The following is a 219,129-nucleotide window of genomic DNA, read 5'->3' on the forward strand; positions in this document are numbered from 1 at the left end:
CCGGGATCACCGGCGGGCCCGCCTCGAACACGTCGGAGATGATCTGCCGGGTCGGCCCCTGCCGCTCCTTCTCGTCACTGCTCGCGCGGGACTCCGCCAGGAGGTCCGCCACACCGTCGAGGCTGAAGCCGCCCGCGTTGTAACCGCCGCCCGGCAGGTAGAAGTCGGCGACGAACTGGCTCGGGTCCGGCCTGCCGACCTGCAGCAGCGAGACGGCCGCGCTGAAGTTGCCGGTCCTGCGGTCCTGGATCATCTGGCTGAACTCCAGCGTCCGCACCTTCGCGTCGATGCCGACCTCCTTGAGCTGCGCCTGGAGGATCTGGCTCAGGTCCTGGTAGGTCGTGTTGGGCCCGTTGACGAGTTCGAAGGAGAACCCGTCCGGCAGCCCGGCGTCGGCGAGGAACTGCCTGGCCTTGGCGACGTCGTGGAACCTGCCCGCGTCGTCGAGGTCGGGCACGTTCGGCCAGAACCCCTTGCTGAACGGCTGGACCGTCGGCGTGCAGCCACCGTCGAAGAGGCTCTCGCTGATCGCCTCGCGGTCGATCGCGTACATCAGCGCCTTGCGCACGAGCGGGTCGCCGAACTCCGACGCCTTGGTGTTCAACAGGATCCCGTTGATCGTGCTGTTCGGGCCCCGCACGAGCGACAGGCCGTTGGCCTCCGCCTCCTCGATCTGCCCCGCCGAGATGGTCGAACCGTCCATCTCGCCGGACACGACCGAGCGCAGGCGGGTCGGCTCGTCCGCGAAGACCGTCATCTCGATGCCGCCGATGGTGGTCTTGTCGGCGTTCCAGTACTTGTCGAACTTGGTGAACGTGATCTTGCCCTGCCGCAGCCCGCTGAGCTCGAAGGCGCCGGTGCCGACCGGTTTGGTCCCGAGGTCGGGATCCGCGAGCGCCTTCGGTTCGACGACGATGCCCGCCTCGCCGGCGAGGATGTTGAGCATGTAGCCCGAGGGCTGGGAGAAGTCGATCCGCACGGCGTACTTGTCGATCGCCTCGACCGTGGTCACCGTCTTGAGCGACGCGGCCTGCGCGCCCTTCGCGCGGAAGGCGTCCAGGGACGCGACGACGGCGGCGGAGTCGAACGGCGCACCGTTGTGGAAGGTGACGCCTTCGCGGAGCGTGAGGGTGAGGGATTTGTGGTCCTCGGTGAACTCCCACTCGGTCGCGAGCCCCGGTCGCAGTTCACCGGCCGGGGTGCGGCCGACCAGGCTCTCGTACACCACGTCCAGGAAGACCGGGTCCAGCGGCGCGGACAGGCGTGGGTCGAACGAGGTGGGCATGCCGGGGACCGCGTACCGGAAGACCGCGTTCGGGTCGAACGAGCCGTCGCCGGACGAGCCCGTCCCACCACCGCAACCGGCGAGCGCCAGCGCCGCGGTGGCCGCCAGCGCGAAGGTCCGGAGGATGCGTTGTCTCATGGGTGACCTCCATTGGTCAGCTGTGACGGCGGGCTCACGCGGGGGGCGCGCCGCCGAGAAGGGGGGAGCGAGAAGGGTCAGGAGGATCTGGTCATCGCGTCCCGGTCCGGTGCGCCGACCGAGGACGGCGAAGCGGACGCCGCCGGTTCGTGGCGCAGGCAGGCGACCCGGCGGGTCGGGCTGATCTGGATCAGGGGTGGGTCGTCGGTGGCGCAGGCGTCCATCGCCACCGGGCAGCGGCTCCGGAACCGGCAGCCGGACGGTGGTGACGCCGGGTCGGGCAGCTCGCCGTGCAGCACGGTGCGCTGCCGGGACCGTTGCAGGTCGGGGTTGGGCACGGGCACCGCCGACAGCAGTGCCTTGGTGTAGGGGTGGGCGGGCGACTCGGCGATGTCGGTCGCCGTGCCCTCCTCGACGATGCGGCCGAAGTACATGACCGCGATCCGGTGCGCGAGGTGCCGGACGGTGGCGAAGTCGTGCGAGACCAGCACCACCGCCTGGCCGCTCTCGTGCTGGATGTCCATCAGCAGGTTGAGGATCTCCGACCGGGTCGACAGGTCCAGCGCCGATGTCGGTTCGTCGGCGATCAGCACGCTCGGGGACAGCGCCAGTGCCCTGGCGATGCACACCCGCTGCCGTTGTCCGCCCGACAGTTCGTCCGGACGCCGGAACGCGAACTCGGGGTCGAGCGCCACCCGTTCCAGCAGCGGCCCGGCGTGTGCCGCCATGTCGCGGCGGGAGATCCGGCCGTGCACCAGCAGCGGCTCGGCGACCGCGTGGCCGACGGTCTTCGTCGGGTCCAGCGCGCCGTACGGGTCCTGGAAGATGTACTGCAGCTGTTCGCGGACACCCTTGAGCGCCTTTCCGCGTACCCGGCTGACGTCCGTGCCGCGCACCTCGACGGTGCCCTCGTCCGGTTCGGTCAGCCGCGCGATCAGCTGGGCGACCGTCGTCTTGCCGGAGCCCGATTCGCCGACGAGCCCCAGCGTGGTGCCCGCGTGGACGGTCAGGTCCACGCCGTCGACCGCCCGCACCGTCCGCAGTGGACGGCCGAACACGGTGCGGGTCAGGGGAAAGCTCTTCACCAGGCCGGTCGCCTCGACGACCACCTCCCGCTCAGCCACGGGGCACCCCCTGGAGCGTCACGGCGCCGCTCGCCACGCGGCCGCACCGGGTCCGGTGACCGCCGGGAAGTTCGGCCTCGGGCTGGGGTGACGAGCACACGTCCGGCACTGCGTGCCCGCAGCGTGGCTGGAACCGGCAGCCGACGGGGAAGCGGCCCGCGGGCGGCACGCGGCCGGGGATGACGGTCAGCCGGGTCCTGGGCTGCCCGGCTTGCGGCACCGCGGCCAGCAACGCGCTCGAGTACGGGTGCCGCGGTTCGTAGAACAGGCCGCGGACCGAGGTCCGCTCGACCACGTGCCCGGCGTACATCACGACCACGTCGTCGCAGAAGTCCGCCACCACCCCGAGGTCGTGGGTCACCAGCAGCACCGCGAGGTCGAGGTCGCGCCGCAGGTCCCGGAGCAGTTCGAGGATCTCGGCCTGGATCGTCACGTCCAGTGCGGTGGTCGGCTCGTCGGCGATGACGAGCTTCGGGTCGCAGGCGATGGCCGCCGCGATCATGACCCGCTGCTGCATCCCGCCGGACAGCTCGTGCGGGTAGGACCTGGTCCGCTGCCGGGCGTTGGGGATGCCCACCCGGTCGAGCAGGGACTCCGCCGCACGCAGCGCGGTCGCCTTGCGCTCGCCGAGGTGGATCCGCCGTGCCTCGGCGATCTGGTCGCCGACGGTCATCGTCGGGTTGAGGCTGCTCATGGGCTCCTGGAAGACGATGCCCACCGGGCCGCCCCGGACCCGGCGGAGGTCGCGCTCGGTGCAGTTCAGCAGGTCCACCCCGTCGAAGAGCACCGAACCGGCGCGCACAGGGAGATTGGGAGGTAAGAGGCCCAGGACGGCCATCGAGGTGAGGCTCTTCCCGCACCCGGACTCGCCGATCAACGCCAGCGACCGGCCGCGGTGCAGCTCGAACGTGACGTCCTCGACGAGACCGCGCTGGCCGGGCCCACCGGGCAGGTCGATGGTCAGGCCCTCGACCGACAGCAGGGGAGTCCCGACCGCGGCGGCGCTGTCGACGGTGCTCGCACTCGCGGTCACGCGCGCCTCCTGATGCCGACCGCGTCGCGGATCGCGTCGCCGATCGTGTTGAACGCCAGCACCGTCAGGACCATCGCCGCCCCCGGCGGCACGACGGCGAACGGGGCCTTGAACTGGTTCGCGTACGCCGCCTCGAGCATCGACCCCCAGCTCGCGTCGGGTGGCTGGACGCCGAGGCCGAGGAAGCTCAGGCTCGCCTCCACCAGCAGTGCCACGCCCATCAGGATGGTCACCTGGACCATCAGGGGCGCGGCGATGTTCGGCAGGACGTGCACCACGAGGATCCTGCGGCGTGACGACCCGATCGCCGTCGCCGAGCTCACGAACGTCTCCTCGGCCACCGCGACCGACGCGCCGCGCACCACTCGGAACATGGTCGGCGTGAAGATGATGCCGACGGCGATCATGGTGGTGACGAGACCGGGGCCGAGGATGGCGACGATCGCGAGCGCACCGACGAGCGCGGGCAGCGCGAGCACCGTGTCGGCCAGCCGCCCGGCGACGGTGTCGACCCACCCGCCGCGGATCGCCGCCAGCATGCCGACCGGCAGTCCGATGAGGACCGCGATGCCGACGGAGATCAGCGGGGCGATGATCGTGATCCGGGAGGCCTCGATCATCCGGCTCAGCACGTCCCGGCCGAAGTCGTCGGTGCCGAACCAGTGCGACCAGCTCGGGCCCGCGAACCGGATGGCGAGGTTCTGCGCGTCCGGGTCGTGCGGGGTGACCAGCGGACCGAGGACCGCCAGCAGCGCGAGCAGCGCCACGAACCCCACGGAGGCGGCACCCGCCGGTTTGCGCAGCACCGCGCGGACGACCTGGCCGCGGCGTGGCCGGGCGTGCGGAGGCGGTTGCGGGGGAGCGGTCACCGGTATCGACGACGTTGTGGTCATGACGCGCGCACCTTCGGGTTGATCCAGCCGTAGGCCAGGTCGACGACGAGATTGATGACCACCACGACGACCGCGCAGAACAGCACGTAGCCCTGGATGACGGGGTAGTCGCGTTGCAGGACCGAGTTGACGGCCAGCGAGCCGAGCCCGCTGATCCCGACGACCGCCTCGATGACGATCGTCCCGCCGAGCAGGCGGCTGGTCTGCAGCCCGAGCACGGTGACCACCGGGATCGCGGCGTTGCGCAGGACGTGCCTGCGTACCAGCCGCGTGGTGGACGAGCCGCGCGAGCGGGCGGTTCTGATGTAGGGCCGGGTGAGCACGTCGGCCACGCAGCCGCGGGTGTGCCGGGCCAGTTCGGCCGCGGTGGCGAGGCCGAGCGCCAGCGCCGGGATGAGGATGTGGGAGAGCCACGGCCCGAAGCCGTTCTCCAGGGGCACGTAGGTGGTGGCCGGCAGCCACTTCAGCGACAGCGAGAACACCGACACCAGCAGCATCGCGACCCAGAAGCTCGGCATCGCGATGCCGAGCGTCGCGACCGTCGAGATCAGCCGGTCGAGCCAGGTGCCCTGCCGCAGCCCGGCGAGCACGCCCGCACCGACCCCGATGACCACCGCCAGGACGATCGCGGTGAGCGCGAGCGCCAGGGTCGGCGGTGCGGCGTCGACGATGCTCGTGGTGACGGGACGGCCGGTGAACACCGACTCCCCGAGGTCGCCGCGGAGCACGCCCCCCAGCCACGACACGTACTGTTCGACCACGGGCCGGTTCAGCCCCAGTTGTTCGCGGATCCGGTCGACGTCGGCGACCGTGGCGTTCTCGCCCGCGATGACCTCGGCCGGATCGCCGGGGATCAGCTGCACCATGAGGAAGGTGAGGAGCGAGACCAGCCAGAGGACGAGCAGCCCACCACCTACCCGGCGGATGACCATCCGTGCGTTCATTGTCTTCTCCGTCCGGCGCTGGGCGGTAGAGACACAGCCGCGATGAGCTGCGTGTTCGAAGAAGTGTCCGATAATAGGACTGAATGTTCAAATTGTGAAAGCATTGTGCATGGCCGAAACCGCGAGGTCAAGAAGGCGGTCCACCGACGTGCACCGGCGCGCGGGCAGGGGCGACCGCCGCGGGGCACGTGCCCCGCGGCGGTGCCCGGGTGGTCAGATGTCGCCGTCGGCGATCTGTTTGGCGGCCTCGGTCAGTCGCTGGGCCACGTGCTCGACGTCGACGTCGGCCATCGAGACGATGCCGATGGCGGCGTCGAGCGACTGCCCGTCCCCGTCGAACAGCGGCACGGCGACGCCGACCGCGCCGGCCGTCAGCCTGCCCCGGGAGACGGCGTACCCGGCGCGGCGCGCCTCCTGGACGGCCTCCGGGTCGGCCGGGTTCGGCTTGCGTGCCATCAGGATCGCCAGGCCGCTGGCGCCCTGGTCGAGCGGGTGCCGGGCGCCGCTGTGCTGGGAGAGGTGGTACACCGACTCCGGCGGTTCGACCACGGCGAGGGCGACCGCGTCCCCGCCGTCGGCCACGACGCACTGCGCGGTCGCACCGAACTCGTGGGCGAGCCTGCGCAGGTGCGGGGCCGTCGCCCGGCGCAGTTCGTGGCTGACCTGCCGGGTCAGCTGGATGACGCCGAGCCCGAGCCGGTAGCGGCCGGAGCCGCCCTCGGCGACGAACCGGTGTGAGCGCAGCGTGGCCAGGAGCCGGTACACCGCCTGGCGGTGCACGCCGAGGGACGTCGCCAGCTCCGCGACCGTCATGTCGCGGTCCTCGACTGCGAGGAGTTCGAGCAGCCGCAGCCCCCGGTCGAGGGTGAGCGAACCGCTCTGGGCGGGACCGTCGCCGTCACTGGTCATGTCTGGCACCTTTCCGACCCTATCCACGCGCTGGGACACCGGCGCGCACCCCCGTCCGGTTCGCCGCGGCCAAAGCTCCCGCGACACGCCCGAAAGCCATGCACTCCGCGAGGCTCGCGCCCCCGGCTGGGTACAGCAGGCCGTGGATCGAGCCGAGTTCCCCCGCCGAGTACAGGTTCGGGATCGCGTCGCCGTTGACCCCGATGACCCTGGCGTGCTCGTCGCGCCGCGGTCCGCCGACGGTGTGCGACCCGCCGGGCCACAGGGGCACGGCGTAGAAGCGGTCACCGGTGAGCGGGGTGAGCGTGGCCGGGTCGCGACCGAAGTCGTCGTCCCGGCCACGGGCACACAGCTCGTTGTACCGCGCCACGGTCGAGGACAGCTCGCCGGGATCGAGGTCGCAGTCCTTCGCGAGGTCCGGTATCGAGGTGGCTAAGCGGATCCACCCCCGTTCGAGTTCGGCCATGTTGTCGGTGCTCCAGTCGTGGTCGCGGACCGGGCCGGCCGGGCCGGAGTAGGTGGGCACGAGCGGCGCCCTGGCGAAGCGGGCGTCGTCGAAGATCCACCACGTGGGGATGCGCGGGCGGGTGAGCCGCGCCGCGTCCATGGCGGTCAGTTCCAGGTTGGCGGCGTGCTGGCGGCCGGGTTCGGCGAGGAACCGGCGGCCCGCGCCGTCCACGAAGACCGCGCCGGGGTTGCCGTCGGCGGCCGGGCCGAAGCGGCCGGAGCCCCACAGGTCGATGCCGGTGCCACCGTCGTAGCCGGTGCCGTCGAAGCGGGCGACGAAGTGGCCCGGCCAGGTGTTCATGTGCCACAGGTCGGCACCGATCTCCTGGGCCATCCGGACGCCGTCGCCGGTGTTGTCCTGGCTGCCGTAGAAGTGGGCCGGGGTGACCGGGAGGTACTGGCGTTTCAGCGACTCGTCGCCCTCGAAGCCACCGGTCGCGAGGACGACACCGCGCCGCACGCCGATGTCGCGTTGCCCGGCCCGGACGCCGGTCACTCCGCCGTCCGGTCCGGTCAGCAGGGTGGTGGCCGCGGTGTCGTAGCGGACCTCGATGCCACGCTTGCCGACCAGCGACCGCAGGAAGCCGTGCAGTGGGCAGCCCGGGTACGGGGCGGTCGGCTGGGCCTTGTACACGGTGACCGCGTCGTGGCCGGGCAGGGTGTCGTGCTCGCCGTGCAGGTCCATGACCGTGTACTCGCCGCCGTGTTCGGACAGCCATCCCGGGTTGGCGGCGGTCTGTTCGGCCCACGTGCGGATCAGTGCCGGGCTGACCTCCTCGCCGTTCACCGCGTACAGGGCCGCGAGGTACCGGCATGCGCCGTCGACGTCGGTGGGTACCAGGAAGAACCCGGCGGCGTACCGGCTGTTGGGCCGGTGGTTGTCGGCGGGCTGCTTCTCCAGCACCACGACCCGCGCGCCCGCGTCGTGCGCGGTCACCGCCGCGACGGCGCCCGCGTTGCCGAAGCCCAGTACCGCCACGTCGACGGTCTCGTCGAACTCGCCAGTGAAGTACATGTCATGCTCCGGTAAGGCCGAACAGCCGGGCCGCGTTGCCCTTGAGGATCTTCGGGCGGACCTCGTCGCGGAAGTCCGCCTTCGCGAAGTCCTCGAGCCACCGCTCCGGGGTGATCATCGGGAAGTCCGAGCCGAAGAGGACCTTGTCCTTCAGCAGCGTGTTGGCGTACTGCACGAGCTGCGGCGGGAAGTACCTGGGCGACCAGCCCGACAGGTCGATGTGGACGCCCGGTTTGTGCATGGCCACGGAGAGCGCCTCGTCCTGCCAGGGGAACGACGGGTGGGCGAGGATGATCCTCAGGTCCGGGAAGTCGGCGGCGACGTCGTCGACGGCCATGGGGTTGGAGTACTTCAGCCGCAGCCCGCCGCCGCCCGGCCTGCCCGCGCCCGCACCGGTCTGTCCGGTGTGGAACAGGGCGACCATGCCGTGTTCCTGCAGGACCTCGTACAGCGGGTAGGCCATCCGGTCGTCGGGGAAGAAGCCCTGGGAGGTCGGGTGGAACTTGAACCCGCGCACCCCATACTCGGTGATCAGGCGGCGGGCGAGCCGCACGCCCTCGGCACCGCGGTGCGGGTCGACGCTGGCGAAGGGGATGAGCACGTCGCCGTGCTCGGCGGCCTGCTCGGCGATCTCCTCGTTGGCCGGATGGGGGTCCCTGCCGGTCAGGTGCACCGAGTCGACGGTGAACACGACCGCGGCCATCCGCCGCCGCCGGTAGTAGTCGGCGAGCATCGGGACCGTGAACCGGGTGACCTTGCCCGCCTTGAAGTACTTCGCCATCGCCGCGAAGCCCTCGCCCTCGGTCTCCTCCTGGTCTTTCACGGAGAGCTGCACGTGGGTGTGGACGTCGATGGCCACCAGCTGGTCCACGTCGATGCCGGTCAGCGACGATGGTTCGCTCGCAAGCTCGCTCACGACAACACCACCGTGGCCGTGCCACTCAGCACGGTCTTGTCCGTGCCGGTGGTGGCCCGGACGGAGATCTCGGCGCGCTGCTCGCCGTCGACGTTCGCGATCGCCTCGACGCGGGCGGTCACCGAGATCGTGTCGCCCGGCCAGGTCGGCGCCTGGAAACGGGCCCGGTAGCGGCGCACGTTCGCGACGCCGAACCAGCTCGCCAGCACCTCGCCCGCCATGCCCATCACGAGCATGCCGTGCGACATCACCGTCGGGTTGCCCGCGATCGTCGTCGCGAACGGCTCGTCGGTGTGCAGCGGGTTGAAGTCCCCGGAGGCACCGGCGTACATGGCGATCTGGGTCCGCTTCAGGTCGGTGACCACGACCTGCGACCGCTCGTCGCCCACCGCGGTCACCGTCATCGCTTCACCACCGTCACGGTCGTGGCGCGGGCGACCAGCTCGCCGTTGGCGTCGTGGAAGTCCGTGTGCCGCTCGGCGAAGTCCAGCGCACCGGAACGGCCCTCCCTGGTCCACGTCCGGCCCTGTCGCTTGTGGACGGTCAGGGTCTCGCCGGCCTTCAGCGGCCGGAGGTACTCGAACTCCTGCTCCGCGTGCAGGCCCCCGCCGCCCTTCTTCACGCCGGGCTCGGCGCCGGAGCCGTGCCAGGGCTGACCCGGCCGCATCACCAGCGGCCAGTCCGGGTCGAAGTGGGCGTAGGCGATGGGGAACGTGAGCGGCACACCGCCGTCCGGCGGCGGCTGTGCGCCGAGGGCTCGGGAGAACGCGAGCACGTGTCCGTGCTCGATCGGGAAGTCGGTCATGTGGTGGCCTCCTCGGACGCCATCTCGCGCGCGAGCGCACGGTTGAGCTTGCCCGCGGGGGTACGCGGGATCGTGTCGGTGCGCAGCAGACGCCGAGGGTGCTTGTAGCGGGCGAGCCGCTCGTCGAGGTGGGTGGTCAGCTCCTCGTCGGAGAACCCGGCCAGGGCCTCCGCCGGGGCGACCATCGCGGTCACCAGCGCGCCCCACCGCTCGTCCGGCGTCCCGAACACGACCGCGTCGGTGATCGCCGGGTGCGCCAGCAGCGCCTGCTCGACCTCCTCGGGGAACACCTTCTCGCCGCCGGTGTTGATCACGCCGTCGCCGCGGCCGAGCAGCACCAGCCTGCCGTCGGCGTCCAGCGACGCGAGGTCACCGGGCACCGCGTACCGCACCCCGTCGATGACCCGCCACGTGCGCGCGGTGCGCTCCGGGTCGTGCAGGTAGCCGACCGGCTGCGGGCCCGCGCTGGCCAGCACGCCGACCTGCCCGCTGCCCGGCACGACGTCCCGGTCCTGCTCGTCGAGCACCCGCGCGACCTGGGCCAGCGCGAAGCGGCCGTCCGCGAGGTCGGCCTCCGAACTGGCCTCCGCGACGCCGAACGGACCACCTTCCGACGCGGAGATGTTGTCCACCAACGTCATCGACCCCGCCGCCAGCAGCCTGCGTTTCACGTCGACGCTCCAGATGACCCCGGAGCTGGTGATCTTCTTCAGGCTGCTGATGTCGTATGACGCCTCGGCCAGCGCGGCGAGCAGCGGCCTGCCGAACGCGTCCCCGACGATCACCATCTCCGTAATCCGGTGCTGCTGCACCGCCCGCCACACCTCGTGCCCGTCCAGCGACCGCGACGTGCAGAAGACGACGGTCCCGCCGCCGAGCAGCGTGCGCATCGCGTGGAAGAACCCGGTGCCGTGCATCAGCGGCGACATCGGCAGCACCACGGGTGTCCCGTCCCGGTCCGCCAGCGCGCCGACCGCGGTCCGCACCTCGTCCGGTGTGGTGGGGACGGGCAGGCCGTGCTGCCGGAACACCGAGGACAGGATGCCCAGCAGTCCGTCCCGGTCCCAGATCACGCCCTTCGGCCGCCCGGTGGTGCCGCCGGTGAGCAGGATGATCCCGTGCGTGCTGGCCGGGTCCGGGGTGGACAGTGCGGGGCCGTTCGTGGCCACGTCGTCGTAGGAGTCGCCGACCTCAAGCACCGCGGTGAGCCGGGGGAGCGCGCCGGAGATGTTCGCGACCCGCTCGGCAAGGCTCACGTCGTGGACGAGGGCCACCGCCTCCGTGTACTCCAGGACGTACCGCAGCTCCGGCTCCCGGTACCGGTAGTTGATGTTGACCGGGACCGCGCCGAGCAGGAACGCGGCCAGCACGGTCTCCAGGTACTCCGGGCTGTTGTAGAGCGCGACGGCCACCACGTCCCCGGGCCGCACCCCGCGGTCGTGCAGTGCCGCGGCGACCCGGCTCGCCCGGTCGTGCAGCTCCGTGTGCGTGAGCACCCGCTCGCCGTGCACGACCGCGGGCCGTGCGGCGGCGGCCGCACCGGCCGCGCGCAACGCCGCCGCGACACTCATCGAACTAGGCAAGATGTCCTCCGATCCGCGTGTGCCCGCGCAGCAGGTCACGGGAGAGGATCATGCGCTGCACCTCGTCGGTGCCCTCGAAGATCCGCGTGACCCGCACGGCGCGGTACCACCATTCGAGCGGGAGTTCCCTGGTGTAGCCCATCCCCCCGTGGATCTGCAGTGCACGGTCGACCACCCGGCCGACCATTCCGGTGCAGTACAGCTTGGCCATCGCGCCAGCGTGCCGCGCGTCGGCGCCGCGGTCGGTGTCCCACGCCGCCCGCAACGCGAGCCAGCGCCCGGCCTCCAGCTCGGTCTCCGAGTCCGCGATCATCCACTGGATCGCCTGGTTGCTGCCGAGCACCTTGCCGAACGTCCTGCGGATGCCCGCGTAGTCGACGGCCATCCGCAGGCACCGCTCCGCGATGCCCACGCACTGCGCGGCGATCGCGTGCCTGCCCGAACCGACCCACCGCATCGCCAGCTCGAACCCGCGGTGCACCTCGCCGAGCACCGCGGTCGCCGGCACGCGGACGTCGTCGAAGAACAACGTCGCCGGTTCGTGCCAGCTGCCCATGGTGGGGATCGGCGTGGACGTCCATCCCGCCGAACGGTCCACCAGGAACGCGGTGATCCCGCGCTGTGCGGCATCGGTGACGGCGAAGACGATCGCGTAGTCCGCGTCGTGCCCGTGTGTGATGAACGTCTTCTGGCCGTTGATCACCCAGTCGTCGCCGTCGCGGCGGGCCGAGGTGGTGATGGCGCCCGCGTCGGACCCGGCGCCGGGTTCGGTGAGCGCGAAGCAGCCGAGCCGCTCGCCCTCGATGGTCGGCACCAGGTACCCGGCCCGTTGCGCCTCGTCGCCGTGGAACAGGATGTTGGCCGCGTCCCCGCCGAACCGGAACGGGACGCAGGTGGTCGCCAGCTCGGTCTGGATGAGCGACCTGGTCACGGCGGGCAGGGCCATGCCGCCGTACTCCTGCGGAGTGGACAGTCCCCAGAAGCCGAACGCGCGGGCCTTGAGCTGCAGCTCGCGCAGCTCGTCGCGTGGCAGGCCGGGCTCGCCGCGACGCAGGAACTCCGGTTCCCTCGGCAGCAGCTCGGTGGCCACGAACTTCCGGACGGTGTCCCGGATGTCGCGTTGCTCGTCGCCCAGCGCGAAGTCCATGCCCCGGTCACCCCCGTCCGCGCGGCGGGAGGTCGTACGCGCGGGCGTTGGAGATCATGGCCGCGTCCAGCATCCACGCCTTCGCGCGCTCGGGATCGGCCGCGGTCGCCGAGATCTGCCGCTGGAACCGGCGCCGTTCCTGCTCGTCCTGCTCGGCGAGCGCGGTCGTGGTGCGGTGGGTGATCCGCTGGACCGTCTCCACCGCCGCCTTACGACGCCGGGTCGCCCACAGGTCGAGTGCGGTCTCGTCGACGGTGCCCGCGAGGAACCCGGTCAGCTGCACGGAGAGGTCGAACGCGTCGTGGAGCCCGCTGTTCAACCCCATCCCGCCCATCGGGCTGTTGATGTGCGCGGCGTCGCCGAGCAGCAGCACCCGGCCGTGCCGGAAGCTGTCGACGACCCGCTGGTGCACCGCGTAGGTCTTGCGTTCCCGCAGCACCAGGCCGGGCTGGTCGCCGAACAGGGCGTGCAGCCGGGCGTCCACGTACTCGTCCGCCACCGCGTCCTCGGCGTCGACGTGGGGCGGCACCGAGACCACCACCCGCCACACGTCGGGGACCTTCAGCACGAGCAGGTGCTCGGCCGGGTCGGCGATGTAGTTGACGTGGCAGATGCCGGGCAGCACCTCGTCGATCGGGTAGTCGATCGAGAGCACGAGGTACCGGTGCTCGTAGGTCAGCCCCTCGAACGGGCACCCCAGTGACTTGCGGACGGTGCTGCTCGCGCCGTCGGCCGCGAGCACCCAGTTCGCGGTCGCGGTCGCGTCCCCCGCGGTCAGTTCGACGTGGTCGCCCGCGTCCCGCAGTCCCGTGACGGGCGCGCCCATCCGGATCGTGACGTCCGGGTGGTCGGCTTCGAGGACACCCCGGATGATCTGGGTGTACTTGTACTGCTCGAGCTGCAGCCGGTACGGGTACTCGGTCTCGTCGGCCAGCGCACCGAAGTCGAACTCGGCGATCAGCCCGTCGCGGCGGTCGCGCACCTGGTAGCGGGGCGCGACGAGCCCGGCGTCGATCATGGCGTCGGCGACCCCGAGGTGCCTGGCGATCTCGACGGACGGCGGATGGAACGTCGAGGCCCGCCACTCGGTGGACAGCTCCGGGTCCTGTTCGAACACCGTGACCGGCACGCCCTGCCTGGCGAGCGCGAGCGCCACGGTCAGCCCGACCGGCCCCGCGCCGACGACGGCCACGCTCTCGTCCGCCATCACCGGCTCCACTCGACGATCCGGTCGCACATGGCGGTCGCCAGCTCCGGGGTGCCCTGGAAGTAGTGGTCGGCGCCGGAGATCTCGACCAGCTCGCGCCGGTCGTGCGACACCGCGTCGTACATGCCGGTGGCGTGGCTGGGGAAGGCCGCGCTGTCGGCCGAGCCGTACACGACCATGACCGGGACGCTGACGTTCGTGAGGCAGCGGTAGGCGTTCGCGCGGCTGCGCGTGTAGCTCCACTGGCTCAGCCACGACCGCAGGCTGGTGAGGTGGCCGAGCGACGCGGGCTGGAAGTTCGCGGTCCACGGGTCGCCCCACAGCGTGCCGGGCCGCCGGTCGGACGGGTCGACGGCCAGGTCGAGGAAGCGTGGGTCGGCGGCCGTGCCGTGGACGACGAACGGGAGGTCGTCCGGTCCGGTCTTCTCACCGTGCCGGTCCTCCCGCCGGTGGGTGTCCAGTTCGGACAGCTGTGCGAGCACCCAGTCGGTGATCCGCTCGTTGCGGGCGATCTGGGCCGCCCGGTAGCGCGTGAGGAACTCGGCGCCGTACGCCGGTCCGTTCGCCGGGGCGAACATGTCGAGGGCCGGGTCGCGGTCGAACGGGCGCGTCTCGTCGGTGATCGCGGGGTCGAGACCTTCGGTGTACACGGTCGCGCGCCCCGGATGTGCCATCGCCATGACGAGTCGGTCGGCCGGGAGCAGGCCGGTCAGATCGACGGGATCGCCCGCCGGGGTATCGGTGATCGTGGGGTGCTCGGCCTGCTCCTGGTAGAGCGCGGCGAGCCCGCCGCCACCGGAGTTGCCGACGAGCACGACCTCGGCGTAGCCGAGTGAGCGCAGGTGCGCGATGGCGGCGCCGATGTCGAGCACGCAGTTCTCCATGATGAGCGCGGAGTCGTTGCCGACGTAGCGGGTGCACAGCCCGACCGCGGCGACCCCGCGGCGCGCGAGGTCCCGCAGTGCGTAGTGACCGAGGAAGTTCGACGCGGGGTGCACGATCAGGACGGCCGTCGTCGGCGCCTGGCGGTCGTCGCGCCACAGCGTGGCCCAGATCTTCCCGGACAGCCTGGCGACGCCGGAGTTGATGTCCAGTCGTTGCCCGGCCGGCATGGGGATGGCGAGTAGTTCTCTGGTCAGCACCGGGGTCAGGCCTTGCGCTCGTTCCAGGCACGCAGCGCGGCGGCGCCCTCGGCCGCGTCGGCGTCGGTGAGGTCGCGGGTCTGCAGCGTCAGCTCGATCCGCACTCCGTTGGGGTCGAAGACGTACAGCGACTCCCAGACGCCGTCGTGGTCGACGATGCCGTTCACCTCGACGCCGCACGCCTCGAAGTGCGCCTTCCACGCGTGCAGCTCCTCCATCGAGTCGACGTTCAGCGCGATGTGCCGGATCCAGGACGGGATCCCGTCCGGCTTCGCGCCGGGCAGGCCGTCGACCTCGAAGAACGCGATGGCGCCGCCGTCGCTCAATCCGAAGAACGTGTGCAGGTACGGCGTGCGCTCACCGCTGGACGGCACCACGTCGAGCTGGATCGCGGCGAGGAACGGGCACTTCAGCACCTGTGTGTAGAAGTCGTGCGTCCGCTGCGAGTCCCACGTCGGGTAGGCGATGTGGTTGAGCGAGCGAGGAGCGCGGAGGACAGGGGTCTCTGAGCGAGCGACAGTGCCAGTCATCGAAGTCCTTCTCGATTATTGGACAGACAGTCCGTTATGAGTAACGATAGTGGGACTTCGTCGGGTGGGTTGTCAACCAACTAGGGCACGACGACGCTGCGCAGCACCTGTCCGGAAAGGAGTTGCTCGTACCCGCGTGCCGCGTCGGCGAGGGCGAACGTGCCGGTGAGGTACTCGTCCAGCGGCAGGCTGCCGTCGAGGTAGCGGGCCGCGAGCATCGGCAGGTCGCGTGCGGCGACGCAGTCGCCCCAGATGGACACCCGGATGGAGCCGCCGGTGAGGAACAGGCCGCGCAGCGGCAGCGCGAACTCGTCGCCGACCCTGGGTGCGCCGACCACGACGAGCCGGGATCCGGTGGCGCGCATGCCGTTCGCGACGCCGAACGTGGCGGGTCCGCCCACGGCGTCGAGCACGACGTCGACGCCCCGGCCGCCGGTCAGCCCACGTACGGCCTCGGCCGGGTCCTGCGCGGCCGCGTCGACGGTGTCGGTGGCACCGAACTTCCGTGCCATGTCGAGCTTCCCGGCGTTGACGTCGACCGCGATGATCCGGGCCGCGCCCGCCGCGGCCGCACCGGCGATCGCCGCCACCCCGACCGCACCGCAGCCGATGACGGCGACGTCGTCGGCCGCGCCGACCTCGGCGGTGTTGACGGCCGCGCCGTACCCGCTCGGCACCCCGCACCCGAGCAGCGCGGCGATCTCCGGCGGCACCCGGGGGTCGATGGCGACCACGTTCCTGGCCGGGACGAGCACCCGTTCGGCGAGCCCGCCGACGCCGAGCACGGGCGTGCCGGGCGTGCCGTCGGCCAGGGGGATCGCGGGCCGGCGCAGCAGTCGGGCCGCGCACGCGGCAGGCCGCCCGCCCGTGCACTGCCTGCACTGTCCACACGGGACCATGGGGGCGACCACGACGGTGTCGCCGACCTGCGTGCCGGTCGCGTCCGGGCCGACGGCGGTGACCGTGCCGGTGACCTCGTGGCCCACCACGTACGGGAAGTCGGTGCCGGACGTGCCGTGCATGAAGTGCACGTCGGAATGGCACAGCCCGCAGGCGGTCACCGCGACGGCGACCTCGTCGCCGACCGGGTCACGCAGCGGGATCGCCTCGATGTCGACGGGTCCGTGCGCGGAACGGACGACAGCGGCGCGGTAGGTGGTCATTGCGGCTCCTCGTACCAGTGAGGCGTCAGGTGGGGTGCGGTGTCGACGACGACGGTCTTCAGTTCGGTGTAGGCCTCGTGGCCGATGCGGCCGAGTTCGCGGCCGATTCCGGACAGCCCGACGCCGCCGATGGGTGCGTCGAGCGCGAGCGCGCCGTAGGAGTTGATCCAGAAGTAGCCGGTGCGGACGGCGCGGGCGGTGTCCAGCGCACGGTTGAGGTCACGGGTCCAGCAGCCGCCGACCAGACCGAACGGCGAGTCGTTGGCCAGTTCGACCGCGTGGTCCGCCGACGTGAACCGCTGCACGGTGAGCACCGGGCCGAACACCTCGTCCCGGACGATGTCCGGGGTGCCCTCGACGGCGAGCACCGTCGGGCGGTAGTAGGCGCCCTCGTCGGGTACGTCGTCGGGTCGCCGTCCGCCGGTCAGCAGCGTGGCGCCCTGGTCGACCGCGGTGGTGACCATGTCGTGTACCCGTCGCTCCTGCCGCGTGGAGATCACGCAACCCAGCCGGCTCTTCCGGTCGAACGGGTCGCCGACCCGGATGCCCTCGGCGATCGCGACGACCCGCGCGATCACCTCGTCGGCGACGGACTCCTCGACCAGCAGGCGGGAACCGGAGAAGCAGCGCTGCCCGGCGTTGCGGAAGATCCCGCCGACCGACGCGTGCACGGCGGCGTCGAGGTCGGCGTCCGCGTAGACGATGTTCGCCGACTTGCCGCCGAGTTCGAGCAGGACGCGTTTCATGCCGTCGGCGGCGTCGCGCATCACCTGACGGCCCACGTCGGTGCTGCCGGTGAACGACACCATCGTGACGGCCGGGTGCGTGACGAGCGCGTGCCCGACCGCGCCTCCGCCCTGGACCACCTGCAGCAGCCCGTCGGGCAGTCCCGCCTTCGTGAGGATCTCACCCAGCAGCGGGGGAGCGAGCGGGCTCTGCTCGGGCGCCTTGAGGACGATCGCGTTACCGGCGGCGAGCGCGGGCCCGGCCTTCTGGGCGGCGAACATCAACGGGGCGTTGAAGGGGATGATGGCGCCGACGACCCCGACCGGCTCCCGGAACGTCATCCGCAGGGTGGTGCCGTCGGCGGGGAGTGTGGCGCCCTCGAGGCTCGGCGCCCACGCGGCCGCGCTCCGCAGATGCGCCGCGGCCACGAACACGTCGCCACGCGCCTCGGCGAGGGTCTTGCCGTTGTCCAGCGCGACCAGGTGGACCAACCGTTCGGCGTCGGCCTCCACCAGATCCGCGGCGGCGCGCAGGAGCCGGGCGCGTTCGTGCGGTGACGTCCGCGCCCAGGCGGGCTGCGCGGCGGCAGCCCCCGAGACGGCGTCCTGGACCGTTCCGGGCGCGGTCTCCTCGACGGTCGCGATCACGGACCCGTCGCCGGGATGTGCGTCGGGCACCGGTGGTCCGCCACCGGCGACCAGCTGTCCATTGAGGAAGGTGTGGTGCCGCGGGATGTTCGCGACGGTCAGGACCTGGTTCATGGGCATCTCCTCGCGCTACGATGCCCAGCATTACATATCGGACAGCGAGTCCGATAATCGTTCGTCGGAGGAGCTCGGCGTGGAGTACACCCATCTGGGACGCAGCGGTCTCGAGGTCAGCAGGCTCGTGCTGGGCACCGACAACTTCGGCACCCAGACCGACGAGGCCGACGCCTTCGCGATCATGGACCGTGCTCACGAGCTGGGCGTCAACATGATCGACACCGGCGACGTGTACGGGTGGCGCTTCGGCGAGGGGTACACCGAGCAGCTCATCGGGAAGTGGCTCGCGCGCGGCGGCGGGCGCCGGGAGAAGACGGTGCTCGCGACCAAGCTGTACGGGAAGATGGCGGACTGGCCCAACAACGCCGGGCTGTCCGCGCTGCACATCCGGCGCGCGTGCGAGGCGTCGCTGCGCCGCCTGGGCACGGACTACCTGGACGTGTATCAGCCACACCACATCGACCGGGCGGTCGCGTGGGACGAGATCTGGGAGGCGATGGACCTCCTGCGTACGCAGGGAAAGATCGTCTACGTGGGCTCGTCCAACCACCCCGGCTGGCACATCGCGGCGGGTCAGGAGGCGGCGTCCCGTCGCAACCGACAGGGCCTGATCAGCGAGCAGACCATCTACAACCTCCTCGAACGCACGGCCGAGCTGGAGGTCCTGCCCGCGTGCCGCCACTACGGCGTCGGCATGATGGCGTGGTCGCCGCTCGACGCGGGCCTGCTCGGCGGCATCCTCCGCAAGGAACGCGAGAAGACCATGGGCGAGCCGCTCCCCGGCGCCCGCGTGGCGACGCACCGCGGGAAGCGACTGGCCAAACTGGACCGCCACCGCGACGCCGTACAGGCATACGAGGACTTCTGCGACGAACTGGGTGCCGCCCCGGCCGACGTCGCGGTGGCGTGGCTGCTCAGCCGCCCTGGCGTCTCGGCGACGATCATCGGCCCCCGCACGGTGGACCAGCTCGACAGCGCCACCGGTGCGTTCAAGGTGGAGCTGGACGAGCGGGCCCTCGCCCGGCTGGAGGAGATCTTCCCCGGCCGAGGCCCCGCTCCCGAGGCGTACTCCTGGTAGCCCGTCAGCGAAACGTCTGCCGCAGGCCGAGCAGGCGGGTGACGCCGATCCGCTCGAGGTACCCGGCGTGGTCGGCCACCGAGTGCACGTGGTCCTTGAGGTACTTGTCCGTCTCACCCGCCGCGGCCAGGTCCCGGTACTCCACCAGTTGGTCCCGGTCGTACCCGTAATGCCCGGGCGACGACAACGGATGCGCCCCGTAGGGAGCGTGCGCGACCCGCTCCACGATCGCCCCCGGAATCGACACGATCCGGGGGTCGGGAGCGGGTGCGTACTCGTCCAGGATCTCGTCCGAGCTGATGATCACGTGGTCGCAGGCCTTCGCCATGACGTCCTCGAAGCGGCGTTGGCCGAAGATCTGCGTGTTGCCCTTGCGGTCGGCCACCTGCGCGTGAAAGAGCCCGTAGTCCGCCCGCAGCGCCGGGATCGTGGTGACCGTACGACCGGTGTACGGGTCGGTGGTCGTCCTGATCATCGGGTTGACCTTGGGCAGGTCGGTGCCCTCGTACAGCGGCGGCAGCGGCAGGAACGGCAGCCGGCTGGCGCCCGCCCGGAAGCCGTACACCACCCAGGCCTCGTCCGCCTCCACGATCTCGATGGCACGCTCCTGCGCCGCGCGCCGGAAGTTGGGCGCCAGCCCCAGGAACTCCAGGCCCACATAGGACACGTGCAGCTTCCGCACGCACCCAGCGGCGATCAGCATGTCGACCGGCGCGCCCGCGCTCGGCGTGGGGATCAGCTCCAGGTCCCTGATCCCGCGCCGGATCAGCGCGTTCACCAGCGCCATCGGGCTGTTGTGCGAATGCACGCCGCCGAGGGCGACCGTCGCACCGTCCGGGATGTCGGCCACGGCCTCTTCCGGCGTGGTCACCTTGCTCATGACGACTCCTTCGTGCCGAGCAGGGCCATGCCCGTGCCCCGGGTCAGCTCAGCTCTCCTGATCTTTCCGCCCTCGTCCACCGGGAGCGTGTCGACGAACTCGACCTCGCGCGGGCGCTTGTACTTGGCCAGCTGGGCGGCGCAGTGGTCGAGCACGTCGGCAGCCGTCACCGCGCTGCCGGGGACGCGCTGCACCAACGCCTTCACCGCCTCGCCGTACCGCTCGTCCGGCACCCCGATCACCGCCGCGCGGTGCACGCCCGGACAGCTCTGCAGCACCGCCTCGACCTCGCCCGCGTAGACGTTCTGCGCGCCGGACCGGATCACGCCCTGCGCGCGGTCGGCGAGGTAGAGGTAGCCGTCCTCGTCGCGCCACGCCATGTCGCCCAGCCGCAGCCAGCCGTCCTTCAGCACCTTCTGGGTGGCCTCCGGTTGGCACCAGTACCCGGAGAACACACTGGCGGCGCGGATCCGCATCTCGCCGGTCTCGCGGACCGCCACCTCACGGTCCCGCTCGTCGAAGATCTTCACCTCGGCGAAGGCGGCGGGTCTGCCGACCGGCACGATCGACGACACGTCGGTGCGCAGGAACCGCTGGTGGTCCTCGGGTGTGAGCAGCGCGGTGAAGCCACCGGCCTCGGTGGCCCCGAACGCGTGGTAGAGCCGCAGGTCCAGGTGCTCGGTCAGCGAGCGGATCAGCGTCCACGACACCGGGGCGCCGCCATACCCCACGAGGTCGAGGGTGCGCGCGCGGGCGGGGTCCAGGCCCGGCAGCGCCGCCACGAGGTCCACCAGCATCGTCGGCACCAGGAAGGCGTGCACCACCCCGTACCGTTCGACGTCGTCGACGAAGCTCTCCGCGGTGAAGCGACGGCGCAGCAGCAGCGGCACCCCGAGGTAGGCGGTCGTGGTGACGAACGAGGCGCCGACCCCGAGGCTCAACGGCATCGAGATCCACGTCGGTCCGCCGCGCGGCACCTCGACCTCGCACAGGTAGTTCGCGGTGCTCGCGAGCTGCTGCTCGTGCGTGGCCATGCAGCCCTTCGCCGCGCCCGTGGTGCCGCTGGTGTACCGCAGCGAGCGCAGGTCCGTGCCCGAGCCGGCCTCCGGCACCGGATCGGGAGAACCGGAGGCGACCAACTCGTCGAAGGGCTCGCCGCCGGCGAGGTCGCCGACCGTGATGATCCGCCGGACCGACGGGGCGCCCTCGGCCGCCTCGACCGCGACGGGCGAGTCGCAGATGACCGCCGACGCGCCGGAGTGGACGAGGATGCGGCGCATCTCGGGCACCGTCAGCTTGGCGTTGATCCCGACGGTCACCAGGTTCGCCTTCCACAGCCCGTGGTAGGCGATCACCACCTGGACGTCGTTGGCGAGCACGAGCGCGACGCGTTCCTGCGGCACGTGCCCGCGGTCGATCAGGGCGTGTGCGAGCCGGTTGGTCTCCCGGTCCAGCTCGGCCCACGTCAGCGTCGCGGAGTCGGCGATGACGGCGAACTGGTCACCGCGTCGTACGGCGTTCTGCCGCAGGAGGTTCTCGATGCGCATGGCGGCTCCGTGTCGAAGGGTCAACCGCGTGCCGCGGTGCTGATCAGGGCGGCGACCCGGGCGGGGTCGTCGAGGTGCGGGTTGTGGCCCGCGCCCGCGATGACCTCGACCTCGCGGCCGAGGACGGCGGCCATGTCGCGGGGTTCGATGCCGGGGTCGGCGTCGCCGCACACGAGCCGGACGGGCACGGTCACCCGGCCCATCACCGCGGCCAGTTCTTCCCGCGTGGCAGGGGGATCGGCGGTGAGGCGGGGATCGGCGGCCAGGCGATACCCCTCGGGCGTCTGGCGGATTCCACTCGCCAGGCCGGGGGCGTTCTCAGGGAGTCCGCTGACCTTCGCGAAGAGCCGCAGCGCGTCGTCGCGGTCCGTGAACGTCCGTGGTGGACGGTTGGCCTGGGCCGCGCGCCGGGCCAGCTGCTCGGGTGTCCACACGACCTTCATGGCCATCGCGACGACCGCCCCGACCCGGAAGCCGTCCGCGAGGGTGAGCGCGACGAGCGCGCCGAGCGAGTGCCCGACGACGAGGTCGATCTCCGTGCCGATCTCCGTGCCGATGGCGGCGGCGTAGTCGCGGTGGTGGTAGGACGGCAGCCACCCGGAGCGTCCGTGTCCGGGCAGGTCGACGGTGATCCAGCGGAAGCCGTCGAGTTCGCCGAGGACCGGCGCCCACACGGCTGCGGTCGCGCCGGAACCGTGCAGCAGCAACACAGTCGGCCCGGTGTCACCACCACGCTCGATGTGTACCGTCACAACTCCTCCAGGAACTCGAGAACGGCGGCGCCGAACGCCTCGGGCCGTTCGATCTGCGGGTAGTGCCCGCTCCCGACGATGGTGGTGGTTCGCGCGCCGGGGATCTGGTCGGCGAGCGCCTGCCAGGTGTCGGGCGGGACGAGCGCGTCGTGCTCGCCGCGAACGAGCTGGACCGGCACGGTGATCGACCCGTAGTCACGATCGGCGGGCGGGCCGCCGCGGGTTTTGCGCACCGGCGACCGCAGCGCGGCCGCGGCACCGGTCTCCCACGCGCCCGGCATGGACGCGAACTCGTACCGGCGGCGCAGGACGTCCTCGCTGTCCCGCCACACCGGGTCGTGGAACAGCACGTCCATCGACGGCCGGAGCCCGTCGAGTGTGCCGTCGAAGTCCTCGAGGACCTTCCGGCCCTCCGCGAGCGGAGGCGCGAGCCCGATCCCCGCCGCGACCACCGCCTCGACGGGCCATGGCCGATCGGCGCGGTTGACCATGTCCAGCAGCATCCGCCCGCTGAGGGAGGTGCCGACGAAGTACGCCCGCTCGACATCCAGCGTCCGCAGGACAGCGGCCACCTGGCTGACCATCAGGCCGCGCTGCCCGCCCCCGAAGTCCCGGATCTTGCTGCTCCGCCCGAACCCGACCAGGTCCAGCGCCAGCACCCGGAAACGCGTCGCCCACAACGGGACGCAGCCCGCCCAGGTCAGCTCGGCGGCGGCGCCGTACTCCCCGCCGTGCAGCAGCACGAGCGCCGGGCCGTCCCCGGCGTCCAGGTAGTGGGTCCTGATCCCGTCGGCGACGACGTACCGGCTCCTCATGCGACCGTCGCGTAGCGGCGGAGCACGCCGTCGGAGTCCACCTCGGTGCGCAGCAGGTGCAGTTCCTCGGGCGTCGGCGGGGTGACGGTCGCGAGGTCGTCCGCGACCGGCAGGTCGAACCCCGTGGCCGACCGGATCTCCTCGACGGTCGTCCACGGGTGGATCTTGAGCAGCCGCATGTGTTTCGACTCCGGCTCGAAGTCGAACACCCCCAGCGGCGTGAACACGCGCCGCGGCCCGGACGACTCCGGCCGGAGCACCTCGGCACGCGAGTCGCCGCCGGACAGCCAGCCCGCGCCGCTGACGAAGTCCACCTTGTCCACGAACACCCTCGGCGTGTGGTGCTCGGTGTAGATGAAGCTCGACTTGAACCCACCGGTGAAGATCAGCCCGACCGTGCCCGGTCCGCGCACCTTCGGCTTGTCCCAGTCGCCGATCATCGCCATGTTCAGGTTGCCGAACCTGTCGATCTGCAACCCGCCGAGGAACGCGAAGTCGAACCGGATCGCGGTCTCGAAGTCGACCACGTCGTCCAGGCTGTACTGGTACTCGGCCGTCACCAGGTTGCGGTAGTCCGCGGAGGACTCGGTGAGCCGGCGGATCTTCGGGTTGCTCGCGCCGCTCCCGCCGCAGAAGAACGTGAGGTTCGGCGCGTGGGTCAGCTGCGCGAGCCGCAGCCCGGCCGCCGGGATGTGGGACGCCGCGCCGATCGACCCGAACTCGCCGTCGGACATCTCGTGCGCGATCGAGACGGCCATCATCTCGGCCCAGGTGTACGTCTGCTCCACCGCAGCGCCTCCAGATCCTCGTTGCGTGCCAGCGAGTTCGCGATTAACGTACACCAAGTCCGGATTTCGTTACAACGATCGTGACCGCCGGGTTGGAGTCGCCGATGCCTGCCACCACCGCCGTCGAGCGCGTACTGCACGGTCTGGTCGACCTGCACTGCCACTCCGGCCCCAACCCGCTGCCGAGGCGTTTCGACCACGTCGAGGCCGCGCGGGACGGCGCCCGGCTGGGCATGCGGGCCCTGCTGGCGAAGTCGCACCACCACAACACGGTGATGGACCTCCTCGCGATGCGCGAGCAGCTGGGCGGACTGTCCACAGAGGTGTACGGCGGCATCGCGCTCAACCAGTGGGTCGGCGGGATCAACCCGTACGCCGTGGAACTCTGCCTGCGCATGGGCGGCAGGTGCGTCTGGTTCCCGACCGTGTCCTCGTCCGCCCATATCGACCACCACAACGCGGGCGGCGGCTTCCCGTCCCCGACGATCCCGTTGACCAGCAGGCAGACCGACCTCCGCGGCCCCGACGGCGAACTGGTGCCCGAGGTGTTCGCGGTGCTCGACCTCATCGTGGAGGCCGACGCGCTGCTGTCCGCGGGTCACCTGCCCGCCGACGACGTCACGGCCCTGTTCACCGTCGCCGCCGAACGCGGGGTGCGGCGGATGGTGGTGAGCCACCCGAACTTCCTCATCGGCTCGGACGCGGCGCGCTGCCGCGAGTTCACCGCGCTCGGCGCGTACGTCGAGCACGAGACCAGCATGTACGACCCGGAGGTCGCGCAGGCGCGCGGCGGCCCCGAGGACCTCCTGCGGTGGATCGAGGAGGTCGGCCCCGAGCACACCGTCCTGGCCTCCGACCTGGGGCAGAAGGGCAGGCCGATGCCGGTGGACTCGTTCGTCCGGGTCGGCGGCGCGCTGCTCGACCTCGGCCTGCCCGAGAAGGACCTGCGGCGGATCGTGTGCGACAACCCCGCGTTCCTCCTCGGCCTCGACCAGTAACCGGAAGGACGACCGTGTACAGCTCCAACGACCCCCGGGCGAGCCTGCCCACCAGCACCGCGGTCCGCTCCGACGAGCCGATCGCCGCCCTGGAGACCTACGAACTGCTGACCCTGCCGCCTGCCGAGGTGTCCGAGCGGGGGAGCCGCACCTGGTTCGTCCGCGGCCAGAACTTCGTCCTCGCGTTCACCCGCGCGGTCGCGGGCGACCCGCTGCGCCGCTCGCAACAGCACGAGTACGTGATCGTGGCGCCGCAGGACGGTCAGACCGTGGCGGTCGAGCACGCCTCAGGCGGCGGCACACTGCGGGACAGCGGTGTCGCGATCGTCCCGGGTGGCGACAGCACCGTCACCCTCGACGTCGACGCGGACGTCGTCCGGTTGTTCGACGTGCGGTCCGCGGACCTGCTCCCGTTGTGCCACAACGCGGACAGCTACGCCGAACCGCACCCGAGGGTCGCGCCGATCGAGCCGTGGCCGGACCCGGTCGACGGCCCACGCGTCCGCGTCTACCGCAACGCCGACCACCCGGTCGAGCAGGGCCGGTTCGGCCGGATCTTCCGCTCCAGCGCGTTCATGGTCAACTTCGGCGACCCGAAGGACGGACCGCGCAACACCGACCGGATGTCCCCGCACCACCACGACGACTTCGAGCAGTGCTCGCTGACCGTGGCGGGCGACTACGTCCACCACGTGCGCACGCCGTGGACGTCGAAGCTGTCGCAGTGGCGGGACGACGAGCACGCCGAGGTCGCCAGCCCGGCCGTCGCGATCATCCCGCCGCCCGCCGTCCACACGAGCCAGGCGACCGGCGAGGGCCGCCACCAGCTGATCGACATCTTCAGCCCGCCCAGGGCGGACTTCTCGGCGAAGCCGGGCTGGGTGCTCAACGCCGACGAGTACCCGGCGCCCGCTCATGTCTGACCGGTTCTCGGCAGGCGGGAGGACGCCCGCGCTCGGGACGTGGATCAAGCTGGACACCACGGCGAGCGTCGAGATCATGGCCGGCGCCGGGTTCGACTTCGTCGTCATCGACCTCGAACACGCGCCGCTCGGCCTCGACACCGCCGCCCGGATGATCTCGCTGGCACTGGCCGCGCGGCTCGTCCCGCTCGTCCGCGTGCCGGGCCATGACACGGCGACGATCGGCCGGGTCCTCGACGCTGGCGCGGGCGGGATCCTCGTGCCGCACGTCGACACGCCGGAACAGGCGCGGCGGGTGGTCGCCGCGACGCGGTTCCCGCCGTTGGGGGAGCGGGGTGCGGGCGGCACCAGCAGGGCGGGGCGCTGGGGGCTGCTGCCCCGCACCGAGTACGTCCGCGTCGGCAACGAGGACGTGCTGTGCATCCCGCAGCTGGAGAGCGCGGCCGCCTTCGAGGCGGCACCGGACATCCTCGCGGTGCCCGGTGTCGACGCCGTCTTCCTCGGCGCGGGCGACCTGTCGCTGTCACTGGGGGCCGGCCCGGACGACGACCACGTGCGGGAGCTGCTGGCCGCGGGCCGGGCGGCCGCCGCAGCGGCGGGCAAGCCGTGTGGTGCGGCCGCGGCCACCGCCGACGCGGCGGTGCGGGCGGCGGGGCTCGGGCACGAGTTCGTCGTCGTCGGCAACGACGCCACCATGCTCGCCAGGACCGCGCACGGTCTGGTCGGGTCCGTACGCGACGGGCTGAACCCGTGAACCCGCTCGTGGGCGCGTGGGAACTCGTCGGCTACGAGGTACCCGAGGCGAGCGGGGAAGCCCGGTACCCGCTCGGCGCCCGGCCGCTCGGGCAACTGCTGTACTCACCGGACGGGTACATGTCCGTGCACTACATGGCAGGGGACCGGCCGCTGCTCGCGTCGGACAACTGGCGCCACACCACCGACGAGGAGAAGCTGTCGGCGGTCCGCACCTACGGCGGCTACTCCGGCCGGTACACCTGGCTCGGTGACCGGGTCGAGCACCACGTCGACGCGAGCATCCACCCCAACTCGGTCGGGCGGACCTTCGTCCGGCTCGTCGAACTCACCGGAACGGAGCTGGTGATGCGCACCGGAACGCCGGACCCAGCCCTGCCGCCGACACCGGTGCTGCGGTGGCGCGGGAGGACCGGATGGTGATCGACGCACATGCCCACCTCGTCACCGACGATCCCGCCTACCCCCACGCGACGCCCAAGGCTCCGGACAACCTGATGCGCGCGGAGGACCTCCTCGAGTCGTTGCGCGACAACGGGTTGCACGGCGCCGTCGCCGTGCAGCGGGCACATGTGTACGGCTACGACAACAGCTACGTCCTGGATTCCGCGCGGAGCCATCCCGACCGCCTGCGCGCGATGTGCGTGATCGACGGACAGGCCCCGGACGCGGAGAAGACCGTGCACGACCTTGCCGATCGTGGGGCGTCCGCCGTTCGTCTGACCGCACCGGGCGGTGACCGGCACTCCGGGCCGGCGGGTGCGGACTGGTTCGCGGGGCCCGAGGCCCGGCGGGTGTGGGCGGCGGCCGCCGACACCGGGCTGTCGATGTGCCTGCACGTCTACCGCTGGAACCGCGTCGACGTGCTGGGGGTACTGCCCGCCGTCGTCCGCGCGTTCCCGGGCGTGCCGGTGGTACTCGACCACGTGGCCTCCGTGGACGTGGCGGACCCGGACGCCGGCCTGTTGCTCGCGCTGGTCGACCTGGCGTCGGTGTACGTCAAGGTGACCACGCTGAACTTCGCCCGGCACGACCCGGAACCACTCGTCGGGTGGCTGGCCGCGCACTTCGGTGCGAGCAGGCTGCTGTGGGGGTCCGACGTCACCCAGACCCGGGGGACCTACGCCGACATGGTCGCCACCGCGCGCCGCGCGGTCTCCGGTCTGTCCGAACCGGACGCGGCACAGATCCTCGGCGGCACCGCCGCGACGCTCTACCGCCTCGGCGGGTGACCCGGTGCTGGTCGACACGCACGTGCACCTGTTCACCCGCGCGCTGCCGCTGGCGTCGACCGCGTGGACGGCGCCGGACGTGGAGCTGGCGGTCGAGGCGTTCGAGGAGCTCATGACCCGGCACGGCGTGACCCACGGCGTGGTCTCGGCGATGAGCCTGCTCGACGACCGGAACGCCTACACGATCGCCGCCCTGCGCGGGAATCCCCGGCTGCGGGGCACGGTCGACGTCGGCCCCGGCACCGACCGGCGCGAACTGGCCGCGCTGCGCGACGACGGCGTGGTCGGCGTCCGCTTCCAGTGGCGCAGGCGAACAGCGCTGCCCGACCTCACCGACGACGACCACGCCCGCCTGCTCCGCGACGTGGCGGACCTCGGCTGGCACGTCGAACTCAACGTCGAACGCGACCGCATGCCACCCGTGCTCGCGCAGCTCGCCCGGTCCGGTGTGGACGTCGTGGTCGACCACTACGGCGATCCCTGCCCCCGCGACGGTTACGCGACCCCCGGCGGGGAGGCGCTGCTGCGGGCCCTCGACACCGGGCGCTTCCGGGTGAAGCTCTCAGCCGGGTACCGCTTCCCGGTCACCCCGGAGGAGCTGGCGGGTTTCGCCGTGACACTGCTCGCGCACGCGGGCCCGCGACGGGTGTTCTGGGGCAGCGACGCCCCGTTCGTCGGCGCGAAACGCCCGGCCGACTACGCGGGGGAGCTGGCGGTGCTGGACCGGGTCGTGCCCGATCCGGTGCTACGTCACGGGATCTCGGCCGCGGCGCACGCCTTCTACTTCGGTCGCTGATCTCGCCTCACCGAGCAGCCACGCCCGGAACGCGGTGAACGCGCGCGTACGCGGACGGTCCGTCGGGCGGGCGAGGCAGAACCGCATCAGCGGGCCCACGCCCTGCGCGAACGGCATGACGAGGTGCGCCGCGGCGAGGTCGGCCGCCACGAACGTGAGCGGTGCGAGCGCGACGCCCTGGCCCGCGGCGGCCGCCCGGCAGGTCAGGCTCGAGTCGCCGAAGCTCGGGCCGTGCCGCGCGTCGACGCCGTGCAGGCCCGCGGCCGCGAACCACCGGTCCCACAGTTCGGGCGACGCCACCGACCGCAGGAACCCGTGCGCGGGCAGGTGGGCGACGTCGGCGGGGACCTCGAGCCCGTACCGCTGCCGGTAGGCGGGACTGCACACGAGCACGACCTCGTCGGAGACCAGCACGTCCGTCTCGAACCCCGGCGACGTCTGCCTGCCCGCGGGCAGGATCTCCGCGTCGACGTCACCCTGGCCGAAGTCGTCGGGACGGCTGGAGGTCATCAGCTCCAGCTCCACCCACGGCTGGCTCTGGTGGAAACCGGACAGCCGGGGGATGAGCCAGTTGGTGGCGAACAGGGTGTAGGCGCGGATGTGGAGCGCATGCTCGCTCGCGGACCGGCCGGTGAGCTCGTCCGTGGCCGCGCCGAGCGCCGCCAGGTGCCGCGTCACGGCGTCCAGGTACCGCGCGCCGTCGGGGGTGAGCCGCAGGCCGCGGCCCTCGTGCGCGAACAACGGCACGCCGAGCCACGACTCGAGCACACGGACCTGCCTGCTGACCGCACCCGGGGTGACGACCAGTTCCTCGGCCGCCGCCCGGATGCTGCCGAGCCGCCCGGCCACCTCGAAGGTGCGCAACGCGTTGAGCGGTGGGAGCCGGGGCACGTGGCGAGTGTCCGTGACCGTTGAGCTGAGGTCAACAGTTGCGTGCTTTTCCGTCGCCCCAGCGGCTCCCGCGGCGACCTACGCTCGACTCACGGCCGATCAGCGGCCACTGTGGACAGAGGAGGCACCGTGGCCGGACCGCTCCAAGGCATCCGGGTCGTCGACTTCGGTCACCACGTGGCGGGGCCGCTGCTGGCGGTCATGCTCGCCGACCAGGGCGCCGACGTGGTCCACGTCGACGCGCCGGGCAACCGGGACGCCGACCGGACGGCCGACGCCTTCTTCAACCGCGGCAAGCGGCGCATCTCCCTCGATCTCACCGACCCCGGCGACCGCGAGGTCGCGCACCGTCTCGCGGCGCGAGCCGACGTGCTCGTCGAGAACTTCCGGCCCGGGGTGATGACGCGCCTCGGCCTGGGCTGGGAACAGCTGCGGAAGGCCGTGCCCGGGCTGGTCTACGTGTCGCTGCCCGGGTTCGCCCCGGACGACCCGCGCGCGGGCGTGCGTGCCTGGGAGGGCGTCGTGGACGCGGCGACGGGCAACTGCCGCCTGCGCGCGGGTGAGGCTCCCGACGGGTGGGACGGCTCCGTGCCGACCTACAGCGCGGTCCCGGTCGCCTCCAACTTCGCCGCGTTCCTCGGCGCCGTGGGTGTCGTGGCCGCGCTGGTCGAACGGCACCGGTCCGGGTCGGGCCAGCACGTCTCGGTGCCGCTGTTCGACGCGATGTTCGAGGCGATCGGCGACGCGGGCGCCTACGTCACCGCGTGGGGTATGGCGCCGCCGCGCCCCATCAGGAGCAACGGCAGCGGCACCTACCTGTGCGCGGACGGCGGCCACGTGCAGTTCAACCCGATCGGCGCGACCCGCCGCTTCGTGGCCTGGTTCCTGCGGGCCGCGGACCGGCCGGAGTGGATCGACGAGACCGACGACGACCTGCTCCGCAAGCGCCTCACCGCGCTGTTCGCCACCCGCACTGCCCAGGAGTGGGAGGACCTCGGTCACGCGGCGGGCGTGCCGCTGGCCAGGGTCCGCACGCCGGAGGAGTGGCTGGAGTCGGCGCACGCCCGCGCGTCGGGCGCCGTCACGCGGCTCGACGACCCGCGGCTGGGGCCGACGCTCATGCCGGGTGCGGTGCTGCACGTCGGCGACGGTCAGGACCCGGTCGGTCCGCGTCATCTGCCGGACGAGGACCGCGACGGCATCCTGCGTGAGCTGGCGGCACCAGCCCCCGACCGTCCGGCACCGACCGGCGAACCGCGCCGCCGCCCGCTGGAAGGGCTGCGCGTGGTGGACCTGACGCAGATCCTGGCGGGCCCGACGGCCGGGCGGATCCTCGCCGAACTGGGCGCGGACGTCGTCAAGGTCAACGCTCCGGGCCGCACGATCTTCGCGCACGGTGTCGTCAACCGGGGCAAGCGGACGGTCCTGCTCGACGTGCGCGACCAGCCGGGCCAGGACGTGTTCTGGTCCCTCGTCGACGACGCGGACGTCGTGCTGCAGAACTTCCCGCCCGGCACGGCTGAGCGCTACGGTATCGGCCACGAGCGGGTCAACGCGCGCAAACCGGACGTCGTCCACGTCGCCGTCAGCTGCTACGGCGGCATCGGGCCGTGGGCGCCGGGCCGCGGGTACGAGACGCAGGGCCAGGCGGTCACCGGCCTGATGGCCCGCGCGGGTGGCCCCGGCAGGCAACCGGCGGTGCTCGGCCCCTACAACCTGCTCGACTACGGCACCGGCGTGCTCGCCGCGTTCGGGGCCGTGGTCGGGATCTACCACCGCCTGGTCACCGGCGAGGGACTGCGGCTGCGCACGTCACTGGCGCAGGCGAGCACCTACCACCAGGCGGCGTTCCTGCTCAAGCACGCCCGCGGCGCGCCAGGCCGCGAACCGGCCGGGCCGGGGGCGCGCGGACACACGCCGCTGCAACGGTTCTACCGGGCGAGCGACCGCTGGTTCTTCCTCGGCGCGACCCTCGCGGACCTGTACCGCCTCACGGAGGTGGCGGGGTTCACGGTGCCGCGGGGGCGTTCGCTGGACGTACTCCAGCCGAGGTTCGACGCCGCCTTCGCGACCCGCACGGCGCGTGAGTGGGTGGACGTGTTGCGCGCCATGGGGATCGGCGCGCACGAGGTGGTCGACCTCGCCGAGCTGATGACGGATCCGCTGGTGCGGGAACGAGGACTGAGCGTCACACAGGTTTCGGCGGAAGTGGGTGAGGTGACCATGCCAGGCATCGCGTTGTCCATGTCCGCGACGGGTCCGCGGATCGGCGCGCCCGTCGCGCCGGCGGGCACGGACGCCGTCGAGGTGCTCGACCGGATCGGGCTCGGCGCCGCCGTCCCCGACCTCGAAGCGCGGGGCGCGCTCCAGACGGCGGGCCTGCCCCACGGGTGGCGGCGATGACGACTCCCGAGACGGGCTTCGACCTCCTCATCCGCGGACACGTCCTCGACCCCGGGTCCGGTCTGGACGGACGGATGGACATCGGGATCACGGGCGGGCGGATCGCCGCCATCGCGCCGGAACTCGACGCCACCGGCACGGTCCTCGACGTGCGCGGCACGGGCCGCTACGTGGTCCCCGGCCTGATCGACATCCACACCCACGTGGCGCACGGCGCGACGACCGCCGGGGTGGGCATGGGCTGCTGCGACCCCGACGTGGTGGGGATCGGCTCGGGCGTGACCACGCTCGTCGACGCCGGGTCGGTCGGCGTGGCGAACGTCGGGGTCTTCCCGGCGCACGTCCTGCCGAAGGCACGCACCAGGGTCGTCGTCTTCGTGAACGCCGGACGGTACGCGCACACCATGCCGGGCCCGGCCGACTTCGCCTCCCTCGACGACCTCGACGCGCCGGCCGTCGCGAAGTGCGTCGAGCACAACCCGGGCCTCGTCGGCGGTGTGAAGCTGCGGCTGGTCGGCGAACTCGTCAACGAACGCGGCGAGGACCTCGTCCGCCGGTCGAAGGCGATCGCCCGCGAGCACGGCGTGCCGCTCATGGTCCACATCGGCGACATGAAGGCGGCGCAGCGCCCCCGGGTGGACCGGATGGGCGAGGTGACCCGTTACCTGCTCGACGCGCTGGAGCCCGGGGACGTCCTCACACACCTGTGCACCCCGAACCCCGGCGGCGTGATGGACGACCTCGACGCCTCCCTCAAGCTGCTCGCCGAGGCCAGGGCCCGCGGAGTCGTGCTCGACCCCGCGATCGGCATGGGCAACTTCGGCTACGCCGTGGCCCGCGAGCAGGCCGAGCGCGGCCTGGTGCCGGACACGATCAGCAGCGACGTCACCGCGATGGGCCAGTCGTTCCACAGCCTCGTGGAGTGCATGGCCAAGTTCATGGCGGTCGGCTACCCGTTCGCCGACGTCGTGGCCATGACGACCGGACACGCCGCCGCGGCCGTCGGCAGGCAGGACGACCTCGGCGCCATCGCGGTCGGGCGGGAAGCCGACCTGACCGTGCTCGACCTGGTGCGCGGCGACTTCACGTTCACCGACACCACCAAGGCCACCTTCCGCGGCGAGCACGGCATCGTCCCCGTGCACACGGTGCGTGCGGGGGAACTCGTGCCGCCGGTCTGGGGCACCCACCCGTGGGGCTGGCTGCCGGCGGTGGCCCGATGAACTACGAGGCGCTGCCGGACTGGGAGCGGCTGCCGCCGGAACACCACCACAGCGACGTGGCGGGCGTTGACGTCGACGCCGACGACCGCGTGTACCTGTTGACGCGCAACGAGAACCGCGTGTTCGTCTACGACCGCGACGGCACGTTCCTGACGACGTGGGGGGACGGCGTCTTCACCACGCCGCACGGCCTGACCGTCGCCCCCGACGGCACTGTCTACTGCGTCGACTGCGGCGACCACACCGTGCGCCGGTTCAGCCAGGACGGCACGCTGCTGCAGACCATCGGCACCCCCGGCGTGCCGACCGACACCGGCTACCGCAGGGGTGGGAAACCCGTGGTGCACAACGTCGAAACGGTCGCGCGACCCGCTGGTCCGTTCAACGGGTGCACGAACCTCACCGTGGCCCCGACCGGTGACCTCTACGTCGCCGACGGGTACGGGAACTGCCGCGTGCACCGCTTCACCGCGGACGGCGAGCTGATCACGTCGTGGGGCGGGATCGGGGTCGGTCCCGGCGAGTTCCACCTGCCGCACGGCATCCGCGCGACACCGGGCGGCCGGATCCTCGTCTGCGACCGCGAGAACGACCGCATCCAGGTCTTCGACCTCGACGGCACCTATATGACGTCCTGGACGGACGTCCAGCGGCCGACGGACCTCGCCGTCGACGGGGACGGCCTGGTGTACGTGTCGGAGCTGTGGCGACCCCTCGGCACCGCGTCGTTCACCCGCGGCACCACCGCGGTCGACCTGCCCGGCCGCGTCACCGTCTTCGACCCGGCCGGGAACGTGGTCGCCAGGTGGGGCGCGCCGGGGGACTTCATCGCCCCGCACGCCATCGCGGTCGACTCGGCGGGCGACGTCTACGTGGGCGAGGTCACCGGCACCTTCGGCGTCGCGGCGGGCCGGGTCCCGGCGAGCCTCGGCGACCACCAACTGCAGAAGTTCGTACGAGCGAAGGCGGAATGATGCGACGGAACGTTGGACACATCAGGACCTCCCACGGCGGAAACCTGCCACTGCCCGCCGACCTCGACGCGCTGCTGGCCACCACCGACCGGGACCAGACCGCCGTCGAGACCCGTCTCGTCTCGGCGGTGCGGGACGTCGTCGGCACCCAGGTCGACTGCGGCATCGACGTCGTCAACGACGGCGAGTACGTGAAGGCGGGCGCCGCGGGCGCCTACACCGGGTACGTCAACGCCCGCGTCACCGGCTGGGAGGTCCGCGACGGCGACGCCGCGCCGCCGCCCAAGCGTGGCGGCCCCGGCGAACGCGACCGCGCCCTCTTCCCCGGCACCTACGAGTCCGGCCTCTGGCTTTCGGGTTCCGGCGGAGCCATCCGCCCCGGCTTCGCCACCCCAGGCCGCACACCGCGCCGCCGCGGCACCCGCGTGTGCGTCGAACCGGTGCGCTACACCGGATACGACGCGGTCACGGCGGACGTCACCGCACTCCAGAAGGCACTGCCGGGCGGGGACACGGAGGGCTTCATCGCCGCGCTCGGCCCGCTCAGCCTCGGCGCGGGCGCGGTCAACGAGTACTACGCCAGCGAAGAGGAGTACCTGTTCGCGGTCGCCGAGGTGATGCGTGAGGAGTACCGCGCCATCACCGACGCCGGACTGATCGTGCAGCTCGACGAACCCGAGTTCCTCACCACGTGGACGTTCTACCCCGACTGGGACGTGCCCCGGTACCGCAAGTACCTGGAGATGGCCGTCGAGGTGATCAACCACTCCCTCGACGGCGTCCCGCTCGAACAGGTCCGGTTCCACAGCTGTTTCGGCAGCGGGCACCGGCCGCACGTCACCGACATCGAGCTGCGGCACGTCGTCGACCTGATCCCGCGCATCAACGCGCAGACCTACGCGATCGAGTCCGGCAACGTCCGCCACGCGCACGAGTGGCGGGTGTGGGAGGACGTCACGCTTCCCGAGGGACGCAACGTCATGCCGGGTGTGGTCAGCCACGCCACCGACCTCGTCGAGCACCCGGAGCTGGTCGCGGAGCGGCTGGTCAACTTCGCGAGCGTGCTCGGCAGGGAGAACGTGCAGGCGGGCACCGACTGCGGGATCGGTTCCCGCGTCGGGCACGAGGAGATCGCCTGGGCGAAGCTGCGCGCGCTCGGTGCGGGCGCGGCGATCGCGAGCAAGACGTTGTGGCCGTGAGCACCTGGCCGACGCCGTTCCGGCCGCGGATCCCGGCGCGGTGGTCCTACCGGCTGCACGCCGTGCTGGCCACGAACCGCGCCTACCGGTGGCTTGCCGCGCGGCTGGAGCGCAGCCCGCGTGCCTACCGCGTGTTCACCGCCACCGAGCGCGTGTCCAAGGAGAAGCTGTTCGGCTGCCGGATGTGCGGCCAGTGCGCGTTGCCGACCACCGGTTACGCGTGCCCGATGACCTGCCCCAAGCAGCTGCGCAACGGGCCGTGCGGGGGCGTGTCGCCCGAGGGCCGGTGCGAGGTGCACCCGGCGGTCCGCTGCGTGTGGGTGCTCGCCCATGACCGCGCGGTGGCCGCCGGTCACGGCACCGACCTCGACCTGCTGCAGCGACCGGTGGACCACCGCGAGCAGGGCCGCAGCTCGTGGGTCAACTACTGGCAGGGCCGCGACGACACGATGGTCATCGAGGTGCGGCCGTGACCGCGGGACTGCGGGACGCGCTCGACGCGGGCCGGTTCGCGGTCACCGCGGAGCTGGGCCCGCCGCGTGGCGCCGACCCGGACGCCCTGGCCCGCAAGACGGAACTGCTGCGCGGCTGGGTCGACGCGGTCAACGTGACGGACAACCAGGGCGCCCGGGTGCGGATGTCGAGCCTCGGCGCGGCGGTCCTCGTGCAGCGGTCCGGTCTCGCGCCGGTGATGCAGCTGACCTGCCGTGACCGCAACCGGATGGCGCTGCAGTCCGACCTGCTGGCCGCGGGTGCGCTGGGCATCCCGCACGTGCTGCTGCTGACCGGCGACCACCCGAAGCTCGGCGACCACCCGGAGGCGAAACCCGTGTTCGACCTCGACGGCGTGCAGCTGACGTGGCTGGCCCGCACGCTGCGGGACGGCACGCTGATGTCCGGTGACCCGCTCACGGTCGCACCGCGGTGGCTGATCGGGACGGTCGAGAACCCGTTCGCGCCGCCGCTGGCGCACCGTGCCGACCGGCTCGCGAAGAAGGTGGCGGCGGGCGCGGAGTTCGTGCAGACGCAGTACGTGTTCGACGTGCCGGTGTTCGCACGATGGCTGGCCCGGTTGCGCGATCTCGGCGTCACGGAACGCTGCGCGGTCCTGCCGGGCGTCGGGCCGATCCGGTCCTCGCGGATGCTCGAGTTCCTGCGCACCGCCGTCCCCGGCGTGCACGTCCCGTCCGAAGTGGACGCACGGTTTCGGGGTGTGCCCGCCGACCGGGTGGGGGAGACGGGCCTGCGGCTGTGCGCGGAGACGATCCGGGAACTCGCCGAACTTCCCGGCGTCGCGGGGGTCCACGTGATGGCGTTCGGGTTCGAGCACGGCGTGCCCGAGATCCTCGACCGTGCCGGGATCGCGCCGCACGTCACGACTCTGGAGGGCAGTGCCGATGCTCGTTGAGTTCCGTCCGCACGCGCGGCTGCGCGGGAAGCAGCCCGCCGACCTGGGCGCGTCCGTGCTCCCGGTGGTCGCGGCGGTCAGCGCCAGCGACACCGACCTCGGGAAGGTGCGGGTCGTGTGCGACTGGGTGCAGTACCGCAACAACTTCCGCGATGTCGTGCAGCTGCGGCCCATCCTGAACGGTGACCTGGAGATCGCGGTGGACGTGCGCCGGGCCGCCGACGCGCCCGTCGGCGAGCTGACCTCCGCACTGCTCCGCCAGTCGCCGGACCGGGTCTACCTCGAGGACTGGCGGCCCGGCCGCGACAGCTGCGTCTGGCGGTTCAACGCCCTCTACTGGTCCGCGCTGGACCTGTGGGAGAAGGCCACCGGCCGCGGCTACGAACAGGCGCTGCCCGGCGGGGAGAGCGACGCCCGCAACCGGGCCGCCGCCGCGGAACTGATCGGTGAGCTGTTCGCCGTCTGGGACCGCCTCGCCGCGAGCGCCGCGCTGCCCGACGAGCTGTACGTCATCGAACTCGGTGTCGGCAACGGCGGCCAGGCCAAGGTGTTCCTCGACGAGTTCCGCGACCTCGACCGGCATCGCGGCACCGCCTACTACAGCCGCCTGCGCTACCTCATGTGCGACTACTCGGCGCACGTGCTCGACCTGGCCAGGGAGACGGTCGCTGAGCACACCGAGCGCGTCAGCTCGTTCGTGCTCGACGCCACCCGGCCCCGCACCTCGCTGGGTTTCCTGCGGTACAAGGCGTTCCTGGTCTACATCTCCAACGTCTACGACAACCTGCCGACCGACGAGGTGGCGCAGCTGGGCGGGCGCACCTACTGCGTGCACAACCGCGCCTGTCTGCCGGGGGAGGAGGCGGCCGAACTGGCCGAGTCGGTCTCGGCGACCGTCGACGAGCTGCCCGCTCTGGTGCACAAGCTGCTGCGACTGGGCCCCGTGCTGCTCGCCGAGGCGTGCCCCGACCACTTCGCGGACACCGACGCCGCGGTGCGCTTCTGGCAGGACACCTGGGCGGCCCTGCGCCTGGCGGAACGCTACGTGCCGCTCGCCGGACTCGACACCTACCCGCTCACCGACACCCTCACCGGGGAGGCGCTGCGCCCGCTGCTCGAGTCCGGCGCGGACGTGCGCATGCACGTGAGCAACGGGGCCGTCGCGAGCTTCGTCGACACCCTGGGCCTGCTGCACCCGTTCGGGAAGCTGGTGTGCCACGACATCTTCGTCGACGACATCCAGGGCTACCGCACGACGTTCCGCGGGCCCGGCAAGTACGACGGGTCGGTCGTCAACTGGGTCAACGGCCCCCTGCTCGCCCATGTCGGGCGCAAGCGCGGGTTCGACGTGGACTACGCGCCGTTCCGCCACCGCGCGGGCGGGCACGTGGTGACCATGACGGCACAGGTGCGGGACTGATGAGCCTGCCTCTGCTGCCGACGACCGTGGTGGGTTCGTTCCCCGTGCCGGAGTGGATGGAACGGCTCAAGACCGACTACTCCCGTGGCCGGGTGAGCGGCGCGCAACTGGCCGACGTGCACGACATGGCGATCAAGGCCGCGCTGCGGGACCAGGAACTGGCGGGCATCGACATCGTGTCCGACGGCGAACTGCGCAGGGACAACGACGTCGACTACTTCCTCGCGCGCCTGCCCGGCATCGAGGTCCGGCGCGCCACGAAGGACTTCTACTTCGACTACCACGACCTCGCGGTGACCGCGCCCCTGCCGCCCGCCACCGGCGACGAGCTGGCCTGGCTCGCGGACGACTTCGCGTTCACCGCCGCGCAGACGACCGCGCCGATCAAGTTCTCGTTCACCGGTCCGTACTCGCTGGCGCGCAGGCTGCGCAACCAGGCGTACGCCGACCAGCGCGCGCTGGTGCTCGACCTCGCCCACCGCCTCAACGGCGCCGCACACGCCCTCGCGGCCCGCGGCGCGACGCTGCTGCAGATCGACGAGCCGTTCCTCGCCGGCTACCCCGGCGACGTGACGGTGGCGGTCGAGGGCGTCAACGCCGTCACCGCGGGTGTGGACGTCAGCTGGGCGCTGCACGTCTGCTACGGCAACCGCTACGCGCGGCCGTCGTGGGAGGGCCACTACGACTTCCTGTTCCCGGCCGTGCTCGACGCGCGGGTCGACCAGCTCGTGCTGGAGTTCGCCCGCAAGGGCTACGAGGACCTGCCGGTGATCGAGAAGTTCGGGTGGGACCGCACGGTCGGGCTCGGCGTCCTCGACGTGAAGAGCCAGGAGGTCGAGACGGCCGAGACGGTCGCGAAGCGCATTCGCGCGGCGCTCGACCTCGTGCCCGCCGAACAGCTGGTGATCAACCCGGACTGCGGGCTGCGGAACCTGTCCGGTGCCGTGGCCCGCGCCAAGCTCGCCGCGATGGTCGAGGGCACGGCGCAGGTCCGCCGCACCCTTCGCCCGTTGCCAGAACCGATCGTCCAAGGAGCGTGACCGTGCACGATTTCCTCTTCACGTCCGAGTCGGTGACCGAGGGACACCCGGACAAGGTCGCCGACGCGATCTCCGACGCGATCTCCGACGCCGTGCTCGACGCGGCACTGGCCGACGACCCGTACGCGCGAGTTGCCTGCGAAACCCTGGTCACCACCGGCATGGTGGTGCTGGCGGGGGAGATCACCACCCCGCGACAGCTGGACTACACCGGCATCGTCCGGGACACGATCACCCGGATCGGGTACGACAGCGACTGCGGTTTCGACGGTCGCCACTGCGCCGTCCTCACGGCGCTGGACAAGCAGTCACCCGACATCGCGCAGGGCGTCGACCAGGCCTTCGAGCGGCGGGACGGCTCCGGTGACGAGCTCGACCGGGCCGGCGCCGGGGACCAGGGCATGATGTTCGGCTACGCCACGAACGAGACACCCGAGCTGATGCCGACGCCGATCGCGCTGGCGCACCGGCTGTCCCGCCGACTCGCGACCGTGCGCAAGGACGGCACGTTGCCCTACCTACGGCCCGACGGCAAGACCCAGGTGTCGGTCCGGTACGCGGGTGGCCTTCCCGTCGCGGTCGAGCAGGTGCTGGTCTCGACCCAGCACGCCGAGGACGTGGGCGTCGAGCAGATCCGCGACGACCTGTGGCGCCACGTCGTCACCGCCGAGCTGCCGCCCGACCTGTACGACCCGGCCCTGCTGCGGTCACGGCTGCTGGTCAACCCGACCGGCCGGTTCGTGATCGGCGGCCCGGTCGGCGACGCCGGCCTGACCGGACGCAAGATCATCGTGGACACCTACGGCGGGTTCGCGCGGCACGGCGGCGGCGCGTTCTCCGGCAAGGATCCGTCCAAAGTGGACCGGTCGGCGGCGTACGCGGCCCGGTACGTGGCGAAGAACCTGGTCGCCGCCGGGCTCGCGGACCGTGCCGAGGTGCAGGTGGCGTACGCGATCGGCGTGGCGCGGCCGGTGTCCGTGCTGGTCGACACGTTCGGCACCGAGCGGGTCGGCCGCGGGCTGCTCGACGAACTCGTCGCCGAGCACTTCGACCTGCGCCCCGCCGCCTTCCGGTCCTACCTGGACCTGCACCGCCCCATCTACTCGCCGACCTCCGCCTACGGCCACTTCGGCCGGACCGACGTCGACCTGCCGTGGGAACGCACCGACCGCGCCGACGCGCTGCGTGCCGCCGCGAACCTGACCGTGAAGGAGCCCGCATGATCCACGACACGCGCAACGGCATCGAGTTCGCCGTCGCGGACCTCGGGCTCGCCGAGTTCGGGCGCACCGAGATCCGGCTCGCCGAGCACGAGATGCCCGGGTTGACGGCGCTGCGCCGCGAGTACGCCGACGCCCGCCCGCTGGCCGGTGCGCGGATCGCGGGGTCGCTGCACATGACCGTGCAGACCGCCGTGCTGATCGAGACGCTGACCGCGCTCGGCGCCGACGTGCGGTGGGTGTCGTGCAACATCTTCTCCACCCAGGACCACGCCGCGGCGGCCGTCGTCGTCGGTCCACACGGGACGCCGGAGGAGCCCCGAGGCGTGCCGGTCTTCGCGTGGAAGGGCGAAACGCTCGACGAGTACTGGTGGTGCACCGAGCGGCTGTTCGACTTCGACGGCCGCGGCCCGAACATGATCCTCGACGACGGCGGCGACGCCACCCTGCTCGTCCACAAGGGAACCGAGTTCGAAGCGGCGGGCGCCGTGCCCGCCGCGACCGAGGACGACCCGGAGGAGCACCGGATCATCCTCGACACGCTGCGCCGCACACTGGGCAGGTGGACGGCCGTCGCGGCCGGGATCCGCGGTGTCACCGAGGAAACCACGACCGGTGTGCACCGCCTCTACCAGCTCGCCGCACAGGGTCGCCTGCTGTTCCCGGCGATCAACGTCAACGACTCGGTCACCAAGAGCAAGTTCGACAACCGCTACGGCATCCGCCACTCGCTCGTCGACGGACTCAACCGGGGGACCGACGTGCTGATCGGCGGCAAGGTGGCCGTCGTGTGCGGTTACGGCGACGTCGGCAAGGGCGCCGCGGACGCGCTCGCCGGGCAGGGCGCGCGGGTGATCGTCACCGAGGTCGACCCGATCTGCGCACTGCAGGCGCTCCTCGAAGGCCACCAGGTCGCGCGGCTCGACGACGTGGTGGAACGGGCCGACATCGTCATCACCACCACCGGCGACAAGGACATCGTCACCGTCGACCACATGCGGCGGATGAAGCACCAGGCGATCGTCGGCAACGTCGGCCACTTCGACAACGAGATCGACATGGCGGGGCTCGCCCGTGAGCCGGGGATCCGCCGGACCACGATCAAACCCCAGGTCGACGAGTGGGTGTTCGGCGACGGGCACGCCGTTCTCGTGCTGTCCGAGGGCAGGCTGATGAACCTCGGCAACGCCACCGGCCACCCGTCGTTCGTCATGTCGAACTCCTTCGCCAACCAGGTCATCGCGCAGGTCGAGCTGTTCACCAGGCACGACACCTACGCCCGCGAGGTCCACCGGCTGCCGAAGGTGCTCGACGAGAAGGTCGCGCGGATCCACGTGGCGGCCCTGGGCGGTGAGCTGACCCGGCTCACCAAGGAGCAGGCCGAGTACATCGGCGTCGACGTGGCCGGTCCGTTCAAGCCAGAGCACTACCGGTACTAGCGATGACGACCACCGGCAGACTTGTCGTGTCCTGTAGGGATGCCCCGGGCATCGTGTCGCGCATCAGCACGTTCCTGCACCGCCGCGGCGCCAACATCGTCTCGTCCGACCAGTACTCGACCGGGCTCGCGGACGGCCGGTTCTTCCTGCGGGTGGAGTTCCACCTGCCCGGCGGCGGCCCCGGACTGTCCGAACTGGAGAGTGACTTCGCGGCCGAGGTCGCGCCCGTCCTCGGTGGGGTGTCCCGGTTCCGGGACGCCGCCGCCACCACCAGGGTGGCCGTGTTCGTCTCCCGCTACGACCACTGCCTGCTCGACCTGCTGTGGCGGGCCCGGCGCGGGGAGCTGCCCGTGGAGATCGTGCAGGTCGTGTCGAACCACCCCGACCTCGCCGAGGACGTGGCCGGGTTCGGGGTGCCGTTCGAGCACGTCCCCGTCACCCGCGCGACCAAGCCCGAATCGGAACGCAGGCAGCTGGACCTGTTGTGCGGCAAGGTGGACCTGGTCGTGCTGGCCCGGTACATGCAGATCCTCTCGGCGGACTTCCTCGACCGGATCGGTGTGCCGGTGATCAACATCCACCACTCGTTCCTGCCCGCGTTCGCCGGCGCCGGGCCGTACGAGCGGGCGAAGGCACGAGGGGTGAAGCTGGTCGGTGCCACCGCGCACTACGCCACCGAGGACCTGGACGAGGGACCGATCATCGAGCAGGACGTCGTCCGCGTCTCGCACCGCGCGAGCGTCGCCGAGCTGACCCGCAGGGGCGCGGACATCGAGCGCACCGTGCTGGCCAGGGCCGTGCGGTGGCACTGCCAGAACCGGGTCCTGGTCGACGGCCGCACCACCATCGTGTTCTGAGAGGACGTCATGCCCACCGTCGTCACCGGCTCGATCGCCACCGACCACCTGATGCGGTTCCCGGGCCGTTTCGCCGAGCAGCTGGTCGACACCCACCTCGACCGCCTGTCGCTGAGCTTCCTCGTCGACGACCTGGTCATCCGCCGCGGCGGCGTCGCGGCCAACATCGCGTTCGCGCTGGGCGTGCTCGGCCAGGCGCCCGTCCTCGTCGGCGCGGTGGGGCCGGACTTCGACGACTACCGGGCCTGGCTGGCCCGCCACGGCGTCGACTGCACGCACCTGCACGTGTCGCCGACCGCGCACACCGCCCGCTTCACCTGCACCACCGACGACGACCAGTGCCAGCTGGCGTCGTTCTACGCCGGCGCGATGGCCGAGGCCAGGAACATCACGCTGGCGCCGGTCCTGGCGGCGCGGGCGGTCGACCTGGTGCTGGTGGGCGCGAACGACCCGGCCGCCATGCTCGCCCACACCGAGGAGGCCCGCGAGCTCGGTGTCCCGTTCGCGGCCGACCCGTCCCAGCAGCTGCCGAGGCTGGACCGCACCGCCTGCCGGTCCCTTGTGGACGGTGCGAGGTTCCTGTTCACCAACGAGTACGAGTGGGAACTGCTCACCCGCAGGACGGGCTGGGACGCCGACGAGATCACACGCCGGGTCGAACTCCGCGTCACCACGCTCGCCGACAAGGGCTGCCTGCTCGTCACCGCGGACGGCCGCGAAACCCACGTCGACGCGGTACCCGCCCGTGCGATCGTCGACCCGACGGGGGTGGGCGACGCCTTCCGCGGCGGGTTCATCGCAGGCATCGGCGGCGGGCTGCGGGCCGAACGGGCCGCCCAGCTCGGGTCGCTCGTCGCCACCCTCGTGCTGGAGACGGCAGGCACCCAGGAATGGCACCTCGACGTGGACACCGGTCTGCGCCGCCTGGCCGACGCGTACGGACCCGTCGCTCGCGACGAGATCGAACCGCTCCTCCGGGACGCCCCGGGCCGTCAGGTCCGGTAGATGGCGGTCTCGGTGATGCTGGTCCAGTCGTTCTCGGTGTTGCCGTCGCCCACGATCCGCACGTACCTGGCCCGGGTGTCGTCGACGTCGTACTTCTGGCTCCGCAGCGTGGTTCCGCTGGTCGTGCCCTCGAACACGGTGGTCCAGTCCTCCCCGTCGACCGAGGTCTCGATCTCGAAGTCCTGTTCCCGGGAGTCACCCTTGTGCCAGGCGAGGGCCACCGAGCCGACCGTCGTGGCCGAACCGAGGTCGTAGCGGATCCACACCCCGTCACCCTCGTCCGACCAGCGCGTGGACAGGTCGTGGTCGAGCGTGTTGGCCGCGACGTTGCCGTCGTCACCGCTCGACGTCACCCGCGACACCGCCAGCGCGCCACCCGGCGGCGGGGCGGGGTCGTCGGACGACGGTGGCGGCGGGGCAGGGCTGGGGTCGTCGGAGGACGGCGGCGGGGTGGGGCTGGGGTCGTCGGACGACGGCGGCGGGGCCGGGCTGGGGGTCTCCGACGACGGCGGTGGTGGCGGGGTGCCGCCACCACCGCCGAGGGCCACCCGGTGGATGACGACCTCGCCGTAGTTGCTCTCGTCGCACGGGCTGGAGTTCTCGCAGTTGGCCTGTGTGTAGGCGCCTGCCTTGAAGTAGCCCGTGGTGAAGTCGGCGTCCAGGGTGGCCGCCGGTTCACCGTTGTAGTACGCGTTGATCGTCCCGTTCGCCACCACGAACCGCACCTGGAACCGGGTGTTCAGCCGGAAGTCGTCGGTCACCAGCTGGAAGTGGGGGTCGTCGCCATTGGTGACGTACAGGCTGGTGCCCTCGACCCGGAACACCGACACGTCGTCGCTGCCGCCGTGGATCTGGCCGACCACCATGTGCTGCTTGTCGTTGGGCAGGTGCGTGACCATCTGGTCGATGGTCATCACGTGCGTGCCCTGGTCGGCCGCCCACGACGCTTCGTCTCCGCCGCCTGCGCCCATCTCCCGCAGCTCGGACCTCGGGTAGTTGGACCCGCCGGTCGTGACCCCGTTGACCGCGGACCGGAACACCACGCCGTCGCACCGGGCGGTCGGCGTGAACCACGGATCCACCTGGTACGTGGCGAGTTCCGGCTGCTGCACCTCGTCCGGGCGCTCCGCCTCGCCGATCGGCAGCTGGACCTTCCAGTTGCTCAGGTCCAGCACCTGTGCGGGGTGGTCACAGGCCCGGATGGCCGCACCGGTTTCCACTTCGGTGTCGGGCGCGGCGAGAACCGGCACCCCGACCGCCACGCCGACCAGCAGGGTGCCGGAAGCCACGAACGTCACCACATGTGAGCGTTTCATGCGGCCATCGTGATCCACCGGCGGCGGCGGTCGAGGCGCGTTGTCCTTTTCTTGCCACCGGCCGGGTCACGGCAGCAGTGCCTCCCACGTGAGCTGACCGACCAGACCGTCGTCCTCGAGGCCCCTGCTCGCCTGGAACGCCTTCACCGCGGCCTCGGTCTTCGGGCCGAAGTCGCCGTCCACGTCGCCCGGCGTGAAACCGCGGTAGATCAGCAGTTCCTGGAGGTAGCGGATCTCGCTCGCGTCCTCGTCGTCGCGGCGCAGCACCCGCCGTCCGGTCGCGGGCCCGCCTTCGACGTACTCCCGCACCTGCCGCTTCACGCTGCCGCCCGTCGCGCCCGCGTCGGCCTCCCGGGGCGGGTCGACGCCCGCCGGGACGGGCGAGACGCCGAAGTTCTGTTCGTACCAGGCGATCGCCGCCGTGGTCGTCGTGTTCGACTCCAGGATCGGGTAGTCGACGGCCAGGTTCGCGATGTCGAGGTTCAGTTCCGTGTGGGCGTGGATGGCCGGACCGTCCATGTCGTACAGCCCGGCGAGCAGGCGCGCGATCGTCCACCACTGCTCGCTGTGGCGCGACTCGTGGTAGATCGTGTCCATGTTCTCGGCGGCCTCGCCGTTCGCCTGCGCGTTGACGTACAGGTCGCGGTTGACGGTGACGGCCCACGGTCGCCAGTCGAAGATGGCCCAGTTCGTCCCGGCGTCGCCGAACGCGATCGGCACGTAGGGCACCCCGGCCGCGGTGAGCTGCTCGTTGGCGGCCGCGGCCAGCGCGTCGAGCTGCTCCTGGGGATCCATCGAGCTGTGCGCGGTGCCGTAGGTGTCGTTGACGTAGTCGGCGATGCTCTCCTCGGACCGCAGTCCGTCGAGGTCGCCGAACTGCGCCTCCAGCGCGGCCCACGTGTTCACCCCGCACACGCCCTCGGGATCACCGATCATGTGGTCCTTCTGGTACGTGACGAGCGCGGCCTCGGTGACGGGCCCGAAGTCGCCGTCGATGTCACCGACGGGATAGTTCATGTCGCGCAACATCTGCTGCAGCAGCCGGACGTCGTTGTTGTCGAAGTCGCCCTGCTGGACGGTCGGTCGGGTCATGGCACGCCCCTCGTTCGTCGGGTGCGTCCACGATGACGGCCCGACCAGGTCGGTTTCCCTCCCCAAGGGGCAGCTTTCCGGACGGCGCCGGTCTCACATCCGGGACTTCAGCACATCGACCTCGCAGCCCGGCGCGAACGGGTCGAAGCCGTGTTCCACCAGCCAGCGCACACCGAGCAGGCTGCGCAGCGACCACCACGCGCGGAGCACGTCGAGGTCGACGTCGCCGCCGTAGCCCGCGACGATGTCGTCGAGGTGCTCCTCGTGCCCGAGCGACAGGGTGGCGAGGTCGAACAGGGCGTCACCCTGGGCCGCCTCGGACCAGTCGAGCACGCCGGTGACCTCGTCACCGTCGACGAACACGTGGGCCACCTGGAGGTCGCCGTGGATGAACACCGGTGTCCACGGGCGGAGCGCGGCCTCGGCGACCTCGCGGTTGCGGGTCACCAGGTTGTCGGGGAGGACGTCGTTCACGACGAGCCACTCGCACTCCGCCGCGAGCTGCGCCGCGAACACGTCCCGGCTCCGGCCGGGCCAGGGCGGCAGCGGCGCGTCGTGCAGTGCCCGGACGGCGGCGCCCGCCGCGGCCCACGCGGCCGGGGAGGCGGTCGACGGCTCGCCGAGGCGGCCGAGCGGGGAACCGCGGAGTGCGGCGAGCGCGAGCACGGACGGCTTGCGCCACAGGACGTCCGGCGTCGGGACCGGCGCCATGGCCATCGCCTCGACCTCGACGTCGGTGCGTGCCCGGTCGGCGTCGATCTTCAGGTACACGTCGCCGACGCGCAGGGTCGCGCGCTCGCGATGGGCGACAACGACCTCAACGACCTCAACCTCGTCCGCGTCGGCCATGGGTGGCGTCAGCCGCGTCGTTTCGGGCGCGGCTTGGACTGGAAGCGCTCCCTGCGCACGGTCGTGCGGCGCCCCTTGATGCTGCTGCCCCGCAGCGCGGCGATCACCTCGTCCGCGGCCGACTCGGGGACCTCGACGAGCGAGAACCGGTCGGCGATCTCGATCGCGCCGATGTCACGCCCGGTGAGCCGTGACTCGCCCGCGATGGCGCCCACCAGGTCCTGCGGCCGGATGCCCGCGGCGCGTCCCGAGCCCACGTACAGCCGGGTCATGCCCTCACGGGCGGGCCTGGCGGGCCGGCGGTCACGGCCGGGGCGGTCGCTCAGCGCCGCCGGGGCGACCTCGGGGATGTCCTCCTCCTCGTCGTCCGCGGCGCCGTTCGCCTCGTGCGCCAGCTTGACGGCGGCGAGCGCGACGTCCACCAGGTCGAACTCCTCGGCGAGGGGTTCCACCACGGCGCGGAACCGCTCCAGCCCGTCCTCCAGGAGGGTCTCGCGCAGTGCCGCGCGGGTCAGCTCCAGCCGCCGGGAGCGCAGGTCGGCGACGGTCGGCAGGGTCTCGGCCGGGATCCGGCGGCCGGTGACCCGCTCGATCGTCTTGATCATCCGGAGTTCCCTCGGCTCGGCGAGCGTGACGGCGACCCCCTCCCGCCCCGCTCGCCCGACACGGCCGACGCGGTGCACGTAGGACTCGGGCGCGCTCGGCACGTCGTAGTTGACGACGTGGGTGAGCTGCTCGATGTCCAGCCCCCGCGCCGCGAGGTCGGTGGCCACCACGAGGTCGAGCGTGCCCGCCCGCAGTCGCCCGACCACCCGGTCACGCTGCGGCTGGTCGAGCCCGCCGTGCAGGCCCTCGGCCCGGTAGCCGCGCCCGTTCAGCGTCTCGGTGAGCTGGTCGACCGTCTCCCTGGTGCGGCAGAACACGACCGCCGCCGTGGGTGCCTCGACGTCCAGCACCCGCCCCAGCGCGGCCGGTTTGTGGCCGCGCGGGACGACGTAGACGGTCTGCCGCACCAGCGCGACGTCGTCGTCCGTGGACTCCTCCCGGCCCAGCTCGATCCGCGCCGGGTCCCGCAGGTGGCGGCGGACCATGCCGTTGATCCTGGCCGGCATGGTCGCGGAGAACAGCAGGGTCTGCCGGTCCTCCGGGGTGTCGGCGAGAATGGCCTCGATGTCCTCGGCGAACCCCATGTCGAGCATCTCGTCGGCCTCGTCGAGCACCACCGTCCGCAGGTCCGCGAGCCGCAGCGTGCCGCGCGCGATGTGGTCGAGCGCGCGCCCGGGGGTCGCGACCACCACGTCGACGCCCCGGCGCAGCGACCCGAGCTGCCTGCCGATCGGCTGGCCGCCGTAGACGGGGACGACACGCGCGCCCAGGTCGTGTCCGTAGCGGTGCATCGCCTCGGACACCTGGACGGCCAGCTCCCTGGTCGGCACCAGCACCAGCCCGACCGGGTCGGTCTCGTCGCGGGGCCACGTGATCCGCTGCAGCAGCGGAAGCGCGAACGCGGCGGTCTTGCCGGTGCCGGTCGCGGCCTGCCCCACGAGGTCGCGGCCCGCCAGCACCGGGGGGATGGCCAGACGCTGGATGGGCGTCGGTTCCTCGTAGCCCAGCCGAGCGAGTGCCCGTACCAGTTCCGGCCGAAGTTCCAGGTCGACGAAGCCGGTCACGTCCTGGCTCATGTTCGGTCTCCTTCTCGGGGGCGCGGCCGCCTTCACATCGACATCGGGGATCGACACTGGGGATCGTCACAGACCGTCGTGGGGCCCTGAGCCTTGCCAGCAAACCGGAGCGACCGTCCACAGGGTATCCCGTGCGCGTTCCTGCGGCGGACACCACTGTCCGGCTCGCCCGGTCGGCGGTCGCTGACCACCGCTTTCCACCGGACACAGATGGCCGCTCGCAGGTCCTGGTCCGGTGCCGGGGCACCTGCCACGGTCGGTGACGTCCGAAACCGTCGACCACCTGGAGCGGGACATGGGCGGATTCACCGTCGACCTGGAAGCTCTCGAACAGTGTCGTACCGAGGTGTCCGGCCAGGTCGGACCCATGACGGCCGCCGCGGACGACCTGCCATCGGGTGTCAGCGCGGCCTCGTTCGGCGACCTCGATGCAGCCGGGGAGCTCGCCGACGCGGTGAACGCCTTCTCCGACGCCGTCGCCACCGAGATCGGCGCGGCGGGTGAGCGGCTCGCCCAGGTCGGCGTCGCGGTCGAGGCCGTCATCGACGGCGTCCGCGACACCGAGCAGAACAACGCCCGGTGCCTGGTCCCGGCGCGGAGGATGCCATGACGCACAAGGACGCCGTCGCCGCGTTGCCGGGCAGCGCACCGGGACTGGCTACCCTCGCGGACCCGCTCTACGCCACCGTCGACGCCGGGGTGTTCGACGAGCTCGGCACCAGGTTCACCGAGGCGAGCGGCAGGACCGCGGTGGCCGCGAACAAGGTCAGGGCGGTGGTGGTCGACGTCGACGGCGCGTGGGACGGCGCGGCCGCCGACAGTTTCGTCGGCTACATGAGCGGGTTCACCACGGCCGGGATGTCGGTCGCCGACGCGTTGACGAACGCGGCCTCCGCGCTGTACACCGCGGGCGGCACCGGTGCAGGGCGCCCGGGACGCGCTGGAAGGGCTGTTCGCCACTCTTGTCACCGAGGTGCAGGCGATGGGCTGCCCGGCGCCGGAGGGCGAACTCGGCACGCAGGTCGACGACGCGGTCGAGCGGTACCGGCCGCAGGTCGAGGCGCAGATCGAGCTCGCCGGTGCGGCGCTGACGGAGGCCGCGGCCACGGTCTCCGGGATCCTGGACGGGATCGGTTCCCGGTTCTCCACGATGCCCGGCCCGGACACCGGCGGGTTCACGCCACACGGCGGCGCGCCGCTGGAGTGGATCCCGACCGTGCCGGAACAGCCGGGGCCCGTCGACGGGGAGCCGGGCGGCGGTGGGACCCCTGGCGGAACTCCTGGCGAGGAGGTACCTCCCGCGGAGCCACCGGCAGGGGAGGCACCGGCGGGCGCGACGGAGGGCAGGATCCTCGACGTCGCCAGGGGCGAGCTGGGCTACGAGGAAGGCCCCGGCGACGAGAACAAGTACGGCCCGGCCGCGGCGTGGTGTTCGTCGTTCGCCACGTGGGTGTGGCGTGAGTCCGGTGTGGACATCCCGTCCCTGCCGTTCACCGGCGACGTCTACACCTGGGGCCAGGAACGCGGCCTGGCCTACGACGCGAGCGACCTCGGCCAGGCACGTCCGGGTGACGTGCTGCCGTTCGGCAGCGGCCCGGAGTCCACGAGCACCAGCACCCACGTCGGGGTCGTGGAGTCGGTCGACGGTGACCGGGTCACGCTGATCGAGGGCAACTCGGGCGACCGGGTCCAGCGGGTCACCCACAGCCTCTCCGGCGTGGAGTTCTACGGCGGCGTGCACCCGCGGTGAGCAGGGCGGCGACGTCGGCGTTCCGGTTTGGGGCCGTACCGGTGAGGAATCCACTGTGTACAGCGCCCAGGCGAGCGGAGGCGACGTCGATGACCGGACCCAGCGCACGGGGCAGACCGTCGCCCACGACGCGGCGGAGAGCCGAACCGACCCCGCGACGTGCCGAGCCCGTCCCGCCCGCCGGCCGGTTCCTGCTCGCGGGCATCGACGCCGTGCTCCCGCGGCTGACGGCACCCGCACCAGCGTCGACACCACCACCCCGGCTCGTCGACGACCTGCGCGCGGCCCTGGCCCGTACCGCCGCGTGCGGCGAGACCTGCCAGGTGACGCAGGCGGCCGACGGCGTGCGGCTGGCCACGAGCCTGCTTCTCGCGGGCGCCACCGACGAGGCGCGCCAGGCGCTGCGGGACGCGCGCTCCGTCCTGGTCGACCCGCGCGGCCGTTGAGCCACCTGCGGGAGCGCGGCGTGTTTCGACCTCCGGGACCCGGGTAGCCCGAGCACGGAGTCCGTGTGCGGAGGAGCCGGGATGGGTGTCGCGGAGTGGATCCGGTCGTGGCCGGTCTACCGGCAGCTGACCGGCGCCGACCGGCTCGGGCGCGGGTCCGCCGCGATGTCCGCGGCGACCTCGGCACGCACCGCCCGGACCGCCGGTGCCGACCGCGTGACCGGGTCGGTCTGCCCGTACTGCGCCGTCGGGTGCGCGCAGAAGGTGTACGTCCGGGACGAGCGGGTCGTGCAGATCGAGGGCAACCCGGACTCGCCGGTGTCCCGTGGGCGGCTGTGCCCGAAGGGCTCGGCGAGCAAGCAGCTCGTCACCGGGCCGCAGCGGGAGGAACACGTCCTCTACCGCGCGCCGTACGCGACGGACTGGCAGCGGATCGACCTGGGCACCGCCATGGAGATGGTGGCCGACCGGGTGCTCGACGCCCGCCGCAGGGGTTGGCAGGACCACGACGAGCACGGCAACGCGCTGCGCCGCACCATGGGCATCGCCGGGCTGGGCGGCGCCACGCTGGACAACGAAGAGAACTACCTGATCAAGAAGCTCTTCACGGCGATGGGCGCGGTGCAGATCGAGAACCAGGCCCGCATTTGACACTCCGCCACGGTTCCCGGTCTGGGAGCCTCCTTCGGTCGCGGTGGCGCGACGGACTACCAGCAGGACCTCGCGAACTCCGACTGTGTCGTGATCATGGGGTCGAACATGGCCGAGGCGCACCCGGTCGGGTTCCAGTGGGTGATGGAGGCCAAGGCCCGCGGCGCCGAGGTCATCCACGTCGACCCGCGGTTCACCCGCACGAGCGCGCTCGCCGACCTGCACGTCCCCCTGCGCGCGGGCACGGACATCGCGTTCCTGGGCGGGGTGATCAAGTACATCCTGGACGGCGACCGGTACTTCCGGGAGTACGTCACCGCGTACACGAACGCGTCGTTCCTGGTGGACGAGCGGTTCGCCGACACCGAGGACCTCGACGGCCTGTTCAGCGGGTACGACCCGGAGAGCGGGTCGTACGACACCGCGAGCTGGCACTACGAGAGCGTGGCGCCCGCGCGGTCCGACGGTTCCCGCGCGAAGGAACAGTCCGCGCCCTACCAGCACGGCTCCGGCGGCCCGGTGCTGGAGACCGGCGCCGCCGAGATCGCGAACGACCCGACGCTGACGCACCCGCGCTGCGTCTTCCAGATCCTGAAGCGGCACTTCGCCCGGTACACACCGGAGGTCGTCGCGGAGGTCTGCGGTGTGCCGGAAGAGCGGTTCCTGCGGGTGTGCGAGGCGTGGACGTCGAACTCGGGCCGTGAGCGGACCACGGCGCTGATCTACAGCGTCGGCTGGACCCAGCACACCACCGGCCCGCAGAACATCCGGGCGGGCGCGATCATCCAGCTGCTGCTCGGCAACATCGGCCGCCCCGGCGGGGGGCTGTACGCGTTGCGCGGGCACGCGAACATCCAGGGCTCGACGGACATCCCGACGCTGTTCAACCTGCTGCCCGGCTACCTGCCGATGCCCGACACCTCGCACGAGTCGCTGGCCCACTACCTGGAGAGCATCCAGGGCACCTGCCAGAAAGGCTTCTGGTACGACGCCGACGCCTACTTCGTGTCGTTGATGAAGGAGTACTTCGGCGGCAACGCCACCCGGGACAACGACTTCTGCTTCGACCACCTGCCGAGGATCAGCGGCGACCACGGCACCTACCGGACGGCCATGGACATGGTCGACGGCACGGTCTTCGGCTACTTCCTCCTCGGCCAGAACCCCGCCGTCGGGTCGGCGCACGGGCGGCTGCAGCGCCGCGGCATGGCCAACCTGGACTGGCTGGTGGTGCGGGACCTCGCCATGATCGAGAGCGCCACGTTCTGGAAGGACTCGCCCGAGGCCGAGACCGGCGAGATCACGCCGGAGACCTGCCGCACCGAGGTGTTCTTCTTCCCGGCGGCCGCGCACGTGGAGAAGGCGGGCACGTTCACCCAGACCCAGCGGATGCTGCAGTGGCGCGACAAGGCCGTCGAACCACGCGGCGACCAGCGCTCGGAGCTGTGGTTCTTCTACCACCTCGGCCGGCTGCTCAAGGAGCGGCTGGCCGGGTCGGCCGACGAGCGGGACCGGCCGCTGCTCGACCTCGCGTGGGACTACGTGATGGACGGCGACGAGCCCTCGGCGCAGGACGTGCTGCGCCGCATCAACGGCCTGGACCTGACGACCGGCCGGACGCTGGGTGCCTACACCGAGCTGAAGGCGGACGGCAGCACCGCCGGTGGCTGCTGGATCTACACCGGGGTGTACGCCGACGAGGTGAACCAGGCCGCCCGCCGCAAGCCCCACCACGAACAGGGGCCCTACGAGCCGGAGTGGGGCTGGACGTGGCCCGCGAACCGGCGCGTGCTCTACAACCGCGCGTCCGCCGACCCCGAGGGGCGACCGTGGAGCGAGCGGAAGAAGCTCGTGTGGTGGGACGCCGAGCGCGGCGAGTGGACCGGCTACGACGTACCGGACTTCGAGAAGACGAAGCCGCCGGACTACCGCCCGCCCGAGGGCGCGGTCGGCCCGGCCGCGTTGCACGGCGACGACCCGTTCGTCATGCAGGCCGACGGCAAGGCATGGCTGTTCGCGTCGAGCGGCCTCGTGGACGGCCCGCTGCCGACCCACTACGAGCCGCACGAGTCACCGGTGCGCAACCGCCTGTACGGCCAGCAGGGCAACCCGGTGCGGAAGGTGTACGGCAGGCCGGACAACCCGGCGAACCCGTCCCCGCCGGAAGCGCACACGGACGTGTTCCCGTACGTGTTCACGGCGGCCAGGCTGACCGAGCACCACACGGCGGGCGGGATGAGCAGGCAGCTGCCGTACCTGGCCGAGCTGCAGCCGGAGCTGTTCGTCGAGGTCTCCCCGGCGCTGGCCGAGGAACGGCGACTCGAACACCTGGGCTGGGCGCACGTGGTCACCAGCAGGGCCGCGGTGGACGCGCGTGTGGTCGTCACCGACCGGATGGTGCCGCTGCGGCTCGCCGGCCGCGTCGTGCACCAGGTGTGGATGCCCTACCACTTCGGGCCCGCCGGGCTCGTCCGCGGTGACGTGGTCAACGACCTGATCGGCGTGTTCACCGACCCGAACGTCCTCATCCAGGAGAGCAAGGTGCTGACCTGCGACGTGCGGCCGGGGCGCAGACCGACCGGCCCCGCGCTGCTCGCCTACCTCGACGACTACCGGCGGCGGGCGGGCGTCACGCGGGAGACCGGCACGCGCGTCGCGACGGCGTCGAGCGTCGAGCACACGGTCCACCACAGGGAGGAGCGGACATGACGCGCGGGAACAGCTGGTCCGGGCCGCTCGCCGACCCGGCGGCCGACGCGGGCCACACCGACCACCCCGAGCGCGTCGGCTTCTTCACCGACACGTCCGTGTGCATCGGCTGCAAGGCCTGCGAGGTGGCCTGCAAGGAGTGGAACGGGGTGCCCGCGGGGGATCCCGACGGGTTCGACCTGCTCGGCATGTCGTTCGACAACACCGGAGCGCTGGGCGCGAACTCGTGGCGGCACGTCGCGTTCGTCGAGCAGCCGGGACGGCCGGGCACGGAGTCCGTCGACCTCGGGTTCCCGTCGTTCGACCTGCCCGGCGCGGGCACGGAGGAGGAGGGCCGCACCGACTTCCGCTGGTTGATGAGCTCGGACGTGTGCAAGCACTGCACCCACGCCGGGTGTCTGGACGTGTGCCCGACCGGTGCGCTGTTCCGCACCGAGTTCGGGTCGGTCGTGGTCCAGGAGGACATCTGCAACGGCTGCGGCTACTGCGTCTCCGCCTGCCCGTACGGCGTGATCGACCGGCGCGAGGACGACGGCAGGGCCTGGAAGTGCACGCTCTGCTACGACCGGCTCGGGGACGGGCTCGAACCCGCGTGCGCCAAGGCCTGCCCCACCGACTCCATCCAGTTCGGCCCGCTCGACGAGCTGCGCGAACGGGCGCGGGCGCGGGTCGAGCAGCTCACCGCGGACGGCGTGGGTGAGGCCCGCCTGTACGGCGCGGACCCGGACGACGGGGTCGGCGGCGACGGCGCGTTCTTCCTGCTGCTCGACGATCCCGAGGTGTACGGGCTGCCGCCGGACCCGGTGGTGCCGACCCGCGACGCCGGGTCGATGTGGCGGCACGCGGCCGTGGCGGCCGCCGCGTTCCTCGCCGCGGGGGTGTCGGCGTTCCTCGGAAGGGGCAGGGGATGAGGCGGGGGATCGGGCACCGCGAGGCGCCCAGCGACACCGGTGCGGCCGACAAGCGGGCGCGGGTGTTCTCCCGCCGCGGCGCGGACGGCGCCCGCGAGCAGCCCGTGGTGCCGGCGGCGGAGTTCCGCACCTACTACGACCGGCCGGTGCTCAAACCGCCCGTGTGGGAGTGGATGATCCCGGCCTACCTGTTCACCGGCGGGCTCTCCGCGGGTGCCGCGGTGCTCGGCGCGGGCGCCGACCTGACCGGACGGCCGTCGCTGCGCCGCGCGGGCCGCGTCGGCGCGCTGGGTGCTCTGGGCGCGAGCACGTACCTCCTCGTCGCCGACCTGGGTCGCCCGGAACGGTTCCTGAACATGCTGCGGGTCGCGAAACCGACCTCACCGATGAGCGTGGGCACGTGGCTCCTCGTCGCCTACGGCCCCGGCGCCGGGCTCGCCGGGGTGGCCGAGCTGCTGCCCGCACGGCTGCGCCGGACGTGGCCGGGCCGGGTGCTGCGCAGGGCCGCCCGTCCGGCGGGGCTGTCGGCGGCGGCCATCGCTCCCGGGGTGGCCTCGTACACGGCGGTCCTGCTGTCCCACACCGCGGTGCCCGCGTGGCACGAGGCGCACCGGCGGCTGCCGTTCGTGTTCGCCGGGTCGGCTGCCGCGAGCGGCGCCGGACTGGGCATGGTGTGCGCGCCGGTCGCGGAGGCGGGGCCAGCCCGTGCGCTCGGTGTGCTGGGCGCGGCCGCGGAGGTGGTGGCGGCCAAGCAGGTCGACCGGACGCTGGGGTTCGTCGGCGAGGCGTACACGACCGGCCGCGCCCACCGGCTGCGTACGTGGGCGGAGCGGCTGACGGTGGCGGGGGCCGTCGGCGCGGTGACCGTCGCGCGGCGCAGCAGGCTCGGTGCGGTCGCGTCGGGCCTCGCGCTGCTCGCGGGAAGCGCGTTGCAGCGGTTCGGGGTGTTCGAGGCCGGGGTGGCGTCCACGAAGGACCCGAAGTACGTGGTCGTCCCGCAGCGGCATCGGCTCGCCGAGGAGTGAACGTCAGCGCAGGGTGCGGGTGCCGTCGTCGTGGCGGCGGGTGACGCCGTCGGCGTCCAGCTTTTCCAGCAGTGGCACGGCAACCCGGCGGGTGGTGCCGAGCGCGCGGCGGGCGTCGCTCACCGTGAACGGCGTCGGCAGCGTCGCGAGCACCTTCGCGGCGCGGGCCGGTGCGTCCGTGGTGACGACGACGGAGCCGGTGAGCCGCACGAGCCTGCCCGCCCGTTCGGCGGCCGCCAGCTCGCGAGGACCGAGACCGAGCGCGGCGAGGTCGGCGGACTCCGGTGCGGTGAACGGCGCGTCGGCGAGCCGGCGTTCCAGCTCGGCGACGGCCCGGGACACCTTGTCCGGCAACGAACTCCGGTCGCCCCGCCCGATCAGTCCGTTGTGGACGGACAGGTTCGTGGTGGCGAGCGCGGCCAGCAGCACCGGCTCCGGCACGTCGAGTTCGTTGCGCAGCGCCTCGATCGGCATGCCCGCCGCCACCGGGTGCGCCGCCGCCCACGCGGTGTGGCGCGCCACGAGCCGGCGCGGCAGGTCCTCGTGCAGGTCCGCGTCGACCAGCCACTCGCCGCACGGGACACCGGTCGGCGACCAGCCGAGCACGCGGAGGTCGGCCGCGCGGACCGCGCCGTGCGCGCGGAGGTGGGCGGCGGCCGGGTCGGCCAGGCCGGCCGCCCGTAGCCGGGCCGCGCCGCGCCGGTGGAGCCGGGGTGGGAGCGGGTCCAGGATCTCGACGCCCGCCGGGATCCGGTGCGCGCCCGGGTCCCGCAACACGCCGACGTCCCCGGCGCGCAACGGAAGCGCGGCTCGCAGGGATAGCCGCGCCGTGTTCGTTCCAAGTGGACGGACCCGGCACGGCGCCGCCGCGGCGCCGACGTGCAGCACCAGCTCGCGGTGCAGCTCCGCGGCGTCGTCGCCACGCAGCCGCACGTCGACCTCGGCGGTCGTGCGCCAGGCGGCCGGGGTCAGCAGCGCGTCCCCGCGCCGGACCTCGTCCCGGTCCACGCCACGCAGGTTGACCGCGACCCGTGCCACGGCGGCCACTTCGTCGTGCGGCTGCCCGAGCGCCTGCAGGCCGCGCACGGTCACCCGGCGTCCGCCCAGCGCCAACTCGTCGCCCACGCGCAGCGTGCCGGCGGCGAGCGTGCCGGTCACGACGGTGCCCGCGCCGCGGATCGTGAACGCCCGGTCCACCCACAGCCGCACGTCGGCGTCGGTGTCCGGATCGGGCAGCCCGGCGGTCAGGTCGAGCAACGCGCGGCGCAGTTCCGGGAGCCCCGCGCCGGTCCGCGCGCTGACCGCGACCGACGGGACGTCGGCGAGGCCGGTGCCCGCGAGGTGGTGGCGGGCCTGGGCGGTCGCGGTCGCCGAGTCGGCCCGGTCGGACTTGGTGACCACCAGCAGCCCGTGCCGCACGCCGAACGCGTCGAGCGCCGCCAGGTGTTCGGTCGACTGCGCCTGCCAGCCTTCGTCCGCCGCCACCACGAACAGCACCGCCGCGGTCGGCCCGGTCCCGGCGAGCATGGTGGGCACGAACCGTTCGTGCCCCGGCACGTCGACGAACGCGAGCACCGCACCGTCCACGGCCGTCCACACGAACCCGAGGTCGACGGTCAGCCCACGACGCTGTTCCTCGGCGAGCCGGTCCGGCTCCATCCCGGTCAGCGCGCGCACGAGCGTGGACTTGCCGTGGTCGACGTGGCCCGCGGTGGCGATCACGTGCACCGCGCCACCACCGCCCGCAACAGGTCGTCGTCCTCCGGCGGCACCGTGCGCAGGTCCAGCAGACAGCGACCGCGCTCGACCCGGCCCACGACCGGCGGGTCGGCGGCCCGCAGCCGTGCGGCGACGCTCGCGGGCAGGCTCAGCGCCGCGCTCGGCAACTCGACGCCCGGCGCGCCACCGCCCCCGACGACCGCCACCGACGCCACGACCGCGACCTCCACACCCCGTCCGAGGAGGTCCGCCGCGAGCCGTTCGGCCCTGGCCCGCACCGCCGCGAGGTCGGCCTCCAGCGCCTGCCGCACCGGCGGCGCCGGGCCGCGCAGAGTGGCCTCCAGCGCGGCGAGCGTCAGCTTGTCCACCCGCAGCGCCCGCGCCGCCGGGTGCCTGCGCAGTCGCTCGACCAGCTCCGCCGTACCGAGCAGCAACCCGGCCTGCGGGCCGCCGAGCAGCTTGTCGCCGCTCGCGGTCACCGCGGTGGCCCCGTCGCGCAGGGCGGTCGTCGCGTCGGGTTCGTCCGGCAGCAGCGGATGCGGCCGCAGCAGCCCGGACCCGATGTCGGCGATCACCGGTACCCCCAGCCCGGCGAGGTCGGCGATCGCGGCGCCCGCCGTGAAGCCGGTGACCAGGAAGTTCGACGGGTGGATCTTCAGCACGAACCCGGTCTCGGGGCCGATCGCGGCGGCGTAGTCGGCGACCGTGGTGCGGTTGGTGGTGCCGACCTCCCGCAGCCGCGCCCCGGTCGACGTGAGCAGTTCGGGGATGCGGAACCCGTCACCGATCTCCACCAGCTCACCTCGGCTGAGCACGATCTCCTTGCCCTGGGCCAACGTCAGCGCGCACAGCAGCAGCGCGGCGGCGTTGTTGTTGACCACGTGCACGGCCTCGGCGTCCGGCACGGTGTCCGCCAGCGCGGCGAGCGCGCCACGGCCGCGGCGCGCCCGTTGCCCGGTGGCGAGGTCGAACTCCACGTCGGTGGTGGCGCCCGCGGCACGTACCGCGTCGAGCGCGGCCGGCGACAGCGGCGCGCGCCCGAGGTTGGTGTGCACGACGACACCGGTCGCGTTGACCACGTGCCGCAACGACGACGCGGTGGCGGGCAGCTCGGCGAGCACGTGGTCGACGACCGCGGCCGGGTCGAGGTCGCCTGCCCGGACCCGCTGCTGCGCGGCGGTGACGGCGTGCTTCACGAGCACGGGGCCCAGCGCGCGTGCCGCCCGCGCGATCCGCGGTTCGGCGAGCAGCACGTCGGTGCGGGGGACGAGCCTGCGGGGATCAGACATCGCACGTCCCGCGGCGGAGGCGAACGGGAATCGAACCCGCCAGCGACAGCGCCTGCCACTCAGCGGTTTTGAAGACCGCGCCGGTCACCAGGCCGGAAGCGCCTCCCCGGGACATGTGTCCATCCTCGCAGAGCGGGTGGTGGCACGCACCGCGAGGATGGTGCCCATGGCCTACCGACTCACCCAGTACGCACACGGCGGCGGCTGTGCCTGCAAGATCCCGCCCGGCGAGCTGGAAGCGGTGGTGCGCGGCCTGCGTCCGGCACAACCGCCCGACGACCTGTTGGTGGGTCTGGACGACGGCGACGACGCGGCCGCCGTGCGCATCGACAGCGAGCGCGCCATCATCGCCACCACGGACTTCTTCACCCCGGTCGTGGACGACCCCTACGACTGGGGCCGGATCGCCGCCGTCAACGCGTTGTCCGACGTGTACGCCATGGGCGGCACCCCGGTGGTCGCGCTGAACCTGCTGGCGTGGCCGAGGGAGGCGTTGCCGTTCGAGTTGGCGGCCGAGGTGTTGCGCGGCGGCATGGACAGCTGCGTGCGTGCGGGCTGCCACCTCGCGGGCGGGCACAGCGTGGACGACCCGGAACCGAAGTACGGCCTCGCCGTCACCGGGATGGCGCACCCGGACCGCCTGCTGCGCAACGACGCCGGCCGTGCGGGGCTGCCGCTGTCGATCACCAAGCCGCTCGGTCTCGGCGTGCTCAACTCCCGCCACAAGGCGACGGGGGAGCGGTTCGAGGAGGCGATCGACGTGATGACCACGCTCAACGCGACCGCGTCCGCCGCGGCCCTGGCCGCGGGCATCACGTGCGCCACCGACGTCACCGGCTTCGGCCTGCTCGGCCACCTCCACAAGCTGGCGCGGGCGAGCGGCGTGACCGCGGTGCTCGACGCGGCGGCCGTGCCGTACCTCGACGGCGCGCACGAGGCGCTGCGCGACGGCTACGTCCCCGGCGGGTCGCACCGCAACCTGGACTGGGTCCGCCCGCACCTCGACGCCGACGCGGTGGACGAGGACACGGCGCTGCTCCTCGCCGACGCCCAGACCTCGGGCGGCCTCCTGCTGGCCGGTGAGATCTCGGGCGCCCCGGTCATCGGCGAACTCGTCCCGCGCACCGGCGCCACGACGATCGTCGTGCGTTGACCCCGGTTCCGGCGACCAACTTCTGTTAGCGGCTTGTTAGAGCTGGTTCCTACCGTCACTGACGTCTCGTTCAGTGGTGAAGGGATCACTCCGTGATGGTGACGAAGGCAGCCGAAGCGCTGCTGGCGAAGTTCCTGCCGAAGGTGGACGCGGCCGCGGCGGAGGCGGGGAACTGCTACTGCGCGGTCCGGACGACGAAGTGCGAAGGCGGGTACATCTACGAGTACCTGTACTGGAAGACCACCGACTACTACGGCAACTGCACCATCTGGGGCGCCTACTGCTCCAAGCGGCGCACGTCGCAGCGGTGCTGACGGACATGGTCGACCACTCGCCGGCCGCGGACCAGTCGCGACATCTGGTGCGGACCGGGTGGGGCGCACTGGTCCTCGGCTGGCGAGCCGATCCGTGGTGCGCGCTCGCCCGGCTGGGACTCACCGTGCTGGGCGCCGTCTGCGCGCCGCTCGTCGCCTGGTTCGGCAAGCTGCTGATCGACGAACTGACCCGCGGCGGCACCGCGGCGGCCGTGACGCTCTACGCCGTCGCCGGTGCCGCGACCGGTGCCCTCGGCATCGTGTGCCACCACCTCACCGGCTACGTCAGAGCGCGCCACGACGCGGCCGTCACGCTGCGCGCCGAGAGCGACCTGTTCGCGCGGACCTGCGCGTACGGAGGGCTCCGGTACTTCGAGGACCCGGAGTTCCAGGACCGGCTGCTGCTCGCGGAGAACTCGGCGGCCGACGGGCCGAACTCGGCGGTCGACTTCGTCGAGGGCGTCGTGCGCGCGATCGTGTCCATGCTGGGCTTCCTCGCGTTCATCGCCGCGGTCTGGCCACTCATGGCCGGATTGCTGTGCCTCGCGGCGCTGCCCGGCCTGGTCGCGGAGTTGAAGCTCGCCAACCGGCACGTCGACGCGAGCATGGCGTCGTCGGCCTACCAGCGCCGCCGCTTCTTCTACCGATCACTGCTCACCGACGACCGGGCCGCCAAGGAGGTCAGGCTCTTCGGTCTGGGCGGTCACTTCCGGCGCGGGCTGCTCGACGCGCTGCACGGCTCCCAGCACGTGCTGGTGCGGCTCGCCCGGCGCACGGCGCTCACCCAGACCGGGTTGAGCCTGCTGGGGGCGGCGGTGTCCGGGGTCGCGATCGTCGTGGTCGCGCACCGGGTGCTGCGTGGTGAGCTGACACCGGGTGACGTGCTGTTGTTCGTGTCGGCCGTCGCGGGCGTGCAGGGTGCGCTGTCCGACATGGTGGGCCAGGTCGGCGCCGCCACGCGCGCGCTGAAGCTCTTCCGCTGCTACCTCGACGTCATGCGCGAGCCGCTCGACATGACCGACGGCGACCGGCGGACGCCGCCGCTGCGCGACGCGCTGCGTTTCGAGAACGTCTGGTTCCGCTACCACGACGACGCGCCGTGGGTGTTGCGCGGCGTCAGCTTCGAGCTGCGGGCGGGGACCGCGCTCGGGCTGGTCGGCGTGAACGGTGCGGGCAAGTCGACCCTCGTGAAGCTCGCGTGCCGGTTCTACGACCCACAGCGCGGGCGCGTCACCTGGGACGGGATCGACCTGCGCGACCTCGGCCACGAGTCACTGCGGGCCCGGCTCGCCGCGACGTTCCAGGACTTCATGACCTACGACCTGACCGTCGGCGAGAACATCGGGGTCGGTGACCTGAGCAGGAGCGGCTCTCCCGAACACATCCAGCGCTGTGCGGAGCGCGCCGACATCCACGACGCGGTCACCCGGCTGCCCCGCGGCTACGACACGTTGCTCAGCCGCACGTTCCTGCTCGAGGAGGAACGGGAACCCGGTGTCACGTTCTCCGGCGGGCAGTGGCAGCGGGTCGCGCTCGCGCGGTCGCTCATGCGCGCCGACGCCGACCTCCTCATCCTCGACGAGCCAAGCGCGAGCCTCGACGCGGACGCCGAACACGAGATCCACCGCACGTTGCGGGACTTCCGCCGCGGCCGCACGTCCCTGCTGATCTCGCACCGCCTCGGTTCTGTCCGCGAGGCCGACCACATCGTGGTGCTCGACGACGGCGTGATCACCGAGGAAGGCGACCACGACACGCTCATGCTCGCCGGCGGCACCTACGCGCGCCTGTTCTCGACACAGGCACGTGGTTATCAGGAAACAACGGAAGGGAGTTACGGATGAAGGCACTGCTGACGAAGGCGGGGGACCGGCTGCTGCGGAAGGTGCTGCCCGCCGTGCACGCCGGCGCGTGTGTCGACGTGGCGTGGAAGTGCTGTTCGGCCCGCGGCTACCGGTTCGACTGCAACGGGATCTGCCAGCGGTACTCGGGCTGCTGACGACGCGGCGGGTGGGAGGCGTGCGATGACGGTGATGACTGCGATGACGACTGCGATGACCACGGCACCGATCGGCACGGGCTGTGTGGCCCTGGTCGCGGTCGTGTTCGGTTTCGCGGCGTTCGGCAAGCTGCGCGACCGTGCCGCGTGGACGGAGTTCGTCACCACCACCGGAGCCATGTTGCCCACCCGCCGTCTCCCCGTGCGCCCGGTCGCGGTCGTCGTGGCGGGCGCCGAGTGCGTCACCGCCCTTCTCGCGGTGGTGGCACTGGGAACCCGCTCCGCCGCCGCGGAGGTGGCGACACTGAGCCTCGCGGCCGTGCTGTTCGCCACGTTCCTCGTCGGCATCGCCGGAGTGGTGCGCGCCGGTCGCCGGGTCCGCTGCCGCTGCTTCGGTGCACGGGGCGCGGTGTTCGGCCGCGGCCACCTGGTGCGCAACGGAGTCCTGTTGCTGACCGTCGCCTGTGGACTCGCGGCGGGCGGACACCCTCGGCTCGACGGCGCCGCGCTCGTCGCGGTGGTCACGGGTGCCGTCTGCGGGCTCGTCGCCGTCCACTGGGACGAGCTCGCCTACCTGTTCTCCGAACCGGCGAATGCCGTACCCAGAAGGGAAAACCCATGATCGTGCTGACCGTGGCGCTGGTCCTGCTCGCCGTGGTGACCGCGGGCCACCTGCTGCTGACGTTCGCGCTCATCCGCCGCGTCCGCGACCTGCAGAACCGGACCGGCGTCCCGCACGACGACGGTCTACCGGCGCCCGGCACCCCCGTCGGACCGTTCTCCCTCGAACGTCTCGACGGCAGCACGCTGGACACCGGGGACCTCGCGACGGGCGACGTGCTGGTCGGCTTCTTCGCCGCGGGGTGCTCGCCGTGCACCGCGGTCGTCACGGACCTGCTCGACGACCCGCCCGCGGAACGGTTCGTCGCACTCGTCGACAGCGGCGAGACCGAGCCGACCACGGACCTGGCCACCCGGCTCTCCGCGATCGCCGAGGTCGCCGTGGTGCCGTGGGAGTCCACCGTGTCCGCCGCCTTCGGCCAGGAAGGCTTTCCGACGCTGCTGCGCGTCCGCGACGGCGTGATCGTCGAAGCGGCCCGCGCCCGCGCCGGACTCGGCCGGCTCGCCGTCCGATGAGGACACTGGTGGCGGCGGCGCTCGTGGCCGCCGTCGCACGCGGGCTCCTCGTCGTGGTCACGGTACGCGGCAACAGCATGCGGCCGACCTACACCGACGGCGACGTGCTGCTCGCGGCCAGGGTCCCGCTGCTGCGCCGCGGTCACGCGATCGTCTTCGCGCCGCCGACCAACCCGCCGGGCGCACCGCCCTACCGGGTGAAGCGGCTGGTCGCGCTGCCCGGCGACCCGACGCCGGACTGGGTCAGAGACCGGACGCCGTTCGTGCCCGCCGGTCACGTGGTGGTACGCGGGGACAACCTCCGCAGCGAGGACTCCAGCACCTACGGCTACGTCCAGCGTGCGGGCGTTCTCGCGGTCGTCGTACGCAAGCTCCGAGCCGCACGCTGACGACTTTTTCGCCCGGTCGAGAGTGGTTTTTCACATTACAGGACCGGGACCACGAGTGACGTGATCACGCTGTGGTGCCAGGAGACGTGAAAGGGTGAACGCGCACAACTTTGGTATTCCCCGCAATTCTTTTTCGGGCATTCGGCAGTAACGTGCGAAGACGTCCTAGATCGTTCATCGATCACTTCGTAAGGAGACAGCAATGCCCGAATTGGCTGGCCGTCGTGCGTTTTACGCGGCCCTTGCCGTGCCGATCGCCATGGTGATCGCACCGCTGACCGCGTCCGCGGGGGAGGCGGACGAGGCAGTGGTGACCGAGCAGGCGCAGCCGGGTGCGGTCGCGACGGAGAACGAGACCGCGGACACCGCGATCATGGCCGACGTCGACGGGGTGTCGCACGGACCCGACTGGCACGTGTCGGAACACGCGGACGTCGTGCACAGTGAGTCCGAGGACACCCAGGTGACCCACGTGGTCAACGGCATCCACAACAACACCGACATCGGCAACACGTCCGAGGACACGACGGTCGTCAAGGACGACGGGTTCTCGCCTGGCCCGGACTGGTACCACCATTCGGATGACGTCGACGTCGTGCACAGCGAGTCCGAGGACACGCAGGTGACCTACGTGGTCAACGGGATCTACAACGACAGCACGGTCGGCAACTCGTCCGAGGACACGACGGTCGTCAAGGACGACGGGTTCTCGCCAGGGCCGGACTGGTACCACCATTCGGATGACGTCGACGTCGTGCACAGCGAGTCCGAGGACACGCAGGTGACCTACGTGGTCAACGGCATCCACAACGACACCACCATCGGCAACTCGTCCGAGCAGAACACGTACGTCAGCGACGGCGCCCACGATCACCACGGCGTCCACGAGCACGACGACGCGCACCACGAGGACGGTCACGACGGCGACGTCGACTCCGACCACGGGTTCGACCACGACATCACCGCGGCCTACTTCGAGGAACTGAGCGCGGGCGCCGGCACCGGCGGTGCGTGGTCCAACTCCGTCGAGAGCGGCTCGTTCGACATGGACTGATCTCCGCACGCACGCTGCCGGCTCCCGCATCCCAGGGGGAGCCGGCAGTTGTCGTCCGCGGGGGCTACCCCCGCCGTGCCTGCAGCCACTGACGCACGGTTCGCGCTTCGGGCACGAGAGCCTTCGTCACGGTGGTGTCCACATCGGTCGGATTGGTGCGCAGCCACCGCCACATGGTCGTGAGATCCGAGCCGACGAACTTCTCGAACAGCCACACCGGCATGGGGACGCGGCGCGGCCCACGGCCGAAGACCTCGCGCCACAGCGCCCCGCACTCGTCGATCGTGCGCACATCGGACGCCAGGGCCAGGTCGGCGCCCACGAACCGGTCGGGTTCGGCCAGCACTCGCGCCACGGCCGCGCCGAAGTCGTCGAGGCAGAGCCACTGCACGGGCCGGTCACCACCCATCAACTTCGGCATCACGTGCCACACGGCCACCGCGGGGTAGAAACTCCTGTCACTCATCAGTTCCATGTAGGCCATGGGCCGCAGGACGGTCAACGGCAGTCCCAGGGACTCGAGGTGAGCCCGCACGGCGACCTTCGAGTCCCACGAGCCGACTCCCGTTCCCGGCCTGCCGACGCCGGCCGAGCCGTACACGACATGCCGCGCCCCGGCCTCCGCGGCGGCGGTGCCCACGTTCGTGCCCTGGGTGACCTCGCCGGTCAGCCCGCTGGTCATCGGGTTCTGCACGCTGAACACGCCGTGTGCGCCGGCGAGCGCGGAGCGCAGACCGACGAGGTCGGCCATGTCCGCCCGTACCACCTCGGCACCTGCCGCGGCGAGCGCCTGCGCGGCGGCGGAACCGGGCGTCCTGGTCACCGCGCGCACGCGCCGGCCGCCCGCGAGCAGGTGCCGTGCCACCGCACCGCCTTGCCGTCCCGTGGCGCCCAGGACGACGACCAGACGATCGTCCATCGCGACCTCCCGTGGCTGGTTCGGATCACCGAACTATGCGCCTGCGGACCTCCGCTTGCCAACCAACCGGACACCGTTCTGCCCGGGCCGGGCATCCTCGGTGACGGCACTCAGAACAGGGTCGCCGGCTCGACCGGTTCCGGGTCGGGCAGCGCGTCGAGGCCGGGCACCAGCGCCCGCACGTCGTCGTGGAACCGGCGGGCGAGTGCGGGCGCCTCGTCGTTGTCGGGGGTGTGCACGAAGACCGTCGGCGACCGGCCCTCACGCAGCCAGCCCGCGACGACGCCGGTCCACGGCCGCCACCCCGCGATCGTGTCCTCGGCCGAGTCGTGGCCCAGGTAGCGGACGATCGGCCGGTCGGTCAGCGCCCGCGTCCGACGCGGCAGCCGCGGTTTCCTGGCCCACGCCTCGTGCGCGGCGTCGCTCGCCGGGGCGCCCTGGAAGAAGACGGTGGTGTCGAACGGCACCCATTCGGTGGCCGTGTCGGCGAGCGTCCACTCCAGAAGCGACGTCGAGCGGGCGTCGGTGAAGAACCCGGGGTGGCGCACCTCCACGGCTCGTCGGCGGTCGGCGGGGAGCCTGCGCAGGAAACGGCCGAGGGCGTCGACGTCCGACGGGCCGAACGAACCGGGCAGCTGGGTCCACAGGACCGCCCGCTCGCCGAGGGGTTCGACGGCGTCCAGGAACGTCCGCATCTCGGTCTCGACGCCGACGAGCCTGCGCTCGTGCGTGACGACCTTGGGCAGCTTGACCAGGAACCGGAAGCCGGGGTCGGTCTGCCGGGCCCAGGCCGCGACGGTCTCTCTGGCGGGGGTCGCGTAGAAGGTGGTGTTGCCCTCGACCGCGTTGCACCAGCCCGCGTACGCCCGCAGGCGTTCGTTCACCGGCAGCGACCGCGGCACGAACCGCCCTGGCCACGCCTTGTGTGTCCACATCGCGCAGCCGACATGAAGACGCGCCATCCGTCTAGTTGATGCCCACGGTGAAGAGCACGTCCTCGAAGTCGTCCGAGTAGTAGGTGACCATGCCCGCGCCGTTGTGGTGCCCGACGGTCTCGAGCCCGCCCACGGGCATCGGACGCCACCAGTACACCCGTGAACTGAGCTGGTGGGCGCTGTTCGCGTGGCACTCCGCGGTGAGCTGCCCGATCTCGTCCAGTGCGGCCAGCACGCCCGCGGTGTCGCGGTCCCGGATGGGGTGGAAGAGGAACTGGTCGCGAGCGGGCATCGCGACCAGTGCGCCGTGCGGCGCGTCGGCCACCCCGGTCACGGCCTCGATCACCCACGGGATGACCAGCACCAGCGAGCCGACGTAGTCCGAGCCCTGCAGGTAGTAGACGCCCTCGGACTCGAGGTACCGGTCCGGCAGTTCCCCCGCGAGGTTCTCCAGGCCCGCGTCGAAGAGCTGGTCGAAGCCGTGCCGCCGCACGTCCTCGTCCCGCATGACCACGATGGATTCGGGCCGGTCGAAGGCGAGCACCCGGAGCAGGCCGGGGGTGATCTCGTCGGCGTAGGACGCCACGTCGGCCACCCCGGTGTCCGCGGGGGCCAGGCGCAGGTACGTGTGCTGGAGCACCACCTCCGTCGGCCCCTCGATGTCGGAGCTGTCCTGCGTCCCGAGGGCGATGGTCCGCTGGAAGTGCTCGTCGACGACCTCGGGCCACTGCCCGGCCGGAGTGTTGGCCAGCGTCGCCGACAGGGTCTCGAACCCCAGCTCGAGCGATTCCGGGTGGGTGACCTCGACGTGGTCGTCGTGGACGATGACGCGCATGCCGATGAACGCCGGGCTGCGGCGTGCCAGGTGGCGCAACCGATCCTGTTGCGCCGCGGTGAGTAGATGCACCGCCGGTACGTTACAAGGCCGACGGCGACACGTCAGGATCTTGGCGAAACCTCTCGCGAGCCGCGCCCGGAGGTCGGCGTCGTCGTGTCCTGAGGGTCACGCGCTCCAGACCTGATGGGCCGCGGTGAGCGCGGCGGCCTGGTACGGCGGCAGCAGCGACCCCTCGGTGACCACCTCGACGGGCCACGTCAGCTGCGCCTCCACGTTCAACGTCGAGCTGATGCCGGAGTACGCGCGGAGCACGTTCCCGGTGGGTGACACCTGCACGACGTAGAGCCAGGTGCCGTGGTCCGGGTCGGTCAACGGCACGCGCCACGTGCGGCGCACGCGCCTGCCCTGGTGGTTGGGCGCCTCAGCGGCGACCACCTCGTCGGCGCGGTAGGGGTCCGGCGCCGTCACCGGACCGGGCGGCGGGTTGGTCGAGAAGCGGTACGCGAGCGGTGGCACCTCGGCGATGCTCGGCACGTCGTCGAGATCCGGGTTGTCCGGGTCGTCGAGCACCGAGCGGATCTGCTCCCGCTCCTCAGGGGTGATGCCGACGTTCTCCATGGCCAGCCCGAGCAGCATCGCCGACTCGGCCATCACGTCCTCGCCGGCGTAGTAGTTCACGCGCACGGCGTCGAGGACGGTGTCCGACAGCCTGCCCGCGAGCCAACCACACACGTCGGTCAGCGTCGCGTATGTCCTGACATCCATTCCGCCGCTCACTTCTTCGAATATGGACCGAGTACGGTCCGCTCGACCGTACCGTCCGGATGCTGGATCACGCGGATGATCTCATTCCCCTTCGGCCCCTGCCACACCCAGCTGCCGTCGCCACCCGCCTCGGGGTTGTTGTACCTGGGCGGCTCGGACATCGGCACGCCCTTGGGCGCCGGGTTGGGCGCGGGCGGGTTCTCGATCACCGGGTTGCCGCTGCCGTCCTTCTCGCCGCCGTTGGGCGGGAACGCCGTGCGGATCTCGCCGTTGTCGGCGAAGACGGTGGTCCGCACCGTGATCCCGTCGACCTTGCCCTCGTAGTTGTAGGCCATCCGGACGTTGCCGTCGGCGTCCTTGGTCGGGAACGGCCCCTTGACCGGGTTGCCGCTCTGGGTGACCTGGTAGGCCGCGTCCTGGATCTTGTCGGCGTCCCAGCCCTTCGGGAACTCGGTCTTCTTCGAGAAGCCGGTGCCGGGGTAGTGCCCGCCCTGCCGCCCGCCGTCGCCGTCGAGGATGTGTTCCTTGGCGCCGGGCGGAAGGTGGATGTCGCTGGCGTTCGGGGGCGTGGTCGGTGTCGTCGTGGACGGTGTCGTCGGTGTGTTCGGTGTGGTCGGGATGTGCGACGGCGTGGTCGCACCCGTTGCCTGGCCGGGGGTGCCGCCGTCGATGAGCCGCTGCACGGCGGTCTGTGCGCTCGAGACGCTCTTGCCCGCGTCTACGTCACCGACCTTCTTCGGGGGTGTGCCGCCGTCGCCGGAGCCGTCACCCTTCGACGTGCCGGGGCCGTCACCGGAGCCGCCGCTGGGGGTCGTGTGGGTCTTTGGAGGCATCGTCGCGTCACCCGTTGAGGAGCTTGGTCAGGTTGGTCAGGCTCGTGATCAGCGCGCCCGTGTAGGTGACGATGCGCCCGACCCACTTGACGACCGCGGCCGCGATCTGCGAGGCGATCACCGGGATGGTCACCACGAAGATGGCCTCCGCCACCCACACGATCACCCGGGCCACCAGGTCCGCGATGAGGTCGCGCACGATGTCGCGGGTGAACTGGACCAGCCCGCCCGCGCCCGTGGTGGCCTCCGCCATCGCCGCGGACGTCGCGCCGAGACCGCCGATCGCCTGGACGTTGTTCGCCATCAGGGTCTGGTAGGAGTCGGACGCCTTGCCGCTCCAGGTCGGCAGGTCGTTCTGGACGGACGCCTTCAGGTCGTCCGACATGCTGATGAGCTCGGTGGCCATGTTGTTCCACGTCGCGGCGTGCGAGGCCACCACGTCCGGGATGCCGGTCAGCTCGTCGAGCATCTGCCGCAACGGCTCGAAGTACTCCATCGCCCAGCCGATGCCGTTGGCCAGCAACGCGCTGATGGGGTCCATCACGGTCGACACGGCGTCGACGGCGAGCCCGGCGCCGGCCAGGATGCCGTCGACCCAGCTCTTGTTCTGGATGGACTCGACCACGCCCTGGATGCCGTCGGCGAGGCTCGAGCCGGTCCACGGTTGCCTGGTCGACTCGACCGGTGCGATCAGCGGGTTGCTCATCGCGGCCGCACCGAACCCAGGTCGTCCCCGATCGAGCCCATCACGCCGACGACACCCTGCTCGTGTGTCTCGTAGTCGTCGGCCGTGTCCCGCAACGACTTCGCGACCAGCGTCAGGTTCTCCTCGACCTTGGCGATCAGCTCGTCCTGCTTCTGGTGGCGGGCTTCGAGAATGCCCGAGATCCAGCCGCACAGCAGCCCGTACGCCTGGTCGTCCTGCGTGATGTGCGCGCTCGCGCCCTTCACGTTGCCGAACCGTTCCTTCAGGGCGTCGACGTTCGCGGCGTGCGTCCGCAGCTCCTCCGGGTTGGTGGTGAAACCGTCAGGCATCGCGGTCACCGCCAGATGGTGGTGTCGTCATCCTCTTCGTCCTCCCCAGCACGGGGAGTAGGACGGCTGTCCGACCGGAGTGGTTCCGAGATGTCGCGCTGTTCCTCGTCCTCGTGGCGGTCGTAGTACTCGCCGTCCGGTTCGACCTCGCCGGCGTTCGCCAGCAGGTGCTCGCTGACGCGGGCGGCGATCGCCTGTCCCGCGGAGGACTCCGCGCCGACCGTGTCCTCGATGATCTCCTGCGTCATCCCGGCGAGCTCGACCTTCGCCGCCCGGATCGTGCTCATGATCGTGGCGGCGACGACCTCCGGCGAGGAGCGTTCGATCTCCCGTGTCAGCCGCAACGCGATCAGCGAACCGGTGGAGTCGACCGTCACCTCGGCCATGCGGTTCGGGTCCGACCTCGTCACCTGGAGCGCCTGAAACCGGTCGCTCATGTCCTTGGTGTCGGCGGCCAGCTTCTCGATCTTCCCCTGCCACGCCTCGAGACGTTCCCTGGCGTCGTCCGGGCTCAAGACACGGTCGTCCATGATCTCCCCTGCGCTCTCGTTCGCCGCCCCATCCCGACCGAATATATCCGGGAGGTGGCGCGTCGATGGTCAGCGTCGGGGGACGGGGACGAGGCGTGGGTCCGTGGCGCCGTCCAGCCAGGCACGCAGGACGCCGTTGAACAGGGTCGTGTCCTCGACGTTCCAGATGTGGTGCATTCCCGGCGCGAGACGGAGCTGTGCCCGCGGTGCGGCCTTGCCGAGCCGGGTCAGGGAGCGGCGTACCGCCACGTTGTCCTTCTCGCCCGCGATCACGAGGAGGGGACCGGAGTAGTCGCCCACACCGGCGGGGATGCCGCCCCGGTACACGTCCGCGGTCATGGCGGACGCCGTCTCGCGGCGGATCGACATGCCGTGCGCGACGTACCGTGCGCGCGAGTCCGCGGGCAGACCGAACGCCGCGGCCTGGGCGCGCCAGAACCACCGCGCCCGCCAGAACGTCATCTGCAGCCGGGTGACCAGGCGTACCCCGGGGCCTGGTCGTTCGAGCGGCGCTCCGGTCAGGAACGCCGAGTGCACCCGGCCGGGGTGCCGCGCGAGCACACGCAACCCTGTCACGGCACCCAGGGAGAGCCCGACGAGATCGAACGGACCGTCGACACCGTGGCCGGTCGCTCGTGCCACGACGTCGTCGGCCACGGCGTCCAGACCCGGCCAGACCTCCCGGACCCGCTCACCGAAGCCCGGCAGGTTCAGCGTGAGCACCGTCCTGTCGCGCAGCGCGGCCAGCTGTGGTTCCCACATCCAGTTCGCGACGTTGCCCCCGTGCAGCATCACCACGGGCCGGTGCGCGGTGGCCGTCGCGGGACGGTGCACCTCGGGGAAGGCGGTCACGCGACCTCCTTGCCGACCACGTCGAGCCAGGCGAGTTCGGCCCGGAGTTCCGCGATGCCGTGGTCCAGTGTCGCGAGGCGCAGCCGGGCGGCGCGATCGGGCGCCGATGTCCCGGCGCGCAGCCGCTCGAACTGCGCCAGTCGCTCCCGGACCGCCGCACGACGTCGCGTGAAGAGCGTCCGGAGCGCGTCGTCGTCGAGTTCGGCGCCGAAGAACACCCGCGCGAGGAACGGGTCCCGCTCGACGTGCCGCTCCGGCTCGCTCGCGAGCCACTCGGCGAGCACCGTCCGCCCGGCGGCGGTAATGCGGTGCTCCTGGCGGTCTGGTGCCCCGGACCCGGCCACGGTCTCCACCTCCGCGTGGCCGTCGGCGACGAGGCGGGCGAGGGTGCGGTAGATCTGCGCCTTGTCCGCCGACCAGAAGTGCCCGACGGTCGACTCGAAGTGCCGTTTGAGGTCGTAACCGGTCATGGGCGCGATCGCGAGCAACCCCAGGATGATGCGCGAGAGAATCACTCTGCTAGTAGACAAGTCCTCTATTAGACTTGTCAACTAGTGCGTTTGGTCGAGCGCCGCCGGGTCACACGATCGTCAGGGTGCACCGGTCGGTCGTCGCGGAGCTGGTGCCGGTGTGGACGTCGATCTCGCCCGGTTCCACCACGAACCGGCCGTTCGGGTCGCCGGTCCAGAACCCGAGGTCGTCGGCGCCCAGGGCGAAGCGCACGACCGTCTCCGCGCCCGCGGCGAGGTGGACGCGCCGGAAGCCGCGCAGCCTGCGCACCGGTTGCACGACACTGGCCGCGCGGTCGTGCACGTAGAGCTGCACGACCTCGTCCCCGGCGCGGTCCCCGGTGTTGCGCAGCGGCACGGTGACCTCGACCGCGGCACCGTCGCACAGCGCGGCGGCCTCGATCCGGGTCCGGGACAGCTCCGGCGCGGACACGGCGAAGGTGGTGTAGGCGATGCCGTGCCCGAACGGGAACCGCGGACCGTCGGCCAGGTCGAGGTAGCCGGAGACGAACGGGTTCTCCGGCCGTGCCGGGTCGTGGGGACGTCCGGTGTTCTCCCGGTTGTAGTAGATGGGCACCTGCCCGACCGCGCGGGGGAAGGTCACCGGCAGCTTGCCGCCGGGGTTGACCGCTCCGGTCAGCACGTCCGCGATCGCGTTGCCCGCCTCGATGCCGGGGTGCCAGGCCATGAGCACCGCGGGCGCGGTGTCCAGCCAGTCGCCGGTCAGCGGCCTGCCGCCCACCAGCACCACGGCGTAGGGCCTGCCCGTCGCGGCGACGGCGGCGATCAGGTCCTCCTGCCCGTCGGGCAGACCCAGGTCGGACCGGGTGGCCGCCTCACCGCTGAGCGCCGTGGGTTCGCCGACGACCACGACCGTCACGTCGGCGGCCAGTGCCGCGTCGACCGCCTCCTGGACGCCGTCCGCGTGGCTGATCAGCGTGTCCGGCAGCGCCGCGGCGAGAGCCTCGCGGACGGTGCCCGCGGGGAAGCGCCGCTGCGTCTCGCCGAGCACCCACGTGCCGAGCAGGTCGGCCGAGTCGGCGAACGGGCCCACCACGGCGACCGACGAGACCGACGGATCGAGGGGGAGGATCGCAGGCGCGTTCTTCAGCAGCACCATGCACCGCGCCGCCACGTCCCGTGCCGCGGCCCGCGTGCTCGGCGTCGGTTCCGGGATCACCGCGTCGAGGTCCACGTAGGGCCGGTCGAACAGGCCCAGCCGGAACTTCAGCCGCAGCACCCGCGTCACCGCGTCGTCGAGCCGGTCGGCGCTGATCAGGCCACGTGCCAGCAGGTCCGGTCCGTGCTCGACGAGGCTGGTGCTCGCCATCTCGACGTCCACCCCGGCGCCGAGGGCCAGCCGGGCCGCGTCCGCTCGGTCGGCGGCGAAGCCGTGGACGACCAGCTCGTCGACGCCCGCCCAGTCGCTGACCACGACCCCGTCGAAACCCCGCTGTGTCTTGAGGATGTCGGTCAGCGTGTGCGCGTTGCCGTGCGCGGGCACGCCGCTGACGGTGTTGAACGCGGCCATCACGGTCGCCGCACCTGCGTCGACGGCGGCCAGGAACGGTGGCAGGTACAGGTTGCGCAGGCGCTGCTCCGACACGTCGACCGTGTTGTAGTCGCGGCCGCCCTCCGCGCCGCCGTAGGCGACGAAGTGCTTGGCGCAGGCGGCGACGCGGTCATCCGCGCTCATGTCGTCGCCCTGGTAGCCGCGCACCTTCGCGGCCGCGTACCGGGCGGTCAGGTACGGGTCCTCGCCGTGGCTCTCGGCGATCCGGCCCCAGCGCGGCTCGTGGGTGACGTCCATCATCGGCGAGAACACCCAGTGGATGCCGTCGGACCGGGCCTCTCGCGCCGACACGGCGCCGTCGGTCTCGGTGACGGCCGGGTCGAACGCGGCGGCCTGGGCCAGCGGGATGGGGAAGGTCGTCCAGTAGCCGTGGATGACGTCCAGCCCGTAGAGCAGCGGGATGCCCAGGCGGGACTCCTCGACGGCGATGCGCTGCAGCGCGTTCGCGTTCGCGGCACCCATCAGGTTGAGCACCGAGCCGACCCGGCCCGCGCGGGCCGCGGTCTCGACGTCCTCGGTGCCCGGCCCGCCCGGTCCGGTGTTGAAGCCCCAGGCCAGCTGTTGGAGCTGGCCGAACTTCTCCACCGGCGTCATGCGGCCGAGCAGCTCCTTGATCTCGGCGTCGTGGTCGCTGCTCATGCGGGGGTTCCTCTCGATGCGGGGGCCGGTGGCACGCGTCGTGCGTGCCACCGGCGGCAGTCAGCCGAGGGCGGCGTCCTGGTACACCCTCACATAGTCGATCTTGAACTGTTGCGGGAACGGCACGGACGCGTCGGGATGACCGATCCACGACGCGCCGACCGCGGTGTTCATGATGATGTGCATCGGCGTGTTGAAGTAGTTGCCGGTCAACGTGAACTGGCAGGTCTGCTGCCCGTCGACGAAGTAGGTCAGCTTCGGTCCTGGCTCCCAGATGAGGCTGTACGTGTGGTAGCCCGCCGACAGGTTCACCGGGCTCGTGTGCTCGCAGCCCTGGTTGGCGCCGAGGTCGGTGCCGTGCGGCTCGTCGGCGTAGTGCAGCGCGTGGTGCACCTTCGTCGGGTCGTTCCACAGTTCGGCGAAGTCGACCTCGTTGCCGCCCGGGCCCGGCCAGTTGCCGGTGATGTCACCCTGCAGCCACAGCGCGGGCCAGATGCCCGTGCCCATGGCGGGCATCTGCGCCCGCACCTCGATCTTGCCGTAGGTGAAGGAGAACCGGCCCTTCGTCCACACCATGCCGGACGTGTACGGCTTGCTGCCGTACTGCCGCTTCTCGGTGGTCAGCACCAGGTTGCTGTTCGCGGCGGTGACGGCGAAGGACGTGTACGCCTGGTCGGAACCGGGGGAGAGGAGTCCTTCGATGACACCCCACTTCTGGTGGTCGAGCGTGTCGAAGGTGTCGCCCCACACGAACCGCCAGTCGTAGGCGGCCTGGTCCGCGGCGGCCGGGCCCGCGGTGGCCGGCAGCACCGCGGCGGTCAGCACGGCGGCGGCGGCGAACAGTCGCCGTAGTCGTTTGTGCATCAACTCTCTCCTTCGTCAGAGCGTCATTGCTGTGCGTAGGCCTTCTCGAACTCGCCGCGGACCTGGTCGCCACCGCTGGAGCGCCACTGGCGCACGACGTCCGCCCAGCCCGACACCGGCTGGTTGCCGCGGACGATCTCGCTGCGGGCGTTGTTGAGCGTCTTGGACAGCACCGACCCCCTGCTCGCGTTCACCGGCGAGTACAGGCCGACGGTCGGGTCCGGCACCAGCAGCGGCGCGACCTCCTTGTGGTACGCGTACTGCTTGTCCACCACGGCACGGTCGCCGGGGCCGAGGATCGCCGGCTGGTCCACGAGGTACTGCATGGGGATCTTCACGTTCGTCTCGCCCGCGCTCGTCAGTGCGGGGACACCGTCGCGCATCACGTGGTCGACGCCGTCGACCCCGAACTTGCGGAACAGGTGCTCGGTGGTGCCGAACGGCGCCGCCATCCAGTTGGCGATCGCGAGCATCTGCCGGACCCGCTTCTCGTCCCCCTTCTTGATACCGGTGACGGCGAAGCTGCCCTTGCCGGTGAAGTGCCTGCCCGCACCGTTCCCGTCGTGTGCCGGGGCGAGCACGCCGCCGACGTCGATGCCCGGGTAGGTGCCGAGCAGGATGTCCCACGCCGCGTATCCGTCGACCTTCATGGCGATCTTGCCGGTGCCGAACCAGTCGCGGCCCTGCTGGAAGGTCGCGCTGAACGTGTCCGGGTGGAACAGTCCTTTCCCGACCATGTCGACCAGTGCGGCGAGCGCCTCGGTGTACTCCTCGGTCTCGACGGCGTTCGTGAACCTGCCGTTGTTCTCCGACCAGCCGTTGGGCACACCGAACGACTCGAGCAGGAACAGCAGCGCGCCACCGCCACCGAGTCCGGTGTCGCCGAGCGCCCAGCGCCCTGCCTTCGCGTCGGTCAGGCCTTCGCACAACTCGACGAACTCGGCGTGGCTCGTGGGTTTCGGGTTGAGTGACCGCTCGGCGACGAGGTCGTCGCGGACGAACATGATCTCGCCGATGCTCGCGCGTGGGGTGGGCAGGCCGTGGATGCCGCCGTTGGCGACCATCGGGAGCCACGAGAACCGCGGGATGTTCGCCAGGAACGGGTACTCCTTGACCGCGTCGCCCGACAGGTACGGCGTGAGGTCGGCGAACTTGGCGCGCAGCACGCGAGGCAGGTCCGGTGTCCACGACGGCAGCATCACGATGTCGGGGAGGTCGCCCCCCGCGATCGTCGTGGTGACCTTGGTGCTGTAGTCGCTGTCCGGGACGATGTTGAAGGCCAACTCCGCGCCGACCCGGTCGTTGAGCGCCTGCCAGTACGCGTTGCCGGACAGCGGTGGCGGGACCGGGGTGAACGTGTCGACGAGGATGGCGACCCTCCCCGCGCCGGCGCCGGGCTTGTCCCTGATCGCGGTGACGAGGTTCTCCGGGTACCGGTAGAAGCCGGGCAGCAGGTTCTCGCCCGCGGGGAGGTCGGGCGTCACGCCGGTGTAGGGGACGTGGGTCGGCAGCTTCACGCTGGCGTTGGCCTCGGCGGTGTCGGCGGCGCCGGTGCCACCACCGCAGGCCGAGAGCAACGACGTCGATGCGGCGGCGAGGGTCATCGCGCCCATGCCGCGCAGCAGGGCGCGGCGATTCACAGCTCTGTGCTGGGTCACGGCGAGGACTTCCGTTCTCGGAAAGACTGACGAGTGAGATGTGATGATGCGCATCATCACGGTGGTGATGGACTCTAGGTCCGTCGAAAACGACTGTCAACTCTCGATTAGCTGCACGTTGCAGGATGATTGTTGACCGATGGTCGCCTGCCTGGCTACGCTCCTGGCGACAACAGATAATGCGCTACATCAATTGAGGTATCCACGTGAAGGCGTCCGAACGCCCAAAGAAGCGGCCGACCCAGGCCGACGTCGCGCGGCTGGCGAGCGTGTCACCGGCGGTCGTCTCCGCGGTGGTGAACGGCCGCGACGGCTCGAACGGGGTCCGGGTCGGCGACGCGACGGCCGCGCGCGTCGAGGAGGCGATCCGCCAGCTCGGGTACGTGCCGAACGTGGCCGCGCGGAGCCTCGCCCGCGGCCGCAACGGGATCATCGGCGTCTTCACGTACGAGGCGCTGTTCCCCATGCAGGCGATGAGCTACTACCACCCGTTCCTCGTGGGTGTCGAGGAGGCGGTCGAGGCGCTCGACTGCCATCTGCTGCTGTTCACCGGCTCGCACACCGACGACCGCCGCCGGTCCATCTACAAGAACGGCACCAACTCGCTCCAGGTCGCCGACGGTTCTGTCCTCATCGGACAGTCGGAGGACCGCGACGAGCTGGCCGCCCTGGTGCGGGACGGCTATCCCGCCGTGTTCATCGGCCGTCGTGACCTGCCCGGCGCCGAGGTGTCCTACGCGGCCGCCGACTACGCCACGGCCACCAGGCTCCTCGTCGAGCGTGTCGCCGGGCTGGGGCACCGCCGGATCGCGCGGCTGCGCGGCGGGTCGAACCACGAGTCGATCCTCGACCGCGACGCCGGTTTCGCGGCCGCGCGCGAACTGCTCGGCGACGGCGTCGACACCACCGAGGTGTTCGTCCCGCCGCGAGCCGAGTCCATCGCGGCGGTCGTGCCGGGGTTGGTCGAGCAGGGCTACACGTGCGTCGTCACCGACGACCGGGAACGCGCGGGCGACGTCTGCGCCGCCGCCACGGCACTGGGCCTCTCGGTGCCGAGGGACCTCTCCGTGGCGGCGCTCAGTGAGTACGAGTACGTGGACAACACCGTCGAGCGCTGGGACATCACCACCATCACGACGCCGGGCCGGGAGATGGGCGCCGCGGCCGTGCGGCTCCTCGCCGACCTGCTGGACAACCCCGCCGACCGCACGCCGCGCCGGGTCGTCATCGGCTGCGGCTTCCACCCCGGCGCCACCCTCACCGCACCTCAAGGAGCCTGATGCACGAGCAGACCTGCGACATCCTCGTCGTCGGCGGCGGCCTCGGCGGTGTCGCCGCCGCGCTGGCCGCGCTGCGGCTGGGCCGCGACGTCGTCCTCACCGAGGAGACGGACTGGCTCGGCGGCCAGCTGACGGCGCAGGCGGTGCCACCGGACGAGCACCCCTGGATCGAGCAGTTCGGCTGCACCGCGACCTACCGGCGGCTGCGCGACACCATCCGCGCGTACTACCGCCGCGGGTACCCGCTGACCGAGGAAGCGGCGGCGACCGTGAACCTCAACCCCGGCAAGGGGCACGTCAGCAGGCTCTGCCACGAACCGAGGGTCGCCGTCGCCGCGATCGAGGAGATGCTCGCCCCCTACCGGTCCAGCAGGCAGCTGCGGGTCCTGCTGCGGCACCGGCCCGTGGGTGCTCACGTCGACGGTGACCGGGTCACGGCGGTGCGGCTGCTCGACACCGGCAGCGGTGACGAGCTGACCGTGTCCGCGCGGTACGTGCTGGACGCGACCGAGCTGGGCGACCTGCTGGAGCTGGCGGGCGTCGAGCACGTCATCGGGTCGGAGAGCCGCGACGACTTCGGTGAGCCGCACGCGGTCGAGGGACCCGCCCAGCCGCTCGACCAGCAGTCGTTCACGTTCTGCTTCGCACTCGACCACCGGCCGGGCGAGGACCACACCATCGACCGGCCCGCGACGTACGACTTCTGGCGCGCCTACGCGCCCGACTTCTGGCCTGCGCCGCTGCTCAGCTGGGTGCAGGTCGCGCCGGAAACGTTGCAGCCGTACACGAAGCGGGTCTTCGAACCGGACCAGGACTTCGACCTGTGGCGGTTCCGCCGGATCCTGCACCGGCCGCACCTCACGGACTCCTACGCGGGCGACGACATCACGCTGGTCAACTGGCAGCAGATCGACTACTGGCTCGGCCCGCTGCTCGGCGTCGACGACGCGGAGCGCGACCGGCACCTCGAGGGCGCCAGGCAGCTCAGCCTGTCGTTCCTGTACTGGATGCAGACCGAGGCGCCCAACCACCTCGGCGGCACCGGCCACCCGGGACTGCGGCTGCGCCCCGACGTCACCGACACCGCCGACGGCCTCGCCAAGTACCCCTACATCCGGGAGTCCCGTCGCATCCGCGCCGAGTTCACCGTCACCGAGCTGCACGTGGGTGTCGAGGCACGCGGTTCGCTGCTCGGCGCGGAGGAGTTCCGGGACTCCGTCGGCATCGGCAGCTACCGCATCGACCTGCACCCCTCCACCGGTGGCCCCGCCGGGCCGCGCCAGTACGTGGACGTGGCGAGCTGGCCGTTCCAGATCCCGCTCGGCGCCCTGCTGCCGGTCCGGGTCGAAAACCTGTTGCCCGCCAACAAGAACATCGGCACCACGCACATCTCCAACGGCTGCTACCGGCTGCACCCGGTCGAGTGGAACATCGGCGAGGCCGCGGGTGCGCTCGCCGCGCACTGCCTCGACACGGGCGCGGTGCCGCGCCAGGTACGCGCCGACGCCGCCCGTCTGGAGTCCTACCAGGACACGCTGACCGGTCTCGGTGTCGAGCTCGCCTGGCCGGTCGAGGTCCGCACGCAGAAGAAGTACAACTGAGATGGCCGTGCTGAGCAGACCGCGTGCGGTCGGCAAACCACCGCCGCCGCGCCCGGTGCGCCGGGTGGGGCGGGGCAGGCGGCTGCGCCGGGACTGGCTGCTGCTGGCGTGCGCGGTGCCGGGACTGGTGTGGCTGCTGGTGTTCCACTACGCGCCGCTGCTCGGCAACGTCATCGCGTTCAAGGACTACCAGCCCTACGTCGGCATCGCCGACGCGCCGTGGGTGGGGCTGGACAACTTCGCCATCATCGCGGGCGGCGACCCCGCCTTCCTCAACGCGCTGATCAACACGCTGGTCATCTCCCTGTTGCAGCTGCTGTTCGTGTTCCCGATCCCGATCGCGCTGGCGCTGCTGCTCAACTCGCTCGTCTCGGAACGGGTCAAGCGGACGGTCCAGTCGATCCTGTACCTGCCGCACTTCCTGTCCTGGGTCATCATCGTCGCGATCTTCCAGCACATGCTGGGCAACACCGGCCTGCTCAACAGCTTCCTGACCGAGCACGACCTCGGCAGCGTCAACGTCATCGGGAACCCGGAGCTGTTCAAGGAGCTGGTCGTCGCGCAGGTGATCTGGAAGGACACCAGCTGGGGCACCATCCTCTTCCTCGCCGCGATGTCCCGGATCGACCCGGAACTGTACGAGGCCGCCGCCGTCGACGGCGCGTCCCGGACACGTCAGCTGTGGCACGTCACGTTGCCGGGCATCAAGTCCGTCGTCGCGCTGCTGCTGATCCTGCGCCTCGGCGACGTGCTGAGCGTCGGCTTCGAACAGATCCTCCTGCAACAGAACGCGGTCGGCCCCAACGCGTCGGAGGTGCTCGACACCTACGTGTTCAACAACGCGGTCGGCGCCGGCTCGTGGGGCGCGTCCGCAGCCGCCGGACTGGTCAAGGGCATCGTGGGAGTCGCACTCGTGCTTGGCGCCAACAAGGTCGCCCACCTCTTCGGCGAGCGGGGGGTGTACCAGCGATGACCATCCTGACACCGGCCCGTCCCACGACCAGGGTGGCCAAGGGGCTCGTCCTGACGGTGTGCTGCCTGGTCGTGGTTCTCCCGTTCCTGGCGGTGATCTCGACCAGCCTCGCCGACGAACGCCAGGTCGCCGGGGCGGGCGGGTACGTGCTCTGGCCGGACCGCCCGAGCTTCTACGCCTACGAGGCGATCTTCGAGGGCGGGGTGGTCACCCGGGCGCTGCTCGTGTCGGTCGGCGTGACCGTCGTCGGCGCGGCCCTGTCGTTGCTGTGCACGGCGTTGCTGGCGTACGGCCTGTCCCGGCCGGGCAGCTTCGGCAGCAGGCCCATCCTCATGGTCGTGCTGTTCAGCGTGCTGTTCTCGCCGGGCATCATCCCGATGTACCTGACGGTCAAACAGCTCGGCCTGCTGGACAGCTACTGGGCGCTGATCCTCTCGGCCCTGGTCAACGGCTTCAACGTGATCGTGATGCGCGCGTTCTTCCTGGAACTGCCCCAGGAACTGCTGGACGCGGCCAAGATCGACGGCGCGAGCGAACTGACCGTGCTCTTCCGGATCGTGCTGCCGCTGTCGAAGGCCGTGGTCGCGGTGATCGGCCTGTTCTACGCCGTGGCGTACTGGAACAACTTCTTCTCGGCGCTGCTCTACATCACCGACAACGCCAAGTACCCGCTGTCCCTCGTCCTGCGCACGTACGTGGTCGACAACGCGACGATCGGCACCGGCGACGCGAGCCAGGTGCCGCCGCAACAGTCCCTCCAGATGGCGATGCTCGTGGTCAGCATCGTGCCGATCCTGCTGGTGTATCCGTTCCTGCAGAAGCATTTCGCGAAGGGCATCATGATCGGCGCGGTGAAGGGCTGACGTCCCGCCCCGGTGTCGCCGGACCGCGACACGATCGGGTTGTCCTGTCGCCTCAACGCGAGTTGATCTTGAAACCGCGGGTCGGAAGCTGCTGAAGTGTGCGTCCTCCAACCAGGAAGGGCAAGAACACATGAATCGCACTCGCATGGCCTCCGCCGTGGCGGGACTGGCTTTTCTCGGGGTGCTCGCCACCCCCGCGCTCGCCAGCGCGGAGACGCCCGCGGACCGTGCCGTCAGCGACATCGGTGACAGTGTTCCGCTCGTCGGCGACCTGCTCGGCGGTAGCGGTGCCAGTGGCCTGACCGAGGGCCTCCCGCTCGTCGGCGACCTGCTCGGCGGCGGCGGTGCCGGTGGCCTGACCCAGGGCCTCCCACTCCTCGGCGGCCTCGGCGGCTAGCCCACCGCCGTGGGGGGGGGGGGGGGCCCCCCCCCGCCCCCCCCCCCCCGGGGGGGGGGGGGGGGGGGGGCCCCCCCGCCCCCCCCCCCCGCCCGGGGGGGGGGGGGGGCCCCCCCCCCGCGGGGGGGGCCCCCCCCCCCCCGGGGGGCCCCCCGCCACGGCGTGTCCGGCGACGCGTTTCGCCCGCCTGTCAACGAGTCCCGAAGTTCTGGGTCCAGTACGGCACCCCTCGTTCGTTCACGACGTGTCCCACCCCGATCTCGGCCAGCCCGCAGTCGAGGATGTTGGCCCGGTGACCGGAGCTGCCCATCCAGGCGTCGACCACCTCCTCGGGCGTCGCCTGGCCGTAGGCGATGTTCTCCGCCCACTTCCTGGCCGGATACCCGGCCTGCCGCACACGGTCGCCCGCGTCGGAGCCGTTCGCGCCGTGGTGGGTCATCTCGTCGCGTACGGCCATCTCCTCGGAGTGACCGCGGGCCGCTCTGGTCAGGGCAGCGTGCTGGGTCAGGGCGCCACAGCCATGAATCGCGCGCTCCTGGTTCGTCAGCGTGATGACCTGCCGCTCGTAGCTGGGGTCCGCGGCAACCTGGCCCGTCGCGGCACCCAGTCCCAGTACTGCCGACACGGCGATGGCGGTGAGAGCGTTCATTGTTCGCTTCCTTGCTCGGATTCCTGCCGCCGGCAGGCGTACCCGGCGCGAGGTGAACCTCTCGTCCCCACCACACCATGACGCTATCGAGCGACGAGTGCGACGCTCCCGGTCACGCCACGACGGGTTCCGCGGCGTCCTGTCGACGGCTGTAATCAGTCCTTTCGGGTGGTTGAGGGCGTCGACTGATCACGGACCGCTCGCGTCCCCCGCGGGTTGGTACGGAGTTTCCGTCAGGCGTTGGTATGCGGCCTCGATCGCGTTGTCGGCGTCGACGGCCGCCTCCAGCAGGGACATGCCCCGGTCGGTGCGGCTCGTCACGGCCTGGTGCCAGCGGTCCAGGTTCTCCCTGCTGAGATCGAGGAACCTGCGTGCGGGCACCGACAACGGGGTGGTGGGGGTGATGGCGTAGATCGGCCGCAGGGTCAGGGGCTCCAGCAGACGCAGGCCGGCTCCCCGGCGCCGGGCGTCGAGGGCCTGACGCATGGGAAGGAGCGCGGCGCCCGCGCCGGCGATGATCAACGGCACGAGGCCGGCCGGTTCGCTGGTGTCGACGACCACGACGGGCTCGATCGCGCTCGTGTCCCGCAGGGAGTCGAGGTAGCTGCGGCCGAACCCGCGGTCGACGATCATCGGCAGGCCGTCCAGCAGTGCCACGGGCACGGGGTCGGGGAAGTCGCCGCGCCAACCCGGCGGCAGCGCCAGCACTACCTCACCGTCGCCGATGTGGACGCACTCGATGCCCTGGCGGGACATGGGGTTGACCGTGTACGCGAGCTCGGCCTCGCCGGAGCGGATGAGGGTCGCGATCTCGTCGGAGTCGCCGGTGTGCTGGGTCAGCCGGACCGTGAGACCGGGATGCTTGCGCCGGAAGTGGCCCACCCACGCCGCCAGGAAGTTCGACGTGAGGGTGGGGGAGATCGCCACGTCGACCCGGCCGCGCTCCAGCCCCCGGTAGCCCTCGGCGACCTGGCGGGCGTGCTGGAGGTCGCGGAGGATCTGCCGCGCCGGGCCGACGAGTGCCTCACCCGCCGGGGCCAGCACCAGCCCGCGCCCGACCCGGCGGAACAGCTCGACGCCGAGATCGGTCTCCAGGCGACGGATGATCTGCGACAGGGACGGTTGCGCCAGGTAGAGCGCGGACGCGGCCCGGGTGATGCTGCCCTGGTCGACGACGGCGAGGAAGCACTCGATCTCGCGGACGTTCATGTGCCGATCCAAGGCACGGCGTTCTGGCCCGGTCAAGGCCACACGGGCGTGTCGTCACCTGGGCGGGGGACGGCCCGGTCCGCCGCGGGCGCCACGCCGTCGAGGGTGAACGGCAGGGACGGCACGGTGTAGCGGTCACCGTCCGGGCCGATGCCGGTGGTCAGTGCGCCGCCGGCCCGCACGTCCGCCGCCTCGGCCACGTCGCGGAAGGTCCGCACCGCGGCCGCGACGATGCCGTGTTCGGCCAGCAGCGCCAGGCACTCCGCCGTGTCCAGCACCGCGAACGTCGGCGAGATCTCCGCCAGCAGCGCGTCGCGGTGGGCCACGCGGGCCGGGTTCCCGGCGAACCGCGGGTCGTCGAGCATCCACTCCTTGTCGATGAGCCGGCACAGCCGGGCGAAGTGCTCGGGGGTGTAGGCGGACAGGACGATGGCGCCGTCCGCGGTGTGCACGACGTCGGCCGCGGGAGCGACGGTCGCCTGGCCGTTGCCCTTGCGCCGGGGCTCCTGACCCGAGGCGTGCCACTCGCCCCACATCGCCGACTGCAGGTGGATCGCGGCACCCAGCAGCGAGACCTCGGCGACCCCGCCCTCTCCGGTGCGTTCGCGGCGCAGGAGCGCGGCGAGCACGGCCTGGACGACCGCGTAGCTGGCGGCGACGTCGGCGATCGGGAACCCGACACGCAGCGGGTCACCGTCGTGCTCGCCGTTGATCGACATCAGCCCGCTCTCGGCCTGCCCCGCGATGTCGAGGCCCGCGCGACGGGCCGACGGTCCCGCCGAGGGGAAGCCGCTCACCGAGACGTACACGAGCGAGGGGTTGGCCGCCCGCAGTTCGTCGGGGCCGAGGCCGAGACCGGCCAGCGCACCCGCCCGCAGGTTCTGCACGACGACGTCCGCCTCCGCGACCAGCTTGACCGCCGTGTCGCGGTCGGCTTCGGACTTGAGGTCGAGCACCACCGAGCGCTTGCCGCGGTTGTAGGCGAGGACGATGCCCTCGCCGTACGCGCCGATGCCGCGGGCCTGGTCGCCCGAGGGCGGTTCGACCTTGATCACGTCGGCGCCGAGATCGGCCAGCAGCTGCGTCGCCGCCGGCGCGGCGATGTAGTGGCCGAACTCGACGACGCGGACACCCGCCAGTGGGCTGGTCATGGGGCTCCTACTCTCCCGTGAACACCGGCCGTCGCTTCTCCAGGAACGCCTGCGCCGCCCGCCGGGCGTCCCCGCTGCGGGCGGAGTCGACCATGCGCGGCACCTCGCGCCCAAGGTAGTCGGGCAGCGTGACCAGTGCGGCGTCGTCCAGGTTCTCCTTCGCGTACCGCATCGCTCGCGGCGCCTGCGCCGCGAGCTTGCCCGCCAGCTCGCCGACCCGGGCGGGCAGGTCGGCCGCGGTCTCGGTGACGAGCCCGAGCCGTGCCGCCTCCGCCGCGGTGATCCGGCCGGGGTCCAGGAGCAGTGCCCGCGCGCGGGCACCGCCGACGGCGCGGGTCAGCAGCCACGCGCTGCCGAGGTCGCCGGACACCCCGGCGCTGACGAACGCCGTGTTGAACACCGCGTGCTCGGCCGCGATCCGGAAGTCGGCGGCGAGCGCCAGCGACAGCCCGGCTCCCGCGCACGCCCCGTTGACCGCGGCGATCGTCGGCGCGGGGAACGACACGAGCGTCTGCACGATGGTCGACGCGTGGGCCAGCCGCTCGCGGTCGTCGGCCGCGGACCGGCCACGCAGCGTGCGCGTCTCCTGGTCGCCGACGCTGTCCGACCCGACCCGCGCCAGGTCCGCGCCGACGCAGAACGAACTGCCCGCGCCGGTGACGACGAGGACACGCAGGTCACGCGCCGACGCGGCCTGCCCGAGCGCGGCGAGCAGGTCCTCCACGAGCTGCCACGAGATCGCGTTGCGGCGCCGCGGCCGGTTGAGGGTCACCGTGCCGACACCGCCGTCGAGGGAGAACAGCACCGTCCCGCCCGGTGCCGTCGAATCGCTCGCGAGCTCGCTCATCGGGGCAGCTCCAGCAGCTCACGCGCGATGATCGTGCGCTGGATCTGTGCCGTGCCGCCCGCGATCCGCTGGCCGCGCACGTGGAGGTGGCGCCAGCGCAGGTGGCCGGCACCGGCGTCGGCGCCCAGCTGTCCGTCGACGCCGAGGACGTCCGCGCCCAGGTCCGCGATCGCCAGCCTGGTTCGCGACCACAGCAGCTTGGTCACCGAGGCGTGGGCGCCGAGGTCCTCGCCCCGGCCGACGCGCGTCATCGCGTCGTAGCCGCGCACGCGGAGCAGCTCCAGGTCGGCCCGGCAACGGGCGATCCGCTGCCGGACGGCGGGCTGCTCGATGGCCGAGCGCCCGTCCTTGTGGGTGCGGCGCGCCACGGCGATCACGTCGTCGAGCTCGTGGCGGAACTCGAAGTACTGGCTGATCGGCGAGGCGTTCCGCTCCACCCCGAGCAGGTACTTCGCCACCGCCCAGCCGTCCCCGGGCGCGCCGACCACGTTGCCCGCGACGGGCACGCGGACCTCGTCGAGGAACTCCTGCCCGAACTCGTGCGAACCGGACATCTGGCGGATCGGCCGGACGGTGACGCCCGGCAGCGCCAGATCGATCAGCAGGAAGGTGAGGCCGCGCTGTCGTTCCGCCTCGGGGTCGGTGCGGACCAGGGCGAACATCGCGTCGGCGAACCGTGCCATCGAGGTCCACGTCTTCTCGCCCGAGACGACGAGGACGTCGCCGTCGCGGTGGGCGGTGGCCCGCAGGCTCGCGAGGTCGCTCCCGCTCTCCGGCTCGGAGAAGCCCTGGCACCAGATGGTCTCCCCGGACAGGATCGCCGGCAGGAGCCTGCGCTTCTGGTCCTCGGTGCCGTAGCGCAGCAGCGTCGGGCCCAGCAGGGTGGTGCCGAGGTAGGTCAGGCCGAGGAACGGGCCGATCGGTGCCCGTGCCCGCGCCATCTCCTCGTCGTGCACGGCGCGGATCTCGTGGTCGCCGCCGCGGCCGCCGTACTCCTCGGGCCAGTCGACGCCGGCGAAGCCGTTGTCGGCGCGGTCCTTCTCCCACCCGCGCCGCAGATCGAGGGACTGGCCGGTGCCGTCCAGGTCGAGCCAGAAGCACGGCCTGCGCCACGCCTCCGGCACCGAGCCGGCCAGCCACCGGCGGATCTCCCGCCGGAACTTCTCGGCCGCCGACGAGTATCGGAGATCCATGCGGCCATCGTGGGTGCGGCCGTCGTAGTGCGTCAAAGAGCAAAACGAACAGTGACCCATTGCCGGAGCCAATGAGTGACTCATTGCGTTTCGCAATGGGTCGGGTTGGGTTCACGTCTTTGACGTACTCCGTCGCGTTCGGTGGACTGTTGAGCACTTCACGACGAAGTGGATCGGTGCACTATGGACTTCGGGCTCACTGACGAGCAGGTGGCGATGGGTGTGGCGGTGCGCGGATGGCTGGCCGCCCACCTCGGTACGGCGCGTGTCCACGCCTATGTGGACGAGACGTCGGCGGCGGTCGACACCGAACTGCACCACGCGGCGGCGGACCTCGGCTGGCTCGGGGTGACCGCGCCCGTGACGGACGGCGGGCTCGGACTCGGCCTGCTCGACCTCGCCGTGGTCGTCGAGGCGCTGGGCGCCGCGCTCGCGCCGGCCGGGGTGTGGGCGGCCATCGCCGCGTGCGACGTGCTCGCCACGTCGGCCGACGCGGAGCAGCGGCGCCGCTGGCTCGCGCCGATGATCGCGGGCGACCTCGTCGGCGCGACGGCCCTGCGAGCGCCCGGCGGGTCGTGGGACAGCGCGGGCGTCGCCGTCACGGCCACCGCTGACGACCTGCTGACCGGTGACGCCGGCGTCGTCGAGCACGCCACCCGCGCCGATGTGCTGCTGGTCGCGGCTCTGTCGGCGACCGGTGTCCGGATCTTCGTCGTGGACGCCCGGCACCCCGGGGTGTCGATGCGTGCCGTCGAACCGGTGGACCGGACGACACACGCCGCCAGGGTGACCCTGACCGGCGTGACCGGCGACGCCGTGCGCTGGCCCCAGGACGGGGTCTTCGAACGCGTCGTCGGGCGGCTGACGCTGCTGGTGGCCGCCGACCTCATCGGCGCCGCGGACTCCGCCATGCGGATCACGCTCGCCCACCTGCGGCAGCGCAGACAGTTCGGCCGGGCGATCGGCGGTTTCCAGGCGATCCAGCACGAACTGGCCGAGCTGTACGTCGAGCTGACGACGATCACCGACGCGGTCCGGTACACGGCCCACAGCCACGACACCGGCAACGCCGACGCCGCACTGATGACCTCGGTCGTCAAGAGCCGCGCCGCCGACCTCGCGTTCCGGATGGCGGCGGCGACGGTGCAGTTCCACGGCGCCCTCGGCTTCACGTGGGAGCACAGCGCGCACCTGTTCTTCAAGCGGCTCCACCGGGACGCCTACGCGTTCGGCGACGCCGGCTGGCACGACCCCGTCATCGCGGCGGCCGCGGTCGGGGCGGAAACCACGTACACAGGAGGTACGCGATGAGTGCTCGTTCGGTCCGGAGGGGCGTCGCGCTGGTCGCGATCATCGCGCTGCTCGCGACCGCGTGCGGCAGGCCCGGCCAGGGCGGCGGCTACCCGGCGCGCGACGTCCAGGTCGTCGTGCCCTACCCGGCGGGCAGCGCCATCGACGCCACGGCCCGCGCACTGGTCGACGTGATCAACAAGCAGGGTGAGCTGGGCAAACGCCTCCAGGTGGTGAACAAGGAGGGCGGCGCCGGGTCGGTCGGCACCACGGCGGTCCTCACCGCGAAGCCGGACGGTCACACGATCGGCATCCTCCCCGACGGCCCGCTGACGTTGATCCCGCACACCGAGGAGGTCTCCTACGACCCCGGGAAGGTCACGGTGCTCAGCGAGGTCACCACGTCGCCGGTGCTGTTCGCGGTGCCGGGCGACTCGCCGTACCAGGACGTCGCGGACCTGGTCGCCGCCGCCAAGGCGGACCCGGGGACGATCACGATGGGTGACGGGCCGCTCAACTACGCCATCCCGGCGCAGAAGTTCGAGCAGCTGACGGACACGAGGTTCAAGCACATCAAGTTCGACGGCGACCAGGCCACCACGACGGCACTGCTCGGCGGCAACGTCGACGTCGGGGTCATGCAGCTGGCCGGGGCGACCGCGCAGCTGAAGTCCGGGAAGCTCCGGGTGCTGGGCATCGCGTCCACCGACCCCGTCGACCTGGCGCCCGACGTCCCGACGTTCGGCGCGCAGGACGTCGACCTGGACTGGGCGGCCTACAACGTGGTCGTGGCCCCCGCCGGGCTGCCGTCCGACGTCGAGAAGAAGCTGGCGGACGTGTTCGACGCGGCCGTCCACAGCGTGGAGTTCACCGACGCGGCCCGCGAGCTGGGGCTCGTGGTCAGCGGGCTCGACGGTGCGTCCGCCAGGAACCGCCTGACCGACAAGTCCGGGGAAGCCGAGAAGCTCCTCGCACCACCGAAGTGACGGCCGTGCGGGTGACACGGGACGTGCTCGCGGCCGGGACGCTGCTCGTACTCGGGCTGGTGTACGGCGTGCTGTCGGTCGGGGAGGGCCTCGGCTCGGTGGGGGACACCGGCGCCGGTTTCTTCCCGTTCGTCGTCGCGCTCGTGCTCGTCGCCGCCAGCGCCGTCGTTCTCGTGCGGAGCGTCCGGGGGACGGTCGCCAGCGAGGAGTCCGCCGAGGCCGACGACGACAAGGCCGACCACGGCGACGTCCACTGGTGGCGGATCGCGGGCGTACTGGGCGCGGCCATGCTGGTGCCCGCGGTGGGCGAGACGGTCGGCATGATCGTGACGCTGTCGGTCGCGCTGGTCCTGATCGCCAGGGTCATGGGCGTGTCGCGGTGGCTGAACGCCCTCATCCTCGGTGTCGCCTTCGGCGCGGCCACCTGGTTGATCTTCGTGTACTGGCTGTACGTACCCCTGCCCGCCGGCACCCTCGGCCTGGTCTGAACGGGAGGAGCGACGTGCTCGACGACCTCGGGGCGGGTTTCGCGGCGTTCGCGGACCCCACCTACCTCACCCTCGCGCTGGTCGGCGTCGTGCTCGGCACGGTGGTCGGGGTGCTGCCCGGTATCGGACCGATCGGCGCGATGTCCGTCCTGCTCGGGATGACCACGCAGCTGGGCGCGACCGCTTCGCTGATCCTGTTCGCGGGCATCTACTTCGGCTCCACCTACGGCGGGTCGACGACTTCGATCCTGCTCAACGTGCCCGGTGAGGCGTCGTCGGTGGTCACCGCGCTCGACGGGCACGAGATGACGAAACGCGGGCGGGCGGGGCCCGCGCTGACCGTCGCGGCCGTGTCGTCGTTCGTGGCGGGCACCGTCGCGATCTTCGGTCTCATGGTGTTCGCGCCGTGGCTGTCCGGGGTGGCGGTCGAACTCGGGCCGCCCGAGTACATGGCGCTGTGCGTCGCGGGGCTGTTGCTGCTGGCGGCCCTGTCCACGGGGTCCACCGCGAAGGCGATCGTCATGATCTGCGCGGGCCTCGCGGTCGGCACGGTCGGCATCGACCCGGCGGGCGGTGACCTGCGGTTCACCATGGGCTCGACCGACCTGGCCCAGGGCTTCAGCTTCATCGCCCTGGTCATGGGCGTCTTCGGCATCGCGGAGGCGTTGACGATGGCGGGTCGGCGGTGGCGCCCGGAACCGGTGCGGGCGCCGAAGCTGCGGGAGCTGTTGCCCAGCAGGCAGGAGGCGCGGGAGGCGGCGCCCGCCGCGGTCCGCGGGTCGGCGATCGGGTTCCTGCTCGGCCTCGTGCCCGGTCCGGCGGCGGTGTTGTCCACGTTCGCCTCCTACGTGGCCGAACGGAAGATCGCGAAGCGTCCCGAGGATTTCGGCAGAGGTGCCGTGGCGGGCGTCGCCGGTCCGGAAGCGGCGAACAACGCGGCGGCGGGCGCCGCGTTCGTCCCGTTGCTGGCGCTGGGCATCCCGTTCGCGCCGACGATGGCGCTGGTGCTCGCCGCGCTGCTGCTCAACGGCATCGTGCCCGGACCGACGTTGGTCGACGACCAGCCGGAGCTGTTCTGGACGGTCATCGCGGCGATGTACATCGCCAACCTGATGCTGCTGGTGCTCAACCTGCCGCTCGTCGGGTTGTTCACGCGCCTGCTGTCGATCCCGCCGCGGGCGTTGATGCCGCTGGTGATCGGCCTGTGCGTGGTCGGTGTGTACGCCGAGGGCAACTCGATGTTCGACGTCGTGGTCATGCTCGTCGCGGGCCTGCTCGGGTTCGTGCTGCGCCGCATCGGGTTCAGCATGGCGCCGTTCGTGCTCGCCGTCGTCCTGCAGCCGACGCTCGAGACCTCGCTGCGCCAGACTCTCGCCTACTCCGACGGCAACCCGGGCTACGTGCTCGGCCGGCCCGTCACGATGGTGGTACTCGGCCTCGTCGTCCTGGCGGCGGCCGTGTCGGCCCGGCAGCGGTGGCGACGTCGACGCGCCGCCGCCGTTCCCGGGAACGCGTCGGTCGACGTGCCGCGCGACACGTAGGTGCGGCCCGGAGGTCGCACACGGCGCTTCCCGGTTGCGACATGCTTGCGACAGGACGGGGACGGGCGGCCGACGCGGAGGCCGCACAGTCGGTGCCATGACGAATGTTCACCGGGCGGCGACTCGCCCGGTCGCCGGGCGCGGCGAGCACGTGCCCGCGCTGGACGGGTTGCGCGGGGTCGCGATCCTGGGGGTCCTGCTGTTCCACACCGGTCACCTGCCCGGTGGGTTCCTCGGGGTGGACCTGTTCTTCGCGTTGTCCGGTTACCTCATCACCGACCTGCTGCTGCGTGAGGTCGAGGCGGACGGCACGGTCTCACTCGCCGCGTTCTGGGGACGACGGGTTCGCCGGTTGCTGCCCGCGCTGGCGACGATGCTCGTCGTGGTCACCGTGCTGGTCTGGCTGGTGGCGTCGCGGGACGTCGTGCGGACCACGCTCACGGATGGCCCGTGGGTGCAGCTGAACCTCCTCAACTGGCACCTGCTGGCGGAGTCGGCCGGTTACTGGGAGCGCTTCGGGTCGGCGCGGGTGTTCGAGCACCTGTGGAGCATCGCGGTCGAGGAGCAGTTCTACCTGATGTGGCCGGTGCTGGTGCTGATCATCGCCCGCTGTGGGTGGCGGGCGGACCGCTGGGTGGCGACGACCGCGCTCGTGGCCTCGGCCGGTTCTCTCCTGCTGATGATCACGCTGGTCAGCTCAACCGATCCGAGCCGGGTCTACACCGGCACCGACACGCGGGCGTTCTCACTGTTGCTGGGCGCGGTGGCCGCCACGCGGCAGGCGCGTGCCCTCCTCGCCCGGATGACCGGTCGAGTGGCGGGTGCGGTCCTGGCGTTCCTGGCAGCCGGGATCGGGGTGCTGTGGTGGCTTGCCGACGGGGTGCGCTCGCCGTGGCTGTTCACCGGTGGGCTCTTCGCGCACTCGCTGGCCGCCGCGCTGCTGGTCGGGTTGTGCGCGCGGGCGCCGCACACGGTGGTCGCCACAGTTCTGTCCCGGCAACCACTGCGTTGGCTGGGACTGATCTCCTACAGCCTCTACCTGTGGCACTGGCCCGTGTCCGTGCTGCTGTCCGAGCAGTGGCCCGCACTCGGCGCGTGGCCCCGGACCGCCCTGGTGTGCGCCGTGTCGATCGGCCTGGCCGCGTTGTCGAAGTACCTCGTCGAAGATCCGGTCCGGTTCCGCGCGACGTGGGCCAGGGGACGGCGCGGGGTGCTCGCGTTGGCCGTGGTCATGGCCGGGATGGCCGTGCTGTGGCTGGCACTGCCCGTCCCGGCACCGCCCGCCATCGACATCACCGGGCTGGACTGATCACCTCGCACCGTCGACGGTGATCAGGGGGCAGCTCCGCTCCCGATCCGATTCGGGGGTGGGCTGGACGAACCGGACCCGCACCTTCACGGTCCGCGATCCGCCGCTCTGCACGTGGACGCCGAGCGCCGTGCACACGAGTTGGTGGATGCCCAGGCGGGTGACGTCGTGCACGGTGAACGGCACCATCAGCTGGATCACGTCGGGTTCGGTGGTCACCCCGACCCGGGTGACCGTGCCCGCCGCGATCTCTGTGCGCAGACCCGAGTCGCCGGGCCCGGTCAGCAGCAGCGACATCGCCTCGGAGATCGTGCCCAGGCGGTCGGTCTGCCGCAGCCGCGGCTGGAGCTGATGCCGCGCGTCGACGAAGTACAGCGTCACTCCGCGCGCGACGCCGGTCGGGGCCTCGCCCCCGGCGGCCGGGCCGGACGGCTCGACCCCGCAGCCCGCGAGCAGGAGCGCCGCCACCACCAGCCAGATCCGAGTCACCGGTCCTCCAGGTCCCGTGGCAACGTCAGCACGAAGCGCGCACCGCCGCCGCGCGCGTTGTCCGCGGTGAGGTCGCCGCCGTGCAGGCGGGCGTTCTCCAGCGAGATCGCCAGCCCGAGCCCGCTGCCCGGGGTGCGGGTGCGGGCCGTGTCGGCCTTGTAGAAGCGGTCGAACACGTGCGGCAGCACGGTTTCCGGCAGGCCCGGCCCGTGGTCGGTGACCTCGATCCGCACCTGCCCGGGGGAAGCCGAGACGTGCACGCGCACCGGTGGCGCGCCGTGCCGCAACGCGTTGCCCGCCAGGTTGGCCACGATGACGTCCAGCCGGCGCCGGTCCGCGCGCACCTGAAGCTCCTCCGGTGCCTCCAGCTCGACCCGGTCCAGCCATCCCCGGGCACGCAGGCAGTCCCGCACGGCGCCGACCAGGTCGGCCTCCTCCCACCGCACCTGGGCGGTGCCCGCGTCGAAGCGGGACACCTCCATCAGGTCCTCGACGAGCCGCACCAGCCGGTGGGTTTCGGTGATCGCCAGCCGCGCGGACTCCCGGGCGTCCGCGTCCATCCGGTCCGCGGTGGCCGCCAGCACCTCCACCACCGCGGTCAGCGTGCTCAGGGGGGTGCGCAGTTCGTGGGAGACGTCCGCGGCGAACCTCCTGGCGTCGGCCTGCATGCGCTGCATCGCCACCATCGACGTCTGCACCGACTCCGCCATGTCGTTGATGCTGATCGTCAGCTGGGCCAGCTCGTCGGTGCCCTGCGCGGACGTGCGCGCGTCGAGGTCGCCGGCGGCCAGCCGGCGCGCGGTGTCCCGCAGTTTCCGCACCGGGCGCAGCACGCTGCGCGAGGCCAGCACCGCGAGCAGCACCGCCAGCGGCAGTGACACCGCGGCCGTTGCCCCCGCGGACCGGGCGAGGCCCTCGATCTGCTGCTCGACGCCGGTGAGGTCGTGCGCCGAGTACACCTCGATGCCCGACGGGGCGCGGGCACCGTCCACTGTGGTCACCATGACCGGTGTGCCGACGAGCAGCCACGGCCTGCCGTCCACCACGACCCGCTCGGTGACGAGCCGGTTCTGGGTGCGTACGGCGGTGCGCAACGCACCGGTGACCAGACCGGTGCCGGCGGCGCTGTCCACGGAACGCAGCTCCCGGTAGGTCACCAGCGTGTCGGCGCCGACCGCCGCACGCAGCCGGTCGAGCGACCGCTGGTTCGGCGGATAGGTCAGCTGGGGGGCGATCGCGGCGATGCGGCGGGTGATGGATTCGGTGAGCCGTTGCTGCGTGGCGGTGATCAGCGCGGCGCTCGCCGTCCCGGCGCTCGACCAGGCCGCCGCCCCGGCCGCGATCACCGCCACCAGCACGAACGCGACCAGCAACCGGGCGCGAAGCCCGCGTGGCCACAGCGCTCCCAGCCTCATACCGGTCCGAACCGGTAACCGAACCCGCGCACGGTCTGGATGTACAGCGGGCTCGCCGAGTCGGCCTCCACCTTCGCCCGCAGCCGCTGCACGCAGTTGTCGACCAGCCGGGAGTCACCGAGGTAGTCCTGCTCCCACACGTCCGCCAGCAGTTGGTCGCGGCTGAACACCCGGCCGGGAGCCCGGGACAGCGTCAGCAGCAGCCGCAGCTCGGTCGGCGTCAGCGCCACCGGCGTGCCGCGCACCGACACGGTCAGCGCGGTGGTGTCGATCCGCAGGTCGCGGTGCACGCGCACGCCGTCGGCGGGGCCGGGCCCGCGCCGCAGCACCGCGCGGATGCGGGCGTCGAGCACCGTCGGCCGCGCCGGTTTGACCACGTAGTCGTCCGCGCCCGCCGCCAGGCCGCCGACGACGTCGAAGTCGTCCCCACGCGCGGTGAGCATGATCACCGGCACCTCGCTGGTCGCCCGGATCCGGCGGCACACCTCGAACCCGTCGATGCCGGGGAGCATCAGGTCGAGCACGATCACGTCGGGTGCGGAGGTGCGGAACTCGGCGAGCCCGTCTTCGCCGCTGTCCGCGGTGCGCACGTCGTGGCCGTGACGGGACAGCGCGAGCTGGAGCCCGCGCCGGACCAGGGGATCGTCCTCGATGAGCAGTATCGCCACCATGTGGCCAGTATGGACAGCGCCTGGTCGCGACGCCGGGCCGTTGGTTTTCTGCGACACAACCGCGACACACCGGCGCGACGGCCGGGACACGGCGGCGGCACGGTCGAGGCCATGACCACGACACGACGTCTCGTCCTCGGCCTGACCGGGCTGCTCCTGGCGACCGCGGCCTGTTCGGGCCGGTCCACCGCCACCGACGCCACCGAGGGGGAAGCGGCCGCGGACCAGCCCACGGTGCTCCTCGTCGGCGACTCCATCGCGGTCGGTCAGGCGCTGCCGCTGGCCGCCGCGTTCGACGCCGGTGGCGTCGGCTTCGAGTCCCTCGCCGCCGAGGGCGGTGGGAACGTCGTCGGACCGGCCTCCGACGAGCGCTGGAAGGAGCTGCCGGGGCAGATCACCGCCGCGGCACCGGCCGTGGTCGTCTACCAGATCACCACCTACGACTGGGGCAGCCGGCCGGATCAGCGGGCCGCCTACGAGAAGCTGCTGACCACGGTGAGCGACGCGGGCGCGACGCTGGTCTTCGTCACGATGCCACCGATCGAGCCGGACGACTTCTACCGGCCACACATGGCCGAGCTGGCGCGCACCCCGGACGTCGCCCGCGCGGTCGCGGAGGGGTCATCGGGCCACGCCGTCGTGCTCGACGCGAGCGAGGTGTGGGGCGGCACCTACCAGCGGACCAGGGACGGCAAACCCGACCGCAGCGCCGACGGCATCCACACCTGCCCGCAGGGCGCCGCTCGCTTCACCAGCTGGCTGCTCGTCGAGCTGGCGAAGGTGCTGCCCGGCTTCACACCCCCGGCCGCCGAAACCTGGGCCAACACGGGCTGGTCCGCCGACGAGCACTTCAAGGGCTGCTGACCGGACAGCACGGGGGTCCCGGGCAACCACGTCGCGCGGGTCAGGGCTCGAAGTGGTCGACGTAACGGGGGAACGGGACGAGCTGGCGGATGTTGCCGATGCCCAGCGCCTTGGCGAGCAGGCGTTCGATGCCCAGGCCCAGGCCGGTCAGCGGTGGCACACCGCCCGCGAGGACATCGAGGTAGTAGCCGAAATGCGCCGGGTCCAGGTCCTGCTCGGCCAGGCGTTCGCGCAGCCGCTCCGGGCTGGTGACGCGCTCGCCGCCGTCGACGATGTCGATCTCCCGCCAGTACAGCCGGAAGTCGTTCGCGACGTCCGTGCCGGTGGCGGGGTCGTGGCGGGTCGAGGAGAAGAACGCCTTGTGCTTCGCGGGCATGTCGACCACCCAGAACAGAGTCCTGTCGAGGTGGGTGGCGACGGCCTCGGCGTGGTACCGCTTGATCCGGGTGCCCGGCGCCACCGGCGCGCAGTCCGCACGCGAGACGATCTTGCGCAGTTCCTCGTAGGTGACGACCGGGATGTCGTCGAGGTGGCCGGCGGGCAGGCCGCCGCCACCGCAGTCCTCGCACACGGCCCGCACCACGTCCTCGGACAGCCGCATCATGTCCTCGCGGCTCCGGTAGGCGGCGGTCGCCTCCAGGATCAGGAACTCGCTGAGGTGCTGGGAACTGTGGTTGACGTCGGCCCGGAACAACGGGGAGACCTCGAACACCGAGGTGAAGTCGCCCGCGACGAAGGCGGTGTGGAACAGCAGGTTGCTCAGGCTCAGGTAGGCGTCGCGGCCGAAGTAGTCGAGCTTGAACTTCATCGTCGGCCCGTCGGTCATCCGGCCCACGATGCGCGGTGACTGGACTTCGACGAATCGCTGCTCGGTGAGCACGTCCCGGATCCGCCGCACGGCCGACCACTTGGCGAGCAGCCGGGCGCGGACCTCCGGCAGCCGCATGTACACGTGTTGGTCGGGCAGCACGGCCTTGCTGTAGGGCTGCCCGGCCAGCCGCGTCGAGGCGATCGTGCGGTTCTCCGCGACGACCTCGTAGGATTCGACGGCGATTTCGTCGTCGAATGCCCGTGAGCCCGTGCTCGGTCGGGTTTCCCCGGTGACCCGGACGATACTTTCGGCGCGGACCTTCAGCCGCTCGGAGAACACACACAGGTATTCCCGGTCGGGGCAGCGCAACGTCGCGAACGTCAGGTGCTTGCCCATCGCGCGGATCGAGTAAAGCCGGCCGGTAATGCTCGTCTGAGACATTCTTTCTCGGTCCCCCTCACATAACCCGGGAGACGTCATGGTGGCCGATCGTGCCGGAATTCGGAACGGGTGGGGCCCGTTGTCGGCCGGGGCTTGACCGAGTCACGAGCACTCGGGTTGCAGGATCGAGGGACACGAGAGCAAGGAGTCTGTGTGCCACCACCGAACGGGCTCGTCCGCCCGCCCGCGCTCCGGCAGGGCGACACCGTCGCTGTCGTGTCGCCCTCCTGCCCCGGCGCGAGCTTCCTCACCGAGGAGCTGAACCGCGGCTGTGCCGCGCTGCGGCGAATGGGGTTCGAGGTCCGGTTGATGCCGAACGCGCGCGGCGCCCGCCGCTGGACCTCGGGCACCGTCGCCGACCGGCTCGCCGACCTGCACGCGGCGTTCGCCGCTCCCGACGTGGCCGCCGTGCTGTACAGCATGGGCGGCCAGCACTCCGCGCAACTGCTCGGCGGGCTGGACTACGACCTCGTGACGGCGAACCCGAAGGTCTTCTGCGGCTACTCGGACGCGACCTCGTTGCTCACCGCCGTGCACGTGCGCACGGGCCTGGTCACATTCTACGGCCCCGCGCTCATCCCGCAGTTCGGCGAGCTGCCCGAGCCGTACCGGGAAACAGCGGACCACTTCCTCGCCACCACCGCGGTCGCGGCGCCCGCCGGTCCGCTGCCCCGGATCGGCTACCAGGTCGTCGACCTCGACTACGGCCGTCGGGAACGCGAGCAGCGGCCCAGGGACCGCGAGCCTGCGCCGCCGCGCACCGTGCTGCGCGGCGGCGCCGCGACCGGGCAGGCGCTGGCCCTGTGCCTGCCCTCGGTGCGTGACCTGCTCGGCACGCCGTGGCAGCCCGACACGGCGGGGCGGGTGTTGTTCGTGGAGGCGCCGGAACCGCCCTACACCGCGGCGGCGGCGGACGCCGACCTGTGGCACCTGGGCAACGCGGGGCTGCTGGACCGCGTCGCGGCGGTCGTGCTCGGCCGTCCGATCGGCTGGACGGACGACGAGGTGGCGGGATTTCTCGAGGCGGTGCTCGAGTGCGTCCCGGCGTCGGGCGTGCCGGTCGTCGGCAATGTGGAATTCGGGCACACGAATCCCATACTGACCATCCCCAACGGCGTTGAGGTCGCCGTCTCCGGGGCCGACGTGACAATTCTCGAGGCGGCTGTCAGATGACCGGGGTGGATTGACCTTTGAGTCGTCTTCGAAGTTGGTTCCTACCCTGGCCAAAAGCGCAAAATGGCGCGCCGGCGAACTGGGGGCCGGAACTGGTCCGGACATCGAGCCGTCGGCGGTCGAGAAAGGGAAATGCTCATGGGAAACGGCTTCTTCCATGGCGGCTGGCGACCCGCGCCGGATCGGTATCTGGAGATTCTCGACGACCCGTTCTTCGCGACGGTGGTCACGCTGCAGGACGTCATGACGACGAGCACCGCCGCGTTCTGGTCGGAACGGGACGTCCGGTCGGTCCACCTGCCGATCACCACCGGCAGCGTCTCCAGCCCGATGGGGCTCGGCAGCGACTCGCTCCCGGTGCGGGTGGACCTGTTCGGCGAACCGACCTACCTGGCCGACTCGATGCAGTTCATGCTCGAGTACGGCTGCCGCCTCAGCGCGGCCGGCGCCTGGTACCTGATGCCGAGCTTCCGCGGCGAGGACAGCGACGAGACGCACCTGAACCAGTTCTTCCACAGTGAGGTCGAGATCCCCGGTGGGCTGGACGAGATCATCGCGGCGGCCGAGGGCTACGCGAAGCGTCTCGCCGAGGACGTGCTGGCGCGCTGTGCCGACGACGTCGTCGCCACCGCCGGGACGACCACGCACCTGGAGCACATGGCCGGGCTGGCGGAGTTCCCCCGGATCACCTTCGACGAGGCGGTCGAGCACCTCGGCGACAACCCCACCCTCGTCGCCGACCACGGTGCCTGGCGGACGCTGACCCGTCAGGGCGAGCAGCGGCTGCTCGAGGAGATCGCCCCGGTCCTCTGGGTCACCCACTACGACCACCTGTCCGTGCCCTTCTACCAGGCCTACGGCGATCCGGGGCGGCGCACCGCGCTCAACGGCGACCTGCTGTTCGGTCCCGGCGAGATCGTCGGCTGCGGCGAGCGGCACGTCGACGGCGACGAGGCGCGCGCCGCGCTGGCCCACCACGAGGTGCCGGAACAGGACTACGACTGGTACGTGCGCATGAAGGACGTCAAGCCCATGCGCACCGCGGGTTTCGGTCTCGGGGTGGAGCGCTGGCTGATGTGGGTCCTCGGCCACAAGGACATCCGCGACCTCCAGATCGCGCCGCGTCTCAACGGTTTCACGATCGCACCGTGACTCCGGCGGCACCATAGAGAGGGGAGTGGCGTCATGGACGACCTGGGCCCGGGGACGGTCCGCGTCGCGGAGCGTGAGGTGGTGGTGGCCGGCTCGGCCGAGGAGTACGCCGAGCTGGCCCGGGCGGTGGACCCCGGATCCTCGCCCCTCCCCGTGCCCGCCGAGGTCTGGTCGCGCTGCGTTGCCTCCCTCGCGACGCTCCCGGCGGCCGCCGGCACGGCAGCGCACTGGCGGGGCACGGTGCTGGTGGCCGACGACCGGTTCGCCGCGGTGGGCGACGTGCTCGCCCGCGGCTCCGGTCGGCCGGTGCGCCACGGCGACCTGGCCGACGCGGTCGCGCTGAGCGGGACCGGCCCGGTGACCGTCGTCGCGGGCATCGAGTCGGTCACCCCGGAGCGGCTGGCCGCGATCCCGGCCGACGCCCCACTCGGGTTCCTGGTCGGCCGGACCGTGGGGGACGCGGCCGCTCTCGCGGTGCGCACCCTGCTGCACGGTCCGGCCGTCGCGGACGCGCTCGGCGACCTGTCGTTCGACACCCTCGCCGAGGAGGACACCGTCCCCGGACGGTTGATCGGCGAGGACGTCACCCCGGCCGGGCTACGCGCGGCGATCGGGGACGGCGTCGCGGTGCTGGCGGGCAGTGGACACGGCCGGGACTGCATCATGCACCTCGACGGCGGCGGCATCTGCGGCCGCGTGGACGACCAGCCGGTGCTGGAGCTGCTGCCGCCGACCAGCGACGGCTGGACCGACCACCCCACGTCCTGCCAGCAGGGCGAGGGGTGCTGGCGCGGCGACTTCGACATGGCCGGTCACGTGCGCGCCGCCGAGCTGCGCGTGGCGGTGGCCGTGCTCGACAGCTGCCGCACCGCGGTGGCCGGCGGCGGTGCCATCAGGCCGGACGTTTCGGTACCGCTGACCACCTTGCGCGGGAGCGCGATCGCGGTGCTCTCGGCGGCGGGCACCCGATCCGGTGCCGACTACGCGGGGCGGCTGTGCCAGGCGCTGATCCGGTCGGGGTTGCCGCTCGGCGCGGTGGCGCAGGAGGTGAACAAGGCGATCGCCGCCGACCCGGAGGGCCTCGGCCGGCTCGTCCTGTTCGGCGACGCCGGGTTGGTCGCCGCGCCCGCCGGCCCGCTCCCCGTCCGGCGGCCGGACGCGGACGGCGGAGTGACGGTCGCCGAGGGCGCGGGCGCGGTGCTGGTGTCCGGCCCGCCGCTGTTGCCGGTGGACCGGGACGGCCCGCTCGCCGTGGACCGCGGTGACGGCGGGTCGTGGGTGCTCACCACCGCGGTCGACCGGCGCGGTGGCCGGCTGGTGCCCGCCCCCGCCGCGTTCGACGACGCCTGGGACGAGCGGGTCCGGCCCTGGCTTACGCGGCTGCGCGCACTGCCCGGCATGGGGATCACCCCCGACGAGGACCGGCTCGACGCCGTGCACCGCAAGGCCGTGGCGGCACTGCGGGCCAGGGCGGCGGCGACGCACGCGACGGCCGCCCAGGCCGCCGCGGACGCCTTCGCGGCGCAGGTCGACGAGCTCGCCGACCTGCAGCGCGGCCTCGTCGAGCACGAGGTGGCCTGGGTGGCGAAGTCGTTCTACGCGTTCATCGACAGCTGGCCGGAGCCGTGGCGGGTGACCTCCGACCCGCTGCCGGAAACCTGCCCGCAGTGCGGCATCGCGGGTGCGGTGCGGCACCGGGTGCGTTCGGCGGGCGGGGCCGGCCCCGACCTGTGCTACGTGGTGTGCCTGCGCTGCGGGGAGATGCTCGCCGGCGCCGCCGAACCGGGGGCGGAGGTGGCGGTGCGCGCACCGGCCGAGGCCCGTCGCGGCGAACCGTTCACGGTGGCGGTCACGGTCACCGCGCCCGCCGACCGCGCCGTGGACGTCGCGGTCGGCGCCGCCGTGGTGAACGAGTCGATGTTCGGCATCACGCTCGCCGACACCACCGCCCTGCGGCTCACCGCCGGTGAGCGGCGCGTCGTCGAGTTGAACGCCGAGACCGGGACCCGCACGTTCCCGGACCTGCAGCCGGTCAAGATCCTCGTCGTCGTGGACGGTGCGGTGCGGTGCCTGACCAGGTCGGTGTGGCTGCGAGTCCAGGAGAGCTGATGCTGTTCACAGACATCCGGGGCCTGCCGTCGGCAGCGCGCAAGCTGCTCGTGCTGAGCATGGCCAACAACCTCGGCGCCGGACTGATCATGCCGTTCCTGGTGGTCTACGTGCACGAGGTCAACGGGCTCCCCGTGACGGTCGCGACGACGGCGCTCGCGGTCGTGTCGGCAGGGGTGCTGGTCGGTGCGCCGCTCGCGGGCTGGCTGGCCGACCGCCACGGCGCGGAGGTCACCGCCGCGACGCACCTCGTCGTGCAGGCGGTGGGACTCGTCGGCTACGCGACCGCGAGCACGCCTGCGCACTTCCTGGTGTCGGCCGCGGTGATCGGCGTCGGGGTCGGCGGCACGGCGGCCTGGAACACGATGCTCGCCAGGGCGGCGCCGAAGGACATGCACTCGGTGTTGTTCGGCCTCAACTTCGCCGCGTCGAACCTGTCCATCGGGCTCGGCGGGCTGGTCGGCGCGGCCGTCGTCGCCGTGGCGAGCCCCGCGACGTTCCGCGCGCTCTACGTCGCCGACGCGGTGAGCTGCGCGCTGGTCGCCCTGGTCGTCATGGTGGGCCTGCGGCGGAACCGGTCGAGTCGGCCAGAGGCGGCACGCGAACCGTCGGCGGACAAGGAGAAGCTCTCCTACGCGATCCTGTTGCGACACCCGGCGTTCCTGGGCGTGCTCGCGATGAGCGGGGTGCTGTTCTGCGTCACCTACGCGCAGTTCGAGTCCGGCTTCCCGGTGTACGTCACCACGAACACCGCGCTCGACTCGGCGGGGCTGGGGGTGCTGTTCGCGGTCAACACCGGCTGCGTGCTGGCCTCCCAGATGCTGCTGCACAGCACACTGAAACGACTGCGGCACACGCGTTCGGTGGCCGTCGCGGCAGGACTGTGGGCGGTCAGCTGGGCGCTGGTCCTGGCCACCGCGCTCGCGGGCGGTGCGGCCGGGCAGTTCGTGCTGCTGCTCGGTGCGGTCGCGGTGTTCGCCGTCGCGGAGACCTTCTACGCCGCCGGGATGCCGACGCTGGTGAACGCGCTCGCGCCGGAGGACGCCCGGGGCCGGTTCAACGCCGCCTACAGCATGTCGATGTCGTTCGGCTTCGTGGTCGGGCCGCTCGCGGCGGGCGCGTTCCTCGGCGGGGCGGCCGACGGCTGGTTCCTCGCCGCGATCTGCCTGGTGTGCGTGTGCGTGGCCGCCGCGTTCGCCGTCACGAGCCGGTGGCTGCGCCCGGCCACCCCCACCTCGGTGCCCGAACCCGACGAGCCGGCGCCCGTCGGCGCCCCCACCCGACAACCGGAGGAAGCATGACCAGCCAGCCCGAGACGCTCGTCGACCTGTTCCTGCGGTCGGCCGCCGAGCACGCCGACCGCACCGCGGTCAGCGACGGGAACGGATCGCTGTGCTACGCCGAGCTCGACGAGCGCTCGGCCGCGGTGGCCGCCATGCTGCGTGGCCGGGGCGTGCAGCCCCAGGACCGGGTGGGGCTCTACGTCGAGCGCTCGGTCGACGTGGTGGTGGCGATCCTCGGCATCCTGCGGGCGGGTGGCGCGTACGTCGCCGTGGACAGCCGCTATCCCGACGCCCGGCGTGACCTGATGCTCGGGGCGAGCGGTGCGAAGGTCGTCATCACCCAGCCGGACTGGCGTGAGCGGCTCGCGGGCGTCGACGCGGAGACGGTGACGTTGGCGGACCTCGGGTCCACCGGCCCGGTGCCCGAGGGCGTCGAGGGCATCGTCGGCCCGGCGGGCGCCGCGACCGTGCTGTTCACGTCCGGCTCGTCCGGGGTGCCGAAGGCCATCGTGCTGGAGCACCGCAACGTCGTGTCGTTCGCGACCAACCCCAGCCTGCCCCGGCCCCGTCCCGGCGAGCGAACCGGGCAGATCTCCAGCATCTCGTTCGACGCGTTCCACTTCGAGCTGTGGACGACGCTGTCCGCGGGCGGGGAGATCGTGGTGCTGCCGCCGGTCGCCGACCTGCTCGCGGCGGACTTCGGGCGCGAGCTGAAGCGGCGGCGGATCGCGGCCATGCTGGTGCCGACGATGGTGGTCAACCACGTGGTGCGCGAGGACCGCGACGCGTTCGCGGCGCTGCGGATCCTCCAGGCCGGTGGCGATGTGCTGCTGCCGTCGGCCTGCCGGGACGTGCTGGCCGGCCGGTTCACCGGCGAACTGTGGAACCTGTACGGCCCGGCCGAGATCACCACGGCGTGCACGGCGCACCGCGTGACGGAGGCCGACGCGAACGGGGACACCATCCCGATCGGGCGCGCGCTCGACGGCGTCACCACCCACGTGCTCGGGGAGGATCTCGCCCCGGTGGCCGCCGGGGACGTCGGCGAGCTGTACGTCGGGGGTGCCGGGGTCGGCCGCGGTTACCTGGACAACCCGGACCTGACCGAGGAGCGGTTCGTGGTGGTGGCCGGGCTGGGCCGCGTCTACCGCACCGGTGACCTGGTCCGCGACCGCGGCGACGGCGTGCTGGAGTTCGTCGGCAGGGCGGACAACCAGGTGAAGATCCGCGGCTACCGGGTGGAGCTCGGTGAGGTGGAACGGGCGCTGCGCTGCCATGCGGACGTGCACGACGCCGTCGTGCTGCCCAGCGGCGAGGGTGCGGACCGCAACCTGGTGGCGTTCGTGGTGCTCGACGGCACGACGGGCATCGCGGACCTGCGCGCGCTCGCCGAGGCCGAACTGCCGGACTTCATGGTGCCGAGCCACTTCGTCACGCTGCCCGAGATCCCGGCGAGCGACCACGGGAAGCGGGACCTGGACGCGCTGCGCGTCGAGTTGGCCAAGTACGAGCAGCGCCGGGACGGCCACGCGGCGCCGCGGACCGACACCGAACGCTACCTGGCGGGCGCGTGGGAGAGCCTGCTCGCCGCGGACAACGTGGGCCGCTCGGACGACTTCTTCGTCCTCGGTGGACACTCCCTGCTGGCCTTCCGCCTGCGTTCCCGGATCAAGCGGGACCTCGGGATATCGTTGGAGCACAAGGTGTTGCTCCGCAACTCGGTGCTCAGCGAAATGGCCGAGGCGATCGACCGGGCCGGCGCGGGGGAGCTGTTGTGACCACCACGGGACGCGTCGACCTGACCGACGTCGAGCTGTTCGTCCGCGGCGACCACCACGCGGCGTTCGAGCACCTGCGCGCCACCGAGCCCATCTACTGGAACGAGGGCGCGGACGGCGCCGGGTTCTGGGCGCTGACCACGTACGCGGACGTGGTGTGGGCCTACCGCGACCACGCCGTGTTCGGTTCGGAGCGGGGCGCGATCCTCGGCGGGTCCTACCGCAGCGAGTCCGACACCGCGGGCGGACGGATGCTGGTGGCGACCGACCTGCCCCGGCACCGGCTGCTCAAACAGCACATCCAACCGGCGATGTCGCCCTCGGTCGCCGCACGCACCGCGGAGGTGGTGCACGGGCTGGTGGCGAAGGCGGTGGCCCGCGCGGTCGCCGACGGGGGCTGCGACTTCGCCACCGACATCGCCACCGAGCTGCCTGCCGGCGCGCTGATGGTGATCATGGGGATCGGGCACCAGGACGCGCACCGGCTGATCGAGCTGACCCGCAGCATGGTCGGCTTCCGCGACGACGTGTTCGTCGACACCACCGACGACCCCCAGCTGCGGCTGGCCATGCTGCAGGCGGAGATCTTCGAGTTCTTCGCCGAGCTGGTCGACGAACGCGCGGCCGACCCCAGCGGCGACGACCTGGTCAGCAGGCTGCTCCGGGCACGGGTCAACGGCCGCCGGTTGTCGGAGGACGAGATCTACTACAACTGCATGAACGTGGCCGTCGGTGGCAACGAGACCTCCTCCTACACCGCGTGCACCGGACTGCTCGCGCTGATCGAGCACCCCGACCAGTACACCGCGCTGCTCGCCGACCCGGGGCTCACCGCGACCGCGATCGACGAGATGCTGCGCTGGAGCTCCACCAACGCCTACGTGCAGCGGGTGGCGAAGTCGACGGTGCGCCGCGGGGACGTGGAGATCCGCGGCGGGGACTCGGTGACGTTGTGGAACGTGTCGGCCAACCGTGACGAGGCGCAGTTCCCGGCCGCCGACCGGTTCGACATCACCCGCACGCCCAACCGGCACCTGTCCTACGGTTCCGGCATCCACCGCTGCGTCGGCAGCCCGGTCGCCGAGTCCGAACTGTCCGTCCTGTTCGGACACCTCGGCGCGGAGGGGATACGGTTCGAACCGGCCGGTGAGCCGCGACGGCTGCGGTCCAACTTCATCCTGGGGCTGACCCGGCTGCCCGTGCGGGTGGCCGGCCGGTGACCGGCCCGTACGCGTTCGGCGACCGGATCGACCAGCTCGTGGGGCGTCATGCCGCCGCCACGCCCGCCGCGATCGCGGTCGAGCAGGGCCGGGAGACGCTCGACTACGGAACCTTGTGGCGGCGATCCGGCTCGGTCGCGGTGGGCCTCGCCGACAGGGCGGTCGGCGGTGGCGACGTGGTGGCGGTGCACCTGCCCCGGTCGCCCGACCGGGTCGTCGCGCTGCTCGGGGTGCTGCGCTCGGGCGCGGCGTACGTCGCGCTCGACCCGGCGTGGCCCGAGGAGCGGCGGGCCGACGTGATCGCGCGCAGCCGTGCCGCGCTCGTCATCGGCGAGGCGGAGCTGGCGGAGCTGGCGGCCACGGAGCCCCGCCCGCTGCCGGAACCGGCCGACGGGACCGCCCCGGCCAGCGTCTTCTACACCTCGGGCTCGACCGGCCGGCCCAAGGGCGTGGTGGTGACCCACCGCGGGTGCGTGCGGATCCTCGTGGGCTGCCCGACCCTGCCGATGGCCGCGGACACCGTGTTCCTGCAGGCCGCGCCCGTGCCGTGGGACATGCACTCGTTCGAGCTGTGGGGTGCGCTGGTGAACGGCGGCCGCGCCGTGCTGCTCGACCGGGACGCGCCCGCACTGGATCTCGATGCCCTGCGCACCGCCATCGACAGCGGCGTGAACACCCTGTGGCTGACCAGCTCGCTGTTCAACGTGTTCGCCGACGAGGCGCCGGAGGTGTTCCGCGGCGTCCGGCTGCTCGCCGTCGGCGGGGAGAAGGTCTCGCCCGCGCACATGCGCCGCGCGCTGGCGGCCGCGCCGGACGTGCTGGCGGTCAACGGGTACGGACCCGCCGAGTGCAGCATGCTCGCCACCAGTCACGTGATCCGGCGCGCCGACGTCGAGGCCGACGACGTGCCGATCGGAAAACCGTTGCCGCACACCGGTTTCCTCCTGCTCGACGGGGCAGGCAGGCGGGTGGCCGACGGGCCGGGGGAGATCGCGCTGACCGGGGACGGGCTGGCCGTCGGCTACCTCGGCGACCCCGAGGAGACGGCGCGACGGTTCGTCGAGGTCGACGGCCGTCGCTGCTACCGCACCGGTGACGTCGGCGTCGTGGACGACGAGGGCCTGCTGCGGTACCGGGGACGCGCGGACCGCCAGGTGAAGGTCCACGGCGTGCGGGTCGAGCCCGGCGAAGTGGAGACCGCGCTGGTCGCCCACCCCGACGTCACGGCCGCGCGCGTGGCCGCGGTGCCCGGCCATGGTGCACTGGGCTGCGTTTACACCACAGTGGACGGTGCGCCGTTGCCGGTGCCCGCGTTGCGCGAGTTCCTCGGCAGGACGTTGGTCTCGGCGATGATCCCGACCGTGCTCGCGCACGTGGCGAGGATGCCACTCGGCGCGACCGGCAAGGTCGACCCCGGCGCGGTGGCCCGGCTGCTGGCCGAGACCGCCGGTCCCGCGTCCGAGGTGGACCCGGAGACGGATGTCATCGCGGCGGGGATGAGCTCACTCGACGCCGTGCGGCTCGCGGCCCGGCTGAGCGTGAGTACCGGTGGCCGGATCACCGTCGCCGACGTGTACCGGCTGCGCACCCGGGCGGCGATCGAGGCGCACGGCCGGGCCAACGCGGAACGGACCGACCGGATCACGCCGACCACAGCGGCCGCGCAGGCCCCTCTTTCCCGTGCCCAGGAACGGTTCTGGCTCGCCGAGCAGACCGCGCCGGGGGCGTGCGACAACCTGATCGTGCTCGCCTGGCTGCTGCGCGGCCCACTGGACGTCGACCGGCTCGCCGCGGCGCTGCGCACCGTCGTCGACCGGCACCCGGTGCTGAGGACGGTCTACCCGTGGGACGGTGACCTGCCGGTGCAGCGGGTCCTCGACACCGGCGGCGACTGGTGCCCCCTGGAGCGGGTCGACGCGCCCCCCGGCCTGCCGGTCGGCGACGTCGCCGCGCACGTAACCGCGGACTGGTGGGACACACCGTTCGACCTCGAGGCGGAGATCCCGGTCGGGGCGCGGCTCGTCGACCTGACCGGCGACACCCACCTGCTGTGCCTGCGGTTCCACCACGTCGCGTTCGACGGGTGGTCGGAACGGGTGCTGCTGGCCGACCTGCGCGCTGCCTACGCCGGAGAGCCGCCGCCGGCCGGTGCCGTCACCTACGCCGACTACGGTGCGTGGGAACGGGACCGCCTCGACCGGTGGGCACGGGCCGACCTGCCGCACTGGCGTCGCGTGCTCGCCGACCCACCGAAGCCGTTCCTCCCGGCACCCGCCGCGGCCGACGAGGAGGTCACCCGGCACGAGCTGGTGCTGCGGATCCCGGCCGGTACCGTGCGTGCCGCCACGGAGGCGGCCAACGGCCTGGCGGTCGCCGCGCTGGTGGCCGCCGCGGGCCGGGCGCTGTCCGGGACCTTCGGGGTCGCCGACGTCTGTGTCGGCACCGCGACGGCGGGCCGGTTCGTCCCGGAGGCCGAGGAGCTGGTGGGCTACTTCGTCAACCCCGTGCCCGTCGTGCTCACCGCGGTCGCCGACCGGTCGCTCGACGGCGTCGTCGACGAGGTCCTCACGGCCCTGGACCACACCCGCACCCCCTTCGACGAACTCGTGCGGGTCCTCCGCCCCGACCGTGACCGCCACCCCTGGTTCCAGGTGTGGGCGGTGATGCAGAGCCCGCGCCCGCACGGCGAGCTGGCTCCCGGCCTGACCGTCGAGCCCGTCCGGGTGCGCCCGCCGCGCACCGCGCTGGAGCTGATGTTCGACACCACCCCGCAACCGGACGGTTCGTGGGAGGTGGTCCTGCTCTGGCGCGCCGACGGGATCAGCGCCGATACCGCCGGGGAGCTCCTGTCCCGCCTGCACAAGGCGGTGGCGGAGCTGCCCATCACCGGATGACCACGGGCACACCCGTGGTCATCCGGGGCCGTCAGCGGGGCTTGGTCGCGACCACGAACAGGTTGTTGCCGCGCTCGGCCAGGCCCGGCTCACCGAGCAGCCGCAGCTCGAGCGACTTGATCCGGTCGTAGGTCTCGCCGTCGGTGAACACCTGCCTGACCAGGCCGCTCGAACCGTCCAGCTGCGTCTCCTGGAAACCGGGGTAGACCGCCACCGGGAAGCCGGTGCTCGTGGTGACGGGCAGGCCGATCTCGTTGAGCGTGCCGGTCAGCTGCGACGGCGTGAACATGTTCATCACCGGCATGCCCGGCGCGAACCGCGCCCGGTGGTCCAGCGCCGCGCTCTCGGCCTCGTCCAGGGCGCCGGTGAGCACGTTGAAGAACACCGCGTGGTACCGGTTCGGCACCACGAGCACCGCCTGGCCGCCCGGCTTGAGCGCCGCCGCGATCTGGCGGAGCACATCCGGCACGTCGGCGACGAAGCCGAGCACGTTGTGGAAGCTGATGGCCAGGTCGAACTGGCCGTCGGTGACGCTGTCGCTCAGGTTGGCGAGGTCGCCCTGACGCACGGTGAGCCGGTCGGCGTAGCCGTGCTCGACCGCCTTGGCCCGCGCGTGCCGGGTCATGTCCGTGGAGAGGTCGTAGAGCAGGCCCGTCATGTCCGGCCGGTGCCGCAGCAGCCGGTCGGTCCACCGGCCGGTGCCGCCGCCCGCGTCCAGGAGCGTGGCGCCGGCGGGGACCGTCGGCAGCACGTACCGCTGCAACGCCTCCCACAGCAGCTCATCCGACAGGCGCCAGTAGACCTGCTCGTCGACGCGGTCGTATCCGTCCGCCTTGACCCGGAAGTACTCGGTGACCTCGTCGGTGTAGCTCAGCGTCATGACAAACCTTCCGGTAAAAGCGAGAAGAAAGAGCGTGGATCGAATATCCGTGTTCTTTTTTCGCCGGTGAGAAATTCCTGTTGATGGCAATACTAGATACGGGGCTCAAGACCCACTCAAATCGCGGTCGAAACATCGCTCGTCCTGCGCTGAGCAGCGCCGCGATCCAGTAACCTCTGCCTGCGGATCCAACGAGGGGACTTTGTGATGCCAAGGACGCTGGTGGCCGATCTCGACGCGCACATCGGTCAGCAGGTGACCGTGTGCGGGTGGGTGAACTCGTTGCGGCTGCAGCGCAAGCTCCAGTTCGTGATCGTGCGCGACCACACCGGTATGGTGCAGGTCACGCACCGGCGCCCGGACGGCGGCAGCGAGCTGGAGGAGCTGATCGAGCACGGCATGCCGCCCGAGTCCGCGGTCGTGGTCACCGGCACGGTTGTGGCCAACGAGGTCGTGAAACTCGGCGGCGTGGAGGTCGTGCCGACCCGTATCGAGGTCGTGAGTCAGGCGGACACGCCGCTTCCCGTCGACCGGAATTCGGGCATCGACCACCGGCTGGACTGGCGTTTTCTCGACCTGCGCAGGCCAGAGCAGCGGCTGGTGTTCGAGGTGTCGAACACGGTCGAGCAGGCGATGCGGGAGTTCGCGCAGCAGGCGGGCTGCACCGAGATCCACACGCCGAAGCTGATGGGCACCGCGTCCGAGTCCGGGGCCGAGGTGTTCGCCGTCAAGTACTTCGACCGCACCGCCTACCTCGCGCAGTCGCCCCAGTTCTACAAGCAGATGGCGATCGCCGCTGGCATCGACCGGGTCTTCGAGATCGGTCCGGTGTTCCGCGCGGAGCCGTCCTACACCGCGCGGCACGCCACGGAGTTCACCGGCGTCGACGTCGAGCTGGCCTGGATCGACGGCGCCGACGACGTGATGCGGTTCGAGGAGCGGATGCTCGCGCACGCGCTCGCCGCGGTGCGGGACCGGCACGGCGAGCGCATCGTCGAGTCGCTGGGGCGGGAGGTGGTGGTGCCCGAGATCCCGTTCCCGCGCTACACGATGGCCGAGGCGCTCAAGCTGCTGCGTGAGCGGGGCTGGGACCCGTCGGGGGAGAAGGTCGACCTGGACCCGGAGGGCGAGCGGAGCCTCTCTGCGCTGGTGCGGGAGCGGCACGGGCACGAGTTCGTCTTCGTCACGGAGTTCCCGGTGTCGGTCCGGCCGTTCTACCACCTGCGCCCGGCGGGGAACCCCGAGGTGACCGAGAGCTTCGACCTGCTGTGGAACGGCATCGAGATCACCACCGGCGCACAGCGCGAGCACCGCTACGACGTGCTGGTGCGCCAGGCCGAGGAGAAGGGCCTCGGCATCGAGCCCCTTCGCTCGTATGTGGACTGTTTCCGGTTCGGCGCCCCACCGCACGGCGGGCTGGGCGCGGGGCTCAACCGGATCGTGATGGTCCTGCTCGGCCTCGACAGCATCCGGGAGTCGACGTTCCTTTTCCGGGGGCCCAACCGGCTGGCCCCCTGACCGACGGGCCGGCGGTACCGGACGTGTCCACTGTGGAACGTCCGGTCCCACCCGGATGGTACTTGCGCTCGGCGCCGCGTGCCGGTATTACCTCGTGGGTACGAGATCCGGGTTCGGAAAGAGGTCGGCATGCGAAAGCGTCGTTTCGGATCGACACTCTCGGTGGGGCTGCTGCTCGCCGCGACACTGACCGCCGGTGTCGTCCCGGCGAGCGCCGAGACATCGGCTGAGCAGCCGTTGGCGGTCGGCCGGGGCGGCGCGGTCGTGTCCGACACGCTCGAGTCGACCGAGGCCGGGATCGAGGTGCTGCGCCGGGGTGGCACGGCGGCGGACGCCGCGGTGGCCGTCGCGGCGACCCTCGGTGTCACCGACCCGTTCGTCGCGGGTCTCGGCGGCGGTGGTTTCTTCGTCCACTACGACGCGCGCACGCGCCAGGTCTCGACGATCGACGGCCGGGAGACCACCCCGATGGCCGGCGGCGAGACGATGTTCATCGACCCGGCGACTGGCGAGCCGTATCCGTTCGCCACCGCCGTCACCAGCGGCCTGTCGGTCGGGGTGCCCGGCATGCTGGCGACGTGGGAGCGCGCGCTGCAGCGGTGGGGCACCCGCGACCTCGACGAGATGCTCCAGCCCGCGATCCGCGTCGCCGAGGCCGGCTTCCCGCTCGACGACGCCGTTCGCCGCCAGATCGTCTCGAACGCCGACCGGCTCGCCCAGTTCACCTCCAGCGCCGAGCTGTTCCTGCCCGGCGGCGAGGTGCCCGAGGTCGGCACGCTGATGCGCAACCCGGATCTCGCCGACACCTACCGCGAGATCGCCGAACAGGGCACCGACGCGTTCTACACCGGCGACATCGGCGCTGACATGGTCACGGCGGTGCGCACACCGCCGCTCGCGCCGGACGCCACCATCGACCCACCGGCCGGGCTGATGACCGAGGCCGACGTGGCGGCCTACCGCGCGATCGACCGCGCCCCGACGCACCTGCGCTACCGCGGCTACGACGTCTACGGCATGGCGCCCCCGTCCAGCGGCGGCATCACCGTGGGGGAGGCGCTCAACATCCTCGAGCGCTTCGACCTGTCCGGAATGGACCGGGCGCAGGCCCTGCACCACTACCTGGAGGCCAGCCGCCTCGCGTTCGCCGACCGCAACCGCTACATCGGTGACGCGGACTACGTGGACGTGCCGCAGCGGCAGCTGCTGTCCGACCGGTTCGCCAAGCAGCGTGCGTGCGAGATCGACCCGGCCGCGGCGGGCGTGAGCCCGGTCGCGCCCGGCGACCCGTTCGGTGGCGGCGCGTGCGGGCAGGCCGGCACGGTCACCCCGAGCAGGCAGGAAGGTACGCACACCAACCACTTCGTCGTCAGTGACCGGTGGGGGAACGTCGTCTCCTACACGAACACGATCGAGCAGCTCGGCGGCAGCGGCATCGTCGTCCCCGGCCGCGGGTTCCTGCTCAACAACGAGCTGACCGACTTCAACTTCGCGCCGACGCAGGGCGACGCACCCGACCCGAACCTCGCCGAGCCCGGCAAGCGGCCGCGGTCGAGCATGTCGCCGACGATCGTCCTCCACCACGGCAAGCCGTTCCTCGCGGTCGGCTCGCCCGGCGGGTCGACGATCATCACGACCGTCCTGCAGATCCTGGTCAACCGGATCGACCTCGGGATGAGCCTCCCCGAGGCGATCGCCGCACCCCGCGCCACCCAACGAAACACCCCGACGACCACCGCCGAGGCCGGGTTCATCAACGCACCGACGGGCGCCGAACTGGCGGCACTGGGCCACCGGTTCACCACCAGCTCGTCGATCGGGATCGCGGCGGGCCTGGAGTTCGGTCCACGAGGGCAGGTCACCGCGGTCGGCGAACCGACCCGCCACGGCGGCACGTCCGCGGCCGTCGTGTGGCCCGCCCGCCGCTGACCTGACCGCACACGCCGCGCACGGTGCCCGGCTCGGGTTTCCGAGCCGGGCACCGATCGGCGCTACTTCAGCCCGAACGCCCGTTCGACCGTCTGGTCGATGCGGTTGCCGGAGGCGTCGACCGCTTCGGTCCGCAGGGTGACGTACCCCGACGACGTCTCGGCGCGTGGCAGGCGCACCGTGGCGGTGAACTCGCCTGCCGCGTCCGTGGGCCGCAGGCGTAGCCGGGTCCACGTGGTGCCGTCGTCGTAGGAGATCCAGGTGCGGACCGCCGTGACCGCCGGGTCGTCGGCGCGTTGCGGTGTCGCGCGGACCGTGAGCGTCTGCTCCTCACCGCCTCCGACCCGGTTCCGCAGGTCGACGGGGACGTCGTAGGCCAGCCTCGGCGCGGGGATGGTGCGGTTGACCTGGGACTCGGTGACCCCGAACGTCCACTCGGTCCGGGTCGACCGCGAGAACTCCCACCCCGGCGTGGTGCGGTCGACCGTCATGACCGCCCGGTACGTGCCGGGCCGCACGTCGGTGTAGAACGTGCGGTAGTAGTAGTCGTTCCTTCCGATCTCGGTGTCGCCGCGGTAGAGGACCAGCGACATGTCGTCGTCATCTTCGCGTGGTGCCGGGAAACTCCCGCCGGTTTCGTGCACCGCCCCGATCGCACGCTGTCGACCGACGTCACCCGCGAGGAGCGGCTGAGGCACTGGAACGACCTGTACGACAACGGCCACGGGGCCGCTCTCTACATGGGCAACTACCGCGACACGATGATGGAGGCCGGTCCCAACCGGGAGCTGTCCGAGTTCGTCGCCGACCGGATCCGGCAGCGCGTCCACGATCCCGAGGTCGCCGAGCTGCTCATCCCGAAGGACCACGGCTTTGGCAACAAGCGGGTCGCGGGCGAGTCCGGCTTCTACGAGGTCTTCAACCGGGACAACGTCGAGCTGGTCGACCTGATGGCCCATCCCATCCGGGAGGTCACCGAAACCGGCATCCGCCTGGACGTCGGCGACGACGTACGCGACCTCGACCTCGACGTCATCGTCTACGCGACCGGTTTCGACGCCGTCACCGGTCCCTTCGACCGCATCGACTTCCGCGGCGTCGGCGGCGTGCGGCTGACGGAACAGTGGAAGGACGGACCCGAGACCTGCGTTGGCGTCCAGGTCACGAACTTCCCCAACCTCTTCATGCTGGTGGGCCCCCAGTCAGGCTCCGCGACGGCCAACTTCCCGCGTGGGATCGAGGACGTCGTCAACTGGATGACCGAGACCGTGCGCCACATCAGGGCCAACGACATCGTCCGGTTCGAGGGCACGCGCGAGGCGGAGATCGCCTGGGTGGACCACGTGCGCGAGATCAACAGCAAGCTCCTGCTGGCCCACTCGAAGTCGTGGTTCAACGGCCACAACATGAACCTCGACCGCGACGACAACCCGCGCGTGATGGTCTACCTGGGTGGCGCTCCCCGCTACCGGCGGCGACTCCAGGAGGAGATCGACGCCGGTTACCCGAGCTTCGACCTCCGCACGGCACGAGAACAGGGCGAGGGAGATCCGGACATCGCGGTGTGACGGGGACGCGGCGCCCTCAGGCCCGTCGCGCGCTCGCGGGGACCTGGCTCACTCCTTGCGGGCGTTGCGGCAGGCCGACAGGTAGGCCACACTCGCCACGATGTACGGCACGACGTAGTTGACGACGATCCGTACCCAGGTCATCCCGGTCATGTCCCCGGCGACGATCACCCCGGCCTGGTTGACGACCGAGATCACCGTCCCGACGACGGCGGCGACCGGAACCGCGACGCGTGCGGTGCGTCCGCGCAACACGAGGACCACCGCGTCGGTCGGCCGTGACCACACTGGACGCGCCACTGGTTCACCCGGACCAGCCACGACATCACCCCTTCCGCAACCAGTCGACCACTCGCCGATCCAGTCCGCCTTACCGGTCCGTAAACCGCGGATGGAGTGATGCGGGCAAGCGCGGCCGGGACCCGGTCGGCCGCGCAGGTCGCGGCGCTGAGGTCGTCAGTGCCGGACAGACAACGACGTCGCGGCCGAGGCCGTCCAGCTCGCGAGCAGTGCCAGGCGTTCCTCGTTCGGGCTGCCCGGCTCGGCGGTGTAGAAGGACAGGTCGTGCAGGGCACGTTTCCCGGCCGGGAGGTCGAGGGACTGGTAGGTCAGCTCGATCTCACCGACAGCGGGGTGGTGGAGGCGCTTGGTGCCCTCGTGGCGGATGCGGATGTCGTGGGCGCTCCAGAACGCGCCGAACTCCTCGCTCGCGGTGGACAGTTCGCCGATGAGCTCATGCCCGGCATCCTCGACGGCACGATCGAGCCCCGGCAAGGTCTTCGACGCCACGACCGACCTCGACGGCGTCCCCGCCGGATACCGCGACATGGATGAGCGCAGGAGCCTCAAGGTCCTCATCCGCCCCTGACACCCATCTGGTGCGGAACGGTCGCGGACCTCGACCAGACAGCCGCGCTGCTCCTCGATCGCTAGCCGAGCCGTTCGTGGGTCTGGTCGGCGGCGCGGATGCCCATCTCGATGGCGCCGTCCATCCACGCGCTGTTGTAGCTGCCGGAGATGTCGGCACCCGCGAAGTGCACACGTCCTTCCGGGGCGCGAAGGTCGTCGCCGTACGACGTGTGCCAGCCGGGCGGGGTGGCCATCCACGTACCCCGGGAGTAGGGGTCGGCCTTCCAGTCGTGGGTGAGGACGCCGATGACGCGTGCGTCGGGTGCGTAGTCGCGCAGCGCCTTCTGGACGGTGCCGGTGGGGTAGGGGTGCGGCAGAACGCTGGGGTCGGCCCCGGCGACGAGGAGACTCTGCCCGTTGTCGGCGAGCTGTTCGGTCCTGACCCAGGCGAAACCGTCCTCGCGGCCCTCGCCGACGAAGCTGGGGTGGGGCAGTGCGTCGGCCAGCACCCACAGTTTCGCGAGGTTGCCCGGGTGCCCGTGGGCGGCCGCGGCGGCCTTGGCCGGGTGCAGCGGCGGGTCGAAGGTGATCGTGTGCCAGCAGTTGACGGGCAGCGCCACGACGGCCGCCGCGGCGCGGTGGGTGTCGCCGGTGTCGGTGATCACGCGGACGTGGTCGTGGTGGTTCTCGACCCGGACGACGCGGGTGCCGCGGCGGATCTCGCAGTCGGCGTCGGCGGCGATCGCGTCGGTCAACGCGGCCGTGCCGTCCGCGAGGCGGTGCACACACGCCGCGATGTCGGTGAACGGGTTGAAATGGGTGACCATCTCACCGAGCAGGTGCAGCGCCGACAGCTGGTGCGCGGGGGCGCCGTAGTGCAGCGCCGCCTGCCACGCCAGGCGGTCCCGCACCGCAGGCGCGACGTCCAGCTTGTCGAGGTAGACGTCGACGGACACGTCCAGTTCGGACGGTCGCGTGTGGACCAGCGTGTCCGCGTGGCGCTCGGCCTCCGCGGTGAGCAGCGCGACGGCCTCGCCCAGCGCCTCGTCGGTCACGTCCGTCTCCGCGAAGGAGAACGCCTGCGGTTCCGGTGCCGCCGCGAGGGCGAGGCCGTAGCGGCGGACCTCGCCGTGCGTGTGGGTGTTGCCTTCGCCGCCGAGCCACATGCCGCCGACGTCGACGGCGGTGCCCGCGGCGTCGAACCGGCGGTACCAGGTGCGTCCCCCCAGGCGTTCCCGTGCTTCGAGGACGAGCGCCGTCCGTCCGTGCTCGCGCAGCCCGCGGGCGGCGACGAGTCCGGACAGGCCGCCGCCGATGATCACCACGTCGTGGCTGGTGCTGTGGTCGGGCATGGCGTTCCTCCGTGGGTTCGGGTGTGGCTCAGGCCTGCGCCAGACCGACTTCGAACAGGGTGACCGAGCCGTACGGCTGGACGGCCTGCCGCAGAGTCAGGCCCGCCTCGCCGAACAACTCCGCGAACTCCCGGTGGCTGCGGGTGCGGGCGTGTCCCATGACGAGCTGGAACAGGTCGACGCTGCGCCCCAGCTGGAACTCGTTCCCCTGCGCCTCCGGATCCCGGTCGGTGACGCAGTCGACGATCAGCAGCGTGCCGTCCTGCGGCATCGCGCGGGCGACGGCACGCAGCGCCTGACGGGCTTCGTCGTCGGGCCAGTCCATCAGCACGAAGGACATCAGGTAGGTGTCGTGTCCCGGTGGGACGGCGTCGAACATGTCGCCGCCCACGGCGTCGGCCCGGTCCGCCAGGCCGTGTTCGGCGAGGTTCTGTTTGGCGGCGTCGACCGTCTCGGGGGTGTCCATCACCGTGCCGCGCAGATGCGGATGGGCCCGCAGCACCGCGATCAGGTTGTGCCCGAGCCCGCCCGCGACGTCGAAGACGTGCTTCGCGTCGCGGTAGTCGTGCCGCAGGGCGGCGGGGATCTGCAACGCGGTGGCCACCGACGACATCCCGCGGTGGAACTCGTCCCGCTCGGCGGGGTTGTTCTCCAGGTAGTCCCAGTAGTGGGGGTTGCCGAGAGCGATCTGGATGCCGGGCTGCCCGGTCCGCACCGTCCGGGGCAGTTGGGCGAACGAGTTCAGGATCCACGGCGCGGACATGGCCGTCGCCAGCTCGTGCAGCGACGAGGGGTGGCCGGGGCTGAGCATGCCGCCCATCTCGGTGAGCGTGAAACGGCCGGGCTCCGGTTCGTCGACGACACCGGCGCCGGTGAGCGCCTGGAGGAGCCTGCGCAGGGCACCGGCGTCACAGCCGAGGCGCCCGGCGAGGTCGGCCGGGTCCTCCGGCCCGCCGCCGGAGAACGCGTCGGCGACGCCGAGCTCGGCGAAACAGCTGAGGGCCTGCGCGAGCCAGCCGGTCTGGGACAGTTCGATCAGGCGCAGGGCGCGGGGGTCGGTCGCGTTGGTTCCGGTCATGGTGGTCCACCGCCGTTCGTCGGTCGTTCTCGGTGCGGTCACGGCCAGGTCATCGGGACCGGATGGGCTTCCAGCGAGAGGAAGACGGTCAGCCGGTGCTGCCCGGTGACACCCACGTAGTTGAGCATGTGGCTGTGTTCGGGATCGGTGATGAGCGCGGCGAGGGCGCGTTCACACGGGGCGGGATCGAGCCCGGTGAGCCGGAACGCCTCCGTGACCGCCCGGCACCCCTCGGCGTCGTTGTCCATGTTGGGGGAGATCGGCAGGTTCACCGTGCACCGCTGGGGCCGCGCGGCGCTGCTGACGAGGGTGAAGGTGGTGATCGGCGGTTTCGGCGCGAGTTTCGCGGAGAGCTTCCTGCACACGTCGGCGACCTCGCCCGCGACGTGCTCCTCGGCGGCACCCGCGAGGTGCTCGAGCTGCTCCGGGACGGCCCCGGCATGGCGCAGGTAGAGCTTCACCCGTGCGTCGTCGGTGTCGCGCAGGTCCAGCGCGACGTACACCAGCTCACTGTCCAGTTCGGACAGTTCGGGTTCGGCGAGGCGCTGGCGCACGAGCTCCCACTGCTCGGTGAACCCGAGACGGTGCAGGGCTTCCCGGACCACCTCGTCGGCCCGGTCGCGTCCGTGCGCCTGGGGGTTGAGGTAGATCTTGAACCACGGTGCCCGCTCGTCCTGCCAGACCATGGAGTGGATCGCGGTGAAGGTGGTCAGCGGCGTCGGCGGGATAAACAGGTCCGCTATCCGGTGGTAGCGCGTCAGGCTCACCTCCGGGCGCCGCCCCAGTGCCTCGGTGACCTCCGTCGCCGCCCGCAGCCGTTCGGCGGGCGAGCCGTCCGCCCCCATCGGCTCGAACGTCGCCCGCACCTCCGTGCGGTCGCGTTGCCAGCCCATCGAGAGCTCGATCGGCGCGCCGTCGTTGGATGCCGCCGAGAAGTAGCTCAGCCGCCGGGGGACGGTCCGCGTGCCCCACGGGCGGGTCACGTCACGGAGCAGCGCGGTGGCCTCGTCGATCCGGTCCCGGCTCGCGCCGACCGCGCCGAACATGCGTGCCAGCTTGTGCTCGGCCACCGCCACATAGGAGTGTTCCTCGGTCCGCGCGTCACCCGCACCGGTCATGCTCCACCTCCGCGTTGGTGTGTCAGGACACGACGCCGGACCGCGTCGTGGATGCCCGCCAGGGCGCCTTCGACCTCGGACCGGTACGTGGCGGGGTTGAGCACGGTCATCCGCAGGAAGTACCGCCCCCCGACCACGCAGCCGGACAGGTGGGTGCGGCCGTCGTGGTTGATCCGCCGCAGCAGGTCGCGGTTGTCCTCGTCGGTGCCGTCCGCGAGGCGGAACACCACGGTCGCCAAGCGTGGTGGGGGCCCCACGTCGAGCGCCGGGTCGCCGGCGAGGTCGTCGTGGGCGAACTCGGCCAGGTCCAGCATGTCGTCGAGGGTTTCGCGGAAGGCCGCGACGCCGTGCAGGTGCAGCGGCAACCACAGCTGCGCCGCCCGGTACTCGCGGCTGAGTTCGGGACCGAGGTCCGTGTAGGAGGGCAGTGAGTCGTCGTCGAGGTCGGTCATGTAGTCGCCGCGCTGGGAGAACGTCCGGTGCAGGTGCGCCGCCTCCCGGACCAGCAGGACCCCGGTGCCGAACGGCAGGAACAGGGTCTTCGGCGGGTCGAGCGCGATCGAGTCGGCGCGCCCGATACCGGCGAGCCGCCGCCCACCCCGTTCGGTGAGCTGGAAGAACCCGCCGTACGCCCCGTCGACGTGGAACCACAGGTCTTCGTCGTCCGCGAGGTCCGCGAGCTCCCCGAGCGCGTCGATGGCGCCGTTGGCCGTCGTTCCCGCGGTGCCCACCAGCAGGAACGGCAGGCGACCCGCGGCCCGGTCGGCGGCGACCATCCGGCGGGCGGCCGCCGCGTCCATGCCCCAGTCCGGTGTCATCGGCACCTCACGCAGGGCGGTGGCCGGGAAGCCGGCCACCCGCAGCGCCTTGGCCACGCAGTGATGGGTCTGCTCGGTGACGTAGACGGTGGCGTCGGCCCTGCTCGTGACGTCGGGAAGGGTGTCGGCCGCGGCCGCGACCGCGATCAGCGTCGACATCGACGTGCCGCTGGTCATGGTGCCGATGCTGCCGCCGGGTAGCGCGAACAACTCGCACAGCCAGCGCATCAGCGAATGTTCCATGCGCACCAGGTGGGGTGCGTAGTCGGGCGCGCCCGTCGGGCGGTTGTAACCCGCCGCGAGCATCGCCGCCAATGACCCGGCGGGGAGCCCGCGCGTCGGAAAGAACGCCATGAACCGCGCGGCCCGGTTCTCCACCGCATTCCTGCCCGCGGCGGAAAACAAACGCAGCAACGTGTCCTCGTCGCGCGCGAGCTCGGGCGGACAACAGTCGAGTTCGGTCGCGAGTACGTCTTTTCCGGAGAAGTCTGCGGGCACTATCCGGTCGTCGATCCGCTGCGCTTCGACGAAGGCATCGACCGCTTTGCGTGCCAGCCGCCCCACCTCGGTGTCCGGCCAGTCCAGCTGCCTTCGGCTCATCTGCCTGTCCTCTCGGGGAAATCCCGTCGCGGTGGTGCGTCCGGTGCGACGGTGAGCAGGGCGGAGAACGCGGAGATCCGGGGAAGCTCAGGTCAGGGGGAAGCGCACGGAATACGCGCGAAATGCCGACTCGTCAGTGACCATGTCCGTCATCGTACGGACGGATTCCCCCGCGTCACTCAAGATCCGGTCGTGTTCTGGACAATGCCGGCGTCCGATTACTGGTAATCGGGATCTGTGTTGACCGTAATTCACCCGCTCCGGGTTCTCCCAAACCGGTTTGATCGAAGTTCGGCAGTCATGACACGCTGCCGTGGACTACTGGTAGGAGCTGTCCTTGACCGTCGAAACAACCCCCGCGATCGACGCCGCGCTGGCGAGGCGCCTGATCGATACGCAATTCCCGCGATGGGCCGGGCTGCCGCTGGTTCCGCACGCCCCGGCCGGCTCGGACCATGTGATCTACCGGCTGGGTGAGCGGCTGTCCGTTCGGCTGCCACGTCATCCCGGCGCGATCGGGCAGGCTGTGAAGGAAGCTGAGTGGTTGCCCCGGCTGGCCCCGCACCTGCCGCTCGCCGTACCCGTGGTGGTCGAGGTGGGTGAGCCGGACTTCGGCTATCCGTGGCGGTGGGCGGTGTCGCGCTGGCTGGATGGCGAGGTGGCGACCGTCGGCGCGCTGTCCGGCTCGCACGACGCCGCCGTGTCGCTGGCCGAGTTCCTGACCGCGCTCCACCGGTTCGACGCCGAAGCCACCGAGGAGCTCACCGGACGGCCACTGGCCGCGCGGGACACGGCGACGCGAGCGGCTGTCGCGAAGGTCGGTGACACGTTCGACGCCGCGGCGATGGCCGACCTGTGGGCGACGGCCCTGGCCGCCCCTGAGTGGGATCGTCCACCGGTCTGGTTCCACGGCGATCTCCACACCGGCAACCTGCTGACGAGAGGCGGCCGCCTCAGCGCCGTCATCGATTTCGGCGAGCTCGGTGTCGGCGATCCGGCGTGCGATCTGACCATCGCCTTCACTCTCATGTCCGCCGAGACCCGAGCCACGTTCCGTGCGGCGCTCGATGTGGACGACGCCACCTGGACCCGCGGCCGAGGATGGGCCTTGGCCACCGGTTTGAACGCCTACGTCTCCTACGCGGCGGTCAACCCCCGCATCGCCGCACAGACCGCCCGCCAGATCACCCAGGCCCTCTCCGGCTGAACATCGTGGCCTGACAGCGGGCCGGGAGCGTAGTATCCGCACGTCTGAAACGATTCACCGGCTCGGCCGCGTGCCGCGCCGCGACCGATCGGTGAGAAATCCGGATGTTGGCTGAGTTGGGGGCGAGCAAGGAAGAAGACCTGCTGTACGGGCACCTGGTCACCGTGGTCTCGGCGAATGTCGCGGAGCTGGTGGCGGCCACCGGGCTTGCCGAGGCCGACGTCCGAACGGGGTTGGCCGGGCTGGTCGAGCGACGTCTCGCGCACCGGATGACCGGGGAGCCGACGCGGTATGCGGCCGCGTCGCCGAGCGTGGTCGAGTCGATGATCGCCGGGCGGATCGCCGAGCTGCGCCTCGCCCAGTCCGCGTTGGACCACGTCGCCGCGCAGTACCGGGCCAACTCGCTGGCCACCGCGGGGGCCGGGGTGTTCGAGATCGTCCAGGGTGCCGACGCGCTGCGCGAGTGCGTCGTCGGGATGATCAGCTCGGCACGTGCCGAACTGCTCAACATGATCAAGCCGCCGGTGATCTCGGTGCGCCCCGCCGAACACCTGCGGCCGAGCGACTCGGTGCGCGGCAGGGTCGTCTTCGAGACCGAGGCGATGGACGTGCCTGGCGACCTGCCGCTGATCCACGAGTTGGCGGGACCGAACGCCGAGGCGCGGCTGCACGCCGAGCTGCCGATCAAGCTGATGGCCGTGGACCGGTCGATGGCACTGGTCCCACTGGCGCAGCGCGACACCACACCGGTCGGGGTGCTGGTTCGCGAAGGCGCGTTGCTCGACGCGCTCCTGTCGCTGTTCGAGCATGTCTGGGCGACCGCTGTCCCGGTGCACTTCGACGAGGAATCCGGCTCGCACCGGCCGCCGGTGCTCGACGCCGAGGACCGCCGGCTGTTGTCGATGCTGCTCGCCGGCCTCACCGACGAGGCCATCGCGGCGCGCCGCGGTATCAGCGTGCGCACGGTACAGCGCAAGGTGCGCACGCTGATGGCCGCCGCGCACGTCCGGACGAGGATGCAGCTGGCCTGGACGGCGGCCAAGCAGAACTGGATGTAGCCGACCGGGGAGATGTCGGGAACACGTCAATGTCGGGTCCTGGACAGCGTCCGATGTTGAGCCGGTGCGTTGGGCCTGCTTAACGTCCACGTCAGCGCCAGTTCCCGCTCAGTACTTCCCTGTCGACGTGGTCAGGGAGCAGATCCCCGGAGGCTCCGTGCGTACCGCATCGACCGCGCCGTCCACCGCGCCGTCCACCGCGCCATCGACAGGGCCCGCGCGAGCACTGCTCGCCGCGGCAGTGGTGCTGCTGCTGGCGTTGACCACCGCGCTGTCCTCGGCCCCGGCGGCGGCCGACGCCCGGCCGACTGCCCCGTCGAACATCGACGCGCGGCTGCTCGCGGCCGCGCGGGACGACGACGCGCCGCTGCGCGTGGTGCTCGTGCTGTCCGCCACGCCGGACAAGGCCAGGGCCGCGGGTGGCCGCAAGCGGGTCACCGCCGAGCTTCGGCGGGTGGCGCGCGACTCGCAGTCGGCGGTCGTCGACCGGCTCAACCGGCAGCGCGACCGGTTCGGCAAGCCACGGGTGCTCAGCACGTTCTGGCTGCAGAACATGATCTTCGTGGAGTTCGACGGGGAGCCGGCGCACTTGGCGGCGCTGGCTCGCGTTCCCGGCGTGGACCGGGTGATCCCGAACTTCGCCACCACGTTGATCGAGGACGAGCCGCTCGGCAGGACGGCGACCCCGTTCCAGACGACCGTCGAGGACGCCACCTGGGGCGTCGCCAAGATTGGCGCGGACCGGGCGCAGGACGAGCTGGGCGTCGACGGGACGGGCGTACGGGTGGCCGTGCTGGACTCCGGTGTGGACGCCGAACACCCCGACATCGCGGGGAAGCTCGCCACCGACGACCCGGCCGACCCGACCCACCCCGGCGGCTGGATGTCCTGGGACCGCGACGGCAACCCGATCGCCTCCACACCGAACGACCCGAACGCCCACGGCACCCACGTGTCCGGCACGGTGGTCGGCGGCGCCGCGAGCGGGCACCGGATCGGGGTGGCGCCGGGCGCGACGCTGATGGTCGGCCAGGTGCTCGACGCCTCCGGCTCCGGTTCGTGGCTGCAGGCGATCGCCGCGATGCAGTGGGCGATCGCGCCGTTCGACGCCGAGGGCAACCCGGCGGGCGAGCCCGCCGACGTGATCAACATGTCGCTGGGGCCCAAGGAGGGCAACGTCTACGTCAGCGAGCTGATCGCGCCGTCGCGCAACGCCTACCTCGCGGGCACGACGCTGGTCGCCGCGTCGGGCAACTGCGGCAGGGACTGCCTCGGGTCGCCGGGCAACATCCACGACAACATCGCGGTGGGCAACACCACCCCGAACGACGACGTCAACAGCAGCTCCAGCGGTGGTGTCGCCGAGAAGGCGAAGTTCGTGGACCCGCCCGCCGACTGGCCGGACAGCTGGGTCGTGCCGGACGTGTCGGCGCCGGGAACCGATGTGCTCTCGTCCTGGCCGGGCGGCGGCTGGGAGACGATCTCCGGGACGTCCATGGCGACGCCGCACGTCGTCGGGACCGTGGCGCTCATGTTGCAGGCCAGGCCGGAGCTGACGCCCGCGCAGGTGCGTGAACAACTCGAGAAGACCAGTGTCCACGACGGACGCTACGGCCCCGAGTCGCCGAACACGCGCATCGGGCACGGCCGGATCGACGCCTTCGCGGCCGTTTCCGCCGTCGCCACACCCAGCGGGATCGCCGGGTCGGTCACCGACGCGAACAGCGGGTCGCCGCTGGCCGGGGCTCGGGTGGTGAACAGGACGACGGGCACCGAGACGACGACGGGCGCGGATGGCCGCTACCGGCTGTTCGAGCAGGCGGGCGTCCACGAGATCGCCGTCGAGCTGTTCGGCTACGGCGCGGCAGCGCACACCGTCGAGATCGCCGAGGACGCGGTCACCGCACACGACGTGGGCCTCGCGATGCGGCCGCGCGGCGGCATCTCCGGTGCGGTCGGCCTCGCGGGCTCGGGCCGCGGTGTTCCGGGGGTGGCAGTCATGCTCACCGGCACGCCATTGTCGACGACGACCGGCGCCGACGGCCGGTTCACGTTCGCCGACGTGCCGGCCGGCAGCTACCAGGTCACCGCTGACAGGGCCGGGTTGCGTGCGCAAGCGCCGGTACCGGTGGTCGTCGGCCAGGACGCGACGGCGACCGTCAGCCTCGACGTCGGGAGGCTGCCGAGGGTCGGCGTGCTCGGCGACCCGTGGGACCGGTCCACCGGCGTCGAAACCTTCCTGGACAAGGCCGGTTTCCTGGCCGAGCCGATCGGCTGGGACACCGATGTCAGCGAGTTCGACACGATCGTCGTCAACACGCCGGGGGATCCCGGTGAGCAGCGGCTCACCGATTTGCTGGCCGCCACCGACCGCGCCGGGGTGGGTGTGGTGTTCCTGGACGCGGCGAACACCAACGGTTCCGGGATCGCCATGCTGCACCAGCACCTCGGCAACCCGGCGGCGCGCGAGTTCGCCAGTGGTACGGGTACGGAGACGGTCGGCTACCAGGTGGTCGGGGAGCACCCGGTGCTCGCCGGATTCTCGCCCGGTGACCAGATACCGCTCGACGACAGCTCACCGACGCGTGCGCACGCGTGGTTCCAGGGTTACGGCGGTGACGATCGCACGGTGATCGCCAACGTGACCACGTCGGCCGGTGGCACGCTCGGTGCCGGGATCGGTGTGCAGCAGCGTGCGGACAACCGGCACGTGCTGCTGTCGCTGAACGGCGCGAGCGCGGCTGTCAACCCGCCGGTCTGGCTGCCGGAGGGGGCGCGGGTGCTCGACAACGCGGTGCGCTGGGCCGCCCGCGTGCCGGGTGAGAACGAGCCGGTGTTCGTGCCGTGGCACCTGACCGTCGACCAGGACTCGGTGCTCCCCGGCAAGCCGGTGACCATCAGCGCCACGGTGACCAACGTCGGGACGGGCGCCGGGGACTACACCGCCCGTCTGGCCGTCGACGGCGAGCCGGCCGCGCTGACCGCCGACGTGCACCTGGCCGGCGGCGAGTCGACCACCGTGCGGTGGCAGGTCAGCCGCGAGCAACTCGGTACCTACCGGGCCACGTTGGCGGACCTGACCACGTCGTTCGGGGTGCGCACCCCGCGGGTCGACCTCGTGGTGTCCACTGTGGACGGAGTGGGGGCGCCTGCCGGGCCGCTGGCCGGGGCGCAGGTGCACGTGACCCGCGCGAAGGGCGAGATGTTGGGCGTCGGCACCACCGACGCGCACGGCAAGGCCACGTTCTCCTCGCCGGTCGTCGCGGGGGAGTACCAGATCGTGGTGCGGCGGCCGGCGACCGAGACGCATCCGTTCGCCTACCTGCTGACCCGCCGGGTGCGGGTCGACGATGACCTGACGCTGAAGATGGCGCCCGCCACGGGTGACGCCGGGGCGCGGGCCGCGGCGGCCGACCGCGCGGCCACGATCGCGTTGCGGGCGGACAGCGCGGGCTCCCGGCACAGTTCGGTCACCTACCTGCGCAACGAGATGACAGCCGGGTTCGCGTTCGGCTTCGACCCCGGCCGGGTGGTCGTCTCCACCGGCGACTACGAGGTGCGGCACGTGCACCGGGCCGCGGCGGCCGAGCGGGACACCTGGGGCCTGTCCGAGATCAGGCCGGTGTCGTTCGGCGCGGCCTCCGAGTACACGCTGGCCTACGGCGGACCCGCGGCGGCGACGTTGGCGGCCACCCTGTCGCCGGACGGGGCGTTGACCGGACGCTGGTCGGTGACCGACGCGCACGGCAACCCGTTCGCGCTGTTCGCCAGAACGGAGCTGCGGCCGCTCGCCTCGATCGCGGCGATCACGCTGGAGGACCTGCCGCTGGTCGTCGCCGGTGTGGCGCCGGAGACCACCGAGGTGGTGTTGCGGATCCACGACCGCAAGGGCAAGCAGGTCGCAGGCACCGGGCTGCGCTGGCCGGGTGGCGAGTTCACCGCCACCGTGCCCGGGGTCGACCGGCGCGGCCGCTACGACCTGACGCTCACGGTCGGCCTGGACGCGTACGCACCCGGCACGGTGACCAGCACGCTTCAGGTGCGGCCGGAGTGAACGCCACCACCACTGGAATGACCTCGGGAAGGGAAACCGGCATGGTCGGGAAGTCGTTGCGGCGCTGGGTGTTGCCGCCGTTCGTGGTGGCGCTCGCGGCGTTCGGGTTGGTCGTCGCGCCCCGGGCGGCCGTGGCCGAGTCGGCGTGGGTGCAGCCGGAGCTCGCCGCTGCCGCCGCGGCGGCAGGTGGCGAACCGGTGCCCGCGGTGGTGTTGCTCGACCGGGCGGCCGACCTCGGGGCGGTGGCGGGGGACCACGACGCGGTGGTCGCGGAGCTGAAACGGGTCGCCGGGCAGAGCCAGGCCGGGGTGCGGCGGGCGCTGCCCGCCGGGGTCACGGTGCGCTCCGCGTTGTGGATCGTCAACGCGCTGGTGGTCGAACTGCCCGCCGCGAACGCGCCGGGCGCACTGTCCGCCCTGTCAACGGTGCCCGGCGTCACGCGACTGCTTTCCGGCGCCGCGATCGCCGTCCCGGAGCTGAAGGAGGCACCGGCGGAGCGGCAGTCGAGCCCGGCCACCGGTCAGCGGCTCGCCGAACCGAGTGCGCGGGGTTGGCACGAGCAGCTGGCCACGATGCCGGACGGTGCCGTGGTGGGAAACCGGGCCTGGGGCATCGAGCGGCTCCGGGCCGACCGGGTGTGGGACGAACTCGGTGTGACCGGGGCGGGCACCAGAGTCGCGGTGGTGGACGCCGGAGTCGATCTGGGCCACCCGGACCTCGCCGGGCGGATGGCCACCGACGACCCGGCCGACCCGGCCTATCCCGGCGGGTGGATCCAGTACGGGCTGGACGGCGCGCCGCTTTCCTCCCGGCCGGGCGATGACCTCGGCAACGGCACCGCGCTGTCCAGCGTGGTGGTCGGCGGCGCGGCCTCCGGCACCGCGATCGGTGTGGCGCCGGGGGCGAAGCTGATGCACGCCAAGGTCACCGACAGGTTCGGGACCTCGCTGGCCGCACTGTTCGCCGGGCTGCAGTGGACGATCGAGCCGACCGACGCGGCAGGTGCCCCGGCAGGCTCCCCCGCCGACGTGGTCACCATGCGCTACGCCCTCCCCGACCAGTACCGCCCGGAGTTCACGCAGGCGACCAGAGCGGTGGTGGCCAGCGGAGCGATCCCCGTGTTCGCCATGAGCGACGCGTGCGGCAACGGCCGGACCGAGCCGGGGCTCATCTACGAGGCGGTCGGGGTCGGCAGCACCGACCGGTCCGACACCGTGCCCGACGGCTCCTGCGGTCGTGTGGTGAACCGTGCCGACTGGCCGGCGGCGCCGGGCGACTGGCCGTCGAGCTTCGTCAAGCCGGACCTCACCGCGCCGGGCGTCGACGTGCCGATCGCCCGCTGGCGGGGCGGCCACGACCCGTCGCGCGGCAGCGCGTACGCCACCGCCTATGTCGCCGGTGTGGTGGCGCTGATGCGGGCCGCCGCCCCGGAGGCGCAGCCGCGGGACGTGGTGACGGCGCTGCGGCAGACGGCCGTGTTCGACGAACGACACGGCGCCGAGCGACCGAACGTCAGCTACGGGGCCGGCCGGGTGGACGCACTGACCGCGGTGCGGGCGGTCGCCGGGTGGTCCGGGGTGACCGGCCGGGTGGTCGACGCGCGAACGGGTCTTCCGGTCGCGTCGGCGCAGGTGCGCGACAGCGGGTCGCCCCGGGTGGCGACCACCGACGCGGACGGGCGTTTCCGGCTGCCGGTCCGTGCCGGTGCGCGGTCGTTCACGGTGTCGGCGGCGACGTACGCCCCGGGCGAGGTTCAGGTGGACGTGCCCGCCGACGGCGTGGCGACGGCCGACGTCGGGCTGGCGCCGGGCGTGGCGGGGGCGCTGCGCGGCACGGTGGGGTACGGCGCGCGGCGCACCGGTGTGCCCGGCGCGACGGTGCTGGTGACGGACGCGGACAGTGCGGTCCGGGCGACCACCGACGCGGAGGGCCGCTACCAGGTCCCCCGGCTCGAGCCAGGGGAGTACCAGGTGTCGGCGGCCGCGCCGGGGTTGTTGCCGAGCGCGAGCACGGTGTTGCGAATCGCCGAGGGCGCGACCGCGGTCGGTGACCTGCTGGTACGTCCGCCGTCCGGGGCGGAGTTGGTGTCGGTCGGCATGGACGGTGCGGCAGGTGACGCGAACTCCCGGGACACGTCGGTGAGTGCGGACGGCCGGTTCGTCGCGTTCGCGAGTTCCGCGACCAACCTCGTGCCCGGCGAGCCGGGTTCTGGTGACCAGGTCTACGTGCGTGACCGCCAGGCGGGCACGACCGAGCTGGTGTCGGTCAACGACGACCGTGTGCGTGCGGACGGCGGCGCGCTCTGGCCGACGATCAGCGCGGACGGCCGGTTCGTCGCGTTCGCCAGCTCGGGATCGAACCTCGTGCCCGACGACACGAACCGGGCCACCGACGTGTTCCTGCGGGACCGGGAAACCGACCGGACGATCCTCGTCACCCGCACCGAGGCCGGCGATCCGGGCAACGGCTCCGGGTTCGCCCCGGTGGTCAGCGCGGACGGCCGGCACGTCGCGTTCGGCAGTTCGGCGTCGGACCTGGTGCCCGGTGACACCAACAGGACGACCGACGTGTTCGTGTACGACACCACGTCCGGCGCGATGACCTTGGTGTCCCACGCGGCGGACGGCGGGCCGAGCGACGGCTGGTCCGGTGAACCGGACGTGTCCGAGGACGGCAGCCGGGTGGCGTTCTCGAGCCAGGCGGCCAACCTGGTGCCCGGTGACACGGACCGGGCGCAGGACGTGTTCGTCACCGACCTGTCCGACGGCAGCACGGTGCGTGTCTCGCAGGGCGAGGATCGCGCGTCGTCCCCGTCGATCAGTGGTGACGGCGGCACGGTCGCGTTCGACAGCGACGCCGCGGTGCTCGTGCACGACCTGCGCACGGCGCGGACGGTGCAGGCGTCGGTCAACACAGCCGAGGTCCCGGCCGACGACTTGTCCGAGTTCCCGTCGCTGTCCCGCGACGGCCGCTACGTCGCGTTCCGCAGCTACGCGGCCAACCTGTACGCGGGTGACGTCAACGGCGCGTCGGACGTGTTCGTCCGCGACCTGGTCGCCGGCACGACCGAGCCGGTGTTCGCGGCCACGCTCGCCGGCGACGTGTGGACCAACGCCCCCGACCTCAGCCCGGACGGCCGGTTCGTCAGCCTGAACAGCGAGCCGCACAGTGCGTGGGTCGGCGTCGGGCACCAGGACGTGTACGTGGTCGACCGGCAGCCGCCCGACGAGCGCGGCCCGAGGTTCGCGCTGTCGGGGCTCACGGTCGGTCCGGACGCGGCGCCGCGCGGGGCGCCGGTCACGGTCCGGGCCACGGTCACCAACATCGGGGACGAGCCGGGGTCGTACGCGGGCGAACTGCGGGTCGACGGCTCGGCGAAACCCCATGCCCCGGTGTCGCTCGCTCCTGGCGCCGCGGGGACGCTCACGTGGACCGTGTCCAGCGACCACATCGGCAGCCATGACCTGCGACTCGGCCGGTTCGCGGCGTCGTTCCGGGTGCGGCCACCGCTCGTCACGGTGCGGGCCACCACTGTGGACGGTCTGGGTGGCCGGCCGGTGCCGTTGCGTGGAGCTGCGGTTTCCCTTGTGCAGAACGGCTTTCCGGTGCCGTTCGGGGTGACCGACGAGGCCGGTCAGGTGACCGCTGAAGTGCCGGTCGAGCGGACGAGCGTCGAAGTGACCGCGATCGTGAGTACGCCGCCCGCCAGGCGCTCGCCCGGTTACCTGCTCACCGCACCGGTGCGGGTCGACGGCCGGGACGTCGAGATCTCGCTCACCCCGCGCACCGGACGCCGGGCCGGAAGCAACGCCGCCGTGCTGGAGCTGGTGCCGGACAGGGCAAGCGCGGAGCACGACCCGCTGACCTACCTGTCACCGGCACAGCTCGCCCCGGCCGCCGCGGTCGCGATGCCGCCGGGGCAGGTCGTGGTCTCCACCGGTGAGTACCGGCTGCGACACGCGTACCGGGTCGGCCTACCGGAGCGGGAGTGGTGGGCGCTGTCCGTACCGAGCACGGAAAGGCTCGCGGAACCCAGACGGTACAAGGTGAACTTCGGCGGCGCGCCCACGATCGACCTGAACGTGGCACGGGACGCGGGATCACCGACCGCGTTCACCGTCGACTGGTCGGTCGTCGACGGTACCGGCGTCGCGTTCGACTTCCTCGCGCGCGGCCCGCTCCGCTACACCGGCCCGGTGACGAGCCCGGCACTGCCTTCGCACACCATCGCGTTCGAGGTGCCCGCACTGGTCCAGGCCAGGGCGCCGCGGCGCGAGGACGTGGTCCTGCGCGTGTTCGACCCGACCGGCACGCAGGTCGCGGCCGGCGGTCTGCCCTGGGACCAGCACGAGATCACCAGGGACCTGGCGAACTGGGTGGCCGACGTGCCGCCCGGCGAGTACCGGGTGGAGCTGACCGTCGGCACGGCGGACTCGCCGTTCGGCCCGTTGACCGCCACCGCGACGGTCGCTGTGGAAGGAGGGTGAGGTGTGGGGCCGCCTGTGCTGAGCACCTGTCACGGTCGTCCCTGGGTTGTCGGGCGGATGAAGCCGAGGCTGGTCGCGGTGGCGACGGCGGCGGTGCGTGAGTCGACGTCGAGTTTGGCGTACGCCCGGGCCAGGTGGGACTTGACGGTGCCTTCGGTGAGGTGGAGCCGGTCGGCGATGGCGCGGTTGGGCAGGCCTTCCGCGACCAGGACGAGGACCTCGGTTTCGCGCCGGGTGAGGCTGGTGCCGGGGGCGCGTAGCCGGTGCATGAGCCGGTCGGCGACGGCGGGGGCCAGCGCGGTGCGTCCGGCGGCGGCGGTACGCACGGCCGCGGCGAGAACGTCGGGTGGGCTGTCCTTGAGGAGGTAGCCGGTGGCGCCGGCTTCGATGGTGGGCAGGGTGTCGGCGTCGGTGTCGTAGATGGTGACGACCAGTACCCGAGGGGCGTCCGGTTGTGCGGTGATCGCGGCGGTGGCCTCGGTGCCGTTCATGCCGGTACCGAACTGCAGGTCCATGAGGACGACGTCGACATCTCCCTCGGCGGCGCGAGTGACGGCTTCCTCGGCGGTGGCGGCTTCGGCGACCACGACGAGATCGGGTTCGCTTTCCAGCACCGCACGGAGCCCAGCCCTCACGACGGGGTGGTCGTCGGCCACGAGGAGGCGGATCGGGGTTGTCATCGGCGTACCTCGGGCTCGGTTTCGCGTTCGGTGCCGGCGGGCCGATCGAGGGGCAGGCGAGCGGTGAGAGTGGTGCCCTGGCCAGCGGTCGACTCGACGGTGAGTGTGCCACCGAGCGCGTGTGCGCGGGAGCGCATGGCCGCGAGGCCGAAGCCGCCGTCCTCGGGATCCGGATCGGGTAACCGGTCGAGGTCGAAGCCGGTGCCGTTGTCGAGGATGTCGAGTTCCACGTGGTCACCGAGGTAGTTGAGGTGCACCTCGGCGACGGTGGCGTCGGCATGCCGGACGGTGTTCGCCACGGCGGACTGGGCGATGCGCAGGAGGGCCACCTCGTGTGGGGTCTGCAGCGGTGTGGGATTCCCGACGAGGTGAAAGCGTGCGGTGATCGGATGGCAGGCGCTCGTGGTGGTGCACAGGCGTTCGAGAGCGCCCGCCAGGGAGGCGTTCTCCAGCGCGGGCGGGGTGAGCGCGGCGACGAGCCGGCGGGCCTCGGCGAGGTTGTCGGCAGCCGCCTGACGAGCTTGGACGACGTAGTGAACGGCCTTGCGGGCCGGTGCGGGCACGGCGCGTTCGGCGGCGTGCAGCAGCAGCTGGATGGACGACAGACCCTGGGCGAGGGTGTCGTGGATCTCGCGAGCCAGGCGTTCGCGTTCCGCGAGGACACCGGCGGTGTGCTGGGCGTCGGCCAGGTCGGCGCGGGTGGTCGTGAGCTCCTCGATCAGGTGTCTGCGTTGTTCGCTCTCCCGGTACAGGGCCTGGTACCCCCACACGACCGCGACCGCGACGGCGGCACCGAGCGCCGGGCCGATCGCGACGGCCGGGCTGAAGGAACCCTGATGAGCGGTGAACGCGGTGATCGCGGCCAGTGCGGTCACCGTCACAGCGGCCAGTCCACCGCGTCGTGTCAGCAGGTGGAGCTGGAGGAAGTACAGGGGGAACGCGATCCACACCCCGTCGGCGGTCAGGACGAGCAACCCCAGCCACGCGGCACCCACGACGGTGAGCCATCCGGCGGCGGCCCGCCGGGAGCGGCGGATGTGCGGCAGTAGCGGCCCCACGGCGTACACCGTTCCGCACACCGCGGTCACGGAGAGCACAAGCTCGGCCCGGGGATCGCCTGCGACGACGGCGCGGACGGCGGCAAGGGCGAGCAGCCCGACGACGAGCAGGTGCAGGCACCAGGTCAGTGTTCGGCTGGTCGGCATCGTCGGCCCGAAGGCGGTGGTCGGTGTGGGCGTCACAATGTGTCCAGGCTACGTAGGCGGGACCGGGGACGCCTCTGTCGAAAGTTGGAGGCGGCCTGCCGTCGTTCGGCACGCGAACTGCTGTCCGGGGTCGGATGCGCCGCACGGTGCTGACGGCGAGAGTGGAAACACACCGCCCCCGTACCGAAAGGACAGACCGAGGTCGTGTTCGTGGCCTGGAGAGACCTGAAGTTCGCCAAGGGGCGTTTCGTCCTGATGGGAACCGTTGTCGTGCTGATCACCCTGCTGGTCGGCCTGTTGTCCGGACTGACCGCCGGCCTGAAGCAGCGGAACGTTTCCGCGATCACCGACCTGCCCGCGGACCGGATAGCCTTCGCCGAGCCCGGCGACGGCCAGGATCCGTCCTTCGCCGACTCCACCGTCACCGAACAGCAGTGGTCGAGGTGGGCGACGGCGCCCGGCGTGACCAGCGCCGAACCGCTGGGCATCACCAACACCAGGGCCACCGCCGGTGACAGAAGCGCCGGCGTGTCCGCCTTCGGCGTCCGGCCCGGATCCCCGCTGGCACCGGACAGCGGCAAGCTCACGGAAGACTCGGCGGTGCTGTCGGCCACGGCCGCCGATGACCTCGGCGTCCATCCCGGTGACGTCGTCACGCTGGCCGGACGGCGGGTGACCGTGACCGCGGTGGGAGGCGACGCCTCGTTCAGCCACACCCCGGTCGTCTGGACCACTCTCGGCGTCTGGGGTGAGTTCGCGGCTCCCGCCGGTGACGGCGATGGTTCGACCGCGACCGTGATCGCTCTGGTCACCACCTCCGGTGCCGACGTCGCGGCCATCGACCACGCCGCGGGCACCACGACGGTCGCGAAGGACGACTCGTTGTCCGCGATCGGCTCCTACACGTCAGAAAACGGCTCACTGCAGCTGATGCGCGGCTTCCTGTTCGCCATCTCGGCCCTGGTCATCGGCGCCTTCTTCACGGTCTGGACCATCCAGCGCGCCGGCGACATCGCCGTCCTCAAAGCCCTGGGCGCCACCACCACCGGCCTGGTGAAGGACGCCTTGGGACAGGCCGTCGTCCTGCTCACCGGCGGCACCCTCGTCGGCACCGGCATCGCCGCAGGTCTGGGGTCCGTCATCGCCGGCTCCGCGGTGCCCTTCGTACTGACTCCCGTCACCGTCCTCGTGCCCGCCGCCGTGATGGTCCTGCTCGGTGCGCTGGGGGCCGCGCTGTCCGTTCGCCGCATCACCTCCGTCGACCCGCTGACGGCCCTGGGGAGCGCGCGGTGAGCCTGAACTTGTCCGAGATCACCCTCACCTACCCCGACGGCGACACCCGGCTGACCGCTCTCGACCGGGTCACGCTGAACGTTCCCCGAGGGAGCGTCGCCGCCGTGGTCGGCCCGTCCGGTTCCGGCAAGTCGAGCCTGCTGGCCGTTGCCGCCACACTCGTCACACCCGACTCCGGCACCGTCACCATCGACGGCACCGCCACCTCCGGGCTGGCGCGTGGCGAACTCACCGACCTGCGCCGCCACAAGATCGGCATCGTGTTCCAGCAACCCAACCTGCTGCCCTCGCTCACCGCCGCCGAGCAACTGCAGGTCATGGCGCACATCGACGGCCGCTCACCGGCCAGGGCCCGCGGCCGGGCGCTGGACCTGCTCGACGCCGTCGGGCTCGGGCCCCAGGCGGAGCGCCGTCCCCACCAGCTTTCCGGAGGGCAGCGTCAGCGTGTGAACATCGCACGCGCCCTGATGAACAGTCCGACCGTTCTGCTGATCGACGAGCCGACCAGTGCCCTCGACAACGAACGTGGCGCCGCGATCGTCGACCTCGTCACCCGCCTCACCCGTCGACAGGCGACCGCCACCGTCATGGTCACCCACGATCGCACCCACCTGAGCACCGCCGACCTGATCGCCGAAGTGCATGACGGGCGCCTGCACGTTCCAGGCAACCCTCAGCGCGATCCTCGACGCCGAACAGGAATCTAGTTCCTGGTGCTGCCCCGGGTCACGAGGGAGACGGTGCTGACGACGTGCTCCGGCGCGGCGTTCTTGTCCTCGAACTGCCGGCGCAGCAGGCGCAGCGCCTCGGCCACCATCGTCGGGCGGTCGGGGTCGATGGTCGTCAGGCCCGGGGCGAGGTGCGCGGAGATGCCGAGGTTGTCGAACCCGACGAGCTGGACGTCGTCCGGCACGCGCAACCCGGCGTCGTGGAGGCCGGCCAGTGCGCCGATCGCCACCTCGTCGGTGACCGCGAAGATACCGTCGATCGTCAGGCCGGCGGCCAGCGCATCGGTGATCGTGGCCCGTGCTTCCGCGATCGAATAGTCGTGGAGCGGAATCACGAGGTCGGCGCGGGGGTTCAGGCCCGCGTCGGTGAGCGCGTCGGCCCAGCCGTTCGCGCGATGGGTCGCCATCTCCGGACGAGGTGCGGTGAGTCTGCCGCCCAGCACCGCGATTCGTTTCGCGCCGCAGGCGATCAGATGCTCGGTGGCCAGTCGCCCGCCGGCGGCGTTGTCCATTTGGACGCGGTGGTAGCGGTCCGGCACGTCCTGCTCGCCGAGCAGCACGATCGGCAGGTCCGGGTGGATCCGGTCGAGGTCGGCCATGCCCAGTCCGACAGCGCCGAGCAGGACGCCGTCGTACTGCTGGAGCCGGGCGAGCGAGAGCGCCGAGAGCTCGCGTTCACGGCTCGCGCCCGACTGTTCGACGACGAGGTGCATGCGGTCCGCCGCCAGTGCGTCCGAGATCAGGGACGCCAGCTCGCCGTAGTAGTGCAGGTCGAACCTGGGCACGATCAGACCGACCGTGCCGGTCCGCCCTGATCGAAGGTGCCGGGCGGTCAGGTTGATCTCGTAGCCGAGCCGGTCGACGACCTCCAGGACGTGCAGCCGGGTGTCGGGACCGACGTTCGACCGGTCGTTGAGCACGTTCGACACGGTCATGACCGACACGCCGGCTTCGCGTGCCACGTCGCTCATCGTGACGGTACGTCGTCCCATGACGGTCACTCTCTCAGCCCGGGTGCGGAACCGGGGCGTCGTTGGCTGTCGATCAGTCACGAAACGGCGACGATGCCCGGTGCCCGGCTTGACGACGGGGTGTCGAGTCGCGACTCTGTCCCGCCAGGAAGTGTAACGATAAACCCGAAAGTTTCGCCAGCTCAGGCGCGGTGCGGACGGTCACACCGGAAGGCGGCATGACGACTACGGCGATCATCAACCTGGACTTGCCCGGTCCAGTCATCTCCCGGCATGTGTACGGCCACTTCGCCGAGCACCTGGGCAGATGCGTCTACGGCGGGTTCTGGGTGGGCGAGGACGCGAACGTGCCGAACATCCGCGGCCTCCGCGCGGACGTCGTCGAGGCGCTGCGGGCACTGCGGATCCCGAACCTGCGGTGGCCGGGGGGCTGCTTCGCCGACACCTACCACTGGCGCGACGGCGTCGGGCCGCGCGAGCGACGTCCCCGGATGGTGAACAGCCACTGGGGTGACGTCGTCGAGGACAACTCCTTCGGCACGCACGAGTTCCTCGACCTCTGTGAGCTGTTGGGCGCGCAGCCGTACGTGTCGGCCAACGTCGGCTCCGGTTCGGTGCGGGAGATGGCCGAGTGGGTCGAATACCTCACCCGTGCCGACGACTCACCGATGGCGGCGCTGCGCCGGGAACACGGGCGGGACAGGCCGTGGCGCGTCCCGTTCTGGGGGATCGGCAACGAGTCCTGGGGATGTGGCGGCAACATGCGGGCCGAACAGTACGCGTCCCTGGCACGCCACTACTCGACGTTCGTGCGAGACCAGTGCGGCAACGAGGTCTACCGGATCGCCGTCGGCCCCAGCGACGGCGACTACGCGTGGACCGAGACCATGATGCGCTCGTTCGACGACCTGGTCGCCAACCCGGCGGCGCCGTTCCAGGCGCTGTCGCTGCACCACTACACGATGACCGGTTCCTGGTCGGACAAGGGCGCGGCGACCCGCTTCACCGAAGACGAGTGGTACGTCGCGTTGTCCCGCGCCTCGCGCATCGAGGAGTACCTCACCCGGCACAGCACCGTGATGGACCGCTACGACCCGCACCGCAAGGTCGGGCTCGTGGTCGACGAATGGGGCACCTGGTGGAACGTGGAGCCAGGCACCGATCCGGGGTTCCTGTACCAGCAGAACACGTTGCGCGACGCCCTGGTGGCCGCGGTGCACTTCCACGCCTTTCACCGGCACGCCGACCGGGTGGTCATGGCCAACATCGCCCAGACGATCAACGTGCTCCAGGCGATGCTGCTCACTGACCCGGACTCGGGCGCGCTCGTGCGCACGCCCACCTACCACGTGTTCGAGATGAGCACGGGCCATCACGACGCGGCGTCGTTGGAGGTCCACCTGCGCGATGTCCCGGCCATCGAGTCGGACGGGCGAGAGCTCGAACTCGTCTCGGTCACGGCGTCGACCACAGAGGACGGCGCGCTCGTCTCGCTCGCCAACCTGGACATCAGCGCCTCGGTCGAGGTCGTGCTCGACCTGCGCGGGCCCACCGCACGGTGTCGCGGCGCGCGGATCCTCACCGCCGCGTCGCCCGCGTCGCACAACACCCCGCGGACTCCGTCCGCAGTGGCACCGGTTGCGTTCGACGGTGTGCGGGAGCACCCGCGCGGCCTGCTCGTCGAGTTGCCGCCGCACTCCTACGTCACAGCCGAACTACAGCTCACCTGACCCGATCCCGAACAGTGGTCGACCAAAGGAGCCGTCGATGATGACACGCAGGTACCGTTCCAGGACTCGTGGCGTTCTGGCAGGCACGATGACGGCAGCCCTCGCGCTGTCGGCCTGTTCGACAGGTCCGGAATCCAGTGACTACAAGGAAGGCGACCCGTACACCCTCACCGTCTGGACCAACTACACCGGCGAGACCGGCCTGGCCTGGTTCGACAGCGTGGCCAAGGAGTTCGAGGCCGCGCACGAGAACGTCACCGTCGAGGCCCAGCACATCCAGAACGAGGAGCTGGACGGAAAGCTCCAGACAGCGCTGAACTCCGGTGACGCGCCGGACATCTTCCTGCAGCGCGGCGGCGGCAAGATGCGGGACATGGCCGAGGCGAACCAGCTCCTCGATCTCACCGGCAGCGCGGTCGATTCCCCGCAGCTGCGCGACAAGCTCGGCGACGCGCCGTACGAAGCGCTCACCGTCGACGGCAAGCTGCTGGCCGCGCCGCAGCTGGTGCAGCCCGGCGGCATCTGGTACAGCAAGGACCTGTTCTCCCAGGCCGGCATCACCGAGATCCCGAAGACGGTCGACGACCTGGCCGGCGCGATCGACAAGCTCAAGGGCGCCGGCATCACCCCGATCGCGCTCGGCGGCAAGGACGCCTGGCCCGCCGCCCACTGGTACTACTTCTTCGCGCTGCGCGAGTGCTCGGAAGACGTCCTCGAGGCGACGAACACGTCGTTGGACTTCTCCGACCCGTGCTACGAGAAGGCCGCCGGGGACGTCGTCGACCTGGCTGCCCTCAAACCGTTCAACGAAGGCTTCCTGAACACGTCCGCGCAGCAGGGCGCCACCAGTTCGGCCGGCCTGCTCGCCAACCACAAGGCGGCCATGGAGCTCATGGGGAACTGGGAGCCCGGCGTCGTCAAGGACCTCACCCCGAACAAGCAACCGCTACCCGACCTGGGCTGGTTCCCGTTCCCCCAGGTGACGGCCGGCCACGGTGACGCGAACGCGCTCATGGGCGGCAAGGGCGGGTTCTCCTGCTCGGCCAGTGCGCCGAAGAAGCTGTGCGGGGAGTTCCTCGCGCTGATGAACTCGGAGAAGAACCAGGAGAGCTTCTACACCGCGTTCGGTTCCATACCACTGCACGTCGACGCCCAGGACGTGGTGAAGAACGACTACGACAAGCAGATGATCGAAGCCCTCAACGAGGCGACCTACGTGTCGGACTTCCTGGACACCAACTATGGCCAGAAGGTCGGCACCGTGCTGAACCAGTCCGTCGTGGAGCTGCTGACGGGGGCGACGGATCCCGCGGGGTTCGTCAAGGCGATCACCGAAGCGGCCGAACGGAAATAGGGACTTGACCACATGGAGACAGCCACGCACGTGAACCGCGACGTGCCGGACAGTGCGGGCCTCGGGGACAGCGCCGCCGAGGCGCCGGCCCCGAGGGGTCGCCGAGTGCCCTGGCGGCGGTGGGCGGAGATCGCGCTGCTCGCCGGCCCGGGGGTCGTCGTCTTCGTCACGTTCGTGATCGTGCCCGTCATCATGGCCGGGTACTACGGGTTCTTCGCATGGAGCGGGTACGGGGTCCCGACCGAGTTCGTCGGCCTGCGCAACTACGAGCTGATCCTCACCGACACCGCGTTCCTCGAGGCGATGTCGCACAACGGGTTCATCCTGGTCATGTCGCTGGTCCTGCAGGGCCCGGCGGCGATCGGGATCGCCCTGCTGCTGAACCGGAAGATGCGCGGGCGATCCCTCATCCGCGTGCTGATCTTCGTTCCTTACGTGATCTCGGAGGTCATCGTCGCGATCGGGTTCAGCCTCATGCTGCACCCCACCGGCGCGGTCAACGACGTGCTGGACCGGATCGGGCTGAGTGGCCTGGCGGCGGACTGGCTCGCCGACCCGGACGTCGCGATCTGGTCGCTGATGATGATCCTGGTGTGGAAGTACATCGGGTTCGCGGTCATCCTCATGCTGGCCGGCCTGCAGGGAATCCCCGACGAACTCCGCGAAGCGGCCGCGATCGACGGCGCGTCGTACTGGCAGACGCAGTGGCACATCACCCTGCCGCTGCTCGGTCCGACCATCAGGATCTGGGCGTTCCTGTCCATCATCGGCTCACTGCAGGTGTTCGACCTGGTGTACGTGATCTGGGGCCAGTACGTGGCCGACACCGCCGGCACCTCGACGATGGCGACCTACATGGTGGCCAACGGCCGGATCTCCGGCGAGTACGGGTACGGCAGCGCCGTCGCCGTGGTGATCTTCCTGGTCTCGCTCGTGATCGCGCTCATCTATCAGCGGTTCGTGCTGCGCCGCGACACCGAAGGCGCCTTGACCGAAGGTGTGGCCTGATGTCCACTGCCGTCGCATCCCGCGGGACCAGGGATCGCCCTGTTGTGACCGGGCGCGGAAGCCTGACCGCCTACCTGGTCGCGTTCGCCCTGGTCGGCCTGTGCCTCGCGCCCGCGGTCTACATCATTCTGGGAGGTTTCCGGACGAACTCCCAGATCATCCGGTCGCCGGCCGGCCTGCCCGAGCCATGGGAGGTCGGCAACTACACGGGGTTGCTGACCGGCGAGGTCTTCTGGCAGCAGCTCGTCAACTCGGTGATCGCCGCGGCGGGCACCACGGTCGGCGTCGTCGTGCTCGGCCTCATGGCCAGCTTCGTGATCGCCCGCTACCCGTTCAAGGCCAAGCACCTGATGTACTCGCTGTTCGCGGCGGGACTCATGTTCCCCGTCACGGTGGCGATCACGCCGCTCTACATCATGGTGCGCGACCTCGGACTGACCGACACCCTGGCCGGGGTCATCCTGCCGCAGATCGCGTTCGCCATGCCGACCACCGTGATCATCCTCGTGCCGTTCCTGCGAGCCATCCCGAAGGAACTGGAGGAGGCCGCACTCATCGACGGCGCGAGCCGGCTCGGCTTCTTCGTCCGGATGGTGATCCCGCTGTCCCTACCCGGAGTGATGACCGTGGGGATCCTGGCCTTCGTGGCGAGCTGGAACAGCTACCTGCTGCCGCTGTTCCTGCTCAGCGACAACGACCTGTACACCCTGCCGCTGGGAGTGCAGGCGTTCGCGTCGCAGTACTCGGTCGACACCGCACGCGTGCTGGCGTTCGTCTCGTTGTCGATGATCCCCGCACTCATCTTCTTCTCCGTCTTCGAACGCCGGATCGTCAGTGGCCTGACCGGGGCGGTGAAGGGGTGAGCGCGATGTGCCCGGTCAGCCGTCCATCTCCGGTGCAGAACTGGTCCATGGGCTGGGGCAAGGATGCCCCGGCATACCAAAGTTCTGGCTCCGAAAGGGGACCGCCACCATGTCCGATCTCATGAACAGCGTGTACGGCCACACCGGGCACGAACCCGCGGGCACCGGCACGATCGACGGTGAGCCGACGGACGCGCTCACACAGGAACCCACCGACGTGGAGTCCGTGGACGACACGGCAGACGACCACGTCGAGGACATCGAGTCCGGCGACGTGCAGGACGCACCCGGCGACATCGCATCGCCCGAGGCACGTCCCGAGGCAGGGACGCGCGGCAACACCACCGTCAGCGACGCGGTCGTCGCCAAGGTCGTGACCATGGTCGCCGGCGAGGTCGACGGTGTGCACCGCCTCGACGACGAGGACAGCGAGGTGGCCGTCGACGGCCGCGTCGCCATGATCAGGATCTCGCTGGTGGTCGAGTACGGACAGGCGGTCACGGCGTTGGCGAAGCGCATCCGGGCCGACGTGGTCGACGCCGTGGAACAGGGCCTCGGCCTCGACGTCGCCTCCGTGGACATCCACGTGGGCGACATCCATGTCGACGACGGCCACGCCGAGGAAGCCGTCTGACGAGAGCCGACGGGTCGTGGCGGCCATCCGGCGCGAAACGCACAACGGGAGCGACCTCTCGAACGCCTCGGGCGGTGTCGGGTAGCAGTGGCAGCAGGCCGATCTGCCCGGGCGGGACCCTCCCGCCCGGGCAGATCGGCCTGACGGCCGACATCGCGTCAGGTGCCCGGTGGGGCGGGACCCCGTGCTCCGACACCACCAGAGCCGGTCAGACGTGTGCCGGAGGCAGGTCCAGCCATGGTTTGTCGCCCGCGTCGAACCCGGTGAGCTCGGCGATCCTCCCGTCGGCGACGTGCAGGACCGCGATGGCGAACAGCCGGTACTCCGGGGCCTCGGGGGTGCGGAGGTACAGCGCGGCGGCGGGCATGCGGTTGACGGTCGTCGCGGTACCGCGCCAGTCGTCGTGCCCGGGTCGGAAGAGGCCGCCGGAGACCCAGCCGTCCACCGCGTCCCTTGCGGTCGTGGTCACGGTGCCCGGGTCGGGCAGCATGGCGAAACGCAGGTCGTCGCGCAGCAGTGACGTCAGCGCGTCGAGATCGTTGCGTTCGTGGGCGTCGATGTAGGCCTTCAGCACGCCGCGCTCGTCCCGCGACAGTTCGTGGGTGGCGGGGCTCCGCCAGTCGAGGCGCCGGCCGGGCAGCCGCTCGCGCATCGTCACGCGCGCCCGCTGCAGTGCGCTGGTCACCGATGCGACGGTCACCCGAAGTGCGTCGGCGGCCTTCGACGCCGGCCAGCCGAGGACGTCGCGCAGGATGAACACCGCCCGCTGCCGCGGCGGCAGGTGCTGGACGGCGACGACGAACGCCAGCTCGATGGTCTCCCTGGCCACCACCGTTTCCTGCGGGTCCTCGGGGAGCATCCGGTCGGGGTAGGGCTGCAGGTACCACAGCTCGGAACCGGAGTCCGGCAGCTCGCCGGGCAGGGGTGTGCGGTCCTTGCGCTTCGCCAGGAAGTCGAGGCAGACGTTCGTCGCGATCCGGTACAGCCAGGTCCGCAGCGCGGCGTTGCCCTTGAACGTGTCCCGCTTGTTCCACGCCCGCAGGAACGTCTCCTGCGTCATGTCCTGGGCGTCCTCGTAGTTCGCGAGCATCCGGTAGCAGTGCACCTGCAGAGCACGCCGGTGACGCTCGGTGAGGAGCGTGAACCGCGCCGTATCGCCCGCGCGGACCGCCGCGATGAACGTGGCCTCGTCGGCGCCCAGCGGTCCAGCGTCGGTCATGGTCGTCAATCCTTCCATCGGTGCCAGGGGGCTACCAGAACTGACGACGCGGCGGCGGATTTCTGATCGCCGGGTCACGCGTGCGCCGTCCTCTAATCTGGACGGGTGGGCAGCGGGGACGTCATCGCGGGTCGGTACCGGCTGGAGGACGTGATCGGCAGGGGTGGCATGGGGGAGGTGTGGCGGGCGACCGATCTCGAACTCCGGCGTGTGGTGGCGGTGAAGCAGGCGAACACCGGCGACGGCGAGGTCATCCGCCGGGAGGCCCGCATCGGTGCCGGTCTGCATCACCCCCATGTGATCTCGGTGTTCGACGTGGTAGTTGAGGGCGGTGTGCGGTGGTTGGTCATGGAGCACCTGCCCGCCCGCAGCCTGGCGGAGATCGTGCGCGCGGACGGGCCGCTGTCGCCACGCGCGGCCGCGGCTGTCGGTGCGCAGGTCGCCGACGCGTTGTCCGCCATGCACGCCAAGGGCATGGTGCACCGGGACATCACTCTGGCCAACGTGCTCGTCGCCGCTGACGGGACCGCCAAGCTCGCCGATCTCGGGGTCGCGGTGTGGGCTGAGGTCACGCAGACCGGGACGGCGCGCGACGCGGGCACTCCCGGGTACCTGGCGCCGGAAGTGCTCCGCGGCCATCCCGCCGGCGCCGCATCGGACATGTTCTCGCTGGGCGTGACGCTGTCGGCCGTCGTCGAGGGGCACGCCGAGACGCCCGGGCCGCTGGCCACCGTGTTGGCGGCGCTGATCGACCCGAGTCCGCGTCGTCGGCCCACCGCGGACGAGGCGGCGCGGGTCCTCGCCGAGATCGACGGCGGTGCGTTGGTCACGTCGGCGCCGCGGACCGGCGAAACCGTGATCCCACGTCAGCTTCCCGCTTCCACAAGGGATTTCGTCGGCCGGGAGCGGGAACTGGCGCTGTTGACGAGCATCGTTGACGAGTCCACTTCGGACGATGGGCCGGTGGTGATCTCGACCGTGGCCGGTGGTGGGGTCGGCAAGACGGCGCTCGCGGTGCACTGGGCACACCGGGTGGCGGACCGGTTCCCCGACGGCCAGCTGTACCTGAACCTACGCGGGTTCGACCCGTCCGGCTCCCCGATGGTGCCCGGCGAGGCGGTCCGCAACCTGCTCGACGCGTTCGAGGTGCCCGCCTCGAGGATCCCGTCCGCGCTCGACGCACAGGCCGCGTTGTACCGCAGTCTGATCGCCGGCAGGCGGATGCTCGTGCTGCTCGACAACGCACGCGACTCCGACCAGGTCCGGCCGCTGCTGCCCGGCACGTCCGGCTGCCTCGTGCTGGTGACCAGCCGCAACCAGCTCACCGGCCTGACCGCGGGGCACGGCGCCCGTCACCTGCCCATCGACGTCCTGCCCGACGCCGAGGCCCGCGCGCTGCTGTCGGCACGGCTCGGCGCCGACCGCATCGCCGCCGAATCCGGGGCCGCGAACGAGATCCTCGCCCACTGCGGCGGGATTCCGTTGGCGTTGAGCATTGTCGCGGGTCGTGTCCAGACCGACCCGCACCTGTCGCTGGCCACGGTGGCCGAGGAACTTCGCGTCGCGCGGCTGCACACGCTGGAGGACGACGACCCCGCGCTCAGTCTCCCCACCGTGCTGTCCTGGTCCTACGCCGCACTCACTCCGGAGCAGACGCGTGTACTGGGCCTGCTCGCCATCGCACCGGGGCCGGACATCGGCCTGCCGTCCGTGGCGAACCTCGCGGGCCTCACCGGTGCCAGGGCCAGAGCCGTGCTGCGCGGGCTGAGACAGGCGTCGCTGGTCGAGCAGGACGCCACGGGCCGGTACCGGATGCACGACCTGGTCCGCCGCTACGCCGCCGACCGGACGGACAGCGACCAGACCAGTGCCGACCGGGAGGCGGCGTTGCGCAGGCTGGTCGCCTTCAGCCTGCACACCGCGTACGCGGGCGACCGGCTTCTGCCACCGCCCCGCCCGCTGATCGAACTCGGCCTTCCCTCGCCGGCGGAACCGCATCCACCGCCCGACGAGGCGGCCGCCGTGGCGTGGTTCGACGCCGAGCACTCGTGTCTGCTGGCGGCACAACGACTGGCCGTCTCGCGAGGTTGGCACGACGTCGTGTGGCAACTGGCCTGGACCCTCGGCAACTTCCACCGCCGACGCGGACACCGCCACGACGACGTGGTCGTCTGGGAGGCCGGGCTGACCGCCGCGGGCCACCTCGACGACCCTGTCCTGCTGGCGACGGTCCACCGCCACCTCGGGCACGCGCTGACCCGCGCGGGCAGGCACGCCGAAGCGCAGGACCACCTCGAACGGGCCCTGCGATGGAGCGAGCGCACGGGCGACCGGCGCGAGCAGGCGCACATCCACCAGAACATCGGGAACACCTGGGTGCGGCGCGGGGACTACCGGCGGTCGCTGAACCACGCCGGCCGCGCACTGGAACTGTTCCGGCAACTGGACGAACCGGTGTGGGAAGCCGCTGCGCACAACGGGATGGGCTGGAGCCACGCGCACCTCGGCGAGTACGACGAGGCACGGGCCCACTGCGAGGCAGCGCTCACGCTGCTCGCCCGCCACCACGACCCCGCGGGCGAGGCAGACACCCTGGACAGTCTCGGCTACATCGCCCACCACGCCGGTGACCACGCCCAGGCCGTCGGCCACTACCAGCGAGCACTGGCCATCCTCCAGGACCTCGGCGAGACCTTCGGAACCGCGGACACCCTCGAAGCGCTCGGGCATCCACTGGCCGCACTCGGCCGCCACGACGAGGCCCGTGACACGTGGATGCGGGCCGTGGAACTGCTCGAGTCACAGCACCGGCTCGTCGACGCGGACCGCGTCCGGCGGTTGCTCCGGACCCGCCCCGCCACCACACCATGATGTCCACGCGAAGAGATGACGGCATGATCCACTCCTTCCACCTCGCGAACCTGGCCGCGACGTCGACGGTCCGTGCGCTCGTCCGCCCACCGACCGCGCGGACGACGACAGGGCTGCGCCACGCCGAGTGCCTGGCGATGATGCGGCTCGGGTCGCCACCCGTCTCCCGCGAGCGCCTGCAGCTCGGCCGGATCGCGATGTTCGCCGAATGGGAGGACGAAACCGCGCTGGAGCGCTTCCTCGCGGACGACCGGCTGGGCCGGCAGCTGGACCGCGGCTGGCACGTGCGCCTGCGGTTCCTGCGGCGCTACGGGCAACTCGCCGCGCTGCCCGACCTGCCACCGCGGGCGGGTCGAGCCGATCGGGACGAACCGGTCGTCGCCGTGACGATCGCGCGCCTCGAACTGCCCCAGCTCTTCCGGTTCCTCCGCTGGGGCCGGCCCGTGGAGCGCCTGGTCGCCAACCACCCCGGCACGACCTTCGCGACGGCCGCGATCCGGCCGCCGCGGACGTTCTCCACCTTCTCCGTCTGGCGAACGGTAGGGGAGATGACCGACATGGTGCACGGCCGCGGCGACGTGCCGGAAGCACACACCCATGCGGTGGCCATGGCCGAACAACACCGGAAGGACTTCCACCACGAGTCCACGTTCATGCGCTTCCGCCCGCTGTCCGAACACGGCACCTGGCAGGGCCGTCGCCTACTTCCCGGCTGACTCCGCCATGGCGCCCGCCGGGGTCACCGGGTCGGGTCGCGGCGGGCACGGCGGCGTGCCATGCGGTCGATGATCCGGTCGGGGACGCCGCCGGTGTCGGTCCCGGCGCCAGCGGGGCGACCGCCCAGGTGTGCGGCGAGGCCGGCGATCGTCGGGTGCTCGTAGATCGTGGTGAGTGGGAACTCGCGGTCCAGGGCGGCCAGCAGCCTGCCGTGCACGGTCGCCGCGTGCAGTGAGTGCCCGCCCACGTCGAAGAAGCGCTCGTTCCTGCCGAAGTCGGTGCGGCCGAGGACGTCCGCCCACACGCCGGCGATCACGTCGGCGATCACGTCGGTCCCCGCCGTGCCGGTCGCCGTGACCGCGGTGTCACGGGCCTGCCGGGGGCGGCGGGCCAGCAGTGCGGTGGCGTCGACCTTGCCGGTGGGGGTGAGCGGCAGGTCGGCGACGACGTCGACCGTCTCCGGGACCAGGTGGTCGGGCAGTTTCTCGCCGAGCCGGGCCCGGACGTCTGTCCGATCCGGTTCGGTGGCGCCGTCCGCGACCACGAACGCGCGCAGCACCTGTTCTTCGCCGCGCCGGTCCGGCACCACGGCACACCGGGCCACGCCGGGCAGCGCGCCGAGCGCCACCTCGACCTCGCCCGGCTCCACCCGGTAGCCGCGCACCTTCACCTGCCGGTCGCGCCTGCCGAGGTAGACCAGGGTGCCGTCCGGCCGCCTGCGCGCGAGGTCGCCGGTGCGGTACCGGCGGACGCCCGCGTGGTCAAGGTCGAACCGGGCGGCGGCCTCCTCGGTGGGTGCCCAGTAGTCGGCGAGGAACTCGCTGCTGATCGCCACTTCACCCGCGACGGCGGACGGTGTGCCGTCGTCGGCGAGCAGCCCGACCCGGATTCCGTGCAGTGGCCTGCCGATCGGCACGACCACCGATCCGCTCGTGGCGTCCGCCACCGGCATCGGATGCTGTGCGGCGAAGCTGATCTCGGTGGCGCCGTAGCCGTTGACCAGCACCGCGTGCGCGGGCAGGCGTGCGCGGCAGCGGTCGAGGTCGGCGACCGTCACCGCCTCGCCGCCGAGCAGCACGGCCCGCAGGTCCGGGAGTGGCTCGGCGAGGCCGTCGAACAGGTAGCGGAACACCGTCGGCGTGGAGTGGTAGATGCTCACGCGGTCGCGCCGCAGGGCCGTCTCGAGGCCGGCGAGCCCGACCTCGCGCACGTCCACCGGCACACAGCACGCCCCGCTGAGCAGCGCGGAGAACGTGTCGGTGACGGCCATGTCGAACGCGAACGAGGACACCACGCTGATCCGGTCGGCCGGGGTGATGCCGAAGTTGGTGCGGTGTGACCGGATCTGGTGCAGCACGTTGCGGTGCCGCTGCACGACACCCTTGGGCAGCCCGGTGGAGCCGCTCGTGTGCAGCACGTACGCGGGCGCGTCCGGCGCGGGCAGCGGGCGGTCCGGCCGGTCGGTCGCCGCCGGTGCGTCCGCCGTGTCCAGCACCACCGCGCCCGGCGCAAGGGACGCCGCGAGCGCGCGGTGGCGTGCCGAGGTGAGCACCGTCGACAACCCGGCCTGCGTGCACATCGCGGCCAGCCGGGGTGCGGGGTAGCGCGGGTCGAGCGGGACGTACACGCCGCCGACGGTGAGCGTCGCGAGGATCGCCGCGACCATGCCCGCGCCGTGGCCGAGCAACAGCCCGACCCTCTGTCCACCGAGAAGTCCACTGTGGACGCCCGCGAGCAGGTGCGCCAGGCCCGCGACCCGGGCACCGAGTTCGGTGTAGGTCAGCGGGACGCCGCGGTCGAGCACCGCGATCTTCTCCGGGTGCGCGGCGGCCGTCGCCCAGAACACCTCGGGTATCGAGTGGTCCACGCCGCCCGCGGGTTCGGCCGGTGGCGCACCGAGACGCTCGGTCGCCGGTTCGGGCAGGAGCGCCTCGGGCGGGGTGTGCGGCGCGGCCCGCAGCCGGGCGAGCACGGTGTCGAGGTCCTCGTCGAGGCAGCGCGCCACCTCGGCGGGCACGGTCGTGCCGGGGAACTCCAGGCGGACGCGGCCGTCCACCACGACCAGGCGGGCGACGGGCGGGATCCCGCTCAGCGGGGCCGGATCCGCCGGGTGCGTGGCGGTGTCCCCGGTCTCCACTCGAACATCGGCGACACCGCTGTAGCAGCGCAGCACCGCGGTCGCGGCGGCCACCGCCAGCGGGTCGGTGGTCACGACGCCCCCTGGGAGAACAGGTCGGCCTCGATGGTGCTCGTGATCGTCCCGGCGTGGTCGTGGAGGAAGAAGTGCCCGCCTGGCAACGTGTGCAGCGTGAAGCGCGCGCTGGTGTGCGCCGCCCAGCCGTTCATCCGGGACGCCTCCGCGATCGAGTCGGCCGTGCCCGCGAACGCCACCACCGGCACCGGCAGCGGTTCGTCCGGTACGAACTCGTAGTCGTCCACCCAGGTCAGGTCGGACCGCAGGACAGGGAGCAGCATGTCGACCAGTTCCGGCATGGCGAGCACCGCGTCGGGCACGCCGCCCGCCGCGGCGAGCCGCGCGACGAGTTCGTCGTCCGGCAGGACGGACAACCCGTCGAGCGCGCTCCGCGACCGCTGGTCCGGCGGCAGGCTCCCGCTCGGGTACAGCCGGACCGGCAGCGGCCCGCCGGTCCGGCGCAGCTCGCGGATCACCTCGAACCCGAGGCGGGCGCCCATGGAGTGCCCGAACAACGCGTAGGGACGGGTGGCCGTGGCGTTGATGACCGAGGCGACGGCCACCGGGTCCACCTCGGGCCGCTCCCGGATCCTGTTCTCCCGGCCGGGCAGCCGCACGGCGGTCACCTCGACCCGGGGACCGAACGCCGCTGCCCACCCCCGGTAGACGCTCGCGCCCGCGCCGGCGTAGGGCAGGCAGAACAGCTCGACGTCCGCGTCCGGGCGGGGTACGGGTCTGCTCAGCCACCGGTCGGTGGCGTCCCGTGTGGTCGGTGTCAATCGGGCCTCTCTTCACCGTTCAGCGCCACGATAACCCGAGAGTCACAGACAAGAGGCGATGTTGGCGAAACCTTCCCAATCCGCTCTTTCCGTGGGTTAGCATCCAGCCCGCCGAGTCGAGAGACGCCGTAGGGATGCCTTGGGAGGGACCGGGTTTTGTTACCCAGCGAGAGACGCATCGTTGTCATCGGTACCGGTGCGCTCGCCAGGTCCACCTGCTACTCACTGGCCACCGCGTGCTCCGTCCCGGCACGCGTGGACGTGGTCGGTCGCGACCCTGGCCGCATCGACGAGGTCTGCTACGTCGCGGGCGCCCGCGCCGCGGTGACCGGCCGGCCCGTGCGGTTCGTCCCCGGCACGGGTGATCTCGAGGCGGCGCTCACCGCGCCGGACCTCGACGGTGTGCTGGTCTGCGCGTCCACCCAGTCGCCGTGGGAGCGGCGGACCGAGCCGTCCGCGTGGACCGCGTTGCTCGGCCGCGCGGGCTTCGGCCTGACGCTGCCGTTCCAGGCCGAGCTGGCGCTGCCCGCAGGCCGGCTGCTGGCCGCCCGTACACCACGACCGTGGCTGCTCAACGCCTGCTTCCCGGACGCGGTCAACCCGCTGCTCGCCGCGCTCGGTGTGCCGGTGCTCGCCGGCATCGGCAACGTCGGTCTGCTCGCCGCCAGCGCACAGGCCGCGCTCGGCCTGCCGGACCAGTCGCGGCTGCGCCTGGTGGCCCACCACGTTCACCTGCACGCGCCCGCGCCCGGTGCCGCCGAGGCACTCGCCTGGGTCGACGATGAGCCGGTCGCCGACCCGGGCAGCCTGCTCGCCGCCCAGCGCGCCACCGACCGCGCCGAGCTCAACCACGTCACCGGGCACACCGCCGCCCTGCTCATCACCGCACTGCTCGCGGGCACCCCGCTGGACACCCACCTGCCGGGCCCGCACGGACTGCCGGGCGGTTATCCCGTCCGGCTCCACGGCACGAGCCTCACCCTGCGGCTGCCCCCGGGCCTCGACGAACCGAGTGTCGTGGCGTTCAACGAGCGTGCGGCCCTGGCCGACGGCGTCACGGTCGACCGTGATCCGGGCGGTTGGGTGCGGTTCGCTCCGGCCACCTCCGCCGAGCTCGCCGAGCTCGCACCCGACCTCGCCGCCGGTTTCCCGGTGGCCGACCTCGACTCGGCGACCGCCGAGCTCGGCGCGCTGCGCGACCGGCTGCGCGCCGAACCCGCCGGACGACTCCAGGGGGCAGTGTGACCAGCAACGCCGTGACCGACCAGCCGACCGGAACCCGGGCGGTGACGACCACCCCGTCGGCGAACCTGCTGACCGACTTCTACGAGCTGTTGCCGGAGGCGGTCGCCCGCTGTGTGCCGAACCCGGACCCGGTGCTCGACGACCCGGCCGCGTTCTCCCCGGGTTTCGCCCTGCCGGAGCTGGACCCGGCCGTGCGGGAGTTCCTGTCCGTCGCCACCGCGGGCTGGCAGCCGCTCGGCGAGTACGCGGGACACCGGCTGTCCCTGCTGGACCTCACCGGCAACCCCGGCACCGGCACCACCAAGACCTTCGCGTCACTGCTGATCGTCGCCCGCGCGGTGGAGTACATCCGCCGTACCGGCGAGCCCGTCGTGATCGTGTCGCCGACCTCGGCGAACAAGGGCGTCGCGCTGCGCGACGCCGTGCTGCGGGCCATCGAGGCCGGGCTCGTCACCCCGGAGCAGCTCCGCGTCGTCGTGCTGGCGCCTGCGTCCTGCCGGCAGAAGCTGCGGACCAGCCGCCTGTCCACCGACGCCGACCTGCGCGCGCTCAACCCGATGCTGCTCTACCGCGGCACCCCGGCCGACGGGGTCAAGGCGCTGGGCCGCGCGTACGTCGACGAGCACGCCGCGGCGGCGCGCGAGCGCGGCGTCAACCTGTGGTTCACCCTGGAACTGCGCAACTACCTCGTCGCGGACACCGCACGGGCCTTCTTCGAGCAGCGGGTGGACCCGACCGACGCGCCCGGCGCCCGCCCCCGGCTGCACGCGCACGCGGTGTCCAGCGCGTTCGGACTGCTCGGCTACCACGAGGGCCGCGCGCTGCTCGAGGAACGCGGCACCGCGAGCCGCGCCACCCGGCCGGCCAGCCTGCTGGTGCAGCACCTCGGCACCCCGGACATGGTGATCAACCTGCGGCACGGCGACTTCGACCGCGCACACCGGCCCCGGTACACGCCGGACGCGGCGACCGGGCTGTTCACCCAGCCGACCGACCCGAGGTTCCCCGAGGTCACCTACGACCCGGACGAGGTGCTCGACCCGACCTTCTACACCAGGGGCCCGGTCACCTCGCCCGCCATGAACGAGCTCATCGGCACGTTCGGCGGCGACGGGATCGTCGTCTCGCTCGCGGAGTGCGTGCAGCGGTACCCGCGGCTGCGTGCGCTGCTCGGTCACCACCTGCCCACCGACCTGCGCACGCTGCGCGAGTGGTCGCTGACGATGGCGGCGACCGGCGTGCTGAACGCGGTCGACCGGGGCCTGGTCGAGGAGGGGCGCGACATCGTCGTGCACGCGTCCGGCAGCTACACGACCGCCGACTACGAACCGCTGGACGCGCACGCCATCACCGAGGTCGCCTCGGTCGGGGACGTCGCCGCCGCCGTGCGCGGCTGAACCGGGCAGGGGCCACATGCGGGACTACACCGGGGACGAGATCGCGGTCGTCGGCATGGCGGGCCGCTTCCCTGGCGCGCAGGACGTGCCCGAGCTGTGGCGCGCGCTGCTCGACGGGACCGACGCGATGCACGACCACACCGACGAGGAACTGCGCGAGCTCGGGCTGCACGAGGAGCTGATCGCCGACCCGGCGCTCGTGCGCGGGCACGGCAGGCTCGCGGGCGTCGGCGACTTCGACGCCGACTTCTTCGGCGTGCCCGGCGACGAGGCGGCCGCCATGGACCCGCAGCAGCGGCTCTTCCTGGAGCAGTCGTGGGTGGCGCTGCAGGACGCCGGCGTCGACCCGGTCCGGGACCGCCGCACGGTCGGCGTGTTCGCGGGCGCGTCCGCCAACCGGTACTTCCTTCACCGCCTCGCCGCCGGTGAGCCGCCCGCCGACTGGGAGGCACGTCTCGCCACCGGCTGGTCGCCGGACTACCTGCCCGCCCAGGTGGCCTACCGGCTCGGCCTTACCGGGCCCGCGATCGCCGTGCAGACGGCCTGCTCCAGCTCGCTGGTGGCGGTGTGCACGGCGGCCCAGAGCCTGCTGGACTTCCGGTGCGACCTCGCGCTGGCTGGCGGGGTCAGCGTCACCGAGCCGCGGTTCCGGCACACCGACGGTGGCCTCGTGTCGCCGGACGGGCGTTGCCGCGCGTTCGACGCCGCCGGGCAGGGCAGCGGCTTCGGCAGCGGGGTCGGGGTGGTCGTCCTCGCCCGGCTCGCCGACGCGCTGGAGCACGGCGACCAGGTGTACGCGGTGCTGTGCGGATGGGCGGTGAACAACGACGGCGGCGCCCGCGCCGGTTTCGCCGCCCCCGGCCGGGCCGGGCAGACCGGGGTGGTGACCGAGGCACTGGCCGGGGCGGGGATCGACCCCGCCACGATCGGGATGGTCGAGGCACACGGCAGCGGCACCCGGGTCGGCGACGCACTCGAGGTCGCGGCGTTGACCAGGGCGTTCCGTGCGGCCGGGGACACCCGCGCCGAGGCCTGCGGGCTCGGCTCGGTGAAGACCAACCTCGGCAACCTCGACGCGGCCGCCGGGATCACCGGGCTGGTCAAGGCCGTGCTCGCGGTGCGCGACGGCGTGCTGCCCGCGTCGCTGCACCACCAGGAGCCCGCCGCGGAGGCGAACCTGCCGGCCAGCCCGTTCTTCGTGCCGGTCAAGACCGTCGGCTGGCCCGCGGGCACGGGACCGAGGCGTGCCGGGGTCAGCTCGTTCGGCCTCGGCGGCACCAACGCACACGTGATCGTCGAGCAGGCCCCGCCGGAGGCGCCGCGGCCACCCGCCGCCGGGCCGTTCCCGCTCGCCGTGTCCGCGAGGACACCCGAGGCGCTGCGCGAATTGGCGGCCCGCATCGCCGACCGGCTCGACGAACCGGACCCGCCCCGGCTCGACGACGTGGCCCGCACGCTCGCCACCGGCCGTGCCGCCGGACCGCACCGGGCCGTGGTGGCGTGCGGGGACCACGCGACGGCCGTGGCCGGGCTGCGGCGGCTCGCCGCCGGGGAGCCGGTGCCCGCCGACGGTGTGCCCGCGTTCGCCGCCGAGTGGGCCGCGGGCGCCGACGTGGACCTCTCACCCCTCGCCGACCCGGCAGGCACCCGCGTGGTGTCACTGCCGCACCACCCGCTGCACCCGGTCCGGCACTGGCTCGAGGTGCGATCGTGACCAGTCCCCACCTCGTGCCCCTCGGCGACACCGGCTGGTCGGTGTGGCGTGACGTGGTGCTGCGCAGCACCGGTTTTCCCGCCGACGGGCTCGCGCGGTTCTCCGCGCCGGACGCCGCCGCTGCCGCCGACGCCGTGCTCGTGGGCGACGGTGACACGGAGTTGTTCGACAAACAGCTGGCCAGTGCGGTCATGGCGGGTTCCGCCGTCTGCCGCGAGATCGCGGGCGATCCCCGCTTCCGTGAGGCGGTGAGCTGGCAGAGCGCCTCGGTCCGGATGGCGCTCGACGGGTTGCTGCGCGGCACCGGGCCGCGGCGCAAGCAGCGCGAACGGGAGCAGGTCGTGGCCCGCTACTGGCAGCGGTACTGCGCCAAGAACGAGACCGTCGGGTTCTTCGGCCCCGCCGCGTGGGCCACCGTCGACCCGGCCGCGCCCGCGCTCACCCTCACGCCCGGCCCCGGTGTGATCGCCGCGCGGACCGTCGAGCTGGAGCACTGGGCACTGGCCGAGTACGCCAGGACCCTGACCGCCGATCCCGGTACGCGTGGCTGGCTGCCGGTCGCGCTCGCACCGCACCTCACCGTCGACGTCGACGGCCGGTGCGTGCTGCGCCCCGCGCAGCCGCCGGTCGCGGTGTCCCCGGCCGAGTTGCTGGCGCTGACCGCCGGTCGCCGCCCGGCCCGCGAGGTCGTCGCGGCGGTCGTCGACAGCGGGCACGTGCGCGGCGAGGACGACGGGTGGCTGCTGGTCGAGCGGCTGGTGGCGCGGGGCCTGCTGGTCTGGGCCGCCGAACCGCCGCAGACCCCGCACGCCGAGGTGGCGCTGCGGGCACTGCTCGAGACGACCGGCGACGAACAGGTGCGCGCGACCGCGCTCGCCGGCCTGGACCGGCTCGCCGCCGCCCGCGACGCGGTGGCCGACGCGGCGGGTGACGCCGACCGGGTCGCGGCCGCGCTCGCCGCCGTCGGCGCCGAGTTCACCGCGCTGACCGGTACCGACGCGCAGCGCCGTGCGGGGCAGACCTACGCCGGTCGTGGCGTCTGCTACACAGAGGCGCGCCGGGACGTGACGGTCGGGCTCGGCGGCAGGCTGCTCGCCGAGCTCGCCGAGCCACTGGCCCTGCTGCTGGGGGCCGCCCGGTGGCTGACCGCGGAGCTGGCCGGGGCGTACGGCGCCGCGCTCGGTGACCTGTACGACGAACTCGCCGACGAAACGACCGGCACCGACACCGGCGTGTCCCTCGCCGACCTGTGGTTCCTCGCCCAGGGCGCGTTGTTCGGGGCGGACGAACGGCCGGTCGACGCGGTCGCCGCCGAGTTCGTGCGGCGCTGGGCCGCGCTGTTCGGGCTCGACGGCGAGCAGCCGGAGCCGCTCGTGTTCACCGCCGCCGAGCTGGCCTCCGCCGCGGCGGCGGCGTTCCCCGCCGAGCGGCCCGGCTGGTCGGCTGGCCGTCTGCACAGTCCGGACCTACAGCTGTGCGCCACCGACGCCGCCGCGGTCGAGCGCGGTGACTACCTCGTGGTGCTCGGCGAGCTGCACGCCGCATGGCCGACGTTCGACTGCGCGGTGTTCACCCGCTGGCACCCCGACCCGGAGCGACTGCGTGCCGCGCTCGCCGCCGACCTCGGGCAGCACCGCGTCCGCCCGCTGTACCCGACCACCTGGCCGCGCTACTCCGGCCGGGTCGCGCACACCCTCGACGGTGCCACCGACCACCAGCTCGCCTTCACCGGTGCGCCGGGCGCCGACCCCGCACGGCTGCTGCCGACGACCGCGGTGACCGTGCACCGCGAACCGGGCGGGGGGCTGGTCGCCCACGGTCCGGACGGCCGGACGTGGCCGCTGATCGAGGTGTTCTCCGCGCTGCTGGCCATGCACGCCGTGGACGGCTTCAAGCTCGTCGGCGGCGCACCGCACACCCCGAGGATCACCATCGACCGGCTCGTGGTCGCGCGGGAGACCTGGCGGACCACGCTCGGCGAGACGGGCCTCGGCACGGTCACCGGCGAGCGGGAGCGCTACCTCGCGGTGCGGCGCTGGCGGCGGACACTCGGTCTGCCCGAGCGGGTGTTCGTCAAGCTCGCGGCCGAGACCAAGCCCGTGTACGTCGACCTGACGAGCCCGGTGTTCGCCTGCTCGCTGTGCGCGATGGTCCGCGCCGCGCTGCGGGACGGGCGGCCCGACGCGGTGACCGTCACCGAGGTGCTGCCCGACACGGGCGACCACTGGCTGACCGACGCCGACGGCCACCGTTACTCCAGCGAGCTGCGGCTGCAGCTCCTCGACCCGGTGGAGGCGCTGTGACGCTCGCGCGGCCCGGCCTCGGCGACCTCGTCCTCGCCCAGGCACAGCGCACCCCGGACGCCGTCGCGGTGACCCAGCGGGACCGCGCGCTCACCTATCGGGAGCTCGTCGGGCGGGCCGCCGCACTGGCCGCCGACCTCCGGGCCGTGGGTGCCCGCCGGGGCCGCACGGTCGGTGTGCTGCTGGACCGGCGGCCGGAGCTGGTCGTCGGTTTGCTCGGCGTGCTGCTCTCCGGCGCCGCGTACGTGCCGCTCGACCCGAGCAATCCTCGGCGGCGCCTCGCCGACATCGTCGCCGACGCGGACGTGGTGGCCGTGGTGACCGACGAACCGGAACCTCCGTTCCCCGGGGTGCCCGCCTGTCCCGTCCCGGAGCGGTCCGAGGAGCCCGTCGCGGGTGCCGCCGGACCCGGCGACCTCGCGCACGTGATCTACACGTCCGGCTCCACCGGCAGGCCGAAGGGCGTGCTGACCACCCACCGCAACGTCGTCGAGTTCGCCCGCCACGCCGCCGAGGTGACCGGCGTCCACGCCGGTACCCGCGCGCTGTGTTTCTCCTCGCCCGCCTTCGACGCGTTCACCCTCGACGTGTACACCCCGCTGCTGGCGGGCGGCACGGTCGCGCTCGCGGGCACCGCCGACCGGGCCGACCCCGCGCTGCTGGAGCGGTTCATCGCCGAGCACCGCGTCGACTGGGGTGTGCTCACCCCGGCCGTGCTGCGGGTGCTGGATCCCCGCCGGGTGCCCGGCTGGCGCACCGTCCTGGTCGGCGGCGACCTGGTCGAGCCGGAGCTGGCCGCCCGGTGGACCGGGCCGCACCGAACGGTGTGGCACGTCTACGGCCCGACCGAGACCACGGTCATCGTGCTCGTCGACGAGGTCGGCCCGACCCCGGCCGGACCGCTGCCGCTCGGCAGGCCCCTGCCGGGACACCAGGCGTACGTGGTGGACGAGCACCTCGTCCCGGTGTCGCCCGGCGAGACGGGCGAGTTGCTGATCGGCGGCACCGGGGTCGCGCTCGGGTACCTGAACCGGCCGGGCCTGACCGCCGAGAAGTTCGTGCCCGATCCGTTCGGGAAGCCGGGCGCCCGGCTCTACCGGACCGGTGACATGGCCCGCGAACTCCCGGACGGTCGGATCGCCTACCTGGGGCGGCGTGACGGGCAGGTGAAGATCCGCGGACAACGGATCGAGCTGGCCGAAGTCGAGGCGGTGCTGCGGGAACACCCGGACGTGGCCGAGGTCGTGGTGGAGGCGCTGCCGGCGGCGGCAGGGCCCGAGCTGGTCGCGTTCGTCGGCGGGCCCGCTCACCTGACCGGTGACGGCCTGCGGGAGTGGTGCGCGCGGCGGCTGACCTCGGCGATGGTGCCGACCAGGGTCTTCCGTGTGGACGCACTGCCGGTCAACGCGGCCACCGGCAAGGTCGACCGGGTCCGGCTGCGTGCGGACGCCACGCCCACCGCGCCAGTCCCGGACGGCGGGGCCGAAGGTGGCGTTGACCTGGCGGCCATCTGGCAGCGGGTGCTCGGCGGGACGCGTCCCGGCCCCGGCGCCGACTTCTTCGCCTCGGGCGGGCATTCGATCGCCGCCATGCGGATGGTCGCCGCGGTCCGCGACGAGCTGCGGCGTGACCTGCGTGCGGTGGACGTGTTCGAGGGCCGCACCCTCGCCGGGATCGCCGCGCGGGTCGAGTGTGCCGCCCCGCTGCCGAGCCTCGACCTGCCCACGGGGAACCCGCCGACGCTCGCGCCGTCCCAGCGGCGCATGTGGTTCCTCGACCGTCTCGCGCCGGACAGCGCCGCCTACAACATCGCGTTCGCCGAGCGGTTGCGCGGCCCGCTCGACGTCGCCGCGCTGCGGGCCGCGCTCGGCGCGGTCGCGGACCGGCACGAGGTCCTGCGCTGGCGCGTCCGCGACGAGCGCGGTACCCCCGTGGCCCACGTGGGACCGCCCGGCGAGGTGGCGCTGCCGGTCGTCGACGTGTCCGAGGCGGAGCTGCCCGCCCGGCTGGGCGCGGACGCCGCCACCCCGGTCGACCTCGCGACCGGCCCGGTGTGGCGGACGGTGCTCTACCGGCTTGGCCCCGACGACCACGTGCTCGGGTTCGTGGTGCACCACGCGGTCGCCGACGGCTGGTCGCAGGCCGTGCTGTACCGCGACCTCGCCGCCGCGTACGCGGGGGAACCTCAGCCCGCGCTCCCGGCCGGCTATGCCGACTACGCGGCCTGGCGCAACACCCGGGACGCCGACGCGGGCGAGGCCGACCGGGCCTGGTGGCGCGAGCACCTCGCGGACGCACCCACCACCGTCGACCTGCCGAGGGACCGTCCCCGCCCGCCCGTGCAGACCTACGCCGGGCGCACCGCGAACGCGCCGTTCCCCCCGGAGCTGGACACCGCGGTCCGCGCGGCCGCCGCCGACCTCGGTGCCACACCGTCGCTGGTGCTGCTCGCCGCGTTCGGCGAGACGCTGCGCAGGCTCACCGGCAGGCCCGACAACATCGTCGGCGTCGTCGTCGCCGACCGCGCGGAGCCGGCGTTCGCCGACCTGGTCGGGTTCTTCGTCGACATCGTGCCGGTGCGGCTGCGCACGGACGAGCACGCCGGGTTCGCCGACCTGGTGCTGGCGTGCCGCACCGAGTTCCTCGACGTGACCGCACACCCAGCGGCGCCGCTGGAACAGATCGTGCGGGACGTCGGCGTGCCGAGGGACCCGTCCCGGTCGCCGCTGGTGCAGGTGCTGTTCAACGTCTTCAACTTCGCCGAGCCGCGGCTCGTGCTGTCCGGCGTGCGCACCGAAACGGTGCCGGTGCCCATCCCGGGCTCCCCGTTCGACGTGACGGTGTACCTGGTGGAGCGCGCCGGCCGGTTCTGTCTCGACGTGGTCTACAACCCGGACCTGTTCGACGCGGCCCGGATCGACGCACTGCTCGCCGACTACCAGCGGCTGGTCGGGGCGCTCGCCGCCGAGCCAGGAGTACCGGCCGGGTCCGTCGCCGATGGCTGTCCCGCCGCCCGGTGGTGTGTGCCGCCGGAACCCGGCCCCGCACCCGCGCCCGCTCCGGCGCACCGCGGTGCGCGGCTGTCCACACCGACCGAGCACGCGGTCGCCGCGATCTGGTGCGAGGTGATCGGCATCGCGTCGGTGGGCGCGCTGGACAACTTCTTCGACGTCGGCGGGCACTCGCTGATGATGGTGACGGTCCAGGCCCTGCTGGCGGAACGGCTGCACCGGCAGGTCAGCGTCGTCGACCTCTTCCAGTTCCCGAACGTCCGCGGGCTGGCCGCACACCTGGATGGTACGGCCCCGGACGAGGACATCCAGCTCACCGAGGCGGCGCGGCGTGCGTCCGCCCGCCGCGACAGCGCCCGCAGGCGCGCCATGGCCCGCACGGCGGTCCGCGCCACCGAACAGGAGATCGACTCATGAACCACAGGGGAATCGACACCGACGGGGTGGAGCCGATCGCGATCGTCGGTATGGCCGCGCGGGTGCCCGGCGCGAACGACGTCGACCAGTTCTGGCACAACCTCGTCGACGGCGTCGAGTCGATCACCTTCTACACCCGGGAGGAGCAGCTCGCGCTCGGCGTCACCGAGGACGAGCTGGACGACCCGAGCTGGGTGTCGGCGGCGCCCGTCGTGGACCGGATGGAGTACGTCGACGCCGGCCTGTTCGGCATGACCGCCCGCGAGGCGGACCTGACCAACCCGCAGCACCGGCTGTTCCTCGAGGTGACCCACACCGCGCTGGAACACGCGGGTTACGACCCGCACAACCACGCCGGCTCGGTCGGCGTGTACGCGGGCACCGGCGCCGACCACTACCAGTGGACCAACCTGGCCCGCAACGCCGCGCTGTGGGACGCGGCCGCGGGAAACCTGGGCATCTCCAGCAGCAACTCCCCGGACTACGTCGCGACGCTGGTCTCCTACAAGCTGAACCTGCGTGGCCCCAGCCTCACCGTGCACACGGCCTGTTCCACCTCGCTCGTCGCGGTGCACCTCGCGGTCGAGTCGCTGCGCAACGGCGAGTGCGACATGGCGATCGGCGGCGGGGTGTGCGTCGAGCTGCCCCACGGGCGCGGCTATCAGGGCCTGGAGGGCTACACCTCGCCGGACGGGCACTGCAGGCCGTTCGACGCGCGCGCCAACGGCACGCTGTGGGGCAGCGGCGCGGGGGTGGTGGTCCTCAAGCGGCTCTCCGACGCGCTCGCCGACGGCGACACCGTGCACGGCATGATCCTCGGCAACGCGATCAACAACGACGGCGCGGACAAGGTGGCCTTCTCCGCGCCCAGTGTCGCGGGCCAGGTCGGCTGCGTCGCGCAGGCGATCGGGGTGGCGGGCATCGACCCGCGCACGGTCGGCTACGTCGAGGCGCACGGCACCGGCACGGCATTGGGCGACCCCATCGAGGTCGCCGCCCTGTCCGCCGCCTACGGCCAGGGCAGTAGCGGGAACCCCGAGGACCGGCAGTGGTGCGGGCTCGGCTCGGTGAAGTCGAACATCGGGCACCTGAGCCAGGCCGCGGGAGTCGTCGGGCTGATCAAGGCGGTGCTGGCGCTCGAGCACCGGCTCATCCCGCCCACGATCAACTTCGACACCGTCAACCCGGCCATCGACCTGGAGAACAGTCCGTTCCACATCACCACCGCGCTGTCCAAGTGGCAGACCGACGGCACCCCGCGCCGCGCCGGGGTCAGCTCGTTCGGCATCGGCGGCACGAACGCGCACCTGGTACTGCAGGAGGCGCCCGACGTGCCGGTCCGCAGGCCGGGCACCCACCCCGCGCACCTGCTCGCGGTGTCCGCGCACGACGCGACCGCGCTGGCCGCCGCGTGCGAGCGGCTCGCCGGGCACCTCGAACGCAACCCCGACGCCGACCTCACGGACGTCGCGTACACGCTGCGGGCCGGCCGCACCGCACACCCGCACCGCGCGATCGTCGTGGTCCGCGACCCGGAGGAGGCGGTCGACGCGCTGCGCGACCGGCGGCTGCGGTCCGGCCTGATCGCCGACGTGCCGCCGGACGTGGCGCTGCTGTTCACCGGCCAGGGCGCCCAGTACGCGGGCATGGGCGCCGAGCTGTACCGGTCGGAGCCGGTCTTCCGCGACGCGATCGACGAGTGCGCGGAGCTGCTGGCGCCCGAACTCGACGGCACCGACGTGCGCGACCTGGTGTTCCCGCCGGAGGCGGACAGGGAAAGCGCGGACGAGCTGCTGCGCCAGACCCGGTTCGCGCAGCCCGCGCTGTTCGCGCTGGAGTACGCGCTCGCCGCGTTGTGGCGCGACCGCGGCCTGTCGCCCGAGGCGATGATCGGCCACTCGGTCGGCGAGTACGTCGCGGCCACCATCGCCGGGGTGTTCACGTTGCCGGACGCGCTGCGGCTGGTCGCGACCCGCGGCAGGCTGATGCAGGCGATGCCGCCGGGCGAGATGCTGGCCGTCCAGCTCGGCGAGGACGCGGTCGCGCCGCTGCTCGACGGCACCGGCGTCGCCGTCGCCACCGTCAACGCGCCCGGGACCTGTGTGGTCGCCGGACCGGCCGAGGGGATCGCCGAGGTGGCCGACGCGCTGTCCGCGCGCGGCGTGTCCGGGAAGCGGCTGCGCACCTCACACGCCTTCCACTCGCCGATGATGGACCCGGTGCTGGACGAGTTCGCCGCCGCGGTCGCCGCCGTGGACAGGCAGGTCCCGAGCGTGCGGTTCCTGTCGAACGTGACCGGCGACTGGATCACCGACGAGCAGGCGACCGACCCCGCGTACTGGGCGAGCCACCTGCGTAGCCCGGTCCGGTTCGGCGCCTGCGTCGCGACGCTGCTCGCGAGCGGCACATGGGCTCTGGTCGAGTGCGGCCCCGGCCGTCAGCTGGCCGGGCTCGCCCGCAAGCAGCTGCCGAAGGACGCGCTCGCGGTGCACTCGTTGCCCGGCCAGAACGAGCGGGCGGGCGCGGTCGCCACCCTCTACACCGCTGCCGGGCAGCTGTGGGTCGGTGGCGTGCAGACGGACCTGTTCGGCCCACCGGGGCGGCGCGTCCCACTGCCCACCTACCCGTACCAGCGCGTTCGCCACTGGGTCGAGCCCGACCCGCCCTCCTCGGCCCCGGCGGCGCCGCTGTCCGCCGCGACGACGGCGCCGCGGCGTGGGCCGCTGCCGCTGGACGAGTGGTTCGCCGTGCCGTCCTGGCAGCAGCTCGCCCCGCTGTCCGGCCCTGCCATGGCGACCGGCGAGTGGCTGGTGATCGCGGACGGCAGACGTGGTGCCGAGCTGGCCGCCGCGCTGCGGGCCGCCGGTGCCGCGGTCACCGAGGTGCCGCCGGACCGGCTCGCCGACCGAGCGGCGTGCGAGACGCTGATCGCCGGTGGTGTGCCGGAGCGGATCGTGCACGCCGCCGCGCTCGACGCGGACCCGGCGGGCACCGACCTCGGCCGCGCGTGGCAGGCGCAGGACTCGGGGTTCTTCTCGCTGCTCGCACTCGTGCAGGCACTGGCAGGCCGGGACGTGCCCGGCCCGGTGCGGCTCGACGTGCTGTCCTCGGGTACCGAGGACGTGGTCGGCGGCGAGCTGACCCGCCCCGAACAGGCCACCCTCGACGGCATCGCCAGGGTGGCGCCGCTCGAACTGCCCTGGCTGACCGTCCGCCGCATCGACGCGCCTGCCGACCACGCGGACGCGGCACGCGTCGCCGTCGAACTGTGCGCGGACCCCGACAGCGCGGAACGCGAGGACACCGGGGGCACCATCGCACTGCGCGGCGGACGCCGCTGGACCCGCGGCTACCGAGAGGTCCGGCTGACCGGCGACCGCTCCGGCGTACTCCGCGACGGCGGCCGGTACCTCGTCACCGGTGGTCTCGGCGGTGTCGGCATCTCCGTCGCCGAGGACCTCGCGAACCGGCACCGCGCGCGGCTCGTGCTGCTGTCCCGCACCGGGCTCCCGGACCGCGCCGACTGGGACCGCCACCTCGCCGTCCACGGCACCGCGGGCCGGACCGGCCGGGCGATCGCGGCCATCCGGCGGATGGAGGCCGCGGGCGCGACGGTGCTCGTCGCGGCCGCCGACGTGACCGACCCCGCCGCGCTGCGGGCCGTGCGTGCGCGCGTGGTCGCCGAGCTGGGTGGGCTGGACGGCATCGTGCACGCGGCCGGCCTGCCGGGCGGTGGCATGGCGGAGGTGAAGGAGCGGGCGGTCGCGGTCGACGTGCTCGCCCCCAAGCTGGCGGGCACGCTCGCGCTGCGGCAGGCGTTCGGCGACCTGCCGATGGACTTCGTCGTGCTGTGCTCGTCGGTGACCGGCGTCGTCGGTGGTTTCGGCCAGGTCGACTACTGCGCGGCCAACGCGTTCCTCGACGCGTACGCCCGCGGCGACCACGGCTGGCCCTGCCGGGTGCTGTCGGTGGACTGGGGCGGGTGGCTCGAGGTCGGCATGGCCGTGGAGACCGGCGCGCCGTCCGCCGAACCGGACCTGGTCGCACTTGGCGACCTCGACCACCCGGTGCTGGCGCACCGCGGCGCGCACGCGTGCTGGGGCACGATCGACCCGTCGGCGCTGTGGCTTCTCGACGAGCACCGGATCGCCGGAGTGGGCGTGGTGCCCGGAACCGGCCACCTGGACTGCGCCCGAGCCGCGCTCACCGCCTGGCTGCCCGCGCCGGACGAGCACGCTGTGCTGGAGCTGTCGGACGTGGCGTTCCTCGAGCCGCTGTCCGTGCCGGACGGCACGGTCGCCGAGTACCGCGTCGAGTTGGCGGCCGACGACGCCGGTGCGCGGTTCGTCGTCACCAGCAGACGGGCGGGCGTGCGGCGCGAACACGTGCGCGGCGTGGGCCGCTGGGTGCGGTCGGCGGCGCCGCCGGACGTCGACCTGGCCGCGCTGCGCACACGCTGCGGCCCGGTCGCCGACGACGGCTCCGGTGACGGCGCCGACAACCCGTTCCGGACCGGTGGGCGCACCAGCATGCTCGCGTTCGGCCCGCGCTGGGCCGCGCTCGGTGAGACCCGCGCGGGCGGCGGTGAGGAGCTTGCCGAGGTGCGCGCACCCGAGGCGGCGCTCACCGACCTGGACCGGTGGGTGCTGCACCCCGCGTTGCTCGACGTCGCCACCTCGTTCGGCGGCCGGGGCGAGGGCTCGTACCTGCCGCTGAGCTACGGCCGGGTGACCATCCGCGGCCCGCTGCCCGAACGGCTGGTCAGCCACCTCCGCTACACCGGTGACAGCGCGGACTCCGGCGTCCTCACCGCCGACCTGACGCTGCTCGACGAGTCCGGCGCCGAACTGGTGTCGATCGCCGACTTCGTGCTGCGCCGGGTCGACACCGCCGCGGTGTCCTCCGGTGTCACCGGGTCCGGACAGGCGCCGGCAGGTCAGGCCGCCCCCGCCGACGAGCGCGGGATCCGGCCCGTGGACGGCGCCGAGGCGCTGCGCCGCGTCCTGGCCACCGACCTCGGCCCGCAGGTCGTCGTCAACACCGAGACCGTCGCCGAGCTGGTGGCCCGCATCCGGAACACCACCACCGAGTCGATCGCCGCCGAGGACGCGGCGGCGGCCGAACCGGCCGACGACGACACCGACACCCCAGCCGACGCGCCTGTCCAGGCCACCGAGCTGGAGGCCACGATCGCCGGGGTGTGGGCCCGGATGCTCGGCGTGGAGCGGGTCGGGGTCGACGACGACTTCTTCGACCTCGGCGGCAACTCGCTCGTGGCCGTGCAGCTGATCGCCCAGCTGCGCAAGGCGGTGGGCGTCCGCCTGCCGATGCGCGTCCTGTTCGAGCAGCCGACGGTCTCGGGACTGGCCGTCCGCGTCGAACAGCTGCGCGCCAAGGACCGTGCCGAGGACGGCGGCGCGATCCCGAAACTCGCCCGGCGCCCGAAGTCCTGATCGAGAGCAACAGGAGGAGACCATGTCGGACGAGTTCGCCGTGGTGATCAACGACGAGGAGCAGTACTCGATCTGGCCCGGCGACCGGCCGTGCCCCGCGGGCTGGCGGGCCACCGGGTTCACCGGCACCCGCGAGGAGTGCGTCGCGCACGTGGACGAGGTGTGGACCGACATGCGGCCGCGCAGCCTCCGCGCGGCGATGACGGAGGAGTGACGTGACCACGCAGCCGACCGCGGACCCGGCCGTGGCGCCCGCCGACCCGGCGGCCCCGGAGGAACTGCCGGCGTCCTTCGCCCAGGAACGCCTGTGGTTCGCCACCGAGCTGGCACCCGACGTCGCGGTCTACAACATCGCGTTCCCGTTCCCGATGCCCGGCGGATACGACCGGAACCGGCTCGAGCTCGCGCTGCGCCTGCTGGTCGACCGGCACGAGACGCTGCGTTCGTCACTGGCCGCGCGTGACGGCCGGGTGTGCCAGCTCGTGCACGAGCGGGTGCCGTTCGAGCTGGCCGAGTCCGACCTCACCGCCGTACGGGAGGACGAGGTCACGGCGGCGGTGGGACGGCTGCTCGCGGCGGACGGCGCCAGAACCTTCGACCTGGCGCGGGCACCGCTGTGGCGGGCACGGGCCATGCGGCGCCCGGGGGAGCGGTGGCTGCTCGGGTTCGTCGTGCACCACGCGATGTTCGACGCGCAGTCGGTGTGGAACCTGGTGTCCGAGCTGACCGAGCTGTACCGCGCCGCCACCGAGGACCGGCCCGCGCAGCTGCCCGAGCTCGACATCCAGTACGCCGACTTCGCCGCGTGGCAGCGAGGTCGCCTCGACGGCGGTGAGCTCGACGACGACCTGGCCTACTGGCGTGACCGGCTCGCGGACCTGCCGCCGGAGATCGGGCTGCCCACCGACCGGCCACGCCCGCCACGTGCCACCTACCGCGGCGACGACGTGTGGTTCACGGTGCCCGCCGACGACCACCGGGCGGTGACCGGGTTCGCGCGATCGGCGGGCACCACCGACTACGCGGTGCTGCTCGCCGCGTTCGTCGCCGTGCTGCACCGGCTGTCCGGGCAGCCCGACGTCGTGGTCGGCTGCCCGGTCGCGGGCCGCGACCGGGAGGAGGTGGTGCCGCTGCTCGGCATGTTCGTCAACCAGCTCGTGCTGCGCACCGACTGCGGGGGCGACCCGACCTTCCGCGAGCTCGTGGCCAGGACCACCGACACCGTGCGGTCCGCGCTGCGCCACTCGGAGGTGCCGTTCGACCGGCTCGTCGACGCCCTCGCGCCGGAGCGCGACCCCGGCCGTGCCCCGCTGTACCAGGTGGTGCTGAACCTGATCCCGATGATCGGGGCCGCGCAGACCGGCACCGGCACCGCGAAGGTCGACCTGATCATGGACCTGGCCGGCGCGCAGGACGGCGAGCTGAACGGCAGGCTCGAGTACGCCATCGACCTGTTCGACGAACCGACCGCCCGCGCGCTCGCCGACCGGTTCACCGGGCTGCTGCGGGCCGCGGTCGCCGCACCGGACACCCCGCTGCACCGGCTGCCGCTGTTGCTGCCCGGCGAGGACGCGCGGCTGCTCGCCGCCGCCACCCCCGCCACGACGCGGGAACCGGCGGGCGACACCGTCCTCGACCGCATCGCGTCGGCCACCACCTTGGTCGTGGCCGACTCGGCGGGGAACCGGCTCACCCACCGCGAGCTGCTCGGGCGGGCGCACGCGCTCGCGCACCGGCTCGTCGCCGCGGGCGCCGGGCCGGAGCGGCCGGTGGCGGTACTGGTGGACAACAGCACAGACCTCGCGGTGGCCGTGCTCGGCGTGCTCACCGCGGGCGCGCCGTACCTGCCGCTGGACCCCGAGCACCCGGTCGAGCGGACGCACGCGCAGCTCGCCGACGCCGGTGCGGTCGCCGTCGTCGCGGCCGGACCGTACGCCGACCGGATCGCACGCCCGGGTCTGCCGGTGCTGACACCGGACGCGACCGAGGCCGCCGCCGGCCCCGATGTGCTCGTGCGGCCGGACACGCTCGCCTACCTGATCTACACCTCCGGTTCGACGGGCAGGCCGAAGGCCGTCGGCGTGACCCACCGGAACCTGACCGCCTACCTCGACGGGCTCGCCGACCTGCTCGGCCACCCGGAGCGTCCGGTGTGGACGTTGCCGCAACCGCTCACCTACGACTTCGGTGTCACCGCGTTCTTCGGCGCGCTCACCGAGGGCGGCACCCTGCACCTGGTCGCGCGCGAGCACGCCACCGACGCGGCCTGGCTCGCCGCGCACCTCGCCCGGGACGGTGTCGAGTACCTCAAGCTCACCCCGTCGCACCTGACCGCGCTGCTCGACAGCGCCCGGGAAGCGGCCGCGTTGCTGCCCCGGCGGGCGCTGCTACTCGGCGGTGAAGCGGCCGGCGCCGACCTCGTGCGCGACCTGCGCACCCGGGTCGCCGTGTTCAACCACTACGGGCCGACCGAGACCACGGTGGGCGTGCTGGCGCTGCCCGCCGACTGGGAACCTCGCCCGCTCGGCCCGGTCACGCCGATCGGCCGGCCACTGACCCACGCCCGCGCCCACGTGCTCGACGAGCACGGCCTGCCGGTGCCCGACGGCGTCAGCGGCGAGCTGTACGTCGGCGGCGACACGGTGGCCCGTGGCTACCTCGGCAGGCCAGGGCTCACGGCCGACCGGTTCGTCCCCGACCCGTTCGGCGGACGGCCGGGTGCGCGGCTGTACCGCACCGGCGACCGGGTGCGGCGGCTGGCGGACGGCTCGATCGAGTTCCTGGGGCGCGTCGACGACCAGGTGAAGATCCGCGGCTTCCGCGTGGAGCCGGGGGAGGTGCGGGCCGTGCTGGCCGCCCACCCCGACGTCGCCGACTGCGCCGTGGTGGCGTCCGAACGGGACGGCACCACCGGACTGGTCGCCTACCTGGTGCCCGCGACCGGTGCCGACGCCGCGGGGCTCGCGGAACGGGTCCGAGAGCACGCGGCCGCCGCGGTGCCCGCGCACATGCTGCCCGCGGTCACCGCCGTGCTCGACGAGTTGCCGTTGACCCCGCACGGCAAGCTCGACCGGGCTCGGTTGCCGGAGCCCGCGGCCGAGGACGACGGGGACGCGATCGACCGGGACGCACCCGTCGGCGAGCTGGAAGAGGTGATCGCCGGCCTGTTCCGCACGCTGCTGCGCCGCGACCAGGTGGGACGCACCGACCACTTCATGGCCATCGGCGGGCACTCGCTGCTGGCGATCCAGCTGATGACCAGGATCCGCAAGGCGTTCGGGGTGGCGCTGCCGCTGCCGGTCGTGTTCGAGGAGCCGACCGTGGCGGCACTCGCCGCCGCGGTGGCGGGCAGGCTGCGATCCGGGGAGCTGCCACCGATCGAGCCCGCGCCGGATCCGGCTCCCGCCTCCTACGGCGAGCAGCGGCTGTGGTTCCTCGACCAGCTCAGCCCGGGTGTGCCGCTGCACAACGTGCAGTTCCTGCGACGGCTGACGGGCCCGCTCGACCCGGCCGTGCTGGAACGGGCGCTGCACGTCGTGATCCAACGGCACGACGTGCTGCGCACCCGGTTCGCGGTCACACCGGACGGCCTGGTCCGGGCGGTCGACGACGACCCGGACCTGCCGCTGGAGGTCGTCGACCTCAGCGGGCTCGGCGAACAGGAGCGCGAACGGGAGCGGGCGCGGCTGCTCGAGGAACGCAGCGCGAGGCCGTTCGCACTCACCAGGGAACTGCCGCTGCGGATGCTGCTGGTGCGGCTCGGCCCGGAGCTCCACCAGCTGCTGCTGACCGTGCACCACGCGGTGTTCGACGGCCCGTCCGTCGAGGTGGTGTCGGCGGAGCTGGCCGAGCTGTACCCGGCGCTGCGCGACGGCCGCGAGCCTCGGCTGCCCGAACTGCCCGTCCGCTACGGCGACTTCGCCGCCTGGCAGCGGTCCGCGGTCACCGGGGAACTGGGCGGCCGCCAGCTGGCGTACTGGCGGGAACGGCTCGCGGGGATGCCCGGCGTGCTCGCGCTGCCGACCGATCGGCCACGTCCGTCGCGTCTCGCCGCCACCGGAGCACACCTGCGGTTCGGTGTCCCGCCCGAGGTCGCCGACCGGTTGCGGACGCTGGGCGGGGCCGAGGGCGCCACCCTGTTCATGGTGACCGTCGCCTGCTATGCCGAGTTGCTCCGCCGCCGCACCGGCCAGACCGACCTGGCGATCGCCGTGCCGATGATCACCCGGCCACGTCCTGAGCTGGAGCCGCTCGTCGGGTTCTTCGTCAACACCCTGGTGCTGCGGGTCGACACCGCGGGCGGGCCGACCGTCCGCGAGTTGGTGCGCCGGGTGCGGCCGCGCACCATCGAGGCGTACACCAACGCCGACGTGCCGTTCGAGGCGCTGGTCGAGGAGCTCGGCGTGGCGCGCGACCCGAGCACGACCCCGCTGGTGCAGACGATGTTCATGCTCGCCGACGATCGACGTGCGCTGCCGGTCGACCTCGGCGGGGTGGCGATGGAGTTCGAACCGCTCGGGCAACCCGCCGCCAAGTTCGACCTGATGCTGTACCTGTGGCGGCGCCCCGACGGGCTGACCGGCGTCGCCGAGTACCGGCCGGACCTGTTCGACGAGGCGACGGTGCGTCACCTGGTCGACGAGTACACCGCGCTGCTCGCCGCCGCGGTCGCCGAGCCGGACGTCCCGCTGGCCCGGCTGGGAGAGGGGACCGACGATGACGGCAGCTGAGCCGACCGAGACCGAACCGGCCGGGACGCTCTGGCGGCACGCGGACTTCGTGAAGCTGTGGGCCGGCCAGACCCTCGCCATGTTCGGCGCGCAGATCACGCGGACCGTGCTGCCGCTGATCGCGGTCATCCTCCTCGACGCGTCCGCCACCGACATGGGCATCCTGTCGTCGCTGTCGCAGCTGCCGTTCCTGCTGTTCCTGTTCGCCGGGGTGTGGGCGGACCGGGTGCGGCGCCGGCACGCGATGGTGTGGACCGACCTCGGCCGGTTCGCCCTGCTCGGGACGATCCCGGTGCTGTACCTGGCCGGGTGGCTGACCGTCGAGGTGCTGTGGGTCGTGATCTTCGCGATCGGCGTGCTCGGCGTCATGTTCGAGACCGCCTACCACGCCTACCTGCCCGCGCTGGTCGGCCGCGAGTTCGTCGCGGAGGGCAACCAGAAGCTGGAGCTGAGCCGGTCGACCGCGCAGTTCGCCGGTCCTGGCATCGCGGGGCTCGCGGTCAACGCCGTCGCCTCGGCGCTGGTGCTGGTGGTGAGCGCGGCCACCTACGTGGCCTCCGCCGTGCTGCTGATGTTCGTCCGCAGACCGGACACGCCGCCGCCGAGCCCGCAGGCGCGGCCGAACGCGTTCAAGGCGATCGGCGCGGGCCTGAGCTGGGTGCTGCGCCACCCGGTGCTGCGCACGATCACCGTGGCGACCGCCGTGTTCTGGTTCTTCTACAGCGCGCTGCAGGCCCTGTACGTGCTGTACCTGGTCCGCGACCTCGACGTGCCCGCGGGCTGGGTCGCGGCGATCTTCGCCGCCGCGGGGCCGGGCGCGATGGTCGGCTCGTGGCTGTCGATCGCGGTGATGCGCAGGCTCGGGCTCGGCCGCACGGTGGTGTGGGGCGTGGGCGCCGCGACCTCGGTGCTGCTGCTGGTGCCGCTGTCCGGGTTCGCGGGCAGCCTGTGGCTGGTGATCGTGCTGCTGGCCGCGTCGCAGTTCGGCTACGGGTTGTTCTCCCAGATCGGCACGGTGATCCAGACGACGCTGCGGCAGGTGCTCACCCCGGACGACATGCAGGGCCGGGTGGTGGCCAGCCTGCGCGCGATGTCGCTGGCGATGGTGCCGGTCGGCGCGCTGCTCGGTGGCGTGCTGGCCGACGTGTTCGGGGTGGCGCCGGTGCTGTGGGCGGCGTCGATCGGCGCGCTGACGCCGGTGTTGGTGTACGCGACGTCGGTGATCCCGGGGATCCGGGAGCTGCCGACCGAGGAGGAGGCGGCCGCGATGGCGCCGGAGGTGCGGAAAGCATGAGCGAAGCGCGCGGAGCGAATCATCCTGTCGGCGAGACGGTGTTGGAGCGCGAGGTCGAGGGCGGGACGACCCGGGTGGTGTTCGACGTGACCGGCCCGGTCGAACACCCGCGTGAGCGGGTGGACGAGGTGCTCGCCGACACCGGGGTGGTGCTGCTGCGCGGCCTCGGCGTCGCGAGCCCGGAGCGGTTCCACGAGGTGGTCGCCCGCTTCGGTGAGCCGCTGACCAGCTACCGGGGCGGCAACACCCCGCGTTCGAAGGTGGCCGACGGGATCTTCACCTCGACCGAGTACCCGCCCGAGTACGAGATCTCGCTGCACAACGAGCTGTCCTACGCGAGCGAGTGGCCGCGCAGGCTGTTCTTCTGCTGCCTGGACGAGGCGGACAGTGGCGGTGCCACACCGGTGTGCGACGGGCGGGCGCTGCTCGCCGCGCTCGACCCGGCGGTCCGGGAGCGGTTCACCCAGCGCGGGGTGACCTACCGCCAGCACCTGCACGGCGGTTTCGGCCTCGGCAAGTCGTGGCAGCAGACGTTCGAGACCGACGATCGTGCCGAGGTGGAGCGGTTCCTCGCCGACGCGGACATGACGTTCGAATGGACCGAGGACGGCGGCCTCCGCACGGCAGCGACCCGGCCCGGCGTGCGAACCGTCCCGGACACCGGCGAGACGGTGTGGTTCAACCAGGCCGACCAGTGGCACCCGTCGAACCTGCCGCCCACCGAGCGGGAGGCCCTGCTGGACCTGTACGAGGACGAGGCCGACCTGCCCCACTCGGTGACCTACGGCGACGGGTCGCCGATCCCGGTGGCCGACCTCGACGCGGTCCGCGCGGCGGCCAAGCGGAACGAGCTGGCGCGGCCATGGCGGCGCGGTGACGTGATGATCGTGGAGAACATGCTCGCGCTGCACGGAAGGCACAGCTTCACCGGCACCCGCCGGGTCCTCGTCGCCATGACGGTGTAGCGCGACGCCCTGAAGGCGTCGGTCACGCGGTGGGCCGGGCACGCACCCGGCCCACCGGCACCGGCCGGTCAGCCGCCGGTCAGGTCCAGGACCGGGTTGGTCGCGGGCGATGCCTGGTTGAACCGCAACTGGCTCTCCCGTGAGATCACCGGTACCTCCGGCGGGTCGGCCATCGCGGCGAGAACGTCGGCCACCGTGCCGTCCAGGGAGCGGGACATCGCCACGAGCGCCGCGGTCACCTTGCGCAGCACCAGGTCCATCCGGTCGTCTGGGAACGTGCCCGGGTTGTAGACCAGGCTCATCGAGATCGACTCCGCGGGTCCGATCACCACGCGCAGCGGGTGCTCGGTGTTGGCCGCGCCGATGACCCGCCGCCAGAGGGGGGACGCGGGTGCAGCGCGCAACGGGCCGTCCATGAAGAACAGGCACGACTCGTACAGCGCCCCGCCGCCCGACACCGCACCGGCGTCCGTGATCCGCCGCAGCGGAACCCACTGGTGTGCCCGGTCGTCGACCTGTTCGGCCTGCAGCCCGCGCAGCCACCGCAGCAGCGGCGCGCCGGGGGTGACGGCGACCCGGGCGGGCAGGTGCAGGTTGCAGTACCCGACGATCCGGTCGGCGCCGGGCACCTCGTCGGGCCTGCCCGCGACCACGTTGCCGAACAGGACGTCGGTCTCGCCGGTGGCGTCGTGCAGCACCAGCGACCACGCCGCCTGGAACAGCGAGTACAGGGTGAGCTGGTGGCGTCGTGCGGCGACCCGCAGCGCCGTGCTCAGCTTGCGGGACAACATGGTCGCCCGGCCGGTCCGCTGTGGCCGGGCAGGTGCGTCCGGCCGCGCGCCCAGCCCGGCGGCGAGCGGGGTTACCTCGGTGAACCCGGCGAGCCTGCGCCGCCAGTGTTCGACATCTGCGTCGATGTCCCCGGCGCGGTCGCGCCGTTCGAACCAGTCGATGTAGCTCGCGTGCTCGACCGTCTCGGGCAGGTCGGGTTCCCGGCCCTCGCGCAGCGCCCGGTACACCGTCTCCGCCTCGTGGAACGCGCGGTAGAAGGAGATGCCGTCGAGCAGCAGGTAGTTGACGAACCACGTCCACCAGTACGTGCTCGGCCCCACCCGGAACAGCGCGTGCCGGGACTGGCCTGGCTCGGCGAGGTCGAATCCCTCGGTGTAGAGCCGGTCCATGTGCTCGTACCAGCGGCGGCCCTGCTCCTCGGCGTCGAGGTGGCGCCAGTCCTCGATCTGGAAGTGCACCGGCACCTCGCGGTGGACGGCCACCAGCGGGCGTGGCACGCCCTCGGTGACGAACCCGGCCCGCAGCACGGGCTGGCGGGCGGTGACGATCTCCCAGGCGCGCTGCCACAGTGCGATGTCGATGTCGTCGCCGGCCCACGTGAGGTCGAACCCGTAGAGGCTGCGGTCGCCCAGCTCGCGGTAGCGGCGCAGCATCCAGTCCTGTTGCGGGCCGACCGGGTACAGGTCCGCGAGGTGGCTTCCGGTGCCGAACACCGCTCGCAGCGTCGGGCGGTCGAGCCCGGCGAGCGGGAAGTCCGACGGAGTGCAGGACCCGACACCGGGACGGGTGGCGTGCTCGGCGAGTTCGGCGAGTCCGGTCAGCAGGTGCTCGGCGACCTCGGCCGCGGCGGGTCCGGCGACGTGCACGGTGACACGATCGCCGTCCTGGTGCAGCAGCACGTCCGCGCCGGTCGCTACCCGGTCGACCGTCGGCGGCGCCGGCTCGCCACGCAGCAGCGCGGCCGGGTCGGCCGGGTGCGCGGTGACCGCGTGCACCATGATCGCCGGGCGTTCCGCGAGCCGGGCCGGGGACGCCGCGCGCAGGTTCTCCTTGAGGTCGGACAGCTCGGCGTCCAGGTCCCCGTCGGCCGGGGCGCCGGGCAGGGTGTGGACGAGGTCGAACCGGCCGAGGCCGGAAACCTCGTCCGCGCGGCGCCGGACCCACACCCGATCGTCGCCGGGCGCGCCATGGCGGGCGGCGAGGACCGTGGCCGCGAGCAGTGACTCGGCGGGCGACATCCGGTAGGCCGCGGCGAGCGGGCCGGTGAGGGCGGCGACCTGCGCGGGCTCCGGCACCACCTCGACGACCGGCCCCGGCTCGGCGGTGAACGGCTCGACGGGCGTGCCCTCGGGCTGGGTGGCCGCCCACGCGGCGAACCCGGCGGGCCTGCCGGGCAGCCGGATGGCCGCGCCCGCCGCGAGCTGCCGGTACGCGAGGCCGAGCTCGTCGAGCAGCACCCCGATGCCGCGCTCGTCCAGCACCGCACGGTGCGCGGCGAGCACAAGTCGCGGCGCGCGCGAGTCCGCCCCGGTGCCGGTGAGCGCCACCGCGCCCGCCGCCGGGTCGAGTGCGGCGGCCTCGGCGCGAAGGGTGTCGAGGTCCGCGTTCGCCAGCCAGCGGACCGCCGGTTCGGTCTGCCGGGGCGACCAGCCGCCGTCCCCGTCCTGTCCGAGGCGCAGCACGTCGTGCCTGCGGGCGAGGAACACGAACGCGGCGTCGAGCAGCTCGGGATCGACCGGCCCGGCCACGGTGACGCCGACGGTCGTGACCGTGGCCGCGCCCGCCGCGGCCAGCAGCCGTTGTGCCGGGGTGGGCGCGACCGCGGTCGGAGTGGTCTCCGCCGGACGTGCGACGGCAGCCAGCTGCGCGATGGTCGGGTGCTCGAACAGCTGCCGTGCCGAGAGCACCAGCCCTTCCGCGCGGGCCCGGCCGACCACCTGCACGCTGCGCAGTGAGTCGCCGCCCAGCGAGAAGAAGTCGTCGGTCACGCCGACCCGGTCCAGGCCGAGGACGTCCGCCCAGATGCTCGCCAGCAGGCGCTCGGTCTCGTCGTGGGGCGCGACGAACGTCTCGTCGGCGGCGCGGGTGGCCGTCGACGGCGGCAGCCGGTCGCGGTCGACCTTGCCGCTCCGGTTGAGCGGCAGCCGGTCGAGCACCACGAACCGGGCGGGGATCATGTGCGCGGGCAGCCGCTCCGCCAGGTGCTCGCGCAGCGCGGGCACCACCTGGGCTTCCCACCGGTCCCGCAGGCAGAAGTTCGCGAACCGGGTCCAGTCGACCCGCCCGGACGGCTCGTCGTACGGCTCGGCGGGCGGCAGCCCGTCCCCGGCCACGACGGTGAGGTCGACGTGGCCGGGCTCGGTGGCCGACCACCTGGGCCACACCTGGTAGCCCACCGACTCGGCGACCTCGGCGAGGTCCTCCGGGTCGATCGCGGTGTCGGCGGTGTCGGCGAGCACCGCGCCCAGCTCACCCACGGTGCCGGGCGCCGCCGCACCGGACAGGAGCGCCGCCGCCCGCAGCTCGTCGGCGACGCGCGCGTTCGGGATGCCCAGCACGGTGGCGGTGGCGGGGCGGCGCTCCGTGAGCCACCCCCGGAACCGCTCCGCGTTCGGCCCGGCCTCCGCCCAGGCCACCCGCTCCACCGGTGCGCCCTCGGCGGCGTCCCGGCCGATCCGCAGCAGGACGTCGTAGCGGAACCGTTCCATCTCGGTGCCGAACCGGCCTCGCTGGAGCAGCACGTCCACGCCGGTGACCCGCGGCAGCCGGGCGGGCAGTGCACGGAACAGCGCGGGGTCGACCAGCAGCTCGTTCTCGTCGCCGACCCGCTGCGCCACCCGCGTCCGCAGGTCGTCGATCGAGTCGGTGTCCGCCGCGCGGTACCGCTCGACCGAGACGTGGAACGCCTCCAGCAGCCCGAGGTGGCGCACGTCGCCGACGAACACGTGCCCGCCGGGCGCGACCAGGTCCACGATGCCGTCGAGCACGCGCAGCAGGTAGTCGACCGACGGGAAGTACTGCGCGACCGAGTCGAGCAGCACCACGTCGAACCGCTCGCCTGCGAGCTCGCCGAGCGCGTCGGCGGCCAGCATGCGCAGGTCCACCTGGTCGGGGCCGAGGCCCGCGACCTCGGCCCGCTTGCGGGCGGACTCCAGTGCCGCGGCGGAGAAGTCGGTGCCGACGTAGCGTTCGCACTCGCCCGCCAGCTTCTCCAGGAACAGCCCGGTGCCGCAGCCGACGTCGAGCACGCGGCGCGGCCGCAGCCGCCTGACCCGCGCCACCGCGTCGTCGAGCCACGCGTTCATCGCCTCCCGGTCGATGGGCTGGCCGGTGTAGCTGGAGTTCCACCCGGCGAACGGGTCGGACTCGCCGCCGAAGGCGAGGTCGAACACCTCGTTCCAGCCCGCGACCGCGGCGCTGCTCGACCGGTCCACCAGGTCGTCGACCGCGTCGCTGCCCGCGCGGGGCGCGAGGTAGCCGACGAGGTCCTGCTGGCCGTGCTGGTCGGTGCGCGGCAGCACCACCGCCTCGCCCACCATCGGGTGCTCCAGGAGCACCGACTCGACCTCGCCCGGCTCGATGCGGTACCCGCGGATCTTCACCTGCCGGTCGACCCGGCCGAGGTAGTCCAGCCCGCCGTCCGGCAGCCACCTCACCAGGTCGCCGCTGCGGTACATCCGCGCGCCCGGCCGGCCGCTGAACGGCTCGGGCAGGAACCGGTCCGCCGTCAGGCCCGGCCGGTTCAGGTAGCCGCGGGCCAGCCCGGGACCGGCGACGAACAGCTCGCCCGGTACGCCGACCGGTACCGGCCGCAGGTGCCGGTCCAGCACGTACAGGTACAGGTCGCCCAGTGCGCGGCCGACCGGCGACGACGCGCCCGCGGTCAGGTCGGCGGTGGTCAGCAGCTTGTACGTGGTGTGCACGGTGGTCTCGGTGATGCCGTACATGTTGACCATCGCGGGCACCGCGTCGCCGTGCTCGGCGAACCAGTCCTCGAACTCCCGGACGTGCAGGGCGTCGCCGCCGAACACGACCGTCCGCATCGCGAGGTCGCGGAAGGACCGCCCGGACGCGGTCATGGTCGCGCGCAGTGCCCGGAACGCGGGCGGGGTCTGGGTGAGCACGGTGACGCGCTCGGCCCGCAGCAGGTCGTGCAGCGCCTCGTGGTCGCGGACGGTCTCGGCGGGCACGACGGCGACCCGGCCGCCCTTGCTGAACGCGCCCCACATCTCCCACACCGACAGGTCGAACGCGTGCGAGTGCACCAGCGCCCACACGTCGTCCGGCCCGAACTCGAAGTCGGCGTCGGCGGCGCTGATCAGCCGGACCACCTGCCGGTGGGCGATCATCACGCCCTTCGGGCGGCCGGTGGAGCCCGAGGTGTAGATGACGTAGGCCAGGTTGTCCGGCGTGGCGGTGACGGGCGGGTCCTCGGTGTCGCCGGGGGCGTCCTCGGCGAGGCAGCCGTCCAGCTCGACGACCTCGCCCGCGAAGCCCGTGAACCGGTCGGCGAGCGCCCGTTCGGTGAGCAGCAGCCGCGCCCCGGTGTCGCCGAGCACGTACCGCAGCCGCTCGTCCGGGTTGGTCGGGTCGAGCGGCACGTAGGCGCCGCCCGCCTTGAGCACGGCGAGCGTGGCGGCCAGCATCTCCAGGTCGCGGCCCGCGCAGATGGCCACCAGCACGTCCGGCCCCACCCCGTCGGCCAGCAGCCGGTGCGCCATGCGGTTGGCGGCGCGGTTGAGCTCGGCGTAGGTGATCCGCCGGTCGCCCCTGGTCGCGGCGACCGCGTCCGGGGTTTCGGCGGCCTGGCGGGCGAAGACCTCGGCCAGCGTCTCGTCCACGACCGGCTCCGGTGCCGGTGCGCCGAACTGGTCGACCACGAGGGCGTACTCGGTGTCGGGCAGCAGCCGGAGCCGGGACACCGGGGTGTCCGGGTGTTCGGTGAGGTCACGCAGGAGCGTCTCGTAGCGGTCGGCGAGGCGGGCGACGGTGTCCGCGTCGAACAGGTCGGCCTTGTAGGTGAACCTGGCCAGCGCCGGACCGTCCGGGGTGGCAGGCGGGCGGACCTCCAGCCACAGGTCGACGAACGCGGCGTCGAGATCCATCGGGAAGTGCTCGATCGACACGCCCGCCGCGGTGTCCCCGCCGCTGTCCCCGCCCCCGCGGGCCTGGGTGTTCTGCAGTGTCAGCATGACCTGGACCAGCGGGTTGTGGCTCATCACCCGCTCGGGCCGCAGCTCCTCGACGAGCTTCTCGAACGGCAGGTCGGCGTGCGCGAACGCGCCGAGCGCGGTCTCCCTGGTGCGGGCCAGCAGCTGCGTGCCGGTGGGGTCGCCGTCGAGGCCGACCCGCATCGGCAGGGTGGTGGTGAACATGCCGATCAGCCGCTCGTCCTCCGGGCGGGTGCGCCCGGCCGTGGGGCAGCCGATCACCAGGTCGGTCGCCCCGGTCAGCCGGTGCAGCAGCGCCGCGAGCGCCGCGTGCAGCACCATGTACGGGGTCGCCCGGTGCGGTCTGCCCACCGCGGTGACCGCACGCCACAGCTCGGCGGACAGCGTGAGCTGGTGGGTGGCGCCGTCGAAGGTCTGCACCGTCGGCCGCGGCCGGTCGGTCGGCAGGCTCAGCAGGGCGGGTGCGCCCGCGAGGTGCTCGCGCCACCAGGCCAGCGTCGCCGCGAGCGCGCCGCCGTCGAGCTGTTCGAGCTGGCGGCGGGCCACGTCGCGGTACTGGGCGGGCAGCGGCGCGAGCGGGTCCGGCTGGTCGGTGGCACGCGCGGCGTAGAGGGCGGCCAGCTCGCCGAAGAACAGCCCGGTCGACCAGCCGTCGACGAGGATGTGGTGCACGACGACGCTCAGGACGTGCTCGTCGGGCCCCAGCCGGTAGAGCCGCGTCCGCAGCGGCGGTGCGGCGGTCAGGTCGAACGGGGTGGCGATGGCCGCGCCGATCCGGTCGCGGACCTCGTCCTCGTCCCCGCACCCGGTGACCGGGAGGTCGACGTGGCCCGCGGGCTCGACCACCGCGACCGGATCGCCGTCCGTCGCGGGGAAGCGGGTGCGCAGCGTCTCGTGCCGTTCGACGATCCGGTCGAGGCTCCAGCTCAGCGCGTCGAGGTCGAGCGGGCCGCGCAGCCGCACCGCCCAGCTGATGGTGTAGGCGGTGTTGCCGGGCAGCAGCTGGTCGAGGAACCACAGGCGCTGCTGGGGGAACGACAGCGGGGCCGTACTCCGGCCGGTCGGCGGGTTGGTCACTGCGGATCCTCCAACAGCTCGGCGACAACGACCGCGAACTCAGCAGGTGTCGGGGCGGCGAACAGCTCCTCCGGCGGTGGCGACACGCCGAAGGCCTCCTCCAGGCGGGCGAGCAGGCCGACGGCGATCAGCGAGTCGCCGCCCAGCTCGAAGAAGTCGTCGTCCGGTGCCACCTCGGGCGCGAGCAGCACCTCTGCGAACAGCAGCGCGATCGTCTCGACGATCTCGTCGCGGGTCCATTCCGCGTCCACCACCGGTGCCGCCGCGGCGGGCGGCTGCGGTGTGGGTGCCGGTTCCGGTGTACCGGGTTCGCGCAGCCCGGCGACGAACGGCTGCCGCTGGAACGGGTAGGTCGGCAACGGGACCCGGCGGCCTGCTCGCTGTCCGCGCAGCGGCTGTCCGGCGAGCCACCGGCGGCCCAGCTCGGCGGGTTCTTCTCCGTGCGCGTCCACCGGCTCGCCGGACGTGCCGTGCACCGGCGTGCCGCCGGTGACCACCCTGCCCGGTTCGTGGCCGCGCAGCACCCGGACCGCGTCGGCGTGGTCGGTGACCACCGCGAACCGGCGGTACGGGAACGCCACCCGCCCGACCCGCAACGTGTGGGCCACGTCGTCGAGCGACACCTCCGGGTGCGCGTCGAGGTGGTCGGCGAGGGCCGCGGTGGCCTCGTCGAGCGCGACCGGCGTCCGCGCGGACAGCAGGAGCAGCCGCTGCCCGGCCGGGGGCGCGCCCGCCAGACGTGTGGGTGGCTCCTCCACGACGAGGTGCACGTTGGTCGCGCCGATGCCGAACGAGCTGATCCCGGCGAGGCGGGCGGACCCGCGCCGCTCCCACGGCGTCGGCTCGGCGGGCAGGACGAACGGTGTGGCGGCGAAGTCGATCGCCGGGTTCGGCTCGGTCACGTTGATCGCCGGTGGCAGCACGCCGTGCCGCAACGCCAGGATCACCTTGAGCAGTCCGGCGATCCCGGCGGCGGCGTCGGTGTGCCCGATGTTCGGCTTCACCGTGCCCAGTACCGTCCGCCCGCGCGGCACGTCGCCGAACGCCCTGGTCAGCGCGGTGACCTCGATCGGGTCGCCGACCGGGGTGCCGGTGCCGTGGGACTCGACGTAGCCGATGTCCGCCGGGTCGACGTCGGCCGCGGCGAGCGCGGCCCGGATGACCGCGGTCTGCCCGGCGACGCCCGGCGCGCCGTAGCCGACCCGGTCGCGGCCGTCGTTGTTCACCGCGGAACCACGGATCACCGCGTGGACGTGGTCGCCGTCGGCCACCGCGTCGGCGTACCGCTTGAGCACCACCACGCCCACACCGTCGCCGAACACCGTGCCGTTGGCCTTCGCGTCGAACGCCCGGCACACACCGTCCGCGGACAGGACGCTGCCCGCCCTTGCGAGCCCGCCGAGCGCGGGCATCCGCACCGACACCGCACCCGCGAGCGCCATGTCGCAGTCGCCGAACAGCAGCGACTGGGTGGCCTGGTGCACGGCGACCAGCGCGGTCGAACAGGTCGACAGGACGGTCATGCTGGGACCGGTGAGCCCCAGCTTGTGCGACACCCGCAGGCACAGGTGGTCCGCGCCGGTGACCATCGCCATCCGCACGTCGTCGAGCCCGGGGAACCGGTCGGCGTCCCGCCCCACCAGCGACCAGTACCGCGACGGCGAGCAGCCCGCGTACACGCCGACGACCGCGCCGGTGTCGGACGGCGGATAGCCCGCGTCCTCCAGCGCCTGCCAGCAGGTCTCCAGGAACACCCGGTGCTGCGGGTCGGTGAGGGTGGCGTCCACCGGCGCGTAGCCGAAGAAGTCGGCGTCGAACCACTCCGGCCGGTCCAGCCGCCCGTACCGGTGCACGTAGGCGGGGTCGGCCATCCTGGCCGGTTCCTCGCCGGCGGCGAGCAGTTCCGCGCGGTCCAGCTCGCGCACCGCGCACCCGCCGGAGACCAGCAGTTCCCAGTAGGCGTCCAGGTTCGGTGCGCCGGCGAACCGGCCCGCCATGCCCACCACGGCGATGTGGGTGTCGCGGTCGGTCTCCTCGTCAGTCACGTGCGCGGCTCCCTTCGACCCGATCCCGCCGCGCCCTGGCGAGCCGTGCCCGGTCACGTCCGCCGGACCGCTCCGGGGCAGCGGGTTCGGGCACCTGTTCGTTGGTGTCGCCGAGGTGGCGCGCGAACGCGGCGATCGTCGGGTGCTCGTACAGCTCCTGCAGCGACACCTCACGGGACGTGACCTGCACCAGGTGCCCGTAGACCTGGATCAGCGCGGTCGAGTTGCCGCCGATGTCGAAGAACGTGTCGTGGATGCCGACCTGCTCGGTGCCGAGCACGGTTCGCCAGATCTCGGCGAGCTTGCGTTCCAGTTCGGTGCGTGGCGGCTCGAACCCGGCTGCCGGCGTCCGAGCGCCGGGCGCGGGCAGTGCCCGCCGGTCGATCTTGCCGGTCGGGGTGAGTGGCATGCGGTCCAGCACGATCAGCTCGGCGGGCACCATGTATCTCGGCAACCGCTCGGTCACGTGCTCGCGCAGCGCCGCTGTGTCGGCCACGGCGTCGGCCTCGCCGGTCACGTAACCGACGATCCGCCCGTCCACCTTCGCTGCGACGGCCTGCGTCACCGCCGGGTGGGCGACGAGCGCCGACTCGATCTCGCCCAGCTCGATCCGCACGCCGCCGCTGCTCTGCACCTGGTGGTCGGTGCGGCCGACGTACTCCAGCGTGCCGTCGGCACGCCAGCGGGCGCGGTCGCCGGTGCGGTAGACCCGCTCGCCCGGCCGCCACGGGTGCGGCACGAACCGGTCGGCGGTCAGGCCCGGCATGCCGAGGTAGCCGCGCGCGACGCCGACGCCGCCGACGTGCACCTCGCCGAGCACACCCGCGGGTACCGGGGTGCCGGCCACGTCCAGCACGAGCACGTCGGACCGGTCGGTCGGCGTGCCGATCGACGGTGTGCCCTCGGCGTCCGGCTCGACCATCCCGCTCGTGCTCCACACCCCGACCTCGGTCAGGCCGTACAGGTTGACCAGCGTGAACGGCAGTCCCGTCGGCGGGTGGCGGTGCAGCGCGGCACCGCCGGTGTGCACGAGTCGCAGCGCGGTGTCGGCAGGCCAGGTCATGCCGATCGCGCCGGTGCCGAGCGGGGTCGGCAGGAACGTGACGGTGATCCGCTGGGCCACCAGCCAGGCGCGCAGGTCCGCGGGGGAGGTGAGCAGGTCGGCGGCCGGTGCGTGCAGGCTCGCGCCCGCGGTGAGCGCGCTGAACGTGTCGAGCACGCTGACGTCGAACCCGGGGGAGGCGGTCATCCCCGCCCGGTCGTCGGCGGTGAGCGCCAGTTCCCGCCGAGCCCAGGCGACGGTGCTGGTCAGCGCGCGGTGGGGGAGCGCGACGCCCTTGGGTTCTCCGGTGGAACCGGACGTGAACGTGACGTAGGCGAGCTGGTCGGGGTGCACGTCCACGTCGTCGATCCCGGGCCCTTCGGCGAGCGCGGCCCAGTCCACCACCACCGGGGTGACGCCGGCCGGAAGCCGGTCGACCTGGTCCTCGGCCGTGACGACCAGCCGCGCGCCCGCCCGGTCCAGCATCCGGCCGAGCCTGGCGGTGGGGTTGACCGGGTCGAGCGGCACGATCGCGGCGCCGGCCCGCAGGATCGCCAGTTGGGTGAGCACGAGTTCGGTCCCGCGGGGGAGCACGACGGCCACCAGGTCCCCGGGCCGTACCCCGGTGGCCCGAAGCCGGGCGGCGAACCGGCCCGCCGCGCGCTGCAGTTCCGCGTAGGTGAGGCCGCGGGCGGCGTCGGCGGCGGCGAGCCGGTCCGGGTCGGCGGCGACCCGGTCGGCGACCTGCCGGTGGACCGGCACGAACGGCGCGGTGCGCAGGGTGTCGGGGTCACCGCCGGTGCTCCACGCGGTCACCGTCGCCCGTTCGTCGGCGGTGAGCAGCGGCAGCGCGGTGACCGGGGCGTCCGGTGCCGCGAGCGCGGCGTCGAACAGCAGCCGGTGGCGGGCGGCGAGGTCGGCGGGCAACGGCTCGGTGTAGGTCCCGTCGGTGTGCTCGTTCGTCTGCCCGGCCCGCTCGGTGGCGGCCGCGACCCTGGCACGGAGGGTGGCGAACGTCGTCGTGTCGTCAAGGTCGGCCCGGATCACCCGGCCCCCGACGTCGACGGTGAGCGTGTCCTTGCCGGTCAGCCTGTGCAGCAACGCGACGTAGGCGGCGAGCCGCACCTGGTCCGGTAAGCCGTGCACCCCAGTCCTCTCACCCCGCCGGCGCCGCCTGCCGACGCCGATCGTCCGGGCACTCTAACCGCGTCACGTCGTTGGCGGGCAAGGAATCGGCCGACTGTTACCTGGGCTCGACCTCGAACCGCACCAGTTTGTCGGCCACGGCGTAGATGTCCATGAGGTCCGCCTCGTCCTCGAACCCGGCGACGATGAGGTTGACCGCGAAGATCTCGTAGTCCTCGGTGATCAGGTCCCCGGGCGCGACGGACGTGACGACTCGGATGACGTCGGGCAGGTCGGCGACGTCGTCGAGGCCGTGCACCGCGCGCAGGCGGCCGGTGCCTTCCGGGAACAGGGTGAGGGTGGCGATGGGGATCGGCAGCTTCGGCTCGGTGCGGACGGCGGGGACGCCGCGGGCCAGTCCGATCACCTCGGCGGCGGTGTTCACACCGATGCGGAGGTCGTAGAGGGTGCCCATGATCTGCCCGGCGGGCCGGCAGTTGATCTCCACGACCGTCGGGCCGAGTACCTCGTCGACGATCACCTCCACGCACGCCACGGTGTTGTCGAGCCCGACCGCCAGCACCGCGTCGGTCACGGCCGCGCCGATGTCGCGCGCCATGGCGGGATCGAGGTCGGTGGGTGGGCAGACGAAGCCGCGCTCGAAGAACCGGTCGTCGACGAAGAACTTGTCCACCAGCGGGAGCAGCTCCACCTCCCCGTCGCGGATGATCAGGTCCACGGTGTATTCGTGGCCGCGCAGCATGCCCTCCACGAGAAACGTGGTGGTGGGGTCGATCGGGGTGCCGGTGCCGGTGAGCTGGGCGGTGTAGAGGTGCCGCAGTTGCGGGGTGTCCAGCAGCCGGTCCGCGATCACCCGGTAGGCGGTGGCGAGCTCCTCGACGGACGTCACCCGCTGGACCAGGTGGCTGCCGGCCCCGTTGACCGGCTTGATCACCGCGGGCAGCGGTACCGCGTCGGCGACGTCGGCGGCCTCGGCGGCATCGCCCATCAGGGCGAAGGGCGGAGTGGGCAGCCCGGCCGCGGCCATGGCCCGTCGGGTCGCGTACTTGTTGCGCGCGGCGGCGAGCCCCGCCGGTGGCGTGCGCCCGACGCCGAGCAACTCCGCGGCCAGCGCCGCGGCGACGACCGCACCGTCGGACGAGGAGTACAACGCGCTCAGCCGGTGCCCCGAGCTGATCTCCCGCGCGGCGGCGGCGAGGAGGCCGGGATCGGTCGGGTCGTCGACGACCACGAACCGGTCGACGAGACCGGCCAGCTCGGCCTGCTCGTCGCCGGTGACCGGCCCGCTGACCAGACCGGCAAGACAGCCCGCCGCACGGATCGTCGCCGCCGTCTGCGCCACCCACGTCGTTCCCACGTCCCGTACGACGACCACCATCTCCTGCACGGGCCCACTCTAGTTGTGGCCGGTCCACCGCGAGGGCGGTTCGACGCGGTGAGTGGTGATGTAGCACTCGCCGCCCTGCGACGACCGGACTCGTCCGCCCGACCGGAAAGGCCCGCTCTTCCAGCGGCATGAAGTGGCCGCCGCGTTCTGGCGTGTGCCAGAGACGGATGTCGGTGCATCCCCGTTCTGCGATCTCCCGTGGGAAGCCGGTCATGGCGGGTTCGGCGCTGACTGTGAAGGCGGCGGGCACGGTGATGTCGGGGCGGGTGCCCATGATGGCGCCGCAGCCACCGTCCGTCTTGTCGTAGATCTCCTCCGCGGTGAGGTATGCCTGCGGCATCTCCACGAAACTGCTTGGTCAGCCGTGGCTGAGCACGAGCGGCGCAGTCGTGACCGCAGATCGTCCAGCTCGGTGTCGGAGACATGGATACGAAATGTGGAGAACACAGGTGGACCTTCCGATGAGGAAGGGCGCTCCCCGCGGGCGTCTGCCAGAGTGCGTCTACAGTGGACCGATTCGAGTTCGCGGGCTGCGGGGGCGCGGCCGGGCAGGATGTTCCTGGATCGACCCAGAGGTCGTGTGGTCTAGACCTCTCAGGATCCGGCGGCTAGCGTCAATGGTCTGGACCTCCTTCCCCTGCAAAGGACCGGCCATGAGGCGCACCATGCTGCGGCTACTCAGTTCTGCCCTCTCCTTCCTTGTGGTGGCATCGGTTTCCGTCGCGGTGAGTCCGCCTGCGGCGGCCGCCGGCCCGCTCACCGCGACCTTCTCCGCAACCGGTTCCACCGGCTCGTACCAGGTCGCGAACTCCAGTTCGGCGGCTGTCGCCAACTGGTCCATCACCTTCCGGTTGCCCGCCGGTGTGACCGCGTCCACCGGCGAGCACGGCACCGTCACCCAGACGGGCACGGAGGTGACGCTCACGCCCGCGTACTACATCGCGACGCTGCAGCCGGGCCGGACCACCTATCCGTACAACCCGACCTTCCGGCTCAGCTCGCCCGCCACCCCGACGGCATGCCGGATCGCGGGCGCCAACTGCGACGGCTCGGCCGACACCGCGCCGAGCACGCCCGGCGAGCTTCGCGTCACGGTGACGACCACCAGGACGATCTCGTTGGCCTGGAACGCTTCCACGCCCGGGTCGCTGCCGGTCGCCGGCTACGACGTGCTGCGGGATGGTGCCGTGGCCGCCTCGGTCACCGGCACCACGGCCACCGTGACCGGCCTCAGCCCGAACACCACCTACAGCTTCACCGTCGTCGCCAGGGATACCAACGGTCTCGTGTCGGCACCGACGGCACCGCTCACGGCGCGCACCAACGACCCGGCCGACGACACCCAGCCGCCGTCGGCGCCGGGCGACCTGCGGTCCACCGGCAGCGACTCGGGCAGCGTGTCCCTCGCGTGGAACGCGGCCACCGACAACACCGGTGTGGTGGCCTACGACGTGTACCGGGGTGGCGTACTCGCCACGACCGTAACCGGTACCACGGCGCGGATCGAGGGGCTGTCGCCATCCACGTCCTACGCCTTCCTGGTCCGCGCGCGGGACGGTTACGACAACACGTCCGCGGCGAGCAACACGGTGACCGCCCGCACGGGTGACATCGTCGCCGGGTACGCGAAGGTCGGCTACTTCGTCCAGTGGGGGATCTACGGCCGCCAGTTCTTCGTGCGCGACCTCGACACGAACGGCGCCGCGGCGAAGCTCACCCACATCAACTACGCCTTCGGCAACATCGACCCGGTCAACCTGACCTGTCTGCAAGGCGTCACGAAAGGCACCACGCAGAACCCGCAGGACCCCAACCAGGGCGACGGCGCGGGTGACGCGGACGCCGACTACGGCAGGCCGATGAGCGCGGCGCAGTCCGTCGACGGCGTGGCGGACACCGGCTGGGAGAAGTTGCGCGGGAACTTCAACCAGCTCAGGAAGCTCAAGGCGAAGCACCCGCACCTGAAGATCCTGATCTCGCTGGGCGGGTGGACGTACTCCAAGTACTTCTCCGACGTGGCCGCCACCGACGCCGCACGCAAGAAGTTCGTCAGCTCGTGCCTCGACATCTACATCAAGGGCAACCTGCCGGTCTACAACGGCGCGGGCGGCCCCGGCAGCGCGGCGGGCATCTTCGACGGCATCGACCTCGACTGGGAGTGGCCGGGTGCGGAGGGCCACCCCGGAAACCATGTGCGCCCGGCCGACAAGGCGAACAACACCCTGCTGATCGCCGAGTTCCGTCGGCAGCTCGACGTGCTGGGCGCCACGCACGGCAAGCGTTACCAGCTCACCGCGTTCACCCCGGCCGATCCGGCGAAGATCGCCGCGGGATGGGAACTGGGGCCGGTCGCGCAGTACCTCGACATCTTGAACGTGCAGGGCTACGACTTCCACGGCAGCGGCAGCGACAACTCCTGGGAGCCGAACCGGACCGGGCACCAGGGCAACCTCCACGCGGACGTCGATGACCCGTACAGCACCAGGTTCAGTGTGGAGAACGCCGTGCAGGTCTACCTCGACGCCGGTGTCAGTCCACGGAAACTGACGGTGGGTCTGGCGTTCTACGGTCGTGGCTGGCAGGGCGTCGCCGACGGCGGGAAGCACGGTGAGTGGCAGCAGGCCACCGGTGCCGCGCCCGGTCAGTTCGCGGAGGAGGCAGGCACGCGGGGTTACGCCAACCTCGTAGCCTCGGTGCCGAACTGCGTCGTCCACCACGACGAGGCCGCCGTCGCGTCGTACTGCCACACGGGCAACGGCGGGCAGTGGTGGACCTTCGACGACGTGTGGTCGATTCAGCGGAAGACGGCCTGGATCAGGTCGAAGGGGCTGCTCGGCGCGATGGTGTGGGAGATGTCGGGCGACACCGGCACGCTCATGTCCGCGACGGACGCCGGGCTTCGGTGAAGGAGAACCGGGGGCGAGACGCCGGCGATGTCTCAACAACTCCGGGGGGTACCGGCGTTTGCATGGTGTGGATTTCGAGGAGTTCCTGCGAGGGCAGTTGCCGGGGCTGGTTCGGTTCGCGGCGGTGCTGACCGCGGACACGCATCTCGCCCAGGACCTGACCCAGGACGCGTTGGTGCGGGCGCATGCGCGCTGGGGACGGATCGGGCGGATGGACCGGCCTGACCTGTACCTGCGGCGAATGATCGCCAACGGGTACCTGTCATGGCGTCGGCGATGGGCGGTGCGGTCCGTTCACCCGGTGGCCGACACCGGCGAGCTCGACCGCTCCACCGTGCCCGACCCGGCCGTGCGACTGGCCGACCAGGACGAGGTGACCCGGATGCTGGCCACCTTGACCCGGCGGCAGCGGGTGGTCGTGGTGCTGCGGTTCTACGAGGGACGCGGTGACGAGGAGATCGCCGAAATCCTCGGTTGCGCCGCGGGCACCGTGCGCAGCCACGTGTCCCGCGCACTGGCGGGGCTTCGGGAACGGGCCGGGGTCGAACGCCCCGTCAGCCAGGAGGTATTCGAGACATGATCGACACAGGTTCCGTCGAGCGCGCGCTCGGCTCGTTGGAGCGGTTGGCCCCGGACGAGGGTGCGGTGCTGGCCGGGTTCCGGCAGCGAGTCGCCCTGCGGCGGCGACGCCGACAGGTGGCCGGCGTGGTGGGGGTGGCCGGGACGGCGACCGCCGTGGCCGTGGGTGTCGTGTTCGCCCTGCCCGACCGCGGCACCGACCGGGGCGGCACGCCGACGGTCTCGGCGGCGTCCCCGCCGGCGTCACCCTCGCCTCCGTCGTCGAAGGCCGAGACCGTCCTTCCCGCGCCCGAGCTTCCGTTCACGGTGGCCTGGCTGCCGCCCGGTTACACCCTGGCCAGGTGGGACGTGAGCGACGCCGGCACCTACGCCTACTACGAGGCTGAACCGGACGCGCGGACGGGAACGACCCCGACCATCATGGTGGGGGCGAGCACGGCGCGCCCCGAGGATCCGGGCGGGGCGGTCGCCGAGCCAACGACCATCGGCGGGCACCCCGGCGTGCTTCAGCGGATGACGATCGGTACCCAGTTCATGTGGCAGTTCCCCGGCGGGCCGTGGGTCGTGGTCGGCACCCGGGACGAGATGTCGGAGGACCAGCTCCGGCGGGTGGCCGAGAGCGTGGCGCGTCGGCCAACCTCGTTGGCGGTCGCGGTGGGGCTGACCCGGTTGCCCGACGGCTATCGGTTGGCCCGTTCGTCGGACCAGGGCGCCGAGTCGGTCATGCTGACGCTGTGCCGTGAGGGAGTCGACCCGATGGGGCCGGTCGGCGACCAGTGCCTCGACGTCCGGGTGATGGACGGCACCGCACCGACCGAGCTGCCGAACCGCGACGGCACCAAGATGGACACGGCGCCGCTCGACCGGGAGAAGGTCGTGGACGGCGTGCTGACACGGGCCACGGCGGACGGGAAGACCGTCGTCGCCCAGGTCGGGGAGGAGCACTGGGTCGAGGTCTCCACCATTGCGGGGGACACGTCCCTCCTCCGCTCCGTGGCCGCGGCGACCGTCGTCACGCCGTGAGTGATGGGGCGTCCTGGGGGCGCCCCATCACAACGTGCTCCGGGACCACGAGCGTCTACTGACCGACAGGAGTTGCCCTCACCGTCAAGGCGACACACGTTTGTAGGGTGACTATCACGTTGATCACCCTATGTCACGATGGAGCGGTGTTACGTCCACGAAGTGATGACGGGCAGCTGCTGAACGCGCATTTTTCGGTAGTGCGAGACGGCCTATACCTGAGCCTGTTTCTGGAGAGCGCGGGAGGCCGGAGCGCGGAGGTTGGCCGCTCCCGCAACGACGACTACGTGCCGGCGTTGCGGCTGCTGTTGGCCAGGCTGCGGGACGTCGAGGCGGTGGTGGTGGCCGCGATGGTCGCGTCCGCCCGCCTGGCCGACCTGCCCGAGAACGAACGGGCGCTGCTGGACGGGCCCGTCGACCTCGCCGACGTGCCGGATGTCGAGGAACTGCGGCTGCGGATCACGCGTGCTCAAGGCCGGGTAGGGCTGCCCACTGGTGCGACGAAGGACGGCAACAATCGCAAGCGGCTCCAGCTGCGGCTTGCGGTGCCCGGCTATGGCCCCGACTCCGTCGATCGCCTGGCGGAGTACATCGCCGATCCGGTCGTGGCGCCGCCGCTCGACGGCGGTGTCGCGCTCACCGTCGACGGACTGCTGACCGAGGTCGGGCAGTTGAAGCAACACAGGACGCCGGACGGCCGCGCCAGCCTGCACAAGCCTCTCGCCCTGTTGTGGATGGCGGACCGCGTTGCCGCAGGTGGGACACGCCTCGTCGTCTGGCCCGAATTTCGTCGCGGTTTCGGCGAGTTCCTCCGCGAGTTCGCGCCCGCTACCTCGCGCACCACCCCGGAGTACCCGTTCTGGCACCTGGGCAGCTCTCAACTCCTGTGGGAGGTCCACGGTGTCACGGACGTGCCCAGGGCGGCTGACCGCACCGCGGCCGCGGGCCTCACCCGGCAGGCTGCTGTCCTGTTGCGCGACGAGGCGGTCCGCAGCAGGGTGATCGACCTGGTGGTTGACCGCTACCTGTCCGGTTACCTCCGGGGTCGGCCCCTACGGGCCCGGGACGTGCTGCGGCCACTGGTCGGCGTGCAGATCAGCACCGTGAGCGGACAACCGAACATGGTCCTGGCGATGAACGGCGACACTGTCACCGTGCGCACGAAGCAGTCACCGGAAGGGCAGCCGGTGCCCCTCGTGGAGGTGCAGAACGGCCTCGACCTGCTCGTCGGGAAGCGCAGTGTCAGGGTCAACGTCGAGGAACTCGGCTACCGCAGTGCTTTCGTCGGCGCTGTGCTTGCGACCCTCCCAACCGCGCGGGTATCCATGAACCCGGCCACGATCACCCTCGGTGGGAGCGAGGTTGCCGACCCGTCCGTCGACGCCACGGACGCTGTGGCCGAGGTGAAGATCCGCAAGGAGCAGGCACGGCTGCGCACGCTGCTCGCCGGTGGCCGCGACGTCGCACCGTGCGCACTCTGCGGTGACGAATACCCGATCGAGTTCCTGGTCGCCGCCCATGTCAAACGCCGCGCCGTATGCACCGACGGTGAACGCCACGATCTGCACAACGTCGCAATGCTGGCCTGCAGCTTCGGCTGCGACATCCTGTACGAAACCGGCTGGATCACGGTCGACTCGACCGGACGGGTCCGCACTGCCCCGCTGGACGGCGTCCCCGAAGCGTTCCGTGACCGGACCGCCGCGTTGACCGGTCGACCGTGCCGGGCCCACCACGCGGACTCCGAGCCGTACTTCGCGTGGCACCGGACCTCCATATTCCGCGGAGCACCCCTACCCGCAGGCGACGAACTCGGGTGACACAATCGGAGTGAAGGTCAACGAGCACCGGTGCGCGCGCGTGCGCCCTTGACCAAGGTCAAGAAGTGCTTGGCGAGCAGTTACAAAGCCCACGATGGTGCACGCCAGCGGTCAGCTCGCCACGTCGTAGCCGAACCGGTCGGACAGGTCCAGCTCCTCGCGCAGCGCGGCGAACTCCGCGTTGGCGCGGTCGCGGTCCTCGGCGACCTGGTCCACCACGAAGTTGATCCGCGCCGCGTACTCCGTCGCGGCGCGGACCGCCTCGTCGGCGGTCGCGCGGTGCACCACCAGGTAACCGGCGCGGTCGAGGGACCAGCGCAGCGGCGGTACCCGGTCGCCGACCGCGTAGTTGAGGTGGAACTCGCGCACGTCGGGCAGCCTCCGGATCTCGTCGGCGCCGACGATCTCGCGCACGATTCCCGGCGGGGCCTCGAAGAAGCGCACCGCCGTCGCGCCGTCGGCCTCGGGACTGGCCGGCAGCTCGTCGATGACCCCCGCGCACCACCCGGCCGTCAGGTGTTCGATGTCCTGCCCGTACACCAGCTCCACCATCTGGTTGATCCGGTCGCCGCCGCGGCGGTTGTGGCCCTCGACGACCTTCGGGCCGTCGGCGGTCAGTTTGACCTCGGTGTGCGACGGGCCCTCGGTCAGGCCGACGGCATCGAGGAACTGGTTCACCACCGCCACGACAGCGGCCTGGTCGGCCGCGGAGACGGCGGCAGGGATCGAATGCCCCATCTCGACGAAGCCACGCCCGACGAGCTTGTCCGTCATGGCGAGCAGCACGTGCCTGCCGTGGAAGGTGAAGCACTCCACGCTGATCTCGCGCCCGTCGAGGTACTGTTCCATCAGGAACGCGGGCAGACCGAGCCCGTTGAGCCGGTCGTGCACCGGATCCAGCTCGGCCGCGTCGTGGACCAGGAACACGCCGAAGCTCGCGGTTCCGGCCAGCGGTTTGACGATGAACGGGAAGCCGTGCGTCTCGGCGAAGGCCGTGAGGTCGGCGCGGGTGGTGCCCATCTCGGCGCCGACCACGCTGACGCCACGTGCGTTGAGCAGCCTGCGCATCGACCACTTGTCGGTCAGGAGTCCGACGGTCGCGGGAGTGACGCCGGGCAGCTGGAGGGCCTCGTTGATCCGTGCGGCGGGCAACAGCGCGGACTCCGTGATCGCCATCGCGCCCGCGAACGGCCTGGCGGCGTGCAGCGCCCTCGCGAGGTCCACCGCCTTGTCGACGTCCTCGTAGTCGAGCACGACGGTGGTACCGGCCCGGGCGTGCTGAATCGGTGAGAACTCGGCGGGTTTCTGGAAGTGGACAACGTCAAGGCCGAGCCGTTCGGCCTTGAGCAATAGTGACTCTTTGCCGCCTACTACCAGAATTCGTCCTGCGCTGCGCATTGGTCCGTGCCTCCATTGCTCGGGTTGTGCTCGAAGCCTGCTCGGGACACCTCGAAGCCCGCTCGAAGACGAGCGGAGAGTGCTGGACGAGGGCGTGTCCGCCTGTGAAGTTCGAATTCGGAAACCCTGCGGCCGGCGTCAGAGAAATTCAATCACCAGGCGCACTGAATACCATCGGGAGAGGACGACAATTCGTGTGTGGATTGTCTGGATTCGTCACCGCGGAACGTGATTCCGGCCATTTTGAATCCACCGTCGACGCAATGTTGAAGCAACTCACCCACCGCGGTCCGGACGACACCGGTCGCCATATCGAGGACGGCGTGGCGTTCGGGTTCGCCCGGCTCGCGATCGTCGACGTCGACGCGGGCAGCCAGCCGGTGCACAGCGAGGACGGCAACGTCGTCGCGATGACCACCGGCGAGATCTACAACCACAAGGTGCTGCGGGACCGGCTCGCCGCGCGCGGCCACGTGTTCCACAGCCGCTGCGACGTCGATGTGGTGCCACACCTGTACGAGGAGTACGGGCTCGACTTCGTCGACCACCTCGACGGCCAGTTCGCGGTGATCGTCTGGGACCGGAAGCGCAGGCTGCTCGTGGGTGCCAGGGACCACTTCGGGGTGGTGCCGCTGTTCTACACCTTCGTCGACGACACCCTCGTGTTCGGCTCGGAGATCAAGGCGCTGCTCGCCCACCCCGCGGTGCGGGCCGAGGTGGATCCCGTCGGGCTCGACCAAGTGCTGACCCTGCCGGGCCTCGTCAGCCCGCGCACCATGTTCCGCGGCGTGCGCAGCGTGCCGCCGGGCACCATGTTCGTCCAGCGCGCGGGCGCGAAACCCGAGGAGCACCAGTACTGGGACCTCACCTACCCCCGGGTGGACGAGCCCGCCGACCGGGAGAGCGACCGGTACTACGCGGAGCGGCTAGAGGACCTGCTCATCGGTGCGGTCGAGAAGCGGCTGCAGTCCGACGTCGGGGTCGGCCTGTACCTCAGCGGTGGCCTCGACTCCTCGCTCGTCGGCGCGATCATGCGACATCTCATGCCCGAGGCGTCGATCCCCTCGTTCTCCGCGGCGTTCGCGGAACGGGAGCTGTCCGAGGTCGACCACCAGCGTCTGATGGGCCGGGCCCTGCAGACCGAGCACCACGAGCGCTTCATGCACGGGGGGCTGATCGCGGAGCGGCTCGCCGACGTGGTGTGGCACTGCGAGTGCCCGCTGAAGGAGTCGTTCAACACGGCCGCGTTCTCGCTGTCGGAGCTGGTGCGGGATCGCGGCACCCGGGTCGTGCTCACCGGGCAGGGCGCCGACGAACTGCTCGGCGGCTACATCGGCTACCGCTTCGACCGCGTCCGTGGCGATCGCCTCGCCGGGCTCGACGAGACCGCACTGCGCGAGGCGGAACTGCGCTCGCGGTTGTGGGGTGACGAGAACTTCTTCTACGAGGGCGACGACGTCGCGTTCCGCGCCACCAAACGATGGCTCTACGCCGACGGGCTGCTCGGCGACGAACCTGACATCGACTGTCTCGACCACCCCCTGCTGGACCGGCGGCGCGTGGTCGGGCTCGACGACCTGCACCGCCGCTCGTACATCGACCTCAAAGTCCGGCTCGCCGACCACCTCCTCGGCGACCACGGCGACCGGATGGCGTTCGCGCACTCGGTGGAGTCGCGCCACCCGTTCCTGGACCGCGAGCTGGTGGAGTTCCTCGCCACCGTGCCGGTCGACCTGAAGCTGCACGACCTCGAGGAGAAGTACCTGCTCAAACAGGTGGCCCGCGACTGGATCCCGCGCTCGATCGTCGACCGGGAGAAGTTCGGGTTCACCGCCCCGGGCAGTCCGCACCTGGTGCGGCAGGGCGACGACGCCATCGACGCGCTGCTCGACCCGGATCGGATCCGGGCCGACGGCTTCTTCGATCCGGACGCCGTCGCGCGGCTCACCCGTCAGTACGCGGAACCCGGATTCCGGATCAACGTCCCGTTCGAGAAGGACCTGCTGATGACCGTGCTGACGTTCTCCATGTTCCTCGACGCGTTCGACCTGCCGCGGCGGGGCCGGTGACCGCCCACCGGCCGGACGGTCCGGTCGTCGTCGGCATCTCCGCCCACTTCCACGACTCGGCGTGCGCCGTCCTCGTCGGCGGCCGGCTCGTCGCCGCGGCGCACGAGGAGCGGTTCACCCGCGTCAAGCAGGACCCCGGGATGCCGAGGGCGGCGTTCCGCGCGTGCCTGCGCCAGGCCGGCCTCACGGTCGCCGACGTGGACTGCGTCGCCTACTACGAGGACCCGGTGAAGAAGCTGGACCGCCAGCTGTGGATGGCGCTTCCGCACCTGCCCGACATCCGCCCGGACGCGTTCTTCCGGCTCGACGCGGACCGGCCACGCCGCGAGATCCGCGAGGTGCTCGGGTTCGACGGCCGCGTCGAGATCGTCGACCACCACCTGTCCCACGCGGCCAGTGCGTACTACTACTCCGGGTTCGCCGACGCCGCCGTGCTGACGGTCGACGCGGTCGGCGAGTGGGCCACGACGACCTGGGGTCGCGGTACGGAGGACGAACTGGACCTGGTCGCGGAGGTCCAGTTCCCGCACTCGCTCGGCCTGCTCTACAGCACCCTCACCGGCCACCTCGGTTTCGAGGTCAACGAGGGCGAGTACAAGGTGATGGGCCTCGCGCCCTACGGCGAGCCGCGCTTCGCCGACGCGGTGCGGCAGCTGATCGACGTGGCCGCCGACGGCACGTTCACCCTCGACCTCGCCTACTTCGACTTCCGCAACCCGGCAGGTATGGGCACCCCGAAGCTCGCCGACCTGCTCGGCGTCGCGCCGAGGGTCCCCGAGTCCGAGATCGAGCAGGTGCACTGCGACCTCGCGCGCAGCCTGCAGGTGGTGACCGAGGAGACCCTGCTCGCCTTGGTGGACCGGGCCAAGCGGCTCACACCGAGTGACAACCTCTGCATGGCGGGCGGCGTCGCGCTCAACGTCGTCGCGGTGCGCCGGATCGTCGAGGAGGGGCCGTTCTCCGACGTCTTCGTCCAACCGGCGGCCGGTGACGCGGGCGGCAGCCTCGGCGCCGCGGCGGTCGCGCACCAACGCCTGACCGGGCGCAGGCCGACACCGGCCAGGATGCGCTCCGCCCTGCTCGGACCCGCACACCCGGCCGACGAGGTCGCACGACTTCTCGAGGCGGCGGGCCGGGACGGCTTCCTGGACTTCCGGGGCCGCGAGCCCGAGCTGCTCGACGCCGTGGCCGACCGGCTCGCCGCCGGGAAGGTCGTCGGCTGGTTCCACGGCCGGATGGAGTTCGGCCCGCGCGCACTCGGTAGCCGGTCGATCCTCGCCGACCCGCGCGGCGCCGACACCCGGGACCGGATCAACGCGGTGGTGAAGCTGCGGGAGGCGTTCCGGCCGTTCGCGCCCGCCGTGCTGGCCGAGCGGGCCGAGGAACACTTCCGGCTCGACCACGAGTCGCCGTTCATGCTGGAGACCTGCGAGGTCGTCTCTCCGCTCGACCTGCCCGCGATCACGCACGTCGACGGGTCGGCGCGCGTCCAGACCGTCACCGAGGCCGCCAACGGCCGCTTCTACCGGCTGATCCGGGCGTTCGACGAACGCACCGACTGCCCGCTGGTGCTGAACACGTCGTTCAACCTGCGGGGCGAGCCGATCGTGCACACGCCGGTGGACGCGATGCTGTGTTTCCTGCGTTCGGCCATCGACTGCCTCGTCCTCGAGGACTTCGTGATCGACAGAGGGACCGTGCCCGAGTCGTGGCTGACCTGGTTCGAGGGCACGGTGCCGCCCCGGTCCACGGTCAGCGACACCGTCTACACCCTCCTCTAGGAGCGAGCGATGACACCGACCACAGCACCGACGGCGAGCGAGCCGGATCGCCGGTACACCAGAAGGCTCAGCGAGCTGTTCGCCTCCGGGCAGGGCACCCTCGCGCTCGCCATGCTGCAGAAGCTCCGTGCGAGTACGGGGGCCGCGGCGCCTGCTCCCGTCCTGCCCAGGCCGGACGGGAGCACCGTCGGGATCTGGCGGCGGAACGACGGCGAGGACGGCGACTACGTACGAGCCACCGACCTGCGTCCGGACTGGCGGTACTGGGCCGACGTCGACCGGTTGCCGCTGCGGACCGGGCGGCGTCGGGTCGCCCTGCTCGGGGAGTCCGCCGCTCGGGGCTACTTCTACGACCCGGCCACCACGTGCGCGAGCCTGCTGGAGGACTGCCTGCGCCGCCTGGACGGGCTCGCCGACGTGGACGTGCTCGACCTGGCCAGGACCAACGCGACGCAGGCGGACCTGACGCGCACGCTGCTCGAGGTGGCCGGGCTGGAGCCGGACGCGCTGGTCGTGTTCGCCGGCAACAACTGGAACAACGTCGACCTCAACCCCGATCAGCTGCAGCAGCTCGCCGACGCGGTGCGCACCGGTGGTTACGCGGCCGGGCAGCGGGTGTTCCAGGGGTACGTCGTCGCGGCGGCCGGCCGGCTGGTCGACACCATCGCCGCGGTCGGGCAGGTCGTCGGCGCGCCGGTGGTGCTCGTCGTGCCGGAGTTCAACCTCGCCGACTGGCGCGACGAACGCTCGCTCGTCTGCCCGGTGCTGCCCGGGTCCACCCAGCGGGACTGGCTGACCGCGCGGGAACGGGCCCGGGCCGCGACGGACCCCGCGGCGGCGGCACAGGCGGCGGCCGAGATGATCCGACTCGACGGCGGAACCAGCCCGGTGAGCCAACTGCTGCTCGCCGACGCGCTCGCCGACACCGACCCGGTCGCGTCGGCGGCGGCGCGGGTCGCCGCGAAGGACGCCGCGGTCGGGATCTTCGCGCCGCACTCGCCGCGCGCGCTCACCGCGGTGCAGCAGGAGATGCGCCGCAAGGCGGACGAGCACGGTTTCGCCGTCGTCGACCTCGCCACGGAGCTGCGCGCCGCTGCGGGCGGCGCGACGCCGGGACGGCGATTCTTCCTCGACTACTGCCATCTGAGTGCCGAAGGGCTGACCAGGTTGGCGGCGGGCACCGCGAACGCGTTGGCCCCGTTGCTCGGCGGCACGCCGGCCGAGGTCGCTGAGCTGTGCGCGGCCGTGCCGCCACCCGCGCGGGCGCACGCGGCCACCGCGCATTTCCTCGCCGCGGTGCACAACGCCCACTACGGGCAGTCCGCCGAGATCGTCACCCACCACCTGGCCCGCGCCCTGGAGCTGGACGGCGGTGTCGGCGAGCGGCTGCGGGAGTACCTCGACTACCAGACGAGGACCGCGCCGCACTGGATGTGCGCGAGCTACGAGCGGGCCGCCGCCGTTCCGGAGCTCGCCAGGTACCTGGAGGTCGCCGACACCCGGCTCAGCAGCAAGCTCGCCGACCACGAGCTGCGCGAGGCGGCCGTGCGCCTGCTCGCCGACGCGGGCACCGACGTCGCGGACTGGTACGAGGAGCTGCTGGTCGCCGAGCACGCGCGGCCCGAAGTGGACCTGCTCGCCGACGCCAACCGCGCGACGACGTTCCGGGAACGCCTCGGCCACACGCCGGGCGGGCCGAGGTCCTATCTCGTCGCGTACGACCTGGACAGCGAGTTCCACCTGGTGCTGGCGCGGCCCCAGGACGGCCTCCTGACCGCGACGTGGCGGTTGCCCGACGGCGAACCCGCGACCGGCACGGTCGAGGTGTTCGTCAACGACGCCGCCGTCGGCGCGGTGGAGCTCGGCGGCGGCTGGACCACGACCCGGCTCGACCTGCCGGCCCGGCTGTTGCGCCGCGGCCGCAACGTGGTGCGCCTGCGTTGGCCGCTGCGTGCGCTGCCCGGCGACGAGCTGCTCGCCGCGGCCGCGGAGTGCCTCGAGCGGGGGGCGTTGCCGGACAGCCTGCCGGGGCACGGCCACGTCTTCGCCCTCACCGTCGAGGGTGTGTGATCGGATGCGATCGCAGCACCCGATGCGCGTGGCCGAGCGCCCGGCGCCCGCGCCGGTTCCCGAGTCCCTGGCCGCGGCCGTGGCCGCGCAGTGCGCGCGCACGCCCGCCGCGCCCGCACTGTCCGATGTGGACCGGACGCTGGACTACGCGGGGCTGGACCGGGAGTCGGCACGGCTCGCGACGCGGCTGCGCGCGCTGGGCGCGGGGCCCGACCGGATCGTCGCGGTGTACCTCGACCGCTCGGTCACGCTCGGGGTCGTGCTGCTCGCCATCCAGCGCGCGGGCGCGTGTTACCTGCCGTTGTCCCGCGAGGACCCACCCGCCCGGTTGCGCGCGTTGCTCGCCGACGCCGCACCGGTCGTCGTCATGACCGACGCCGAGGGCGTCGCAGTGCTCGCCGGCGTCGACGCCCCGCTGGTGGACGTCGGCGCACCGCCGCCGGCCCACCACGACACCGGCGGCCTCGACGCCGCGCGTGCGGACGACCTGTCCTACGTCATCTACACCTCCGGCTCCACCGGTGCGCCCAAGGGAGTCATGATCGAGCACGGCGCGATCGTGAACCGGCTCCGGTGGATGCAGGACACCTTCGACATCGGCCCCGGCGACGTCGTGCTGCAGAAGACGCCCTACACCTTCGACGTGTCGGTGTGGGAGTTCTTCTGGCCGTTGATGGCCGGCGCCGAGCTGACCTTCGCCGCGCCGGGTGGGCACCGGGACCCCGGGTACCTGACCGCGTTGATCCGCGAGCGCGGGGTGACCGTCACCCACTTCGTGCCCAGCATGCTCGCGGAGTTCCTGCGGGTGGCCGACCGGTCGGCGTGCGCCGGCCTGCGCCGGGTGCTGGCGAGCGGTGAGGCACTCACCCCCGCGCTCGCCAACCGGTTCTTCGCCACGTTGCCCGACGTCGAGCTGCACAACCTGTACGGGCCGACCGAGGCGGCGGTCGACGTGAGCCACTGGCGGTGCGCACCGGGGGCGGCGTCGGTGCCGATCGGGCGTGCGATCACCGGTGTGCGGTTGCACGTCCTGGACCGGGAGCTGCGGCCGGTACCGGCGGGCACGGTGGGGGAGTTGCACATCACGGGTGTCGCGCTGGCCCGCGGCTACCTGAACCGGCCCGACCTCACCGCCGACCGGTTCGTGCATGCGCCCGGCGGCGGTGAACGGATGTACCGCACCGGCGACCTGGCGAGCGTGCGGCCGGACGGCGCGATCGAGTACCACGGCCGCGCCGACAACCAGGTCAAGATCGCCGGGGTCCGGCTGGAGCTGGGCGAGGTCGAGGCCGCCCTGCTCGCGCTGCCCGGCGTGGCCGGGGCCGTCGCGACGACCCGGGTCGACGCCGCCGGGATCACTCGCGTGGCCGGCTACGTGCTCGCCGACCCTGCCGACGGCGAGACGATCGCCGCGTGGCGGACGGCGCTGCGCGACACGCTCACGCCCGCCGCGGTGCCCGCGACGCTCACCGTGGTGGACCGGATCCCGACCACCGTGCACGGCAAGGTCGACCTCGCGGCGCTGCCGGCGCCGGACGCACCGGCCGGGGGACCGGCCGCCGACGCGCTCACGGAACTCTGGCGGCGAGAGCTCGGCACCGACGAGACCGACGTCGTGGCGGCCGGCGCCGGCTCGCTGCACGTGCTGCGGCTGCTCGCCGCGGTCCGCGACGAGTTCGCCGTCGACGTCGACCCCACCGACTTCTACGCGGAACCGACCATGTCCGCGCTGGCCCGGCTCGTCGCGGCGGGTCTGGCGGAACCGGGACCGGCGCTGGTCCGGGGCGACCGCGTCGGCGCGTTGCGGCTCAACCGGTCCCAGGAACGGATGTGGTTCCTGCAGCGACTCGAACCGCACAGCACCGCGATGAGCGCGCCGACCGGGTTGCGGCTGCGCGGTCCGGCGACCGTGGGGCAGATCGCGGAGTGCCTTGCCGCGCTGGTGGCCCGGCACGAGGTGCTGCGCACCAGCTTTCCCGAGCGCGACGGCGTTCCGGTCGCGGTCGTCCATCCCGGCACCGACACCCCGCCCGTGGTCGTCGAGGCGCCCGGCCTCACCGAAGCGGAGCGGGACGAGGTCGTGACCCGGTCGATCGACGAGGCCGCGGCCGACCCGTTCGACCTGTCCACCGGTCCACCGCTGCGCAGCCGGCTCGTCCGTTTCGGCGAGGACGACCACCTGCTCGTGCTCGCCGCGCACCAGGTGGTCGCCGACGGCTGGACGTGGTCGGTGCTCGCGCGGGAGTTCGCGGCGGACTGGAACCGCGTCGCGGCAGGCGCCCCACCGGTCGCGCCCGGCGACGGGCCCCAGATCGTCGACCACGCGCGCTGGCAGCGCGCCGCGGCCACCGACCCCGCCGCCGTCGCGCTGTTCGACGAGTCCCGCGCACACTGGCGGCGGCGGTTGGCCGACGCCCCCGACGGCATCGCGCTACCGGCGGACCGGCCGCGTCGCTCGGCGCTGAGCGTGCCCGCCGCCGTCACCGCGGTGCCCTGGCCGCCCGGGTTCGCCGCACGGCTGCGCGACTTCTGCCGGTCCGAGCGGGTCACCGAGTACACCGTCATGCTCGCGCTGTTCGGCTGCTGGCTCGCTCGGCTCGCCGGCCAGGAGGACGTCGTCGTCGCCACGCCATCGGCGAACCGGGTGCCGGTCGCCGCCACGGACCTGGCCGGCTACTTCGTGACCACCGTGCCGCACCGGTTGCACGTCGAGGAGGACACCACGTTCGTCGGGCTGCTGCGCGAGGCTCATCAGTCCACAGTCGACGGACAGCGGCACTCCCGGGTACCGGTGGAACAGATGATGGCCGACCTCGGGGTCGGGCGCAGCGCGGGCCGGCTGGCGTTGTTCCAGCACCTGCTGGCGTTCCAGAACCTGCCGCCCTGGCGAATATCCATAGAGGACAGAGAGGTTCGGGTGGTCCAGCTGCCCACCCGGCACACCCACTACGACCTCAAGCTCGAGGTGTTCCCCGAGGACGGCTTCGCCGCGCGCGTCGTGTACGCGGCAGAGCTGTTCGGGCCGACCCGCATGGCCACCATGGCCGGCCAGCTCGCCGTTCTCGCCGACCGGGCGCTCGCCGACCCGGACGAGTACGTCGAGGACTACCTGCTCACCTCCCAGTTGGACGAGGACGTCTGATGACCGACACGATCGAGTCGCGACCCACGCTGCCGCCCACCACCCTCGCCCTGTTCGAGCGACAGGCGGCACTGACCCCCGCGGCGGTCGCGCTGCGCAGGGGAGCGGAACGGTGCACCTACGGCGAGCTGGCCGACCGGGTGGATCGGTGTGCCCGGGGCCTGCTGGCCGCCGGGGTGCGCCCGGGTGATGTGGTGGCGGTCGGCGGCGGCCGGTCGGTCGACACGGTGGTCGCGCTGCTCGCGGTCATGCGCGCCGGCGCGGTCGTGCTGCCGCTGGACGCCGCGCAGCCGGTCGACCGCGCGGCCGAGCTGGTCGCCGAGTCCGGCGCCGGGCTGATGGTGGTGACGGCCGAGGTCTTCGCCGGTCTCGCCGTGCCCGCGGTGACCGTCGCCGAGCTGGCGGCTGCCACCGGGCCCGCGCCGGCTCCGGTCGCCCCGACGGCGAACGCCTACCTGTTCTTCACCTCCGGCACCACGGGCCGGCCCAACGGGGTGGTCGGCTGGCACGGTGCGCTGACGAACTTCGTGGCGTGGGAGCAGCGCACGTTCGACTTCCGCGCGGGCGACCGGGTGGCGCAGATGGCGGCGCTCACGTTCGACGCCGTGCTCAAGGACCTGCTGCCCGCGCTGATCGGCGGCGCTACGGTGTGCCTGCCGCCGACCGACCGGCCGTTCGCCGACTTCGAGGCGATGCTCGCCTGGTGGGCGGCCGACCGCGTCACCGTCGCGCAGACCGTGCCCAGCGTGCTCGCCGAGCTGCTGACCACCGCGGGCGAGAACACCGTCGAGCTGCCGGACCTGCGGCTGGTGTGCCTGTCCGGCGAGCCGCTGCAGGGTGACCTGGTGCGCCGCTGGCGGGAGCGGTTCGGCGCGACCCGGTTCGTCAACCTGTACGGCACCACCGAGGCGACGATCCTCAAGTCCTGGTACGAGGTGCCCGTCGACGTGCCGGCCGGGGTGCTGTCGGTCGGCCGTGCGATCGACGACGCCGAGCTGCTCGTGGTGAACCGGCGCGGCAGGCGCTGCGGTGTCGGCGAGCTCGGCGAGGTGCTGATCAGGACGCCTTACCTCACCAGGGGCCGCCTCGACCCTGACTCCGGCGAGCCGCCGCTGTTCGAGGTGAACCCGCTGCGGCCGGACGACCCGACCGACCTCGTGCAGCGCACCGGCGACCTTGGCCGCCTCGCGCCGGACGGCACGGTCGAGATCGTCGGCAGGCGCGACGACCAGGTGAAGATCCGCGGCGTGCGGGTGCAGCCCGCCGAGGTCGCGGCCGTGCTCACCCGGCACCCGTCGGTCGGCGCCGCGGCCGTCGTGACCCGCAGGCACGACGATGCGCACGAGCTGGTCGCCTACGTCGTTCCGGCGGCGGGCGCGACGGTCATCCCGAGCGACCTCCGCCGGGACCTCGCGGCACGGGTGTCGACCGCGATGCTGCCGGCGCACGTCGTCGTGCTGGCCGCGTTGCCGCTGACGGGCCACGGCAAGCTGGACCGGCGCGCGCTGCCGGACCCGGTGACCGACCCGGTGACCGGCCCGGAAAGCGCGGACCCGGGGACGTGGAGCGAGACCGAACAGCTCGTCGCCGGCATGTGGTCGGAAGCGTTCGGTCGCGACGTCACCGACCGCGGCGCCGACTTCTTCGAGCTCGGCGGCCACTCGCTGCTGATGGTGCGCATCCTCGCGCGGCTGCGCAGGACGTTCCAGATCGAGCTGGAACTGGGCGAGCTGTTCGACTCACCGACCATCGCGACCCTGGCCACCGCGGTCGACACCGCGCTGGCCAGCGCGCCGACCGCGGCCGACGAGCCGATCACACCGGTGCCGCGCGGCGCGGAACTGCCGCTGACCCCTGAGCAGGAGGGCATCTGGTTCCTCCAGCAGCTCGCCCCGGACAGCTGCTCCTACAACATGGCCGGGGTGTTCACGCTCCCGGTGGACACGCCCGTCGACGTGGTGGTCCGGGCGGTCGACCGGGTCGTGGCCCGGCACGAGGCACTGCGCAGCACGTTCACGGAGGTCGACGGCAGGCCGGTGCAGCGCGTCACCCCGGCTGGCGGAGCCGACGTGACCGCCCTGCCCTCCGAGCCGGACCGGGTGGCGGGTCTCGCGGCGCTCGCGACGGAGGCGGCGCTGCCGTTCGACCTCGCGAACGGGCCGCTGTTGCGCGCGCGACTGGTCGGCGTGCCCGGCGAACTGCTGCTCGGGCTGACCGTGCACCACATCGGGTGCGACGGCTGGTCCTGGGAGCTGATCACCACCGAGCTGGACACGCTGGTGGCCGCGGGCCGCGCCGGTCGGCTCGCCGTGCTGGCCGAGCCGGCGCTGCAGTACGGCGACTTCGCGATCTGGCGCGACCGGCACGACGACTCGGCTGCCACGACCGCGGCCGTCGACCACTGGCGGGCCGCACTCGGCACGCCGCCGCCGGTGCTGGACCTGCCGCACAGCAAGCCCCGGCCCGCGGCACCGACCCACGGCTGCGCGGTGTGCCGGGTGCCGGTGTCCGACGAGCTCACCGCGAGGCTGGAGCGGTTCGCCCGCGACCAGGGCGCCACCACCTACATGGCGGTGCTCGCCGCGTTCGGCGTCGTGCTCGGCCGCGCCGCCGACCAGGACCAGGTGGTCGTCGGCACGGACAGCGCGGGCCGCGACCGGCCGGAGCTGGAGAACGTCGTCGGGTTCTTCGTCCGCACCCACGCGCTGCGCCTCGACCTGGCAGGTGATCCGTCCTTCGGCGAGGCAGTGCTGCGGGTGCGGCGGCACCTGCTGGAGTCCGCGCCGCACCAGCACCTGTCCTTCGCTCGCCTCGTCGACGCGGTGGCCGTCGACCGGGACCAGAGCCGCACCCCGCTGTTCCAGGTGATGGTCCGGATGCCCCCGCGCGACCTCGCCACCGACCGGCACGGCGTGCTGCGCGCCGTGGACGTGGTGGCCGCGACCGAGGGCGCGGCCGGTCCGGCCCCCGCCGCGAAGTTCGACCTGACGCTCGTGGTGCGGCCGGTCGGCGAGCGGCTCCTGCTCGACTTCGAGTACGACCGCGACGTGTTCGACGCCGACCTCGTCGGCGCGCTCGGCGGCAGGCTGGTCGACCTGCTCACCGCCGGCCTCGCGGAACCCGACCGGCCCGCGTCGGAGCTGTCGCCGAGGGCCGAGGACCGGCACCCGTTCGCCGAGGACCTGGCACCCGTGGCGCAACCCCGGGTCGCGGCGGAGTTCCTGCGGCAGGCCGCGAGCACGCCGGACGAGACGGCGATCGGTGCGGCCGCCGGCTCGGTGACCTACGGGCGGCTCGCGGCCGCGGTCCGCGCCACGGCGGCCGCGCTCGCCCCGGGCACGGTGGTCGCCGTCGTCGGCGGCAAACACCCCGAGTCGGTCGCCGCGCTGGTGGCCGCCGCGGCGGCGGGGGTGATCGCGGTGCCGGTCGACGAGGGCCTGCCCGTCGCACGCCAGCGCCGGATCGCCGAGGCCGCGGGCGCGACCGCCGTGCTGGTCGCCCGACCCGTCGACACACCCGAGTGGACCGAGGGACGGCCGGTGCACCGGCTCGACCTGGCCGCCGCCGCGCCACCCGGTGCCCGGCTGCCCGTCGGGCCCGCGCCGACGGACCCCGCGTACGTGTTCTTCACCTCCGGCACCACCGGGGAGCCGAAGGGAGTGCTCGGCAGGCACCAGGGGCTGGACCACTTCGTCGCGTGGGAGAAGGCCGAGTTCGGTGTCGGTGCCGGCGACCGGGTCGCCCAGCTGACGACGTTCTCCTTCGACGCCGTGCTGCGCGACGTGTTCGTGCCGCTCACCGCGGGCGCCGCGGTGTGCCTGCCGCCGACGGGCGCGCTCGACGACGCGGACCGACTGCTGGGGTGGCTCGCCGATGAGCGGATCACCGTCGTGCACACGACACCGAGCGTGGCCGCGTCCTGGCTCGCCTCGGACGTCTCCGTCGACCTGTCCGCGCTCCGCCTCCTGTGCCTGTCCGGCGAACCGTTGACCGGTGAGCTGGTGCGCGAGCTGCGTGAGCGGTTCACCGGACCGGACACGGAGATCGTCAACTTCTACGGGCCGACCGAGACCACGATGATCAAGACGTTCCTGCGGGTGCCGCCCGGTGTGGCGGGCGGGCCGCTGCCGATCGGCAGGCCGCAGCCGGGCGTGCAGGTCGAGGTGCTCGGCGCGGGGGACCGGGTGTGCGCACCAGGCGAACGCGGCGAGATCGTCATCCGGACCCCGTACCGAACCGCCGGCTACCTGACCGGAGACAGCGGGTTCGCCCCCAACCCCTTCCGGGACGACCCGGCCGACCAGGTGTACCGGACCGGCGATGTCGCGGTCGTCCGCGCCGACGGGGCGATACAGGTGACCGGCCGCCGCGACGACCTCATCAAGGTGCGCGGCATCCGCACCCACCCCGGCGAGATCGCGGCCGCCGCGGCCGGGCACGCCGACGTCGTCACCGCGCACGTCGAGCGGCACGAGGAACAGGACGGCCGGGACGCCACGCTGGTCGCGTTCGTGGTGCGCGCGCCCGGCTCGACGCTGACCACCGAATCCCTGCGCGAGCACCTGCGCGGCGTGCTCCCGACCGCCTTGGTGCCTGGCCTGATCCTCTTCGTCGAGCGGCTCGCGCTGCTACCGAACGGCAAGATCGACCGCCGCGCCCTGACCACCGCCGCCGCGGACACCACTCGAGTCGCCCCACGGGACGACGTCGAGGCGGAGTTGCTCGCGATCTGGCGGAAGCTGCTCGGCCGCGACGACTTCGGGGTGACCGACGACTTCTTCTCCGTCGGCGGTCACTCGTTGCTCGCCACCATCATGATCACCCGTATCCGCAAGCAGATGGGCGCGGAGCTGACCCTGCGCGGCCTGCTGCGCGCGCCGCGCATCGACCAGCTCGCACGCCTGATCGGCGCGTCGAGAGCCGAACAACCGGACACCGAACCGACGGCCGTGACGACGTTGCGGCCCGGCGCCGGGCCCGGCCTGTTCCTGGTGCACTCCATCGGCGGCGACATCGTCGGCTACCGAGAGCTGGCCGCGTCCCTGCCGGCCGGACCGGTGTACGCCGTGCGCGCACCCGCGCTCGACGGCGGACCGCACTACCGCGACGTCGGTGAGATGGCCGCCGTCTACCTGCACGAACTGCGGCGCGTGCAGCCACACGGCCCCTACCGGCTCGGCGGCTGGTCGGCCGGTGGTCTGGTGGCCTACGAGATGGCCCGTCAGCTGTCCTTCGACGGCGAGGACACCGAGCTGCTCGTGCTCGTGGACAGCTACGCCCCTGGCACGTCGGCGTTCGACCGCTTCCTCGGCGACGACGCCGAGCTGCTCGCCTCGTTCACCCGGGACCTCACCAGGATGGCGCCGGATGTCGTGTTGCCGGACCCGGCGGTGCTGCTCGCGCCACCCGCCGCCGGCGAGCCGGACGAGGTGGCCGAGCTGCGGCGCCGCTTCGAGGTGTTCCGCGGTCATGCCAGGGCTCTCGCGGCGTACCGGGTGCGGCGCGGCCGGCTCGCCGGTACCCGGGTACTGCTCGTGCTCGGCGCCGCCCAGGAGCGGCCGGCGGACGCCACCGAGACGCTTGGCTGGGCCGAGCTGCTCGGCGCCGAGGTGTCGATGGTGCCGGTGCCCGGGGCCGACCACTACACGCTGCTCGCCGCGCCGGAGCTGGCGCGAGCGGTCGGCACGGCGGTCGGCACGGCGGTCGGCACGGCTGGGCGCGCGGAGTCGGCGGCATGACCGCCGACATCACCTACCGCGCCAACACGATCCGCGACCTGGACCGGTTGCTCGACCGCGGCGGCTTCGACGCCGACACCAAGCTGAGGACCCGCGCCGTCGCCACGGTCCTTCCGTTCCGCACCAACACCTACGTCACCGACGAGCTGATCGACTGGGACCGCGCACCGGACGATCCGTTGTTCCGCCTCGTGTTCCCGCAGCCGGACATGCTCGGGCCGGACGAGCTGGCGACGATGACCGCGCTGCTGCGCGACGGCGCGGACCGGAAGCGGACCGAGGCCGCGGCACGGGAGATCCGCCGGCGCATGAACCCGCATCCGGCCGGCCAGACCGACCTGAACGTCCCGACGCCGGACGGCCGGCCGCTGGCCGGGGTCCAGCACAAGTACCGGGAGACGCTGCTGTTCTTCCCGCGCCGCGGCCAGACCTGCCACGCGTACTGCACGTACTGCTTCCGCTGGGCGCAGTTCGTCGGCGAGTCGGACCTCAAGATCGCCACCGACGACGTCGCCGCGGTGACCGGGTACCTGCGCGACCACACCGAGATCACCGACGTGCTGATCACCGGCGGCGACCCGTTGATCATGTCCACCGACAACCTGCGCCAGTACATCGAGCCGTTGCTCGCACCCGACCTCGCGCACGTCCGGACCATCCGGCTCGGCACGAAGGCGCTGGCCTACTGGCCCTACCGGGTGACGACGGGACCGGACGCCGACGACCTGTGCAGGCTGTTCGAGCAGGTGGTCGCCGCCGGGCGGCACCTGGCCGTGATGGGCCACTTCACGCACCCGAACGAGCTGCGCGCGCCCGAGGCGCGGGCCGCGGTGCGCCGGGTCGTCGGCACCGGCGCGGTCGTGCGCACGCAGGCCCCGCTGGTGCGCGGCATCAACGACGACGCGGACGACTGGGCCGAGCTGTGGCGGGAGGCCGTCGCGCTCGGCGCGGTGCCGTACTACATGTTCGTCGAACGCGACACCGGGCCGCGGCGGTACTTCGAGGTCCCGCTGCATCGCGCCTGGCAGATCTTCCGCGACGCCACCCGGCAGGTCAGCGGCCTCGCGCGGACCGCGCGGGGGCCCTCGATGTCGGCCGTGCTCGGCAAGGTCGCGATCGACGGCGTGGCGACCGTCGCCGGCGAGGACGTGTTCTGCCTGCGCTACCTCCAGGCCCGCGACCCGTCGTGGGTCGGCAGGCCCTTCTTCGCCAAGCACGACCCGACGGCCGCGTGGATGTCCGACCTCGTCCCCGCGCTCGGCAGCGAACCCGCCTACTTCGACAACTGAAAGGGGAACCCTGATGGCCACCGAGGAGAACGAGCTCGTCGACGCCGTCGCCGCGCGGCTCGCCGAGATCCGGGGCACGGCCCCGGACCCCGAGGAGAACGACACCGACCTGGACGCCGACCTGGATGACGAGGTGGCCGGGATCGTCTCGACGGTCACGGTGATCGCCGGCTGGGAGTGACCGGCATGTCCACCACCACCTGGGTGCCCGACACCGCGGCGCTGGTCGCGGCGCTGGCCGATGCCGATGCGCCGGTGCCGGTCCTGGCGCCGGACCGGCCGTCCCGGCTACGGCACTGGACCGAGGTGCTCGACTGGTACCAGCGCGAGCCGCCGGTGCGGCACTCCGGCGACGAGCTCGTCGTGTGCCGCACCGAGGAGTTCGCGTCCGTCGCCGAGGCGTTCGCCGCCCGCACCGGTCGCGGCTACCTGGCCGGCTGGCGGGACGCGGGCTGGGTCCGGTCGTGCTCGGGCGCCGCGGCCGTGACCGTGGTGGGGCGGTGCGACGCGTTCCCGGTGGCCGCCCTGCACGACCTCGCCGAGACCATCGACGCGCCGTGGGCGCTGCTGCCCGCCCTCGACCTGGCGGGGTTGAGCTTCGTCGTCGCGAAGACGTTGCTGGCACCACCCACCGACGTGCCGGACTGGGTCGTCGCCGACGTCATCGGCGGCGCGACCGGCACCGGCGACGTGGTCGGCCTGCTCACCGGCGGCGCCCGTGCGCTCGCGTTGTGCGCGCACGGCGAGAACGGACACGCGAACCTCGGATCGCACGTGCTGTGCGGGCTGCCGCGCGAGGCCGAACGGGGCCTCGACGGCGGCGCGGTGACCGCGGGCTGCGTGGACGGCACGCGGTGCAAACGCGGCCGGGGCAGGCCGGTGCTGCGGACCAGGGACGTCCGGGCCGCCGACCTGTTGCTGTTCTCCTGCACCACGTTCAGCGTCGCCGGTGACCTGTTCCCCTCGGACATCAGCCTGGTGACCGCGGCGCTCGAGGGCTACGCGCGCTCGGTGCTGTCGTGCGATCGCGCGATGCCCTACCGGCCCGCCTCGGTCGAGGCGCTGGCGCGGCTCACACGCCTCGTCGGCATGAGCGGCATCCGGGAGATCGAGAACGACTTCCAACTGCCGCTGTTGGGATCGCGCCCGTACTACCTGGCCGGCGCCGCCGGCGCGCCGGACCTCACCGCGGCGCCCTGCGTGCCCGGCGAGCCGCTGGACACCCGCGAGAAGGTCACGCTGGCCCGGCGACAGGACGACTCGGCCGTGCTGCTCGCCGAGCCGGCCGGCCAGACCCTGTTCCCCGGCAACCGGTTCCTGCGGATCGTCGCCACCGGGGAGCCCGAGGAGAAGACCGTCGTCACCGACGCGACCGACCGCCTCCGCGAGCACGAGCGCTGGCAGCACGACCTCGCCACCCGGCTGGACCGGACCGCCCGGCTGCACCGCGCCGTCCGCGACCTCGCCGCGCCCGACGGCGACGCACTCACCAGCCTCGGCGCGATGGTCCGCACCCACGACGACCTCGGCAGGCTGCTCCAGGGCTCGGTGCGGGTGGTCGAACAGGCCCGCCGGACCGGGGTGTGGCGCGCCGAGGTCGAGCGGCTGCCCGGGATCGCCGCCCGCTACGGGGCCCGCTGGGCACGGTCCTGCGTCGCGCTGTTCGACACCTGGTTGTTGCAGCACCACGCGTTGGAACAGGTGCTCTGCGACGGTCTGTACGAGGTGTCGACCCAACGCGACGGCCACTGCGACCACTGCGGCTCGCCCCGCTACGTCACCGGGCACGCGGCGCCGGGCGACGACGCCGACAGGGCGGGCGTGTTCCTCGCGCAGTGTCCGCACTGCGGGCCGAGGGAGGTGTGGGAGACCGGCGGGCCGCGCCTGACCGTCACCCTGCCGACGACCGTGCTCGCCGGTTCCGTGCTCCCGGTCGGCCTCGCGTCGGCGTCGCGGGGACCGGTCGTCCTGCACGGGAAGGACAACGGCGGCGACGCCGTGTACGCGGCCGTGCGGCTGCCGGGGCCGGGCGGCGCCGTCGAGCTGCCGGTACCGGCCGGGCTGCCGGCCGACATGCACACCGTCCGGGTGGTTCTCGCCACCGACCTCCGACTGACCTACCAGCGGTTGCGCCTGCCCTGCACGGGCTGATCGCCGCACCGACCACAAAGGAGCCGCAATGCGTTACGGCGTCATGTTCTTCGCCGCCTCGGCCGGGGCGAGTGCCGAGGAGACCTACCGCACGATGCTGACGGTCGCGCGCATCGCCGACGAGGGTGACCTCGCCGCGGTGTGGACACCGGAACGCCACTTCGACGCGTTCGGTGGTGTGTTCCCGAACCCCGCCATGACCAGCGCCGCCATGGCGACCGTCACCGAACGGGTCCAGCTGCGCGCCGGCAGCCTCATCTCGCCGCTGCACCAGACAGTCCGGGTGGCCGAGGACTGGTCGGTGGTCGACAACCTCTCCGGTGGCCGCGCCGCCGTGTCGTTCGGCGCGGGCTGGAACGTCAACGACTTCGTGCTCGCGCCGCAGAGCTACGCCAACCGCAAGGAGTTCATGCTCGACCAGCTCGACACCGTGCGCCGGTTGTGGCGTGGCGAGAGCGTCGAGCTGCCCAACGGGGCCGGCCAACCGACCGAGGTGCGCCTGTTCCCCGCACCGGTCCAGCCGGAGCTGCCGGTGTGGCTGACCTCGTCCGGCAACCCGCAGACGTTCGTCGACGCCGGCGCCGCCGGCGCGAACGTCCTGACCCATCTGATCGGCCAGGACGTCGACCAGCTCACCGAGAAGATCGCGCTGTACCGCAAGGCGCGTGCCGACAACGGCCACACCCCGGAGGAAGGCGTCGTCTCGTTGATGCTGCACACCCACCTGGACACCGACGCGGACGCCGCGATCCTGCGCACCAGGACGCCGTTCCGCGAGTACCTCCGCTCGGCGGTCGGTCTCGAACGAAAGGCGGCGGGGGGCGGCGGCACGATCAGCGGCGGTCACCAGTTGCCCGACGAGGAGATCCCGGCCGACCTCGTCGAGGAGCTGCTGGACGTCACCTACGAGCGGTACCTGCACGAGGGTTCGCTGATCGGGTCGCCGCAGACGTGCGCCCCGCTGGTGGCCCGGCTGACCGAGGCGGGGGTCGACGAGGTCGCCTGCCTCGTCGACTTCGGCGTCTCCGCCGAACACGTCGTCGCCGGGATGCCGGCGCTGGTCGAGCTGGCCGCCGCCACTCGCTGAGCCGGAGGAGTCGACCGTGTCCGATCCGCGTCCACCTGGGCGGCTGCGCGCCCTCGCCACCGGGCTCCTGCTCGACCGCCGCCCTGCCCGGCTGCTGCTGGTGACCGGCGCGGTCGACTCGTGGGGCACCGGGCTCTACACCGCGATCTCGATCCTGTACTTCACGACGGTCCTCGACTTCTCGGTCGCCTCCGTCGGCGCCGCGATGTCCGTGGCAAGCCTGCTGGCGTTCGTCGTCAGCCCGCGTCTCGGCCGGCTGGCCGACCGCTTCGGGCCGCGCCGGACGCTGCTCGTGATGTACCTGCTGCGCGGCATCGGGTACAGCCTCTACGCGTTGACCGATCAGTACTGGTCCTACTTCGTGTTGACCTGTCTGCTGATCCCGTTCGACCGCACCAGCGGACCGGTCGTCCAGGCGCTGGTGGACCGGTTCTTCGGCGGCGCCGAACGGGCCACCGTACTCGGCGGGGTGTTCGTGGTCCGCAACGGCGCGATCGTGCTGGGCTCGCTGTGCGCCACCGTGCCGGTGATCCTCGACCAGGCGTGGCTCTTCCAGGTCGGGATCCTCGGCAACGGCGCGACGTTCCTGTTCGCCGCGCTGGTGGTCAACGCGTTGCGTTACGGGCCGGAGGCGCGGGCGCCGCGCCGGGACGCGTCCGCGCCGGTGCGGGCGCCGATCCGCGACCCGCGGTTCGTGCTCGTCACCGCCGTGAACGGTGTGCTGCTCACCGGCAACACGCTTCTCGCGGTCGTGCTGCCGCTGTGGGTCGTCGAGCACACGGCCGCACCGAGCTGGGCGCTGACCGCGATTCTCACGTTGAACGCGGCCATGGCCATGGGTCTGCAGATCCCGTTGAACCGGTTGTTCCCCGACGCGCGTTCCGGGGCACGAGCGTGCGCGTACGCGGGCGTCGCGGTCGGGATCGCATGCGTGTTCTACGCGGCCGGTGGCACGGCCTCGACCGCGTTGACGGCGACCGGGCTGCTGGTGGTGGGCATGGTGATCCACACCGTCGGTGAGGGGCTGACGATCGCGAGCACACCGTTGACCTTCGCGCTGTCCCCGCCGGAGGGTCGCGGGCACTACCTCGCGTTCTTCAACCTGGGCCGCGTCGGGCAGGACATAGTCGGGCCCGTGCTGCTCGGCGTCACGCTGCTCGGCTCGTCCGGGCCGGCGTGGTGGGTCCTCGGGACGGTCGTCGCGGTCGCGGGGCTCCTGCCCGGCCTGTTGCTGCGCGGCCTCGACGCCCTCGATGACGCCGAGGCGGGCGCGGGTCCGAGACCCGCCGTCGAGGCGATGGAGCGGGCCGATGCGGACTGACCTGCTGATCGACGACGTCGCGCGGGCCGCCGCCCGCATCGCCGGGCAGGTGGTGCGCACCCCGGCGCTGCGGCTGCCCGAGCTGGACGCGGCGACCGGTGCGGTCGTGGTGCTCAAGACCGAGAACCACCAGCGCACCGGTGCGTTCAAGATCCGTGGCGCGCTCAACAAGCTCTTGACGCTCGATCCGGGCACCCTGCGCGGCGTGGTCGCCGGGTCGTCCGGCAACCACGGCCGGGCGGTCGCCGCGCTCGCAGAGGAGTTCGGCCTGCCCGCCGTGCTGGTGCTGCCGAGCGACGCGCCGGCGACCAAGGTCGCGGCCGTGCTGGCGCACGGTGCGCGCGTGGTGCGCTACGACCCGCGCGCCGGGGACCGAGACGAGATCGTGGCGGACATCGCCCGCCGCGACGGTTTCGCGGTACTGGCGTCGTCGGACGACCCGGACGTGGCCGCGGGGCACGGCACCGTCGCGCTCGAACTGTTCGAGCAGGCCGGTGCACTGGACGTGTTGGTGGTGCCGGTCGGCGGTGGCGGGCTCGCGGCGGGCTGTGCGACGGTCGCCAAGGCCCGGTGCCCCTGGATCGAGGTGGTCGGCGTCGAGCCGGCCGGCGGCGACGACACGGCGCGCTCCCTGGCGGCGGGCCGGCGGGTCACGGTGCCCACCCCGGACACGTTGGCCGACGGGTTGCGGCACCGTGTGCCGGGCCGGTTCACCTTCGCGGTCAACCGGCGGCTGCTGGACCGGGTCGTGTCCGTCGAGGACGGCGAGATCGCCGCCGCCATGGCGTTTCTGTGGACCCGCGGTCGGTTGACGGCCGAACCGAGCGGGGCGTGCGCCACCGCGGCGGCGCTGGCGGGCCGGCTGGAGACCGCAGGCAGGCGGGTGGGCGTCGTGGTGTCCGGCGGCAACGTCGCGCCGCAGCAGTTTCACAAGATCGCGAAACTTCGACCGGAAAGGTGACGTCAGTGCTGCCCTATGTCGTTGAGAAGGCCGAACACGACCTTCCCGAACTGTTGGCCACCGACCGTGCGCGGCTGCGCGACCTGATCGTGACGCACGGCGCGATCCTGCTGCGCGGCTTCGACGTCGGCGGCGTCGAAGGACTTGAGGACGTGGTGAACTCCCTGTCCGGCAAGACACTCCGCTACACCGAGCGTTCCTCGCCGCGGTCGGAGATCAAGGGCAACGTGTACACCTCGACCGACCACCCCGCGGCGGAGGAGATCTTCCTGCACAACGAGAGCTCCTACCAGGTGGCGTGGCCGATGGCGCTGTACTTCTACTGTGTCGAGCCGCCGCACTCCGACGGCGCGACGCCGCTGGCCGACAGCAGGGCGCTGTTCGAGTCGATCGACCCGGCTGTGCGCGAGGAGTTCGGGCGGCGCAGGTGGATGCTCGTGCGCAACTACCACGAGCGCTTCGGGGTGAACTGGCGTCAGGCGTTCGGCACCGAGTCCCGTACGGAGGTCGAGGAGTACTGCGCAGGCCACGGGCTCGAGGCGGAGTGGCAGGGCAGGGACGGACTGCGCACGACGGCCGTCCGCGACGCGATCCACACCCACCCGGTGACAGGCGAGACGGTGTGGTTCAACCACATCACGTTCTTCCACAACACCACGCTGCCCGATGACGTCCGCGAGGGGATGCTGGCGCTGTTCGGGGAACAGAAGCTGCCGACGAACACCTACTACGGCGACGGCGCTCGCATTCCCGACGACGTGATGTCGCATCTGCGCGAGTGCTACGCCAAGGCACGGGTACGTTTCGACTGGCAGCGCGACGACGTGCTCGTGGTGGACAACATGTTGGCGAGCCACGGCAGGGAACCCTTCACCGGCCCACGCCGCATCGCTGTCGCGATGGCGGAAGTGCACGGCGATGGAGCCCACTGACGGGCTGCCGTTCGTTCCCGACTTCCGCGCGAGCCACGGCCCGTTCCTCGTCGACCAGGGCAGCGGCGAGGAGTACCTGAGCCTCCACACGTGCCCCGGCGCCGCGGTGCTCGGCGTGAACCCGCCGGAACTGGTCGACGACACCGAGTTCCTGACGCAACTGGCGCAGGCGCGCCACGAGCCAACCGGGACCGAGGCCGACCGCCGGCAGCGCGCCGAGTTCGCCGACACCTTCGCGAGGGTGCTCGGCGACCCGAGACTGCCGTACCGGGAGTTCGTCGACGACGGCGTCCAGGCCGTGGCGAGGGCGGTCGAGTACGCGACCGCCTGGAAAAGAGGCCACAACGCCGCACATGGCCGGCGCGCGCCGGGGAACCGGGTGCTGGCCCTGCGGCCGCCCGGCGCTGGCCCGGAGCACGGTCCGGCCTTCGAACGCGCGGCGTTGGAACACACCCGACGGGCGTTCGCCGCGCACGGCGACGACATCGCCTGCCTCGTCGCCGAGCCGATTCTGGCCGGCCCCGGCGACCACCACGTACGCGCCGGCTTCCTCCAGGCGGCGCAGCGGCTGTGCCATGACAACGACGCGCTACTCGTGCTGGACGAGGTGCGGACCGGCGTCGGGCTGACCGGTACCCCGTGGGCCTACCAGCAGCTCGGCCTCGCTCCGGACGTGGTCGCCTTCGGCGACCGGCTCCGGCTCGGCGGCGTCATGGCGGGACACCGGGCGGCGCCCGCCACAGAACTCGGCGTCGCGGGCGCGCTGGCCGACCTGGTCCATGCCCGCCGGGTGCTGGAGGTGGTCGAGACGCGCGACCTGTGCGGCCGCGCCAGGCGGCTCGGCCGCGTTCTGGTGGCGATGCTCGGGCGGCTCACCGTCCGGTTCCCCGACCACGTGTCCCACGTCCGCGGCCGGGGCCTGATGTGCGGGTTCGACCTGTCCTCGACGGAGGTTCGGGACGAGATGGTCGCCGGACTGCGCGAGTACGAGCGCGTGCTCGTGCGGCCCGCCGGCCCGCGGTCGATCGGACTGCGAGCGCCGCTGACGGTCACACTGGAGGAGCTGGAGGCGGGCGTGTTCGCGATGCACCGCGTGCTCGCCGGTCTTGAACGCCGTTCCGTCAGAGCCGCGTAACGCCACCCTGCCCACGGTGACGTGATCGCGGCACGCTGACGTCCGATGTGGACATTCTGTTCGTGGCGACGTCGGGCGGACTGGGCGCTGGCGGGCACGACAACGGCTGTCGTGCCCGCCAGCCGGTCACCTCATCGTGGCACGGTGCAGTACGACGTGTGGGTTCCGTCGCAGTCCACCACGCTGATCCAGCTGCCCAGGGTCGTGATCGCCGCGTCCGTGGACGCAGGCGCGGAGATTCCCTGCAGGGCCAGTACTTGTTCCATCTGTTTTCCTTTCAACTTCCGGACTTCGTGTCGTCCGAGGCTCCGTCCAGGACATGGGTCAGCGCGAGCAGCACACCGGCGCTGCCGTCCGCGAGGTCGCCGCACAACCGCGACTCCAATGAGCCGAGCACGCACAGCCCCTGTGGCCGCCGGATCGCGTACTTGGTGAGCCCGCAGGCGATGCGTACCGCGGTGGCGTGGTCGTCCTGGCTGCCCGCGTGCACGGCATGCGTCGCCATGGCGTACGCCCAGGACGCCGCCCCCTGATAAAGGCCGGGGCGCACGGAGTTGAGCGCTCGGCAGCCGGACAGGACAGCGGGCAACGCGCTGGTGCAGCGTTCGTCACCGGTCGCCGCGGCGAGCTTGGTCAGCACAGTGGCGACGCCGGCAGACCCTGCGGCCAGGTAGTAGATGATCCGGCGTCCGCCCCTGTCGGTGAAGACGAGTTCGCCGCCGATCCGCGTGGCACTCGCGAGCTCGTCGTGGAGGAGGTCCAGTGCCTGCGCGGTGTACCGATCGTCCGAGGTCCGCCGGCCCAGTTCGTGGAGGAACAGCGCGACGCCACTGCGGCCCTCGGCCAGACCTGCCGTGCCGTGGTCGCGCGAAGGCACCCGTTCGGCGAGGTCGGCGGCGCGCGCGACGAGGTCCGTGTCACCGACGACGTCCGCGACACGCAGTGCGGCCAACCCGGTCCCGGCCGCTCCGAACCACAGGCCCGGGCTCGCGTGCGGACTGCGCAGCGCCTTGCCTGCGAGGTGGTGCGCCAGGTCGTGGTCGCCAAGCTCGGCCAGCACCACGGCGATTCCCGCCAGGCCGTCCTGCAGGCCGCTCGGCAGCGTGCTCGTCGCGCCGAGCACGTCGCGACGGAAACGGGTGACCAGCTCGGGCGGGACGGCCGCCCCGGCCCGGCGCAGCGCGTACAGGATGCCCGCGGTGCCGTGAGCGAGGCTGTGGCTGTCGGCCGCGGACATCTCGGCGGGTGGCGGGAACAGCCAGTCCTCGCGGTCGGGTGCCGCGACAGCGAGGAGGCCGTCGGTCAGGCCCGCCGCCAGCCTGCGGAGGCCGTGGACGGGATCGGTGTCCAGTTGCTCGGCACTGGGCAGGGCGTCGTCGGTGACAGGGCACGTGTAGTACTTGGCCGCGCGGTCCCACAGGACGGCCGGAACCGGCCCGAGGTCACGGCGTAGCAGGTCCGCTCGTCCCGCCGGATCGGTCACGAGTGGCTGGTGCAGGGGGAAGAGCACGAACATCGCCAGCGCGGAAAGGGCGTAGTCGTCCGCACCGGGAACGGGACGACAGTCAGGGGGCGGGGAGAAGGCGCCGGTCAGAGGTGTCTCCCCGAGTGGGGTCACGTCGCCGAAGCCCACGAGACGTGGCCGGTCGTCGTGGACGACGACGTTCGTGTGGTCGAGTGCGCCGAAGCACAACCCCATGTCGCGCAGCGTTTTCAGGTCCCGGCGAACGGTGTCGACGAGCCGGGCGCAGCGCAGCAGGTAGGCGTCTCGTTCGCTGGCAGGTGCGGAGAGCCGGTAGAGCACGCTGTTCGCCGCGCACCACAGGAGAAGTGGTTGACCGGGCACGGACTCCCGCACGAGGAACTCGTGTTCCCACGCGGTGAAGTAGTCGACCGGTGCGGGACAGATGCGGGGTGCGGCCGCGTGTACGCGCTGGAGCATCCGGTACTCGTGCCGGAGTCGTTGCCGCGCACTGCGACCGTCGGCGTCGAAGCCGATGTGCGCTCTCGCTTCCTTCACCAGGACGGGGAGGCCGGTGGTCAGGTCGGTCGCCAGATATATGCCGCCGCTCGCCGTGTGGCCGCAGGCCGCGGTCACCCGGTAACGGCCGTTGAGGACGTGTTCGCCGTGTGCGGGCGGCGGCGCGCTCGTCGAGGTGAGCGGGTCGGGAACCCCGTCGGGCAACCGGTACTGCACGACGGTGTCCCGGTACCGGCGATGGGTGAGCAGGTGCGGCCCGTGCTCCGCGGCGAGATCGGTCGCGAGCCGTGCCAGCAGCCGCCGGAGCGTCGCGGTGTCCCCGGGTTGCGCCGCGCAGAACATGCCAGCGAGCTCGCGCGGCGCCGAGCGGGCGGTCAGCGCGCGGGCGATCGCGGTGGACTGCACATGGCGGAACGGGACGTCCAGCGCGACACACGCGGCGGCGACGCGGTCCAGCACGGCCTCGGCGCGCTCGGGCACGGTGGTGATGCCGATCGACCACGGCTCGTCCTCGACGGTGCCGGTGGATGACCATTCGGTCCACCAGCCCGCATGCCGTGATCGCCACGTGGTCGGCACCCCTGCCGGATGCAGGGGTGATCCGGTCGTGACCGGGTCGGTGTGGAACTCGGGTGAGCCGGCCGGTGCGAGGTCGAGCAGTGGTGTCATCGTCGGTCCGTTCGACGTGGTCGGGCGATATGGCGGTGGGGGGGGGCGCCCGGCGGGCGGCCGAAACCCCCACCGCCAACACGACACACGCCACACTGACGCCGGGCACTGGTCCAAACACGAGGAATGATGAACAAATACA

The 219,129-nt window shown here is 72.2% G+C and carries 166 protein-coding genes and 1 tRNA gene (1 of these 167 cut by a window edge); 94 read left to right on the plus strand and 73 right to left on the minus strand.

The window, feature by feature from the left end; translation table 11 throughout:
• From ACIBVP_RS05320 to ACIBVP_RS05400, 17 genes are all read right to left on the minus strand, one after another.
• Positions 1-1,423 carry the 5' portion of an ABC transporter substrate-binding protein gene (locus ACIBVP_RS05320; protein ID WP_396104699.1) on the minus strand. It extends 104 nt beyond the left edge of the window, so only the first 1,423 of its 1,527 coding nucleotides appear in the window; its start codon is at positions 1,421-1,423; its stop codon lies beyond the left edge, outside the window.
• A gap of 77 nt (positions 1,424-1,500) precedes the next feature.
• The gene (locus ACIBVP_RS05325; RefSeq protein WP_396104700.1) at positions 1,501-2,547 is read right to left on the minus strand and encodes an ABC transporter ATP-binding protein; all 1,047 of its coding nucleotides are present in this window, start codon (positions 2,545-2,547) and stop codon (positions 1,501-1,503) included.
• Positions 2,540-3,580 carry an ABC transporter ATP-binding protein gene (locus tag ACIBVP_RS05330; protein WP_396104701.1) on the minus strand — a complete coding sequence of 347 codons (1,041 nt, stop codon included), beginning with the start codon at positions 3,578-3,580 and terminating at the stop codon, positions 2,540-2,542. Before ACIBVP_RS05330 ends, ACIBVP_RS05325 begins: the two co-directional genes overlap by 8 nt.
• The gene (locus tag ACIBVP_RS05335; protein WP_396104702.1) at positions 3,577-4,473 is read right to left on the minus strand and encodes an ABC transporter permease; all 897 of its coding nucleotides are present in this window, start codon (positions 4,471-4,473) and stop codon (positions 3,577-3,579) included. The genes ACIBVP_RS05330 and ACIBVP_RS05335 overlap by 4 nt, the downstream gene beginning before the upstream one ends.
• Positions 4,470-5,417: an ABC transporter permease gene (locus tag ACIBVP_RS05340; protein WP_396104703.1), complete on the minus strand. Its 948-nt coding sequence runs from the start codon at positions 5,415-5,417 to the stop codon at positions 4,470-4,472. Before ACIBVP_RS05340 ends, ACIBVP_RS05335 begins: the two co-directional genes overlap by 4 nt.
• Positions 5,418-5,630: 213 nt before the next feature.
• On the minus strand, positions 5,631-6,326 hold the full coding sequence (locus tag ACIBVP_RS05345; RefSeq protein WP_396104704.1) for an IclR family transcriptional regulator: 696 nt from the start codon (positions 6,324-6,326) through the stop codon (positions 5,631-5,633).
• 19 nt (positions 6,327-6,345) lie between these two features.
• On the minus strand, positions 6,346-7,848 hold the full coding sequence (locus tag ACIBVP_RS05350; protein ID WP_396104705.1) for an FAD-binding protein: 1,503 nt from the start codon (positions 7,846-7,848) through the stop codon (positions 6,346-6,348).
• A 1-nt stretch (position 7,849) separates the two neighbouring features.
• Positions 7,850-8,725 carry an amidohydrolase family protein gene (locus ACIBVP_RS05355; RefSeq protein WP_396104936.1) on the minus strand — a complete coding sequence of 292 codons (876 nt, stop codon included), beginning with the start codon at positions 8,723-8,725 and terminating at the stop codon, positions 7,850-7,852.
• Between the two features lie 35 nt (positions 8,726-8,760).
• Positions 8,761-9,168, minus strand: a complete 408-nt coding sequence (locus tag ACIBVP_RS05360; RefSeq protein ID WP_396104706.1) for a MaoC/PaaZ C-terminal domain-containing protein — start codon at positions 9,166-9,168, stop codon at positions 8,761-8,763.
• Complete coding sequence (locus ACIBVP_RS05365) at positions 9,165-9,569, minus strand: MaoC family dehydratase N-terminal domain-containing protein (RefSeq protein WP_396104707.1); 405 nt, start codon at positions 9,567-9,569, stop codon at positions 9,165-9,167. Before ACIBVP_RS05365 ends, ACIBVP_RS05360 begins: the two co-directional genes overlap by 4 nt.
• A complete protein-coding gene (locus tag ACIBVP_RS05370) occupies positions 9,566-11,140 on the minus strand; it encodes an AMP-binding protein (protein ID WP_396104708.1) in 1,575 nt (524 codons plus the stop codon). The genes ACIBVP_RS05365 and ACIBVP_RS05370 overlap by 4 nt, the downstream gene beginning before the upstream one ends.
• 4 nt (positions 11,141-11,144) lie before the next feature.
• A complete protein-coding gene (locus ACIBVP_RS05375; protein WP_396104709.1) occupies positions 11,145-12,299 on the minus strand; it encodes an acyl-CoA dehydrogenase family protein in 1,155 nt (384 codons plus the stop codon).
• A 7-nt stretch (positions 12,300-12,306) separates the two neighbouring features.
• Positions 12,307-13,536 (minus strand): FAD-dependent oxidoreductase, encoded by a 1,230-nt coding sequence (locus tag ACIBVP_RS05380; RefSeq protein WP_396104710.1) that lies wholly within the window; start codon positions 13,534-13,536, stop codon positions 12,307-12,309.
• Entirely contained in the window at positions 13,506-14,648 is a 1,143-nt protein-coding gene (locus ACIBVP_RS05385; protein ID WP_396104711.1) for a hypothetical protein, read from the minus strand. Before ACIBVP_RS05385 ends, ACIBVP_RS05380 begins: the two co-directional genes overlap by 31 nt.
• A gap of 5 nt (positions 14,649-14,653) precedes the next feature.
• Positions 14,654-15,178 (minus strand): VOC family protein, encoded by a 525-nt coding sequence (locus ACIBVP_RS05390; protein ID WP_396104712.1) that lies wholly within the window; start codon positions 15,176-15,178, stop codon positions 14,654-14,656.
• Between the two features lie 80 nt (positions 15,179-15,258).
• The gene (locus ACIBVP_RS05395; RefSeq protein WP_396104713.1) at positions 15,259-16,341 is read right to left on the minus strand and encodes an alcohol dehydrogenase catalytic domain-containing protein; all 1,083 of its coding nucleotides are present in this window, start codon (positions 16,339-16,341) and stop codon (positions 15,259-15,261) included.
• Entirely contained in the window at positions 16,338-17,828 is a 1,491-nt protein-coding gene (locus tag ACIBVP_RS05400; protein ID WP_396104714.1) for an aldehyde dehydrogenase family protein, read from the minus strand. The genes ACIBVP_RS05395 and ACIBVP_RS05400 overlap by 4 nt, the downstream gene beginning before the upstream one ends.
• Before the next feature lie 79 nt (positions 17,829-17,907).
• Between ACIBVP_RS05400 and ACIBVP_RS05405 the strand changes: the two genes are divergently transcribed.
• Complete coding sequence (locus tag ACIBVP_RS05405) at positions 17,908-18,909, plus strand: aldo/keto reductase (RefSeq protein ID WP_396104715.1); 1,002 nt, start codon at positions 17,908-17,910, stop codon at positions 18,907-18,909.
• A gap of 4 nt (positions 18,910-18,913) precedes the next feature.
• Here ACIBVP_RS05405 and ACIBVP_RS05410 read toward each other — a convergent pair whose 3' ends face one another.
• Genes ACIBVP_RS05410 through ACIBVP_RS05430 form a run of 5 tightly spaced genes read right to left on the minus strand, consistent with a single transcriptional unit; the run spans position 18,914 to position 23,691 of the window.
• Complete coding sequence (locus ACIBVP_RS05410) at positions 18,914-19,789, minus strand: CoA transferase subunit A (RefSeq protein WP_396104716.1); 876 nt, start codon at positions 19,787-19,789, stop codon at positions 18,914-18,916.
• Positions 19,786-21,336, minus strand: coding sequence for a class I adenylate-forming enzyme family protein (locus tag ACIBVP_RS05415; RefSeq protein WP_396104717.1), 1,551 nt, complete (start codon positions 21,334-21,336; stop codon positions 19,786-19,788). The genes ACIBVP_RS05410 and ACIBVP_RS05415 overlap by 4 nt, the downstream gene beginning before the upstream one ends.
• Before the next feature lie 20 nt (positions 21,337-21,356).
• A complete protein-coding gene (locus ACIBVP_RS05420; RefSeq protein WP_396104718.1) occupies positions 21,357-22,088 on the minus strand; it encodes an alpha/beta fold hydrolase in 732 nt (243 codons plus the stop codon).
• Positions 22,085-22,903, minus strand: coding sequence for an alpha/beta fold hydrolase (locus tag ACIBVP_RS05425; RefSeq protein ID WP_396104719.1), 819 nt, complete (start codon positions 22,901-22,903; stop codon positions 22,085-22,087). Before ACIBVP_RS05425 ends, ACIBVP_RS05420 begins: the two co-directional genes overlap by 4 nt.
• A complete protein-coding gene (locus ACIBVP_RS05430) occupies positions 22,900-23,691 on the minus strand; it encodes a CoA-transferase subunit beta (RefSeq protein WP_396104720.1) in 792 nt (263 codons plus the stop codon). Before ACIBVP_RS05430 ends, ACIBVP_RS05425 begins: the two co-directional genes overlap by 4 nt.
• Before the next feature lie 104 nt (positions 23,692-23,795).
• On the opposite strand from ACIBVP_RS05430, the gene ACIBVP_RS05435 reads away from it, so the two are divergent.
• Genes ACIBVP_RS05435 through ACIBVP_RS05460 form a run of 6 tightly spaced genes read left to right on the plus strand, consistent with a single transcriptional unit; the run spans position 23,796 to position 28,393 of the window.
• Positions 23,796-24,689: a DUF6282 family protein gene (locus ACIBVP_RS05435; protein WP_396104721.1), complete on the plus strand. Its 894-nt coding sequence runs from the start codon at positions 23,796-23,798 to the stop codon at positions 24,687-24,689.
• Between the two features lie 14 nt (positions 24,690-24,703).
• Entirely contained in the window at positions 24,704-25,612 is a 909-nt protein-coding gene (locus tag ACIBVP_RS05440; RefSeq protein WP_396104722.1) for a hypothetical protein, read from the plus strand.
• Entirely contained in the window at positions 25,605-26,366 is a 762-nt protein-coding gene (locus ACIBVP_RS05445) for an HpcH/HpaI aldolase/citrate lyase family protein (RefSeq protein ID WP_396104723.1), read from the plus strand. The genes ACIBVP_RS05440 and ACIBVP_RS05445 overlap by 8 nt, the downstream gene beginning before the upstream one ends.
• Complete coding sequence (locus ACIBVP_RS05450) at positions 26,363-26,788, plus strand: lipocalin-like domain-containing protein (RefSeq protein WP_396104724.1); 426 nt, start codon at positions 26,363-26,365, stop codon at positions 26,786-26,788. Before ACIBVP_RS05445 ends, ACIBVP_RS05450 begins: the two co-directional genes overlap by 4 nt.
• Positions 26,782-27,597, plus strand: a complete 816-nt coding sequence (locus ACIBVP_RS05455) for an amidohydrolase family protein (protein WP_396104725.1) — start codon at positions 26,782-26,784, stop codon at positions 27,595-27,597. Before ACIBVP_RS05450 ends, ACIBVP_RS05455 begins: the two co-directional genes overlap by 7 nt.
• A 4-nt stretch (positions 27,598-27,601) precedes the next feature.
• Complete coding sequence (locus ACIBVP_RS05460) at positions 27,602-28,393, plus strand: amidohydrolase family protein (protein ID WP_396104726.1); 792 nt, start codon at positions 27,602-27,604, stop codon at positions 28,391-28,393.
• Here ACIBVP_RS05460 and ACIBVP_RS05465 read toward each other — a convergent pair.
• Positions 28,343-29,284: a LysR substrate-binding domain-containing protein gene (locus ACIBVP_RS05465; protein WP_396104727.1), complete on the minus strand. Its 942-nt coding sequence runs from the start codon at positions 29,282-29,284 to the stop codon at positions 28,343-28,345. The two genes, ACIBVP_RS05460 and ACIBVP_RS05465, sit on opposite strands and share 51 nt — an antisense overlap.
• Positions 29,285-29,413: 129 nt before the next feature.
• Here ACIBVP_RS05465 and ACIBVP_RS05470 point away from each other — a divergent pair, with 129 nt between their 5' ends.
• Genes ACIBVP_RS05470 through ACIBVP_RS05525 form a run of 12 tightly spaced genes read left to right on the plus strand, consistent with a single transcriptional unit; the run spans position 29,414 to position 43,472 of the window.
• Positions 29,414-31,687, plus strand: a complete 2,274-nt coding sequence (locus ACIBVP_RS05470) for a CaiB/BaiF CoA transferase family protein (RefSeq protein ID WP_396104728.1) — start codon at positions 29,414-29,416, stop codon at positions 31,685-31,687.
• Positions 31,684-32,910 carry an amidohydrolase family protein gene (locus ACIBVP_RS05475; RefSeq protein ID WP_396104729.1) on the plus strand — a complete coding sequence of 409 codons (1,227 nt, stop codon included), beginning with the start codon at positions 31,684-31,686 and terminating at the stop codon, positions 32,908-32,910. The genes ACIBVP_RS05470 and ACIBVP_RS05475 overlap by 4 nt, the downstream gene beginning before the upstream one ends.
• Positions 32,907-33,884 (plus strand): peptidyl-alpha-hydroxyglycine alpha-amidating lyase family protein, encoded by a 978-nt coding sequence (locus ACIBVP_RS05480; protein WP_396104730.1) that lies wholly within the window; start codon positions 32,907-32,909, stop codon positions 33,882-33,884. The genes ACIBVP_RS05475 and ACIBVP_RS05480 overlap by 4 nt, the downstream gene beginning before the upstream one ends.
• Positions 33,884-35,083, plus strand: coding sequence for an epoxyalkane--coenzyme M transferase (locus ACIBVP_RS05485; protein WP_396104731.1), 1,200 nt, complete (start codon positions 33,884-33,886; stop codon positions 35,081-35,083). Before ACIBVP_RS05480 ends, ACIBVP_RS05485 begins: the two co-directional genes overlap by 1 nt.
• Positions 35,080-35,556 (plus strand): methylenetetrahydrofolate reductase C-terminal domain-containing protein, encoded by a 477-nt coding sequence (locus ACIBVP_RS05490; RefSeq protein ID WP_396104732.1) that lies wholly within the window; start codon positions 35,080-35,082, stop codon positions 35,554-35,556. The genes ACIBVP_RS05485 and ACIBVP_RS05490 overlap by 4 nt, the downstream gene beginning before the upstream one ends.
• A complete protein-coding gene (locus tag ACIBVP_RS05495) occupies positions 35,553-36,491 on the plus strand; it encodes a methylenetetrahydrofolate reductase (protein WP_396104733.1) in 939 nt (312 codons plus the stop codon). Before ACIBVP_RS05490 ends, ACIBVP_RS05495 begins: the two co-directional genes overlap by 4 nt.
• Positions 36,481-37,911 (plus strand): hypothetical protein, encoded by a 1,431-nt coding sequence (locus tag ACIBVP_RS05500; RefSeq protein WP_396104734.1) that lies wholly within the window; start codon positions 36,481-36,483, stop codon positions 37,909-37,911. Before ACIBVP_RS05495 ends, ACIBVP_RS05500 begins: the two co-directional genes overlap by 11 nt.
• On the plus strand, positions 37,911-38,951 hold the full coding sequence (locus ACIBVP_RS05505) for a hypothetical protein (RefSeq protein ID WP_396104735.1): 1,041 nt from the start codon (positions 37,911-37,913) through the stop codon (positions 38,949-38,951). The genes ACIBVP_RS05500 and ACIBVP_RS05505 overlap by 1 nt, the downstream gene beginning before the upstream one ends.
• On the plus strand, positions 38,948-40,174 hold the full coding sequence (gene metK, locus ACIBVP_RS05510) for a methionine adenosyltransferase (RefSeq protein WP_396104736.1): 1,227 nt from the start codon (positions 38,948-38,950) through the stop codon (positions 40,172-40,174). The genes ACIBVP_RS05505 and metK overlap by 4 nt, the downstream gene beginning before the upstream one ends.
• On the plus strand, positions 40,171-41,610 hold the full coding sequence (gene ahcY / locus ACIBVP_RS05515; RefSeq protein ID WP_396104737.1) for an adenosylhomocysteinase: 1,440 nt from the start codon (positions 40,171-40,173) through the stop codon (positions 41,608-41,610). The genes metK and ahcY overlap by 4 nt, the downstream gene beginning before the upstream one ends.
• Positions 41,611-41,612: 2 nt before the next feature.
• A complete protein-coding gene (gene purU / locus ACIBVP_RS05520) occupies positions 41,613-42,467 on the plus strand; it encodes a formyltetrahydrofolate deformylase (RefSeq protein WP_396104738.1) in 855 nt (284 codons plus the stop codon).
• 9 nt (positions 42,468-42,476) lie between these two features.
• A complete protein-coding gene (locus ACIBVP_RS05525) occupies positions 42,477-43,472 on the plus strand; it encodes a carbohydrate kinase family protein (RefSeq protein WP_396104739.1) in 996 nt (331 codons plus the stop codon).
• On the opposite strand, the gene ACIBVP_RS05530 is transcribed toward ACIBVP_RS05525, so the two are convergent.
• The 4 genes from ACIBVP_RS05530 to ACIBVP_RS05545 form a co-directional block, all read right to left on the minus strand.
• Positions 43,460-44,788, minus strand: a complete 1,329-nt coding sequence (locus tag ACIBVP_RS05530; protein ID WP_396104740.1) for a polysaccharide lyase family 7 protein — start codon at positions 44,786-44,788, stop codon at positions 43,460-43,462. The genes ACIBVP_RS05525 and ACIBVP_RS05530 overlap by 13 nt on opposite strands.
• A gap of 66 nt (positions 44,789-44,854) precedes the next feature.
• Entirely contained in the window at positions 44,855-45,880 is a 1,026-nt protein-coding gene (locus ACIBVP_RS05535; protein ID WP_396104741.1) for a peptidoglycan-binding protein, read from the minus strand.
• 93 nt (positions 45,881-45,973) lie between these two features.
• Positions 45,974-46,729 (minus strand): phosphotransferase, encoded by a 756-nt coding sequence (locus tag ACIBVP_RS05540; protein ID WP_396104742.1) that lies wholly within the window; start codon positions 46,727-46,729, stop codon positions 45,974-45,976.
• 8 nt (positions 46,730-46,737) lie between these two features.
• Positions 46,738-48,411 carry a DEAD/DEAH box helicase gene (locus tag ACIBVP_RS05545; protein ID WP_396104743.1) on the minus strand — a complete coding sequence of 558 codons (1,674 nt, stop codon included), beginning with the start codon at positions 48,409-48,411 and terminating at the stop codon, positions 46,738-46,740.
• 259 nt (positions 48,412-48,670) lie between these two features.
• Here ACIBVP_RS05545 and ACIBVP_RS05550 point away from each other — a divergent pair, with 259 nt between their 5' ends.
• From ACIBVP_RS05550 to nrfD, 6 genes are all read left to right on the plus strand, one after another.
• Positions 48,671-49,021 (plus strand): hypothetical protein, encoded by a 351-nt coding sequence (locus tag ACIBVP_RS05550; protein WP_396104744.1) that lies wholly within the window; start codon positions 48,671-48,673, stop codon positions 49,019-49,021.
• 309 nt (positions 49,022-49,330) lie between these two features.
• Positions 49,331-50,161 (plus strand): CHAP domain-containing protein, encoded by an 831-nt coding sequence (locus ACIBVP_RS05555; protein ID WP_396104745.1) that lies wholly within the window; start codon positions 49,331-49,333, stop codon positions 50,159-50,161.
• 89 nt (positions 50,162-50,250) lie between these two features.
• Positions 50,251-50,607: a hypothetical protein gene (locus ACIBVP_RS05560; RefSeq protein ID WP_396104746.1), complete on the plus strand. Its 357-nt coding sequence runs from the start codon at positions 50,251-50,253 to the stop codon at positions 50,605-50,607.
• 81 nt (positions 50,608-50,688) lie between these two features.
• Positions 50,689-53,967 (plus strand): formate dehydrogenase, encoded by a 3,279-nt coding sequence (gene fdh, locus ACIBVP_RS05565; RefSeq protein WP_396104747.1) that lies wholly within the window; start codon positions 50,689-50,691, stop codon positions 53,965-53,967.
• Positions 53,964-54,878 carry a 4Fe-4S dicluster domain-containing protein gene (locus ACIBVP_RS05570; RefSeq protein ID WP_396104748.1) on the plus strand — a complete coding sequence of 305 codons (915 nt, stop codon included), beginning with the start codon at positions 53,964-53,966 and terminating at the stop codon, positions 54,876-54,878. The genes fdh and ACIBVP_RS05570 overlap by 4 nt, the downstream gene beginning before the upstream one ends.
• A complete protein-coding gene (nrfD, locus tag ACIBVP_RS05575) occupies positions 54,875-55,903 on the plus strand; it encodes an NrfD/PsrC family molybdoenzyme membrane anchor subunit (protein WP_396104749.1) in 1,029 nt (342 codons plus the stop codon). The genes ACIBVP_RS05570 and nrfD overlap by 4 nt, the downstream gene beginning before the upstream one ends.
• Before the next feature lie 3 nt (positions 55,904-55,906).
• Here nrfD and selB read toward each other — a convergent pair whose 3' ends face one another.
• The 3 genes from selB to ACIBVP_RS05590 all read right to left on the minus strand — a co-directional run bounded on the left by selB (position 55,907) and on the right by ACIBVP_RS05590 (position 59,017).
• Positions 55,907-57,631, minus strand: coding sequence for a selenocysteine-specific translation elongation factor (selB, locus tag ACIBVP_RS05580; protein ID WP_396104750.1), 1,725 nt, complete (start codon positions 57,629-57,631; stop codon positions 55,907-55,909).
• The gene (gene selA / locus ACIBVP_RS05585; protein ID WP_396104751.1) at positions 57,622-58,911 is read right to left on the minus strand and encodes an L-seryl-tRNA(Sec) selenium transferase; all 1,290 of its coding nucleotides are present in this window, start codon (positions 58,909-58,911) and stop codon (positions 57,622-57,624) included. Before selA ends, selB begins: the two co-directional genes overlap by 10 nt.
• Positions 58,912-58,925: 14 nt before the next feature.
• Positions 58,926-59,017: transfer RNA gene (locus ACIBVP_RS05590), tRNA-Sec, on the minus strand.
• 60 nt (positions 59,018-59,077) lie between these two features.
• Between ACIBVP_RS05590 and selD the strand changes: the two genes are divergently transcribed.
• The 8 genes from selD to ACIBVP_RS05630 all read left to right on the plus strand — a co-directional run bounded on the left by selD (position 59,078) and on the right by ACIBVP_RS05630 (position 64,957).
• Positions 59,078-60,064, plus strand: a complete 987-nt coding sequence (selD, locus tag ACIBVP_RS05595) for a selenide, water dikinase SelD (RefSeq protein WP_396104752.1) — start codon at positions 59,078-59,080, stop codon at positions 60,062-60,064.
• Positions 60,065-60,159: 95 nt separating this feature from the next.
• A complete protein-coding gene (locus ACIBVP_RS05600; protein WP_396104753.1) occupies positions 60,160-60,378 on the plus strand; it encodes a hypothetical protein in 219 nt (72 codons plus the stop codon).
• Positions 60,379-60,383: 5 nt separating this feature from the next.
• A complete protein-coding gene (locus tag ACIBVP_RS05605; protein WP_396104754.1) occupies positions 60,384-62,222 on the plus strand; it encodes an ABC transporter ATP-binding protein in 1,839 nt (612 codons plus the stop codon).
• On the plus strand, positions 62,219-62,377 hold the full coding sequence (locus tag ACIBVP_RS05610; protein WP_396104755.1) for a hypothetical protein: 159 nt from the start codon (positions 62,219-62,221) through the stop codon (positions 62,375-62,377). The genes ACIBVP_RS05605 and ACIBVP_RS05610 overlap by 4 nt, the downstream gene beginning before the upstream one ends.
• Positions 62,378-62,402: 25 nt before the next feature.
• Positions 62,403-62,999: a MauE/DoxX family redox-associated membrane protein gene (locus ACIBVP_RS05615; protein WP_396104756.1), complete on the plus strand. Its 597-nt coding sequence runs from the start codon at positions 62,403-62,405 to the stop codon at positions 62,997-62,999.
• Positions 62,996-63,514: a TlpA family protein disulfide reductase gene (locus ACIBVP_RS05620; protein ID WP_396104757.1), complete on the plus strand. Its 519-nt coding sequence runs from the start codon at positions 62,996-62,998 to the stop codon at positions 63,512-63,514. Before ACIBVP_RS05615 ends, ACIBVP_RS05620 begins: the two co-directional genes overlap by 4 nt.
• Positions 63,511-63,903, plus strand: coding sequence for a S26 family signal peptidase (locus tag ACIBVP_RS05625; RefSeq protein ID WP_396104758.1), 393 nt, complete (start codon positions 63,511-63,513; stop codon positions 63,901-63,903). The genes ACIBVP_RS05620 and ACIBVP_RS05625 overlap by 4 nt, the downstream gene beginning before the upstream one ends.
• 202 nt (positions 63,904-64,105) lie before the next feature.
• Positions 64,106-64,957: a hypothetical protein gene (locus tag ACIBVP_RS05630; protein WP_396104759.1), complete on the plus strand. Its 852-nt coding sequence runs from the start codon at positions 64,106-64,108 to the stop codon at positions 64,955-64,957.
• Positions 64,958-65,021: 64 nt separating this feature from the next.
• On the opposite strand, the gene ACIBVP_RS05635 is transcribed toward ACIBVP_RS05630, so the two are convergent.
• The 13 genes from ACIBVP_RS05635 to ACIBVP_RS05695 form a co-directional block, all read right to left on the minus strand.
• Positions 65,022-65,876 carry an NmrA family NAD(P)-binding protein gene (locus ACIBVP_RS05635; RefSeq protein WP_396104760.1) on the minus strand — a complete coding sequence of 285 codons (855 nt, stop codon included), beginning with the start codon at positions 65,874-65,876 and terminating at the stop codon, positions 65,022-65,024.
• 110 nt (positions 65,877-65,986) lie between these two features.
• Positions 65,987-66,811, minus strand: coding sequence for a DUF72 domain-containing protein (locus ACIBVP_RS05640; protein WP_396104937.1), 825 nt, complete (start codon positions 66,809-66,811; stop codon positions 65,987-65,989).
• A 31-nt stretch (positions 66,812-66,842) separates the two neighbouring features.
• Positions 66,843-67,718 (minus strand): hypothetical protein, encoded by an 876-nt coding sequence (locus ACIBVP_RS05645; protein ID WP_396104761.1) that lies wholly within the window; start codon positions 67,716-67,718, stop codon positions 66,843-66,845.
• A 96-nt stretch (positions 67,719-67,814) separates the two neighbouring features.
• Positions 67,815-68,414 carry a hypothetical protein gene (locus ACIBVP_RS05650; RefSeq protein ID WP_396104762.1) on the minus strand — a complete coding sequence of 200 codons (600 nt, stop codon included), beginning with the start codon at positions 68,412-68,414 and terminating at the stop codon, positions 67,815-67,817.
• A gap of 8 nt (positions 68,415-68,422) precedes the next feature.
• Positions 68,423-69,247, minus strand: a complete 825-nt coding sequence (locus ACIBVP_RS05655) for an EndoU domain-containing protein (protein ID WP_396104763.1) — start codon at positions 69,245-69,247, stop codon at positions 68,423-68,425.
• Positions 69,248-69,254: 7 nt separating this feature from the next.
• Complete coding sequence (locus tag ACIBVP_RS05660; RefSeq protein WP_396104764.1) at positions 69,255-69,953, minus strand: WXG100 family type VII secretion target; 699 nt, start codon at positions 69,951-69,953, stop codon at positions 69,255-69,257.
• Positions 69,950-70,282, minus strand: a complete 333-nt coding sequence (locus ACIBVP_RS05665; RefSeq protein WP_396104938.1) for a WXG100 family type VII secretion target — start codon at positions 70,280-70,282, stop codon at positions 69,950-69,952. Before ACIBVP_RS05665 ends, ACIBVP_RS05660 begins: the two co-directional genes overlap by 4 nt.
• Before the next feature lie 5 nt (positions 70,283-70,287).
• Positions 70,288-70,812, minus strand: a complete 525-nt coding sequence (locus ACIBVP_RS05670) for a YbaB/EbfC family nucleoid-associated protein (RefSeq protein WP_396104765.1) — start codon at positions 70,810-70,812, stop codon at positions 70,288-70,290.
• A gap of 69 nt (positions 70,813-70,881) precedes the next feature.
• A complete protein-coding gene (locus tag ACIBVP_RS05675) occupies positions 70,882-71,664 on the minus strand; it encodes an alpha/beta fold hydrolase (protein WP_396104766.1) in 783 nt (260 codons plus the stop codon).
• Positions 71,661-72,179, minus strand: a complete 519-nt coding sequence (locus tag ACIBVP_RS05680; protein WP_396104767.1) for a PadR family transcriptional regulator — start codon at positions 72,177-72,179, stop codon at positions 71,661-71,663. Before ACIBVP_RS05680 ends, ACIBVP_RS05675 begins: the two co-directional genes overlap by 4 nt.
• A gap of 64 nt (positions 72,180-72,243) precedes the next feature.
• A complete protein-coding gene (locus tag ACIBVP_RS05685; protein ID WP_396104768.1) occupies positions 72,244-74,385 on the minus strand; it encodes a glycoside hydrolase family 3 N-terminal domain-containing protein in 2,142 nt (713 codons plus the stop codon).
• A 60-nt stretch (positions 74,386-74,445) separates the two neighbouring features.
• The gene (locus ACIBVP_RS05690) at positions 74,446-75,249 is read right to left on the minus strand and encodes a family 16 glycosylhydrolase (protein WP_396104769.1); all 804 of its coding nucleotides are present in this window, start codon (positions 75,247-75,249) and stop codon (positions 74,446-74,448) included.
• Positions 75,250-75,272: 23 nt separating this feature from the next.
• The gene (locus ACIBVP_RS05695) at positions 75,273-76,889 is read right to left on the minus strand and encodes an extracellular solute-binding protein (protein WP_396104770.1); all 1,617 of its coding nucleotides are present in this window, start codon (positions 76,887-76,889) and stop codon (positions 75,273-75,275) included.
• Positions 76,890-77,113: 224 nt separating this feature from the next.
• On the opposite strand from ACIBVP_RS05695, the gene ACIBVP_RS05700 reads away from it, so the two are divergent.
• The 5 genes from ACIBVP_RS05700 to ACIBVP_RS05720 all read left to right on the plus strand — a co-directional run bounded on the left by ACIBVP_RS05700 (position 77,114) and on the right by ACIBVP_RS05720 (position 82,021).
• On the plus strand, positions 77,114-78,187 hold the full coding sequence (locus ACIBVP_RS05700; RefSeq protein ID WP_396104771.1) for a LacI family DNA-binding transcriptional regulator: 1,074 nt from the start codon (positions 77,114-77,116) through the stop codon (positions 78,185-78,187).
• Positions 78,187-79,788 (plus strand): FAD-dependent oxidoreductase, encoded by a 1,602-nt coding sequence (locus tag ACIBVP_RS05705; RefSeq protein WP_396104772.1) that lies wholly within the window; start codon positions 78,187-78,189, stop codon positions 79,786-79,788. Before ACIBVP_RS05700 ends, ACIBVP_RS05705 begins: the two co-directional genes overlap by 1 nt.
• 7 nt (positions 79,789-79,795) lie before the next feature.
• Positions 79,796-80,761: an ABC transporter permease gene (locus tag ACIBVP_RS05710; protein ID WP_396104773.1), complete on the plus strand. Its 966-nt coding sequence runs from the start codon at positions 79,796-79,798 to the stop codon at positions 80,759-80,761.
• Positions 80,758-81,624, plus strand: coding sequence for a carbohydrate ABC transporter permease (locus tag ACIBVP_RS05715; RefSeq protein ID WP_396104774.1), 867 nt, complete (start codon positions 80,758-80,760; stop codon positions 81,622-81,624). The genes ACIBVP_RS05710 and ACIBVP_RS05715 overlap by 4 nt, the downstream gene beginning before the upstream one ends.
• Positions 81,625-81,754: 130 nt before the next feature.
• On the plus strand, positions 81,755-82,021 hold the full coding sequence (locus ACIBVP_RS05720) for a hypothetical protein (RefSeq protein ID WP_396104775.1): 267 nt from the start codon (positions 81,755-81,757) through the stop codon (positions 82,019-82,021).
• Positions 82,022-82,211: 190 nt separating this feature from the next.
• Here ACIBVP_RS05720 and ACIBVP_RS05725 read toward each other — a convergent pair whose 3' ends face one another.
• The 5 genes from ACIBVP_RS05725 to ACIBVP_RS05745 all read right to left on the minus strand — a co-directional run bounded on the left by ACIBVP_RS05725 (position 82,212) and on the right by ACIBVP_RS05745 (position 87,070).
• Positions 82,212-82,670 carry a CAP domain-containing protein gene (locus ACIBVP_RS05725; protein ID WP_396104776.1) on the minus strand — a complete coding sequence of 153 codons (459 nt, stop codon included), beginning with the start codon at positions 82,668-82,670 and terminating at the stop codon, positions 82,212-82,214.
• Between the two features lie 189 nt (positions 82,671-82,859).
• Positions 82,860-83,879, minus strand: coding sequence for a LysR family transcriptional regulator (locus ACIBVP_RS05730; RefSeq protein WP_396104777.1), 1,020 nt, complete (start codon positions 83,877-83,879; stop codon positions 82,860-82,862).
• A gap of 32 nt (positions 83,880-83,911) precedes the next feature.
• Positions 83,912-85,030, minus strand: coding sequence for a CaiB/BaiF CoA transferase family protein (locus ACIBVP_RS05735; protein ID WP_396104778.1), 1,119 nt, complete (start codon positions 85,028-85,030; stop codon positions 83,912-83,914).
• Between the two features lie 7 nt (positions 85,031-85,037).
• Entirely contained in the window at positions 85,038-85,877 is an 840-nt protein-coding gene (locus ACIBVP_RS05740) for an enoyl-CoA hydratase/isomerase family protein (protein WP_396104779.1), read from the minus strand.
• Complete coding sequence (locus ACIBVP_RS05745; protein ID WP_396104780.1) at positions 85,874-87,070, minus strand: acyl-CoA dehydrogenase family protein; 1,197 nt, start codon at positions 87,068-87,070, stop codon at positions 85,874-85,876. The genes ACIBVP_RS05740 and ACIBVP_RS05745 overlap by 4 nt, the downstream gene beginning before the upstream one ends.
• Positions 87,071-87,253: 183 nt before the next feature.
• On the opposite strand from ACIBVP_RS05745, the gene ACIBVP_RS05750 reads away from it, so the two are divergent.
• The 5 genes from ACIBVP_RS05750 (at position 87,254) to ACIBVP_RS05770 (ending at position 92,684) form a co-directional block, all read left to right on the plus strand.
• The gene (locus ACIBVP_RS05750; protein ID WP_396104781.1) at positions 87,254-88,381 is read left to right on the plus strand and encodes an acyl-CoA dehydrogenase family protein; all 1,128 of its coding nucleotides are present in this window, start codon (positions 87,254-87,256) and stop codon (positions 88,379-88,381) included.
• On the plus strand, positions 88,378-89,346 hold the full coding sequence (locus tag ACIBVP_RS05755; RefSeq protein WP_396104782.1) for a tripartite tricarboxylate transporter substrate binding protein: 969 nt from the start codon (positions 88,378-88,380) through the stop codon (positions 89,344-89,346). Before ACIBVP_RS05750 ends, ACIBVP_RS05755 begins: the two co-directional genes overlap by 4 nt.
• Before the next feature lie 5 nt (positions 89,347-89,351).
• Positions 89,352-89,834 carry a tripartite tricarboxylate transporter TctB family protein gene (locus ACIBVP_RS05760; protein WP_396104783.1) on the plus strand — a complete coding sequence of 161 codons (483 nt, stop codon included), beginning with the start codon at positions 89,352-89,354 and terminating at the stop codon, positions 89,832-89,834.
• A 14-nt stretch (positions 89,835-89,848) separates the two neighbouring features.
• Positions 89,849-91,375: a tripartite tricarboxylate transporter permease gene (locus tag ACIBVP_RS05765; protein WP_396104784.1), complete on the plus strand. Its 1,527-nt coding sequence runs from the start codon at positions 89,849-89,851 to the stop codon at positions 91,373-91,375.
• 97 nt (positions 91,376-91,472) lie between these two features.
• Positions 91,473-92,684 (plus strand): acyltransferase family protein, encoded by a 1,212-nt coding sequence (locus ACIBVP_RS05770; protein WP_396104785.1) that lies wholly within the window; start codon positions 91,473-91,475, stop codon positions 92,682-92,684.
• Here ACIBVP_RS05770 and ACIBVP_RS05775 read toward each other — a convergent pair whose 3' ends face one another.
• The 3 genes from ACIBVP_RS05775 to ACIBVP_RS05785 are packed head-to-tail and all read right to left on the minus strand — an operon-like array spanning position 92,685 to position 95,259.
• Positions 92,685-93,173, minus strand: a complete 489-nt coding sequence (locus ACIBVP_RS05775; RefSeq protein WP_396104786.1) for a hypothetical protein — start codon at positions 93,171-93,173, stop codon at positions 92,685-92,687. It abuts the gene before it with no gap.
• The gene (locus ACIBVP_RS05780) at positions 93,170-94,588 is read right to left on the minus strand and encodes an ATP-binding protein (protein ID WP_396104787.1); all 1,419 of its coding nucleotides are present in this window, start codon (positions 94,586-94,588) and stop codon (positions 93,170-93,172) included. The genes ACIBVP_RS05775 and ACIBVP_RS05780 overlap by 4 nt, the downstream gene beginning before the upstream one ends.
• On the minus strand, positions 94,585-95,259 hold the full coding sequence (locus ACIBVP_RS05785) for a response regulator (RefSeq protein ID WP_396104788.1): 675 nt from the start codon (positions 95,257-95,259) through the stop codon (positions 94,585-94,587). The genes ACIBVP_RS05780 and ACIBVP_RS05785 overlap by 4 nt, the downstream gene beginning before the upstream one ends.
• A gap of 111 nt (positions 95,260-95,370) precedes the next feature.
• Here ACIBVP_RS05785 and ACIBVP_RS05790 point away from each other — a divergent pair, with 111 nt between their 5' ends.
• Positions 95,371-96,123 carry an SGNH/GDSL hydrolase family protein gene (locus tag ACIBVP_RS05790; protein WP_396104789.1) on the plus strand — a complete coding sequence of 251 codons (753 nt, stop codon included), beginning with the start codon at positions 95,371-95,373 and terminating at the stop codon, positions 96,121-96,123.
• A 40-nt stretch (positions 96,124-96,163) separates the two neighbouring features.
• On the opposite strand, the gene ACIBVP_RS05795 is transcribed toward ACIBVP_RS05790, so the two are convergent.
• Positions 96,164-97,375: an amino acid--tRNA ligase-related protein gene (locus ACIBVP_RS05795; RefSeq protein ID WP_396104790.1), complete on the minus strand. Its 1,212-nt coding sequence runs from the start codon at positions 97,373-97,375 to the stop codon at positions 96,164-96,166.
• Positions 97,376-97,528: 153 nt separating this feature from the next.
• On the opposite strand from ACIBVP_RS05795, the gene ACIBVP_RS05800 reads away from it, so the two are divergent.
• The 7 genes from ACIBVP_RS05800 to ACIBVP_RS05830 all read left to right on the plus strand — a co-directional run bounded on the left by ACIBVP_RS05800 (position 97,529) and on the right by ACIBVP_RS05830 (position 108,984).
• On the plus strand, positions 97,529-98,548 hold the full coding sequence (locus ACIBVP_RS05800) for an LD-carboxypeptidase (protein ID WP_396104791.1): 1,020 nt from the start codon (positions 97,529-97,531) through the stop codon (positions 98,546-98,548).
• Between the two features lie 138 nt (positions 98,549-98,686).
• The gene (locus tag ACIBVP_RS05805) at positions 98,687-99,700 is read left to right on the plus strand and encodes an amino acid--tRNA ligase-related protein (protein ID WP_396104792.1); all 1,014 of its coding nucleotides are present in this window, start codon (positions 98,687-98,689) and stop codon (positions 99,698-99,700) included.
• Between the two features lie 33 nt (positions 99,701-99,733).
• On the plus strand, positions 99,734-101,809 hold the full coding sequence (locus ACIBVP_RS05810) for a hypothetical protein (RefSeq protein WP_396104793.1): 2,076 nt from the start codon (positions 99,734-99,736) through the stop codon (positions 101,807-101,809).
• Positions 101,809-103,110 carry an MFS transporter gene (locus tag ACIBVP_RS05815; RefSeq protein WP_396104794.1) on the plus strand — a complete coding sequence of 434 codons (1,302 nt, stop codon included), beginning with the start codon at positions 101,809-101,811 and terminating at the stop codon, positions 103,108-103,110. Before ACIBVP_RS05810 ends, ACIBVP_RS05815 begins: the two co-directional genes overlap by 1 nt.
• Positions 103,107-104,870 carry an amino acid adenylation domain-containing protein gene (locus ACIBVP_RS05820; RefSeq protein ID WP_396104795.1) on the plus strand — a complete coding sequence of 588 codons (1,764 nt, stop codon included), beginning with the start codon at positions 103,107-103,109 and terminating at the stop codon, positions 104,868-104,870. Before ACIBVP_RS05815 ends, ACIBVP_RS05820 begins: the two co-directional genes overlap by 4 nt.
• Positions 104,867-106,090 (plus strand): cytochrome P450, encoded by a 1,224-nt coding sequence (locus ACIBVP_RS05825; RefSeq protein ID WP_396104796.1) that lies wholly within the window; start codon positions 104,867-104,869, stop codon positions 106,088-106,090. The genes ACIBVP_RS05820 and ACIBVP_RS05825 overlap by 4 nt, the downstream gene beginning before the upstream one ends.
• The gene (locus ACIBVP_RS05830) at positions 106,087-108,984 is read left to right on the plus strand and encodes an amino acid adenylation domain-containing protein (protein WP_396104797.1); all 2,898 of its coding nucleotides are present in this window, start codon (positions 106,087-106,089) and stop codon (positions 108,982-108,984) included. Before ACIBVP_RS05825 ends, ACIBVP_RS05830 begins: the two co-directional genes overlap by 4 nt.
• Positions 108,985-109,015: 31 nt before the next feature.
• On the opposite strand, the gene ACIBVP_RS05835 is transcribed toward ACIBVP_RS05830, so the two are convergent.
• Complete coding sequence (locus ACIBVP_RS05835; RefSeq protein WP_396104798.1) at positions 109,016-109,864, minus strand: class I SAM-dependent methyltransferase; 849 nt, start codon at positions 109,862-109,864, stop codon at positions 109,016-109,018.
• A 207-nt stretch (positions 109,865-110,071) separates the two neighbouring features.
• Between ACIBVP_RS05835 and aspS the strand changes: the two genes are divergently transcribed.
• Both aspS and ggt read left to right on the plus strand, forming a co-directional pair.
• A complete protein-coding gene (aspS, locus tag ACIBVP_RS05840; RefSeq protein ID WP_396104799.1) occupies positions 110,072-111,382 on the plus strand; it encodes an aspartate--tRNA(Asn) ligase in 1,311 nt (436 codons plus the stop codon).
• Positions 111,383-111,511: 129 nt separating this feature from the next.
• Positions 111,512-113,311 carry a gamma-glutamyltransferase gene (gene ggt, locus ACIBVP_RS05845; protein ID WP_396104800.1) on the plus strand — a complete coding sequence of 600 codons (1,800 nt, stop codon included), beginning with the start codon at positions 111,512-111,514 and terminating at the stop codon, positions 113,309-113,311.
• Positions 113,312-113,373: 62 nt separating this feature from the next.
• Here ggt and ACIBVP_RS05850 read toward each other — a convergent pair whose 3' ends face one another.
• Positions 113,374-113,904, minus strand: coding sequence for a hypothetical protein (locus ACIBVP_RS05850; RefSeq protein WP_396104801.1), 531 nt, complete (start codon positions 113,902-113,904; stop codon positions 113,374-113,376).
• 45 nt (positions 113,905-113,949) lie between these two features.
• Between ACIBVP_RS05850 and ACIBVP_RS05855 the strand changes: the two genes are divergently transcribed.
• The gene (locus ACIBVP_RS05855) at positions 113,950-114,879 is read left to right on the plus strand and encodes a hypothetical protein (protein WP_396104802.1); all 930 of its coding nucleotides are present in this window, start codon (positions 113,950-113,952) and stop codon (positions 114,877-114,879) included.
• Between the two features lie 48 nt (positions 114,880-114,927).
• Here ACIBVP_RS05855 and nrtS read toward each other — a convergent pair whose 3' ends face one another.
• From nrtS to ACIBVP_RS05885, 6 genes are all read right to left on the minus strand, one after another.
• Entirely contained in the window at positions 114,928-115,179 is a 252-nt protein-coding gene (gene nrtS, locus ACIBVP_RS05860; protein WP_396104803.1) for a nitrate/nitrite transporter NrtS, read from the minus strand.
• A 156-nt stretch (positions 115,180-115,335) separates the two neighbouring features.
• Positions 115,336-115,668: a hypothetical protein gene (locus ACIBVP_RS05865; RefSeq protein ID WP_396104804.1), complete on the minus strand. Its 333-nt coding sequence runs from the start codon at positions 115,666-115,668 to the stop codon at positions 115,336-115,338.
• 140 nt (positions 115,669-115,808) lie between these two features.
• Complete coding sequence (locus ACIBVP_RS05870) at positions 115,809-117,080, minus strand: flavin monoamine oxidase family protein (protein ID WP_396104805.1); 1,272 nt, start codon at positions 117,078-117,080, stop codon at positions 115,809-115,811.
• A gap of 28 nt (positions 117,081-117,108) precedes the next feature.
• Positions 117,109-118,158 carry a methyltransferase gene (locus ACIBVP_RS05875; RefSeq protein WP_396104806.1) on the minus strand — a complete coding sequence of 350 codons (1,050 nt, stop codon included), beginning with the start codon at positions 118,156-118,158 and terminating at the stop codon, positions 117,109-117,111.
• 38 nt (positions 118,159-118,196) lie between these two features.
• The gene (locus ACIBVP_RS05880; protein WP_396104807.1) at positions 118,197-119,276 is read right to left on the minus strand and encodes a tryptophan dimethylallyltransferase family protein; all 1,080 of its coding nucleotides are present in this window, start codon (positions 119,274-119,276) and stop codon (positions 118,197-118,199) included.
• On the minus strand, positions 119,273-120,694 hold the full coding sequence (locus ACIBVP_RS05885) for a pyridoxal phosphate-dependent decarboxylase family protein (protein WP_396104808.1): 1,422 nt from the start codon (positions 120,692-120,694) through the stop codon (positions 119,273-119,275). The genes ACIBVP_RS05880 and ACIBVP_RS05885 overlap by 4 nt, the downstream gene beginning before the upstream one ends.
• 337 nt (positions 120,695-121,031) lie before the next feature.
• On the opposite strand from ACIBVP_RS05885, the gene ACIBVP_RS05890 reads away from it, so the two are divergent.
• The 4 genes from ACIBVP_RS05890 to ACIBVP_RS05905 all read left to right on the plus strand — a co-directional run bounded on the left by ACIBVP_RS05890 (position 121,032) and on the right by ACIBVP_RS05905 (position 131,500).
• Positions 121,032-121,901 carry an aminoglycoside phosphotransferase family protein gene (locus ACIBVP_RS05890; protein WP_396104809.1) on the plus strand — a complete coding sequence of 290 codons (870 nt, stop codon included), beginning with the start codon at positions 121,032-121,034 and terminating at the stop codon, positions 121,899-121,901.
• Positions 121,902-122,005: 104 nt separating this feature from the next.
• Positions 122,006-122,959, plus strand: a complete 954-nt coding sequence (locus ACIBVP_RS05895) for a hypothetical protein (RefSeq protein WP_396104810.1) — start codon at positions 122,006-122,008, stop codon at positions 122,957-122,959.
• Between the two features lie 157 nt (positions 122,960-123,116).
• Positions 123,117-127,013 carry a S8 family serine peptidase gene (locus tag ACIBVP_RS05900; RefSeq protein WP_396104811.1) on the plus strand — a complete coding sequence of 1,299 codons (3,897 nt, stop codon included), beginning with the start codon at positions 123,117-123,119 and terminating at the stop codon, positions 127,011-127,013.
• A gap of 41 nt (positions 127,014-127,054) precedes the next feature.
• A complete protein-coding gene (locus ACIBVP_RS05905) occupies positions 127,055-131,500 on the plus strand; it encodes a carboxypeptidase regulatory-like domain-containing protein (protein WP_396104812.1) in 4,446 nt (1,481 codons plus the stop codon).
• A gap of 29 nt (positions 131,501-131,529) precedes the next feature.
• Here ACIBVP_RS05905 and ACIBVP_RS05910 read toward each other — a convergent pair whose 3' ends face one another.
• Together ACIBVP_RS05910 and ACIBVP_RS05915 are read right to left on the minus strand one after the other, a co-directional pair.
• Entirely contained in the window at positions 131,530-132,180 is a 651-nt protein-coding gene (locus tag ACIBVP_RS05910; RefSeq protein ID WP_396104813.1) for a response regulator, read from the minus strand.
• The gene (locus tag ACIBVP_RS05915; RefSeq protein ID WP_396104939.1) at positions 132,177-133,385 is read right to left on the minus strand and encodes a sensor histidine kinase; all 1,209 of its coding nucleotides are present in this window, start codon (positions 133,383-133,385) and stop codon (positions 132,177-132,179) included. The genes ACIBVP_RS05910 and ACIBVP_RS05915 overlap by 4 nt, the downstream gene beginning before the upstream one ends.
• A gap of 204 nt (positions 133,386-133,589) precedes the next feature.
• On the opposite strand from ACIBVP_RS05915, the gene ACIBVP_RS05920 reads away from it, so the two are divergent.
• Positions 133,590-134,678 carry an ABC transporter permease gene (locus ACIBVP_RS05920; RefSeq protein WP_396104814.1) on the plus strand — a complete coding sequence of 363 codons (1,089 nt, stop codon included), beginning with the start codon at positions 133,590-133,592 and terminating at the stop codon, positions 134,676-134,678.
• Complete coding sequence (locus ACIBVP_RS05925) at positions 134,675-135,385, plus strand: ABC transporter ATP-binding protein (protein WP_396104815.1); 711 nt, start codon at positions 134,675-134,677, stop codon at positions 135,383-135,385. The genes ACIBVP_RS05920 and ACIBVP_RS05925 overlap by 4 nt, the downstream gene beginning before the upstream one ends.
• Here the strand turns inward: ACIBVP_RS05925 and ACIBVP_RS05930 are convergent.
• Positions 135,382-136,398 (minus strand): LacI family DNA-binding transcriptional regulator, encoded by a 1,017-nt coding sequence (locus ACIBVP_RS05930; protein ID WP_396104816.1) that lies wholly within the window; start codon positions 136,396-136,398, stop codon positions 135,382-135,384. The two genes, ACIBVP_RS05925 and ACIBVP_RS05930, sit on opposite strands and share 4 nt — an antisense overlap.
• A 197-nt stretch (positions 136,399-136,595) precedes the next feature.
• On the opposite strand from ACIBVP_RS05930, the gene ACIBVP_RS05935 reads away from it, so the two are divergent.
• The 5 genes from ACIBVP_RS05935 to ACIBVP_RS05955 all read left to right on the plus strand — a co-directional run bounded on the left by ACIBVP_RS05935 (position 136,596) and on the right by ACIBVP_RS05955 (position 141,966).
• Positions 136,596-138,107: an alpha-N-arabinofuranosidase gene (locus ACIBVP_RS05935; protein WP_396104817.1), complete on the plus strand. Its 1,512-nt coding sequence runs from the start codon at positions 136,596-136,598 to the stop codon at positions 138,105-138,107.
• Positions 138,108-138,144: 37 nt separating this feature from the next.
• The gene (locus tag ACIBVP_RS05940) at positions 138,145-139,461 is read left to right on the plus strand and encodes an ABC transporter substrate-binding protein (RefSeq protein ID WP_396104818.1); all 1,317 of its coding nucleotides are present in this window, start codon (positions 138,145-138,147) and stop codon (positions 139,459-139,461) included.
• A gap of 12 nt (positions 139,462-139,473) precedes the next feature.
• Positions 139,474-140,469: a carbohydrate ABC transporter permease gene (locus tag ACIBVP_RS05945; RefSeq protein ID WP_396104819.1), complete on the plus strand. Its 996-nt coding sequence runs from the start codon at positions 139,474-139,476 to the stop codon at positions 140,467-140,469.
• A gap of 44 nt (positions 140,470-140,513) precedes the next feature.
• Positions 140,514-141,332 (plus strand): carbohydrate ABC transporter permease, encoded by an 819-nt coding sequence (locus ACIBVP_RS05950; protein WP_396104820.1) that lies wholly within the window; start codon positions 140,514-140,516, stop codon positions 141,330-141,332.
• A 109-nt stretch (positions 141,333-141,441) separates the two neighbouring features.
• Positions 141,442-141,966: an Asp23/Gls24 family envelope stress response protein gene (locus ACIBVP_RS05955; protein WP_396104821.1), complete on the plus strand. Its 525-nt coding sequence runs from the start codon at positions 141,442-141,444 to the stop codon at positions 141,964-141,966.
• 208 nt (positions 141,967-142,174) lie between these two features.
• On the opposite strand, the gene ACIBVP_RS05960 is transcribed toward ACIBVP_RS05955, so the two are convergent.
• Positions 142,175-143,185 (minus strand): RNA polymerase subunit sigma-70, encoded by a 1,011-nt coding sequence (locus tag ACIBVP_RS05960; protein ID WP_396104822.1) that lies wholly within the window; start codon positions 143,183-143,185, stop codon positions 142,175-142,177.
• A 105-nt stretch (positions 143,186-143,290) separates the two neighbouring features.
• Here ACIBVP_RS05960 and ACIBVP_RS05965 point away from each other — a divergent pair, with 105 nt between their 5' ends.
• Positions 143,291-146,056, plus strand: a complete 2,766-nt coding sequence (locus tag ACIBVP_RS05965; RefSeq protein ID WP_396104823.1) for a tetratricopeptide repeat protein — start codon at positions 143,291-143,293, stop codon at positions 146,054-146,056.
• Between the two features lie 23 nt (positions 146,057-146,079).
• Positions 146,080-146,772 (plus strand): hypothetical protein, encoded by a 693-nt coding sequence (locus ACIBVP_RS05970; RefSeq protein ID WP_396104824.1) that lies wholly within the window; start codon positions 146,080-146,082, stop codon positions 146,770-146,772.
• Positions 146,773-146,795: 23 nt separating this feature from the next.
• Here ACIBVP_RS05970 and ACIBVP_RS05975 read toward each other — a convergent pair whose 3' ends face one another.
• Entirely contained in the window at positions 146,796-148,985 is a 2,190-nt protein-coding gene (locus ACIBVP_RS05975; protein ID WP_396104825.1) for an amino acid adenylation domain-containing protein, read from the minus strand.
• Positions 148,982-149,746 carry a thioesterase II family protein gene (locus ACIBVP_RS05980; RefSeq protein ID WP_396104826.1) on the minus strand — a complete coding sequence of 255 codons (765 nt, stop codon included), beginning with the start codon at positions 149,744-149,746 and terminating at the stop codon, positions 148,982-148,984. The genes ACIBVP_RS05975 and ACIBVP_RS05980 overlap by 4 nt, the downstream gene beginning before the upstream one ends.
• 156 nt (positions 149,747-149,902) lie before the next feature.
• On the opposite strand from ACIBVP_RS05980, the gene ACIBVP_RS05985 reads away from it, so the two are divergent.
• The 10 genes from ACIBVP_RS05985 to ACIBVP_RS06030 are packed head-to-tail and all read left to right on the plus strand — an operon-like array spanning position 149,903 to position 172,275.
• The gene (locus tag ACIBVP_RS05985; RefSeq protein WP_396104827.1) at positions 149,903-150,991 is read left to right on the plus strand and encodes a hypothetical protein; all 1,089 of its coding nucleotides are present in this window, start codon (positions 149,903-149,905) and stop codon (positions 150,989-150,991) included.
• Positions 150,988-152,388, plus strand: coding sequence for a DUF6002 family protein (locus tag ACIBVP_RS05990; RefSeq protein WP_396104828.1), 1,401 nt, complete (start codon positions 150,988-150,990; stop codon positions 152,386-152,388). The genes ACIBVP_RS05985 and ACIBVP_RS05990 overlap by 4 nt, the downstream gene beginning before the upstream one ends.
• Positions 152,389-152,404: 16 nt before the next feature.
• Positions 152,405-154,102 (plus strand): beta-ketoacyl synthase N-terminal-like domain-containing protein, encoded by a 1,698-nt coding sequence (locus ACIBVP_RS05995; RefSeq protein ID WP_396104829.1) that lies wholly within the window; start codon positions 152,405-152,407, stop codon positions 154,100-154,102.
• Positions 154,099-156,405, plus strand: coding sequence for a lantibiotic dehydratase (locus ACIBVP_RS06000; protein WP_396104830.1), 2,307 nt, complete (start codon positions 154,099-154,101; stop codon positions 156,403-156,405). Before ACIBVP_RS05995 ends, ACIBVP_RS06000 begins: the two co-directional genes overlap by 4 nt.
• Positions 156,402-159,833 (plus strand): amino acid adenylation domain-containing protein, encoded by a 3,432-nt coding sequence (locus ACIBVP_RS06005; protein ID WP_396104831.1) that lies wholly within the window; start codon positions 156,402-156,404, stop codon positions 159,831-159,833. The genes ACIBVP_RS06000 and ACIBVP_RS06005 overlap by 4 nt, the downstream gene beginning before the upstream one ends.
• A complete protein-coding gene (locus ACIBVP_RS06010) occupies positions 159,830-165,286 on the plus strand; it encodes an SDR family NAD(P)-dependent oxidoreductase (protein WP_396104832.1) in 5,457 nt (1,818 codons plus the stop codon). The genes ACIBVP_RS06005 and ACIBVP_RS06010 overlap by 4 nt, the downstream gene beginning before the upstream one ends.
• Positions 165,287-165,308: 22 nt before the next feature.
• Positions 165,309-165,500, plus strand: a complete 192-nt coding sequence (locus tag ACIBVP_RS06015; RefSeq protein ID WP_396104833.1) for an MbtH family protein — start codon at positions 165,309-165,311, stop codon at positions 165,498-165,500.
• Between the two features lies 1 nt (position 165,501).
• A complete protein-coding gene (locus ACIBVP_RS06020; RefSeq protein ID WP_396104834.1) occupies positions 165,502-170,016 on the plus strand; it encodes an amino acid adenylation domain-containing protein in 4,515 nt (1,504 codons plus the stop codon).
• Positions 170,003-171,310, plus strand: coding sequence for an MFS transporter (locus tag ACIBVP_RS06025; protein ID WP_396104835.1), 1,308 nt, complete (start codon positions 170,003-170,005; stop codon positions 171,308-171,310). Before ACIBVP_RS06020 ends, ACIBVP_RS06025 begins: the two co-directional genes overlap by 14 nt.
• Entirely contained in the window at positions 171,307-172,275 is a 969-nt protein-coding gene (locus ACIBVP_RS06030) for a TauD/TfdA family dioxygenase (protein ID WP_396104836.1), read from the plus strand. Before ACIBVP_RS06025 ends, ACIBVP_RS06030 begins: the two co-directional genes overlap by 4 nt.
• A gap of 68 nt (positions 172,276-172,343) precedes the next feature.
• On the opposite strand, the gene ACIBVP_RS06035 is transcribed toward ACIBVP_RS06030, so the two are convergent.
• The 4 genes from ACIBVP_RS06035 to ACIBVP_RS06050 form a co-directional block, all read right to left on the minus strand.
• The gene (locus tag ACIBVP_RS06035) at positions 172,344-179,315 is read right to left on the minus strand and encodes an amino acid adenylation domain-containing protein (protein ID WP_396104837.1); all 6,972 of its coding nucleotides are present in this window, start codon (positions 179,313-179,315) and stop codon (positions 172,344-172,346) included.
• Positions 179,312-181,360 carry a beta-ketoacyl synthase N-terminal-like domain-containing protein gene (locus ACIBVP_RS06040; RefSeq protein WP_396104838.1) on the minus strand — a complete coding sequence of 683 codons (2,049 nt, stop codon included), beginning with the start codon at positions 181,358-181,360 and terminating at the stop codon, positions 179,312-179,314. Before ACIBVP_RS06040 ends, ACIBVP_RS06035 begins: the two co-directional genes overlap by 4 nt.
• Entirely contained in the window at positions 181,353-183,548 is a 2,196-nt protein-coding gene (locus tag ACIBVP_RS06045) for an amino acid adenylation domain-containing protein (RefSeq protein ID WP_396104839.1), read from the minus strand. Before ACIBVP_RS06045 ends, ACIBVP_RS06040 begins: the two co-directional genes overlap by 8 nt.
• A gap of 97 nt (positions 183,549-183,645) precedes the next feature.
• The gene (locus tag ACIBVP_RS06050; protein ID WP_396104940.1) at positions 183,646-184,926 is read right to left on the minus strand and encodes an ATP-grasp domain-containing protein; all 1,281 of its coding nucleotides are present in this window, start codon (positions 184,924-184,926) and stop codon (positions 183,646-183,648) included.
• Between the two features lie 674 nt (positions 184,927-185,600).
• On the opposite strand from ACIBVP_RS06050, the gene ACIBVP_RS06055 reads away from it, so the two are divergent.
• From ACIBVP_RS06055 to ACIBVP_RS06070, 4 genes are all read left to right on the plus strand, one after another.
• The gene (locus tag ACIBVP_RS06055; RefSeq protein ID WP_396104941.1) at positions 185,601-187,841 is read left to right on the plus strand and encodes a glycosyl hydrolase family 18 protein; all 2,241 of its coding nucleotides are present in this window, start codon (positions 185,601-185,603) and stop codon (positions 187,839-187,841) included.
• A gap of 67 nt (positions 187,842-187,908) precedes the next feature.
• On the plus strand, positions 187,909-188,421 hold the full coding sequence (locus ACIBVP_RS06060; protein ID WP_396104942.1) for a SigE family RNA polymerase sigma factor: 513 nt from the start codon (positions 187,909-187,911) through the stop codon (positions 188,419-188,421).
• On the plus strand, positions 188,418-189,443 hold the full coding sequence (locus ACIBVP_RS06065) for a hypothetical protein (protein WP_396104840.1): 1,026 nt from the start codon (positions 188,418-188,420) through the stop codon (positions 189,441-189,443). Before ACIBVP_RS06060 ends, ACIBVP_RS06065 begins: the two co-directional genes overlap by 4 nt.
• Before the next feature lie 200 nt (positions 189,444-189,643).
• Positions 189,644-191,263, plus strand: a complete 1,620-nt coding sequence (locus tag ACIBVP_RS06070; protein WP_396104841.1) for a hypothetical protein — start codon at positions 189,644-189,646, stop codon at positions 191,261-191,263.
• Positions 191,264-191,374: 111 nt separating this feature from the next.
• Here the strand turns inward: ACIBVP_RS06070 and ACIBVP_RS06075 are convergent, their stop codons facing one another.
• The gene (locus ACIBVP_RS06075) at positions 191,375-192,613 is read right to left on the minus strand and encodes an ATP-grasp domain-containing protein (RefSeq protein ID WP_396104842.1); all 1,239 of its coding nucleotides are present in this window, start codon (positions 192,611-192,613) and stop codon (positions 191,375-191,377) included.
• A 242-nt stretch (positions 192,614-192,855) separates the two neighbouring features.
• Here ACIBVP_RS06075 and asnB point away from each other — a divergent pair, with 242 nt between their 5' ends.
• The 13 genes from asnB to ACIBVP_RS06140 are packed head-to-tail and all read left to right on the plus strand — an operon-like array spanning position 192,856 to position 216,337.
• Positions 192,856-194,730 (plus strand): asparagine synthase (glutamine-hydrolyzing), encoded by a 1,875-nt coding sequence (gene asnB / locus ACIBVP_RS06080; RefSeq protein ID WP_396104843.1) that lies wholly within the window; start codon positions 192,856-192,858, stop codon positions 194,728-194,730.
• Positions 194,727-196,511 (plus strand): carbamoyltransferase, encoded by a 1,785-nt coding sequence (locus tag ACIBVP_RS06085; protein ID WP_396104844.1) that lies wholly within the window; start codon positions 194,727-194,729, stop codon positions 196,509-196,511. The genes asnB and ACIBVP_RS06085 overlap by 4 nt, the downstream gene beginning before the upstream one ends.
• Before the next feature lie 9 nt (positions 196,512-196,520).
• Positions 196,521-198,581, plus strand: coding sequence for a hypothetical protein (locus ACIBVP_RS06090; RefSeq protein WP_396104845.1), 2,061 nt, complete (start codon positions 196,521-196,523; stop codon positions 198,579-198,581).
• A 4-nt stretch (positions 198,582-198,585) separates the two neighbouring features.
• Positions 198,586-201,723: an amino acid adenylation domain-containing protein gene (locus ACIBVP_RS06095; protein WP_396104846.1), complete on the plus strand. Its 3,138-nt coding sequence runs from the start codon at positions 198,586-198,588 to the stop codon at positions 201,721-201,723.
• Positions 201,723-207,461, plus strand: a complete 5,739-nt coding sequence (locus ACIBVP_RS06100; protein ID WP_396104847.1) for an amino acid adenylation domain-containing protein — start codon at positions 201,723-201,725, stop codon at positions 207,459-207,461. Before ACIBVP_RS06095 ends, ACIBVP_RS06100 begins: the two co-directional genes overlap by 1 nt.
• Positions 207,458-208,750, plus strand: coding sequence for a KamA family radical SAM protein (locus ACIBVP_RS06105; protein ID WP_396104848.1), 1,293 nt, complete (start codon positions 207,458-207,460; stop codon positions 208,748-208,750). Before ACIBVP_RS06100 ends, ACIBVP_RS06105 begins: the two co-directional genes overlap by 4 nt.
• Positions 208,751-208,763: 13 nt before the next feature.
• Complete coding sequence (locus tag ACIBVP_RS06110) at positions 208,764-208,931, plus strand: hypothetical protein (RefSeq protein ID WP_396104849.1); 168 nt, start codon at positions 208,764-208,766, stop codon at positions 208,929-208,931.
• A gap of 5 nt (positions 208,932-208,936) precedes the next feature.
• Entirely contained in the window at positions 208,937-210,901 is a 1,965-nt protein-coding gene (locus ACIBVP_RS06115; RefSeq protein ID WP_396104850.1) for a hypothetical protein, read from the plus strand.
• Positions 210,902-210,929: 28 nt separating this feature from the next.
• Positions 210,930-211,988, plus strand: coding sequence for a MupA/Atu3671 family FMN-dependent luciferase-like monooxygenase (locus ACIBVP_RS06120; protein WP_396104851.1), 1,059 nt, complete (start codon positions 210,930-210,932; stop codon positions 211,986-211,988).
• 16 nt (positions 211,989-212,004) lie between these two features.
• Positions 212,005-213,309, plus strand: a complete 1,305-nt coding sequence (locus ACIBVP_RS06125) for an MFS transporter (protein WP_396104852.1) — start codon at positions 212,005-212,007, stop codon at positions 213,307-213,309.
• Positions 213,299-214,270: a threonine/serine dehydratase gene (locus ACIBVP_RS06130; protein ID WP_396104853.1), complete on the plus strand. Its 972-nt coding sequence runs from the start codon at positions 213,299-213,301 to the stop codon at positions 214,268-214,270. The genes ACIBVP_RS06125 and ACIBVP_RS06130 overlap by 11 nt, the downstream gene beginning before the upstream one ends.
• A gap of 5 nt (positions 214,271-214,275) precedes the next feature.
• Complete coding sequence (locus tag ACIBVP_RS06135; protein ID WP_396104854.1) at positions 214,276-215,202, plus strand: TauD/TfdA family dioxygenase; 927 nt, start codon at positions 214,276-214,278, stop codon at positions 215,200-215,202.
• Complete coding sequence (locus ACIBVP_RS06140; RefSeq protein ID WP_396104855.1) at positions 215,189-216,337, plus strand: aminotransferase class III-fold pyridoxal phosphate-dependent enzyme; 1,149 nt, start codon at positions 215,189-215,191, stop codon at positions 216,335-216,337. Before ACIBVP_RS06135 ends, ACIBVP_RS06140 begins: the two co-directional genes overlap by 14 nt.
• Before the next feature lie 131 nt (positions 216,338-216,468).
• Here the strand turns inward: ACIBVP_RS06140 and ACIBVP_RS06145 are convergent, their stop codons facing one another.
• Both ACIBVP_RS06145 and ACIBVP_RS06150 read right to left on the minus strand, forming a co-directional pair.
• Positions 216,469-216,603, minus strand: coding sequence for a hypothetical protein (locus ACIBVP_RS06145; RefSeq protein ID WP_396104856.1), 135 nt, complete (start codon positions 216,601-216,603; stop codon positions 216,469-216,471).
• 11 nt (positions 216,604-216,614) lie between these two features.
• Positions 216,615-218,987, minus strand: a complete 2,373-nt coding sequence (locus ACIBVP_RS06150) for a hypothetical protein (protein ID WP_396104857.1) — start codon at positions 218,985-218,987, stop codon at positions 216,615-216,617.
• Positions 218,988-219,129: the final 142 nt, after the last annotated feature.

The sequence above is a fragment of the Actinophytocola sp. NPDC049390 genome, from assembly GCF_044466355.1.
GTDB lineage: Bacteria > Actinomycetota > Actinomycetes > Mycobacteriales > Pseudonocardiaceae > Actinophytocola.

What these genes read in the sequence shown, in the direction of transcription:
- ACIBVP_RS05740 (WP_396104779.1), bottom strand. Translation starts at nt 85,877, where the DNA reads ATGAGCGAGCTCGCGAGCGATTCGACGGCACCGGGCGGGACGGTGCTG.
- ACIBVP_RS05850 (WP_396104801.1), bottom strand. Translation starts at nt 113,904, where the DNA reads ATGTCGCTGGTCCTCTACCGCGGCGACACCGAGATCGGAAGGAACGAC.
- ACIBVP_RS05725 (WP_396104776.1), bottom strand. Translation starts at nt 82,670, where the DNA reads ATGAACGCTCTCACCGCCATCGCCGTGTCGGCAGTACTGGGACTGGGT.
- ACIBVP_RS05785 (WP_396104788.1), bottom strand. Translation starts at nt 95,259, where the DNA reads ATGGTGGCGATACTGCTCATCGAGGACGATCCCCTGGTCCGGCGCGGG.
- ACIBVP_RS05535 (WP_396104741.1), bottom strand. Translation starts at nt 45,880, where the DNA reads ATGACCCGACCGACCGTCCAGCAGGGCGACTTCGACAACAACGACGTC.
- ACIBVP_RS05915 (WP_396104939.1), bottom strand. Translation starts at nt 133,385, where the DNA reads ATGCCGACCAGCCGAACACTGACCTGGTGCCTGCACCTGCTCGTCGTC.
- ACIBVP_RS05670 (WP_396104765.1), bottom strand. Translation starts at nt 70,812, where the DNA reads ATGGACGACCGTGTCTTGAGCCCGGACGACGCCAGGGAACGTCTCGAG.
- ACIBVP_RS06030 (WP_396104836.1), top strand. Translation starts at nt 171,307, where the DNA reads ATGAGCGAAGCGCGCGGAGCGAATCATCCTGTCGGCGAGACGGTGTTG.
- ACIBVP_RS05530 (WP_396104740.1), bottom strand. Translation starts at nt 44,788, where the DNA reads ATGAAACGCTCACATGTGGTGACGTTCGTGGCTTCCGGCACCCTGCTG.
- ACIBVP_RS05360 (WP_396104706.1), bottom strand. Translation starts at nt 9,168, where the DNA reads ATGACGGTGACCGCGGTGGGCGACGAGCGGTCGCAGGTCGTGGTCACC.
- ACIBVP_RS05930 (WP_396104816.1), bottom strand. Translation starts at nt 136,398, where the DNA reads ATGGGACGACGTACCGTCACGATGAGCGACGTGGCACGCGAAGCCGGC.
- ACIBVP_RS05960 (WP_396104822.1), bottom strand. Translation starts at nt 143,185, where the DNA reads ATGACCGACGCTGGACCGCTGGGCGCCGACGAGGCCACGTTCATCGCG.
- ACIBVP_RS06050 (WP_396104940.1), bottom strand. Translation starts at nt 184,926, where the DNA reads ATGGTGGTCGTCGTACGGGACGTGGGAACGACGTGGGTGGCGCAGACG.
- ACIBVP_RS05880 (WP_396104807.1), bottom strand. Translation starts at nt 119,276, where the DNA reads ATGACCGGTGCGGGTGACGCGCGGACCGAGGAACACTCCTATGTGGCG.
- ACIBVP_RS05660 (WP_396104764.1), bottom strand. Translation starts at nt 69,953, where the DNA reads ATGAGCAACCCGCTGATCGCACCGGTCGAGTCGACCAGGCAACCGTGG.
- ggt (WP_396104800.1), top strand. Translation starts at nt 111,512, where the DNA reads ATGCGAAAGCGTCGTTTCGGATCGACACTCTCGGTGGGGCTGCTGCTC.
- ACIBVP_RS05790 (WP_396104789.1), top strand. Translation starts at nt 95,371, where the DNA reads ATGACCACGACACGACGTCTCGTCCTCGGCCTGACCGGGCTGCTCCTG.
- ACIBVP_RS05905 (WP_396104812.1), top strand. Translation starts at nt 127,055, where the DNA reads ATGGTCGGGAAGTCGTTGCGGCGCTGGGTGTTGCCGCCGTTCGTGGTG.
- ACIBVP_RS05600 (WP_396104753.1), top strand. Translation starts at nt 60,160, where the DNA reads ATGGTGACGAAGGCAGCCGAAGCGCTGCTGGCGAAGTTCCTGCCGAAG.
- ACIBVP_RS05610 (WP_396104755.1), top strand. Translation starts at nt 62,219, where the DNA reads ATGAAGGCACTGCTGACGAAGGCGGGGGACCGGCTGCTGCGGAAGGTG.
- ACIBVP_RS05390 (WP_396104712.1), bottom strand. Translation starts at nt 15,178, where the DNA reads ATGACTGGCACTGTCGCTCGCTCAGAGACCCCTGTCCTCCGCGCTCCT.
- ACIBVP_RS05955 (WP_396104821.1), top strand. Translation starts at nt 141,442, where the DNA reads ATGTCCGATCTCATGAACAGCGTGTACGGCCACACCGGGCACGAACCC.
- ACIBVP_RS05350 (WP_396104705.1), bottom strand. Translation starts at nt 7,848, where the DNA reads ATGTACTTCACTGGCGAGTTCGACGAGACCGTCGACGTGGCGGTACTG.
- ACIBVP_RS05425 (WP_396104719.1), bottom strand. Translation starts at nt 22,903, where the DNA reads ATGAGGAGCCGGTACGTCGTCGCCGACGGGATCAGGACCCACTACCTG.
- ACIBVP_RS05570 (WP_396104748.1), top strand. Translation starts at nt 53,964, where the DNA reads ATGACGCGCGGGAACAGCTGGTCCGGGCCGCTCGCCGACCCGGCGGCC.
- ACIBVP_RS06140 (WP_396104855.1), top strand. Translation starts at nt 215,189, where the DNA reads ATGGAGCCCACTGACGGGCTGCCGTTCGTTCCCGACTTCCGCGCGAGC.
- ACIBVP_RS05400 (WP_396104714.1), bottom strand. Translation starts at nt 17,828, where the DNA reads ATGAACCAGGTCCTGACCGTCGCGAACATCCCGCGGCACCACACCTTC.
- ACIBVP_RS05525 (WP_396104739.1), top strand. Translation starts at nt 42,477, where the DNA reads ATGCCCACCGTCGTCACCGGCTCGATCGCCACCGACCACCTGATGCGG.
- ACIBVP_RS06090 (WP_396104845.1), top strand. Translation starts at nt 196,521, where the DNA reads ATGACACCGACCACAGCACCGACGGCGAGCGAGCCGGATCGCCGGTAC.
- ACIBVP_RS05735 (WP_396104778.1), bottom strand. Translation starts at nt 85,030, where the DNA reads ATGACCAGCCCACTGGCGGGTGTCCGCGTCGTCGAGTTCGGCCACTAC.
- ACIBVP_RS05835 (WP_396104798.1), bottom strand. Translation starts at nt 109,864, where the DNA reads ATGACGCTGAGCTACACCGACGAGGTCACCGAGTACTTCCGGGTCAAG.
- ACIBVP_RS05375 (WP_396104709.1), bottom strand. Translation starts at nt 12,299, where the DNA reads ATGGACTTCGCGCTGGGCGACGAGCAACGCGACATCCGGGACACCGTC.
- ACIBVP_RS05665 (WP_396104938.1), bottom strand. Translation starts at nt 70,282, where the DNA reads ATGCCTGACGGTTTCACCACCAACCCGGAGGAGCTGCGGACGCACGCC.
- ACIBVP_RS05820 (WP_396104795.1), top strand. Translation starts at nt 103,107, where the DNA reads ATGACCAGCCAGCCCGAGACGCTCGTCGACCTGTTCCTGCGGTCGGCC.
- selD (WP_396104752.1), top strand. Translation starts at nt 59,078, where the DNA reads ATGGCCTACCGACTCACCCAGTACGCACACGGCGGCGGCTGTGCCTGC.
- ACIBVP_RS06025 (WP_396104835.1), top strand. Translation starts at nt 170,003, where the DNA reads ATGACGGCAGCTGAGCCGACCGAGACCGAACCGGCCGGGACGCTCTGG.
- ACIBVP_RS05455 (WP_396104725.1), top strand. Translation starts at nt 26,782, where the DNA reads ATGGTGATCGACGCACATGCCCACCTCGTCACCGACGATCCCGCCTAC.
- ACIBVP_RS05945 (WP_396104819.1), top strand. Translation starts at nt 139,474, where the DNA reads ATGGAGACAGCCACGCACGTGAACCGCGACGTGCCGGACAGTGCGGGC.
- ACIBVP_RS05770 (WP_396104785.1), top strand. Translation starts at nt 91,473, where the DNA reads ATGACGAATGTTCACCGGGCGGCGACTCGCCCGGTCGCCGGGCGCGGC.
- ACIBVP_RS06055 (WP_396104941.1), top strand. Translation starts at nt 185,601, where the DNA reads ATGCTGCGGCTACTCAGTTCTGCCCTCTCCTTCCTTGTGGTGGCATCG.
- ACIBVP_RS05885 (WP_396104808.1), bottom strand. Translation starts at nt 120,694, where the DNA reads ATGAGCCGAAGGCAGCTGGACTGGCCGGACACCGAGGTGGGGCGGCTG.
- ACIBVP_RS05630 (WP_396104759.1), top strand. Translation starts at nt 64,106, where the DNA reads ATGCCCGAATTGGCTGGCCGTCGTGCGTTTTACGCGGCCCTTGCCGTG.
- ACIBVP_RS05340 (WP_396104703.1), bottom strand. Translation starts at nt 5,417, where the DNA reads ATGAACGCACGGATGGTCATCCGCCGGGTAGGTGGTGGGCTGCTCGTC.
- ACIBVP_RS06105 (WP_396104848.1), top strand. Translation starts at nt 207,458, where the DNA reads ATGACCGCCGACATCACCTACCGCGCCAACACGATCCGCGACCTGGAC.
- selA (WP_396104751.1), bottom strand. Translation starts at nt 58,911, where the DNA reads ATGTCTGATCCCCGCAGGCTCGTCCCCCGCACCGACGTGCTGCTCGCC.
- ACIBVP_RS05705 (WP_396104772.1), top strand. Translation starts at nt 78,187, where the DNA reads ATGCACGAGCAGACCTGCGACATCCTCGTCGTCGGCGGCGGCCTCGGC.
- ACIBVP_RS05410 (WP_396104716.1), bottom strand. Translation starts at nt 19,789, where the DNA reads ATGAGCAAGGTGACCACGCCGGAAGAGGCCGTGGCCGACATCCCGGAC.
- ACIBVP_RS05395 (WP_396104713.1), bottom strand. Translation starts at nt 16,341, where the DNA reads ATGACCACCTACCGCGCCGCTGTCGTCCGTTCCGCGCACGGACCCGTC.
- ACIBVP_RS06015 (WP_396104833.1), top strand. Translation starts at nt 165,309, where the DNA reads ATGTCGGACGAGTTCGCCGTGGTGATCAACGACGAGGAGCAGTACTCG.
- ACIBVP_RS05875 (WP_396104806.1), bottom strand. Translation starts at nt 118,158, where the DNA reads ATGACCGGAACCAACGCGACCGACCCCCGCGCCCTGCGCCTGATCGAA.
- ACIBVP_RS05995 (WP_396104829.1), top strand. Translation starts at nt 152,405, where the DNA reads ATGCGGGACTACACCGGGGACGAGATCGCGGTCGTCGGCATGGCGGGC.
- ACIBVP_RS05745 (WP_396104780.1), bottom strand. Translation starts at nt 87,070, where the DNA reads ATGGATCTCCGATACTCGTCGGCGGCCGAGAAGTTCCGGCGGGAGATC.
- ACIBVP_RS06150 (WP_396104857.1), bottom strand. Translation starts at nt 218,987, where the DNA reads ATGACACCACTGCTCGACCTCGCACCGGCCGGCTCACCCGAGTTCCAC.
- ACIBVP_RS05650 (WP_396104762.1), bottom strand. Translation starts at nt 68,414, where the DNA reads ATGGATGTCAGGACATACGCGACGCTGACCGACGTGTGTGGTTGGCTC.
- ACIBVP_RS05335 (WP_396104702.1), bottom strand. Translation starts at nt 4,473, where the DNA reads ATGACCACAACGTCGTCGATACCGGTGACCGCTCCCCCGCAACCGCCT.
- ACIBVP_RS05475 (WP_396104729.1), top strand. Translation starts at nt 31,684, where the DNA reads ATGACGACTCCCGAGACGGGCTTCGACCTCCTCATCCGCGGACACGTC.
- ACIBVP_RS05540 (WP_396104742.1), bottom strand. Translation starts at nt 46,729, where the DNA reads ATGGCCGACGCGGACGAGGTTGAGGTCGTTGAGGTCGTTGTCGCCCAT.
- ACIBVP_RS05545 (WP_396104743.1), bottom strand. Translation starts at nt 48,411, where the DNA reads ATGAGCCAGGACGTGACCGGCTTCGTCGACCTGGAACTTCGGCCGGAA.
- ACIBVP_RS05685 (WP_396104768.1), bottom strand. Translation starts at nt 74,385, where the DNA reads ATGAGCAGCGACCACGACGCCGAGATCAAGGAGCTGCTCGGCCGCATG.
- ACIBVP_RS06115 (WP_396104850.1), top strand. Translation starts at nt 208,937, where the DNA reads ATGTCCACCACCACCTGGGTGCCCGACACCGCGGCGCTGGTCGCGGCG.
- ACIBVP_RS05895 (WP_396104810.1), top strand. Translation starts at nt 122,006, where the DNA reads ATGTTGGCTGAGTTGGGGGCGAGCAAGGAAGAAGACCTGCTGTACGGG.
- ACIBVP_RS05750 (WP_396104781.1), top strand. Translation starts at nt 87,254, where the DNA reads ATGGACTTCGGGCTCACTGACGAGCAGGTGGCGATGGGTGTGGCGGTG.
- ACIBVP_RS05415 (WP_396104717.1), bottom strand. Translation starts at nt 21,336, where the DNA reads ATGCGCATCGAGAACCTCCTGCGGCAGAACGCCGTACGACGCGGTGAC.
- ACIBVP_RS05730 (WP_396104777.1), bottom strand. Translation starts at nt 83,879, where the DNA reads ATGAACGTCCGCGAGATCGAGTGCTTCCTCGCCGTCGTCGACCAGGGC.
- ACIBVP_RS05970 (WP_396104824.1), top strand. Translation starts at nt 146,080, where the DNA reads ATGATCCACTCCTTCCACCTCGCGAACCTGGCCGCGACGTCGACGGTC.
- ACIBVP_RS05625 (WP_396104758.1), top strand. Translation starts at nt 63,511, where the DNA reads ATGAGGACACTGGTGGCGGCGGCGCTCGTGGCCGCCGTCGCACGCGGG.
- purU (WP_396104738.1), top strand. Translation starts at nt 41,613, where the DNA reads ATGACGACCACCGGCAGACTTGTCGTGTCCTGTAGGGATGCCCCGGGC.
- ACIBVP_RS05620 (WP_396104757.1), top strand. Translation starts at nt 62,996, where the DNA reads ATGATCGTGCTGACCGTGGCGCTGGTCCTGCTCGCCGTGGTGACCGCG.
- ACIBVP_RS05655 (WP_396104763.1), bottom strand. Translation starts at nt 69,247, where the DNA reads ATGCCTCCAAAGACCCACACGACCCCCAGCGGCGGCTCCGGTGACGGC.
- ACIBVP_RS06095 (WP_396104846.1), top strand. Translation starts at nt 198,586, where the DNA reads ATGCGATCGCAGCACCCGATGCGCGTGGCCGAGCGCCCGGCGCCCGCG.
- ahcY (WP_396104737.1), top strand. Translation starts at nt 40,171, where the DNA reads ATGATCCACGACACGCGCAACGGCATCGAGTTCGCCGTCGCGGACCTC.
- ACIBVP_RS05435 (WP_396104721.1), top strand. Translation starts at nt 23,796, where the DNA reads ATGCCTGCCACCACCGCCGTCGAGCGCGTACTGCACGGTCTGGTCGAC.
- ACIBVP_RS05720 (WP_396104775.1), top strand. Translation starts at nt 81,755, where the DNA reads ATGAATCGCACTCGCATGGCCTCCGCCGTGGCGGGACTGGCTTTTCTC.
- ACIBVP_RS06065 (WP_396104840.1), top strand. Translation starts at nt 188,418, where the DNA reads ATGATCGACACAGGTTCCGTCGAGCGCGCGCTCGGCTCGTTGGAGCGG.
- ACIBVP_RS05640 (WP_396104937.1), bottom strand. Translation starts at nt 66,811, where the DNA reads ATGTGGACACACAAGGCGTGGCCAGGGCGGTTCGTGCCGCGGTCGCTG.
- ACIBVP_RS06110 (WP_396104849.1), top strand. Translation starts at nt 208,764, where the DNA reads ATGGCCACCGAGGAGAACGAGCTCGTCGACGCCGTCGCCGCGCGGCTC.
- nrfD (WP_396104749.1), top strand. Translation starts at nt 54,875, where the DNA reads ATGAGGCGGGGGATCGGGCACCGCGAGGCGCCCAGCGACACCGGTGCG.
- ACIBVP_RS05815 (WP_396104794.1), top strand. Translation starts at nt 101,809, where the DNA reads ATGCTGTTCACAGACATCCGGGGCCTGCCGTCGGCAGCGCGCAAGCTG.
- ACIBVP_RS05635 (WP_396104760.1), bottom strand. Translation starts at nt 65,876, where the DNA reads ATGGACGATCGTCTGGTCGTCGTCCTGGGCGCCACGGGACGGCAAGGC.
- ACIBVP_RS05870 (WP_396104805.1), bottom strand. Translation starts at nt 117,080, where the DNA reads ATGCCCGACCACAGCACCAGCCACGACGTGGTGATCATCGGCGGCGGC.
- ACIBVP_RS05795 (WP_396104790.1), bottom strand. Translation starts at nt 97,375, where the DNA reads ATGTCTCAGACGAGCATTACCGGCCGGCTTTACTCGATCCGCGCGATG.
- ACIBVP_RS05755 (WP_396104782.1), top strand. Translation starts at nt 88,378, where the DNA reads ATGAGTGCTCGTTCGGTCCGGAGGGGCGTCGCGCTGGTCGCGATCATC.
- ACIBVP_RS06145 (WP_396104856.1), bottom strand. Translation starts at nt 216,603, where the DNA reads ATGGAACAAGTACTGGCCCTGCAGGGAATCTCCGCGCCTGCGTCCACG.
- ACIBVP_RS05505 (WP_396104735.1), top strand. Translation starts at nt 37,911, where the DNA reads ATGAGCCTGCCTCTGCTGCCGACGACCGTGGTGGGTTCGTTCCCCGTG.
- ACIBVP_RS05485 (WP_396104731.1), top strand. Translation starts at nt 33,884, where the DNA reads ATGCGACGGAACGTTGGACACATCAGGACCTCCCACGGCGGAAACCTG.
- ACIBVP_RS05780 (WP_396104787.1), bottom strand. Translation starts at nt 94,588, where the DNA reads ATGAGGCTGGGAGCGCTGTGGCCACGCGGGCTTCGCGCCCGGTTGCTG.
- ACIBVP_RS05910 (WP_396104813.1), bottom strand. Translation starts at nt 132,180, where the DNA reads ATGACAACCCCGATCCGCCTCCTCGTGGCCGACGACCACCCCGTCGTG.
- ACIBVP_RS05615 (WP_396104756.1), top strand. Translation starts at nt 62,403, where the DNA reads ATGACGGTGATGACTGCGATGACGACTGCGATGACCACGGCACCGATC.
- ACIBVP_RS05445 (WP_396104723.1), top strand. Translation starts at nt 25,605, where the DNA reads ATGTCTGACCGGTTCTCGGCAGGCGGGAGGACGCCCGCGCTCGGGACG.
- ACIBVP_RS05715 (WP_396104774.1), top strand. Translation starts at nt 80,758, where the DNA reads ATGACCATCCTGACACCGGCCCGTCCCACGACCAGGGTGGCCAAGGGG.
- ACIBVP_RS05810 (WP_396104793.1), top strand. Translation starts at nt 99,734, where the DNA reads ATGGACGACCTGGGCCCGGGGACGGTCCGCGTCGCGGAGCGTGAGGTG.
- ACIBVP_RS05365 (WP_396104707.1), bottom strand. Translation starts at nt 9,569, where the DNA reads ATGACCGACTTCCCGATCGAGCACGGACACGTGCTCGCGTTCTCCCGA.
- aspS (WP_396104799.1), top strand. Translation starts at nt 110,072, where the DNA reads ATGCCAAGGACGCTGGTGGCCGATCTCGACGCGCACATCGGTCAGCAG.
- ACIBVP_RS06010 (WP_396104832.1), top strand. Translation starts at nt 159,830, where the DNA reads ATGAACCACAGGGGAATCGACACCGACGGGGTGGAGCCGATCGCGATC.
- ACIBVP_RS05370 (WP_396104708.1), bottom strand. Translation starts at nt 11,140, where the DNA reads ATGAGTGTCGCGGCGGCGTTGCGCGCGGCCGGTGCGGCCGCCGCCGCA.
- ACIBVP_RS05605 (WP_396104754.1), top strand. Translation starts at nt 60,384, where the DNA reads ATGGTCGACCACTCGCCGGCCGCGGACCAGTCGCGACATCTGGTGCGG.
- ACIBVP_RS05560 (WP_396104746.1), top strand. Translation starts at nt 50,251, where the DNA reads ATGACCGGACCCAGCGCACGGGGCAGACCGTCGCCCACGACGCGGCGG.
- ACIBVP_RS06130 (WP_396104853.1), top strand. Translation starts at nt 213,299, where the DNA reads ATGCGGACTGACCTGCTGATCGACGACGTCGCGCGGGCCGCCGCCCGC.
- ACIBVP_RS05500 (WP_396104734.1), top strand. Translation starts at nt 36,481, where the DNA reads ATGCTCGTTGAGTTCCGTCCGCACGCGCGGCTGCGCGGGAAGCAGCCC.
- ACIBVP_RS05805 (WP_396104792.1), top strand. Translation starts at nt 98,687, where the DNA reads ATGGGAAACGGCTTCTTCCATGGCGGCTGGCGACCCGCGCCGGATCGG.
- ACIBVP_RS05690 (WP_396104769.1), bottom strand. Translation starts at nt 75,249, where the DNA reads ATGCACAAACGACTACGGCGACTGTTCGCCGCCGCCGCCGTGCTGACC.
- ACIBVP_RS05345 (WP_396104704.1), bottom strand. Translation starts at nt 6,326, where the DNA reads ATGACCAGTGACGGCGACGGTCCCGCCCAGAGCGGTTCGCTCACCCTC.
- ACIBVP_RS05940 (WP_396104818.1), top strand. Translation starts at nt 138,145, where the DNA reads ATGATGACACGCAGGTACCGTTCCAGGACTCGTGGCGTTCTGGCAGGC.
- ACIBVP_RS06100 (WP_396104847.1), top strand. Translation starts at nt 201,723, where the DNA reads ATGACCGACACGATCGAGTCGCGACCCACGCTGCCGCCCACCACCCTC.
- ACIBVP_RS05480 (WP_396104730.1), top strand. Translation starts at nt 32,907, where the DNA reads ATGAACTACGAGGCGCTGCCGGACTGGGAGCGGCTGCCGCCGGAACAC.
- ACIBVP_RS06120 (WP_396104851.1), top strand. Translation starts at nt 210,930, where the DNA reads ATGCGTTACGGCGTCATGTTCTTCGCCGCCTCGGCCGGGGCGAGTGCC.
- ACIBVP_RS05935 (WP_396104817.1), top strand. Translation starts at nt 136,596, where the DNA reads ATGACGACTACGGCGATCATCAACCTGGACTTGCCCGGTCCAGTCATC.